This is a genomic window from Acidovorax bellezanensis (assembly GCF_025421555.1).
Classification (GTDB): domain Bacteria; phylum Pseudomonadota; class Gammaproteobacteria; order Burkholderiales; family Burkholderiaceae_C; genus Comamonas; species Comamonas bellezanensis.
The window spans coordinates 1-230,686 of sequence record NZ_JAODYH010000001.1; the positions used below are offsets into that span (position 1 = coordinate 1).

The window sequence follows — 230,686 nt, forward strand, 5'->3', positions numbered from 1 at the left end:
GCGCCCAATAGCCTTCGAAATCGGCCTCGGCTTCGGCGCACAAGGCCTCGTAGGCCGGCATGCCGGAAATGCGGGCCACCTGGGCAAACGCCGGTGGCACAGGAAAGACCCGGTTCTCCACCAGTACGGATTCGATAGCAGATGACGATGCGCTCATGGTATTTCTGTCTCCTTGGCAATGCTGGGCATTGTGCCGCGACTGGCCTACACGGGTCTGACAAGCCACTGACGATTCGCTGACAAAACTTACTCCCACCAGTAGCCTTTGCGGCCGTAGACTGCAAGCCACACCGATACAATCGCCCACCTTTTTCCCTGCCCACTACTTCCCCACCCGCCCATGGCCACCCCAAATCCCCACAGCAAATCCGCACCTGGCGTTCACACGATGCGACCGCTGCCAGCCTTCATCTTTGCCAGCCGCTGGCTGCAAGTTCCGCTGTACCTGGGCCTGATCCTCGCGCAAGGCGTGTACGTCTGGCATTTCCTGCTCGAACTGTGGCACCTGATCGAAGCGGCTTTCGGCAGCCAGACCGCGCTGCAGGCACTGGTCAACAGCATTGGCTACAAGCCCGACGCGCCGCTCACCGGCCTCAACGAGACGGTGATCATGCTGGTGGTGCTGGCACTGATCGACGTGGTGATGATCTCCAACCTGCTGATCATGGTCATCATCGGCGGCTACGAGACTTTCGTCAGCCGCCTGAACGTCGAAGGCCACCCGGACCAGCCCGAGTGGCTGGACCATGTGGATGCCACCGTGCTCAAGGTCAAGCTGGGTCTGTCCATCATCGGCATCAGCTCCATCCACCTGCTCAAGACTTTCATCAACGCCGCCAACTACGACTCCAAGGTGCTGATTGCGCAGACCCTGATCCACATCACCTTCCTGCTCAGCGCGCTGGCCGTCGCCTATACCGACCGCCTGCTGCGCCACGACCACACCCGGGCCCACTGAGCGCGGCCCCGACCCACGCCAAACCCCGCCCCGCAGCCCTGCGGCGCGGGTTTTTTTTGCGCCTGGCGCGGGCGCCAGCCCATACAAACGCGCGCGATATAGCACAGGCCAAAAAAACCATTTATTGACATAAAAGCACTGAATGAATATGATTAGCGGCTTATTCACCACCTGCCACGCAGGTAATAACGGCGTTTTCAACGTCTTTATCCATTTTTGACGGTCGCTGCCTCGTTGCAGCCCCGTCATCGGACCGATAGCGGTCCTGATGCCAAGGTATCTGCTGCACGCCTGTGCCGCCTTTTGGATACCGGTGCGCGGACAAGCGAATTCACCGCTTTTCCCTGCGCATCGCCTGACTCTTGCGCACCATCTCGCGTGCCATTCGAGCCAATGTGGGTGCTGCTGCACCCGCACCTGCCGGCCATCGCCAGCCCCACCGGGCTCTGGGCGGCCGTTGCATCAGGGGTTTCCATCGGTTTTGCACGCCAGCTTTCTCGCGAAACGCTGGACTGTCTTCAATCCAACACACGGGAGAGAGAAACAGTGGCCAAACAGATCACCATCGATCATGTCTTCAAAGTATTCGGCGACACGCCGCAAGCCGCACTGGCGCTCGTAGAGCAGGGTCTGAGCAAATCGGAGATCCTTGCGCGCACCGGCCAGTCCATTGGCGTTTTCGATGCGCATTTCCAGATCGAAGCCGGCGAAATTTTCGTGATCATGGGCCTGTCGGGCTCGGGCAAATCCACGCTGGTGCGCATGCTCAACCGGCTGATCGAGCCCACGGCCGGCCGCATTCTGGTCGACGGCACGGACATCGGCGCCCTGTCGCCCAAGGACTTGCGCGCGCTGCGCCGCAAGGACATCTCCATGGTCTTCCAGTCGTTCGCGCTGCTGCCCCACATGACCGTGCTCGACAACACGGCCTTCGGCCTGGAACTCGCCGGCGTGGACCGCGCCGAGCGCCAGGCGCAGGCCCAGTCCGCGCTGGAACAGGTCGGCCTGGACGGCTGGGGTGCGAGCTACCCCGATGAACTGTCGGGCGGCATGCAGCAGCGCGTGGGCCTGGCCCGGGCCCTGGCCTCGGATCCGTCCATCCTGCTGATGGACGAAGCCTTCTCCGCCCTCGACCCCATCATCCGCACCGAAATGCAGTCCGAGCTGCTGCGCCTGCAGGAAGTCAAGCGCCGCACCATCGTCTTCATTTCCCATGACCTGGATGAAGCCATGCGCATCGGCGACCGCATCGCCATCATGAAGGACGGCCAGGTGATACAGGTCGGCACGCCCGACGACATCCTGCGCAACCCGGCCAACGACTATGTGCGCAGCTTCATCCGCGGCGTGGATGCGGCCGCGGTGTTCAAGGCCGGCGACATCGTGCGCCGCGGACTGACCGTGGTCAGCGAGCACAGCGAACGTGGCTGCCGCCCGGCACTCAAGATGCTCGAGGACTCGGACCGCGACTTTGCCTATGTGCTCAGCCCGCGCCAACGCTACCTGGGCACGGTGTCCTCGGACTCGCTGCGCAAGGCCTTGCACGGCCATGTGGGCACGCTGGGCCTGCAGCACGCCTATCTGGACAACGTGTCGACGATTGCCGTCGACGCGCCCGTGGCCAACCTGTTCGGCCAGGTCGCGGCCGCGCCCTGCGCGCTGCCCGTGGTCCAGAACGACGGCCGCTTTGCCGGCGTGATCAGCAAGACCACGCTGCTGAAATTCCTCGACCGGGACACTCCGCCCCTGCCGCCCTCCACCCTGCCAACGGCGACCGCTGCCGACCAGTCCACAAGGAGCGCCGCATGAGCACCACCGTCCTGAACTCCGCCCCCATTCAAATCGCCCAGGCCGACGCCGCCCTGTGGGAAAGCGCCCAGCAAGGCATGGCCTCGGATGCGGCCTCCAGCCCCTGGGACGCCCCGGCCCAGGCACCGGCCACGGATTTCCTCGGCGATGCGCCGGGCGCCGCCGTGGACAGCGGCCTCGCCGCCAGCGACCCCTGGACGCTGGGCAACAGCGGCGCCCTGGATGCCGGCAACACCGACTGGCTCGACGGCCCGGGCCTGGCGGATGCCGCCGGCAGCGCCAGCCAAAGCCTGGCCCATGCCGGCAGCAGCGCCGATACCAGCCTGTTCAGCGGCTTCGACATCCACCAGTGGCTGGGCGATTCCACGCAGATCCAGGGCGCGATCAACCAAGGCCTGGACTGGGCGGTGACGCATTTCCGCCCCTTCTTCCAGACCGTGCGCGCGCCCATCGATGCCACGCTGACCGGCGTGCAAAGCCTGCTGACCAGCGTGCCGACCGCGGCCATGATCGGGCTGCTGGTGCTGCTGGCCTGGCAATTCGCCGGCCGCGCCATCGCCCTCGGCACCCTGGCCTCGCTGGCCATCGTGGCCCTGCTGGGCATCTGGCCTGAAGCCATGGTCACGCTGTCGCTGGTGCTGACTTCGCTGGCTTTCTGCATCGCCATCGGCCTGCCCGTGGGCATTGCGCTGGCCGCCAGCGACCGCGCCCAGCGCTGGACCCGTCCCTTCCTCGACGCCATGCAGACCACGCCGGCCTTTGTCTATCTGGTGCCGGTGGTGATGCTGTTCGGCATCGGCAACGTGCCCGGCGTGATCGTGACCATCGTCTTCGCCCTGCCGCCCCTGATTCGTCTCACCAACCTGGGCATTCGCCAGGTGCGGCCCGACCTGATCGAAGCCAGCCGCGCCTATGGCGCCTCGCCCATGCAGATGCTGGTCAAGGTGCAACTGCCCCTGGCCATGCCGTCCATCATGGCCGGCATCAACCAGGCGCTGATGCTGTCGCTGTCGATGGTGGTGATCGCTTCCATGATCGCCGTGGGCGGCCTGGGCCAGATGGTGCTGCGCGGCATCGGCCGGCTGGACATGGGTCTGGCCACCGTTGGCGGCCTGGGCATTGTGCTGCTGGCGATTGCACTCGACCGCATCACCCAGGCCATGGGCAAGCCCCAGCGCGGTGGCCAGCGCTGGTGGCAAGGCGGTCCCGCCGGACTGCTGCTGCGCTTGCTGCAGCGCAGCCCGCGGCCTGCCGCCGGCCAGACCAGCGCCGCCACGGCAGCTGCCAGCCACTGAGCCCCGGGGGCAGCGCCGCCGCTGCCTGCCCCCCGCACTTTTCCAGAACATCAGGAGACCCTCATGTCCGACACACTCCCACGCCACCCGACCATGCAACGCCTGGCCCATGCGGTACTGGCCACCAGCCTCGCCGCGTTCGGCCTGATCGCCGCGGCCCAGGACCTGCCTGGCGCAGGCATCAAAGTCTTTCCGCTCAAGAGCTCGATCGCCGAAGAGACGTTCCAGACCGTACTGGTGATGAAGGCCCTGCAAAAGCTGGGCTACGAAGTCCAGCCCATCCAGGAAGTCGAGTACCCGACCGCGCACATGGCGATTGCCAATGGCGACGCCACTTTCATGGCCGACCACTGGGACCTGCAGCACGCCGATTTCTACAAGAACGTCGGTGGTGACACCCGGCTGTCGCGCACCGGCGTGTACTCGGACGGTGCGATCCAGGGCTACCTGATCGACAAGAAGACGGCCGAGCAATACGGCATCACCCAGATCGGCCAGCTCAAGGACCCCAAGATCGCCGCCCTGTTCGACACCAACGGCGACGGCAAGGCCGACCTGACCGGCTGCACGCCGGGCTGGGGCTGCGAGACCATGATCGAGCACCAGCTCGACGCCTTCCAGCTGCGCAACACCGTCACCCACCAGCAGGGCACCTACTCGGCGCTGATTGCCGACACCATTGCGCGCTACCAGGCCGGCAAGCCCATTCTTTACTACACCTGGACACCGTTCTGGGTCAGCGCCCAGCTCAAGCCCGGCACCGATGTCGTCTGGCTGGAAGTGCCGTTCAGCGCCCTGCCCAGCGCGCAAGGCGTGACCGACACCCAGCTGCCCAATGGCAAGAACTACGGTTTCGTGCCCAACAAGCAGCACATCGTGGCCAACAAGCAATGGGTGGCCAAGAACCCGGCCGCGGGCAAGCTGTTCGAGTTGATGCAGCTGTCGGTCAACGACATCAATGCGCAGAACAACCGCATGTTCCTGGGCGAGAACAAGCCCGAAGACATCGATCGCCACACCGAAGGCTGGATCCGTGCGCACCAGAAGACTTTCGACGACTGGATCGCCCGGTCGCTGGCGGCGGCCGGCCGCTGACCGGCAAGCTCCCGGCTTTTGAGCCCCGCCCCCAGGGGCGCGGCATTAACCACGAACAGCGCAATGCCTTGACGGGCCTTGCGCTGTTTGCCGTCCTACACTTTCCTTTCGATGCGACGCTGGCTGGTGCGCCCCAGAGAAAGGACTGCATTCTGATGAAGAACCGCTTGTTCGAAACCGGCCAGATCCTGGCTTCCACGGACTGGAGCCCGATGGACGCTGGCCTGGCGCAACCCGCCGTCGATCCAACCACCGACCTGGACATTGCCATCATCGGCGGCGGCGTGGCCGGTCTGCACACCGCCTACCGGCTGGCCCCGCGTTACGGCCCGCGCATTGGCCTGTTCGAGCAGGACCAGCGTCTGGGCGGGCGCGTGTTCGACGTTCCCGCCTCGGCCGACCAGACCGACGGACCTTTTGTCCAGCTCGGCGCGCGGCGCATCATGGACGGCCAGAGCGTGCTCATCGGCCTGGCCCAGGAGCTGGGCATTCCCCTGCAAAAACCGGAAATGCTCGAAGAGCTGGGCTTTACCCGCGGCATGTTCTCCACGAACAATGACGACTTCATCCGCGTCTTTCCCACGCTCGACGTGGACCGCGCCCGTGGCGGCTATGAAACCCAGCTCTACGAGCGCCTGCTCAAGGGTCCCGAGCGCGCGCATGTCGACCACTACCCCAACCTGCGCGCCTACGCCGAAAAAGTCATAGGCAAGGAAGGCTGCGCCTTCCTGCACGACACCTACCGCTTTCGCGCCGACCACGAATACGACCTCAACGCCAAGGCCTACCTCGACTACCTCGACGAGGAAAACGACGCCGGCGCCATCTGTCCCAGCGGCCATTGCCAAAGCCTGTACCCGGTGGGCGGCATGTCGGCCTATACCCGCGGCATGGAGCAAAGCGTTCGCGAGCTGGGCGTGCAAATCCACTTGTCCGAGCCCGTGCTGGCCATCCACAAATGCGCGGCCGGCTATCTGCTGCAAACCCCGCGGCGCGCGCTCACGGCCCGCAGCCTGGTGCTGGCCCTGCCGCCGGTGGCACTGGCCCAGGTGCAGGGCGAAATCCCGGAAAAGATACGCGCCCAGGCTGAATTCCAGGCCCTGGTCGGCGTGCGCGTGACCACCATCACCCAGTGGTATCCCGAGCCCTGGTGGCGCGGCATTGTCACAGCCAACGGCCGGCATGTCTGGCGCGCCTGGACGACAGGCCACTGCATCAATTCGGTCGAAATCCCGCTGGAAGAATATGCAGCGCCGCAAAACGCCATCCGCGTGGTCTACAACGACCAGACCGACTGCGCCGAGAAATGGTCCCAGCTGGCCAAAGGTCCGATAGCCGCCTTGGAAAAGGAAGTCGCCTTCGGCCTGACCCACCTGTTCGGCAACAACCAGGTGACCCGGCCAGTGACCATAGGCACGCCGAGCAAGACCGTGTTCTGGGAATGGCCTGACGCCTGGTACTACCTGCGCGCCGGCAACCATTTCACCAACCACGACATCTACCGCTGGGCCGTCCATCCGCTGCCGGGCGAAGACCTGGCCCTGGTCAGCGACGGCTACAACCCCCAACGCTCAGGCTGGGCCGACGCGGCCTACAAGTCGTCCATCCACTACCTCAACCACCGCTTCGACATGCGCCTGCCAGGCCTGGGGCGCAGGACCTGAAGATCCGCCCTTTCAGTGACTGCGCCGGCTACGGCTCCGCGCAGCCCTCTGGCGCTGCGCTCCCGTGCCGAAGACAGGCCGGGAAGTCTGACTTTCGAGCGTCAGGGCCGGTGCGCACGCGCAACCAAGCAGCTCGATACCGATTAACACCAAGCGCTGTGGTGGTGGCACTCCGCGGCTCAGCCGCGGGGAAGCCGAGGGTATTCCCTTCACCTGTTTTGGGGAGGCGGCGATTTGATACAAAAAGTATAAAAGCGCCATTCCTCTTACTTTTTAAAGAGTCCACGATGCCCGCTTCCCACACTCCTTTCCACGTCATTCGACAGGGCTTCCTGTATGGCCTCATCGCAATAGCGCTTCATGGCTGTGGCGGTGGCGGCGATAGCGATTCAAATGCCGGCGCAGGCAACGGTGGAGGCAGCGGCACCGTAGACATCGCGGCACTGGCCGGTACGTACAGCCTCAAAGCGGGCAGCACGACGCTCGGCGCCTTGATGCTCGACAAGACCGCCACGGTCGTCAGCTGCAAATTACAGACAGACAGTGCCTGTACTGCGCAGGTCACCCCACAGACCACGGTGGGCGGCGTAACGACTTTTAAGCTCCAAGGCGATGCAGGGGGGAGTGCCGCGACGGGCTCGATCACCGCACAGGGCGGCATCACGGGACAGCTGACCGCTGCGGGCGGAGCCGTTCAGCAATTCACGGGCACTAAGGTCTCGGGAACCTTCGCAGACTGCGTGGCACCGTTCACGCGCAGCAATGGCCAGTGCGAGCTGCCGAGCACCGGCGTCATCATCGCGCCACGCTTTATGTGGTCGATTGTGATCGTGCCATCCGGCGGGGAAAAGCGTACTCTGATGTATTGCCTGGTGGCTGACTGCACTGCCATCAGCCCGGAGATCTTCCTCAGTCCGGAAGACCTGGCCGATGCAGAAACGCCCGCCATCATTGCGTATGCCAACTCGGTAGCCACCGAATTCCAGGCCATGCTCAAACGTCTTTATGACGCCAAGACCTACCCCTCGCGAGCGCTGACGATCAAGATACTTTCCGATGCAGTGGCCAAGGCCATCAATACGGAAACCCCGAATGCTGTCGAAACAGCGAGGGCCGCTTTCGTCGCTGCAGGTTTTCCGGCGGCTGCCGGCGGAACGAGTACCGGCCCCAGCGGCACCGCCACCACGGCTGAGTCCGTGTGCGCAAGCCAGCCCTACCCCGGAGACACTTCGGAGCCCCAGGTCTTCCTTTTCGACAAGATTGCACAACTCGACGCCTGTCTGTACCGCGCGACCAGCAACAGCGCTTATCTGCAAGACGGCAACAACCAGTGCAAGGTGCTCAATGGTCTCTTGCAAGCCACCGTGGGGACCTTCCATCCGCTGTTCTGCAATGGCCCGCTGCTCAAGCAGTGATCGCTCGCCGCAAGACCGCGGCATTCTTGTCGACTGACCATCGACTGAGTTGAAAAAATGCCCCGAATCCTTGCGGACTTCGGGGCATTTTTTGCGTGTGGCGCCTTACCAGCCCACGCAGGACGTCTGGCTCGATACCGAGACAAAGCGCTCGACCAGCAGCACCAGCTCCTTGGCATTGGCCGACGGCGGCATGTCGGCGCGTGCGCGCTGCACCCAGCGGCCCTGGACTTCAACCCACAGCGGCGCACCTGGCGCGGACCGGCTGGCGAGATAGGCTGCCTGCAGCAGAGCGCTGTCGCCCGTCTGTGCCACGGGCATTTCGGCACCCGTGCGGCATTCGGTGAAGCGCCCGATCTCGGCATCTTGGCGGTAGATGCCCCGCCATAGTTCGGTGCGCTCCGTGGGCTTGAGCGCTGGCGCCGCAGCCACCACCGGCGCCACTGCCTGCGCCTTGGACGCCCCACCCCAAGTTGCCCAGCTGGGCATGGAAGGCATGGAGGGCAGGCGCATGCCACTCAGACTGGAACAGGCGGACAGGGCCGCGACAGCGGCCAGCACTGCAGCGGCCCGCAAGGGCAGAAAAACCATGAAAAACTCCAGCACTGGCAGAGAACAAGGGTCTGCACCTTAGCAGACCCCTGGCCTCTCAGGGGTGTCGCTCAGGCCAGGAAGCGCTCCGCCAACTGGCTCCAGAAAGCCGCGCCGTAGGGCAGGTTCCGGTCGTTGAAGTCGTACTGCGGGTTGTGCAGACTGCGGCCGTTGGCTGTCGGCCCGTTGCCCAGGCGGATCAAGGCACCCGGGCAGGCTTGCAGCATGTAGGCAAAGTCTTCGCTGCCCATGAGCTGGGGGAACTCCATGGTGACGCGCTCGGCGCCCACCAGGTCCGTGGCCACGGCGCCCGCCAGATCCACGGCGGCCGCGTCATTGACCAGCATGGGATAGCCTTCGATGTACTTGATCTCGGCGCGGGCCCCATGGGCTTCGGCGATGCCGGTGATCAAGGCCTGGATGCGCTGCTTGAGCAGCAGGCGCGTGGCCGGGCTGAACGAACGCACGCTGATGCCGATCTCGGCCGATTGCGGAATGACATTGAGCGCATCGCCGGCCTGCAGGCGGCCCACCGTGACCACGGCCGATTCGGACGGGTCCACATTGCGCGAGACCACGGTCTGCAGGCTGGTGACGATGGCCGCGGCCGCCACCAGCGGGTCGACGGCCAGATGCGGGCGGGCCGCATGTCCGCCCACGCCGACGATGGTCGCGAACACCCGGTCGCCCGCGGCCATGAACGGGCCTGCGCGCATCATGAAATTGCCTTGCGGCTCGCCAGGATGGTTGTGGATGGCATAGGCCGCGTCACAGGGGAAGCGCTCGAACAGGCCGTCTTCGACCATGGCCTTGCCGCCGCTGTCGAAGCCCCGCTCCTCGGCCGGCTGGAAGATCAGGTTCAGCGTGCCCGAAAAGCGGCGGTGGCGCGCGAGGTACTTGGCCGCACCCAGCAGCATGGCCATATGGCCGTCATGTCCGCAGGCATGCATGCAGCCCGGCTGGACACTTGCATAATCCAGGCCGGTCTGCTCCTGGATGGGCAAGGCGTCCATGTCGGCGCGCAGGCCCAGGCGCTTGGCGCCGTCGCCACAGCGCAACGTGCCGACCAGCCCCGTGCCGCCGATGCCGCGCGTCACTTCATAGCCCCAGCTGCTGAGGCTTTGCGCGACATAGTCGGCCGTGGCGTGCTCGGCGAAGGCCAGTTCCGGGTGCTGGTGCAGGTGGCGGCGTATCGCCACCAGCTCCTGCTCGTACGGCAGGAAGGCGTCAATTTGGGTCAAGGAAGACAATGCAGGCCCCGATCAATCAAGCACGATGTTGTTGGATTGGGCGACGCGCTGGTAGAACTTGATGCGATCGACAATTTCCGCGCGGTAGGCCTGGGGCGTGATGTTCTCGGGAATCATCATGCCCTTGGAGACCCACAAGGCCTGGGTGGACGGCTCCTCGAGGACCTGGCGCATGGCCGCGTACAGCTTCTGGATGATGGCGTCGGGCGTCTTGGCCGGCGCGGCCAGACCCGTCCACGACGTCATGTTGAGGTCGGGCAGCTTGAGCTCAGCGAACGTCGCCACGTCCGGCAACTGCGGCACGCGCGTGGGCGCGGCCACGGCCAGGGCGCGCAGCTTGCCCGACTTGATGTGGTCCAGATTGGAGGACAGGTTGTTCCAGGCCAGGTGCACCTGGCCGGACATCAAATCCGTCAAGGCGCTGCCCGCGCCCTTGTACGGCACATGGGTCATGGGAATGCCGGCCTGGCTCTTGAGCAGCTCCATGCTCAGGTGCGACACCGAGCCCGTGCCCGCGCTGGCGTAGTTCAGCGCATTGGGGTTGGCGCGTGCGTACTTCACCAGATCCGCGAAAGTGCGGATCGGCAGGTTGGCATTGATCAGCAGCACGTTGGCCAGGCGGTCGATCAAGGTGATGGGCGCGAAATCCTTGACAGCGTCGTAGGGCAGCTTGGGGTTGACGGCCGGGTTCACCACATGCGTGCTTTGCGAAGTCACGATCAGCGTGTAGCCGTCGGGCGCGGCCTTGGCGGCATAGCTGGTGCCGATGACGCCGCCGGCGCCGCCGCGGTTGTCCACCACGATGGCCTTGCCCAGGATGCGCGCCAGCTTGTCGGCCATCAGTCGGCCGGAATTGTCCACCGAGCCGCCCGGCGTGAACGGCACGACCAGGGTAATCGGCTTGCTGGGATAGGCCGCCTGCGCCGACGCATTGGCTGCGTGCAAGGGCATCGCGCCCAGAAGGGACAAGCTGGCGAATTGACGTCGATTGAGAGGCATTTGTTCTTCCTGGTCTGAGGTTTGTCTTTGGCGCGCAGCTTAAGTGCTGTAGGGCCTCTCCCACAAACGACAAAATCAGGGGCCGCGATGCCATAAAGTCATAACCAGGTTGCTATCCGATGAAGTTCCAATCCCCTTCCCTTGTCGAATTGCATGCCTTTCTCGCGGTCTGCCGGCACGGCAGCTTCCGGCAGGCCGCCGACACCTTGTGCGTGTCGCAAGGGGCCGTCAGCCGCGCGGTGCAGCGGCTGGAGCAGCACCTCGACGGTTGCCGGCTGTTTGAACGCACGTCGATGGGAGTGAACCTGACGGAAAGAGGCCGGCAGTTGCGGGACCTGACCGAGCGGCATGTAATGGGCCTGGAAGCCGCCTCGCAGGCGTTTGCACGCACCTCGGAGTCACACCCGGTGCGCTTGAGCGTGATTCCGACGCTGGGGACGCAGTGGCTGATTCCCCGTCTGCCGGCATTTCGCAGCCAGCACCCCGAAGTGCGCATAGAGCTGCGGCAATTCAAGTACGACGACAACTTCACGCGCAGCGACGTGGACTGCTGGATAGACGTCAAGCGCCCCAGTCGGCCCTGGCCCGACCATGTGCAGGCCACCTACCTGCTGGGCAATGAACTGGTGCCGGTCTGCGCCCCCGAATTGCGCGCGCAGTTTGCGGTGCCCAGCGACCTGCTGTCGGCCACGCTGCTGCACCACATCGGCTTTCCCGACAACTGGCAGCGCTGGTTCCAGGCCGTCGGCGTGACGGCCGCCCCGACCCTGGGCCCGGGCTTTGACCTGAGCATCAACCTCATCGTCGCGGCCAAGGCCGGCATGGGCGTGGCCATTGTTCCCCACTGCCTGGCCGAGCGCGAACTGCGCGCCGGCGAACTGGTGCTGCTGTCCGAGACGTCCGTGGCCAGCGATCGGGGTTACTTCTTCTGCAGCCACCAGGACAGCCGCGCCTCGGCGGCCCAGGCGGTGTTTTTCGAGTGGCTCAAAGGCCAGGCGGAAATCACCAACCGGGCGTGCGGGGACGCCGCCAGCGACGTGGATTAGCCCCTGGGGCCGACCATCTGCCCCGGCACCACCCAGGCGTCGAACTGCTCGCCCGTCAAATGGCCGCTGGCCACGGCCGCTTCGCGCAGGCTCGAGCCTTCGCGGTGGGCCTTCTTGGCGATGTACGCCGCCTTGTCGTAGCCGATGTGCGGGTTCAGCGCCGTGACCAGCATCAGCGAGCGCTGCACCAGTTCGGCGATGCGGCCCTCATTGGGCGTGATGCCCACGGCGCAATGGTCGTTGAAGCTGCGCATGCCGTCGGCCAGCAGGCGCACGCTCTGCAGGAAGTTGTGCGCCACCATGGGGCGAAAGACGTTGAGTTCGAAGTTGCCCGAGGCACCGCCGATGTTGATCGCCACATCGTTGCCCATGACCTGGGCGGCGAGCATGGTCAGGGCCTCGCTTTGCGTGGGGTTGACCTTGCCCGGCATGATGGACGAGCCGGGCTCGTTCTCCGGAATGCTGATTTCGCCTATGCCGCTGCGCGGACCGCTGGCCAGCCAGCGCACGTCGTTGGCAATCTTGGTCAGGCTGGCCGCCAGGGTCTTGAGCGCGCCATGGGCGTGGACCAGCGCATCCACGCTGGCCAGGGCTTCGAACTTGTTGGGCGCGGTGACGAAGGGCAGGCCGGTGAGGCGTGCCAGCTCGGCCGCGACGGCCACCGCATAGCCCGGCGGCGCGTTCAGCCCCGTGCCCACGGCCGTGCCGCCCAGCGCCAGTTCGCACAGATGCGGCAAGGCGGCCTGCACATGGGCCTGGCCATGGGCCAGTTGGGCCACATAGCCCGAGAATTCCTGTCCCAGGGTCAGCGGCGTTGCGTCCTGCAAATGGGTGCGACCGATCTTGATGATGTCGGCGAAGGCCTGCGACTTGTCGGCCAGCGTGGCCTGCAGCCCGGCCGTGGCCGGCAGCAGGCGCTGCACCAGGGCTTGCACCGCGGACACATGCATCGCCGTGGGGAACACGTCGTTGCTCGACTGGCTCTTGTTCACGTCGTCGTTGGGGTGCACCAGCCGCCCTTCGCCACGCTCGCCGCCCAGCAACTCGCTGGCGCGGTTGGCCAGCACTTCGTTGACGTTCATATTGCTCTGCGTGCCCGAACCGGTCTGCCAGACCACCAGCGGAAACTCCTGCTCGTGACGGCCGGCAATCACCTCGTCGGCGGCAGCGACGATGGCCTGGGCCTTGGCGGCGTCGAGCAGGCCCAGTTGCTGGTTGACCACCGCCGAAGCGCGCTTGACCAGGGCCAGCGCATGGATCAGCTCGCGCGGCTGGCGCTCGCCCGAGATGTCGAAGTTCTGCAGCGAACGCTGGGTCTGCGCGCCCCACAGTCGATCGGCTGGCACGTTGATGGGGCCGAAAGTGTCATGTTCCTGCCGCGTTGTCTGTTGCGTCATCCTCAAGTCTCCACACCGGTTGAATGGAAAATGCCTAGTTTAATGAATGAAACCCATTCTCATCTAAAACGGCTTGCGCAGAATTGTCCAAGGGCAAGGATAGCCATAAATGCGGCGGACACAACAGCGACACAGGTCAAGTGTTATAGAAGACTGGTGGGCTTTGGCACGCTTTGCAGCGAAGCGCGGGATAATCCCGGGTTGCTTTCGCTGTTCGTTGTTCCCCTTCCGAAGAAACTCCCACGATGACCACCACGATCCGCCAGCAGGACCTGATCGATTCGATCGCAGGCGCCCTGCAGTACATCAGCTACTACCACCCCACCGACTACATTGCCCACCTGGCGCGCGCCTATGAGCGCGAGCAGAGCCCGGCGGCCAAGGATGCGATGGCCCAGATCCTGACGAACTCCAAGATGTCGGCCATCGGCCACCGCCCCATCTGCCAGGACACGGGCATCGTCAACGTGTTCCTCAAGATCGGCATGGACGTGCGCTGGGAAGGTTTCACCGGCGGCATCGAGGACGCGATCAATGAAGGCGTGCGCCAGGGTTACAACCACCCCGACAACACGCTGCGTGCTTCCGTGGTCGCCGACCCGCATTTCGCGCGCAAGAACACCAAGGACAACACGCCTGCCGTGATCTTCACGCAGCTCGTGCCCGGCAACAAGGTCGACATCACCGTCGCGGCCAAGGGCGGCGGCTCGGAAAACAAGTCCAAGATGATCATGATGAACCCCGGCGACAGCATTGTCGACTGGGTGCTCAAGACCATCCCGACCATGGGCGCGGGCTGGTGCCCGCCGGGCATGATCGGCATCGGCATCGGCGGCACCGCTGAAAAAGCCGTGCTGCTGGCCAAGGAAAGCCTGATGGAAGACCTGGACATGTATGAGCTCCAGGCGAAGTCGCAGCGCGGCGAGAAGCTCGACCAGGTGGAAGAAATGCGCCTGGAGCTGTACGAGAAGGTCAACGCCCTGGGCATTGGCGCCCAAGGCCTGGGCGGCCTGTCGACCGTGCTCGACGTCAAGATCAAGATGTACCCCACGCACGCGGCTTCCAAGCCCGTGGCCATGATCCCCAACTGCGCCGCCACGCGCCACGCCCATTTCGTGATGGACGGCTCGGGCCCGGTCTACCTCGACCCGCCTTCGCTGGACCTGTGGCCCAAGGTCGAGTGGGCGCCTGACTACAACAAGAGCAAGCGCGTCGACCTGAACAATCTGACCAAGCAGGAAGTGGCCAGCTGGCAGCCCGGCGACACCTTGCTGCTCAACGGCAAGATGCTCACCGGCCGCGACGCCGCGCACAAGCGCATCCAGGGCATGCTGGCCAAGGGCGAGAGCCTGCCCGTGGACTTCACCAACCGCGTGATCTATTACGTCGGCCCCGTGGATCCCGTGGGTGACGAAGCCGTCGGCCCGGCCGGCCCCACCACGGCCACGCGCATGGACTCGTTCACCGACATGATGCTGGCCCAGACCGGCCTGATCGCCATGATCGGCAAGGCCGAGCGCGGCCCGGTGGCCATCGAGGCCATCAAGCAGCACAAGAGCGCCTACCTGATGGCCGTGGGCGGCGCCGCCTACCTGGTCTCCAAGGCCATCAAGAACGCCAAGGTGGTGGGCTTTGCCGATCTGGGCATGGAAGCCATCTACGAATTCGACGTGGTCGACATGCCTGTCACCGTGGCCGTGGACGCGGGCGGCACCAGCGCCCACATCACCGGCCCAGCGATCTGGAAGGAAAAGATCGCCACCGGTGAGTTCAAGGGCATTACCGTAGCTGGCGCTTAAACCGGCCTGATTCCGGGGCTGGGCCAACGCAGCCCGCCCCGGTCAATTCCGCCGCCTGCGGGCGGCGGCGCCCAGCGCAAACACCGGCGCCCAGGCATACTGGCGCATCGGCCACTGCGGCCCGCATTCCTCGCTTCCATTCCATGCACCTCGCATCCTCTCCGATCGGCATTTTCGACAGCGGTATTGGCGGCCTCAGCGTCCTTCAGGCGCTGCGCCAAGAACTTCCCCAGGAACAATTTGTCTACGTCGCCGACAGCGGCAACGCGCCCTACGGCGAGCGCGGCGACGCGTTCGTGCAGCAGCGCACGGGAGCGATTGCCCGCTACCTGCGCGCCCAGCACGGCATCAAGGCCCTGGTGATCGCCTGCAACACGGCGACGGCCGCGGCCGTGGAGCAGTTGCGTGGCGAGATTCCGGATCTGCCGCTGATCGGCGTCGAGCCCGCGCTCAAGCCCGCGTCGCTGAGCAGCCAGACCCACCATGTAGGCGTGATGGGGACGCGCGGCACCGTCACCAGCGCCCGCTTTGCACGACTGCTAAGTGAGCACTCACAAAACACGCAGTTCGCAGTCCAGGCCTGCGACGGTCTGGCCCGGGCCATCGAGCTGAGCACCGAGCTGCCACCGGCCCGGAACCTGCAGGATTCGGAGCTCTGGGCGCTGTGCGCGCGCCACACCGCCAGCCTGGGCAGGTTCGGCCTCCAGCCCGGTGAAATGGACACCCTGGTGCTGGGTTGCACCCACTACATCTTCGTCAAGGACGAGCTGCGCGCCCTGCTCGGCCCCGATGTGCAGCTGATAGACACCGGTGTGCCGGTTGCGCAGCAGACACGGCGACTGCTGGCCAAGGCCGGCATGCTCGCTCCCGAGGCCGCGCCCGGCACGGATGCTGCCGCGCAGATCCAGCTCTTCACCACCGGCGGGCTGGGCAGCCTGCAGGCCGCGGCCCAGCGCTGGCTGGACCTGCCCGCGCAGAACTGCGCAAAAATCGATATCCGCTGATCTAGTCCGTCGCCGCTGGGCCCTCACCCCACAGGCGCGAACCGCCCGCGTCGAGGTGGGTCAGGTACAGGCGCACATCGAACTCGTACTGGTGGTAGGACGGCTCCATGTGCGCGCACAGCTGGTAGAAGGCCTTGTCGTGGTCTTTTTCGCGCAGGTGGGCCAGCTCGTGCACCACGATCATGCGCAGGAATTCTTCGGGCGTGCTCTTGAACATGGACGCCACGCGGATCTCGTGGCGCGCCGACAGCTTGCCGCCCTGCACCAGAGAGCGGCTGGTGTGCAGGCCCAGGGCGTTGCGCACCACATGGATCTTGCTGTCGTACATCACCTTGTGAATGGTCCCGCCCTTGCGCAGGTGGCGTGACTTGAGCTCAGCCGTGTATTCGTACAGCGCCTTGTCGGTGCGCAGCGCATGGGCCTGGGGGTATCTGCGCTGCAGCAGCGCGCCCGTGCCGTCCTTGGCCAGCAGCTGACGCACCTGGTCCTGCAAGTGCGCCGGGTAGGAGCGCAGGTACGGCAAATCCATCGTCTGGTTCATTCAGTGGGGGCGCCGGCGCGGTGCGCGCCAGCCCCGGCCTCTCAATGCAGGTGGCGCGGACGGCGATTGCCGCCGCCATGGCTGGAGCCGCCGGAGCCTGGGCCGCGCGGTGGCTTGCCGATTTCCAGCGAGTTCACCAGCGCGTCGAAACGCAGGGCGAACAGCTTGTCGATCTCGGTGACCACGCCGCCGAGCTCGGCGCCGTCGAAATGGCGCTCCATCATGTTCACCACGTCCTGCACCAGCAGGTCGCGCTGCACCTGCATGATGGCCGCCGGCGTCGGGCCGACAAACAGCATCAGGAAGTCATCGCGCGACTCGGCTTCATCGGGCTCTTCGTCGTCGTCGAACTCGGTGTCGTAGAACGTCACTTCAATCGCCGCGCCCTGCTCGGACAGCTCGTTGAGGCTCATGCACATTTCGTCCAGGGACTGGCGAAAGTCGTCATCCCCGCGCACCGTCCAGCACATCTGCAGCAAGTGCTCGCGCGCATCGAACTGTATGCCCGGCTCTTCTTCATAGACGCTGGCGGCGCCATCGGCCAGCGAACGCGCTCCGGCATAGGTCCACAAGGGCTTGAGCGCCTCTTGCAGCTGCTCGAAGCTGGTCTTGGCGGTCAGAACCACCTGGCCGTGGACGTGAATTTCAAAAGGAGGGTTGTAACTTGACATAGTCGAATCTCACTGGCTAGCCGGGATAGGGAAAACCGCTGGTAATAAAGTTGTCGTTATGCAGGCAATTTTCAAGCGCGGTCAGAGGAGCACCATGCAGCCCTGACTTCCCGCCGCGCCGAGGCGGCCTATTTTCGCATGTATCCGGATGTCCGTTGCCGGCCATCGCCCACGGCTCAGACCACGACCGGCTCGGGTTCCAGGCGAATGCCGAAGCGCTCGTAGACGCTGGTCTGTATGGCCCGCGCCAGCGTCATGACTTCGCCGCCCGTGACGCTGGCGTCGGCCGAGTTCTTGTCGCCGCGGTTGACCAGCACCAGTGCCTGGCGCTCATAGACGCCGGCCTTGCCCATGGTCTTGCCTTTCCAGCCGCAGGCGTCGATCAGCCAGCCCGCGGCCAGCTTGATCGAGCCGTCGGCCAGCGGGTAGTGCACGATGCGCGGCTCGCGCGCGATGATGTCGGCGCATTGCTCGGCGGTGACCGTGGGGTTCTTGAAGAAGCTGCCGGCATTGCCCAGCACCTCCGGATCGGGCAGCTTGGCGCGGCGGATTTCACACACCCAGTCGAAGATCTGCTGGGCCGTGGGCTGGTCCACGCCGGACTCGGTGCGCTTGCGCTCTATATCCAGGTAGCCCATGTCGGGCTTCCAGGCCTTGGGCAGGGCCAGCCGCACGCGGGTGATGACGGCACGGCCCGCCAGACCCATGCCGCGCGGCAGGGCCTGGTCCAGGCGTTGCCCCTCGGGCTCGGCCGGCACATGCTTGAACACCGAATCGCGGTAGCTGAATGCGCATTGCGCGGCGTCAAGGGAAAAGCCCTGGCCCGTGGCCAGGTCGATGGCATCGAGCGAGTCGAAGCGGTCCTGCAGTTCCACGCCGTAGGCGCCGATGTTCTGCACCGGCGCCGCGCCCACGGTGCCGGGGATCAGCGCCATGTTCTCCAGCCCCGGCAGGCCTTGCTGCAACGTCCAGGCCACGAGGTCGTGCCAGCGCTCACCCGCGCCGGCTTCGACGATCCAGGCCGCAGGCGTTTCGCCCACCAGGCGCATGCCCTTGATCTCCATCTTGAGCACGACCGGCTCGACATCGCCGGTCAGCACGATATTGCTGCCGCCTCCCAGCACCAGCGGGGGCCTGCGCCCCCACAGCGGGTCGGCGAGCAGCGCGCGCACATCATCTTCGGAATGCACGCGCACCAAGGCATGGGCGCGGGCCGCGATGCCAAAGGTATTGCAATGCTGCAGGGGTACATTTTTCTCGACTAACATCTGCGGATTGTCGCACCGCGACCAGGGCGCCGCTGGCCACCGGCTTTCACCGCCGCTGCCCGGCGCTCCCCAGCCCCTTTCAGGAAAGAGAATTTGTCATGCCATCTTTTGACACCGTCTGCGAAGCCGACTTTGTGGAAGTGAAGAACGCGGTCGAAAACGCCGCCAAGGAAATCGCCACCCGCTTTGACTTCAAGGGCTCTTCGGCCGCCGTGGAACTCAAGGACAAGGAAATCACCATGTACGGTGACGCGGACTTCCAGCTCACCCAAGTGGAAGACCTGCTGCGCAACAAGCTGACCAAGCGCAGCGTCGATGTGCGTTTTCTCGACATCCAGAAAGCGCAGAAGATCGGCGGCGACAAGCTCAAGCAGGTCGTCAAGGTGCGCAACGGCATCGAGTCCGAGCTGGCCAAGAAGCTGCAAAAGCTGATGAAGGAAAGCAAGCTCAAGGTGCAGGCCGCGATCCAGGACGAAAAAGTACGCATCACCGGCGCCAAGCGCGACGACCTGCAGGCAGCGATGGCGCTGATCCGCAAGGAAATCGACGACGTGCCGCTGTCGTTCAACAACTTCCGCGACTAACTTGGAACACCCCCTGAGACGCTTCGCGTCTTCCCCCTCTCATCCTTCGGTGGAGGGGGACGGCAGCCTCGGTGCGGGACGGCCCTTCCTCGCTGCCCCGCTGCTGGGGCGCGCCAGTTTCGGGCGCGGCGCACCGTGGCTTCAGGCGTTCGTCCTGGGCCTAGGCCTGGCCCTGGGGCTGGTACAGGGGGCCCATGCGCAATCGATCGCGTTGGCCGGCATCCTGGGCAGCAAGGCCTTGCTGGTGGTCGATGGCGCGGCGCCGCGCAGTCTGGCCGCGGGTGAAAGCCTGGGCAAGGTGCGCGTGCTCAGCGTCGGGCGCGAAGACGCGGTGGTCGATGTCGGCGGCCAGCAGCAGCGACTGCGCCTGGGCGAGGCCCCCGTGCGCCTGGGATCGCGCCAGGGCGCGGGCGAGGCGGAAACCCGCCTGGTGCTGTTCGCCGACAGCCGCGGCCATTTTGTCGAGCAGGGCCAGATCAACGGTCAGTCCATGCGCTACATGGTCGACACCGGCGCGAGCACCGTGGCCATAGGCCGGACCGAAGCCGAACGCATGGGCCTGCCTTTTCTGCAAGGCGAGAGCATACAAATGGGCACGGCCAACGGCAGCACGCGCGGCTGGCGGCTGCGCCTGGATTCAGTGCGCATCGGTGGACTGGAAGTGCGCGGCGTGGAAGCCGTGGTCACGCCCCAGCCCATGCCTTACGTGCTGCTGGGCAACAGCTTTCTGGCTGAATTCCGCATGACGCGGCAAGGCGATCAGATGGTGCTGGAAAAGCGCCGCTGAAGCCGCACCGCGCCCCTTTCACATGTCCTTCGCTCCCGCCGCAGCCGCGCGCACTGCCGACGAGAAATACGAGGACCTGCGGGGCCTGTGGGCCGATCTGGAAACCGCCCTGGCGCTGCTGCTGTCCGCGCCGCTGCAAGTGCCCAATTTTTCGACCAAGCTGCGCCAGCTCGACCGCTGGCTGCAGGACCTGGTGGCCCAGGACAGCGACGCCGCCCTGTTCCTGATGTTCCAGCTCGCGGCCGACTCCACGGTCGGCTACAGCGCCTCGCATGCCCTGGTCTCGGCCACGCTGTGCCAGGTCCTGGCCCAGGAGCTTGACCTGCCGGCCCACGAGCGTCAGGCCCTGGTGGGCGCGGCCTTCACCATGAACATCGCCATGACGCAGCTGCAGGACCAGCTGGCCCTGCAGCGCGAACCGCCGAGCAGCGCCCAGCAGGCGCAGATCCTGCGCCATCCGCTGGAAAGCCAGGCGCTGCTGGTGCGGCTGTTTGTCGAAGACCCGCTGTGGCTGGAAATCGTGGCCAGCCACCACGCGCCGCCGCCGGCCGCAGCGCCGCTGGGCCAGCTGGCGCCATCCGAGCGACTGGCGCGGATTCTGGCCAGCATCGACCGCTATGCGGCCATGATCAGCCCGCGCAAGTCGCGCAGCGGGCGCAGCGCCACCGATTCGGTGCGCGCGATTGTCGGCAGCGAGATCGCCGCACAGGATGAAGTGGGCTATGCGCTGGTGCGCACCGTGGGGCTGTGCCCGCCGGGCACGCTGGTGCGACTGGACAATGGCGACATCGCCGTGGTCTTGCGGCGCAGCAGCCAGGCCCACCACCCCTTGGTCGCCCGCGTGCTCAAGGCGGGAGGCCGGCCCTACACGACACCGGCCCTGCACGACACCGCGCGCAGCGGGCCGCGCATCCAGGCGGCGCTGGCGCGTTCGGCCCTGACCCAGCACATCGCGCCCCAGACCCTGGCGCTGCTGGGCGTCTACGTGGGCCGCTCCAGCCCCGCGCACTGAATCCGCTCAGTGGCCCTTGTGCTTGCCCGCGTGCTTGCCCGTCGCGGGCTTGTCGGCCTCGGGTTTGCCCGCCACGGGAGTGCCCGCCACGGGTTTCTTCTTGCCCAGGCGCGACTCCTTGCCGGCCACCAGGCGCTGGATGTTCTCGCGGTGGCGCCAGATCAGCAGCAGGCCCATGACCACGATGGCGGCCGTGACCGGCGCTTCCGTGTACCAGAGGATGCCGCCGCACAGCACGTAGTACACCGGCGCGAACACGGCCGAGACCAGCGAAGCCAGCGAGGAATAGCGGAAAAAGAAGGCCACGATGACCCAGGTCAGCGCCGTTGCCAGGCCCAGCCAGCCGCTGATGCCCAGCAGCACGCCCAGCGCCGTGGCCACGCCCTTGCCGCCCTGAAAGCGGAAGAACACCGGATAGAGATGGCCCAGGAAGGCCGCCAGACCGACGGCGGCCAGCGTGCCGTCGCCCAGTCCGTAGGGCTGGCCGAACCACTGCACCAGCATCACGGGCAGCCAGCCCTTGAGGGCATCGAGCAGCAGGGTGGCAATGGCGGCCGGCTTGCTACCTGAACGTAGCACATTGGTCGCGCCAGGGTTGCCGCTGCCGTAGGTGCGCGGGTCGTGCAAACCCATCACGCGGCTGACGATCACGGCAAACGACAGGGAGCCGATCAGATAGGCGGCCACGGTGGCCAGGAAAGGGTAAAACGCGTTCAATTCAATTCCTTGGCCCATCCGGGCCGATATGGCAAAAAAAAGCAGGCGAGCGCCCACACTGGCGCCGCGACGGCTCTATTCTGCCAGCGCGCACTGCACTGGCTGCGCTTGCAGCAGATCCAGACATACCCGTGGATCGATTTGCACCAGAAAGCCCCGCCGCCCGCCGTTGATGGCGATGCGCGGCAGCTCCAGAATGCTTTGCTCTATGTAGACCGGCATCTGGCGGCGCGTGCCGAACGGCGAAGTGCCGCCCAGCAGATAGCCGCTGTGGCGGTTGGCCACGTCGGGCTTGCAGGGCTCGACCGACTTGGCACCGATCTGGCGCGCCAGGTTCTTGGTCGAGACCTTGCAGTCGCCGTGCATCAGCACGATCAGCGGCTTGGCGTCCTGGTCCTGCATGACCAGCGTCTTGACCACGCAATGCTCGTCCAGCCCCAGACTGGCCGCGCTGTGCGAAGTGCCGCCGTGCTCGACATATTCATAAGGATGCTCGGTGAACGCCACGCCCTGCGCGCGCAACATCTGCGTGGCGGGCGTCTCGCTCACATGGGCGCTCTTGGCGGATTTCTTGCTCATTGGCCGGGATCCCCCATTTCCCAGCGCAGCTGGTTGATTTCCGCCAGCACGGCCTTGGGCAACTGCGTGCCCCAGACCGCGCAGTCTTCCTCGAGCTGGGCCAGCGAAGTCACGCCGATGATGGTGCTGGTCACCTGCCACTTGCCATAGCAGAACGCCAGCGCCATCTGCGTCGGCGTCAGGCCATGGTCGCGCGCGAGCTGGTTGTAGCGGCGCGCGGCGACCAGCGCCTCGGGCCGGCCCCAGCGCTGCTTGCGCACCGATTCGAACGCCATCCGCGTGCCCTGGGGCGCATCCGGCCCGGTGGTGCCGCTGGCATCGTACTTGCCGCTGAGCAGGCCCACGCCCAGCGGCGAGTAGGCCAGCAGCGACACCCCCAGGCGGTGGCAGGTCTCGTCGAGCGCGTTCTCGAAGCTGCGGTTGAGCAGGCAATAGGGGTTCTGGGTACTGACCACCCGGGGCAGACCATGGGCTTCGGCCAGGCGCACGAATTCGTGCACGCCCCAAGGCGTTTCATTCGACAGGCCGATCTGGCGGATCTTGCCCTGGCGCACCAGGCCGACCAGCGCTTCGAGCTGCTCGCGGATGGGCGTCTGCGTGGTCTCCTTGGCCGGGTCGTAATAAAGGGTGCCGAAAGCCGGCACATGGCGCTCGGGCCAGTGGATTTGGTACAGGTCGATGACATCGGTCTGCAGCCGGCGCAGACTGCCCTCGCAGGAGGCGACGATGTCGGCAGCGGTCATGCCCTGGCCCGCGCGCACCCAGGGCATGCCGCGCGAAGGACCGGCCACCTTGCTGGCCAGCACGATCTTCTCGCGCATGCCCGGGTGCTTGGCGAACCAGCGGCCCAGAATGGTTTCCGTCGCGCCATACGTCTCGGCACGCGCGGGCACGGAATACATTTCGGCCGTGTCCCAGAACGTGACGCCGAGCTCGACCGCGCGGTCCAGGATGGCATGGGCCTGGGCCTCCCCCACCTGCTCGCCGAACGTCATCGTGCCCAGGCAGATGGGCGTGACCTGTAAATCGCTTTGACCTAATTGAACCTTGTGCATGCAATCTCCGTGGCTGTCTGGCAATGCCTGCCAGTTTACGGAATGCTGCGGCCCCAGCGAGGAAAAAGGCCCCCACGCTGTCCCTGCCACGACTGCGGGCGCCGCGGCCGCCCGCCATAATCGCGGCCCATGTATACCGCCCAACGCCCCAGCCGATCCGAATACCTTGCCGTGCGCGGCCTGCGCATGCATGTGCGCCGCTGGGGCCCTGCATCCACCGACAGCGCCCTGCCGCCGCTGGTGCTGGCCCATGGCTGGATGGACGTGGCCGCGTCCTACCAGTTTGTCGTCGATGCGCTGAGCGATGCCTTCATGCAGGGCCGGTCCGTCATCGCGGCCGACTGGCGCGGCTTTGGCGAAAGCCGGCCGAGCACACCCGCGGACCACTATCTGTTCGTCGACCATCTGGCCGACCTCGACGCCCTGCTGGAGCATTGCGCGCCCGGTCAGCCGGTCGATCTGGTGGGCCACAGCATGGGCGGCAATCTGGCCATGATGTATGCGGGCGCGCGCCCGGCACGCATCCGGCGCCTGGTCAACCTCGAAGGCTTCGGCATGCCGGCCACCCAGCCCAGCTCGGCGCCGGGCCGCTATGCCCAATGGATGGACGAAACGCGCCAGCTGGCCAGCGGCGCCCTGGATCTCAAAAGCTATGACAGCGTGGACGGCGTGGCCCAGCGGCTGCGCAAGACCAACCGCCGCCTGAGCCAGGACCGGGCCGACTGGCTGGCCCGCCACTGGGCCGCGCCCGACGCCGACGGACGCTGGCACATCCTGGGCGACGCAGCGCACAAGGTCACCAGCCCGCAGCTGTTCCGCCTCGATGAAATGCTGGCCCTTTATGCGGCCATCACGGCGCCGACGCTGGCCGTCGAAGCCAGCGACGACAGCCTGGGCCAATGGTGGAAAGAGCGCTACACGCTGGCGCAATACCACGAGCGGCTGACCCATGTGCGCGACTGCCGCACGGCGCGGGTCGACGATGCGGGCCACATGCTGCACCACGACCAGCCCGAGGCCGTGGCCCGGCTGATCGAGGATTTCCTGACCGCCTGACACACGGGGCGCAGACCTGCGCCTCCCGCCCTACCCGCCGCACGGCGGGGCCGCTGTATAGCGGGGCCGCTGCATGGCGCCGCTGCCCCGACCATCTTGGAACTTTCGCCGCCCGGCGGTGACATAAACACCGAGCGACCGGCACTGCCATCAGGCGGCCCACCTGATCGCGCAGGGTCATTCGACACACCTCCCTGGACATGAAGCATCTGCCCAGCCGGTGCCGCGCTTTGTCCTGAGCGCATGCAAAGTCTGGAGTGGGAGTCTTTTGCCCAGAACATAGCCAAAAACTACCCAAAATAATTTTTTGATACACAAAATATTTATGCTTTCCCTGAACCAGTTTCCCAGCTGCCATCCCGTGGATCCGTCCGCTCGGGGCGCTACAGCGTCATTGCACCTGACCGCCTTCGCCGCACACCATGCCACGGCAATGCCTGCGCGGAATGTCCATGCCCGTCCAGGCATGCCCAAGCCCGGTGGATCGCAATGACCACGCCCGCGTCTCGCTGCGAACTGCGCGCAGCCCTGACCCCGCTGAAGCCGTATTTCTTGCGCGCCGCCTGGTTCAGCCTGCTGGCCGGTCTGCTGGTGCTCGCACCCTCGGTCTACATGCTGGAGGTGTACGACCGGGTCGTGAACAGCCGCAACCACTTCACCCTGCTGATGCTCACCGTGGCCGTGCTCGGCGCCTATGCGCTGATGGAAGTGCTGGAATGGGCGCGCAGCGAAATCATGCGTGGCGCCAGCGCTGCGCTCGACGCGCAACTGGGTGAACGCGTTTTCAACGCCATCTTTGCCGCCAGGGCCCAACGCATCGCGGGCGGCAACGCCCAGCCTTTGAACGACTTCCGCGTGGTCCGCGACTTCCTGTTTTCGCCGGCGCTGCTGGCCTTGATGGAAGCGCCGATCGCCTTGGTGATGATGGTGCTGCTGTTTCTCATCAGCCCGGTGCTGGGCTGGTCGGCCGTGGTGTTTGCCCTGCTGCAGGTCACGGTCGCCTGGTGCAACGAGCGACGCACCAAGCCACCGCTGATGCAGGCCAACCGCTCGGCCATGGAAGCCCAGCAGTACGCCCAGGGCAGCTTGCGCAACGCCGAAGTCGTCGAAGGCATGGGCATGCTGCACGACATGCAGGCCCGCTGGCAGGACTTGCAGCAGACTTTTCTGTCCCTGCAGGCCCAGGCCTCCAGGAGCGCGGGCGGCTTCCAGGCACTGGGCAAGCTGCTGCAGAACATCCTGGGTTCGCTGCTGCTGGGCCTGGGCTGCTGGTTGCTGCTGCACAACCAGCTCAACGGCGGCGGTGGAATGATGATCATTGCCTCCATCCTGGGCGGGCGCATGCTGGCGCCGCTGGTGCAAATGGTGTCGCAATGGCAAAGCGTGGTCAATGTGCGCGATGCCTGGGCTCGCCTGCGGCAGCTGCTGCAAGCCGTGCCCGCACGCAGCCCCGGCATGGCCTTGCCCGCACCCCTGGGACGGCTGCAGGTCGAGCAGCTGATGGCCAGCGCACCTGGAACGCAGTCGCCCATTCTGCGCGGCATTGCACTGCAGCTGGAGCCCGGCGAAGTGCTGGCCGTGGTCGGCCCCTCGGCCAGCGGCAAGACCTGCCTGGCGCGCCTGCTGGTAGGCCTGTGGCCGGCATCGTCCGGCAAGGTACGCCTCGACGGCGCGGACATCCACGCCTGGGACAAGCAGGAGCTGGGCCCCCATCTGGGCTATCTGCCCCAGGGCGTGGAACTGCTGGAAGGCACGGTGGCCGAGAACATTGCCCGCTTTGGCCCGGTGGAGCCGGCCAAGGTCGAAGCCGCGGCGCGCGCCGTGGGACTGCATGCCTTCATTCTGGGCCTGCCCGGGGGCTACGACAGCCCCCTGGGCGAGGACGGTGCCAGGCTTTCCGGTGGCCAACGCCAGCGCATGGCCCTGGCACGCGCGCTGTATGGCGATCCGGTGCTGGTCGTGCTCGACGAGCCCAATTCCAGCCTGGATGACGCAGGCGATGCAGCTCTGTCCCAGGCAATCCGGGACGCCAGCACCCGGGGAACGACGTTCGTGGTCATCACCCACCGCACCAGCGTGCTGGGCGTGGCCCACAAGATGCTGGTGCTGCGCGACGGCCGCCAGCAGGCCTTCGGCCCGCGCGCCGAAGTGATGGCGACGCTGACCCAGGCGGCGCAGCAGGCCGCGGCGCTGCCCGCACCGCAGCCGCAGGCGGCCTGAGCCGTCCTGCATTTCACGAAAGCTCTACTTCATGACCCCCCATGCTTTCTTCCAACGCAGCGAGTTGACACAGGCGCTGTGGTCGTTTCGCCGTGAATTTGTCATGGTCGGCCTGTTCAGCATGCTGGCCAATGTGCTGCTGCTGGCCCCCACGCTGTACATGCTGCAGGTCTTCGACCGCGTCATGATCAGCCAAAGCGAGCTGACGCTGCTGCTGGTGTCGTTGATCACCCTGTTCCTGTTCATGGTGATGGCCTTTGCCGAATGGATGCGCTCCCAGGTCCTGGTGAGTACCGGCGTGCGGCTGGACAGGCTGCTGGGTTCACGGATTTTCCAGGCCAGTTTCGCCGCCCAGATCAGCCGCCAGGAACAGGGCGCAACGCGCGCCTTTGGCGATTTGCTGCAGCTGCGGCAATTCCTCACGGGCCAGGGAATTTTTGCGCTGTTCGATGCGCCGTGGACTCCGATTTACCTGGCCGTGCTGTTCGGCCTGCACCCCTTCCTGGGCGCAGTCGCCCTGTGCTTTGCGCTGGCGCAAGCGGCGCTGGCCTGGTTCGGTCACCGCAAGTCCGTGGCGCCGTCCGAAGCCGCGAGCCTGGCCGCTTCCCAGGCCGGCAACTATCTGCAAAGCAAGCTGCGCAATGCCGAAGTACTGGAACCCATGGGCATGGTGCACCACCTGCGCCCGCACTGGGCCCGCCGGCACCGCGAAGCGCTGGGCTTGCAGGGCGAGGCACAGGCCCTGACCCACCGCATCACGGCCTGGAGCAAATTCATCCGTTATTCGCAGCAATCCCTGGGACTGGCGGCCGGCGCCTTGCTGGTGATCGACGGCCAGCTTTCGCCCGGCGAAATGATTGCCGCCAATGTGCTGATGACGCGCACGCTGGCCCCCATCGACCAGTTGGTCGGCAGCTGGCGCGGCTTCATCTCGGCGCGTGCCGCATTCGGCCGCATCGAAAGCCTGCTGCGCGGCTTCCCCGCTGCCGCCCCCCGTCTGCACCGGGATGCGCCAGCAGGCGCGTTGGCGCTGCGCAATGTCAGCGCCCACGCGCCCGGCCGCGAACAGCCGCTGCTGCAGGACATCAACCTGCAGCTGCAGCCGGGCTCCGTGACGGTCATCCTGGGCCCCTCGAGCTCGGGCAAGTCGACGCTGGCGCGCTGCATGATCGGCGTCTGGCCGCCAGTGAGCGGCGACGTGCTGCTCGACGGCCGGCCGCTGGACGCCTGGGACCGCGGCACCCTCGGCCCCCATCTGGGCTACCTGCCCCAGGACATCGAACTGTTCGACGGAACGATCGCCGAAAACATTGCCCGCTTCGGCGCCGTCGACGCCGAAAAAGTCATTGCCGCGACCCGCAGCACCGGCCTGCACGAAATGATTTTGCGTTACCCCAAAGGCTACGACACGCCCATAGGCGAGGCCGGCGGGCTGCTTTCGGGCGGCCAGCGCCAGCGCGTCGCCCTGGCGCGGGCGGTCTACGGCCAGCCCAGGCTGGTGGTGCTGGACGAGCCCAACGCCAACCTGGACGACACCGGCGAAGCCGCGCTGGTGCAGGCCGTGCGCGATCTCAAGGCCGGCGGCAGCACCGTGGTGCTGGTCACCCACCGCCCCGGCATCCTGGCCGTCGCCGACCGCCTGATCACGCTGCGACACGGCGCCGTCGAGCACGAAGGCGAACGCGACGCCGTGCTGGCGGCGCTGCGCCCGGCACCCAGCGGCCCGCGGCCCTTGACGACCTGAGGCCCCGCCTCTCCCCCACCGACTGAATTGAATGAACGAGTAACACCATGGCCCTCACCTTACGACCTGACATGTCCTCCCCGGCTGCCATTGCAAGCGATGCCAGCCCCGGCACTCCGGCCCACCGCGACGATGGCGGCCGGGCCGGGCGCATAGGCCTGTGGGCCCTGGGCCTGGGCTTTGGCGGATTTCTGCTGTGGGCCGCCCTGGCGCCGCTGGACGAAGGCGTGCCCAGCCAGGGAGCGGTGGCCATAGACACCAAACGCAAGACCGTGCAGCACCTGTCCGGCGGCATCGTCCGGGAAGTGCTGGTGCGCGAAGGCGACCAGGTCCGGCAAGGCCAGTTGCTGATGCGGCTGGACGCGGCGATGACCCAGGCCAGCTATGAATCCGTGCGCCAGCGCTATCTGGGCCTGCGCGCCATGCAGGGGCGCTTGATAGCCGAGCAATCGGGTGCACCCGACATGGATGTGCACAGCGACTTGCAGGCGGCCGCGTCCGACCAGCTGATCCACCAGCAGATACAAACCCAGGAGCAGCTGATCCTGACGCGCCGCCATCTGCTGCGCGCGGACCGGCAATCCATAGAGGAGAGCATCCAGGGCCAGCAAGGCATGCTGCAGGCCTATGGCGCCATGCTGCAAAGCCGCCAAGGCCAGCGCGCTTCGCTGCTCGAGGAGCTGCAGCAACTGCGCGGACTGGTCAGCGAAGGCTATGCACCGCGCAACAAGCAGCACGAACTCGAACGCATGATCGCCGACCAGGCCACCGCCATCGCCGACCTGCAAGGCAACACCATACGCGCCCAACGCAGCATTACCGAACTGCGCCAGCGCGCGCTGTCTCGCATGCAGCAACAGCGCCAGGAAGTGCAGACCCAGTTGGCGGAAGTGGAGCGGGACGTGCTCGCCGAGCGCGATAAATTCACGGCCGTGGCCGAAGAGCTGGCCCGCCTGGAAATCCGCTCGCCCGCGGACGGCCAGGTGCTGGGCCTGCTGACGCAAACCGTCGGCGGCGTGGTCCAGCCCGGTCAAAAGCTCATGGACATCGTGCCGGGCGACGCGCCCCTGCTGCTCGAAGCCCAGGTCGCGCCCCACCTGATCGACCGCGTGCAGCAGGGCCTGCCCGTGGATGTGCGCTTCTCGTCGTTTGCCCATTCGCCCCAGTTGGTGGTGCAGGGCAAGGTGCAGTCGATATCGTCCGACCTGCTGGCCGATCCGCTGACCCAGGCCGCCCATTACTTGGCACGCGTGGAAGTCACGCCCGAAGGCCTGCAGCGCCTGGGCAAGCGCCAGTTGCAACCGGGCATGCCGGTCGAAGTGGTGTTCAAGACGGGCGAGCGCTCGCTGCTGACCTACCTGCTGCACCCCTTGACCAAGCGGATCGCTGCATCCATGACCGAGGAGTGATGCCGTGCCCCGCCTGATTCCCGCCCTGTGGCGCCGAAATGCCCTTTGCCTGCTCCCCCTCGCCCTCCTCGTCGCCGCGCCCGCCTGGGCCCTGGACCTGCGCCAGGCCTATGCCGCCGCGCTCACCCACGACGCCACCATCCGGGCCGCCCGCGCGAGCACGGCCGCGGCGCACGAACGCCTGCCCCAGGCACGCGCGCAACGCTTGCCGCAGATCAGCCTGAGCGCTGCGCGCAACTACAACGACCTGACCAGCACCACCGCCGAGTCCACGGGCCGTTCCCGGCGTTTCCACAACGATTACTACAGCGACAACCAGAGCCTGAACCTGCGCCTGCCCCTGTACCGGCCCGCCCTCGGCGCCCAGGTCCTGCAGGCCCAGGCCCAGGTCGAGGACGCCAATGCCCTGCTCGAACGCGACGAACAGGCGCTGGTCGTGCGCGTGGGCGAAGCCTACTTCGACGCCTTGCTGGCGCGCGACCAGGTGGCCCTGCTGCAGGCCCAGAAAGCCAGTCACATATCCCTGCTCGACGCCGCGCGCAAAAGCTTCGCGGTCGGCGCCGGCACCAGCACCGACATCGACGAAGCCCAGGCCCGGCTGGACCTGACCCTGGCCCAGGAACTGGAAGTGCAGCAGCACGTGGAATTCACCGAGCGCCGCCTGGAAGTGCTCACGGGCCTGAGCGCCGCAAGCCTGGCCCCGCTGGACGTGGCGCGCTTTGCGCCCCAGCCCCCGCAGCCGCGCATGGACGACTGGATCGCGCGGGCCGAGCACGCCAGCCCCGAACTGCAGGCACTGCGCGCCCAAGGCGAAGCCGCGCGCCTGGAAGTGAGCAAGGCCGAGGCCGGACACCAGCCCACCCTGGATGCGGTGGCGAGCGTGTCGCGCAGCCACAGCGACAACGTCACCAGCGTGAATACGCGCTACGCGCAAAAAACCCTGGGACTGCAGCTGAGCATTCCCCTGTATTCCGGTGGCGCGGTGAATTCCCAGGTGCGCCAGGCCCTGGCCTCGCAGGAGCGGGCAGGCGAAGCCCTGGAAAGCGCGCGGCGCGAGCTGGGCGTGCGCGTGCACCAGGAGTTTCGCTCCATGGCCGAAGGCGTGCTGCGCATCCGCGCCCTGGAGCAGGCCGTGCGTTCGGCGCAGCAGGCGCTGCTGTCCAACCAGAAGTCCCTCCAGGCCGGCAGCCGCACCACGCTGGACGTGCTCCAGGCCGAACAGCAAAAAACCACGGCCTTGCGCGACCTGGCCCAGGCCCGCTACCGCTACCTGCTGGCCCAGCTGCGCCTGCAGTCCCTGGCCGGCGATGACCGCCAGGAAAGCATCCAGCAAGCGAATGCCTGGCTGAGGACAAGCATTCCCTGAGCAAGACAGGGCAGTCAAGCCTTTGTGAGGGATTCCGAAACACCTTCTTTGACGAGACTCACTTCATTCACGCCCCAAAGAAGCTATCCCGCTCCCCAACCCTTGTGGATGCGCCTGCCGCGCGCAGGGCGCGGGCTGGCCGAAGTGCCGAAGGACACGAAGGCTTCGTGATCTGACTCACCGCGGTTGTTCGAGCGGAGCGTCGGAGGCGCCTAGCCGCAGGCGCGCAGCGAGTTCCGCGGTGCAGCCCGCGACCGAGCACGGCAGGTTGCCCTGAGCGCCAGCGAAGGGACGCAGGAACCAGGGTCGCCTTTCTTTTGGGTACTTTTCTTTGGCGAAGCAAAGAAAAGTACCTCGGCCGCCGGGCCGAGACCCGGCCCCTGCCCATGACAACGGCATGCCGTTAAAAATGCGGCACAAGCCCTCTGTCCCCTGGAGCTTGCCCAAGCGCGAGAACAGATATCTCAAGGCGCGGGCTCCAGCACCAGCTGGTGCTGCCAGCGCGCCGGCGCGCGCTGCAAAGGCCGGTACTGGCCCGCGGCCCAGGCCTGGCGCATGTCGGCATAGCGCGGCGAAAACACATTGCCGCTTTGCCCGGTCTGAAAAATGAAGCGCGAATTCTCCAGATCGGCCAGGTCGTACAGCCCGCGCATCGACGGTGCATGCCGGCTCGCGAAGGCCCCACCCTTGACGTCGCCCGCGTTGTACTGGCCCACGTTGACCGTGTAGCCGTCGCCGGGCGAAGGCACGCGCACGTCGAAAAACCGGGCCAGCGCGGCCACGTTGCCGAACGGCCGGTGGCTGCTCACCGCGGAATGGGCCAGTCCCCAGCGCCACCGCGCGGGCTGGGCGCCGTAGGCCGCCTGCAGGCGATCGAGCGCGCGCGTCAGGGCCTGCGCTGACTGCTGCGTGCAATCCAGGGGCGCGCACCACCAGGCATCATCGCGCGCCAGAATGCCTTCGACGGCGGCGCGAAAATCGCGCTTGCCGTAAGTCGCGGCAAAGCGCTGCTCGCCTATGCGCGGCACGATCACCGCGCGCGCCAGCTCATCGGCCCAGGCGGCAAAAATCAGCGGCGCCGGCTGCTGCGCGTCCATGCGGCCGTCAAAGTCCTGCAGCAACTGCCGCACCTGCGCCGCTTGCGGGTGCCGCGTCTGCTGCGCGGCGTCGCGCAGCGCGGGCAGCAGGCGCAGCGTGGCCAGCGAGGTCACATCGCTCTGGATGGCGGCCATGCTGTCCATATCGTGCAGCGGCCGGGCTTCGAGCAGTTGCGCAATGCGCTCGTAGCGGTAAGGCAAGACCCAGTCCTGGGTCAGAAAGTGCGCATAGCCCGGCGCCGACACGCGCTGGTTGGCGGTGGCAATCCAGCCGCGGGCCTGGCCGTCATCCTGCGGCGTCTGCGCATAGGGCAGCCAGCCCTGCCAGTCGTAGCGCGCCAGCCAACCCGGGGCCGGCGCCACGCCGCGCAAGTCGTTGTCGGCGCCCCGCAGCGGCACCCGGCCCGCGGCCTTGAAGCCGATGTTGCCGTCCACATCGGCCACCACAATGCTTTGCATGGGCGAGTGGTAGTGGCTGAAGGCCTGCAGCATTTCGGGCAGGGTCTGCGCCTGGTTGGCCAGCAGGCCGGCCAAGACCGTCTGGTTGTCGGCATCGAGCGCGCTCCAGCGCAGCGCCAACACGTATTTGCGCAGGTCCAGCAGTTGGCCGTGACTGGCCTGGACGTCGCTGAGCACCGGGCCGTGGCGCGTGGCACGCAGGCGCAGATGCAGGTCCGCCTGGCCTTTGACGCGAATGACTTCCTCGCGCAGCGCAAACGGCGCCCAGCCGTCCGGCGTGCGGTACAGCGTGGGGTCCTGCGGATGGATTTGTTCCAGGTACAGGTCTTGCACGTCGGGGCCGGTATTGGTAAAGCCCCAGGCCACGCGCGCCGTGCGGCCCAGCACCACGAACGGCAGACCGGGCAGGGTCGCGCCTATGGCATCGATGGCGCCCGACGTCCGGTGGCCCGGCGCCCGGATGCCCGTCGCCCGGATGCCCGGCGCCTGCAGGTGCGCGTAGTACCAGATGGCCGGCGCACTCAGCCCCAGGTGCGGATCGTTGGCCAGCAAGGGCTTGCCGCTGGCGCTGCGTCGCCCGGCCACGACCCAGTTGTTGCTGCCTTTGCCGTCATTGCTGCCCGCCTCCTGGGCCAGGGCCTGGGCCCAATCGGTGCGCGCCTGATCGACCAGGGCCGCCAGCCGCTGCCCACCCTGTACAGGCGCTTGCGCGGCCGGGCCCGGGTCCGGGACAGGGGTCGGGACCGCATCTTCCTGCGCATAGACGCCCAACCCGCGGTACAGCGCCGCCAGATCAGTGGCCGTGGCCGGTTGCTCGCCAGGATAAGCCGGCATCAGCTGCCACAGGCGCTCGGTAGCTATGCCGCGCAGCAGCGACAGGCGCGCGAACTCGTTGCCCCAGTTGCCGCCCAGGTCCAGCGCCATCATCAGCGCCCAGCCCACGCTGTCCGAGGCCGACCAGGGCGAGCCGTCCTGCCCGCCTTCACGGCCCGGCGTCACGCCCAGCAGTGCGAATTCCGGCGTCAGCGCCTGGGAGCGCTGTGCATAAAAAGCCGCGATGCCGCTGCTGTAGGCCTGCAATGCTTCGCGCGCCTGCGGCGGCAGACCCGCGTACTGGCGCTGGGCCGCGCCGCGGATGTCGAGCGCGCGCATCAGCTTGTCGGTCTCCAGCGTGGCCGGGCCCAGCACTTCGGACAGCGTGCCGTGCATCACCCGGCGGTTGAACTCCAGCTGCCAGCCGCGCTCCTGCGCATGCACATAGCCCACGGCGCGCCACAGGTCCCGCGGCGACTGGGCCGCGATGTGCGTCACATCGGCCGCGTCACGGCGCACCTGCACCGTCTGCTCCAGGCCCGCCACGCCCAGCTTCCCGTCAAGCTGTACCTGGGTGCGCAAGGCATAGACCGCCAGCGCACTGCCCGCCAACAGGGCCAGCCCCACCAGCGCCGCAGCGCCCCCGCCCAGCGCTTTCGCCCCGCTCCATCGACCCATTGCTGTCTCCTGTTGTTCGGCTTATAGATGTTTGTAACTTGCGTGCGATGACACCACAGTCCCGCCTGCCCCACAATCGGAGATATTCCTTTTCTTGCGCAAGCTGTATGTGGCCTTTCGACTTCTTCAAAAAACTCAGCCGCGACCCTGACGTGGGCCAGACCCGGGGGGACTACATCGGCTGCTATCTGCTGGGCACAGAAACTCCGGGCCAAAGTGACACCAGCTACCACTCGCTGGCCACCACGCGCGAAGCGCTGCTGGCCGATGCCCGCGCATTCCTGCAAGGCTTTCTGCAGGAGCACCCAGGGCTGCCGCAGGCTGAACGCGAGGCGCTGCAGTCCCTGCTTGACCATCTCGAAGAGCGCATAGCCGCCCACCTGGCCGGCGACACCCACCAGCCCCTGGCCGTGCAAGGCGGCAGCCATCTGTTCCTGCGCACCGGCATGCGCGCGCGCAAGAAGGAACAGGGGCGCTATCTGGAGTAAGGTGCCTGGACGGCAGGGCTCACGCCGTGGGCCTGCTTTGCAGTACCCACACCCCTGCTGGCGGGGCATTGCGCCACACCGCGCAGACCTTGAGCCAGCGAAAATCCGCCGAGGCCGTAAAAGGGGCCTGGGGCAGATAAGTGAACTGGACCAGCCGCGAGCCAGGCACCCGGCGCAGAAAGCGCTCGATGCTGGCCTGGGTGTCCTCGCGCAGGTCCTGCGGCAGCGAGCGAAAAGGCAGGCTGGACACCACGGCCGCCGGATCGGAATAGTCGAGACCGTTGAGCACCTCGTGCGCGCAGTCCTGGCGCACATCCAGCCCCGCGAATTGGGTCCTGAGCGTTTGCGCCAGAGCAGGCTGTATTTCGACGGCCACCAGCGAGGCCAGCGGCAGGCGCTTGCGCAGCTCCCGCGTGACCGGCCCCGTGCCCGCGCCCAGTTCCACGACATGGTGCACCTGGCCCGCGGCCCGGACCATTTCCAGCGCCAGGTAGCGCGACGAGGGCATGACCGCGCCGGTCAGGCCCGGTGTTCTCAGCAGGTGTGACAACAGCGACGACATCACCACAGTATGCGCCTGACCGCGGGCGCCTTCCAGGCGCCGACCGCAGCCAGTGCGCAGGCTTATGCCACGGCGCTTTCGCTGACGGCCCGCAGCAGGGTCTGCAGCAAACCGTTCAACGGCGTGCGCACGCCCAGTTCCTGCCCCCGCGCGACGATCGCGCCCGTGAGTGCTTCGACTTCCAGCGCGCGCCCGGTCAGTCGATCGAAATACATCGAAGTGCCGGCGTCGGGCGGATAGGTCAGCAGCGTGCGCATGATGGCCGCCGGTTCGTCGGCCGTGAGCTGGGCACCATCTGCCCGGCCCACGCTGGCCGCTTCTTCCAGGATGTCCAGGCACAGGGCTGCGATGTCCGCGCGCCGGAACACCGCCTGGCGCTGCAGCGTCAAGGCCGTGACCGGGTTGGCCACGGCATTGATCAGCAGCTTGCGCCAGGCCAGGGTCGCCAGATCGTCGGTCTGCAGGAGGCGCATGACCGAGCCGTCGAGCAGGGCCGTGAAATCCCGGCCATCGGCGCTGTCCTCGACCGCCATTTCGTACTGGCCGGCCGGGCGCAGGCGCATGCGGTCAGGCGCCATGCGCTCGCCGTTGTAGTAGACGATGGTCGGCACGACCCGCGCATCGCCGATGAAGGGCCCCACACGCTGCGCATGGCCTATGCCGTTTTGAAGCACCGCGACGCGCGTTCCGGCAGCGCACAACCGGGCCAGCCAGGGCGCCACCGAAGCCGTCTGGTGTGCCTTGGTGCACAGCAGCACCCAGTCCACCGGCGTGGCCTGGGCCGGATCGGTCAGTGCCCGCATGGGCAGGTCCAGCGTGCCCTGGGGCCGCTGCACGCTCAGCCGCTGCAGCGGCTCGCGCACGCAGACCACCACCTCATGGCGGCCCAGTGCGGCGAGCTCCGCGGCCACCACGCCACCGATGGCCCCCAGGCCCAGCACGGCGATGCGCGCCATGCGGGTATCTTCGGGCGGCATCAATGCGTATGGCCCCAGTAGATCAGCGCGTCGCGCCCTTCCACCGACAGCGACACCTTGGCGCCCATGGGCAGCAGCACCTTGGTGTCCACATGGCCGAAAGGCAGGTTAGTGAGCACGGGCGCCTGGATCTGCGTGCGCAGCCAGTTCACCACGCTTTGCAGCTTGAAGCCCTTGTCGTGCGTGGCCAGCTTGTACTCGGTGAACTGGCCCAGCACCACGGCCTTTTGCTTGGCCAGCACGCCGGCGTAAAGCAATTGGGTCAGCATGCGTTCGACGCGGAACGGGTGCTCGCCCACGTCCTCGAGGAACAGGATGCCGCCGTCCACATCGGGCAGATAAGGCGTGCCGACCAGCGAGGCCAGCATGGCCAGGTTGCCGCCCCACAGCGTCGCGTCCTGCACATAGATCTCGGGCACGGCCGGCGCGCCATCGGCGCCCGGCGCTTCCTTGTTCATGCGCCAGCCGCTGCCTTCGCCATGGCCCGACAGCAGGTCTTCGAAGCAGTCGAGCATGATGTCGTCCGGGCCGTCGGCCGCGCCGAAGTCGGCGGTGAGCACCGGGCCGGCCCAGCTGCGCGCGCCCGTGCGGGCCAGCAGCGCGCACTGGAAGGCCGTGAAGTCGCTGAAACCGACAAACTCCGTGCCGCGCTCCACGGCCTTGGCCACGGCGGCGTAATCGATCTGCGGCAGCAGACGGCCCAGGCCGTAGCCGCCGCGCGAAATCAGCGCCACGTCGGCGCCGCTGGCGGCCGCGCGGTGGATGGCGGCCAGGCGCGTGGCATCGTCCCCCGCGAAACGCGTGTGCACGGCCAGTGCATCGGCATCGACTTCGACTTCGTGGCCCTGGGCCTTGAGTCGGGCAATGCCGCGCTTGAACGCCGGCTTGTCGCGCACGGCGCTCGACGGCGAGTAGATGTAGATGTGGCGCGGGCCCTGCGCATGCGTGTGGCCGCAGCAGCCGCCATCGGCGTCGTGCACATGGTCCGCATGGCCGGGGGCGTGATCCGCGTGAGCGTGGTGGTGCGTGGGATCGGTGCAGCCGGCCGCCGCGTGGGCATCACAGGTCGCCGCCGGGGCGCTGGCAACGGATGGCTGGTTTTTCTTGGTAGAGGGCGTCGAAGACAAGGCATTCAGGCTGCCATGCAGCCTGCTCCGGTAAAACAGGGGCAAGGGGCGGCGCGTACGCAGGCCCCTAGGATGGGCTGAAGTATTCCACAGCCTGCAAGGCCACGTCCGCGCGGGGTTCTGGAACAAACTGACCCCAGGCGGGCAAGGCCGCTGGCGGCACGCAGCCGCGCCGGCCTGAGGCCAATGCCTGCGCATCCGCCAGCGCCAGCGCCCGGCCCGGCCCCGCCTGGCCGGGCCCATCCGCATGCCAGAAATCGCGGGCAGCGCCCAGCCAGGCCGCCTCCTGCGCGCTGCCCCCGGTCACCGCGCCGGCCCGCAGCGCCGCGCGGTGGCCCGCGTCGGGAAACGGCGCGTCATAGACACGCGCCTCTTCAGCCGCCGGCTTGCGTGCGGGCCCCGTGCCGAGCAGCAGCCCCCCAATAAAACGCGCGGGCTCGGCCTGCGCCAGGCTCAGGCCCAACGGGGCCGCTGCACCCTGCACCACCAGCACGCAACGCTGCAGGTCGCACTGCTGCAGCAGATCGAGCAGGATCTGCCGGTGGGTTTCCAGCGAGTGAAACCCCGCCTTCTTGGGTTTGTCGCTTTTGCCAAACCCGATCAGATCCGGCGCCACCACCCGGTGGCCCGCGGCCAGAAATACCGGCAGTTGGTGGCGGAACCAATAACTCCAGACGGGCGCGCCATGCAGGCACAGCCAGGTCAGCGGCGCGTCCACCGGACCTTCGTCGAGGTAGTGCAGGCGCAGGCCTTGCAGGCTGGGCCAGTCGCTGGCATAGCGCGGCGCCCAGGGATAGCCGGGCAGCTCGGCAAAGCGCGCATCGGGCGTGCGCAGCGCATCGTCGCGCAGCGGATGGGCGGCCTTGGCGGCGGCCTGGTTCTGGCGGCGCCGCTGCTGGAAGAACTGCGCCAGCAGCGCGCTGCACTCATCGGCCAGCACGCCGCGCACGATTTGCGTGTGGTGGTTCAGCCGCGGCTCGGCGAACAGGTCCAGCACCGAGCCCGCGGCCCCGGTCTTGGGCTCGGCCGCGCCGTAGACCACGCGTGCCACGCGCGCATGCAGGGCCGCGCCGCTGCACATGGCGCAGGGCTCCAGCGTCACATACAGCGTGCAGTCGTCGAGCCGGTAATTGCCCAGTTGCCGGGCGGCATCGCGCAAGGCATTGATTTCGGCATGGGCCGTAGGGTCCAGCGAGCCCACGGGCGCGTTGCCACCCCGGCCCACAATGATGCCGTCACGGACCACCACCGCGCCCACGGGCACTTCGCCGGCCTCGGCCGCCGCGCGCGCCTGGGCCAGGGCTTCGCGCATCCAGGCTTGGTCATTGCTCAGGGATTCCATCCAACTCTCTTTTACGCGCTGACGCCGCAGCGATAGGGTTCAACCGCGCACAGCGGCTGCGCCATCCTAATCCAGACTGGCTAGGTGAAACCCCGTAGTGGGTCCCCGCAGCGTCCCCAAAATCGGGGTTGTAAGGCTTGACCTACCCAACTGCCTTTTTTTTAAGCATTGCGTCGCAAGCCAATGCTGGCGCGGCTTTGCCGGGTTACCCGGGGAGTTTTCCACAGATCCGTCCACATGCCGCGGGGATAAAACCGCGCTGTAATCATGTTTTTTACTGGACGAAAACACATACCAAACTCCCACACCCGCCGGCCTTGGCCTGATAGGCATATGCACATAGCGAAATCTTGGTTGGCCTGCGCCGCCGCCCTGCCGACAATGGGCTGCTGACCCAACGGGCTGCCCTGCGCGCCCTCATTGCCTTATTCCAGGAGACACTTCCATGCGCATCGAAACCCAGGCCGTGCACGCCGGCTACCAGATCGACCCCACGACCAAGGCCGTGGCCGTTCCCATCTACCAGACCGTGGCCTATGCGTTCGACAGCGCCCAGCACGGTGCCGACCTGTTCGACCTGAAAGTTCCGGGCAACATTTATACGCGCATCATGAACCCGACCAACGACGTACTGGAAAAGCGCGTCGCGGCGCTCGAAGGCGGGATTGCGGCGCTGGCCGTGGCTTCGGGCATGGCGGCCATCACCTATGCCATCCAGACCATTGCCGAAGCCGGCGACAACATCGTTTCGGCCACGCAACTCTACGGCGGCACCTATAACCTGCTGGCCCACACCCTGCCCCAGCAAGGCATCACCACCCGCTTTGCCGATGCACGCGAGCCGGCCAGCTTCGCCGCCCTGATCGACGACAAGACCAAGGCCATCTTCGTCGAGTCCATAGGCAACCCGCTGGGCAATGTGACCGATATCGCCGCGCTCGCCGCGGTGGCCCATGCCCACGGCGTGCCGCTGATCGTCGACAACACCGTGCCCAGCCCCTATCTGCTGCGCCCCATAGAGCACGGCGCCGACATCGTGGTGCACTCGCTGACCAAGTACCTGGGCGGCCATGGCAACAGCGTGGGCGGTGCCATCGTCGACAGCGGCAAGTTCCCCTGGGCCGAGCACGCCAAGCGCTTTCCGCGCCTGAACCAGCCCGATCCCAGCTACCACGGCGTGGTCTACACCGAAGCCCTGGGCCCGGCGGCCTTCATCGGCCGCGCACGCGTCGTGCCGCTGCGCAACACCGGCGCCGCGCTGGCGCCGCTCAACGCCTTCCTGATCCTGCAAGGCATAGAGACCCTGGCCTTGCGCATGGACCGCATCTGCGACAACACCCTGGCCGTCGCCAAGGCGCTGCAAGCCCACCCCAAGGTCGAATGGGTGCGCTACGCCGGCCTGCCCGACCATCCCGACCATGCGCTGGTGCAGCGCCAGATGGGCGGCCGGGCCTCGGGCATTCTGTCCTTCAGCCTCAGGAACAGCGACAGCGACGCGCGCGCCGCCGGCGCCCGCTTCCTCGACGCCTTGCAGCTGTTCACGCGCCTGGTCAATATCGGCGACGCCAAGTCGCTGGCCACCCACCCGGCGTCGACCACGCACCGCCAGCTCGACGCCAAGGAGCTGGCCCAGGCCGGCGTGAGCGAAGGCATGGTCCGGCTGTCGGTGGGCATCGAGCACATCGACGACCTGCTGGCCGACCTGGAACAGGCACTGGGTAAGGTCTAAACACCCCCTGAGAGGCTTCGCGGCAGGGGCCGCCTAGGTGCGGCCCTTCCTCGGTGCCCCTGAGCTGGGGCACGCCAGTTTCAAGCATCCCTGGCCAGGCGCAGGCCGGCAAATTGCCAGCAGGCGCCGGCCGGGAAAAAGTTGCGGTAGCTGGGCCGCAGATGGCCAGGCGGCGACGCGCAGGAGCCGCCGCGCAGCACATACTGGTTAACCATGAACTTGCCGTTGTATTCGCCCACGGCCCCTTCCGCCGGCCTAAAGCCCGGGTAAGGCGCGTAGCTGGACTGCGTCCATTCCCAGACTTCGCCGGCCCCCATGCTGTCCTCGGCTCCGGCGCGGGGGTGCAGGCGCTGCACTCCGGTCTCGGTCGCCCACGCGAACTGCACGGCCGCGCATTCCCATTCGGCTTCCGTCGGCAGACGCGCGCCAGCCCAGCGCGCATAGGCGTCGGCTTCGTAATACGACAGGTGCGTGACGGGCTGCGCCGACTGCAAGTCCTGCAGGCCGTACAGGCTGAATTCGGCCCAGCCGCCCTGCGGTCTGCGCTGCCAGTACAGCGGCGCCGTGCGGCCCTGGGCCTGCAGCCAATCCCAGCCTTCTGCCAGCCAGTGCGCTGACTGGGCATAGCCTCCGGCCTCGACGAAGGCCTGGTACTCGGCATTGCTGACCGGGCGCGAGGCCAGCGCGCAGGCGCCCAGATAGACCCGGTGCCGCGGCAACTCGTTGTCGAACGCAAAGCCCGCGCCCGCATGGCCGATCTCGCACAGGCCGGCCACCAGCGGCAGCCAGCGCATGTCGGCCGGCGGGGACTCGACCGCCCGCTGCGGCCCGGGTGCATAGGCGGGCAGCAAAGGGTTGCAGGACAGCAGGTGCTTGATGTCGGTGAGCATCAACTCCTGGTGCTGCTGTTCGTGCTGCAAGCCCAGCTCCACCAGCGTACACAGTCGCTGCGCGCAGGGTCCGGCCAGCAAGGCCTGCAGGCGCGCATCGACCTGGGCGCGGTAATCCAGCACCTGCGTCAGCCCTGGCCGGGTGATGAGGCCGCGCTGGGCCCGGGGGTGGCGCGAACCGACGCCGTGGTAGTAGGAATTGAACAGCTCGCGAAACGCGGGATGGAAAGGCACGAAACCGGGCTCGAACGCTTCCAGCACAAAGGTCTCGAAAAACCAGGTGGTATGGGCCAGATGCCATTTCACCGGACTGGCATCGGCCATGGACTGCACGCAACAGTCCTCGGCCGACAGCGGCGCGGCCAGCGCCAGGCTGGCCTGGCGTACCCGAAAATAAGCTTCGGTCAATGCATTCGCCAACGCAACCATTGCATCCCTTTCAGTGCCACATGGCGCTTGCACCACCCACGCCCCATAAAACTGGCGCTCCCCAACTCAGGGGCACCGAGCAAGCGCCGCCGCGCAGCGAGGGTGCCGTCCCCCTCCACCGAAGGATGAGAGGGGGAAGACGCGTAAGCGGCTCAGGGGGTGCTTCATGCCCTCGCATGGATCACCGCAAACCAGTCACGCTCGTCCGTCCAGGTCGTGCAGGCCGTGAAACCCGCCTGGCTGAGCATCTGCATGAACAAGGGCAAGGGGTATTTGTAGCTGTTTTCGGTATGGATGCGCTCGCCCTGCGCGAACTGCCGCCCGCCGCCAGACCACTGCACCCGCAAGGGCTCGCAGGCCTGCAAGTGCATTTCTATGCGCGACTGCGCCGGGTTGAAGAACGCCACATGGGCCCATTGCGCCGGGTCGAAATCGCTGCCTATGCAGCGATTGACATGGCGCAAGGCGTTGCGATTGAACGCAGCCGTCACGCCGGCCGCGTCGTCGTAGGCGGCTTCGAGCACGCGGCGGTCCTTGGGCAGATCAATGCCTATCAGCAGGCCGCCGCCCTCCCCCGCCAAAGCATGCATCTGGCGCAGCAGGACCATGGCATGGCCAGGGTCGAAGTTGCCGATCGACGAGCCTGGGTAGAACACCAGGCGCCCCTGGGAGGCGATGTCTTCGGGCAGCGTCACCGGCGCGCAGATGTCGGCCGCCACAGCCCGCACCTGCAGCCCGGGAAAGTCCTGGGCCAGGCGCTGCACCGCCTCCAGCACAAAATCGCCGGCAATGTCCACGCCGACAAAACACTGGGGCTGCAGGGCCGGCAACAGCCAGCGCACTTTCTCGCAATTGCCCGCGCCCAGCTCGATCAGGCTGCGGCAGGGGCCGACACTGCGCGCGATGTCGGCACCCCACTGTTCCAGCAAACCCATTTCGGTGCGCGTCGGGTAGTACTCGGGCAGGCCGGTAATGGCTTCGAACAGTTCACAGCCGCGCTGGTCGTAGAAATATTTGGGTGAGATCCGGGCCGGCGTGCGGCACAGGTCTCGCAGCAGGTCTTCGTGCGCGGACGCCGGGGCGGGCATGAAGGGCGGAGCCAGGGCGTCGGCCTGGTCATCGGCGGAAACAACGGAAAACAACATGGTGCGGCGCCCTTCCCGACAAAAGCCTCAGAAGTGGTCCACAAACGGCCGCGGCCGCAGCCGGCCATGCGCTGCAGACCTTTAGCCCAGCGTAGCCAAGCTGACGGCATCGCCAAGTAGGACAGCAGCGCAAGCGTTGACGGCAGGACTGGCTACAAGGCGGGGACTCTGCTTGCCCCGTTCGCGCGATAGGCGCATCATCGAGTCCTGGCCGGCCGACGGCAAGCGCCAGCGGGCCGGGCAGACCCTGCTTTCTTTCCAGGAGGCTGCCATGAACGAACGTTTGACTGCCGGCGAAATCTGCACCCGCGAAGTGGCGATTGCCTTTCGCCACACTGATCTGGCGACGGCGGCGAAGCTGATGCGCGAATACCATGTGGGCGCCCTGGTCGTCGTCGACGAAACCCAGGACCTGCGCACCGTGGCCGGCCTGCTCACCGACCGGGATATCGTGATTTCAGTGATAGCGCCGGAACTCGCGCCCGAGACCCTGCGCGTTGGCGAAGTCATGAGCGCCAAGCCCGTCACCGTGACCGAAGATGCGTCCCTGCTGGATGTGATGCGCAGCATGCGCGCACATGGGGTGCGGCGCATACCTGTGGTCACGGATCAGCAGGAGCTGGTCGGGCTGGTAGCGCTGGATGACATTCTCGAAGTGCTGGCGCAGGAGCTGGGCTTGCTGGCAGCGACCATCGGTACGGGCATACAGCGCGAGCGCGCGCAGAGACTTTAGAAACGGTAACCCAGGCCCACGCCGACCAGTACCGGGTCGACCTTGAAGCTGCCCGCATTGACGCCGCCCACGCTCACATCGGTGCCTATGTAGAGCTTCTTGACGTCAACGTTGAGCGACCACTGCTTGTTCAATGGGATGTCCACGCCCACCTGCAACGCCCCGCCCCAGCTGTTGCGCTTCACGTCGGCCGCGCCGCCCAGCAACTTCACGCTGGAAAAACGTGTGTAGTTCACGCCCGCGCCCACGTAGGGCTTGAAGCCCTGGAACTGGGTGAAATGGTACTGGGCCAGCAGCGAAGGCGGCAGATGCTTGAGTGTGCCCAGATAGCCTGCGACGGAAGAATTCACGTCATGCTTTTGCGGCACCGTGAGCACCAGTTCGGCCGCGAAGTTCGGGCTGAAGAAATAGGAAATGTCGACCTCGGGGATGGTCTTGTTGTTGATGGCCAGGCCCAGCCCCGTGCTGTCCTTGTTCGCGCTGTCCAGGTGCACGGCGCGCACCCGCACCATCCAGGGGCTTTCCGACTGCGCCAGAGCAGCTCCCGAAGTCAGGGCACAGAGAGCGGCAACGGCCAGTAGCGTTTTTTTCATGGTGAATCAATGGAGGTAACCGGGGACGTCCCCCGTGAAAACCATTGGACACGGCCATGCGATCCAGGGTTTTGCCCTGGCTCAAACAATTGGCAACGAAGCCGCGATTCAGTGCTTTTGCGCGCCAGATGCCGGCACGCCACCGGCGCGCATGCGCTGCACCAGACCCACGCAGGCCAGCACCACGCAGCCCACCAGGGCGCCGACCACGACATGCAGCAGTTGCGGCAGCAGAAACCGCCACAGCGGCGCAGCCACCCAGTGGGCGACCACGGCCAGGGCCGAGTCCAGCGCCTGGCCCAACCAGGGCATGCCATGGACCAGCAGGCTGCCGCCGACCAGGAACATCGCCGCAGTCCCGACGATGGACAAGCTACGCATCAGCCAGGGAGTGGCGCGCAAAATGCCCCGCCCCAGGGATTGCTGCGCCGCGCTGGTCCGCGCCAGCAGCGCCAGCCCGACATCGTCCAGCCGCACAATCATGGCCACCAGCCCATAGACCACCACCGTGACCAGCACGGCCACCAGCGACAGCACCGCGGCCTGCTCGATCAGCGGCTCGCCGGCCACCGTGCCCAGCGCGATGGCGATGATTTCGGCCGACAAGATGAAGTCGGTGCGCACCGCGCCGCTGACCTTGGATTTTTCCAGCGCCGCAAGGCGCACAACCTGCTCCTTGGCAGTGCCGGGCGGAGCCGCCGCATGCGCCGGCTTGGCCTCACCATGCGTGCCATGGCGTTTGGCCTGCATGCGCTGCCAGGAGTGCAGGACTTTCTCCACCCCCTCGTAGCAAAGAAAAGCGCCGCCCGCCATCAGCAGCGGCGTGATCGCGCTGGGCAGGAACACGCTGATCAGCAGGGCCGCGGGCACCAGCACCACCTTGTTGAGCAGCGAGCCCTTGGCCACCGCCCAGACCACGGCCAGCTCGCGATCGGAGTGCACGCCCGAGACCTGCTCGGCATTCAAGGCCAGGTCATCGCCCAGCACGCCGGCCGTTTTTCCCGTGGCCACCTTGGTCATGGTGAGCACGTCGTCGGCCATGGCCGACGACTGGCGCGCGGCCGTCTTGCTCATCAAAGCCACATCATCGAGCAAGGCCGTGATGTCATCCAGCAGCATCAATAAACCGGTTGCAGCCATAGGTGTGTTTCTTTCGTAAAGGCCAGCATGCCATCTGAGAATCAGGGCCATTGTGCGCGCACCGGCCCCGCCCCTGTCAGGGCAGCGTCCCGGCGGGCTGCTGCGCCAGCCCAAGAAGCATTTCCACAAAAGCCCCATACTGCCTGCTCCTTCACCGACACCGCCTCGCCCCCATGGCGCAAGCGCGTCTGCCAGCCATGTCCGGCTATCTGACCAAGCAAGAGTCCATCGCCGTTCACGGCGTGGACCATCTGACCATTCGCTCCCTGCTCGACAAACAGCAATTCCACGATCCGCAGGGAGAGGCCGAGCAATTGGGCATTTCCGACGCTTTCTGGCCGCTGTTCGGGCTGCTCTGGCCCTCGGGCGAGCAGTTGGCGGCCTGCCTGGCGGCCCGCCCGCACGTGGCCGGAGAACGCATTCTGGAGCTCGGCTGCGGCCTGGGCCTGGCCAGCCTGGTCTGCCATCGTCGCGGAGAAGACATCACCGCCAGCGACTGCCATCCCCTGGCTGGCGCCTTCATGCGCGAGAACCTGAAGCTCAACCAGCTGCCGCCGATGAAGTTCCGCATAGGCCATTGGGGTGCAACCCACCAGGCCAGCACCGCCTACGAGCGCATGGACATCGCCGACCGCGACCACGATGACCTGACCCATGGCACGCGCTCACTGCCGCTCGACTACCAGTCGGCCACCAGCGAGGACAGCGAAGTCTGGGCCGTGGACGGACGCTTCGATCTGATCGTCGGCAGCGACCTGCTCTACGAACGCGACGCCCGTGCCACCCTGCCCCACTACATCGAGTCGCATTGCACGCCCGCGGCCCAGATCTGGGTCGTGGACCCGGACCGCGGCAACCGCTCGGCGTTCAGCCGCCAGATGGCCGAGCTGGGCTTTGGCGTCGAGGAGCAGCGCCTGGACCGCGCGGCCAGCGAACTGCTGCCGGCCTACAAGGGCCGGCTGCTCAAGTACCAGCGCTGATCACGCGCCGAACACCACCAGCGGCCCCCGGCCGGCCAGCGGATGCACCAGCACATTCACGGGCAACTCATAGACCTGCTCCAGCTTCTGGGGCGTCAACACTTCGGCCGGCGTGCCCAGCGCCACGCAGCGCCCGCGCGCCAGCAGCAACAGCCGGTCGCACCACTGGGCCGCGAGGTTGACGTCGTGCAACACCACCAGCGCGGCAATGCCTTCGGCGCGTGCCAAGGCCTGCACCGCGCCCAGCAGCATCAACTGGTGGCGCGGATCGAGGCTGGCCGTCGGTTCATCGAGCAATAGCACACGGTATTGCCCTGGCTCGCGCGCAGCCAGCACCTGGGCCAGCGCACGCGCGAACTGCACGCGCTGCTGCTCGCCGCCGGACAGGGCCAGATAGCGCCGCTCGGCCAGGCCGGCGGCGTCCGCCTGGTGCAGCGCCTGGCGCAGCAAGGCCTCATGATCGGCCGGCGTGAGCTCGGCAAACGGATAAGCGCCCATGGCCACGACTTCGCGCACCGACAGGTCGAAACTCAGGCTAGGCGATTGCGGCAGCACGGCCCGGCGCCGTGCCAGCGCGGCCGGCGTCCAGCCGGCCATGGCGCGGCCGTCGAGCTCGACGCGGCCTTCGGTGGCCGCCAGCTCGCCCGCCAGCGTGGCCAGCAACGTGGTCTTGCCCGCGCCGTTGGCGCCCAGCACGCCCAGCACTTCGCCAGCACGCAGTTCCAGATCGATACCGGACAGGATTTTCCGGGCGCCGCGATGGCAGCCCAGTTGGTGGGTCGACAGCATGTCAGGCCGCCTTTCGCGTCAACATCCACAGGAGGAACGGACCGCCGACCAGGCTGGTCACTATGCCTATAGGCAGTTCCGCCGGGATGACTGCCAGCCGCGCCAGCCAGTCGGCCAGCGTCAGCGCGATGGCGCCGCCGACCAGGCAGTTGGGCAGCAGCCAGCGGTGGTCGGCACCCAACGGCAGGCGGATCAGATGCGGCACGACCAGACCGACAAAGCCTATGGTCCCGGTCACGGCGACCAGCGGCCCGACCAGCATCGCGGTCAGCACGATCAGCCGGCGCCGCAGGCGCTTGAGATCAAAGCCCAGGTGTTGCGCTTCGCGCTCGCCCAGCAGCAGCGCGTTCATGGCGCGCCAGTCGCGCAGCAGCAGCAGGCTCAGCACGCCGACCAGCGGCGCCAGCCAGGCCAGCAAGGCCCAGTTGGCACCCGCCAGGCTGCCCATGTTCCAGAACGTGAGATTGCGCAGCTGGATGTCGTTGGCCTGGAAAGTGAAGAAGCCCACGACGCTGGCGCAAATGGCGTTGACGGCCACACCGGCAAGCAGCAGATTGGCCATGCCAGGCCGGCGGCTGCCGAGTTGATAGACAGCGGCCGTCGCCGCCAGACTGCCGGCAAAGGCCGCCGGCGCGATCCCGGCCAGGCTGCTGGCGCCCAGCACAATGGCCGCCACGGCGCCCATCGCGCCGCCCAGCGAAATGCCCATCAGGCCGGGTTCGGCCAGCGGGTTGCGAAACAAGGCCTGCATCGCGGCCCCCGCGACCGCCAGCCCGCCCCCGGCGACGATGCCCAGCACGATGCGCGGCAGCCGCACTTCGGTCAGGACATTGCGCCACATCAGGGCTTCGCCATCGGCAGGCACCGAGAACAGTACGGACAGGATTTGCGTACGCGGGATGGCCAGCGCGCCGCTGCCGGCCGAGCCCAGTGCGATCAGCACCAGGGCCAGGCACAGCAGGCCGAAAACGACCTGGGGCGCGGCGCGCAGGCGCGGGCGCACGGCAGGAATGAAGGCAGTGGCAAGACTCACGCGGTTTCCTCGAACATGGGGGCGGCTCAGCGCGGGCCTGTGGCCTGGTCCGCCAGGCCGGCTTGGAGCTGGTGCAGCGCTTCGGGCAGGCGCGGACCGAAGCCCAGCAGCAGCAAGTCGTCCATAACAATCACGCGCCGGCTCCTGGCCGCGGGCGTGACGGCCAGGCCGGGCTGGGCCAGGAAAGCCGCCACGCTGCCGCTGGCGGCCACCGACATGCTGGTGGTGACGATGGCGTCGGGGCGCAGCGCCGCCGCGGCCTCGGCCGACAAGGGCTTATAGCCGCGCTGGTCGGCCAATACGTTGACCGCGCCAATCAGCTTGAGCATGGCAGCCGCGGCCGTGTCGTCGCCCGCGCCTTCGAGCTTGCCCGTATGGCTGCTGACCAGCAGCACGCGCGGCTGCCCGGCCGCCGGCTTCTGGGCCTGCAACTGCGTGTGAATCTTGTGGACCAGCGCCGTGCCGCGCGTGGCCATGCCCAGCGCCGTGGCAACGCCCATGATGCGCTGGTCGAGCGCGGCCAGCGTGGGCTCCGAAGGCAGCAGCACGACCTGGCTGCCGAGCTTGCGCAACTGGGCCAGGGCTTGCGGCGGGCCACTCTGGTCGGAGGCCAGCACCAGATCTGGCTTGAGGCTGGCGATGCCTTCGATGGAGAAGGAACGGTAGTAACCGACCTTGGGCAGCTTGTGGGCCGCCGCGGGGTAGATGCTCGACGCATCGGCACCGACCAGGCGCTCGCCCGCATCCAGCGCATAGACGATTTCCGTGATCGGGCCGCCCAGACCCACGACACGCGCGGGAGTGGGGGCAGCGGCGTGCGCGAAATGGGCGCTGCCAAGCAATAGCAGCAGCGCGGCACGAAGAATATGCATGGTGACCGTCGTTTCTATTCAGGACGATGGGGCCCTCGGGGCCTGCATCATGATCAGTCGGCTGCGGTCAGGCGGCCTGCGGCTGCGGGCACAGCGACAGCAGCAGCTCGCGCCAGGCGCTGAGCTCGGCTTGGCCGGGCTTGCGCGCACCGAAGAACTGGACGATCAGCTCGCCGTCGGCGTTGTACAGTTCCAGCGAAGTCACCCAGCCGTCGACCGTTGGCTTGCTGACCACCCAGCTCGAAGTCACCGCGTCGGTGTTCAAGTGCAGGTTGAAGCTTTCGTCGAGCACGTTGAACCAGGGTCCGGTGCGCAGCAGCTTCTTGACCGGCCCGGTGTGGATCTGCACGATGCCGCGATTGGCGACAAAGCACATGATGGGCAGCTGCGTTGCCGCGGCCTGCGTGAGCATCTTTTCCACGGTATCGGCCTCGACCTGCTGGGCCAGGTCATCGCCCGCGGCGCGCAGCGCGCCCAGACGCGACACCTGGAACTGGCGCAGCATCAGGAAGAAGTCATGCGTGTCCTGCAGCGCCAGCCAATGGGCGCGCAGCGCCGCCGCATCGGCCGGGCTGTCGGCCACCACCGGGACGGCTACCGTCTCGATGACGACGGCGGGCTTTTCCTGCGCGGCGAAGCGGGCCACCAGGGCGTCCCAGGCGGCTGCATCGGTCTGCTCGGTGCGGTAGATCTTGTGCACGGCCTCGCCGCTCTTGTCGAAGAACTGCAGGCTGTGGCGGCCGTTCTCGAGGACGGCGTAGAAATATTTCCAGCTGCCGAAGAACATGCGCAGGTCGATGTCCGGGCCGAGCACGATGCCGACCGGCGCATTGGCCTGGATGTCAAGGTAAGTGCCGTGGCGCTCGTGCACGGCCGAATCGTTGCGCGACAAGGCCATGACGCTGCCCAGCGCACCCAGGCCGCTGAAAATTTCCTGCGCCGTGCCGGCCAGGGCCGTGGAGGCCAGGCCGCAATCGGCGGCGACGAGTTCGGCCTCGGTCACGCCCAGCCGCCTGGCGCGGTCACGGATGCGAAGTTTCGGTTCGGTTTCCAGCAATTGCGCGTGGCGCGTGCGGAGAGTGTCGGTGGAATCGGCGGTCATATTCAAAGTGGGTTCGAAAACGGGGGGCCGGCGGCACACATTGCCGCCGGAATCTGTGGGCAGGACGCGGTCAGGGCTGGACGTCGAACTTGACGGTCCAGGTCTGCTGGCTTGCCGAATCATTGGGGTTGGCATAGACGATCTGCGTCACATGGAAGCGCGCATAGGTGTTGCCTTCGCCGCCGCGCAGCAGGCTCGCGCCCTCGCTGTTGGCCTTGAGCAGGTGGGCCACCGCGGGCAGTCCGGCAGCGGACGCGGCAGTCGCCGTGGGGTAGTAGCTGAACCAGCCGTAGTTCAGCGGGCTGGGGTAGGTGCCGGTGTACGCCGGCTGCAGCGGCGACGAGACCGTGTCCTTGACCCACTTGCTGGCCGAGGCCGGCAGCGCGAGGTCGGAAGCGCTCAGGTCGGCTTCGGTGCTGGCCAGATTCGAGGCATCGGTGAACTTGCCTGCGACCGGCTTGCCGGCGACGTCGTAGAAGCCTGCGGGCGTCTTGGCGACAAAGCCCGCGACCTTGGCCGTGCCCGACTCACCGCCGTTGAGCTTGAAGGTGTAGCGGTTGAAAGCGACATGCCAATTGCCGGCGGCCGTGGTTTCGGCACCCGCGACCAGGTCGTAATAGACCCAGCCGGCGCTGGCGTTGACGCTGGCCTTGCGCACCACGGTCGGTGCGCTGCGGTCGACCCAGCGGAACGACGGGTAGCCCGACGTGGTGCCGCCCGCGCCGCCGTAGTAGCCCGTGACCTGCAGGGCGAACACCGGCGAGGTGACGGTGCCGGCGGTGCTGGCACTGGCGCTGTCGGTGGTGATCAGGAACGTGCGGTAGTTCGGATACAGCAAGTGGTCGGTGCTGCCGCCGACACCGTATTCAAACGCGGTCGAGGCGATCTCGTTGGTGCCGGTGAAGACGCCGCTGGCGGCATCGCTGAAGAACAGCGTCGCGGGAATGGCGCCTGCCTTGGGGTCGGTGGTGGCGTTCTTCCAGGCCAACAGTTCGGTCCAGCTGTGGTCGAACGGACCGCCGAATGCGCCGCCCTTGCCGGAGCCGCTGCTGCCGCTGTTGGTCCAGAAAGTGGCCGTTCTGCCGCCACTCTTGATCTTCAGATCCCATGCCGTGCCCGCGCAATCGGCCACCTCGGACTTGGTATTGAAGTCGTAGCACAGCGACTGGCCGGCCGCCGGCAACACCATGTTCCACTCGGCCGACGCCGTAAAGCCGGCCTCCACGGGCGTGGGCGGAGTGACGGGAGGAAGCGTGGTGCCGCCCTCGCCGTCATCACCGCCGCCGCATGCGGTCAGCGCCATGGCCATGGAAATGGCCAGCGCGGTGGTGGCCAAGGCGGATGCATTCTTTTGGATCATTGCAGTTTCTTTCCTGTCACGGTTTAGCGAGCGGCATCGAGGCTGATGCGCGCGCCGAGGTAAACGAAGCGCCCTGCCACGGGCCCGAAGTCATTGGCATTGGAGAAATCACGCTGGCGATTGGTCAGGTTCTTCACGCCGAAGAAGGCAGTGACGTCGCGCCCCAGCTTCTGGTTGATGACGAAGTCCAGCGTGCTCCAGCCCGGCGAGCGCTCGGGGCTGGCGGAAGCGGCCAGTTCGCTGCTCTGCAGGCGTGCGCGCAGCGACAGCTCGGTGGCGGGCAGCATTTGCCAATCCAATCCGACGCGCACGATGTTGCGCGGCCGGCGGGTCAATTCCTGGCCCGTGTCGCGGTCCTTGGCGTCGGTGAAGGTGTAGGCTCCCGTCCAAGCCAGCGCGGGGCTGGCCTGCCACTTGAAGCCGGTCTCCAGGCCCTTGGTGCGGGCGCGCGCCACGTTGCGGTAGGTGTAGGCGGCGATGCCGTTGACGACCGTGAAGTTCTCCATGTCGGTCTGGATCAGGTCGCGCACCTGGTTGTAGAACAGGTTGGCGTTCAGCGTCAGGCGCTCGTTCCAGGTGGTCGTACCGCCGAACTGGAAGCTGTTCGAGGCTTCGGGCTTGAGATTGGGATTGCCCAGAACGACGTAGCCCAGCGCGCTGTGGTCGAACAGGTAGTAGCGCTCCTTCAGATTCGGGACGCGGTAGCCCTGGCCGAAGTTGGCGCGCAGCACGCTCCTCCAGCCGCCGGCGGTCGGCAGATTGGCACGCAGGCCGATCTTGGGAGCGAAATGCGTGCCGAAGTCCGAGTCCTCCTGGCCCCGCAGACCGAGCACCATTTCCCAGGTGTCATTGAAGATGATGTCGTTCTGCGCAAACAGCTCCTGCGAAGTGCGCTCGGCGCTGCCGATCAGCTCGGAAATACCGTTGGCGTTCTGCTTGAGGCGCTCGCGGTGCAGGTCGCCGCCGAACTGCCACAGCTGGCGCTTCCACGCCGGCAGATCGAACTGCAGCGACACATGTTCGGTGCGCAGCGTGGAGGCGCGGCTGGCCGTGCCCACCTGGTTGGAGTATTCCTGCGAGCGGCTGTCGTAGTCTTCGGCCAGGCCGGTCAGGCGCGCCTTGACGCCGCTGTCGAAGCGCCACTGGCCGCCGTAGGTCAAGCGGTTGCGTGTGATGTCCTCCGTCTTGCGCTGGGGCACGTAGGTCGGTGGCGCAAAGTATTCGTAGCGCTGCACATCGGTTTCACGGTAGGTGCTGGCATCGACCCAGAAATGGCCTGCGGACGTAGGCAGCCACTCCAGGCGACCGCTGTATTGCTCGCGGCGAATGGCATCGCCCTGGCGACTCCAGGCGTCGGGGTTGACCGCGAAGCCCTTGTTGTCCAGCACATCGGCCGCCACGCTGGCACGCCATTGCGCGTTGCCGCCGCTCACGCGCAGATTGCCGTGGGCGCTGCCAAACGGGCTGTGCACGTTCTGCGCGCCGTAGCTGCCGGCATCCGCCGTGGCGCTGGCCGAAAGACCGGGCGCTATGCGCCGCGTGATCACATTGATGACGCCGCCCATCGCCGAGCTGCCGTACTGCGCGGAGCTGGCCCCCTTGACCACTTCGATGTGGTCCACCTCGGTGAGCAGGTATTGCGACACGTCGATGGATGAACCCGTGCTCGCGGAAATCGGCAGGCCGTCGATCAGCACCAGCACCTGGTCGCTGGTCATGCCTTGCATGGCGACCGTGAAGCCGGACTTGCCGTGGATTTCCGTCAGCTGCAGGCCGGGCACATTCTCGAGTGCGTCCTTGAGCGTACGGGCCTGTGTGCGTGCGATTTCCTTGGCGTCCACCACTTCGGTAGGCACCGGCGTTTCGTCCAGCGTTTTTTCGGAGCGCGTGCCGGTGACAACGATGGTACTCAAGCTGTCAGCCACCTCGGCCGCATGCACCGTCGCAGCGCCCAGACAAGGCAAGAGCAAGGAGCCAAGCAGCAGCGAGGGCGCGCAGATCCGGTGCGGCGAAAAAGGAAGAGACACGGCGTTGTCTTACATAGTGAACAGAAGTGGCGAATGATAATGATTCGTGTTTTGATACGCAAGTACTTTCAGGAACACCCCGCAACAAAGCCTGACAACTGTCCATAAAAAAACGGGCCCGCAGGCCCGTTTTTTGTTGTTCCAGGCGACCGTGGTCACCTGGCGCAGGTCAGATCACCCGACCCACTTGCGCGCGTTGCGCCAGACGCGCATCCAGGGGCTCAGTTCGCTCTTGTCGCCCGTGGTCCAGCTCATCTGCACGTTGCGGAACACGCGCTCGGGGTGGGGCATCATGGCCGTGAAGCGGCCGTCGGCCGTGGTCACTGCCGTGAGGCCGCCCGCGCTGCCGTTCGGGTTGAACGGGTACTGCTCGGTGGGCTGACCGTGGTTGTCGACGAAGCGCATGGCGGCCAGCGCCTGGGCCGCGTTGCCGCGTTCGCTGAAGTTGGCAAAGCCTTCGCCATGGGCCACGGCGATGGGCAGGCGGCTGCCGGCCATGCCTTGCAAGAACAGGCTGGGCGACTCCAGCACTTCAACCATGGACAGACGCGCTTCGAAGCGGTTGCTCTGGTTCTGTGTGAAGCGCGGCCAGTCCTGGGCACCGGGAATGATCTCGGCCAGTTCGGCGAACATCTGGCAGCCGTTGCAGACACCCAAACCGAACGTGTCGGCACGGCCGAAGAACTGCTGGAATTCCTGCGACAGGCGGTCGTTGAACGTGATGGAACGCGCCCAGCCGATGCCCGCACCCAGGGTGTCGCCGTAGCTGAAACCGCCGCAGGCGACCACGCCCGCGAAGTCCTGCAGCTTGGCACGGCCGGTCTGCAAGTCGGTCATGTGCACATCCACCGCATCGAAGCCGGCTTCCGTGAAGGCGTAGGCCATTTCCACATGCGAGTTCACGCCCTGCTCGCGCAGCACGGCCACACGCGGCTTGGACAGGTTCAGGAACGGCGCGGCGACATTGTCCTGGGCGTCGAACGACAGCGACAGGTGCATGCCCGGGTCGGTGGGCTCGCCCGCGGCGGCGTGTTCGGCATCGGCGCAAACCGGGTTGTCGCGCTGCTGCGCGATCTTCCAGCTGACCGCATCCCAGACCTGGTGCAGGTCGCTGAGCGACGCGCTGAACACGGACTTGGCGTCGCGCCAGACTTGCAGCTGGCCCTTGCCGGCGTCGATGGTGCTCGACAGCGGACGGGTCTTGCCGACGAAATGGCTGCACTGGGCCAGGCCGTGTTCGCGCAGGGTCTGCATCACGGCATTGCGCTCGGAAGTCTTGACCTGCAGAACGACACCGATTTCTTCATTGAACAGCGCCTTGAGCGTGAGCTCTTCGCGCCGGCCGCTGACCTGCTGCGCCCAGTTCTTGCTATCGCCGCTGTCCATGCGGCTGTCGGAAATGCCGTCGCCTTCGAGCACCAGCATGTCCACGTTCAGCGCCACGCCCACATGGCCGGCGAAGGCCATTTCGGCCGCCGTGGCCAGCAGGCCGCCGTCGCCCTTGTCGTGGTAGGCCAGGATCTGGCCTTGCGCGCGCAGCGCGTTGACGGCCTTGACCAGTTGCACCAGGTCTTGCGCGTCGTCCAGATCCGGCGTTTCGTTGCCGCTTTGATTCAGCACCTGGCCCAGGATGGAGCCGCCCATGCGCATCTTGCCGCGGCCCAGGTCGATCAGCACCAGCGTGCTGTCTTCTTCCATCGCGTCGAGCTGGGGCGTGAGCGTGGTGCGCACGTCATCGATCGAGGCAAAGCCGGTGATGATCAGGCTCACGGGCGAAGTGACTTTCTTGGTCACGCCGTTTTCCTGCCACTGGGTGCGCATGGACAGCGAGTCCTTGCCCACGGGAATGGAGATGTCCAGCGCCGGGCACAGTTCCATGCCCACGGCCTTGACGGTGGCGTACAGCGCGGCGTCTTCGCCGGGCTCGCCACAGGCGGCCATCCAGTTGGCCGACATCTTCACGCGCGGCAGTTCGATGGGTGCGGCCAGCAGATTGGTGATGGCTTCGGCTACGGCCATGCGGCCCGAAGCCGGGGCGTTGATCGCCGCCAGCGGCGTGCGCTCGCCCATGGCCATGGCTTCACCGGCAAAGCCGCGGTAGTCGGCCAGGGTCACGGCCACGTCGGCCACGGGCACTTGCCAGGGGCCGACCATCTGGTCGCGGTGGGTCAGGCCACCCACGGCGCGATCGCCGATGGTGATCAGAAAGCGCTTGGACGCCACCGTGGGGTGGGCCAGCACGTCGATCACGGCGGACTCCAGCGCCACGCCGGTCAAGTCCATGGCGGGCAGCTCGCGCGTCAAGGTGGTGACATCCTTGTGCACCTTGGGCGGCTTGCCCAGCAACACGTTCATGGGCATGTCGACCGGGAATTTCTGGTCGTCTGCCGTCGCCGCCGTGTCTTCGAGCACCAGTTGGCGCTCTTCGGTGGCCGTGCCGATCACGGCAAACGGGCAGCGCTCGCGTTCGCAGAAAGCGGTGAACTGGGCCAGCGATTGCGGGGCAATCGCCAGCACATAGCGTTCCTGGCTTTCGTTGGACCAGATTTCCTTGGGCGACATGCCCGACTCTTCGAGGTTCACGGCGCGCAGGTCGAAGCGTGCGCCGCGGCCCGCGTCGTTGGTCAGCTCGGGGAATGCGTTGGACAGACCGCCCGCGCCCACGTCGTGGATCGCCAGGATGGGGTTGTTCTCGCCCTGCTGCCAGCAGTGGTTGATCACTTCCTGGGCCCGGCGCTCGATTTCAGGGTTGCCGCGCTGCACCGAGTCGAAGTCGAGTTCGGCGGCGTTGGTGCCCGTGGCCATGGAGCTGGCCGCGCTGCCGCCCATGCCGATGCGCATGCCGGGGCCGCCGAGCTGGATCAGCAGCGAACCCGCGGGGAATTCGATTTTCTTGGTCTGGTCCTTGTCGATCACGCCCAGGCCGCCGGCGATCATGATGGGCTTGTGGTAGCCGCGCACCACGCCGCCGACTTCCTGCTCGTACTCGCGGAAATAGCCGGCCAGGTTGGGACGACCGAACTCGTTGTTGAAGGCCGCGCCACCCAGGGGGCCTTCGGTCATGATCTGCAGCGGGCTGGCGATGTGCTCGGGCTTGCCGATGGTGCTGCCCCAGAGCTTGGAGACGGTGAAGCCGCTCAGGCCGGCCTTGGGCTTGGAGCCGCGGCCGGTCGCGCCTTCGTCGCGGATTTCACCGCCGTTGCCCGTGGAGGCGCCGGGGAAAGGCGAAATCGCCGTCGGGTGGTTGTGCGTCTCGACCTTCATCAGCACATGGTGGGTCGCGGCCTGCTTCACATAGCTGGGCGCATTGTCCGCGCCCGCATCCAGGCGCGCGACGAAGCGCTCGACTTCATGGCCTTCCATGATCGAGGCATTGTCCGAATACGCGACCACGGTGTGCTGGGGCGACACCTGGTGGGTGTTGCGGATCATGCCGAACAGCGACTTCTCCTGGGCCACACCGTCAATGGTGAAGCTGGCGTTGAAGATCTTGTGGCGGCAATGTTCGGAATTGGCCTGGGCGAACATCATCAATTCCACGTCCGTGGGATTGCGCTTGAGGCCCTGGAAGGCCGTGACCAGATAGTCGATTTCGTCTTCGGCCAGGGCCAGGCCCCAGGCCTTGTCGGCCGCGAGCAGCGCCGCGGCGCCGCCGCCGAGCACGTCGACGAAGGCCATGGGCTGGGCCTGCAGTTCCATGAACAGCTGGCCGGCGTCGCCGCGCGAAGCCACCACCGACTCGGTCATGCGGTCATGCAGCAGCGCAGCGACCTGGGCCAGTTGCTCGGACGTGAGTTCGGGAGTGCCGCCCAGCAGGCCGGTCTTGAGCTGGATGCGGTATTCGGTGATGCGCTCCACGCGCTGGATCACCAGGCCGCAGTTGCGCGCAATGTCGGTGGCCTTGGAAGCCCAGGGCGAAATCGTGCCCAGGCGAGGCGTGACCACCACGGCCAGACCGTCGCTGGGGCCGGCATAGGGCTCGCCATAGGTCAGCAGCGCCGCCAGGCGGCTGTGGCCGGCCGCGTCGGGCGCAGCGGCCGTGGCCACCAGATGCACGAAGCGCGCAGCCACACCGACAATCTTGGGGTGGATTGCCTCCAGGGCGGTGAGCAGTTGTTGGGCGCGGAAAGAGCTCAGGGCGTTGCCGCCCTCCAGCTGGGTCAAATGCAAAGTCACGTGGCGGCCTGTCGGGAATATGAGGCGTTGAGGCGATGCACCCGAGTGGGTGCTGGGCGATGGCCGGCATTTTACCGGGGACCAGGCCGGCGCGCAGCCCTGATACCAGCAGGCTCAGAAGTGCAATGGGATAATTACCACATGAGCATCACCATCAAAACCGCCGAAGACATCGCCGGCATGCGCGTCGCCTGCCGTCTGGCTTCCGAAGTGCTGGACTATATTGCCCCCCACATCAAGCCCGGCATCACCACCGCCGAGATCGACCGCCTGGGTGCCGAATGCATGGCCCAGCAAGGCACGGTTTCCGCCACCATCGGCTACCAGCCCCCCGGCTACCCGCCCTACCCCGGCCACCTGTGCACCTCGGTCAACCATGTGGTCTGCCATGGCATTCCCAACGACAAGCCGCTGAAAAAAGGCGACATCGTCAACGTGGACGTGACCGTGATCACCACCGACGGCTGGTACGGCGACAACTCGCGCATGTACATGATCGGCGAGTGCTCGATCGCCGCCAAGCGCCTGTCGCAGCTGACCTTCGAATCCATGTGGCTGGGCATCCAGCAGGTCAAGCCCGGCAACACGCTGGGCGACATCGGCCATGCGATCCAGTCCTTTGCCGAAGGCCACGGCCTGTCGGTGGTGCGCGAGTTCTGCGGCCACGGCATTGGCAAGAAGTTCCACGAAGAGCCGCAAATCCTGCATTACGGCAAGCCCGGCACGAGCACCGTGCTCGAGGAAGGCATGGTCTTCACCATCGAGCCCATGCTCAACCTGGGCAAGCGCGACATCAAGGAACTGGGCAAGGACGGCTGGACCATCGTCACCAAGGACCACAGCCTGTCGGCCCAATGGGAGCACACCATCGTCGTGACGCCTACCGGCTACGAAGTGATGACCTTGTCGGCCGGCTCTCCTGCGCTGCCCGGCTTTGTGACCACCACCAGCTGCTGAGCGCCAGCCTGCGCGCCGCCCAGACGGCGCGCGCACGCTTCTTGCTAGGATTACTGCGGGTTTCTTCACTTCACTGCCACCCACATGACTCCTTTGCACGCCTTGCGTGACACCTACCGCCGCGACAAAGCGGCGCTGGTGGCCGCGCTTCTCACGCCCGCCACCACCAAGCGCAACATCCGCAGCGCGTTGCACCAATTGAGTGCGCTCGCTGATCGTTTGCTGTGCACGCTGTGGGAGCAGGCCCGCCTGCCCGCCGATGCGGCCCTGCTGGCTGTCGGCGGCTATGGACGGGCCCAGCTGTTCCCCGCCTCCGATGTCGACGTGCTGGTGCTGCTGCCCCAGGACGCCAGCGCCAGCCCGGGCAGCCCCCTGGCCAGCCAACTCGAAAAGTTCATCGGCAGTTGCTGGGACGCAGGCCTGGAAATCGGCTCCAGCGTGCGCACCACGGCCGAATGCCTGCAGGAATCGGCGCGGGACGTCACGGTGCAGACGGCACTGCTCGAAGCGCGCCGCGTCGCCGGCAGCGCCGCGCTGTTCGAGGAATTCAGCGCCCAGTACCGCGCGCAGATGGAGCCGCGCGCCTTCATGGTCGCCAAGACGCTGGAGCTGCGCCAGCGCCACACCAAGTACGAAAACACGCCCTACGCACTCGAACCCAACTGCAAGGAATCGCCCGGCGGCCTGCGCGACCTGCAATACATCATGTGGCTGGCGCGCGCCGCGGGCCTGGGCAGCAGCTGGCGCGAACTGGCCACGAACGGCCTGGCCACCGACCTGGAAGCACAACAGCTCGAAGCCAACGAAGCCCTGCTGAGCCTGATCCGCGCGCGGCTGCACGCCATCGCCGGCCGGCATGAAGACCGGCTGGTGTTCGACCTGCAAACCGCCGTGGCCGAAAGCTTCGGCTTCCAGTCCACATCCCTGGAAGGGCCGCATCTGGCCATGCGCGCCAGCGAAATCCTGATGCGCCAGTACTACTGGGCCGCCAAGGCGGTCTCCCAGCTGTGCCACATCCTGCGCCTGAACATCGAAGAGCGCGTCAACCCCAGCGCCCACGAACTCACGCCGCTGAACGAACGCTTCTTCGACAAGGCCGGCATGATCGAAGTGGCCAGCGACGACCTCTACGAGCGCCACCCGCACGCCATCCTCGAGACTTTCCTGGTCTACGAAACCCATGTCGGCCTCACCGACCTGTCGGCGCGCACGCTGCGCGCGCTCTACCATGCACGCGACCTGATGGACAGCGGCTTTCGCCACGATCCGGTCAACCGCGCCACCTTCCTGAAGATCCTGCAGCAGCCCAGCGGCATCACCCATGCCATGCGGCTGATGAACCAGACTTCGGTGCTCGGACGCTACCTCTGGCCGTTTCGCCGCTGCGTCGGCCAGATGCAGCACGACCTGTTCCACGTCTACACCGTCGACCAGCACATCCTGATGGTGCTGCGCAATATGCGCCGCTTCTTCATGGCCGAGCATGCGCATGAATACCCCATGTGCTCGCAGCTCGCCGGCGGCTGGGACAAGCCCTGGCTGCTGTACCTGGCCGCGCTGTTCCATGACATAGGCAAGGGCCGGGGCGGCGACCACTCGGTCATAGGCGCCGTCGAAGTCAAGCGCTTTTGCCGCGCCCACGGCGTCGACAAGGCCGACTCGGCGCTGGTCGAGTTCCTGGTGCGCGAGCACCTGACCATGAGCCAGGTGGCGCAAAAACAAGACCTGTCCGACCCGGACGTGATCGCGACCTTCGCCCAACGGGTCGGCAACGAACGCCGACTCACCGCGCTGTACCTGCTGACGGTGGCCGATATCCGCGGCACCAGCCCCAAGGTCTGGAACGCCTGGAAAGGCAAGCTGCTCGAAGACCTGTACCGCGCCACGCTGCGCGTGCTCGGCGGGCGCGCGCCCGACGCCGCAGCCGAAATCGAGGCCCGCAAGCGCGAAGCCCTGGTGCAGCTGGCCTTGTCGGCCCAGCCTTTCGAGTCGCAGAAAAAGCTCTGGGACACGCTGGACGTCAGCTACTTCATGCGCCATGAAGCCGCCGACATCGCCTGGCACACGCGCCACCTGTCGCGCAACGTGGGCGCCGCCCAGCCCATCGTGCGGGCGCGCAAGTCGCTGGCCGGCGAAGGCCTGCAGGTGCTGGTCTATGCGCGCGACCAGGCCGACCTGTTTGCCCGCATCTGCAGCTATTTCGACCGCGCGGGCTTCAGCATTCTCGACGCCCGCGTGCACACCGCGCGCAACGGCTATGCGCTGGATACTTTCCAGATCGTCGCCCCGGCCATGCAGGAGCGCTACCGCGAACTGATGAACCTGGTGGAAAACGAACTGGTGCTGACCATAGAGCGCGGCGGCCCCCTGCCCGAGCCCGCCCAGCGGCGCGTCTCGCGCCGGGTCAAGAGCTTCCCCATGGTGCCGCGCGTGACCCTGCGCCCCGACGAAAAAGCCCAGCACTGGCTGCTGAGCATTTCCGCCATCGACCGCGCCGGCCTGCTCTACGTCGTCGCCCGCCTGCTCGCCCGCCACCACCTGAGCGTGCAACTGGCCAAGGTCAGCACCCTGGGCGAGCGCGTCGAAGACACCTTCCTGATCGAAGGCGCGGAACTACAGCACAACGCCAGGCAGATTGCGATCGAGACGGAGCTGATCACGGCGTTGTCGTTCTAGCGAGCTGTTGTCGCTATTCGAGGCGGGCCGGGCGTTTCAGGGCGCGCAGCCCGCCGGCCTCAATCCTCTTCCGCGGCACTGATGCCCGGAAACAGCACGTCCGTAAACCCGAACTGCGAGAAATCCGTCATGCGCATCGGGTACAGCTTGCCCCAGACATGGTCGCATTCATGCTGCACCACACGGGCATGGAAGCCCTCGACCGTGCGGTCTATGGGGTCGCCGTACTGGTCGAAGCCGGTGTAACGGATCTGCTGCCAGCGCGGCACCATGCCGCGCATGCCGGGCACCGACAGGCAGCCTTCCCAGTCGTTCTCCAAGGCTTCGCCCACAGGCGTGATCCGCGGGTTGATCAGCACCGTGCGCGGCACCACGGGCGCATCGGGGTAGCGCGGGTTGGGCGCGCCCGAGCCGAAGATCACCAACTGCAGGTCTTCGCCTATCTGCGGCGCGGCCAGGCCCGCGCCATTGGCCGCGACCATGGTGTCGAGCAAATCGGTCACCAGCAGGTGCAAGGCGTCGGTGTCAAAAGCCGTCACCGGCTGGGCCACGCGCAGCAGGCGCGGGTCTCCCATTTTCAAAATCGTGCGAACAGTCATCTCAATCCCCTACAGGCGCCACAGGTCCGACGCGCGAACACCGCCTGCGGACGGGCGCCCCATGGGCCAAAGCATAACGCGTGCAATGTCCGAGGGTCTACGCCCGCGCGGCACAATAGGCCATGCCCGAGACTCCCGTGCCCGCCCCCACGCCACCGCTGCAAATGCTGCCTTCGCGGCCCCTGCGCTGGCTGCTGCAGGCGCTAGCCTGGCTGTGCCTGGCGCTGGGCATCGCCGGCGTGTTCATTCCCGGCATGCCGACCACGGTATTCATCCTGCTGGCGGGATGGGCCGCGGCCCGCAGTTCCGAGCGAATGCACCGCATGCTATGGCAACACCGGCTGTTCGGCCCCATGCTGCGCGACTGGGCCGCCGGCGGCCGGGTCAGCCGCCGTGCCAAATGGAGCGCCGCGGCCACCATGGCCCTGGGCGCCGTCCTGGTCTGCTGGGCGCCCGTACCGTCCTGGGTGCGCTGGTTCTCGCTGACCAGCATGGCCTGCGTGCTGGCCTGGTTGTGGCGGCGCCCGGAGCCGTGAAATAGAGCACCCCCTGAGCCGCTACGCCGGATGGCCGGCCCCCGCTTCCCCCTCTCAACCTGCGGTGGAGGGGGGCGCCCGGCTAGGGACGGCAGCCTCGGTGCGGGGCGGCCCTTCCTCGCTGCCCCTGAGCTGGGCTGCGCCAGTTTCAAGGGTTACGGGTGGTGCGAGCACCATGGACAACGGGCTCCACATCCAGACAGACAAGAAAAAACAGCAAAAATTGGCCGTCTTCTCCGAAGGCCCAAATTTTCATCCTATAATTCAAGTCTTCTTCCTCAATAGCTCAGTTGGTAGAGCGCCGGACTGTTAATCCGTAGGTCCCTGGTTCGAGCCCAGGTTGAGGAGCCAAGAATTTAAATGCCTTGCAATCGCACAAGGCATGTGTGTACCAATATTCCTCAATAGCTCAGTTGGTAGAGCGCCGGACTGTTAATCCGTAGGTCCCTGGTTCGAGCCCAGGTTGAGGAGCCAAAATTATTGCCCTGCAATTGTACAGGGCTCCAAAACGTATTCCTCAATAGCTCAGTTGGTAGAGCGCCGGACTGTTAATCCGTAGGTCCCTGGTTCGAGCCCAGGTTGAGGAGCCAAATCAAGCCAAGCAGTTTTCTGAACTGCTTGGCTTTTTTTCGTTCTCACAGCCGGTGCGCCCATGCAGCAACAGACCCCACGCAACGGGCGCGCCCCAGCAAGGGGACACCGAGCAAGGGGACACCGAGCAAGGGCCGCCCCGCAGCGATGGTGTCGCCCCCCTCGGGGGAAGCGGCGAAGCCGCTCAGGGGGGCGTCAATTCACGCCGCCCGCACCACCGACGGCGCAGCCACCACCGGGGCCGGCTGCTCCATCCTGGCTGACGGCAGCCCCTTGGCGGCGCTGCGCATGCGCAAGGCATGTTCTTCCCATTCATGCAGCTCCTGCTCCAGGCGGTGCGCACGCGTGGCATACATTTCCGCCGAGGACTGGTAGTACTCCGCAGCGATCGTGTGCTCCAGCATGGCCATGCGCGCCTCCTGCAGGTAGACCCGCGTGCGGCGGATATAACGAGGTTCCGTCAAGCTTCCACCCCAAATCCTGCTGAAAAACATGGTTGGTCCTCCTTCACGGCCTCTTCATGATGGATGCACTTGCAACGCCTGAAGATAGAAGTAAATTACAGTCTGACCGACCCCGTCAGTGTCTCCACAAAGCACCATCGCCTGTAGGATAGTCCCTACCCCTTGGGTATCCACACTCCCGCACGACCTTTCTTCCATGTCCGCCCCCCTCACCTGGCTTGCCCCCCACGACCCTTTTCCCGGCGTTGAGCAGACCTGGGGCGAAAGCGATCCCATTCCCGGCCTGCTGGCCGCGGGCGGGCAATTGGATACCGAGCACCTGCGCCACGCCTACAGCCAGGGAATCTTTCCCTGGTTCAGCGCCGGCCAGCCGATTCTCTGGTGGTCCCCCGACCCGCGCATGGTGCTGCAGACGGAGGCCTTCAGACTGCACCGCTCGCTGCGCAAGACGCTGCAGCGCTTTCGCGACACGCCAGGTTGCGAGATTCGCATCGACAGCCAATTCGAGACCGTGATACGCCACTGCGCCCAGACGCCGCGCGACGGGCAGGACGGCACCTGGATCGTGGATAGCATAGTCCAGGCCTATTGCGAACTGCACCGCCAGGGCGACGCCCACAGCGTCGAGACCTGGGTCGACGGCCAGCTCGTCGGCGGCCTGTATTGCGTGGCGCTGGGCCACGCGGTGTTCGGCGAGTCCATGTTCGCCCACGCCAATGACGCGTCAAAGATTGCGCTCGCGGCGCTGGTCGCACTGTGCCGCCAGCACGGCGCGCCGCAAATCGATTGCCAGCAAGCCACGCGCCACCTGGCGTCGCTGGGCGCCCAGGAAATGCCGCGCCAGCAGTTCCTTGCGCAAGTGCAACAGCAGCGCCGGCGCCCGCGCATGGACTGGCGCTTCGAGACCGTATACTGGAGCAAGCTGTTTCCCTGAGAACGTGTTTACGCCGAGCCCCGCATGACGCAACTCAACGATCTCCCTCTTCAGGCACTGCAGTTTTATGCCACCGCCGCCTACCCCTGCAGCTATGTTGTCGGGCGCATGGCGCGCTCACAGGTGGCCACTCCCAGCCACCTGATCCAGAACGCGGCCTACTCCGAGCTGGTCGCCCTGGGTTTCAGGCGCAGCGGCATGTTCACCTACCGCCCGCACTGCGACGGCTGCCGGGCCTGCATTCCACTGCGCGTGCTGACCAGCGCTTTCCGCCCCGACCGCAGCCAGCGCCGGGCCGCAGCCCAGCACCAGGGCCTGCAGGTCTCCATCCGCCGGCTGGCGTTCAGCGACGAGCACTACCAGCTTTACCTGCGTTACCAGCGCCAGCGCCACAGCGGCGGCGGCATGGACGAAGACCGCATCGACCAGTACACCCAGTTCCTGCTGCAAAGCCGCGTCAACTCCCGGCTGGTGGAGTTTCGCGAGCCCGATACCGAGCAGGGACCGGGCGCGCTGAAGATGGTGTCGATTCTCGACGTGCTCGAAGACGGGCTGTCGGCGGTCTATACCTTCTACGAGCCCGAGGCGCACGCCAGCTACGGCACCTTCAATGTGCTGTGGCAGATCGACCAGGCGCGCACCATGGGCCTGCCCTATGTCTATCTGGGCTACTGGATAGAGAACAGCGCCAAGATGGCTTACAAGTCGCATTTCCTGCCCCACGAAGTGCGCATCGACGAGACCTGGCAGCGCATAGACCGCGTTGCACGCCCCCGTCAGCCCCAGGGTGAGTGAAACTCCTGCGGCGATCCGGCAGCACGGCTGCAGCCAGGCGCTAGAATCGGCGCATTGCCGCCCTGCTCCCGCATTATGAAAACGAACGATCCCGGCACTCCAACCTCCCCCAGCGTCCAAGTCATCGAACGCATGTTCACCCTCATCAACGTGCTGGCATCGCGCGAGGATGCAGTGTCACTCAAGGAGATCAGCGAGAAAACCGGCTTGCACCCGTCGACGGCCCACCGCATCCTCAACGACCTGACCATAGGCCGCTATGTCGACCGCCCCGAGTCGGGCAGCTACCGCCTGGGCATGCGCCTGCTCGAGCTGGGCAACCTGGTCAAGGCACGGCTGAATGTGCGTGAGGCCGCCCTGCTACCCATGCGCCAGCTGCACAAGCAGATCCAGCAGCCCGTGAACCTGAGCGTGCGCCAGGGCGATGAAATCGTCTACGTGGAGCGCACTTACAGCGAACGCTCGGGCATGCAGGTGGTGCGGGCCATTGGCGGCCATGCCCCGCTGCACCTGACGTCCACGGGCAAGCTGTTCCTGGCCGCGGACGATCCGCAGCGCGTGCGCGCCTATGCCACGCGCACCGGCCTGGCAGGCAATACGCACAACTCCATCACCCAGTTAGCCGCGCTCGAGCAGGAGCTGACCAAGACGCGCCAGTACGGCATTGCGCGGGACAACGAAGAGCTGGAACTGGGCGTGCGCTGCATTGCCGCGGGCATTTATGACGACCAGGGCAAGCTGGTGGCCGGGCTGTCGATTTCCGCGCCAGCCGACCGCATTGACGATGGCTGGCTGCCGCGGCTGCAGTCCACGGCGGCGGAGATTTCCATGTCGCTGGGCTTTGCTGGCTGGCGCACGACGGAAGGCATGCCCGAAAGCAGCACCGGGAACTAAGCGCCCCACAAAAACCAACGGCCCCTTGCGGGGCCGTTTGTCATGGAGCTGCGGGTCAGCCCTTGATCTTGTGGTTGGCGGCCAGCGTCATGCCTTGCTGGTTCTCCACCCAATGGCGTACGCGCTCGGCGTCCGCGATGCGGCTGAACTTGCCGGCGGAATCCAGGAACACCATGATCAGCTTGCGGCCCGCGACTTCGGCCTGCATCACCAGGCACTGGCCGGCCTCGGAAATGTAGCCGGTCTTCTGCAGGCCGATTTCCCAGGCGGGGTTCTTCACCAGGCGGTTGGTGGTGTTGTACTGCAGCGTGCGCGGACCCTGGGCCACTTCGTAGGCCGGGGAAGTGCTCAACTCGCGCACCAGCGGATCGCCATGGGCCACGTTGACCAGCACGGCCAGGTCACGCGCGCTGGACTGGTTGCGGCTGGACAGGCCCGTGGGCTCTACATACTTGGTGTCGACCATGCCCAGCAGCTTGGCCTTGACGTTCATCTGCTGCACAAAGGCTGTCAGACCGCCCGGATAGGTACGACCCAGCGCATGGGCCGCGCGGTTTTCGCTAGACATCAGCGCCAGGTGCAGCATGTCGCCGCGCGACAGCGTGGCGCCCACGCGCAAGCGCGAGCTGCTGCCTTTTTCCGTGTCCACATCGTCTTGCGTGATGGTCAGGATTTCGTCCATGGGCAGGCGGGCCTGCGAGATGATCAGCCCGGTCATGAGCTTGGTCAGCGAAGCAATGGGCAGGACGGCGTGGTCGTTCTTGCTCAGCAGGACTTCATGCGTGTCCTGATCGATCACCAGGGCCACGCTGGATTTCAGATCGAGCGGGTCGCTGACATCGTGCAGTCCGGCGAGCTGGCCGAAGGACTGGCGCGCAGGCACATAGGCCACGGTGCGGATAGGTGCCTTGGCGCTGCTCGCCACCATGCGACGCGGACCGGCTGCGGAAGACTTTGCCCTGGAGACCACGACCTTCTGACGCGCCGACTCCTTGCCCTTGACCACCTTGCTGGCCCGAACAGGCTTGCTGGCACTGCTGGCCTGCTGCTTCTTCGGCACTTTCTTTTCCACGGCGGAAGCGGCGGGAATGGCCAGCGTCCAGCTCAATGCCAGAACGGCCGAAGCCTGGAGGAGACGAGCAATCACGGTGCGGTGGCGGTGGTGCATTCAAATGCTCCAAGCAGCAAAAGGTAAAAAGCGGCAAAGCCGAATCGAAAAAGTCGCACAACAGCAACAAGTTGCACGACTTTTACGAGAATGTGAGCGAGATTATAGATCCCGCCGTCAGCCTTGCGCTACCACCACCTCGCCTGTGCTATGCAATTTGTTCAAAGCGCTCAAATATGCCTTGGCCGATGCCACCACGATGTCAGGGTCGGCGCCCACGCCATTCACCACCCGGCCACTGCGCTGCAGGCGCACGGTGACCTCACCCTGGCTTTCGGTCGAGCCACTGATGGCATTGACCGAATACAGCACCATTTCGGCGCCGCTTTGCACTTGCGACTCGATGGCCTTGAAGGACGCATCCACCGGCCCATTGCCGTCGGATTCGGCCTTGATCTCCACGCCATCGCGGCTGAACACCACATGCGCATGCGGGCGCTCGCCGGTCTCGCTGTGTTGCGCCAGTGACACAAAAACAAAGGAATCGAGGTGGCCGTGCGTGCCCTGCTCGCTGACCAGGGCCAGAATATCCTCGTCAAAAATCTCGCTCTTGCGGTCGGCCAGCTCCTTGAAGCGCGCAAATGCCTCGTTCACGGCAGCTTCGCTGTCGAGCTCCACAGCCAGATCCTGCAGCCGCTGCTTGAACGCATTGCGGCCGCTGAGCTTGCCCAGCACGATCTTGTTGGCCGTCCAGCCCACGTCTTCGGCGCGCATGATCTCGTAGGTATCGCGCGCCTTGAGCACGCCATCCTGGTGAATGCCTGAAGCATGGGCAAACGCATTCGCGCCGACCACGGCCTTGTTCGGCTGGACCACGAAGCCCGTGGTCTGGCTGACCATGCGGCTGGCCGCGAGAATGTGCTCGGTGGCGATGTTCACATCCAGGCCGAAGTAGTCGCGCCGCGTTTTCACGGCCATCACCACCTCTTCCAGCGAGCAGTTGCCCGCACGCTCGCCCAGGCCGTTGATGGTGCACTCCACCTGGCGTGCCCCGCCAATCATCACGCCGGCCAGGGAGTTGGCCACGGCCATGCCCAGGTCGTTGTGGCAATGCACCGACCAGACCGCCTTGTCGCTGTTGGGAACGCGCTCGCGCAGGTTCTTGATGAAATTCCCGTACAGCTCGGGAATCGCATAGCCCACGGTATCGGGCACATTGATGGTGGTTGCACCTTCGGCGATCACGGCTTCGATCACCCGGCACAGAAAGTCGGGATCGCTGCGGTAGCCGTCTTCGGGACTGAATTCGATGTCGTCAATCAGGTTGCGCGCAAAGCGCACCGACTGGACCGCCTGCTCAAGCACCTGCTCAGGCGTCATGCGCAGCTTCTTCTCCATGTGCAAGGCACTGGTGGCGATGAAGGTGTGGATGCGCCCGCGGTTGGCATCCTTGAGCGCTTCGGCCGAACGCGCGATGTCCCGGTCGTTGGCCCGGGCCAGCGAGCAAATGGTGGAGTCCTTGACGGCCCGGGCAATGGCTTGCACCGCCTCGAAGTCGCCATTGGAGCTGGCCGCAAAACCAGCCTCGATCACATCCACCCTCAGACGCTCGAGCTGGCGCGCGATGCGCAGCTTCTCGTCACGCGTCATGGAGGCGCCAGGCGATTGTTCGCCGTCGCGCAAGGTGGTGTCGAAAATGATGAGTTGATCTGCCATGGTCATACCCCCAAAAACATCCAATGGAATCCGACAACACTGTAGCGCAAGGCGCATGGCGCAGCGCGCCCTGCGTCGGCCCGGTCACCCGGGCCCAGGCTTCAGACCGCAGCCACCGCTTCCATCTGGGTGCGCGGTGCGCGCGCCAGTCCCGAGACGATGGCGCTGATCGACGCCGAGACGATGTTCGCGTCCATGCCCACGCCATACACCACATGGGTGTCGTCCACACGCAGCTCCACGTAGGCCGCGGCCTGGGCGTTGGCGCCGGCGCTCACGGCATGTTCTGCATAGTCCAGCACGCGGATGCTGCGGCCCGAGGCTTCGGCCAGTGCACCGACAAACGCATCGATGGGGCCCGTGCCTTCGCCGCTCAGGCTGCGCATTTCGCCGTCAACGCAAAACTCGCCGCTGATGGCCACGGTGCCGCTCGCGCCGCTGAGGCGGTACTGGGGCGTGCGCGCGCTGTCGATGCCGTACTCGCGCTGGAACAGGTTCCACAAATCCAGGGCCGTGAGTTCCTTGCCGCTGGCGTCCATTTCACGCTGCACGACCTGGCTGAACTCGATTTGCAGACGGCGGGGCAATTGCAGGCCGTATTCGCTTTCGAGCAAATAAGCGATGCCGCCCTTGCCCGACTGGCTGTTGACGCGGATCACGGCTTCGTAGCTGCGACCCAGGTCCTTGGGATCGATGGGCAAATAAGGCATGTCCCAGATATCGCCTTCCTGGCGCGCGGAAAACGCTTTCTTGATCGCATCCTGGTGCGAGCCCGAGAACGAGGTGTAGACCAGGTCGCCAACATAGGGATGGCGCGGGTGCACGGGCAGCTGGTTGCAGTACTCGACCGTGGCGCGGATGTCGTCGATCTGCGAGAAATCCAGGCCAGGGTGCACGCCCTGAATGTACATATTGAGTGCCACGTTCACCACGTCGAGGTTGCCCGTGCGCTCGCCGTTGCCGAACAAACAGCCTTCGAGGCGGTCGGCACCGGCCATCAACGCGAGTTCGGCCGTGGCCGTACCCGTGCCGCGGTCATTGTGCGGATGGACCGAGAGCACGATGGAGTCGCGGCGCTCGATGTGGCGGTGGGTCCACTCGACCATGTCGGCAAACAGATTGGGCGTCGAGTGCTCCACCGTGGTCGGCAAGTTGATGATGCACTTCTTCTCGGGCGTGGGCTGCCAGACGGCGGTGACGGCATCGATGACGCGCTTGGAAAAAGCCAGCTCGGTGTCCGAATACATTTCGGGCGAGTACTGGAAAGTCCAGTCCGTTTCCGGGTAATCGGCGGCAATGTCCTTGAACAGCTGGGCGTTGCTGCAGGCAAGTTCGACGATCTCGTCTTCGCTCATGTTCAACACCACCTGGCGCATCACCGGCGCGGTGGCGTTGTAGAGGTGGACGATGGCCCGGGGCACGCCGGCCAGGGCTTCGAACGTGCGGCGCACCAGCGGCTCACGCGCCTGGGTCAGGACCTGCACGGTCACATCGTCGGGAATGCGGTTTTCCTCGATGAGCTTGCGCATGAAATCGAATTCGACTTGCGAAGCCGAGGGGAAACCGACTTCGATCTCCTTGAAGCCAATGGCCACCAACTGTTCGAACATGCGCATCTTGCGCGCAATGTCCATGGGCTCGATCAGGGCCTGGTTGCCGTCCCGCAGGTCCACGCTGCACCACACCGGAGGCTGGCTGATCACCGCGTCGGGCCAGGTGCGGTCAACGAGGCGGACAGGGGGAAATGCACGGTATTTGCTGGCGGGGTTTTGCAACATTTTGGCTCTTTCGGAGATAGGGAAAAGGTTGGAGTGCCCAGCGACCACACAAAACAAAACGGCCCGTCGCTGGAGCTACGGGCCGTGAAGTAGGGGGAATGCGCGCGCGCTACTAGATCTGCCCGGGGGACATGGTTAGTAGGGCTAGCGACAGGTTTTGCATGTGGATCACTTTAGCACAATTTTTCTGACAGACAGCAAGCTGTTTGTTATTTGTGCAGGCCGATTTCTTCAGGCTCGTCCTTGGACGTGCTGATGACGCTGACCTGCTGGCCCTTGGCCTTGCGCCAGGCGTAGACCGCATAGCCGCTGAAACCGTAGAGCACGAACACGCCAAACAACACCGTGGGCGCGTGGATGTTGATCACGGCAATGCCCAGCGCGATCAACACGATGGCCGCGAACGGCACGCTCTTTTTCATGTGCACATCCTTGAAGCTGTAGAACGGCACATTGGTGACCATGGTCAGGCCCGCGTACAGCGTCAACGCAAACATGGTCCAGGTCAGCTGGGTCCAGGTCAGCCAGCCATCGGCACCGCGCTGCAGACCCGAGTCGCTGAGCAGCCAGATGAAACCGGCCACCAATGCAGCCGCGGCAGGCGACGGCAGGCCCTGGAAGTAGCGCTTGTCGACCACGGCGGTGTTGACATTGAAACGTGCCAGGCGCAGTGCCGCGCAGGAGCAGTAGACAAAGGCCGCGATCCAGCCCCAGCGGCCCAGGCCCTTGAGCGCCCACTCATAGGCAATCAGCGCTGGCGCCACGCCAAACGACACCATGTCCGACAGCGAATCCATCTGCTCGCCAAACGCGCTCTGGGTGTTGGTCATGCGCGCCACGCGGCCGTCCAGGCTGTCGAGCACCATGGCGCAGAACACGCCCACGGCGGCCAGTTCGAAACGGCCGTTCATGGCCATCACGATGGCGTAGAAACCACCGAACAAGGCCGCCAATGTGAACAGGTTGGGCAGGATGTAAATGCCCTTGCGGCGCTTGCGCACCACCAATCCTGTCGCGTCCTTCAACTCATTGCCGTCATGCATGAAACAATCCTCCGCCGCCATATCCGTTTGCACGGACAGCTATTGAAACCAAAATATGTGCGGGAGCGCCGTCACGGCCCCCTGTGTCTTGCAGTGTACCCGTGTGCACTACGGGCCCACTGAATAAAAGGCGCCCCTCGCAGCGGCAAAAATGAAAAAGCCACCTTGCGGTGGCTTGGACTGAAATGGCTGGCGCTCAAACGCCGTGGCGGGTCACTGCTTGTCCGGGTAACCGGCCGCGCTCAGTGCCGCGAGAAAAGCGCTTTCGTCCATGGCACTTTCGACCCGCACCTGGCGTCCAGGCGCGTCGGTCTCGATACCGGCTTGCGGGTCGACGCTCAGCAGCGCCTTGGTGACGGACTTGGCGCAGCCGCCGCAGGTCATGTTGGGAATGTAGAAACGATGCATCTTGATCTCCGGGTGAGTTGGTGGGAACCACTACTGTCGGCTTTGACAACGTGGCAAGGTCAAACACTTTTCCGAGAATTTTTTGCCTCGCCTGTTCAGGCATGGGCCGCGATGGCGGCGCGGTGGCGCGATGAGGCAGGCGTGTCGATGCCGAACCGCGGCGCCTTGTGGGACGCTGGCGGCGCGGTGGCCGCCGGCTCCGCCAAACCCGCGATGATCGGGCAGTCCGGGCGGTCATTGCCGTGGCAGTGATCGGCCAGGCGCTCCAGCGTGTGCGCCATCGTCTGCAACTCGGCGATCTTCGCCTTCAGCCCGGCGACATGGGAAAGCGCCATCGCCTTGACGTCGGCGCTCGCGCGCCCACAGTTGCGCCACAGGACCAGCAGCTCCGAGATCTGCTCGATCGAAAAGCCCAGATCGCGTGCGCGGCGGATATAGCGCAGGCTGTGCACGTCCGACGCAGCGTAATGGCGGTAGCCGGCCTCGGAACGATGGGCCGGCGGAATCAGACCCATTTGTTCGTAGTAGCGAATCATCTTCGCCGAGACACCAGAAACCTTGGCGGCTTGACCGATATTCATCATCCTCTTCTCCTGAGAGACACATCAAACACCTTCCGTAAAACAGGAAAGCTCATTGGAGCGGTACCGCCTTGCTGTCCGGCGCCCCGACGCGCGACTCGACCGCCATGGGCGCCGAAAAGCGCTTGAGCCGCAGCGCGTTGCCGAGCACGAAGACGCTGGACAGCGCCATCGCCGCCGCGGCGAAGATGGGCGAAAGCAAGGTGCCGTTCACCGGGTAGAGCGCACCCGCCGCGACCGGAATCAGCAGGGCGTTGTAGGCGAAGGCCCAGAACAGGTTCTGCCGGATGTTGCGAATCGTCGCCTGGCTCAGCGCGATGGCGTTAGGCACGCCACGCAGGTCGCCCGACATCAGCACCACGTCCGCCGCCTCGATGGCCACATCCGTACCCGTGCCTATGGCCAGTCCCACGTCCGCTTCGGCCAGCGCCGGCGCGTCGTTGATGCCGTCGCCCACGAAGGCCACGCGCGCACCATTGACCCGGAACTTCTTCAGCGCAGCCACCTTGCCGTCGGGCAGGACTTCGGCCGCGACTTCGTCTATGCCCAGTTGCTTGGCAATCGCCGCGGCCGTCGCCGCGTTGTCGCCCGTGATCATCGCGACCTTGAGGCCCAGCGCGTGCAGCGCCTTGATCGCCGCCGGCGTCGTCTCCTTGATCGGATCGGCCACCGCGATGACTGCCGCCAGGCGGCCGTCGATGGCCGCATACAGCGGGCTCTTGCCTTGCTCGCCCAGACGCCGGGCGGTAGCCAGGAAACCCGTCACATCCAGACCGAGCTGCGTCATGAACCGGTCCGCGCCGACAGCGACCGTACGACCGGCGACCTGGGCCGAGACACCGAAGCCCGGCACGGCGTCGAAGCTTTCAATGGCGGCGAGCGTGAGGCCGCGCTGCTGAGCGGCGGCGACGATGGCTTCGGCGATCGGGTGCTCGGAGCGGGTCTCCACGGCGGCCACCAAGGCCAGCACTTCGTTGTACTCGAAGCCTTGGGCGGGCTCCAGGTCGGTCAGTTCGGGACGGCCCTTGGTCAGCGTGCCGGTCTTGTCGACTGCGATGACAGATACATCGCGCAGCGCCTGCAGGGCTTCACCCTTGCGGAACAGCACGCCGAGCTCGGCCGCGCGGCCCGTGCCGACCATGATGGACGTCGGCGTGGCCAGCCCCATGGCGCATGGGCAGGCAATGATCAGCACCGCGACCGCATTCACCAGCGCAAACGTCAGCGCCGGCTCCGGGCCGAAGACCAGCCAGACCAGGAAGGTCAGCGCGGCCGCGGCCATCACCGCCGGGACAAACCACATGGTCACCTTGTCGACCAGCGCCTGGATGGGCAGCTTGGAGCCCTGTGCCTCTTCGACCAGGCGAATGATTTGCGCGAGCACCGTGTTCGCGCCCACCTGGGTGACGCGGAAGCTGAAAGCGCCCGTGCGATTGATCGTGCCGCCGACCACTTCGGAGCCCGCCTCCTTGGCCACGGGCACCGGCTCGCCGGTGATCATGCTCTCGTCCACATAAGAGGCGCCTTCGACCACTTCGCCGTCGACCGGAATCTTCTCGCCCGGACGCACCAGCACGATGTCACCCGTTGCCACCTGGTCGAGCGCGATCTCGGCCAGGGTGCCGTTGCGCATGACGCGCGCGGTCTTGGCCTGCAGGCCAACGAGACGCTTGATCGCCTGCGAAGTGCGCCCCTTGGCACGCGCTTCCAGCATGCGCCCGAGCAGGATCAAGGTCACGATGACCGCGGCAGCTTCGAAATAGACGTTGGCCGTACCCTGGGGCAGCACGTCGGCCGCAAACGTGGCGACGAGCGAATAGCCGTAGGCCGCCGCCGTACCCACCGCGACCAGCGAATTCATGTCGGGGGCGCCGCGCAGCAAGGCCGGCACGCCCTTGTGGAAAAAGCGCAGGCCCGGGCCGAACAACACCAGGGTGGTGAGCACGAACTGCAGATACCAGCTGGTCTGCTGGCCCAGCACGCCCATCACCCAATGGTGCATGGCCGGCACCAGGTGCGAGCCCATCTCGAGAATGAAGACCGGCAGACTGAGGATTGCGGCCGTCCACAGGGAGCGACGCAGCGCCCGCGCCTCGCCCTCCCGACGCTCAGCCTCCTCATCGCCCGCATTCGACGTGCCCAGCGACAGGCGACGGGATTTGTAGCCCGCCTGTTCCACGGCCGCTTCCAGGTCGGCCGTGGTGACGACGCCGGCCAGATGGCGCACCCGCGCGCGCTCGGTCGCCAGGTTGACGCTGGCCTCGAGCACGCCCGGGACTTTGGCCAAGGCCTTCTCCACCCGGCCCACGCACGAAGCGCAGGTCATTTCCGCTATGGCCAGCTCGGTGGTCTCTTCACGCACGGCGTAGCCCGCGCCCTCGATGGCGTGCACGGCCGCCTGCGCGTCGGTCGGGCCGGTGAACGTGATGTCGGCGCGCTCCGTGGCGAGATTGACCGCGGCCGTGGCTACACCGGGGACTTTTTTGAGTGCGCGCTCGACACGGCCCACGCAGGACGCGCAAGTCATGCCTTCGACCGGCAGGCTCAGGCGCTTGACCGAGATCCTGGATGGATTGGAGCCAGGCTGGAGGACAGCGGAAGCCATGGAACTACTCCTTGTATGTTGGTATTGAAGTCAAGCTTAAAGCTTCACACGATGGGAAGGTCAAGGCCGGCGAGCAGTTTGTTGTGCGACGCCCGCGCGGGGCCTTGCGCAGTCCTGCTGCGCCTGCGCGCACACTTCCCAGCCACCGCCTAGCGCCTTGTAGATGCTGACGACGGCCAGCCGCTGCTGGGTGCGCGCGACGGCCAGCGCACGCCGGCTGGCAAAGTCGGCGCGCTCGGCGTCCAGCACCTCCAGATAAACGCCCTCCCCTTGCGCAAACCGCAGCCCGGCAAGACGCGCCGCCTCGCGATGGGCGGCTGCTTCTTGCAGGCGCAACGCCAGCGTGCGGCTCGCGGCGCCATAGGCATTGAACGCATCGTCGGTTTCCTGCAATGCGCGCAACACGGTCTGGTCGTAGACGTGCAACGCCTCCTGGCTGCGCGCCTCGCTGGCGGCGATGCGTGCGCGCACGCGCCCGCCGTCGAGGAAAGACCAGCGAATGGCCGGACCGAAGAAACCGGACAGTGCGCCAGAGCCATGCATTGCATCGAGATCTCCGGCCACGAAGCCGATCGAGCCCTGCACCTGGATTTCGGGATACAGGCCGGCCGTCTCCACCCCGATCCGGGCGCTCGCCGCAGCCAGCGCCCTCTCGGCGGCCGCAACATCGGCGCGCCGCGCAAGAAGTGCCGCGGGATCGCCCACGGCGATCTCTCGCACGGCCAGCGCTTCCCCCGCCGGCGCGGCCACCGGCAGCGTGAACGTCTGGGCTGCTTCACCCAGAAGAATGGCCAAAGCGTTGCGGGAGGCCGCATGCCGGCGCTCCAGTTCGGGCACCGCCACCTCGACATGGCGCAACAAGGCCTCGGCACGCAGCCGGTCGAATTCGCTGGCAGTGCCTGCGCTCACCATGCGCTCGACCAAGCCCAGGCTTTCGCGCTGGCTTTGGCGGATATCGGCGGCGACCGCGAGTTCGGCCGCGAGGCCGCCCAGCTCGAACCAGGTGCTGGCCACGGCAGCCGCGACGCCCGCCTGCACACCGCGCAGCAACGCTTCGCGCGAGCCCGCCTGGGCCTGCGCCGCCTCCACCGATCGCCGCACGCGACCAAACAAATCGATTTCCCAGGAAGCATCGACCACACCTCGATAGTTGCTCATCTGTCGCGGCTGGCCAGGCGGTGTCTGGACTTCGCTCTGGCGACGGTTTTCATAGCCCAGCGCGGCGCCACCGCGCGGCAAGAAGTCCTGACGGCTCTCGCCCAGCAAGGCCTTGGCCTCTTCGAGCCGCGCGGCAGCAATGCCCACATCATGGTTCGCCGCAAGCGCCCGTCCCATCAAAGTGCTCAGCGCGGGGTCGTCGAAGCTGCGCCACCACGCCACCTCGACCGCCCCCGAGACCAGGCCCGCGGGCGGCGAGCTGAAGCGGGCGGGAAGCTGCGACGACGACAGCGCAGGCGGCGAATAGTCGGGGCCCACGGCCGCGCATCCGGCCAGCAGCGCTGGCAACACGACGCTCAGATAAATATTTCTCATGATTTGCTCTCTTCCAGGCGCTCATGCCGCGCGAAGCGGGCCGCCAGGCCGCGCATTGCGACATAAAAAACCGGTGTCAGAAACAGGCCGAACAGCGTCACGCCAAGCATGCCGGCGAAGACCGCGACCCCCATGGCCTGGCGCATTTCGGCCCCGGCGCCCGTGGCCAGCATCAGCGGCACGACGCCAGCGATGAAGGCCAGTGAGGTCATCAAAATGGGCCGCAGCCGCAGTCGACACGCCTCGATGACCGCATCCAGGGCGCTGACCCCTTCGGCTTCGCGGCTGCGCGCGAACTCGACGATGAGGATCGCGTTCTTGGCGGCCAAGCCGACGAGCACGATGAGCCCGATCTGGACGAAGACGTTGTTGTCTCCGCCCACCAGCCAGACGCCCAGGATCGCGCTCAGCAGACACATGGGCACGATCAGCAGCACCGATAACGGCAGCAACCAGCTGTTGTATTGCGCAGCCAGGATGAGATAGGCGAGCAGCACGCACAGCGGGAAGATGAACAGCGCCGCATCTCGGGCCAGCTTTTGCTGGTAGGTAAGGTCCGTCCATTCGACGCTCATGCCTTCAGGCAGGACCTCCTTGGCCAGGCGCTCCATGAGCGCCACCGCCTGCCCCGAGCTGACGCCCGCCGCCGCGCCGCCCGAGATGTCGGCCGAAGGGTAGCCGTTGTAGCGGATCACACGGTCCGGACCGGAACTGGGCTTGACAGTGACGAACGACGACAAAGGCAGCATGTCCCCGGCCGCGTTGCGCACTTGCAGGCGGCCGATGGCGTCGGCCTGCATGCGATGCGGGGCATCGGCCTGGGCCGTCACCTTGTAGGTGCGGCCGAAACGATTGAAATCGTTGACATAGAGGGAGCCCAGATAGACCTGCAGCGACTCGAACACATCCGCCAGATGCACGCCCTGGCTCTTGGCCTGGGTACGGTCGATGGCGACATCGAGCTGCGGTGCATTGACGTCCAGGCTGGTCATCAGCCCGGCCACCTGTCCCGTCTCCGTGGCTTTCGTCATCAGGATCTGGGTCTGCTGGACCAGGGCATCAAGCCCGGCGCCGCCGCGGTCCTCGACCTGCAGCTTGAAGCCGCCGGTCGCGCCCAGGCCGGGCACCGGTGGCGGCGGGAAGACACCCAGAAAGCCATCGGGAATGCTGGCGAACTTCGCCTGCAGGCGCCCGGCGATCGCCGCCGCCGTGAGGTCGGGCGTCGCGCGCTCCTTGAACGGATCGAGCATGACGAACATGACGGCGGCGTTCGGCACGTTGACGAAGCCGTTGATCGAAAGCCCGGGGAAGGCCACCACGCTTTCCACGCCAGGCTCGGCCAGCGCGATCTTCGACATCTGCCGGGCGACCGCGTCGGTGCGATCCAGCGATGCCGAGTTGGGCAGCTGGGCGATCCCGACCAGATAGTATTTGTCCTGCATGGGCACGAAGCCCTGGGGAACCGCCTTGAACCCCAGGAAGGTCAGCGCGAGCAGTCCGCCGTACACCAGCAACACCACGCCGCTGAGCCGCACCACCTTGCGCACCGCGCCGCCATAAGCGTCCGGCGCCCGCTGGAACGGCCGACCCAGCACCTGCAAGGCGCGATCCGCGCGGCCGCGCAGGCTGCGCGGGTCACGTGCCACCCTCGGCTGGCGCGGGCGCAACAGCAGTGCGGCGAGCGCCGGGCTGAGCGTGAGCGAATTGACCGCCGACAGAATCGTCGAGATGGCGATGGTGAGCGCGAACTGGCGATAGAACTCACCCTGCAGGCCGCTCAAGAAAGCGGTCGGGATGAAGACGGCGGCGAGCACCGACGTGATGGCGATGATGGGGCCGGTGACCTCGTCCATGGCACGCCTGGCGGCCTGAACCGGTGCCTCGCCATTTTCGATGTGGCGCTCCACGTTCTCGACCACGACGATCGCGTCGTCGACCACGATGCCGATCGACAGCACCAGGCCAAACAAGGACAGGGTGTTGAGCGAAAAGCCCATCAGGTGCATGACGGCGAAAGTGCCGATCAGCGACACCGGCACCGCCATGAGGGGAATGAGCGAAGCCCGCCAGTTGCGCAGGAACAGCACCACCACGATGACGACGAGAAGAATCGCCTCCAGCAAGGTGGTGGCCACCGACTCCAGCGAGGCACGCACAAAGACCGTCGGGTCATAGGCAATGCGCGAGCTGAGTCCTTGTGGGAAATGGCCTTCCAGTCGCTGCATGGTGGCGCGCACCGCCTGCGCAACGTCGAGGGCATTGGCGCCCGGACTCTGGATGATTTGCAAGGCGACGGCGGGCTCGCCGTCCAGCAGGCTGCGCAGGGCGTAGGCATCGGCCCCCATCTCGATGCGAGCGACATCGCGCAGACGCGTCACCTGGCCGCCTTCACCCGTGCGAATGATGATGTCGCCGAACTGCGCCTCATCGCTCAGACGCCCCAGCGTATTCACCGTCACCTGGAATGCGGCGCTGGAATCGGGCGCCTGGCCGACGGAGCCAGCCGCCACCTGCACATTCTGCTCGCGCACCGCGGCAATCACGTCGCCCGCCGTCAGCCCGCGCGCGGCGATCAGGCCCGGGTCAAGCCACAGCCGCATGCTGTACTCGCCCGCGCCCCACACCAGCACATCGCTGACGCCCGGGATGCGGGACAGCTCGTCGCGCACCTGGAGGTGGGCGTAGTTCGAAATATAGAGCGGGTCATAGCGCTTGTCGGGCGACAGCAGGTGCACCACCATCAGGATGTCCGGCGACGTCTTTTGGGTCACCACGCCCTGGCGCTGCACCTCTTGCGGCAGGCGCGGCAGCGCGCGCGCGACCCGGTTCTGCACCTGGATCTGCGCCATGTCGGCGTTCGTCCCCTGCGCGAAAGTGACGGTCAGCGTCATCCGGCCATCGGTGGCCGACTGCGACGACATGTACAGCATGCCTTCCACGCCGGTGATCGCCTGCTCCAGGGGCGCCGCCACCGTCTCCGCGATCACCTTGGGATTGGCGCCCGGGTAGGAAGCGGTCACCTGCACGGTGGGCGGCGTCACAGCCGGGTACTCGCTGAGCGGCAACTGGAAGAACGCCACGATGCCGGCGAGCACCATCAGCACCGAGAGGACGATGGCAACGATGGGCCTATCAATGAAGAAGCGTGGAAATTTCATTGCGCAACTCCCGAGCCTGGCAGCGCCGCCATGGGCGTGCCGTCGACCGCGGCGGGCTGAGGCGTGACCTGCATGCCCGGGCGCACCAAGCCCTTGACGACGATGCGCTCGCCCGGCTGCAGACCTTGCTCGATCACGCGCAAGCCGTCGACCACCGGCCCCAGCTCGACCGGGCGGTATTGCGTCATCTCATCCTTGTCGACGACGAGCACATAGCGCCGGCCCTGGTCGGTGCCAATCGATTGATCGGAGACCAGCACCCTGGCCTGCGGCGCGCCGGTCTCCAGCTTGACCTTGGCAAACAGACCTGGCGTCAGTTGCCCACCGGGGTTGGCGACCACCGCACGGATGCGCACGGTCCCCGTCGCGCGATCGACCGTATTCGCGAGGAAGTCGACACGGCCGGACCGCGCATACGTGGTGTCGGTGAGCAGGGCCACCATGACCTTGGCCGGCTGCCCGCCGGCCTTGCCCCGGCCCGCGGCCAGCGACCGCAAATACGTGCGTTCATCGACATCGAAATACACATGCAGCGGATCGGTGGCGACGATGGTCGTGAGCGGCGTGACGCCACTGGCAACGTAGTTGCCTGCGGTGACCAGGGTTTGGCCGACCCGTCCGCTGATGGGTGCCGTGACGCGCGCGAAACCCAGATCCAGTTGCGCCGCATCCTGCGCGGCCTTTGCGGCGTCGACCTGGGCCCTGCCCGCATGCAGCGCGGCGGTTGCCGTATCGAGGCGATCGCGGGCGATGACTTTCTGGGCAAACAGCTGTTCGGCACGCGCATGTTCCGCCTGGGCGAGCAGCGCGGCCGCTTGCGCTTCGCGCAGGCGAGCCGTCGCGGCATTGAGCGCGGCCTGCAGCGCCCGTGGGTCGATGTTGAAAAGCCCTTGGCCCTTTTCGACCAGGTGCCCCTCGGGCACGCTCACGTCCTGGATATAGCCACCGACCCGCGGGCGCAGCTCCACCCGCTGGACCGCGGTCAGCGCGCCGGTGAACTCGGCAAAGGGCGTGACCGGGCGAACGATCACCTCGGCCACAGGAACGGAAGGGGGTTTTGCAGGGGCACCCGGGGGCGGCGCCTCCTGGCATCCGGCGATGGCGAACGCGGCGCTTAGCGCCGCGGTGATCAGGGATACGCGTTTGACTGTCATGGCTTGGCCTTTCGCGGCGGGAGTCGATGGAATGTTGCTGAGCCGAAACGGCTTCCATCGCATTTATCCGACTTGCCACGCTGAGAAGGTCAAGGCCTGTGGCCGATTTTCTTTTTGCGACGCCCCATGAAAAAAGCCACCTTGCGGTGGCTTTGGGTGACCAGTGCAGGGCGCGAGGCCCTGCGGCAGATCAGTTCTTGGTCTGGTCGACCAGCTTGTTCTTGGCGATCCAAGGCATCATGGCGCGCAGTTGGCCGCCGACCTTTTCGATCTGGTGCTCGGCGGTGTTGCGACGACGTGCGGTCATGCTGGGGTAGCCGGTGCGGCCTTCCAGGATGAACATCTTGGCGTATTCGCCGTCCTGAATGCGCTTCAGGGCGTTGCGCATGGCTTGGCGCGATTCGGCGTTGATCACTTCAGGACCGGTCACGTACTCGCCGTATTCGGCGTTGTTCGAGATCGAGTAGTTCATGTTGGCGATGCCGCCTTCATAGATCAGGTCGACGATCAGCTTGAGTTCGTGCAGGCATTCGAAGTAGGCCATTTCAGGCGCGTAGCCGGCTTCCACCAGCGTCTCGAAGCCCATCTTGATCAACTCGACCGCACCACCGCACAGAACAGCCTGTTCGCCGAACAGATCGGTCTCGGTCTCTTCCTTGAAGTTGGTCTCGATGATGCCGGCCTTGCCGCCACCGTTGGCCATGGCGTACGACAGGGCCAGGTCACGGGCCTTGCCGGACTTGTCCTGGTGCACGGCGATCAGGTGGGGCACGCCGCCACCTTGCGTGTAGGTGTTGCGCACCGTGTGGCCTGGGGCCTTGGGAGCAACCATCCACACGTCCAGATCGGCACGGGGCACGACCTGGTTGTAATGCACGTTGAAGCCGTGGGCGAACACCAGCGAAGCGCCTTGCTTGATGTTGGGTTCGATGTTGTTCTTGTACACGCCGGCGATGTCTTCGTCGGGCAGCAAGATCATGACCACGTCAGCGCCCTTCACGGCGTCGTTGACTTCCATCACATTGAGGCCGGCCTTTTCGACCTTGGGCCACGATGCGCCACCCTTGCGCAGACCGACAACGACCTTCACGCCGCTTTCGTTCAAGTTCTGTGCGTGCGCGTGGCCTTGGCTGCCGTAACCGATGATGGCAACAGTCTTGCCCTTGATCAGGCTCAGGTCGCAGTCTTTGTCGTAGAAAACTTTCATGTTGGCTCCAGTGGATGGGTTCTTAGGGGGGTAAAAAGGTCAGACAGGGTAAATTCACACGCGCAAAATGCGCTCGCCTCGGCCGATGCCGCTGGCACCGGTGCGCACGGTTTCCAGAATGGCCGTGCGCTCGATGGCCTGCAAGAAAGCATCGTTCTTGGATTGGTCGCCGGTGAGCTCGATGGTGTAGCTCTTGTCGGTCACATCGATGATGCGACCGCGGAAGATGTCCACCAGGCGCTTCATTTCTTCGCGTTCCTTGCCCACGGCACGCACTTTGACCATCATCAGCTCGCGCTCGGCATAGGCGCCTTCGGTCAGGTCCACCACCTTGACCACCTCGATGAGGCGGTTCAGGTGCTTGGTGATCTGCTCGATCACGTCTTCGGAGCCCGTGGTCTGGATGGTCATGCGCGACAGCGACGCGTCTTCCGTCGGCGCCACGGTCAAGGACTCGATGTTATAGCCGCGCGCCGAGAAAAGTCCAACCACGCGCGACAAGGCGCCCGGTTCGTTCTCGAGCAAGACCGCAATAATGTGTTTCATGGGTACAGATTCCTCTTTTCGCCGCCCTCCCCCACGCACGGTAATGCGCAGGCTCGGCGAGCAATAGATTCGTCAAAAATGGGACTATCGATGAGATAGCAGGAGGTACTGGGGCCACGGGGCGCTGGGCCCCGCGACTCAGAGGTCTTCAGTGCCGAGCAGCATTTCCGTGATGCCCTTGCCGGCCTGGACCATGGGGAACACGTTCTCGGTCGGGTCGGTGCGGAAGTCGATGAACACCGTGCGGTCCTTGAGGCGACGCGCTTCGCGCAGCGCCGGCTCCACGTCCTCGGTGCGCTCGACCAGCAGGCCCACATGGCCGTAGGCTTCGGCCAGCTTGACGAAGTTCGGCAAGGCGTCCATGTAGCTGTGGCTGTAGCGGCCCGAATACTCGATTTCCTGCCACTGGCGCACCATGCCCAGGTAGCGGTTGTTGAGCGAGCAGATCTTGATCGGCGTGTTGTGCTGCAAGCAGGTCGACAGTTCCTGGATGTTCATCTGCACCGAGCCTTCGCCGGTGATGCAGAACACTTCGGCGTCGGGCTTGGCCAGCTTCACGCCCATGGCGTAGGGAATGCCCACGCCCATGGTGCCCAGACCGCCGGAGTTGATCCAGCGGCGTGGCTCCTCGAAGCGGTAGTACTGCGCCGCCCACATCTGGTGCTGGCCCACATCGGAAGTGATGTAGGTGTCGGTGCCGCGCGTCATATTGCACAGGGTCTCGACCACGTACTGCGGCTTGATGACTTCGGGATTGCTGTTGTCGTAGCGCAGGCAATCGCGCGAACGCCAGGCTTCGATGGTTTCCCACCAGGCGGCGAGCGCTCCCGCATCGGGGCGTGCCGCGTTCTCGCGCAGCATGGCGATGAGTTCGCCCAGCACGTCCTTGACGTCGCCCACGATGGGCACGTCCACGCGCACCCGCTTGGAAATCGACGAAGGGTCGATGTCGATGTGGATGATCTTGCGCTCGACCGACAGGAAGTGCTTGGGGTTGCCGATCACGCGGTCGTCAAAGCGCGCGCCCACGGCCAGCAGCACGTCGCAGTTCTGCATCGCGTTGTTGGCTTCGATGGTGCCGTGCATGCCCAGCATGCCCAGGTACTTGCGCTCGCTCGCGGGATAGGCGCCCAGACCCATCAAGGTGTGGGTCACCGGCACGCCCAGCATGTCGACCAGGGTGCGCAGTTCGTTGCAGGCATTGCCCAGCAACACACCGCCACCCGTATAGATATAGGGGCGCTTGGCGTTCAGCAGCAGTTGCAGGGCCTTGCGGATCTGGCCACTGTGGCCCTTCTTGACCGGGTTGTAGGAGCGCATTTCCACGCTCTGCGGATAACCCGTCCAGGCGGCCTTCTTGAAGGACACGTCCTTGGGAATATCGATCACCACGGGACCGGGCCGGCCGGTGCGCGCGATGTGGAAGGCTTTTTTCATCGTCTCCGCCAGATCGCGCACGTCCTTGACCAGGAAGTTGTGCTTGACGATGGGGCGGGTGATGCCGACGGTGTCGCATTCCTGGAAAGCGTCGGTGCCGATGGACGCCGTGGACGTCTGGCCGCTGATGACCACCAGGGGAATGCTGTCGGTATAGGCGGTGGCGATGCCGGTCACGGCATTCGTCAGGCCTGGGCCGGAAGTGACCAGCGCCACACCGACTTCGCCGGTTGCGCGCGCAAAGCCGTCGGCTGCATGCACGGCCGCCTGCTCGTGGCGCACCAGCACATGCTGAATGGTCTCTTGCTTGTAAAGCGCGTCGTAGATATACAACACAGCGCCGCCCGGATACCCCCAGAGGTACTGCACGCCTTCGGCCTGCAAGGACTTTACGAGGATCTCGGCGCCCATGAGCTCAGTGGGGCGCGCGGGAGAAGACGCTGCTGCGGCAGCGGAAGAAAGCTCTGCCTTGGATATTTCCATGATCAACCTTTGCGAATTTCTCTAACGAAAAACCTTGGGTGCCCCTAGCCTAAGCCCTCGTGAGGCCGGTGCAGGACTTGAGGCCATGGCCATGGGCGAGATGTGTATGACGCCGGACCGTGACCCGTTTGCTTTTTTGAATTGCAATGCGCATTATTGCACTGCAATACAAAACCCTGATCCGGCACTGAGGCAAAATCTGCCTGCGGTGCGATAATTGACCATTGTCCTGTACTGGCGCGCCCTGAAATCCGGCGAACGCTACAGCAACCATCTTTTTTGGCCACGGCGCCCTTCGCGGCAGGCTGACCTCTTTGGCAACCGAACAAGAACTCTCGCAATTTCTCAAGGATGTGGAAAAACGTGCTTTCAAGCGCGCGCTCTACCACGTCCGTGATGAAGAGGCGGCGCTGGATATCGTCCAGGACAGCATGCTGAAGCTGGCGCACCATTACGGGGACAAGCCGCCACGCGAGCTGCCCATGCTGTTCCAGCGCATCCTGTCGAACTGCACGCTCGACTGGTTCCGGCGCCAGAAAACCCGCAATGCCGTGTTCAGCCGCATGAGCGATTTCGAGTCCGACAACGACGACGCAGTGGACTTTGACCTGCTCGAGACCTATGCTGGCAATGACCACACGCAGACCATGCCTAGCGCCGAAGAGCACACACAGCGCGTACAAACTCTACAAAGCATAGAAAAAGAAGTCCAGGAGCTGCCAGCGCGTCAACGCGAAGCCTTTTTGATGCGTTATTGGGAGGAGATGGATGTCGCAGAGACCGCAGCCGCCATGGGTTGCTCCGAAGGCAGTGTCAAGACACACTGTTTTCGTGCCATTCAGACCCTCAGCAAGGCGCTGAAGGCCAAAGGAATCGAGTTATGAACATTGCAGCATCACCTTCCGCCGAACAGGCCGCCGACCGGTTTGCGCGACGCGTCACCGCACGACTGAGCGAAAACAATCGCTTACTTGCTTACGACATCAGCGAACGCCTGCGCGCCGGGCGCGAGCGCGCCCTGTCCGAACGCCGACGCGAAGTCAGCGTTCAGCAGCGCGTGACCGCCGCGTCCGTGCAGCAGCAGGGGCAGACCGCCTCGCTGGGCGGCCCCCACCACCAGGGCTGGTGGCGCGCCGCGCTGTCCGCCGTGCCGCTGATAGGGCTGGTGATCGGCTTTGCCGTATTCATCGGCTCCCAGGAGGACTTCGGCACCCACGAGGTCGCTGAAGTCGATACGGCCTTGCTGACCGACGACCTGCCGCCTTCGGCCTATGCCGACCCGGGCTTCCTACAATTCATCAAGACCCCCCCGGTCTCGTCACTCTGAGCCCTGTCCTAGCGACTTTCCGTTTGCATGCCACCTGTTCCGCGCTCTGAATTCCGCAGCTACAGCACCGCCTTCGCGGCGGCTTTGCTGTTGGCGCTCACCGTGGGAGCGGGCTGGATCGTGCCGCAGGTGTTCCAGGCGCCGAGCGCCCTGGCCCTGGCGACGGTGCAAGCCCCGCCGGTCTTCTCCGATGCGCCGCGCAGCAATCTGTCCCAGCGCCGCAAGCTCGCGGCCGGTCCGGGCTGGAACGAGCTGTCGACCGCGCAGCAAAAAATCCTGCACCCCCTGGAAGAGCGCTGGCCTTTCATGGGCGAAGTGCAAAAACGCCGCTGGATCGTGCTGGCCAGCACGTTTGACACCCTGCCCGCGCCCGAGCAGCTCAAGCTGCGCGACCGCATGGAATCCTGGGCCAGCCTCAGCGCGCAGCAGCGCAGCCAGGCCCGGTTGAACTATGCGATCACCAACCGCATGGCCCCCAAGGACAAATGGGCGCAATGGGAAGCCTACCAGGCCTTGAGCGCCGAGCAAAAGCAGGCGCTCGCTGCCAAGGCGGCCGCGGCCAAGCCCGCCGCGGGTGCGGCCCCCGCACTGCGCCCGGTCCCGGCCAAGAAGCTGGCCCGGGTGCCGGCCGCCACAGCCGCCCCCAACAGCGTGGCCAACCTGCCCAAGATTCCCGCGCCCACATCGCAGACGACGCAGCATATTCCCGCGCCCGTCCCGGCAGCACCCGCCGCCGAGACCCGGCCCGTGTCCATGCCCGCACTGGTGGAGACCGCTCCGGTGACGCTGTCCACGGCAACACCCATGCCTTTGCCGGCCCTGACACCCGACAGCGGCACGGCGGCGACCGCAGCACCGGCGGCAACGACTACACCAGGCCAGTCTCCGCCATAATTGGCTATTTGAGCGCTGCATGCCCGCTTCTGCCTTGTCCTCTTCTGCGGCCTCCACCCTGCCCCCCACTCCCCGCCTGCGCCGGCGCATGGCCTGCTGGCTGTATGAAGGCCTGCTGCTGTTCGGCGTGGTCTTCATTGCCGGCTACCTGTTCGGCACACTGAGCCAGACGCGCAACGCCATGGACAATCGCCATGCCTTGCAGGCCTTTGTGTTCGTGGTGTTCGGCATCTACTTCACCTGGTTCTGGTCCAAGGGCCAGACCCTGGCCATGAAGACCTGGCATATCCGCGTGACCGACAGGAACGGCCGCCCGCTCACACAGGGCCGGGCGCTGGCCCGCTACCTGCTGAGCTGGCTGTGGTTTTTGCCGCCGCTGGCCTTGATCGGCCCCCTGCACCTGCCCGCCATGGAAACCACCTGGCTGATGCTGGGCTGGATCGCGGTCTGGGCCCTGCTCAGCCGCTTTCATCCGCAGCGCCAGTTCCTGCATGACGCCCTGGCCGGCACCCGGCTGGTGCACGATACCGAGGGCGAAGCGCGCGCACGCCACAAGCGCCGCAAGGCTGACGGACTGACCTGATCACCATGACCGACAACCCCGTCAACCCACAAAAAACGCGCCGCGGCCTGCACCGGCTGTGGCATGCCACCGGCTACTCCCTGCAAGGGCTGCGCGCCGCCTGGGACGAAAAAGCCTTCCGCACCGAAGCCGTCTGCGCCCTGTTCCTGCTGCCCCTGGTCCCCTGGCTGGGACGCAGCTGGAGCGAATGCGTCTTGCTGGCCGCAGCGGTGCTGCTGGTGCTGATCGTGGAGCTGCTCAACAGCGGCATCGAATCGGCCATCGACCGCGTAGGCCCCGAGTGGCATGCCTTGTCCAAGCGCGCCAAGGACCTGGGCAGCGCCGCCGTGCTGCTGGCCCTGCTGCTGTGCGCTGGCACCTGGCTGTCCGCCCTTTACCTGAAATTCTTCCCATGACCTCTACACCCGCTTTCTCCCTCTGCGTCTACTGTGGCTCGCGCCCCGGTGAAAACCCCTTGTATGCCGAAGCGGCCCGGCAGGTCGGTCAATGGATTGGCGCGCACGGCGGCCAACTGGTCTATGGCGGCGGTCGCAGCGGTCTGATGGGCATGGTGGCCGAAGCCACGCGCCTGGCCGGCGGACGCGTGGTGGGCGTGATTCCCCAGGCACTGGTCGACAAGGAACAGGCCAACCATGCGTGTGACGAACTGCACATCGTGCAGACCATGCACGAACGCAAGGCCATGATGGCCGAGCGCAGCGATGCATTCATCGCCCTGCCCGGCGGCATCGGCACGTTCGAGGAATTGTTCGAAGTCTGGACCTGGCGCCAGCTGGGCTACCACGACAAGCCCATAGGCCTGCTCAACACGGCCGGCTATTACGACAACCTGCTGACCTTCCTCGCCTCCAGCGTGCAAAGCGGCTTCATGAGCGATTGGCAGATGGGCTTGATCCAGAGCCATGCCGACGCCGCCGCCCTGCTGCCCGGCCTGGTCGAAAACGCCGGCACGACCAGCGACGCCCAGCCGCTGCGCACGGTGATCTGAGCGCAGCGCCCCGCTACTGGCGCGCCCCAGCCCAGGGACACCGAGCAAGGGCCGCCCCGCAGCGATGGTGTCGTCCCCCTCGGGGGGAAGCCGCGAAGCGGCTCAGGGGGGACTATTTAAATCGCCGAATCGTCCAGATCACCCGTACGGATGCGCACCACGCGCTCCACGGGCGTGATGAAGATCTTGCCGTCGCCGATCTTGCCGGTGCGCGCCACGTTGACGATGGCATCGACGCAGCGGTCCACGTCTTCGGTCTTGACCACGACTTCGATCTTCACCTTGGGCAGGAAATCGACCACGTACTCGGCGCCGCGGTACAGCTCGGTATGGCCTTTTTGCCGACCGAAGCCTTTGACTTCAGTCACCGTGAGGCCGGTGACGCCGCAGTCGGCCAGCGCTTCGCGCACCTCTTCGAGCTTGAACGGCTTGATGACGGCAGTGATCATTTTCATCTAGAGAACTCCTGGATAGCCTGAATAGGGAATGCGGTGACGCCATGCAGTCGCTGCATCACGCCCTGAATTTGTTGGTGATGGGATAACGCCAGTCCTTGCCAAAACTGCGGCGCGTCAAGCGCACGCCAATCGGTGCCTGGCGGCGCTTGTGCTCGTTGATCTGGATCAGGCGCGTCACCCGCTCGACATCGGCGGGGTCAAAGCCGGCCGCCACGATGTCGTTCACGGATTCGTCATTTTCCATGTATCGCTCGACGATGGCATCGAGCACGTCATAAGGCGGCAAGCTGTCTTGGTCTTTCTGGTCGGGCCGCAGCTCGGCGCTGGGCGGACGGGTGATGATGCGCTCGGGAATGGGATTGACCCCGGTGCCGAACGGGTCGTTGGCATTGCGCCAGTTCGCCAACGCGAACACCTGGGTCTTGACCAGGTCCTTGATCACCGCGAAGCCGCCGGCCATGTCGCCATACAGCGTGCAGTAGCCCGTGGCCATTTCGCTCTTGTTGCCCGTGGTGAGTACCACCGAGCCGAACTTGTTGGACAAGGCCATCAGCAGCGTGCCGCGAATACGCGCCTGCAGATTCTCCTCGGTCGTGTCCTCGGCGCGGCCCGCGAAGTCGGCCGCCAGCGCGGCCTTGAAGGCTTCGAATTGCGGCGCGATGGCGATTTCCTCATAGGCCACGTGCAGGCGCTCGGCCATGTCGCGCGCGTCGATCCAGCTGATGTCGGCCGTATAGGGCGAAGGCATCATCACCGTACGCACCTTGGACGCACCCAGGGCATCGACGGCAATCGCCAGCACCAGGGCCGAATCGATACCGCCCGACAGCCCCAGCAGCACGCCAGGAAAGCCGTTCTTGCCCACATAGTCGCGCACGCCCAGCACCAGCGCGCGCCACAGCTGCTCAGGCGCACCGGCCAGCGGCTGCACATCACCTCGCAGCGCCAGCGCGCCGGCCTGCGCCGTCACCTGCACGGACATCAGGCTTTCCTCAAAGCCCGGCGCGCGTGCCGCGACCGCACCGTCGGCGCCAAGCGCGAAAGAATGGCCGTCGAACACCAGCTCGTCCTGGCCGCCGACCATATGGGCGTAGACCACGGGCAGGCCGGTTTCCTGCACCCGCTGGCGCAGCACGGCTTCACGCTGGGCGGGCTTGTCCGCATGGAAAGGCGAGGCATTGATCACCGCCAGCAACTGGGCGCCCGCCTGGGCGGCCTGCTGCGCCGGGCCGGCCTGCCAGGCGTCCTCGCAGACCAGCAGGCCGATGCGCAGGCCTTCGACTTCGAACACGCAAGGCGCCTGGCCCGGCGTGAAATAGCGCTGCTCGTCGAACACATGGTAGTTGGGCAGGGCCTGCTTGGCGTAGCTGCACTCCACGACCCCGTGGCGCAGCACGCTGGCCGCGTTGTGGCACAGTCGGGCGCCAGCCACCCGCTGGGGATGGCCGAGCACGATGACCAGGCCTGTCAGGTCCGCGGTCTCACGGGCCACGGTCTGCACGGCTGCTTCACAGGCCGCCAGAAAGGCCGGTCGCAACAGCAGGTCTTCGGCCGAATAGCCGCACAGCGCCAGTTCGGGCGTGAGCAGCAGGCGTGCGCCCGCGGCATGGGCTGCGCGCGCGGCCACAATGATTTTTTGCGCATTGCCAGGCAGGTCGCCCACGACAAAATTGAGCTGTGCAGTGCAAATGGAGAGCGTCATGGATAGAAGTCAGGCCGACAAGGCCCATCGCAAAAGCGCTGCCCCCCAGGTCGCCAGTTCGGCCGCGGGCCCTGGGAGCAGGCATGGCTGAAAACGCAATTATGACCCGCGTGTTCACCCATGTGCAGGAGATCCCCGAACAGGCCTGGAACCGCCTGCTGGCGCAGCAGCCCCAGCCCACGCCTTTCATGCGCCATGAATACCTGGCCGCGCTCGAAGCCAGCGGCAGCGCCACGCTGGAGACCGGCTGGCAGCCCTGCTTCATCACGCTGTGGGAAGGTGATGAATTGATCGCGGCCTGCCCGCTGTATGCCAAAAACCACTCTTCGGGCGAGTACGTGTTCGACTGGGCCTGGGCGCGTGCTTACGCCGAGCACGGCCTGGAGTACTACCCCAAGGCCGTGATCGCCGTTCCGTTCACGCCCGTGCCCGGCACCCGCCTGCTGGCGCGCGACGAAGGCCTGCGCGCCCTGCTGGCGCAAGCCGTGCGCGCCTGGGTGGCGGCCCAGGAGTGGTCTTCGGTGCATGCGCTGTTCACCGAGGCGGCCGATCTCGCGGCCTGCCGCGCCGACGGCTGGATGGAGCGCAGCGGCGTGCAGTTCCACTGGAACAACCGCACGGCCGACGACCTCCGGCCTTTGCAGGACTTCGACGATTTCCTGGCCCAGATGCAGCAGGAAAAGCGCAAGAAGATCCGCCAGGAGCGCCGCAAGGTGGCCGAGGCCGGCGTGGTCTTTCGCGCCTTGCAAGGCGCTGCCATCACCGAAGCGTATTGGGAGTTCTTCTACCGCTGCTACGAACGCACCTACCTGGAGCACGGCAACGCGCCCTATCTCAACCGCGATTTCTTTGCCCGCCTGAACGCCCACATGCCCGGCCACTGGCTGCTGTTCATCGCCGAGCGTGACGGCCAGCCCATGGCCGCCAGCCTGATCGCGCTCAACGCCGAAGCCGCCGCGCTGGCCAGCGGACAGGTGCCGCCGCCTGGCGCGGCCGACAGCGTCGCCTACGGCCGCTACTGGGGTGCGCTGGAGCGCGTCGACTGCCTGCACTTCGAAGCCTGCTACTACCAGCCCATAGCCTGGTGCCTGGCGCACGGCATCGCGCACTTCGAAGGCGGCGCCCAGGGCGAGCACAAGATGGCCCGCGCCCTGCTGCCCACCCCCACCGCCAGCGCCCACTGGATCGCCCATCCCGGCTTCGCCGATGCCGTCGACCGCTTCCTGGCGCGTGAAGGCAGCGGCGTGCAGTCCTATCTGCAGGATTTGCAGGCGCACAGTCCGCTGCGCATGCCCCGCGTGTCATCCTGAAATGGCCGCTGCCCCGGCTATTGCGCAACGATGGCCAGGGACAGCGGAGCAAAAATGCGGCCTGGCAGCCGCTAGGGCTTGACCACCAGCCCGTCCAATAGCCGCTCCAGCGCCGCCACGCCTTGCGCCAGACGCATGTCTCCACCTTCACCGTCCGCGATCCAGAATGCCGCTTCGGCCAGGCTGCCGTAAATGAGCGATGCCAGCGCCTGGGGGTGGACCTCGGCCACGACGCCTTGCTGGATGAGTTTGTCGATCAGCGCTTGCATCGACCCTATGCAGTGGCGCTGCGATTGCGGCGAGGCGCCGCCCAGCACTGCCCGGGCATCGCGCAACACGATGCGCTGGATTTCAGGCTCCAGCGCCATTTCGAGATAGGCGCGGCAGCGTCGGCGAAAGCCCTCCCAGGCGTTCTCGGCGGCGTCTGAAATGGCCTGCAGGCGCGCATCCATCTCGGCGTCTATCTGCTCCACCACCGCCGCCAGCAAGCCTTTTTTGTCACCGAAGTGGTGGTACAGCGCGCCACGGGTGAGGCCCGCCTGCGCCGTGAGGTCATCCATGGAAGTGTCGGCATAGCCGCGCTCACTGAAGACCCGGCGGGCCGTGACCAGCAGCGCGGCGCGGGTCTCTTCCATTTCGATACGGGTACGTCGAACCATCCGCCTACTCCTTACATACGGGGTGCATGATTATTTACATTCAGTGCGTATGTATATATGATCATATTCATACGCGGCGTATGTATTGTCGCCACATCGTCTTTCGCCGACAAGCCTATCCCCCTGGAGAACGCAATGCCCCACCCTTATCGAGAACTTTTCGCCGCGCCCGGCACCACGGGCTTTGCGCTGGCGGGTCTGCTGGCACGGATTCCGCTGCCCATGACAGGCATAGGCATCATCACCATGCTGTCGCAGTTGCGCGGCAGCTACGCGCTGGCAGGCGCCGTGTCCGCGACCTTCGTGCTGGCCTACGCACTCTTGTCACCGCGGATATCGCGTCTCGTGGACCGGCATGGGCAAGGCCGCGTGCTGCCCATGGCGACGGCCATCAGCGTCACCGGCCTGCTGCTGCTGCTCGCCAGTGCCCGGTGGCAGGCTCCTGACTGGACGCTGTTCGCCAGCGCCGCGCTGGCCGGTTGCATGCCCAGCCTGTCGGCGATGGTGCGCGCGCGCTGGACGGCGATCTACCGCGGGCAGCCGCGCCTGCAGACCGCCTATGCGCTGGAGACAGTGCTCGACGAGCTCAGCTTCATCGCCGGGCCGCCCTTGTCCGTGGGCCTGTGCGTGGCGGCGTTTCCCCAGGCCGGCCCGCTGGCCGCCGCACTGCTGCTGGTGCTGGGCGTTGCCGCGCTGGTCGCGCAGCGCGGCACCGAGCCGCCGGTCGACGCCCGGGACGCCACCACGGAGCGCCGCGGTTCGGTCATCCGGCTGGCGAATGTGCGCCTGCTGGCGCTGCTGATGGTGGCGATGGGCGTCATCGTCGGCAGCGTGGACATCGTCAGCGTGGCCTTTGCCGCGCAACTGGGCCAGCCGGCGGCGGCCAGCCTGGTGCTGTCGGCCTATGCGGCGGGCTCTTGCCTGGCCGGGCTGCTGTTCGGGGCGCTGCCGCTGCAAGCGCCTTTGCATCGCCTGCTGCTGCTGGGCGGCCTGGCGACGGCCGCGGCCACGCTGCCCCTGTGGTGGGCCGAGAGCATCTCCGCGCTGACGGCCGCCGCGCTGGTGGCGGGACTGTTCTTTGCGCCCACCATGATCGTGGCCATGTCGCTGGTCGAGCGTCTGGTGCCCGAACACAGCCTGACCGAAGGCATGACCTGGCTGCTGGCCGGACTGAACGCCGGTGTCGCGCTGGGCGCGGCTGCGTCCGGACAGGTCGTCGACGGCGCCGGAGCACGCGCCGGCTTCGCCGTGGCGCTGGGCGCGGGCATCTGGGTGGCGCTGGTGGCACTGCGAGGCCATTGGCGTCTGCGGGCGCATGGTGCACCGGCACCCCATGCCGCGTGATGCCAGCCCTGGCAATGCCGTTACTTCAAGGACCCGCTACATGAGCACCTCTTCATCCGCTGCCGCCGACAACGGCCTTCCCCACCCTTGGCTGGCCGTGTCCGCGGTCGGTCTGGCCACCTTCTCTGTCGTGACGACGGAAATGCTGCCGGTCGGTCTGCTGACCCCGATTGCCGAGACCCTGGACACATCCACCGGCAACGCCGGCCTGATGATTTCATTGCCGGCACTGCTGGCGGCCTTGTTCGCGCCCCTGGTGGTGATCGCCGCGGGCGGCATGGACCGACGCAGGATGCTGTGCGGCTTGCTCGGTCTGCTGGTGATCGCCAACATCGCGTCGGCACTCGCGCCGGGCATGGTCTGGATGCTGGCCGCACGTATCCTGGTCGGATTCTGCATGGGCGGCATCTGGGCTATCGCCGGCGGTCTGGCCGCACGGCTCGTTCCCCGCCCGGACATCGGCTGGGCCACCTCGGTCATCTTCGGGGGCGTGGCGGCGGCCTCCGTGCTGGGGGTGCCGCTCGGGGCGCTGATCGGCGACTTCGCGGGATGGCGCTGGGCCTTTGCCGGCATGGCCTTGCTCAGCGGGCTCGTGCTGGCGCTGCACCTGGCCGTCATTCCCGCGCTGCCCTCCGCCAGCACGGCCACCCTGCGCCAATTCGCGCAGCAGTTGGGCGGCAACCGCCTGTTGCAAGCCGGGCTGGGCCTGACGCTGCTGCTGGTCGCGGGGCACTTCATGGCCTTCACCTTCGTGCGTCCGCTGCTGCTGTCGCTGCCGGAATTCGACGCCCAATGGGTGGGCGCACTCCTGCTGGCCTATGGCGTGGCGGGCATCGCGGGCAATTTCCTGGCGGGCACCATCGCGGCACGCCGCACGGTGCTGACCTTGACGGCCATCGCGCTGGGGCTGCTGCTGACACCGGTGCTGCTCCTGAGCCTCGGCCGCACCCCTGTCGGCGCCGGCGCGGTGCTGCTGGTCTGGGGACTGGCCTATGGCGGCGTGTCGGTGGGGCTGATGACCTGGATGATGAAAGCCGCGCCCCGCGCCCTGGAAATCGCCACCGCGCTCTATGTGAGCGTGTTCAATGTCGGTATTGCGCTGGGGTCCTGGGCCGGTGGCCAGGTCGTGGATGCGTTCAGCCTGGAGACGAATCTCTGGTGGGCGGGCGGATTGGCGGCATTGGCCCTGCTGCTGTCCGCGGCCATGGGCCTGGCCGAGCGCAGCCAAAGCGGACGCTGGCAACCGCACCGCTGAGGGCCGCCCATGCCGGGCGCGGCATGAAAAAAGCCGCCCGAAGGCGGCTGGTGTCGGCATGGACCCGGCTTAGAAGCTTTCCCAGTCGTCCGCAGCGGAAGTGCTGGTCGCGTCCTTCGTCGGCTGGCCGCGGGAACTGACGCTGCGCGGCACCGCTAGCGCTGGCGCGTGCAGCGCGGCCGCAGCCGCCTTGGCGGCCACGGGCTTGCGCACAGGCGCAGGCTGGGCCGGACGCGGCTGAGCGGTCGGGCGCGCGCTTGCGGTGCTGCCCTGGGCCAGGCGGAACACCGCCACGGCTTCGACCAGATCCTGGGCCTGGCGCTGCAGGCTGTCGGCCGCGGCTGCGCTTTGCTCCACCAGCGCCGCATTCTGCTGCGTCGCCTGGTCCATCTGCACGATGGCTTCGCCCACCTGTCCCACGCCCGTGCTCTGCTCGCTGCTGGCCGCGCTGATCTCACCCATGATGTCCGTCACCCGGCGAATCGCGCTCACCACCTGGGTCATGGTCTCGCCGGCCTGGTCCGCCTGCTGCGAGCCCTGCTCCACGCGCTCCACGCTGGCCGTGATCAGGCCCTTGATTTCCTTGGCGGCTTCAGCGCTGCGCTGCGCGAGGCTGCGCACTTCGCTGGCCACCACCGCAAAGCCCCGGCCCTGCTCGCCCGCGCGCGCTGCTTCCACGGCGGCGTTCAGCGCCAGGATGTTGGTCTGGAAAGCGATGCCGTCGATCACGCCGATGATGTCGGCGATCTTGCGGCTGCTGTCGTTGATGCCCTTCATGGTGCCCACCACCTGGGCCACCACATCACCGCCTTGCACGGCCACCGTCGAGGCGCTCAGCGCCAGCTGGTTGGCCTGGCGCGCGTTGTCGGCGTTCTGCCGCACCGTCGAGCCCAGCTGCTCCATCGAGGCCGCGGTTTCTTCCAGCGCGCTGGCCTGCTCTTCCGTGCGGCCCGACAGGTCGCTATTGCCCGAAGCGATCTGCGCGCTCGCCGTGGCAACCGCCTCGGAGCCTTGGCGCACATTGGAGACGATGCGGGCCAGGTTGCCCTGCATCACCGACAGGGCCTGCAACAGCTGGGCTGTCTCGTCCTTGCCCACGATGCGGATGTCCGAAGTCAGGTCACCGTTGCTGATGGCATCGGCGACGTCGACCGCCCGGCGGATAGGCTGGGTGATGGAACGCGTGGCCAGCACGCCCAGCAGCAGGCCCACCAGCAAGGCCAGGCCCGCGCCCACGGCCAGCACGACCTGACTGGTCGTAGCGGACGCATCGGCGGCGGCCTGCACTGCGGCCAGATTCCTGGCCGCGTCATCGGCCACGTCGGTCACGGACTTCAGGTAGCTGTCTGCGAGAGGGCGCAGTTCGGACATCAAGGGTCCCGTGACATCGTCGCCCTGCGCCTGGCGCTTTTGCAGCTCCGCGCGAAAATCCGAGTAAATCTTGCGCTGCTTGGCGACTTCCGCCATCAAGGCCTTCTCACCACTGTCCCGCGCCAGGGTGTTGAGCTGCTGCTGGGCCTGGTTCACGAACTCGGAGGCTGTCGCCATGTTCTTCTTCAAGGCGGCGAGATAGACCGGATCGCTGCTGCGCATCACGGCGGAGGTACGCACCCAGTTGATCTCGACCGCGGAGGCCCAGCGCTGCGCCAGCAGGCTGCGCTGCATTCCGACCGTGGCAATGGTCTGGTTGGCTTCCTTGAGCGCTTCCAGGCGCCATACGCCCATGCCGGCGATGGCGGCGGTGATCAACAAAATGACCGAAAACGCCAAGGTCAGGCGTGTACCAATTTTCAAATGAGCGAAGCGCATGGTTTGTCTCTGATAGTTCGCCCCGGTTTGCTGTAAGCCCGGGGTCAATGTAATGAATTGTGTCAACACTCTACCGGAGACGAAGAAGCCCCAGGCCGGCACTGTGCCATTGTGCGATCAACGTCAAAAAAGGGGGGGCGCGAGAACTGATGCGCAGCGGTCGCAGGCGGAAAACCCGCTGCGCCGCAAAGTGCCGATCCTGCAAGGATCGGATGGCTTGCCCGCCGCCCTGGCAGGCAAGCGGCGGTGTCAGGCCACCGCGGCCTTGAGCAAACCCATGTCGGCCGAGCTCAGCAGCGCTTCGATGTCCATGACGATGAGCATGCGCTCGTCCACATTGGCAATGCCCTTGATGAAGGATTCATCGACCAGGGACTGGAACTGGGGCGTGGGACGGATGGCGTCCAGTGGCAGGTTGACCACGTCGGCCACCGAGTCCACCACCACGCCGAGCACGGTCTCGGCGACGTTGAGAATGATCACGACGGTGAACGCCGTGTACTCGACCGTGGGGCAGCCGAGCTTCATGCGCAGGTCGACGATGGGCACGATCACGCCGCGCAGATCGACCACGCCCTTGATGAAATCGGGCGCATGGGCCAGGCGCGTGGGCGTCTCGTACGAGCGGATTTCCTGCACCCGCAGGATATCGATGCCGTACTCCTCCTTGCCCAGCTGGAACGTCAGAAACTCGGCCTTGGCCACCTGGGCTGCGGAGTGGGAAGAGGTGCGCGAACGCATGGCGCCCGATGAGGAAAGATTCGAAAGCATGGTGATTCCCTTGGGTTGATAGCGCCTGGGGTACCGAGGTACACGGGCAATGCAAAGCAGCGCCAGCCCGGATCCCGGCGCGCAGACCATGGGTGTGCACACAGGGGCCAACGGAGACTTAACAGGTCTAATTACATATTGTCACTAAATTCCATGACTACGCCAAACGGCAAGGGTTTTCACCCCGCGCCTGGCGGCCGGTCACATGGCTAGAACGACTCCCAGTCGCCTTCGGCAGGGCTGCGCCCGCCGGCCACCGAGGCCGGCGCCAGGGCCGGTGCCGTCGACGCCGCCACAGGCTGGGGCCTGACCGCCGGCCGCCGTACCGCAGGGCTGGCCACGGCACGGGCCTGAGGCCGCGGGCTCGGTACGCGCGCCGCGCCGCGCTCTGCCCCGACCTGCGCGTCAGACCCCAGTCGGAACACCGCCACGGCATCAACCAGCTCCTGGGCCTGGCGCTGCAGGCTGTCGGCCGCGGCCGCGCTTTGCTCCACCAGCGCCGCATTCTGCTGCGTCGCCTGGTCCATCTGCACGATGGCTTCGCCCACCTGTCCCACGCCCGTGCTCTGCTCGCTGCTGGCCGCGCTGATCTCGCCCATGATGTCCGTCACCCGGCGGATCGCGTTCACCACTTCGGTCATGGTCTCGCCGGCCTGGTCCGCCAGCGTGGAACCCTGCTCCACGCGCTCCACGCTGGCCATGATCAGGCCCTTGATTTCCTTGGCGGCTTCAGCGCTGCGCTGCGCGAGGCTGCGCACTTCGCTGGCCACCACCGCAAAGCCCCGGCCCTGCTCGCCCGCGCGCGCCGCTTCCACGGCGGCGTTCAGCGCCAGGATGTTGGTCTGGAAAGCGATGCCGTCGATCACGCCGATGATGTCGGCGATCTTGCGGCTGCTGTCGTTGATGCCCTTCATGGTGCCCACCACCTGGGCCACCACGTCACCGCCTTGCACGGCCACCGTCGAGGCGCTCAGCGCCAGCTGGTTGGCCTGGCGCGCGTTGTCGGCGTTCTGCCGCACCGTCGAGCCCAGCTGCTCCATCGAGGCCGCGGTTTCTTCCAGCGCGCTGGCCTGCTCTTCCGTGCGCCCCGAAAGGTCGCTATTGCCCGAAGTGATCTGCGCGCTCGCCGTGGCCACGCTTTCAGCATTGCCGCGCACGCGGTTCACCGTCTGCGCCAGGCTGGACTGCATGCGCTGCAAAGCCTCCAGCAAGGCACCCATTTCGTCCTGATTGCCCACCACGATCACCTGGGACAGATCGCCCTGGGCAATGCGGTTGGCGGCCTGTACCGCGCGCTGCGCCGGCCGGGTCACGGAGCGCGTCACCAGCGCGCCGCACAGGGCCGCGATCAGGGCACTCAGGCCCACGCCCGCTACCAGCCACCACTTGGCGGTGTCATAGGCGGCGCTGGCCGACTGCTGCGCCTGCTGCGCGCTTTGCTGACTGAACTGACTCAGTCGGGCAGCCGCTTCGACGATGGCCGTGAACGCGGCTTCCGACTCGCCGTTGTACAGATTGATCACGGGATCGCCGAGCAAAGCGTCCTGCTCGGTCAGGCTGAAATCCTTGTCCTTGGCGACCTGGAACAAGGCGTTGTGGCTGTCGACATAGGTCTTGCGCGCGGCCTTGTACTCGGCCATCAAGGCGCGCTCTTCGCTACTGCGCTCCAGCGCGACATACGAACGCTCCAGCGGTTCCAGCAATTGGTAGATGGCCTGCGCACGCGACGCCAGGCCGTTGACTTCTTCCAGGCTCTTGACGGCAAGCAGGCCGCTGTCCAGGCGCCGCATGCGGTTCCACTGGACACGGATATTGCCCGTGTCCGACACGCTTTGCACGGAATGTCCGCCCAGGTATTGGGCCGTTGCCTGCAATTTCTGCAGCTGCCACAGCGCCAGCCCACCCACGCCCACGGTCAGCAACACCACCAGAAAGAATCCCAGTCCCAGCTTCATGCCCAGGCGCATATCTGCCAATTTCATGTCTGTCTCGCTTAGCTCGCTTGCCACACAACGTCCACATGCCCACCGTCGCTCACCGGTCGAACATGCCCCAATCAAAACAGCGTGCTGTCATTGCTGACAGCACGCTGTTGGAACTTTTCACGGCCTCAGGCCTGGTGCACACGCCCGCTCGATGCCGGGAGGAAACAGGGGCACCTGGCCATGGCGGTGCGACTCAGCCCTTGTAGTTGGCGATGCCGTCCACGATTTCCTTCTTGGCCGCGTCCACGCCTTGCCAGCCCTGGACCTTGACCCACTTGCCCTTTTCGAGGTCCTTGTAGTGCTCGAAGAAGTGGGAAATCTGGGCCAGCGTGATTTCGTGCACGTCGGCGATCGATTCGATCTTGCTGTACGAAGGCAGTATCTTGGCGGTGGGCACGGCCAGCACCTTGCCGTCCACGCCAGCTTCGTCTTCCATCATCAGAATGCCCAGCACGCGGCAAGGCACGACCACGCCTGGTGGCAGTGGGAAAGGCGTCATCACCAGCACGTCCACCGGGTCGCCGTCACCCGACAGGGTCTGGGGCACATAGCCGTAGTTGGTGGGATAGTGCATGGCCGTGGTCATGAAACGGTCCACGAAAATCGCGCCCGATTCCTTGTCCACTTCGAACTTCACGGGTGCGGCGTTGGCCGAGATTTCGATGACCACATTGAAGGTGTCGGGAGCATTCTTGCCAGGGGAGACTTTGTCGAGGGACATGGTGATATTGAGTTGAGTGAAATGTGCGGTCCACAGCGGGATTGGCCCCGATTTTAGGCGCAGCCCCGATACGCCCTCCATGCCAGCCGCAAATTCACCTGCCGGCAGTCTGGCCCACGCGCGCCTGCATGCTGGCCTGCACCTCGCGGCGCAGGCCCAGCACAAAGCCCATCTCGGCCAGCACAAACAGGGGCCCGACCAGCAGGCCGACCACATCGTCGAAAAATGCCGGCTTGCGACCTTCCCAGTAATGCCCGACGAACTGGATCAGCCAGCCCAGTACGAACAGGCCCAGGCCCGTGCCCAGCCACAGGGCCAGCGATTGCTGCGCCAGCCACTGGCCCGACCACAGCAGCAGCGCCAGCAGGGCCGCCATGCACAGGCCGTAGCGCCGGTCCAGCCGCAGGTAGAACCCGGCGGCAGCCAGCGCGGCGAACAAGGCCGGACTCAGCGCCACGCCGCCCATGGCCAGGGCAGGCCGCGACAGCAGAATCACCACCGCCCACAAGATCATGGGCACGCCGATGAAGTGCGTGAGCACGTTGCGCGGGTCGCGGTGGTACTCGGCGTACAGGGACAATTGGTCGATCAGGGTTTTCATGAGGCAGCAAAAAGTGGAAGCGTGCGTCAATATGGTGGTGCCCATCCCTCGCCACGTCTGTCGTGATGCTGACACAAGCGCCTTCCACCCATTTTTCCGCCCTGCTGCCGGAACACCTGATCATTTTGCGTTCGGGTCGCTGGTTCCATGAGCTGCCGCGGGCGCTGTCCGAGCAGTTGACGGGCTTGGCCAGGACCCAGCAACTGGCGACCGGCGAAGCCCTGTACCTGCGCGGCGATCCGCCCGGAGGTCTGTACGCCGTGTTGCGCGGCACCCTGGGCATTTCCGGTGCCGTCGGTGGGGGCCACGCGCGCAGCTCCCTGCTGACCCTGCTGGAACCCCCGGCCTGGTTTGGCGAAACATCGCTGTTCGACCGCGACGTTCGCTCGCATGACGTGCACGCCACCGAGCCCAGCTGCGTGGCGTATATCCCCCAGGCAGCACTGCTGCAATGGCTGGACCAGCATCCCGAGCACTGGCGCTCGATGGCGCTGCTGCTGACGCACAAGCTGCGCCAGGCCTGGATCACCCTGGAAGAGCAATCCTTGCTGGCCGCGCCCCAGCGCCTGGCGCGCCGGCTGGTGACCATGGCCGAAGATTACGGCCTGCGACTCGACACCACGCAATCGCGCCGCACGCTCAACCTGTCGCAAGAGCAGCTGGCACGCATGCTGGCACTGTCGCGCCAAACCACCAACCAGATACTGCAGGACTTGCAGCAACGCGAGCTGATACGCCTTTATCGGGGCAAGCTCGAAATCCTGGACCTGCCCCGGCTGCGCGAAAGTTGCTTGATGAAATGACCCCCACGCTTGCTCGCTTCGCGTAGCGGCGCTGCCCCCCAAGGGGGCTGTCACCGCCTTGGGGCGGCCCGGCGGCGGCGGGTGTGGTCTTTTCAGACGCTCTGCGGCGCTTACCCACGCGCTGCGCCTGCCCCGGGCCGCGGTGCAATGCCCGGACGCCAAGCGATGCCGGACAGCCAGGGCTTGCCTCCATGGCCATTGTTCGCTACGGTCAGGGGATACGGTAGCTGTGTAGCCGCCGCCTTGCTCTCCTGAATCCACGATGCCTCTGACAGAAATTTCCGGCCGCAGCCCTCAACACCTGCGCGATGTACGCTTTCGCAGTTTTTTACGTCCCGATGGTCTCTGGGACATTGAAGGCGAGTTGCACGACAGCAAGGCCGTCGACCTGAACCTCTCGAACAACCGCCGCGTAGCCGCAGGCACGGCCATCCACCACATGTGGATTCGCACCACGATCAACACCGCCCTGGAGGTGCAGAGCATCGAAGTCTCCATGGACTCCCACCCCATGGGCCACTGCCCCGAAGCCGCCGCCGCCTTGCAAAGAATGGTCGGCTGCAGCATGGCGCGCGGCTGGCGCAAGTCCATCCAGGAACATCTGGGCGGTGTCGCCAGCTGCACCCATTTGCGCGAACTGCTGTTCAACATGGCCACGGCCGCGTTCCAGTCGGTCACCCACGTTTTCTCCAGTGACGACCCGGAGCAGCCGCCGCGCCATCTGGGCCAGTGCCTGGGCTGGGACTTCAATGGCCCGGGCGTGGCCGCCCATTACCCGCAATTTGTGCACTGGACGCCCAGCGCACGCCGCGCCAACCCGCCGGCGACGGACGCCTCGGCCGCCAGCGAGCGGTGATCGCAAGCGCCCTGTGCCCACCCCTGTGGTCGGGCATGCCGTTGACAGGCGCAAGCGGCGCCCGGAATGCGGCAGAATGCCCTTATGGCTGAACGAGTAATCCCCCTGGTAGACCAGCGCGCGACATTTTTGTCGGCGGCTGTGCCGCTGCTGTCCAGCGCCCCTACGGGGCTGCTGCTGGACCAGTTGGGGCGACCCCTGCGCGACCTGCGCATCAGCGTCACCGACCGCTGCAATTTCCGCTGCCAGTACTGCATGCCCAAGGAGGTGTTCGACAAGGACTACACCTACTTGCCGCACAGCGCCCTGCTCAGCTTCGAGGAGATCACGCGCCTGGCCCGCCAGTTCCTGGCCCACGGCGTGCACAAGATCCGCCTCACGGGCGGCGAGCCGCTGCTGCGCAAGAACCTCGAAGCGCTGGTGGCCCAGCTCGCGGCGCTGCGCACCGTGGACGGCTTGGCGCCGGACCTCACGCTCACCACCAACGCCTCGCTGCTGGCGCGCAAGGCGCGCGCGCTCAAGGACGCCGGCCTGAACCGCGTGACCGTGAGCCTGGACGGGCTCGACGACGCCGTGTTCCGGCGCATGAACGATGTGGATTTTCCCGTCACTGACGTGCTGGCCGGCATTGAAGCCGCGCAGGCCGTGGGCTTTGCGCGCATCAAGGTCAACATGGTGGTCAAGCACGGCACGAATGACGACCAGATCCTGCCCATGGCCCGCTTCTTCCGCGGCACGGGCGTGACCCTGCGCTTCATCGAATACATGGATGTGGGCGCGACCAACGGCTGGTGCATGGACGAAGTCCTGCCTTCGGCCCAGGTGCTTGAACGCCTGCAGTCCGAATTCGCGCTGGTGCCGCTGGCACCCGGCAGCACGGGGGAAACCGCCGAGCGCTGGGGCTATGCCAATGCGCTGGGCGAGCATGACCCGCAGCTGGGCGAAGTCGGCTTCATCAGCAGCGTCACCAAGGCTTTTTGCCACGACTGCAACCGCGCCCGACTGTCCACCGAGGGCAAGCTGTTTCTGTGCCTGTTTGCCTCGCAGGGCTGGGATTTGCGCGGCCTGCTACGCAGCGGCGTCAGCGATGCCGATCTGGCCGCGGCCATCGCCCCGCTGTGGCAGGGACGCAGCGACCGTTATTCGGAATTGCGCAGCAGCCTGCCGCCCAGCGCGGCCAGCCCGGGCCGGCGCATTGAAATGAGTTATATCGGCGGTTGACGGCCCGTCCGGGCCGGCCCGCTGCGCCTGCACTCCCATGATTGACCTCCACGACATCACCGGCCTGGTACTGGCTGGCGGCCGCGGCACCCGCATGGGCGGCCTGGACAAGGGCTTGCAGCCTTTTCGCGGCCTGCCCCTGGCCCAGCATGCGCTGCAACGCCTCGCACCCCAGGTAGGCCCCTGCCTGCTCAATGCCAACCGCCACCTGGACCGCTACGCCGAATTCGGCGTCCCGGTCCGGCCCGACAGCCTGGACGGCTACGCCGGTCCCCTGGCCGGATTTCTCACCGGACTGGACCACTGCAGCACCCCCTGGCTGCTCACCGTGCCCTGCGACACGCCGCTGTTTCCACGGGATCTGGCCCAGCGCCTGGCCCAGGCCGCGGCCGCCACGGATGCCGAGATCGTGCTGGCGGCCGGGCCCGAAGCCGACGCCCAGGGCCGGCTGCAGCTGCGCGCCCAGCCGGTGTTCTGCCTGCTGCGGGCCTCACTGCTGAGCAGCTTGCAGCGCTTCACCCAGGCGGGTGGGCGCAAGATCGACGCCTGGACCGCGCAGCATCGCTGCCATACCGTGGCCTTTGACCTGCCCGGCGACGATCCCCTGGCTTTTGCCAATGCCAACACCCTGGACGAGTTGCACGCCCTGGAGCAGACCCCATGACCCTCCCGCCCACCTTGTCCCAGATTGCCGAGCGCCTGCAAGGCTATGACCCCGAGGCCATGGACGTGAACGGCGTGCAGGCCTTTCTGGCCCAGCTGGTACAGCCCCTGCAGGAAAGCGAAACCCTGGCGCTGGACGCCGCCCTGGACCGGGTGCTGGCCCAGGACCTGGTCTCGCCGATCAACGTGCCGGCGCACGACAACTCGGCCATGGACGGCTACGCGTTTGCCGGCCACCAGCTGCGACCCGGCCAGGGCCTGCGGCTGCGCATGGCCGGACGCGTGCTGGCCGGCGCCACCTGGCAAGGCGAACTGCAGGCGGGCGAGTGCCTGCGCATCATGACCGGCGCGGTCATGCCGCCGGGCCTGGACACCGTCGTACCCCAGGAGCTCACCACGCAGGATGCGGACGGCGCCATCCTGCTGGCGCCCGACCTGCTGCAGCCCGGCGCCAACCGCCGCCGCTGCGGCGAAGACCTGCAACAAGGCGCGCTGGCCATGGCCCAGGGCGAGCGGCTGACGCCGGCTGCGCTGGGCCTGCTCGCCAGCCTGGGCCTGGCCCAGGTGCGCGTGCTGCGCCGGCTGCGCGTGGCGTATTTTTCCACCGGCGACGAAATTCTCAGTCCGGGCGAGGCACCGCGTGCCGGCGCCGTCTACGACAGCAACCGCTATACGGTCTGCGCGCTGCTGCGCCGGCTGGGCGTGGAAGTCATCGAAGGCCCGCCCGTGCGCGACGACCCCGCGCAGCTGTCCGCGGCGCTCACGCGCGCTGCCAGTGCAGCCGACGTCGTCATCACCAGCGGCGGCGCGAGCACCGGCGATGCCGACCACCTGCGCCAGCAGTTGCAGCGCCTGGGCGAAGTGGCGTTCTGGCGCATCGCCATGCGCCCCGGCCGGCCCATGGCCGTGGGCCGCCTGGTCAATGGCCAGGCGGGCGACGAAGCCGGCGCCCTGCTGTTCGGCCTGCCCGGCAACCCGGTCGCGGCCATGGTGACCTTGATCGCCCTGGTGCGTCCGGCCCTGCTGCGAATGATGGGCTGCCGCGCTCGCCCCCAGCCCCTGCTGCGCGCGGCCTGCAGCGAAACCCTGCACAAACGCCCGGGCCGCACCGAATACCAGCGCGGCATCGTCAGCACGGCCGCCGACGGCAGCCTGCAGGTACGCACCACGGGCCACCAGGGCTCGGGCGTGCTCAGCTCCATGCTTCAGGCCAACGGCCTGATCGTTCTGCACCATGACCAGGCCACGGTGCAGGCCGGCGATCCGGTCGACGTGCTGATGTTCGACGGCGCCTTCTGACACCACGCCCTAGCACCAGAGCACCGCCATGCACTCCCGCGACGTCCGCCCGCCGCCCATCGCCGCCCCACCGGACCCGCTGCCGGCCCTGCTGCAGCAGGCGATCGACCAGGCGTTCAATGCCGTGATGATCACCGACGCGGGCGAGACCGACCACCGCATCGTCTATGCCAACCCCGCGCTGTGCCGCATGACCGGCTACGCGCTGCATGAGCTGCTGGGACGCGACCCCAGGATGCTGCAGGGCCCGCAGACTTCGGCGCAAGTCATCGCCGAACTGCGCAGTTGCCTCGCCGACGGGCGGTTCTTCAAGGGCTCGACGTTCAACTACCGCAAGGACGGTTCGCCCTATCTGCTGGAGTGGAACATTTCCGCGGTGCGCGACGCCAGCGGCCGCATCACCCACTTCGTCTCGGTACAGCACGACTTGAGCGCGCTGGCCACGGCCCAGGATGCCGCGGCGGTCTTCGCGCGCGCGCTGGACGCGGCCGAAGACGGCGTGCTGATCTGCAATCCCCAGGGCATCATCGAGTTCGCCAACCGGGGCTACGAAAAGATCACCGGCTTCAGCCCCGTGGAAATACTGGGCCACAAGCCCTCCATCGCCCAGTCCGGCCAGCATTCCCCGGATTTTTACGCCACGATGTGGAAGCGCCTGCAGCAAGGCCTGCCGTTTCGCTCGGTTTTCATCAACCGGCGCAAGGACGGCACGGAAGTGCATTGCGAAGAAAGCATCACGCCGCTGCACAACCTGCAGGGCGAGCTGACCCACTATGTCAGCATCCTGCGCGACATCACCGCCAGGGTCATGGCCGACCAGGCATTCCGCGAACAGCTGCAGTACGACAGCCTGACCGGCGCGCTGACGCGCAGCTCCGGCAGCCTGCATCTGGAGAGCGCCGTGGCCCAGGCCCGCGCGCGTGGCGCTGCGCTGTCGCTGGCACTGCTGGACATCGACCATTTCAAGCAGGTCAACGACAGTTTCGGCCACCCGACCGGTGACAAGGTGCTGGCCAAAGTGGCCAGTACCATCGCCTCCTGCCTGCGCTCGGACGACAAGATCATTCGCTGGGGCGGCGAAGAGTTTCTGCTGGTCATGCCCGGCTGCGACGCCAGCAGCGCCGTCGCGACGCTGGAGCGCTGTCGGCGCAGCGTGCAGCAGGCCTGCGACGGCCTGTTGCCCCTGTCCGTGACCCTCAGCGCGGGCGTCGGCCAGGTCGCCCCCGAGCAGGTCTTGTCCGATGCCATAGAGCGCATAGACCAGGCGCTGTACCGCGCCAAGCAGGCCGGACGCAACCAGATCCAGACCGCCGAGCCCTGACCGGCCCCGACGCCCACTTCCAGCATCACCAGGAACCCGCCCATGCCCTACCAGGACCAGCACCTCGCCCAAGCCCCGTCCCTTGAAGCCATCCAGGCACTGCGCGGCAATGCCGTGCTGGAGTTCGGCACCGCCTGGTGCGGCCATTGCCAGGGCGCGCAGCCGCTGATCCGCGACGCGCTGCACCACCGGCCCGACGTGGCCCACGTCAAGGTCGAGGACGGCCCGGGCCGCCCGCTGGGCCGCAGCTATCGCGTCAAGCTCTGGCCCACGCTGGTGTTTCTGCGCGACGGCCAGGAAGTGGGCCGCAGCGTGCGCCCGCAGAACGCGGCCAGCCTGGATGCGGAAATGGCCAAGCTGCCGCGGGATTGAGAGACGCCCGACCTGGCGCCATGGCGGTCAATACGCCGTAAAACCGTTGCTGCGTAGCGCCTGGCGGATGAATCGGACAATCTGCCGCTGGCGGTCCTTGGGCATACGCTCTTCCGTCGTCGCGACACTGATGCCTGCGATGGCATCCCCCGCCTTGTCATACACCGGCATGCCAACGGCAAGCACGCCATGGGTGACATGGTTGCCGATCACGGCCCAGCCGCGTTCGCGTGCGGCTGTCACCATCATCCGCAGACGCTCCGGCGTCATTCCGCGGAAAAGCGGCAAGGCCGCCTCGTTCAAATCGATCACGGCCGTGACATCGCGATCCGACAGTGCCGACAGCAACGCCAGACCTGCAGCCCCCACCCCCAGGGGTTGCCGCGTACCCACCTGGATTTCCAGCACCTGCACGGGATGAACCCCCACCTGGCGGGCAATGCAATGGGACAGGCCGCCGTCACGCACCACGGCAAAGGCGGCATCGCCGCAACTCTTGCTGACCTGGGCCAGAACGGCTTTCAGCTGCACCGTGAGGTCTTCTCGCAGCTGTTTGGGCTGTGCCAAGGCATTCCATCGCGGGCCTGATCCGTAGTGGAAACGTGAAACCAGTCGCACATAGTTCGCCTCCTGCAATGCAGCCAGCAGGCGATAGACGGTAGCCCGCTCCAGGCCGGTCTGCCGGCACAGGCTGACAACGCGCAGCCCTTCCTCAGGGCCCGCCAGGATGGCATCCATGAGCGCCAGGCCCCGTGTCAGCGTTTTGCTTTCATCGACAGGGCAGGGTTTCCCAGAGTGAGTTTTGTCCGCAGGGTGGACGTTTTGCTGCATGAAATTGAAGGTCGCTGGAAATAATCAAGGCCATAGCACGCGCTGCCAGAGGGCTTCAGCACTGTGCCGATTCGAAGCAAAAACCACTCCAAGGAGACACCATGAAGCAAATATTTGAGCGCCGAACTCTCAGCATTGTCGTTTCTTCGGCCATGTTCGCAGCCTTTGCAGCCCCGGCCTTCGCCCAGACCGGAAATGCCTGGCCCACCAAGCCCGTCAAGCTCGTCGTCGGCTATGCGGCCGGCGGCGCCACGGATGTCATCGCGCGTCTCGTGGCCAACAAGATGGGGGAAGACCTGGGCCAGACGGTCGTGGTGGAGAACCGAACCGGCGCCAACAGCAACGTCGGCGCGGAAGTGGTGGCCCGCGCACCTGCCGATGGCTACACGCTCTACGTGTTCACGATTGCCAACACCATCAATGCGTCGCTGTACAGCAAGCTGGGCTATCAGCCGGTCAAGGACTTCGAGCCCATAGGACTCATTGCCAAGATCCCCAACTTGCTGGTGGTCAATCCCAGCCTGCCCGTACACAGCCTGCCCGAGTACATCAAGTTCGCCAAGGAGACGCCCATGGGCATCACCTTTGCGTCCTCCGGCAGCGGCTCGTCCATCCACCTGTCTGGCGAGATGTTCAAGATGAAGACGGGGTTGAACATGCTGCACGTCCCGTACCGCGGCAGCGCGCCCGCGGTCACCGACCTTCTGGGCGGGCAGGTGCAGTCGATGTTCGACAACACGCCTTCGGCCATGCCCCACGTGAAGTCCGGAAAGCTGCGCCCCATTGCCATCACGAGCCGCGAACGCTCGGCCTTGCTGCCCAACGTCCCCACGGTGGCCGAATCCGGATTTCCCGGCTTCGAAGTGCAGTCCTGGTTCGGAATGGCCGCGCCGATGGGCACCTCCCAGCCTGTCATTCAACGCCTGAACACGGCACTCAACAAGGCCCTGTCAGACGGGGACATCAAGCAGCGTCTGGCGGCCATGGTCGCAACCCCGACGCCAGGCACTCCAGACGAGATGCGCAAGTTCGTCGCCAGCGAAATCAGCGCCTGGAATGAAGTCGTCAAAGCTTCGGGCGCCAAGGCGGAATAAGTTTTCCCAGAGGTAAGAAACCATGTATCCCATCGATTTTTTCTGGCGCGCGGCACAGCGCTGGCCGCAGCGCATTGCCATCGACACGCCTGAGCGCGGCATTTCGTACCAGGAGCTGGCCAGCCGCGTCCGTGCCGTGGCCGCCGCCTTCACGCAACTGGACCCGGCGCCCCAGTCGCGCGTGGGCATTTGTGCCACCAACAGCGCGGACCACATCGTTGCCTTGCTGGCGGTGCTGGCTTGCGGCAAGGTGTGGGTGCCCTTGAACCCCAAGAGCACGCCACCGGAGATCCGCCGCATCACCGACACCATCGAGGCCAGCATCCTCGTCGTGGAATCGGACTGCGCCAGCCTCGTTTCCGACGAGACCGCACAGCGCGTGTGGATCGGCGGGAATGACGCACAGGCGATGACATTGGAGAGCCTTTGCCAGCGCCATGCGCAGGCGCCCATGCCCCACTTCGAACTGCCGGACGACGCCACGCAAGCCATCAAATTCACGGGCGGAACCACAGGCACGCCCAAGGGCGTGATGCAGCCATACCGGGCATGGATGGCCAATATCGTGAATCAGATCCAGGCCTGGGAGCTGGACGCGCATGACCGCTATGTCATGGCCGCGCCCATCACCCATGGCACGTCCACGTACATTCTTCCCATCCTGGCCCAGGGCGGTTGTCACGTCATCATGGACGGAACGGGCGCCCAGGCGGTCCAGGCAACGTTCAAGCACCGCGGCGGCACGGTGTGCTTCATGCCGCCGACGCTGGTCTACATGCTGATGGGCCTGCCCGGAGCCTCGCGCGACGACTTTCCGCAGCTCAAGCGCCTGATCTACGGGGGCGCACCCATGCCGCCGGAAAAGGTCCGCGAAGTGCGTGCGTTTTTCGGCCCGGTGCTGGGCACCACCTATGGACAGACCGAAGCACCCCAGATCCTGACCGTGATGCGCTCCGACGATTTCGAGGAGGAATGCAACTGGGCCGCCGTGGGACGCACCACCTGGTTCAGCGACGTCGCCGTGATGTCGCCCGAGGGCCGGATCCTGGACGCAGGGGAAGTCGGCGAGGTGGTCGCCCGCAGTCCGCTGGTCATGACTGGCTACTGGCGGCTGCCGGAAAAGACGGCCGAGACGCTGGTGGATGGATGGCTGCACACGGGCGACCGGGGCATGTTCGATGAGCGCGGCTACCTCTACCTCAAGGATCGCCTGAAGGACATGGTGATCACGGGAGGCTTCAACGTCTATCCCATCGAAGTGGAAAACGCCCTGGCCCAGCACCCCGCAGTGCATGAGTGCGCCGTATTCGGCATCCCGGACGACAAATGGGGAGAAAGCGTACAGGCCGCAGTGCAGTTCAGAACCGGCCAGAGCGCGACGGAGACGGAGCTGGTGTCGTTCGTGCGCGAGCGCCTGGGACCGGTGCAAACCCCCAAGCGCATTCACTTCCACAAAGACCTGCCGCGTTCACCGGTAGGCAAGGTGCTGAAAACCGCCGTGCGCGAAATGGCACTGGCCCACAACGAATAAACAGGAGACAAAACATGACCACCAAGACCATCCCCACGACCAGCCTCTGCACGCACACCCTCACCAGCTTGACCTATGGAGACTCCAACCTGGTGGAGGATCTGATGGGCAAGAAGACGTTCACCGAAGTGATGCTGATGCAGATTCTGGGCCGCACGCCGCGCCCGGTGGACTTGCGCATCACGGACGTCGTGCTCATCGTGTTGATGGAGCACGGCCTGACACCGAGCGCCATCGCCGCGCGGCTGATTTACATGAGCGCGCCGGAAAACCTGCAAGGCGCGGTGTCCGCGGGCCTGCTCGCCGTTGGCAGCTCTTTTGTGGGCACCATGGAAAACTGCTCCAAGCTGCTGGATCGCATCCTCGCCGCCCCGGATGCCGACGCCGAAGCGCAGGCCATCGCGCGGGAATACAAGGCACTCAAGAGCCCGGTGCCCGGCTTCGGCCACCATCTGCACAAGCCGGTCGACCCGCGTGCCTACAAGCTGCTGGAAATGGGCAAGGCCGAGCATGAACTCCAGGGCCACCGCATTCGTGCGCTGGAGACGCTGTCCAAGGCGGTGGATGAGGCCGCCGGTCGGGCCATCACCCTCAACGCCACCGGCGCAGTGGCGGCGCTGCTGGGTGAAATCGAAGTTCCGACCAATGTCATGCGCGGCTTTGCGGTGATCTCGCGTGCTGCCGGGCTGGTGGCCCACATCGTGGAAGAACAGAACAATCCCTCGGGCCGCTTCATCTGGGATACGGTCGAGCATGCGATTCCTTTCGTGCGCCCTGGCGCCAAGCAGGAGTGAGCCCCGCCATGAATGCCCCCACCCCATCCGTCCCGGGATTGCCCACCGATCTCTCGGGACGCATCGTCGTCGTGGCCGGCGGGGGTTCCGTGGCGCCCGGCTGGAGCATAGGCCGCGCGGCCTGCCTCACCTATGCCCGCCTGGGCGCTCAGGTGTGCGTCCTGGATCGCGACCATGCATCCGCCCAGGAAACCGTGCGCCTCATCCATGAGGAAGGCGGGCAGGCTTGCGCCTACGAAGCGGACATGGCGGTGGAAACCGATATCGCGCAGTGCTTCGCGGACATCCACGGGCGTTTTGGCCAGGTGGATGTGCTGCACCACAACGTGGGCATCGGCAAGACCGGCGGCCCCATGGAAACCAGCGCGGAGGATCTGGACCGCATCCATGCTGTCAACGTCAAGAGCCTGATGCTCTCCTGCCAGCAGGTGCTGCCCGGCATGGTCCAAAGACGCAGTGGCGCCATTCTTTCCATTGCCTCCGTGGCGGGCATCAGCTATGTGGGCTATCCGCACCTGGCCTACAGCACCACCAAGGCCGCCGTGATCCAGATGACGCGGATGATTGCCCAGCAATACGCACCCTACGGCATACGTGCCAACACGGTGGTACCCGGGCTGATCGACACGCCACGCGTGGCGGCGAACGTCGCCCATATGTTCTCGCAAAACCTCGATGAGGCGAAAGAGGCGCGAGCCAGGCAGGTGCCGCTCAACCGCATGGGCACCGCCTGGGAAGTGGCGCAAGCATGCGCATTCCTCGCATCCGACGCGGCCAGCTACATCACTGGCACGGAACTTCTGGTGGATGGAGGACTGACAGGGAAATATGCCTGATCAGCGCCGGCCCATGGCCTTTTCCACGCCCATATTGGCCAGCGCATCGGCGCGCTCATTGCCCGGGTCGCCGGCGTGGCCCTTGACCCAGCGCCAGTCGATGCGGTGGCCGCCATTGGCGACCAGTTCATCCAGCCGCTTCCAGAGCTCGACATTCTTCACCGGCTCCTTGGACGCCGTGCGCCAGCCCTTGGCCTTCCAGCCATGAATCCATTCGGTGATGCCCTTGAGCACGTACTGGCTGTCGATGAACAGGGTCACGTCGCAGGGCCGCTTGAGCGCGGACAGCGCCTCGATCACGGCCTGCATTTCCATGCGGTTGTTGGTCGTACCCATCTCGCCGCCAAACAATTCTTTCTCCATCGCACCGGCACGCATCACAACGCCCCAGCCACCCGGTCCGGGGTTGCCCTTGCAGGCACCATCGGTATAGATCACAACTTGATTCAACGTTCTTTCCTTTAAAACTATTCATGGTGCTCGCACCATCCGCAGCCCCTAAAACCGGCATGTCCCAGCATGGAGACATCGAGCAAGGGCCGCCCCGCAGCGAGGATGTCGTTCCCCTCAGGGGGAAGACGCGTAGCGGCTCCGGGGGTACTTCAACACTATCTGCGGTGAACCAGCGGCGCCGATGCGCCAGCCGGCTGCTGCCGCTGACGCCAGGCCGGCCCCATCAGCCGCATGCCAGGCACGCGCTTGATGGCCACCACGCAATAAACGCCCCCGAGTATGGGCCAAGCGCGCTCGCCCAAAGCGTCCATCCAGCCCCAACGTTGATGCCACTGCGCGGATTGCACTGCCGGCCGGTGGCAACCGAACTCCACGGCCTCCACATCCAGCGCCAGCAGACGCAGCCAGTCGCGCAAGCGCCAGTAACCGATGGCGCTGCGTGCATCCGGCAAGCGGGTGCTGCGTGGCGCCAGCGCCGACTGCATTCCCCACCAGCTGGCAGGGTTGATACCGCAGATCACCACCCGCCCTTCGGGCACCAGCACGCGTGCGACTTCGCGCAGCGCGCCGTGCGGATCTTCCGTGCGTTCCAGGGTGTGTGGCAGTACCAGCAGGTCCAGACTGGCTTCGGGGAAAGGCAGGGCCGCGGGTTCGAGCACGGCCTGGGTGGTCCAGGAGGCATGCTCAGGATCAGGCGCGCGCAGCGCCCATGCAGCGGCTTCAGCGGTCGATTCGACCGTCAGCCAACGATGGGGCATGCGGTTGGCGCGCAAGCCCTGTAGCATAGGAAGACCCAGCTGCAGGCTGTGGTAGCCAAACACATCCGCCACGGCCTCGTCACAGCGCTGCTGCTCCCAGTCGAGCAGGTAGCGCCCGGTAGGGGAATTGAGCCAGTGGTGCATCCCTATAATTTTGTCGCTCATGAACCTGTTGCCGCTGCCCGCTTTTTCTGACAACTACATTTGGATGCTGCACGACGGCCGCCATGCCCTGGTCATTGACCCCGGCGAAGCGGCCCCCGTGCTCGAGGCTTTGGAGCGCCATGCGCTGCAATTGCAATCCATTCTAATCACGCACCACCATGCCGACCATGTCGGCGGCGTGCCGGCGCTGCGCGCGGCCACGGGCGCCCAGGTCTGGGGACCGCTGAACGAGACCCTGCCCGAGCCCGTGACAAGGGTGCAAGGCGGCGACCAGGTCGATGTGCTCGGCGGCCCCTGGCAAGTCATCGACGTCCCAGGCCACACCGCCGGCCATGTGGCCTATTACAGCGCCAGTGCGCTGGACCAGCCGCTGGTGTTTTGCGGCGACACGCTGTTTTCGGGCGGCTGCGGACGGCTGTTCGAAGGCACGCCCGCGCAGATGCAGCAGTCGCTTGACGCCCTGGCCGCCCTGCCCGACGCCACCCTGGTGTGCTGCACCCATGAGTACACCCTGTCCAACCTGCGTTTTGCGCTGGCCGTGGAACCAAACAACGCCGAGCTGCTCCACTACATGGAGCGCTGCCAGGCGCTGCGTGCCCAGGACCTGCCGACCCTGCCTTCGCGCATGGGACTGGAACGCAGCATCAACCCCTTTCTTCGTACCCGCCAAGCCGCGGTGGCCGCAAGCGCCCACCGCTTTGACGCGCGTATCCACCCGCAACAAGCACATGAGGTACTTGCTGCCCTGCGTGCATGGAAAAACGTTTTTTGATGAAACTTCTCTCTCCCTTGTTGCTCAGCAGCCTGCTTTGGCTCGCTGGCTGCGCCACCGTATCGCCCGATGCGACCAACGCCCCGTCCTCCTCCTCCAGCCATACGCCCGACTACCCGAGCGGCTCGCTGAGCCCCATCAAACGCGCGCAGGCCCATTCGCCCGGCGTGGCCTCGCTGTCTGCGCCCGCCGACCTCTGGGAGCGCATCCGGCGCGGCTTCGCCATGCCCGATCTGGAGCATGAGCTGGTGCAGGACCGCGAAGAGTGGTATTCGAGCCGGCCCGACTACATCCTGCGCATGACGGAGCGCTCAAGCAAATACCTGTTCCACATCGTGGAAGAGCTGGAGCGCCGTGGCATGCCCACGGAACTGGCCCTGCTGCCCTACATCGAAAGCGCGTTCAACCCGCAGGCCGTGTCCAGCGCCAAGGCCGCCGGCATGTGGCAGTTCATGCCCGCCACGGGCACTTATTTCGATCTCAAGCAGAACGTCTTCCGCGACGACCGCCGCGACGTGCTGGCCTCGACCCGGGCGGCGCTCGACTACCTGCAGAAGCTGCACGGCATGTTTGGCGACTGGCACCTGGCCCTGGCCGCCTACAACTGGGGCGAAGGCAGCGTGAGCCGCGCCATCGCGCGCAACCGCAAGGCCGGTCTGGGCATCAGCTATGCCGAGCTCAACATGCCCGCCGAAACGCGCATGTACGTGCCCAAGCTGCAGGCCGTGAAGAACATCGTGAACTCGCCGCAGACTTTCCGCACCGAGCTGCCGCTGATTGAAAACCACCCCTACTTCCAGGCCGTGGACGTGGCGCGCGATATCGACGTGGAACTGGTGGCCAAGCTGGCCGACGTGAGCGTGTCCGATTTCCGCGCACTCAATCCGTCCCTGAGCAAGCCGGTGATCTTCGCCGCCGGCATTCCCCAGATTCTGCTGCCCTGGGACAACGCCAAGGTGTTCCAGCGCAACCTCGACGCCTACGACAAGGGCCAGTACTCGAGCTGGACCGTGTGGACCGTGCCTTCCACCTTGACCGTGGCCGATGCGGCCCAGCGCACAGGGATGAGTGAACAAGGCCTGCGGAGCATCAACAACATTCCACCACGCATGGTGATCAAGGCCGGCTCGGCGCTGATGGTGCCGCGCAGCGCCAGCATGCTCACCGATGTGTCCAGCCATGTGGCCGACAACGGCCATCTGGCCCTCGCGCCGGAAATCGTGACCCGCCGCACCACCGTCAAGGCGAAAAAGCGCGACACCCTGGCCAGCCTGGCCCAACGCTATGGCGTCAGCACGGCCAACCTCGCCGACTGGAATGACATCAAGGTCAGCGCGGCCTTGCGGGCCGGACAGGACGTGGTCATGTTCCTGCCGCTGCGCGCGGCCGCCGCACCCTCGTCACGGCCACGCGCGGGCCACGTGGCCATCTCGGCACGCTCGAACAAGGTGCCAGTGCGCACCGCCCCCAAAGGCGGCACCCCGTCCAAAGTGAAAAAACGCTGAGCGCGCGGCGCCTGTGCTCATCCATCCATGACGCTTGCGCCACCCACGACGCATGAAACTGGCGCGCTCCAACGCGGAGATACCGAGCAAGGGCCGCCCCGCAGCGATGGTGTCGTCCCCCTCCACCGAAGGATGAGAGGGGGAAGTCGCGTCAGCGGCTCAGGGGGTGCCTCATTCAATAGCCGACGAACAGGATGGCCATATTCACAAAGAATGCGGCCGCCCAAACGCAGCTGCGCGCCATGGCCATGTCGGCCACGTACATCAGGATGTAAAAACCCCGCAGCAACACGAACAGCAAGGCCAACAGGTCCAGCCAGGTCTGCTGCGCGCCCAACTGGTGAGCGATCACCACGGCGCCGATGAAGAACGGCAGGGCTTCGAAGCTGTTGGCCTGGGCCGCATTGGCCCGTGCCTGGAATCCGGTCTGCTGCTGCAGCCAGGCGCGCGGCGCATGGTTGTCAAAGCCCCCCTGCTGGGGCGGACGGCCGAAGCCACCGCTCTTGGCCAGGTAGGCGCAGACCATGGGCAGCAGCACGGCGATCAGCACGCACCAGTAGGCGACGGTGAAATGAGCGGATGAGGTGTTCATGGCATGGCTCCTGTCTACAGTCTTTCAAAGACCATTTCAAAGTTCATATCAGTTATCCATGGTACGGCCCGCAGCCTTGCAACTGGCATGTCCCAGCCCAGGGGCACCGAGCAAGGGCCGCCCCGCAGCGACGGTGCCGTCCCCCTCCACCGCAGGATGAGAGGGGGAAGCCGCGTAAGCGGCTCAGGGGGTCTTCAATTTCAGCGTCTATCGCTCAGTGCGTGGGCTATCGTGCCCAGGTCCACATACTCGAGTTCGCTGCCAATGGGCACACCACGCGCCAGGCGCGTCACGTGTACGCCCCGGCTCTTGAGCGCCTCGCTGATCGCATGCGCCGTGGCCTCGCCTTCGGCCGTGAAACTGGTCGCCAGAATCACTTCCTGCACCACGCCCTGGGACGCGCGGGCCAGCAGATCGCCCAGACCGATATCGCGCGGCCCCACGCCATCGAGCGGCGACAGGCGGCCCATGAGCACGTAGTACCGGCCCTGGTAGGCACCGGTGCGCTCCATCGCCGCCAGATCGGCCGGCGTTTCCACCACACAAAGGCGTGCCGCATCGCGCCCTTCGTCCTGGCAGATGGCGCACAGCCGCCCCACGGTGAACGTATGGCACTGCGTGCAATGCTGCACCGACTGCACAGCCGTGTCCAGCGCCCGCGCGAGCGTGGCCGCGCCTTCGCGGTCACGCTGCAACAAATGGAAGGCCATGCGCTGGGCCGACTTCACGCCCACCCCAGGCAGGCGGCGCAAGGCCTGGATCAAATCATCGAGCGGGTGGGCATCTGGGGTGGTCATGGAGCTTCATCCTTGGGCAAGGCATAAAAAAGCGACCTGCCCTCGGCAGGCAGGTCGCTGTGTCGGCCGGCAGCAGCGGTCGCCGGCCGCGCGTGGCATCAGAATGGGAACTTCATGCCGCCTGGCAGGCCGGGCATGCCCGCGGTGAGCTTGCCCATTTTTTCCTGCGAAGTTTCCTCGGCCTTGCGCACGGCAGCGTTGAACGCGGCAGCCACCAGGTCTTCGAGCATGTCCTTGTCTTCGGCCAGCAGGCTGGGATCGATGGTCACGCGCTTGACGTCGTGCTTGCAAGTCATCAGCACTTTGACCAGACCGGCACCCGACTCGCCTTCGACCTCGACATTGCCCAGTTCATCCTGGGCCTTCTTGAGGTTGTCCTGCATGGCCTGGGCCTGCTTCATGAGTCCGGCGAGTTGTCCTTTGTTGAACATGATTTTTCCTTTTTGAGAAAGTGTTTAAGCAGGTTTGATACTACCCGGCACGACGCGCGCGCCATGCTCGCGCATCAATGTTTGTACCAGGGGATCGTTCATCACGATTTCTTCGGCCAAGCGCTGGCGTTGGGCCGCCGCGGCCGCATTGCGCCGCGCGGGCGTGTCCGAGACCGGGCCGATCTCCACGCTCAGCTGCTGGGCGTGGCCGGCCTCGGCCAGCGCTGCACGCAGCCGCTCGCGCGCCGTCGCCTGGTTCAGCGATTGGCGCTGCACGCGCAGCATCCAGTGGTCGCCCTCGCGGCTCAGCAATTCCGACTGCAAGGCCAGCTCGCGCACCAGCGCGGTGATGGCTTCGTTGGCGATCAGCTGCTGCACGGCCGCGAACCAGCGATCGCCTTCGGGCGTGGTCTGCACGGGCTCGCCCGAAGGATCGGAAGGCGTCCAGGCGCTGCGCGCGGGCGCCGGCACGGGTTCCGGCACGGGTTCCGGCGCGGGTTCCGGTGCGGGAGCTGGAGCCGGCATCTGCGTCTCGGCAAAACCCTGATCGATTTCACCGGGCAAGGATTCCCAGGGCGGCACCTCCATGGGCGCAAAGCCCACGGCATCCATGCCTATGTCCTCGCGCTCCGCTTTCGCGGCGATGGGCGCGGGAGCGGCGACAGGGGCCTGGCGCGGCGCGGGAGCCGGTACGGGAGCGGGCGCGGCCACCGGCGGGCGAAGGGGTGCGGGCGCAGCTACCTGCGCCACAGGTGGGCGGGTGGGCGCTGGGGCTACAGGCGCGGGAGCGACCGGGGCCGGCGGCGCGACGGGCGCGGCCACCGGGGCAGCAGGTGCGCGCGCCGGGGCAGCAGGTGCGGGCACAGCCGCAGGCGCTGCCGAAACAGGCGTTTCAGCAATCGCTAGAGTTTTTTTTTCAGCCGGGGCCTTGAAGGCCAGCAAGCGCAGCAAGGCCATGGTCAGCGCCGCGTATTCATCCGGGGCCAGTCCCAGCTCCGCGCGTCCGTGCAGGCAGATGCTGTAGAGCAGCTGGGTTTCGTCGGCCGGCATGGCTTCGGCCAGGCGCGCGATTTCCGCGCTTTCAGGGTCGCTGGCATCCTGGGCCTGCGCCATCTGGGGCACAGCCTGCAGCACGGCCATGCGTTGCAGCACGGCGCCCATTTCCTCGAGCGTCGAAGCGGCCGACAGGCCGTTCACGCGCAGCGCGTCCGCGGTTTCCACCACGGTGCGGCCGTCGCCCTGTGCCAATGCGGCGATCAGGCGAAAGACATAGGAGCGGTCCACGCTGCCCAGCATCTGCCGCACGCCGGCTTCGAGCAACTGGCCGCTGCCGAAAGCAATCGCCTGGTCGGTCAGCGACAGTGCGTCACGCATGGAGCCACGCGCCGCGCGCGCCAGCAGGCGCAAGGCCTGGGGCTCGGCCGGCACGTTTTCCGCGGCCAGCACCTGACCCAGATGGTCGAGCACGGTTTCCGGCGCCATGGGCCGCAGATTGAACTGCAGACAGCGCGACAGCACCGTCATCGGCACTTTCTGCGGATCGGTCGTGGCCAGAACGAACTTCAGGTATTCCGGCGGCTCTTCCAGCGTCTTGAGCATGGCGTTGAACGCCGTGTTCGTGAGCATGTGGACTTCGTCGATCATGAAGACTTTGAAGCGCCCTTGCACCGGCTTGTAGACCGCCTGCTCCAGCAGGCTCTGGACTTCGTCCACGCCCCGGTTGGAAGCCGCATCCAGCTCGGTGTAGTCGGGAAAGCGACCGCTGTCGATTTCCGTACAGGCGGCGCAGACACCGCAGGGCGTGGCCGTGATGCCGCCCAGGCCGTCGGTGCCCTGGCAGTTGAGCGACTTGGCCAGAATGCGCGAGACCGTGGTCTTGCCCACGCCGCGCGTGCCTGTGAACAGGTAGGCGTGGTGCAGACGCTGCTGGGTCAACGCATTCGACAAGGCTTGCACCACGTGCTCTTGCCCCACCATTTCGGAGAAATTGCGGGGACGGTATTTACGGGCGAGCACGAGATAAGACATGGCGGTGATTCTACGGGGGCCAAGGGCTAGGGTTGAACAGCAGGCCCATTCAATAAATTTGATACAGGGTTTATCATTAGTAAGCAGTTTTTACAAGAACTGTCCATCCACAATTACCCCTACATCCGTCTGAGTTTTTAATGCGTTTTTCTTCCTTGAAAATCGGGCAGCGTATTGCCCTGGGCTTTGCAGCCATCCTGCTGCTGACCATTGTCGGACTGGCGGTAAGCCTGCTGCAGCTGTCCAGCGTGGCGCAGCAAACACGCGCCATGATGGACAGCCCGCTCGCCAAAGAACGCCTGATTGCCGACTGGTACGCCCTGGTGCTGTCCGGTTCGCAGCGCACCACGGCCATTGTGCGCAGCCCCGACGCCGAGCTTGGCCGCTACTTTGCCGAGACCGCACGCAAGTCTTCGGCCGACTCCGGCCAACTGCTCAAGCGCTTCGAGCCGCTGATCAGCACCCCCGCCGAGCGCGATCTCTTTGCCAAGGCCAGCCAGAACCGCGACAGCTACAACGCCGCGCGGGCCGAAGTCACCAAAGCCAAGGACGAAGGCCGGGTCGACGATGCCGACGCCATCTTCAACAGCAGCTATGCGCCCCGCACCAAGGCCTATGTGGACAGCATCAAGGCCTTGCTCGAACTGCAGCGCCAGGACATCGACACCACGGCCGCCGCCATCGAGCGCACCTACCAACACAGCCGCAGCCTGCTGCTGCTGCTGAGCGTGCTGATCATGGGCCTGGGCGCGCTCATCGCCACGGGGCTGAATCTGGGCATCGTGCGCCCCCTGCGGGCCGCCGTGAAAGTGGCCGACGAAGTCGCCGACGGCAAGCTCAACGCCCGCATCGACCCAGCCATCCTGAGCGGCAAGGACGAAACCGCGCAGCTGATGCAGTCGCTGGCCACCATGCAAGCCAATCTGCGCAGCCTGGTCACCGAAGCCCGCGAGGGCAGCCACGCGGTAGCGACGGCCGCCACGCAAATCGCTTCGGGCAACCTGGACCTGTCGGGCCGCACCGAGGAACAGGCCAGCTCGCTGGAGCAGACCGCGGCCTCGATGGAAGAGCTGACCTCCACGGTGCGCAACAACGCCGCCAGCGCCCGCCAGGCCAATGAACTCGCGCAGCAGACCTCGACCCTGGCAACGCAAGGCGGCGAATCGGTCAACCAGGTGGTGCGCACCATGGCCGACATCCTGCAGACCTCGCGCCGCATCGAAGACATCATCGGCGTGATCGACAAGATCGCGTTCCAGACCAACATCCTCGCGCTCAACGCGGCCGTGGAAGCCGCGCGCGCCGGCGAACAAGGCCGTGGCTTTGCCGTGGTCGCGGGCGACGTGCGCAGCCTGGCACAAAGCTGCGCCAACGCCGCCAAGGAAATCAAGGGCTTGATCGACGCTTCGGCGCAGCGCATTGCCACCGGCAGCCGCCTGGTCGAGCAGGCCGGAAACACCATGGACAAGGTGGTCCAGGGCGTGCAGAAAGTCACCGATCTGGTCGGTGAAATCAGCCATGCCAGCCATGAGCAGATGGCCGGGCTCGAGCAGGTCAACCAGGCCGTGACGCAAATGGACCAGATGACGCAGCAGAACGCCGCCCTGGTCGAAGAGTCTTCGGCGGCCACCCAGTCGCTGGAAATCCAGGCAGCCCAGCTGACCCGCTCGCTCAGCGCTTTCAAGGTGTGATTCGTCTACCGCCGTGGATAGGCCCAGGCCAGTCCACGGCTTTTTGAAAATAGGCGCTTGCGTCTGCGGTACAATCGCCAGTGACGGGCCTCCCCGCATGGTGAAGCAGCCAACCGGGTCAGGTGGGGAACCAAGCAGCCCTAACTGTAGAGTCAGTGCCGGGGGTAAGGCTCGTCAACTTCTTCTTCAAGATTTCTGCGTTCGCAGAAGTCTTCGCCCAGACCGGGGCAGCCCCCGCGCCATGCTGCGCGACGGGCACGGTCACTCCCACACCCAAAGACAAACGCCCTCAGGCTTGCGCATGCGTCGCCCGGCCCTGCTGTGCATGCCTTCGGGCCGCTCACGCGACCCGAGGGCATTCATCTTATTGCGCCGCGGCCTGCTCGGGGCGCAGGAACTGCTGGACACCCTGCGCCGTCTGCACGCCGCTGGCCAGGCAGGCGGTGAGCAGATAACCGCCCGTGGGTGCTTCCCAGTCCAGCATTTCGCCGGCACAGAAAACGCCGGGAACGGCGGTGAGCATGCCGTTGGCATCCAGCGCCTCGAAAGCCACGCCGCCCGCGGTGCTGATGGCTTCGCTGACCGGACGCGCCTTGGACAAGGTCACCGGCAAGGCCTTGATGGCCTGGGCCAGGGCCACGGTGTCGTTGACGCCATCGCGCCCCAGCACTTCATACAGCAGACCCATCTTCACGCCATCGATGTTCAAGCGGCTCTTGAGGTGGCTGCTGAGGCTGCGCGAGCCGCGCGGATGGCGTATTTCGACCAGCACCCGCGCAGCGTCGTGCTCGGGCAACAGGTCCAGATGGAAAGTCGCATGGCCCTGGGCGGCGATTTCGTCACGCAGCCATTGCGAAGCGGCATAGATCAGGCTGCCTTCCACACCGGTTTCCGTGACCACGAATTCACCGCGGCGCACAAAGCTGTGGCCCTGGCTATCGACAAACGACAGGCCCACGGACTTGATCGGCTGGCCGGCAAAGCGCTGCTGGAAATGCGGCGTCCAGCCGCTGGCCGCGGCCGGCGGCTGTCCCAGCAGTTCACGCAGGAACTCACGCCGCGTCTCCAGCTTGCCCACGGGCACGCCCAGCACGTCGAAGCCGCAATTGGCCGGCTGCAGCGGTGCCACAACCACGCCCCGTGCCTGCAGCCACTGCGCCCAGACGCCGTCCGAACCCAGGCGCGGCCAGCTGGCGCCGCCCAGGGCCAGCACCGTGGCTTGCGCGCGCACCAGCACTTCACCGGCCGGCGCGGCAAAGCGCATCGCGCCGTCCGCATTCCAGCCCAGCCAGCGGTGGCGGGTGTGGAACACCACGCCCAGGCCGCGCAACTGCACCAGCCAGGCGCGCAACAACGGCGCGGCCTTCATACCCAGGGGAAACACCCGACCCGACGTGCCGACGAAAGTCTCCACGCCCAAGGCGGCGGACCAGGCCGCCACCTGCTCGGCACCAAAAGCCTGCAGCATGGGTTCGATCTGTGCGCGCCGCGCGCCAAAGCGCCCGGCGAACAGCGGCGCCGGCTCCGAATGGGTCAGGTTCAGGCCGCCTTTGCCGGCCAGCAGAAATTTGCGCCCTACCGAAGGCATGGCATCAAACAGGTGGACGCTCACACCGGCTTGCGCCAGGCGCTGGGCCGCCATCAATCCGGCCGGCCCGCCGCCGACGATGGCGACTTCGCAGTCCAGTGGCGCGCAGATGGTGGAGACTTCAGTCATTCAGGAATTCCTCTATAAACAAATCGGTGCCGGCCAGACCCGGCACATGGGGCGCACAGCGCCGCAGGGTGCGGCAGGATACCTGCCCGCTCGCTGGCGACCATGACCCCAGGGCATTGGCGGGCCAAATACAAGCAGCATTCTCATCGTTTTACGCTATGACAGTCATAGCACCAAGTGTCGCCCACACCTGCTGACTGGAGATGTGTTTCTGTCACAATCCATCACTAATCAGCGAACCTTCGCCTTATTCAGCCAACCAACCCAAGGAACCCGCCATGGCTAGCGCCCTCATCAAACACCTCTCCGACGCCTCCTTCGAAGCCGAAGTGCTGCAAGCTGGCACTACGGTGCTGGTGGATTACTGGGCAGAATGGTGCGGCCCCTGCAAGATGATCGCCCCCATCCTCGACGAAGTCGCGGGCATCTATCAGGGCAAGGTCACCATCGCCAAAATGAATGTCGATGAAAATCGCGAAATCCCCGCCAAGTTCGGCATCCGCGGCATCCCTACCCTGATGCTGTTCAAGAACGGCGAACTGGCTGCCACCAAGGTCGGCGCGCTGAGCAAGGCCCAACTCACGGCCTTCCTGGACGAGCAACTGGCCTGACCCCCCTCTGGTTTCCGGGCACCGCACCCCCGCCCGGAAATCATCGCCCGCAGCAGCTATCACCACTGCTCACCGCACATTTCAGACCCGCAGATTTTTTTCCTGTCATAATCTGCTCAGATCACCGGCCCACTGCATCGACGGCCGTTTCGAGATCCTTAGGCAAGCTGGGCACACGACCACGTGTATCGCCCAGCCTTCCGCCTCATTCCTGATTCCACTAACTCCGCCAAGGAGTAACCCCATGCACCTTAATGAACTCAAGGCACAGCACGTGTCTGAAGTCTTGAAGCAGGCCGAAGAGCTCGAGATCGAGAACGTTGGCCGGATGCGCAAACAGGAAATCATGTTTGCCATCATCAAGAAACGCGCCAAAGCCGGCGAACAAGTATTTGCCGACGGCGTGCTTGAAATCCTGCCCGACGGCTTCGGCTTTCTGCGCAGTCCCGACACCAGCTACACCGCCAGCACGGACGATATCTACATCTCGCCCAGCCAGGTACGTCGCTTCAATCTGCACACCGGCGACATGATCGAAGGCGAAGTGCGCACGCCCAAGGATGGCGAGCGTTATTTCGCACTGACCAAGCTCGACAAGGTCAATGGCGGCCCGCCCGAGCAGAACAAGCACAAGGTCATGTTCGAGAACCTGACGCCCCTGTTCCCCAAGGAACAGCTGCGCCTGGAACGCGAACTCAAGACCGAGGAAAACATCACCGGTCGCATCATCGACATCATTGCGCCCATCGGCCGCGGCCAACGCGCCCTGATCGTCGCACCGCCCAAGAGCGGCAAGACGGTGATGATGCAGAACATCGCCCACGCCATCACGGCCAACCATCCGGACGTGCACATGATGGTGCTGCTGGTCGACGAGCGCCCTGAAGAAGTCACGGAAATGCAGCGCTCGGTCAAGGGCGAAATCATTGCCTCGACGTTTGACGAGCCCGCCACGCGCCACGTGCACGTGGCCGAGATGGTGATCGAGCGCGCCAAGCGCCTGGTCGAGCTCAAGAAAGACGTCGTGATCCTGCTGGACTCGATCACCCGTCTGGCCCGCGCCTACAACAACGTCGTGCCCTCGTCGGGCAAGGTGCTGTCGGGCGGTATGGATTCCAACGCCATGCAGCGCCCCAAGCGCTTCTTCGGCGCGGCCCGCAATGTCGAAGAAGGCGGCTCGCTGACCATCATCGCCACGGCCCTGGTCGACACCGGCAGCCGCATGGACGAAGTGATCTTTGAAGAATTCAAGGGCACGGGCAATAGCGAACTGCACCTGAACCGCCGCCTCTACGAGAAGCGCGTGTTCCCGGCCATCGAACTCAACAAGAGCGGCACGCGCCGCGAAGAGTTGCTGCTGTCGCCTGAAATCCTGAACAAGACGCGCATCCTGCGCCAGTTCATGTACAACATGGATGACATCGAAGCCATGGAGCTGATGATCAAGAACATGAAGGCCACCAAGACCAACAACGACTTCTTCGACATGATGCGTCGCGGCGGTTGATGCGAAATCTCCAGTGCCGGCCTAGGGCCTAGGCCTGCGCGCTGATCAAGCCTCCGAGGTATACTCGGGGGCTTTTTTGATTGCGGAAAGTACGTTCAATTTGAACCGTTGCAGAGGTTGCAATGGGTTGGACACGGCTACCGCACTTGACCTAAGGAAGATCATGAAACAAGGAATCCACCCCAACTACCGCGAAGTGCTGTTCGTTGACCTGTCCAACGGCTTCAAGTTCGTGACCCGTTCGTGCGCAAACACGAAGGAAATGGGCACCACCGAAGACGGCCGCGAACTGCCTATGTTCAAGCTGGACACTTCGAGCGAATCGCACCCCTTCTACACCGGCACGCAAAAGTCGGTCGACAACATGGGCGGCCGCGTCGAGCGCTTCCGCAACCGTTTCGGCAAGACTGCAGCCAAGTAATACTTGTCGCACCGTGCCAAAGGCAGCCTGGGCAACCAGGCTGCCTTTTTTTTACCGCCGGGCCAACGCCCCCTTGGGGGCAGCGCAGCTACGCGAAGCGAGCAAGTGTGGGGGCTTTTTTTTTCGCGCCCATGCGCCTGTCCCTGGTCCGCCTGAATCGCTCAGCTTCGCGTATTCTTGCCATCTCCCTTGTCGCCATTACGTCGTGTGAACCAACCTATCCCCGCCATCGTTTCGCAACAGGCCGTGCGCACCCTGCCGCGCTGGGCGCTCGTTTTGCTGTGCCTGGCCTATATCGTGCCGGGCTTCGTGGGGCGCGCGCCCTGGAGAAATGCCGACATCACCGCGTTCGGCTACATGCTGGCGCTGTTCGATGGCAGCACCGACTGGATGTCACCGCTGCTCGGCGGCATGCCGCCGCAGACCGAAGGCCTGCTGCCCTATTGGCTGGGCGCCTGGGCGCTGCATCTGGCCCCAAGCGCCCTGCCCGCGGACATGGCCGTGCGCCTGCCGTTCATGCTGCTGCTGGCCCTGAGCATGGCCGCCACCTGGTGGGGCGTGTATTGCCTGGCCCGCAGCCCCGGTGCCCAGCCCGTGGCGTTTGCCTTTGGCGGCGAGGCCAAGCCCGTCGACTACGCCCGCGCGATGGCGGACGGCGGCCTGCTGGCCCTGATTGCCAGCCTGGGTCTGGCCCAGCTGTCGCACGAGACCACCAGCTATGTCCCCCAGCTGGCCTGCACCACGCTGGTATTTTTCGCGGCCGCGTCCATGCCCTATTACCGCTGGATACCAGCGGTGGCGATGCTGCTGGGTCTGACCGGCCTGGTGCTCAGCGGTGCGCCCAGCATGGCCGTGATGATGGGCCTGGGCTGCGCGGCGCTGGCCTGGCTGTCGCCGGTCGAAGCCGGGCGCGGGTCACGCGGCTGGGCCCTGGCCTGGCTGGCCGGCACGCTGCTCGCCGGCCTGCTCGCCACGGCCCTCAATCTCTGGCTGTGGCGCATTGCGCCCCCGGCCTTGGGCAGCCCGGAATGGGCCAGCCTGCTGCGCCTGCTGCTGTGGTTCAGCTGGCCCGCCTGGCCGCTGGCCTTGTGGACGCTGTGGCGCTGGCGCAAGCAGATTGCCCACCCCATGATGCACCGCCACCTGGTGCTGCCGATCTGGTTTGGCGGCCTGGCCGTGGCCGCGACCTTTTGCACCCAGCCTGCTGACCGGGCCTTGCTGCCCGGACTGCCGGCCATCGCCACGCTGGCTGCCTTTGCCCTGCCCACGCTGCGGCGCAGCATAGGCGCGCTGATCGACTGGTTCACCCTGCTGTTCTTCAGCGCTTCGGCCATCGGTATCTGGGTGATCTGGCTGGCCATGCAAACCGGCTTTCCCGCCAAGCCGGCCGCCAATGTGGCCAAGCTGACGCCCGGCTTCGTGCCGGAGTTCTCGCTGCTCGCCTTCGGCGTGGCACTGGCGGCCACCATCGCCTGGTGCGCGCTGGTGGTCTGGCGCACTTCGCGCAACCGCCCCGCCATCTGGAAGACCCTGGTGCTTCCAGCCGGCGGTGCCACGCTGGGCTGGCTGCTGTTGATGACCTTGTGGCTGCCCCTGCTCGACTACGCGCGCAGCTACGCGCCGCAAGTCCAGCAGGTGGTCACCGCCATCGGCAGCCCCGCACCACGCTGTATCGCGACCTATGGGCTCAATCGCGCCCAACTCACGGCACTGGAATTCCACGGCCAGTTCACGACCGCGCAGATCTCCACCACCAGCGAAGTGCGCCGCCCCTGCGACTGGCTGGTGGCCGATGCCCAGATGTGGGAAGCGACCCAATCCCAGGTCCTCAAACGCGGCTGGGAGCCCGTGGCCCGCATTGCCCGCCCCACGGACAGGAACGACCAGTTGCTGGTGCTGCGCAAGCGCCCGGGGCGCTGATGTCCGAGCTGTCCATCATTGCCCGCCACGCCCTGACGGTGCTGGCGGGTCAGCTGGCCATCATGGCCTTCGGCGTGACCGACACCATCGTGGCCGGCCGCTACTCGCCGGCGGCGCTGGCCGCGCTGTCTGTGGGCTCGGCGGTGTTCGTCAGCGTGTACATCTCGCTGATGGGCATTCTCCAGGCCTTGCTGCCGCTGTGGTCCGAGCAGCGCGGCGCGGGCCAGCTGCCGGCCATGGGCCGCTCCCTGCGCCAGTCCATGTACCTGTGCCTGGGCATTTGCGTGGTCGGCATGACCACTTTGCTGTCGCCCGACGCGCTGCTGCGCTGGACCGACGTGCCCCAGGCCTTGCAGGCCGATGTGCGCGACTACCTGGCCATCCTGGCCTGGGCCCTGCCTCCGGCGGTGCTGTTTCGCGTCTACAGCACGCTCAACCAGTCGCTGGGCCGGCCCCAGCTGGTGACCTGGCTGCAGGTGGCCGCGCTGGTGCTCAAGCTGCCCCTGTCGATCTGGTTCACTTTCGGCGGCGCGGGTCTGCCTGCCCTGGGCGTGGCCGGCTGTGCCTGGGCCACGCTGCTGGTGAACTACACCCTACTGGGCCTGGGTCTGTGGCTGATGCGCACGCAGGCGCTCTACAACCCCTTGCAGCTGTGGCAGCGCATGGAGCGACCCGACCGGGCCCAGCTCGGCCATTTCCTGCGCCTGGGCCTGCCCGCGGGCCTGGCCATCCTGGTGGAAGTGACTTCCTTCACCTTGATGGCCTTGTTCGTCGCGCGCCAGGGCAACCTGGCAGCGGCCAGCCACCAGATCGCCGCCAACCTGGCCGCCGTCTGCTACATGGTGCCGCTGTCGCTGGCCATTGCCACCAGCGCCCGCGTGAGCTGGTGGCGTGGCGCGGGCAATGAGTTGAAGGCCCGGCAGCTGGTGCTGCTGGGATGGCGCCTGGCCGCCTTGATGGGCCTGCTGCTGACGGCCCTGCTGCTGCTCAGCCGCCACCATCTGGCGGCCGTCTATACCAGCGACGCCCAGGTCGCGGCCCTCACGGCCTCGCTGCTGCTGTGGGTTGCGGCCTACCACGCGGCCGACTCCATACAGACCTTCTGCATTTTCGTGCTGCGCTGCTACCGCATCACGGTCGCGCCGCTGCTGACCTATTGCCTGTTGCTGTGGGGCGGCGGTCTGGCCGGCGGCTACTGGCTGGCCTATGGCGGCCAGGGGCCCTGGAGCGGCACGCCCACGCCCGCGCCTTTCTGGGCCATGAGCGCCGCAGCCCTGGGCATCACCGCCCTGGCCTTCAGCGCCCTGCTGTGGCGCACGCTGCGCGCGCACAGCGCCCAGCCCGCACCGATTTCATGAAGCGCCGTCAGCCGGCGCATTGACATCGCCCGACGCAGGCGACCGGCGCAGGCGCACGGCCGGGAAAGTGACCGAAAACACCGAGCCACTGCCCACGGTGCTGCGCACTTCGAGCGTCGCGCCGTGGCGCTGCAGCACATGCTTGACGATGGCCAGCCCCAGACCCGTGCCGCCGGTATCGCGCGAGCGGCTGCGGTCGACCCGGTAAAAGCGCTCGGTCAGGCGCGCCAGGTGCGTGGGCTCGATGCCCGGCCCCGTGTCCTGCACCGAAAACGTGGCGCTGCCATCGGCATGCTGCTGCCAGCCCACGCTCACCTGCTTGCCGGCCGGCGTATAGCGCAAGGCATTGGCCAGCAGATTGGAAAAAGCGCTTTGCAATTCCATGGACGCCCCGGCGATCTCGCCCAGGTCCTGCGCCTGCGGAAATTCGATCAGATGGGGCCGGCCCTGCTGACGGGTCAGCGCCACCGACAGGCCGCGGGCCTCGTCTTCGCACTGGCGCAGCAGCAAGGCCACCGACGTCCACTGCGTCAAGCCCGGCAAGGGGCTGCCTTCGAGGCGCGACAAGGCCAGCAGGTCCTCGACCAGGTGCTGCATGCGCGACGCCTGCTGGGCCATCAAGGCCAGATAGCGGCTGCGCTCTTCCTCGGGCAACTGCAGGGTCTGCAGGGTTTCGACAAAGCCGGCCAGCACCGTGAGCGGCGTGCGGATTTCGTGCGAGACATTGGCCACGAAGTCGCGGCGCATGGCCTCGGCCTGCTCCTGCGCCGTCACATCGCGTGCCAGCAGCAGGCGCCGCCCGTCGCCGTACGGATACAGCTGCACCGACAGGCGCACGGGACGCGAAGGCGTGCTTTCACGGCCCTGGAGCACCACGTCCTGGGCGTAATTCTGTGCACTGAAGTAGGTGCTGAAGCCTGGGTCACGCACCAGGTTGCCGATCAGCTGCAGCCGGTCGCGCTCGGCGTCAAAGCCGAAATGGCGCATCGCTATCTGGTTGCACCATTCGATGCGCCCCTGCTCATCGAGCAGCACCACCGCGCTGGGGCTGGCCTGCATGGCCGACAGGATGTCGTTGAGCCGCTCGTCGCTGGCCTGGGTTTGCTGGCTTTGCAGACGCAGCCAGCGCCGGGTCCGGTCGCCCACTTCACCCCACAGGCCCATCAGCGCAGGCGCGCTTCCCAGATCGGCACGGCGCAACCAGGCCAGCAGGCGCGATGCGGTCCAGCTGTCGGCGGCAAACCACAGCCAGCTGCCCAGCAGCACGCCCATCAAGGCGCCCTGGACATGGCCCAGCCACCACCCAAGGCCACCGCCCGCCAATTGCATTCCCAGGAGCCAGAAACTACGCCAGACCATATTGTTCGCCTTTACTCACCCGGCAGCCGGGCCCGCGCATCCGCTGCGCTCTTTGTATCCGCTTCAGTCATCCATGGTGCCCGCAGCCCTCGAAACTGGCGCGCCCCAGCAAGGGGGCAGCGAGGAAGGGCCGCCCCGCACCGAGGCTGCCGTCCCCCTCCCGCGAAGCGAGAGAGGGGGAAGCGGCGTAAGCCGCTCAGGGGGTGCAAGTCAATTCATCACTGGTACGCTCAGGCGGTAGCCCGCACCGCGCACAGTTTCCACCAGGCCACTGGCCTCGCCCAGGGCTTCGCGCAGGCGCTTGACGTGCACGTCCACCGTACGCTCCTCGATGAACACATGGTCGCCCCAGACCTTGTCGAGCAGTTGGGAGCGGCTGTGCACGCGCTCGGGGTGCTTCATGAAGTAGTGCAGCAGCTTGAACTCGGTAGGTCCGAGCTTGAGCGCATCGCCACGATAGCTCACGCGGTGGGCGGCTGCGTCCAGCACCAGCGCGCCGGCACTGACCTGGTCCTGCAATTGCTCGGGCGCGCGCCGGCGCAGCACTGCGCGGATGCGGGCCAGCAATTCCTGGGTGGAAAAAGGCTTGGTGATGTAGTCATCGGCGCCAGCGTCCAGGCCCGCGACCTTGTCCGGCTCGTCGCCGCGGGCGGTGAGCATCAGAATCGGCACCGGCTTGGTGCGGCTGTCGGCACGCCATTTGCGCGCCAGCGCCAGGCCGCTGCTGCCTGGCAGCATCCAGTCGAGCAAGATCACGTCGGGCAGCACGGCGTCGAGTTCGCGCTGCGCGGAAATTCCGTCTTCGGCCCAGATGGGCTGAAATCCGTTGTGCCGCAGGTTGACCGCAATCAGCTCGGCAATCGCGGGTTCGTCCTCAACAATGAGAACAATGGGCAGTTTTTTCATCCCTGTCGTCTTTCAGGCTTAAAGCACGGCCGATTCAATAGCGGCCATGGTCTGGTGGCGCACGTCCTTGCCTTCCACCAGATAAATGATGAGTTCGGCCAGGTTCTTGGAGTGGTCACCGATGCGTTCTATGGCCTTGGCCAGGAACAGCAGGTCCAGACTGGCCGAGATGGTGCGCGGGTCTTCCATCATGTAAGTGATGAGTTTGCGCACGAAGCCGTCGAATTCCTGGTCGATCAGATCGTCTTCCTTGAGGATGGCGACCGCTGCCTTGGTGTCGAGCCGGGCCAGTGCGTCCAGCGTCTTGCGCAGCAGGCCCGAAGCCAGGTCGGCGGCCACGCGCAAGTCATGCGCAGGCAACACCCGTGCCGAGCCGCTGCCGACGATGGAGCGCACCATGCGCGACATCTTGTGGGCTTCGTCGCCCATGCGCTCCAGATTGGCCGTGGCCTTGGAGAAGGCGATCAGCATGCGCAGGTCGCGCGCCGTGGGCTGGCGCCGGGCAATGATGGACGACAGCTCATGGTCGATCTCGACTTCCATGGCGTTGATCTGCTGCTCGGCCGCATCCACCTGGTCGGCGGCTTCGATGCTGAACTCCGCCAGCGAATAGATCGCCAGGCGGATTTGCGATTCAACCAGGCCACCCAACTCCATCACCCGCGCGGAGATGCGGTTGAGTTCACTGTCGAACTGGGACGAGAGGTGTTTTTCGTTCATGGTGTCTCCCTCAGCCGAAACGGCCAGTGATGTAATCTTCGGTTTCCTTGCGCTGGGGCTTGAAGAACATCTGCTCGGTCTCACCGAATTCCATCAAGTCGCCCAGGTACATGTAGGCGGTGTAATCGCTGCAGCGCGCCGCCTGCTGCATGTTGTGCGTCACGATCACCACCGTGTAGTCGTTCTTCAGCTCGGCAATCAGCTCTTCGATCTTGGCCGTGGAAATCGGGTCCAGGGCCGAGCACGGCTCATCGAGCAGCAGCACTTCGGGCTTGATCGCGATGCCGCGTGCGATGCACAGACGCTGCTGCTGGCCACCGGACAGGCCCGAGCCGCTTTGCTGCAACTTGTCCTTGACTTCATTCCACAGCGCGGCCTTGCGCAGCGCCCATTCGACGCGGTCGTCCATATCGGTGGCGCTGAGGCTTTCGAACAGTTTGACACCAAAGGCGATGTTGTCGTAGATCGACATCGGGAACGGCGTGGGCTTCTGGAAGACCATGCCGATCTTGGCGCGAATCAGCGCCACGTCCTGCTTGCTGGTCAGCAGGTTTTCGCCGTCGAGCAGGATCTCGCCCTTGGCGCGCTGATCGGGATACAGCTCGTACATGCGGTTGAAAGTGCGCAGCAGCGTGGACTTGCCGCAGCCCGACGGGCCGATGAAGGCCGTCACCTTCTTTTCGGGAATGTCCAGGTTGATGTCCTTGAGCGCATGGAACTTGCCGTAATAGAAGTTGAGGTTGCGCACCGTCAGCTTGGACGAGGAAAGAGCGGGAGAAAGGTTGACCGACATCGGTGGTTTCCTTGGCTTATTTTTGGCGCGTGAGCACACGCGCCAGGATATTGAGACCCAGCACGGCCACGGTGATCAGGAACACGCCGGCCCAGGCCAGCTGCTGCCAGTTTTCATACGGGCTCATGGCAAACTTGAAAATGGTCACCGGCAGGCTCGCCATGGGCTTGCTCAAGTCGGCGTTCCAGAACTGGTTGTTCAGCGCCGTGAACAGCAGCGGCGCGGTTTCACCGGCGATGCGGGCCACGGCCAGCAGCACGCCAGTGATCACCCCGGCGCGCGCCGCGCGCAGCGTGACCATCATGATGACTTTCCATTTGGGCGTGCCCAAGGCGTAGGCGGCTTCGCGCAGGCTGGCCGGAACCAGCATCAGCATGTTCTCGGTGGTGCGAATCACCACCGGAATCACGATCAGCGCCAGCGCCACCACGCCGGCGATGCCGGAAAAGCTGCGCAACTGGGCCACCACCACGGCGTAGACGAACAGGCCGATGACGATGCTGGGCGCGGACAGCAGGATGTCGTTGACAAAGCGCGTGGTCTGGGCGAGCCAGCCGCGCTGCTGGTATTCCGCGAGATAGACACCGGCCATGATGCCGATGGGCGTGCCGATCAGCGTGGCCAGCGTCACCATGGTCAGCGAGCCGAAGATGGCATTGGCCAGACCGCCGACTTCGTTGGGCGGCGGCGTCATCTCGGTGAACAGCATCAGGCTCAGGCCACCCAGGCCCTGGCGAATCGTTTCCCACAGGATCCAGACCAGCCAGAACAGGCCGAAGGCCATGGCGGCCAGCGCCAGCGTCAGCGCCAGCTGGTTGACGCGCTTGCGCGCCGCATAGCGCGACTGGCGCTGGGCGGCCACTTCGGCCGCCTGCATGACCCGCTGGGCCGTGCCATTGACAGGGAGCTGGCTCATGCTCGGGTTCCTTCACTTTTCTGCAGGCGCGACAACAGCACCTTGGACAGCGACAGCACCACAAAGGTGATGAAGAACAGAATCAAGCCCAGATAGATCAGCGACGCCTGGTGCAGGCCTTCACCGGCTTCGGCGAACTCGTTGGCCAGCGCCGAGGTGATGCTGTTGGCGGCTTCGAAAATCGACAGGGAGTTGAGCTGGTTCATGTTGCCGATCACGAAAGTGACGGCCATGGTTTCACCCAGGGCGCGTCCCAGGCCCAGCATGATGCCGCCCAGAACGCCGGTCTTGGTATAGGGCAGCACCACTTTCCAGACCACTTCCCAGGTGGTGGAGCCCAGGCCGTAGGCCGATTCCTTGAGCAATGCCGGCGTGACTTCGAACACGTCGCGCATCACCGAAGCGATGAAGGGAATGACCATGATGGCCAGGATGATCCCGGCCGACAGAATGCCGATGCCCACGGGCGGGCCGGAGACGAAGGCTTCGAGGTAAGGCACGCCCGAGAACAGCGACTGCAGCGGCGCCTGCACATACTCGGCCAGCACCGGTCCGAAGACCATCAGGCCCCACATGCCGTAGACGATGGAGGGCACGGCCGCGAGCAGCTCGATGGCGGTTCCCAACGGGCGCTTGAGCCAGGCGGGCGACAGCTCGGTCAGAAACAAGGCGATGCCGAAGCTCACCGGCACGGCAATCGCCAGAGCGATGAAGGAGGTGGCCAGGGTGCCGTAAATCATCACCAGGCCGCCATACTGGTCCTGCACCGGATCCCAGACGCTGCTGGTCAGGAACCCCAGGCCGTATTCATGGATGGCAGGCCAGGCGCCGACCAGCAGCGAGCCCAGGATGGCGATCAGCAGGCCCAGCGTCAGCAACGCGGCGCCGCGTGCCAGCCAGGCAAAACAACGATCGGCAAACACGCCGGACATCAGCGTGAGGCGGCGGGGGGAAGGGCCACGAGGCGTTGCCACGGTCTGGGCAGACCCTGGCATCGAATGGGCAGTCGATGGAGTGGACACGCTGAGCGCCTCTTCAAAAATAGTTCGTCAACACAAGCACCAAAAAGGCGGTGCACATGAGGTGCACCGCCTGTCACTCAAGCTTACTTCAGAGCGATGGCGTTGCCGGATGCATCCTTGATGCCGGTCCAGGCTTTGTAGACCACGTTCTTGACTTCGTCAGGCATGGGGACATAGTCCAGATCGCTGGCAGTCTTGTCGCCCGACTTGTAGGCCCATTCGAAGAACTTCAGCGAGGCCGCGGCCTGGGCTGGCTTGTCCTGGGTCTTATGCATCAGGATGAAAGTCGCCGACGTGATGGGCCAGGCGTTCTTGCCGGGCTGGTTGGTGAGGATCTGGTAGAAGCTCTTGGACCAGTCAGCGCCCGCGGCGGCGGCCTTGAACGTCACGTCGTCAGGCGAAACAAAGCTGCCGGCGCTGTTTTGCAGCAGCGCGTAGGTCATCTTGTTTTGCTTCACATAGGCGTACTCGACGTAGCCGATGGAGTTGGGCAGGCGGCCGACGAAAGCTGCGACGCCTTCGTTGCCCTTGCCGCCGGCACCGGTAGGCCAGTTCACGGCCTTGCCTTCGCCGACTTTTTCCTTCCACTCGGCGTTGACCTTGCTCAGGTAGTTGGTGAAGCCGAAGGTCGTGCCCGAGCCGTCAGCGCGGCGCACCGGAGCAATCGTCGCGTCAGGCAGGCTCACGCCGGGGTTCAGCGCCACGATGGCAGCGTCGTTCCACTTGGTGATCTTGCCCAGGTAGATGTCGCCCAGCAGCTGGCCGTTGAGCTTGAGCTGACCGGGCTGCACGCCCTTGATGTTGACCACGGGCACGATGCCACCGATCACGGTGGGGAACTGCACCAGGCCCTTCTTGGCCAGTTCGTCGTCTTTCAGCGGCTCATCCGAAGCGCCGAAGTCCACGGTCTTGGCGTCGATCTGCTTGATGCCGGCGCTGGAACCCACCGATTGGTAGTTGATCTTGACGCCGGTCGCCTTGTTGTAATCGGCCGCCCACTTGGAGTACAGGGGTGCGGGGAAGCTCGCGCCGGCGCCAGTAGCTTCTTGTTGCGCCAAGGCATTGCCCATACCGGAACCTGCCACAACACCAGCTGCCAGAATTTGAATCACGGACCACTTCATGAACACACCTCTTGGGTTGAAAAAACTGTGATGTAGCGACTGTAAAAACCATTTATGACAGCGTCGTGACATCACATCGGTGCGTCACATGGGCAATGAAAATTCCTTCCCACCGATTTCATCTACTTGCCACAATCCAGGTGTACGCTGATGCTCCACGGCGTGGTGCCTACGTTCGCACGCTACGCCAGCCCTTCTTTCCCACACAACCCATGCCTTGAAGCGCATGACTTCTGTGACCGGTTCTTGCCCGCCTTCACCATGCTCCACGCCCACTTGTACGCCGCCGTCGATCTTGGATCCAACAGTTTCCGTCTGGAAATCGGCCAATTCGCACACCACCATTTCCAGCGCGTGGAGTACCTCAAGGAAACCGTGCGCCAGGGCGGCGGCCTTGATGCCGAACGCTATCTCTCCGAAGAGGCCATGCAGCGCGGATGGGATTGCCTGGCGCGCTTCGGCGAGCGTCTCAAGGGCTTTCCGGTAACCCATGTGCGCGCCGTCGCCACCCAGACCCTGCGCGAGGCGCGCAACCGCGAAGCTTTTGTGCGCCGCGGCGCCGAGCTGCTGGGCTACCCGATTGAAATCATTGCCGGCGAGGAAGAGGCCCGGCTGATCTACCGCGGCGTCACCAGCCTGCTGCCCGCTTCGGATGAGCGGCGCCTGGTCATCGACATCGGCGGGCGCTCCACCGAGCTGGTGCTGGGCCGACAGCAGGAAGCGCAGCAGGCCCTGTCCTTGCGGCTGGGCAGCGTGGCCTGGTCGCAGCGATACTTCCCCGACGGCGTGCTCAGCCGCGCGGCCTTCTCGCAGGCGGCCGTGGCCGCGCGCGCCGTGCTCGATGAAGCACTGGACAGCATCCACTGGGGCGACTGGGATATCGGCTATGCCTCTTCGGGCACGGCCGCGGCCATCGGCGACATTCTGGCCGCCAACGGCCGCGCGGACGGCAGCATCACCCGCGATGGCCTGGAATGGCTGCACGACTGCCTGGTGCGCGCCAAGACCACCGACCAGATCCGCCTGGCCGGCCTCAAGGAAGATCGCCGGGCCGTGATCGCCGGCGGCGTGAGCATCATGCAGGCGCTGTTCGACCTGTTCCAACTGACATCCCTGAATGTGGCCCAGGGTGCGCTGCGCCAGGGCGTGCTCCACACCCTGGTCGAGCAGGACCCGCTGTGCACCGACCTGCGCACGGCCGCCGTCCTCGGACTGATGCAGAAATTCTTCGTGGATGCGGAGCAGGCACAGCGCGTGGCCCGCGTCGCGCACAACCTGCTGGAGCAGCTCGCGCCCGACACGCCGCTCCCGGAGCACGAACCGCTGCGCTGCGCCGCCCTGCTGCATGAGATAGGCCAGCACATTGCCCACAGCAACTACCACCGCCACGGCGCCTACATTCTAGAAAACACCACGGCTGCCGGCTTTACCCAACCCGAGCGCGCCCACCTGGCCCAACTGGTGTGCGGGCAGCGCGGCAAGCTGCGCAAGCTGCTGCCGGAAATGCTCGCCGATGCACAGCACGTGTACCCGCTGCTGGCCTTGCGCCTGGCCGTGCTGCTGTGCCATGCCCGGCAAGCGCCCGAATTCGGCGACCTGCGGCTGTCAGTCAGCGGCACGGACTTCACGTTGCAGGGCAGCAGCAACTGGGCGCAGACCTATCCCCAATCCGCTTATCTGTTGCTGGAAGAGCAGCAGGCCTGGCAGAAGACGCCATGGCAGTTGGAATTGCGCTGGGGTGGGGGGCTAGACAGCACCCCCTGAGACGCTTCGCGCCTTCCCCCTCTCATCCTTCGGTGGAGGGGGACGCCCGGTTAGGGACGGCATCCTCGCTGCGGGGCGGCCCTTGCTCGATGCCTCCTGGCTGGAGCGCGCCAGTTTCAGAGGCTTGGAGACAGAGGCCGATCACAGCGTCTCGAAAGCCACCGCCGGCGGCGGGCCGTAGCGGCCCATCAAGGCGTTTTGCGCGCCATGGCCGTCGATGGGGTGCGGTGCCCGCACATAGCTGCCATCGGCGCACAGCGTCCAGGCGTCGCGGTCATCGTGCAGATAGGCCACCAGGCATTCGTCGATGATCTGCTGGCGCAGCGCCGCATCGCGCACCGGCCAGGCCAGCTCGATGCGCCGCATCATGTTGCGGTTCATCCAGTCGGCACTCGACAGGTACAGGTCTTCCTTCTCGCCCTGGCGGAAGTAGAACACCCGGGTGTGCTCGAGAAAACGGCCGATCACCGAGCGCACTCGGATGTTGTCCGTCAGGCCGGGTCGCTGGGGCGCGAGCATGCAGGCGCCGCGCACGATCAGATCGATTTGCACGCCCTTCTGGCCGGCGGCGATCAGCGCGTGGATCAGGCCTTCATCGGTCAACCCGTTCATCTTGGCCACGATGCGTGCCGGCTTGCCCTTGGCCGCGGCTTCGCCGGTCTGCTCGATCAACGCCAGCAACTGGTGGTGCAAATGGAACGGCGCCATGATCAGGCTCTGCAACTGCGGCAGCCGGTTGTGGCTGGCCAGGTGGTTGAAGACTTCGTCCATGTCGGAGGTCACGGTCGGATCCGACGTCATATAGCCCAGGTCGGTATAAAGCCTGGCGCTGCGCACGTTGTAATTGCCCGTGGACAAATGCCCGTAGCGGCGCAGCCGCCGGCCTTCGCGCCGGGTGATCAGCATCATTTTGGCATGGGTCTTGAGTCCGACCACGCCATAGACCACCTGGGCGCCCACGGATTCAAGCGCCTCGGCCCAGTTGATGTTGGCCTCTTCGTCGAAGCGGGCCTTGAGCTCCACCACGGCCATGACTTCCTTGCCGCGGCGCACGGCTTCGGCGAGCAAGTCCATCAGCTCCGAGTCGGAACCGGTGCGGTAAATGGTCTGCTTGATCACCAGCACCTGCGGGTCGTTCACGGCCTCGCGCAGCAGCGCCAGCACGCCGTCGAAACTCTCAAATGGCTGGTGGATCAGCACATCGCGTTGGCGCAGCTGGGCCATGATCGACACGCCACGCTGCAGCTGGCGCGGCCAGGCCGGTTGCCACGCGGGGAACAGCAGCGAAGCGTCATTGACCAGGTCGACCAATTGCCCCAGCCGCACCAGGTTGACCGGCCCCTGCACGCGAAACAGCGCGCCTTGCGGCAGATGAAACTGCAGCAACAACAGATCGGCCAGAAACGGCGAACAGCTGGAAGACACTTCCAGGCGCACGGCCTGGCCGTAGTGGCGGTGGTGCAGGCCTTCGCGCAAGGCCGTGCGCAAATTGTCCACATCCTCCTCGTCCACCGCCAGTTCCGAATGGCGCGTGGCACGGAACTGCGAAAACTCCACCACCTCCCGCCCCGGGAACAACTCCTTGAGGTGGGCGCGCACTATGCTCGACAGACTCACGAACACGCGCTGCTTGCCCGCCACCTTGGCCGGCAGACGGACCAGCCGCGGCAGAGCCCGCGGCACTTTGACAATCGCCACCTCGTTGGTCCGGCCAAACGCGTCCGGCCCCTTGAGGCGAACGATGAAATTCAGCGCCTTGTTCGCGACCTGGGGAAACGGATGGGCCGGATCCAGGCCCAGCGGAATCAGCAAGGGCCTGACTTCGCTCAGAAAATACTCACGCACCCAGCGCCGCTGCGCGTTCGAGCGCTCTCCATGCGAAAGGATGCGGATGCCATGGCGCGCAAAAGCCGGCACCAGCGCCTGGTTGTACAGCGCGTACTGGCGCTCCACCAGCGCATGGGCCTGGCCCATCAAGGCCTGGAAAGACGCCGCGGTGTAAACGCCTTGCGCGTCGCCGCTCATCGCCGCCGTGATGTGCGGCGCGGCCCGGACTTCAAAGAATTCGTCGAGATTGGACGACACGATGCACAGGTAGCGCAGACGTTCGAGCAAAGGCACATCGGCGCGCAGGGCCCAGTCCAGTACCCGGTCATTGAAAGCCAGAATGCTGTGATCCCGGTCCAGCAGCACGCCGACAGGCGCCGGCATGACCCCATTGCCCGGTGCGGGCAGCACTGCCACAGGCGGCGTGGGCGGCGTGGGCGGCACAGCCTCCGGCCCGTCGGACTGAGGGGGAGTCGGACCGGCCATCAGGGCTTCAAAACGAGCAGCGTGCTCAGGTTTGGCAGGAGTCATATTTGTCACAAACAATCCAACAGCGAGCAAACGGCGCATCGCCGTGCAGTATTGGCCGCTTACATGTCATTACCGTGACAATGGCATTCTTCGCTCGCAATCTGTGTCATTCGAATGCGCCAGGCTTTGCCCCCGGACGGAGCACACCAGGGCATCTTGTGGCGCGCCCCTTGCCTGGACCGCCAGCAGGGGCAAGCCACCACCGAAAAGATCATAGACAGATGCGAAGGTGCTAAGCTGCGCGCCGTTTCGACTTTTCCCTCATTCTCCATGCACGACGCCGGCCTGCTTGCCGCCATTGATATAGGCTCCAACAGCTGCCTGCTCGAAATCGGGCGGGTGACAGACGGCCGCATCGTGCCGCAAACCTGTCGCAAGGAAACCATAAGACTGGGCGGTGCACTCGACGCCCAGGGTCGGCTGAGCACTGAGGCGATGGAGCGTGGCTGGGCCTGTCTGGAACGCTTTGCCGCCCTGATTGCCACGCTGCCGCGCTGCCAGGTCCGCGCCGTCGGCACGCAAACCCTGCGCGAGGCCACCAACCGCGACATTTTTCTGGCACGCGGCAGTGCCATTTTGGGAACCCCCATCGAAGTCATCAACGGCGAGGAAGAAGCCCGCCTGATCTACCAGGGCGTATCCCGACTGCTGCCGCCGTCGCCCTACCGGCGTCTGGTGATCGATATTGGCGGACGCTCGACCGAACTGTGCCTGGGCCGGGGCTTGGAGGCCCAGGTCACCCGCTCCGTGGAGCTGGGCAGCGTGGCCTGGGCATTGCGCTATTTCCCCGATGGCGGCCTGCGTCCCGAGCAATTCGCGCTGGCGCAGGCCAGCGCCCTTGCCACCTTGGACAGCGTGGCCGCCGAGTTTGCTCCGGCCCATTGGGACCTGGCCTATGGCGCTTCGGGCACGGCCGGGGCCATCAGCAAGGTGCTGGCGGCCCAGGGCCGGCACGCCCCCGGCCTGATCAGCCGCCAGGGCCTGGACTGGCTGCAGGCCCAGCTCGAACAGTTGGGCCACAGCCGCCAAGTGCACCTGGCAGGCCTGCGCGAAGAACTGCGGCCCGTGATCGGCGGCGGCGTCAGCGTGATGCGCGCCGTGTTCCAGCTGCTCGAAATCGAGGAAATGCGCGTCACCCAGGGGGCTTTGCGCCATGGACTGCTGTACGGACTGCTGCAAGCTTCGCAGCGGCGTCCGCTGACGGCAGCAGCTCACGCTTGACGTCAGTGCAGGCGGTGCCAGGCAAGGACAGACACTGTAAAGATGTATCAAATGCTACACTTCATTAACATCTCAATTCGATCGAATTCCGTCGACCGTCTTGCACTCCGCCGTTCGCTGCGCCTGGTCCACTTCCTTTGTCAGACCGCTCCTCTGTGTCGCACCGCCCCTCTTCCATCGCGTCCATAGAACGCATCCTGCGTGAGCAGCACACCCTTCTGGAGAGTGCTGGCGTAGGCATTGCCTTCATCCACAAGCAAGCCATCGTGCGCTGCAATGGGCGTTGCGCGGAGATTTTCGGCCATGGCGACGCAGACGACTTGCGCGGGCGCCACGGCGCATCGTTTCACCCCGACAAGAAAACCTTCTACCGCCTGGGCCTGAGCGCCAGGGCGCGCATGGCCAAGGGCCAGACGTTCCGCGTTGAATGCCAGCTGCGCCGCAGCAATGGCTCGCTTTTCTGGGGGGATGTCACGGGACGACTGATCAATCCGTCGCGCCCCGAGGAAGGCTCGATCTGGACCCTGGACGACATCGATGAACAGCGCCAGGCCCAGGCCATGCTCAACATCGCACTGCGCGAGAAACAACTGCTGTTCGACCATGCGAGCGTGGGCATCGTCTTCATGCGCAGCGCCCAGCTCACGCGCTGCAACGGCCATTTTGCCGCCATGCTGGGCTATGGGCCTGGCGAGCTGATAGGCACCAGCGCGCGCCACTGGTTTGCCAGCGCGGCCGAATGGGAACGCTTCGAGCAGAGCTTTACCCGCGAACTGGCCGTGGGCCAGAGTTTCGAAGGGGAGATGATGCTCTCCCGGAAAGACGGCGGCACGGTGATCTGCGAAGTGCGCTGCAAGCACATCGATTCCGAGGACCCGGGCCAGGGCACGGTCTGGATCACGGTCGACATCACCGAGCGCACGCAGACCCAGGCCGCATTGGCCAAAGTGCATGAGCAGCTGGAGCAGCAGGTGCGCGACCGCACGCGCGAGCTCAGCGACACCGTGGAAAACCTGCACCGCGAAATGGCCGACCGCAAGCGCGACCAGGACCGCATCTACTGGCTCGCCCATTACGATCCGCTGACCGGCCTGCCCAACCGCACCTTGCTGGCCGACCGCAGCACCGCCGCCATACAGCTGGCGCGCGACAACGGCACGCCATTGGCCGCCATCTTTCTCGACCTGGACCACTTCAAGCATGTCAACGACTCGCTGGGCCACCGCGTGGGCGACACCTTGCTGGTGCAGATCGCCAAGCGGCTGCGCTCGGTGGTGCGCGAAAAGGACACGGTCTCACGCATCGGCGGCGATGAATTCGTTTTGCTGCTGCCGGGCGCGAATGCCCACGGCGCGGCGCGTGTCGCCGACAAGCTGCTCGAAGCATCGCGCCAGCCCTACCAGATCGACCACCATGAGCTGACCATGGCGCCCTCCATGGGCATCGCCTTGTACCCGCAGGACGGCACGGATTTCGACACGCTGACCCAGTCGGCCGATGTCGCCATGTACCACGCCAAGCTCGACGGCCGCAATACCTATCGCTTTTTCACGCCCGAAATGCGCGCCCAGTCGCTGCGTGCGCTGCAACTGGAAAACGCGCTGCGCCGGGCGCTGGAGCGCAACGAGCTGCAGCTGCACTACCAGCCCCAGGTGCGCATTCGCACCGGCCGGGTGCACAGCGTCGAAGCCTTGCTGCGCTGGAATCACCCCAAACTCGGCGCCATCTCGCCCGCCGAGTTCATTCCCGTGGCCGAAGACACGGGGCAAATCCTGCAAATCGGTGAATGGGTGTTGCGCTCCGCCGTGCAGCAGCTGCGGGACTGGCGCGCCGCCGGCCTGACCGACCTCAAGGTGGCCGTCAATCTGTCGGCCATCCAGTTCCATCAGCCGCAACTGCCCGACCTGATCAGCCAGATCCTGGACGCTTCCTGCGTGCCGCCCGAGGCCTTGGAGCTGGAACTGACCGAAGGCGTGGCCGTGGACGATCCACGCGCGGCCACGGCCACCATGGACCAGCTGCGCGCGCGTGGCGTGCGCCTGTCGATCGACGACTTCGGCACCGGCTACTCCTCGCTGAGCCAGCTCAAGCGCTTTCAGATCTACAAGCTCAAGATCGACCAGTCCTTTGTGCAGGACCTCGACCATGACGGCAACGACCGTGCCATCGTCAGCGCCATCATCCGCATGGCCCAGGCCCTGGGCATGCAGACCACGGCCGAAGGCGTGGAAACCGAAGCCCAGCTGCAATTCCTGCGCGACATGGGCTGCGACGAAGCCCAGGGCTACTATTTCAGCCGCCCCCTGCCGCCCGACGAACTACTGCAGTTTCTGCAAAGTCGCCAGGTGCCCTTGCCCTCCACCGCAGGTTGAGAGGGGGGAGCAGCCCTTCGATCCTTCGATCGGGCTCAGGACTCAGGGCGAACGTCCTTCGGCACAGATCACGGCGTTTGATACTGGCGCGCCCCAGCAAGGGGGCAGCGAGGAAGGGCCGCCCCGCACCGAGGCTGCCGTCCCTAGCCGGGCGCCCCCCTCCACCGTAGGTTGAGAGGGGGAAGCCGGGGCCGGCCATCCGGCAAAGCCGCTCAGGGGGTGCCTATTTTCACCCCGCGCGCGCCGCGTCAGCGAGCTGCTGCGCGCAGCGGCTGGCCTGTTCCTGGTCACGGGCTTCGACCATCACCCGCAGCAAAGGCTCGGTGCCGCTGGCGCGGATCAATACCCGGCCCGTGTCGCCCAGTTCGGCCTGCACGCGCTCCAGCATCTGGTCCAGATGCGGATTGTTTTTCCAGTCCTGGCTGGGCGCCAGACGCACGTTGACCAGTACCTGCGGGCACAAAGGCACGGGCGCCAGCCACTGCGACAAGCTGGTGCCGCTGCGCACACAGGCCTGCAGCACCTGCAAGGCGCTGATCAGGCCATCGCCCGTGGTGTGGCGATCCAGGGCCAGCAGGTGGCCCGAACCTTCGCCGCCCAGCAGCCAGCCATGGCGCGCCAGCTCTTCGAGTACATAGCGGTCACCGACCTTGGCGCGCACAAAATCCACGCCCCGGGCCTTGAGCGCGGACTCCACGGCCAGGTTGGTCATCAAGGTACCGACCACGCCCGGCACGGGCGCGCCGCAATCCAGTCGATCGGCAGCCAGCAGATACAGCAGTTCATCGCCGTTGTACAGACGGCCCTTGGCGTCGGCGATCAACAGGCGATCGGCATCGCCGTCGAGCGCAACACCATAGTCCGCGCCGTTGGCACGCACAGCGCGCACCATGGCTTCGGGATGGGTCGCACCGACGTCGTTGTTGATGTTGAGACCATCGGGCGTGCAGCCGATGGCAATCACTTCGGCGCCCAGCTCATGGAACACCTTGGGCGCGATCTGGTAGGCCGCGCCATGGGCCGCATCGACCACGATCTTCAGCCCCTTGAGCGTCAGCTCCGAGGAGAACGTGCTCTTGCAAAACTCGATGTAACGGCCTGCGGCGTCATCCAGGCGCCGGGCCTTGCCCAAGGCCGAAGAGTCGGCCCAGACCGGCTCTTCGGTCAAGGCCCGCTCCACCTCTTCCTCCCAGCTGTCGGGCAGCTTGCTGCCCTGGGCACTGAAGAACTTGATACCGTTGTCGGAATAGGGATTGTGGCTGGCACTGATCACCACACCCAGGCTGGCGCGCTGGGTGCGTGTGAGGTAGGCCACGCCCGGCGTGGGCAGAGGGCCCAGCAGCACCACATCCACGCCGGCGGAGTTGAAACCCGACTCCAGCGCGCTTTCCAGCATATAGCCCGAAATCCGCGTGTCCTTGCCGATCAACACCGTCGGCCGCTCTTCCGTACGCCGCAGCACCCGCCCTACCGCATGCGCCAGCCGCAGCACGAAGTCTGGAGTGATGGGTGAGCGTCCTACGGCGCCGCGGATACCGTCCGTGCCGAAATATTGTCGAGCCATTGCGAGACCTTGTCGTCAGTTGTTTTAAGAAAGCAGGCGCCCACCATCAGCCGGGCAGCGCGTCATTGTCGTGCATGGCTTGCCAGACTTTGAGGGCCATTACCGTATCGCGCACATCATGCACCCGCACGATGCGCGCTCCGCGCTCCACCGAAAGCAGGGCCGCAGCCACGCTGGGCACCATGCGCTCGGTCACCGGCAAGCCCGTGATCTGGCCCAGCGAGCCTTTGCGCGACCATCCGGCCAGCAGAGGATAGCCCAGGCTGGCCAGCTCGCGCTCACGCGCCAGCAAGGCAAAGTTCTGGGCCACGGTCTTGCCAAAGCCCGTACCGGCATCGAGGGTGATGCGTTGGCGCTGCACGCCCAGCGCTTCCAGCGCCAGTGCCGCAGCCTCCAGAAAATCCCGTACCTGGCGCACGGCATCGCCTTGCATGTGCTCCTGGTGCATGCTCTGCGGCACGCTGTGCATGTGCATCAGGCAGACGCCACACTGCGCGTGGGCGGCCACCACCTGGGCCGCTCCCGGCTGGCGCAGGGCCCAGATGTCGTTGACGATGTCCGCCCCCAGATCCAGCACGGCTTGCATCACTTCAGGTTTGTAGGTGTCCACCGAAATCGGCACGCCCAGCTTGACCGCTTCGCGCACCAGCGGCAGCACGCGGGCCAGTTCGTCCTGCAACCCCACAGCCGGGCTGCCGGGGCGCGTGGACTCGCCGCCAATGTCCAGAATGTCCGCGCCGTCGCGCAACAGCAGCTCGCAGTGCGCCAGCGCCATGGACAGGCTGTCATGCCGGCCGCCATCGGAGAAGGAGTCCGGCGTGACGTTGACAATGCCCATCACCTGCGGACGCGCAAGATCAATCAGAAACCGGCTGGTTTGCCACTGCATGGCGACTCTCCACAATCAAGAAAGAAAAACGGGGCCCGCAGGCCCCGTTGGAATGTTCAGGCAGGCCGATCAGGCTGCGCTGGGCGCCGTATCCGCGCCCGGTGCAGGATCGGCAGCCGGGGCAGCCGCATCGGCCGTCACGGCCGGTGTGCCGCCGCTGGCATCGTCGCCACCCGAAGACGGCTTGCTGCGCGGCGTCCAGTCCTTGGGCGGACGGGGCTCGCGGCCGGCCATGATGTCGTCAAGCTGCTCGGCGTCAATGGTTTCCCATTCGAGCATGGCCTTGGCCATGGCGTGCATCTTGTCGCTGTTGTCTTCGATCAGCTTGCGTGCCAGCAGGTACTGCTCGTCGATGATGCGGCGCACCTCTTCGTCCACCTTCTGCATGGTCCGCTCGCTGACGTTGCTGGTCTTGCCCATCGACCGACCCATGAACATTTCGCCGTCGTTTTCCGCGTAGACCATGGGGCCCAGCGCATCGGTCATGCCGTAGCGCGTGACCATGTCGCGTGCAATTTGCGTGGCGCGTTCGAAGTCATTGCTCGCACCCGTGGTCATCTGATGCATGAACACTTCTTCGGCAATCCGGCCACCAAACAGCATTGCGATCTGGTTGAGCATGAATTCCTTGTCGTAGGAATAACGGTCCTTCTCGGGCAGGCTCATGGTCACGCCCAAAGCACGGCCACGCGGGATGATGGTCACCTTGTGGATGGGGTCGCACTTGGGCAGCAGCTTGCCGATCAGCGCATGGCCGGCCTCGTGGTAGGCCGTGTTGCGGCGCTCTTCCTCGGGCATGACCATGGACTTGCGCTCGGGGCCCATGATGATCTTGTCCTTGGCCTTTTCGAAGTCCTGCATTTCCACGGTGCGCGCATTGCGGCGCGCGGCCATCAGGGCGGCTTCGTTGCACAGGTTGGCCAGATCGGCACCCGACATGCCGGGCGTGCCGCGCGCGATGATGCCGGGGTTCACGTCCTGGCTCACCGGGATCTTGCGCATGTGCACGTTCAGAATCTGTTCGCGGCCGCGGATATCGGGCAGCGTCACGTAGACCTGGCGGTCGAAACGGCCGGGGCGCAGCAGGGCCGCGTCCAGGATGTCGGGACGGTTGGTGGCAGCCACCACGATCACGCCCAGATTGGTTTCGAAACCGTCCATCTCGACCAGCATCTGGTTGAGGGTCTGTTCGCGCTCGTCATTGCCGCCGCCGACACCGGCGCCACGCTGACGACCGACCGCATCGATTTCGTCGATGAAGATGATGCAGGGAGCGTTCTTCTTGGCATTCTCGAACATGTCGCGCACACGGGCCGCGCCCACGCCGACGAACATTTCCACGAAGTCAGAACCCGAGATGCTGAAGAACGGTACCTTGGCTTCGCCAGCGATCGACTTGGCCAGCAGGGTCTTGCCCGTGCCTGGAGGGCCGACCAGCAGCAGACCGCGCGGAATGCGGCCGCCGAGCTTCTGGAAACGGCTCGGATCCTTGAGGAAGTCCACGACTTCCTTGACCTCTTCCTTGGCCTCGTCGCAACCGGCGACGTCGGCAAAGGTCACGGTGTTGTTGTTCTCGTCGAGCATGCGCGCCTTGCTCTTGCCGAAGCTGAAAGCACCGCCCTTGCCGCCGCCCTGCATCTGGCGCATGAAGTAAACCCAGACGCCGATCAACAGCAGCATGGGACCCCAGCTCACCAGCAGCGACATCAGCAGCGAGCCTTCTTCGCGGGGCTTGACGTCGAACTTGACGTTGTTGGCGATCAGGTCACCCACCAGACCGCGGTCCAGATAGGTCGCCGTCGTGCGCAGCTTGCGGTCATCCGTGGTGACAGCTGCGATTTCGGTGCCGCCCTGTCCTTCCTGAATGGTTGCGCTCTTGATGCGGTTGTTGCGAACTTCGTCCAGAAATTCGGAATAACCGATGTGACCGGCCGCAGCGCTGGTACGGGTGTCAAATTGTTTGAACACCGTAAACAGCACCATGGCGATGACCAGCCACACGGCAATTTTTGAAAACCACTGATTGTTCAAGCGGGGCTCCAGATGGAATGCAGAGAAAGGGTCACGAAATCTTCACGACCTATTTGGGGATCATTTTAGGTGCTTCAAGCCGCCAAGCCCACAATTCCCCTGGTCTTCAATCCTGGGGGCATTGGCATTTCGCAGCATTCGGCCCACAGCAGGCCGAATTTGCGGCCTGCGCCAGGGCACCTGGTCTATTTCAGACCCATGCCGACCAGAAAGGTTTCCGACGATTTCACGCGCGAGGACTTGGGCTTGATAGCCTTGACGGTCTTGAACGTCTGCTTGAACAGCTCCACCAGCTCGCTGTAGCCGCTGCCGTGGAACAGCTTCACCACCAGCGCGCCCTCGGGCTTCATGTGCTGCTTGGTGAAATCGACCGCCAACTCAACCAGCAGCGAAATGCGCGCGGCGTCTGTCGCGTCATTACCCGACAAATTTGGTGCCATATCGGATACCACCACATCGACCTTGCTGCCATCCAGCAGGCCTTCGAGCTGGGCCAGCACCTCTTCCTCGCGGAAATCGCCCTGGATGAAATGCACGCCTTCGATGGGCTCCATGTGCAGCAGGTCCAGACCGATGATGCGGCCGTTGAGCTCGCCCACAGCCGCGCCTTTGGGCGAGAGCTTGCGGCGTACGTACTGGCTCCAGGCCCCGGGCGTGCATCCCAGATCGATCACGAAATTGCCGGGACGGATCAGCCCCAGCTGCTCGTCGATCTCCTTGAGCTTGTAGGCCGCGCGTGCGCGAAACCCTTCAATTTTGGCCAGTTTGACATAGGTATCGTTGACATGGTCATTGAGCCATGCCTTATTGACCTTCTTGCTTTTGGTCTTGGTTTTCATGCTGATTACGTCCTGCCTAGATAATACGGGCCATGCCCCAAATTCAATTGACTCCCGCCGAGCGCCGGGAACACCGCGCCAACGCCCACCATCTCGACCCCGTGGTCATGATTGGCGGAGATGGCCTCACGCCCGCCGTGCAAAAAGAGGTCCACGCGGCCCTCAATGCACACGGCCTGATCAAGGTCCGCGTTTTCAACGACGATCGTGCTGCGCGCGACCAGATCTACCAACAACTCGCTGAAGAACTCAGCGCCGCGCCCATCCAGCACATCGGCAAACTGCTTGTGCTGTGGCGCCCCATTCCTGAAAAGGAAAAAACCGTCGACGAAGACCGCATGCCCGGTCCTCGCGACGTCAAGGTGCTCAAGTTCAGCTCGCGCGGCGGCCAACGCCCCGAAGTCAAGCAACTGCGCGTTCTGGGCAACCAGCGCCTGACCGCGGGCGGCAAAGTCAAACGTGCCCAGCCCAAGCAAAAATCCATCAAAAAACGCCAACAAGGCGACTAAAGTCTGCTTCTTGCGCCGCCAATGAATTCCACCCCGAATACTCCGGCGCGCGAGCGCCACATCATCTGCATGAAATGGGGCACGAAATACGGCCCCGAATACGTCAACCGGCTTTACGCCATGGTGCGACGCAATCTGCAGGGTGATTTTCGCTTTGTCTGCCTGACCGATGACAGCCAAGGGATTCGCGCCGAGGTCCAGTGCCTGCCGATTCCTTCGCTGGACCTTCCCAAAGGCCTGCCCGAGCGCGGCTGGAACAAGCTCGCCACCTTCACGCAAGACCTCTATGGCCTGCGTGGCACGGCGCTCTTCCTGGACGTGGACGTGGTCATCACCGGCCCACTGGATGATTTTTTCACCCAGCCTGGCGAGTTCCTCATCATCCACGACTACAAGCGACCTTGGCGCATCACGGGCAATTCGTCCGTCTACCGCTGGGAGCTTGGCGCCCATCCCGATGTACTGGAGTACTTCCGCAGCCACTTCGAAGAGATTCGCCACAAGTTCCGTAACGAGCAGGCCTATCTTTCCGACTTCCTGCACCGCCAAGGCAAGCTGCAGTACTGGCCCGCCGAATGGTGCCCCAGCTTCAAGTACCACGGCATTCCGCCCTGGCCGACGAATTACTGGAAAGCGCCGTTCGTGCCCCCTGGCGCACGCGTGGTGATTTTCCACGGCGAATGCAACCCTCCGGACGCATTGGCCGGCCGGCGCAACCGGCGTTTTCGTTTCATCAAGCCGGCCACCTGGGTGGCCGATTACTGGCACGAGTGAAGCACCCGGGCGCTGCGCGCCCGGCTGGACAAAAAAGGCGGTTCCTTGGAACCGCCTTTTTTTCGTTCTGTGCACCAGCGCTGCCTTCAACGCTGGGGGGCACAGGTACGCCACAGCACCCGCAACGCGCAAAACCATTGCACGGCGTACATCACCGTGCCCACGCTGTGCCACAGGCGCAGGTCCTGCTTGGCGACGATGCGTGGCGACACGCCGAACTGCACCAGCAAGGCCAGCAGCATGCCGACGATCACCCACACCAGCACATCGCTGGCCCAGGGCTCTTCGACTTCCGCATGGCGGCGCTTGGCCAGCACCAGCAGCAAGGCCGTGCAGGCCACCGACACCCAGGTCTGGGCCGCGAACAGCGTGGCCGCCATGCGCCCGGCCATGGCGGGCGTGGGCAAATGGACGAACAACAGCGGAACGACCAGAAAGCCCACCACGGTCAGGCTGCCCCACCACAGGGCTGCCGCCACCGCCGGCAGGCGCTGCGGCAAGGACGCCAGGAAATGTGCCATGCCGCGGATCAGAGGTAGCGCACCGCCACCACTTCGTAGCGACGCAGACCACCCGGGGCCTGGACTTCGGCGGTATCGCCTTCTTCCTTGCCGATCAGGGCGCGGGCAATGGGGCTGGAAATATTGATCAGGCCCAGCTTCAGGTCGGCTTCGTCCTCACCCACGATCTGGTAAGTCACGTTGTCGCCGGTTTTTTCGTCTTCGAGGTCCACGGTGGCGCCAAACACCACGCGACCGCCCGCATCCACGGACGTGGGGTCGATGATCTGCGCGGCCGACAGCTTGCCCTCGACTTCGATGATGCGGCCTTCGATGAAGCCCTGGCGGTCCTTGGCGGCTTCGTATTCGGCGTTTTCGCTCAAGTCACCCTGGGCGCGTGCTTCGGCGATCGCCTGGATCACGCTGGGACGCTCGACGGTCTTCAGATGGTGCAGCTCGGTCTTGAGTTTTTCCGCACCGCGCTTGGTAATGGGAATGGTGGCCATTGAAAAGTCTCCATATACAGCAGGCTCCGCGCCTGGCGCGGCAATTCTGGCGCCCGGGATCAACCCGCTTTGACGCCCCAAAAGCAAACCGCCGCACGTTGCCGCGCGGCGGTTTCTGGTCAGTGGGCAATTATGCCGTGATTCACACGGCCTTCACCCGGTATAACCCGGTCTGGCGCTCAGGCCTGCGCCAGCTGCGCATGCAGTTCCTGCAAGGAATACACCTCGAGGTTGTCCATGCTCTTCATGCCTTCGACGGCCGCTTCCGCGCCGAAGATGGTCGTGAAGGTGGTCACGCGCGCCAGCAGCGAGCTGGTGCGAATGGCACGCGAGTCGGCAATCGCATTGCGACGCTCTTCGACGGTGTTGATCACCATGGCGATGTCGCCCATCTTGATCATGTCGACGATGTGCGGACGGCCTTCGGTCACCTTGTTGACGACCTGCACGGCAATGCCGGCTTCGGCAATCGCCGCGGCCGTGCCCTTGGTGGCCAGCAGCTCGAAGCCCATGGCCGCCAGATCACGTGCGATCACCACGGCCCGCGCCTTGTCGTTGTTCTTCACGGTGAGGAACACGCGGCCCGACTTGGGCAGCAAGGTGCCCGCGCCCAGCTGGCTCTTGACGAAAGCTTCGCCAAAAGTCTTGCCCACGCCCATGACTTCACCGGTCGACTTCATTTCCGGGCCGAGGATGGTGTCCACGCCGGGGAACTTGACGAACGGGAACACGGCTTCCTTGACGCTGAAGTACGGCGGCGTCACTTCCTTGGTGATGCCCTGCGAAGCCAGCGTCTGGCCGACCATGCAGCGTGCCGCGACCTTGGCCAGCTGGATACCCGTGGCCTTGGAGACGAAAGGCACGGTACGCGAAGCGCGGGGGTTGACTTCCAGCACGTAGATCACGTCCTTGCCGTCGCGTTCCTGGATGGCGAACTGCACGTTCATCAGGCCCACCACGCTCAGGCCGTCGGCCATGGCCGCGGTCTGGCGCTTGATTTCTTCGATGGTGTCCTTGGCCAGGTAGTAAGGGGGCAGCGAGCAGGCCGAATCGCCCGAGTGCACGCCCGCCTGCTCGATGTGTTCCATCACGCCGCCGATGAAGACCTTGCCGTCCACGTCGCGCACGCAATCCACGTCGCACTCGATGGCGTTGGACAGGAAGTGGTCCAGCAGCACGGGCGAGTCATGGCTGACCTTGACGGCTTCGCGCATGTAACGCTCGAGGTCGCGCTGCTCGTGCACGATTTCCATGGCGCGGCCGCCCAGCACATAGCTGGGACGCACGACCAGGGGGTAGCCCAGCGTAGCGGCCTTTTCCAGCGCTTCGGCTTCGGTACGGGCCGTGGCGTTCGGCGGCTGGCGCAGGCCCAGGTCGTGCAGCATCTTCTGGAAGCGCTCACGGTCTTCGGCGGCGTCGATCATGTCGGGCGAAGTGCCGATGATGGGCACGCCGGCCTTTTCCAGGTCCAGTGCAAGCTTCAACGGCGTCTGGCCGCCGTACTGCACGATCACGCCCACGGGCTTCTCGACAGCCACGATTTCCAGCACGTCTTCCAGCGTCACCGACTCGAAGTACAGGCGGTCCGAAGTGTCGTAGTCGGTGGACACGGTTTCGGGGTTGCAGTTGACCATGATGGTTTCATAGCCGTCTTCGCGCATGGCGAGTGCGGCATGCACGCAGCAGTAGTCGAACTCGATGCCCTGGCCGATGCGGTTGGGACCGCCGCCGAGCACCATGATCTTCTTCTTGTCGGTCGGCACCGCTTCGCACTCTTCGTCATACGTCGAGTACATGTAGGCCGTGTCGGTCGCGAATTCACCCGCGCAGGTATCCACGCGCTTGTACACGGGACGGATATTGAGCGCATGGCGCGCGGCGCGCACCACGTGTTCCGTGGTGTGCAGCAGCTTGCCCAGACGGCGGTCCGAGAAGCCCTTTTGCTTGAGCGTGCGCAGCGTCGTCGCGTCCAGCGCAGCCAGCGCGCCCTCGCCCTTGGCGGCGAACACTTCGTCGAGCTCCAGCTCGATCTTCACGATCTGCTCGATCTGCACCAGGAACCAGCGGTCGATCTTGGTCAGAGCGAACACTTCGTCCACCGACAGGCCCATGGCGAAAGCATCGCCCACGTACCAGATGCGGTCGGGACCGGGTTCGCCCAGTTCCTTTTCCAGGGTCTCGCGATCCTGGGTCTTTTCGTTCATGCCGTCGACACCGACTTCCAGACCGCGCAAGGCTTTCTGGAAGGATTCCTGGAAGGTGCGGCCGATGGCCATGACTTCGCCCACCGACTTCATCTGCGTCGTCAGGCGGTTGTCGGCCGTGGGGAACTTCTCGAAGGCAAAACGCGGGATCTTGGTGACCACGTAGTCGATCGAAGGCTCGAACGACGCGGGCGTGGTGCCGCCGGTGATGTCGTTCTTGAGCTCGTCCAGCGTATAGCCCACGGCCAGCTTGGCCGCGATCTTGGCGATGGGGAAGCCCGTGGCCTTGGAGGCCAGCGCCGACGAACGCGATACGCGCGGGTTCATCTCGATGACGATCATGCGGCCGTCGACGGGATTCACCGAGAACTGCACGTTGGAGCCGCCGGTGTCGACGCCGATTTCACGCAGCACTGCCAGCGAGGCATTGCGCATGATCTGGTATTCCTTGTCGGTCAGCGTCTGGGCCGGAGCGACGGTGATCGAGTCACCGGTGTGCACGCCCATGGGGTCCAGGTTCTCGATCGAGCAGACGATGATGCAGTTGTCCGCTGTGTCGCGAACCACTTCCATTTCGTACTCTTTCCAGCCCAGCAGCGACTCTTCGATCAGCAGCTCGTTCGTAGGCGAAGCTTCCAGGCCGCGCTTGCAAATCGTCTCGAACTCTTCGGGGTTGTAGGCAATGCCGCCGCCCGTGCCGCCCAGCGTGAAGCTGGGGCGGATCACCGTGGGAAAGCCCATCTGCTTTTGCACGACCCAGGCTTCGTCCATGCTGTGGGCAATGCCCGAGCGCGCGGAACCCAGACCGATCTTGGTCATGGCGTCCTTGAACTTCAGACGGTCTTCGGCCTTGTCGATGGCTTCGGGCTTGGCGCCGATCAGCTCGACCTTGTACTTGTCGAGCACGCCATTGCGCCACAGGTCCAGCGCGCAGTTCAGCGCGGTCTGGCCGCCCATGGTCGGCAGGATGGCGTCGGGACGCTCCTTGGCGATGATCTTCTCGACCGTCTGCCAGGTGATGGGCTCGATGTAGGTGACGTCGGCCGTGGCCGGGTCGGTCATGATCGTCGCAGGGTTGCTGTTGATCAGAATGACCTTGTAACCCTCTTCGCGCAGCGCCTTGCAGGCCTGCACGCCGGAGTAGTCGAACTCACAGGCCTGGCCGATGACGATGGGGCCGGCGCCGATGATCAGAATGCTTTTGAGGTCTGTGCGCTTTGGCATTATTTATTCTCCTGGGCCTTGGCCATCAACGCCGTGAAGCGGTCAAACATGTAAGCGATGTCGTGCGGGCCGGGCGATGCTTCGGGGTGACCCTGGAAGCAGAACGCGGGCTTGTCGGTGCGCTCCAGGCCCTGCAGCGTGCCGTCGAACAGGCTCACGTGGGTGGGGCGCAGGTTGGCGGGCAGCGACGCCATGTCGACGGCAAAGCCGTGGTTCTGGCTGGTGATGCTGACGCGGCCCGTGTCCAGATCCTTGACCGGGTGGTTGGCACCGTGGTGGCTGTTGTCCATCTTGAACGTCGTGGCGCCCGAAGCCAGGGCCATGATCTGATGGCCCAGGCAGATGCCGAAGGTGGGCATGCCGCTCTCGATCAGCTCCTTGACCGCCTGGATGGCATAGTCGCAAGGCTGTGGGTCGCCAGGGCCGTTCGACAGGAACACGCCATCGGGGTTCAGTGCCAGCACGTCGGCGGCAGAGGTCTGGGCCGGCACGACGGTGAGCTTGCAGCCGCGCTCGGCCAGCATGCGCAGGATGTTCAGCTTGACGCCAAAGTCATAGGCCACCACGTGAAAGCGCGGCGCCGTCAGCTGGCCGTAGCCCTGACCCAGCTTCCACTCGGTCTGGTCCCAGGTATAGGTCTTGGACGTGGTCACCACCTTGGCCAGATCCAGTCCGGCCATCGACGGCGCAGCCTGGGCAGCGGCCAGCGCTGCGGCAATGCGCTCGGGGGTCACGGTTTCGCCTTCGGCGAGGCCGACAATCGCACCGTTTTGCGCACCCTTGTCGCGCAGCAGGCGCGTGAGCTTGCGGGTGTCGATGTTGGCGATGGCGACGGTGTTCTCGCGCACCAGATACTGGGGCAAGGTATACGTCATGCGGAAGTTGCTGGCCAGCAACGGCAGGTCCTTGATGATCAGACCTGCAGCGTGGACTTTTTCAGCCTCGATGTCCTCGGCGTTGACACCATAGTTGCCAATGTGCGGATACGTGAGCGTCACGATCTGCTGGCAGTAACTTGGGTCGGTGAGGATTTCTTGGTAGCCGGTGATGGCGGTGTTGAACACCACTTCGCCGACGGTGGTGCCGACTGCACCAATCGAGTTGCCGATAAAGACCGTGCCGTCTGCGAGCGCCAGGATGGCTGGGGGGAAGGTTCCCTTGAGAGACAAAAGCACTGGGTTCTCCGGTTCTAAGTACGGTTACGCCCAGCGAGTCAGAGGCGAGGCTCTGGCTATAGCTTGTGTTGCGGGGGAAGGCTCGAAGCGGCGCTAGGCGTAGATGTGGAATGCTTGAAAGCCGCCCATTATAGCCGTGTGCCATGACAGGCGCGTGGCTGCGCCCGGGATTACCCGAGCCTCAGCCAGACTTCTCATCCCCCCATGGGGGCCATTACCCGCTCAAACTGGAGCAGTCAATGCACTCGCATGCAAGCAGATCGCCGCGGCGGCAGCCACGTTCAGCGATTCTTCGCCACCAGGCTGGCCTATGCGCACCTGCAGCTTGGCCAGCGCCTCGACGGCCGGACCCACGCCCTGCCCTTCATGGCCCATGGCCCAGGCGCAAGGCCAGGGCAGCTGGGTGTGCTGGATCAGCGCGCCCTGGTGCGAGCTGGTGACGATCAGCGGCACCTGCAGCGCTTCGAGCACCGAGGCATCCACGGACTCCACCAGGTGCAGACCGAAATGCGCGCCCATGCCGGCCCGCAGCACTTTCTGGCTCCACAGCGCGGCCGTGCCCTTGAGCGCCACGACCTGCAGGAAGCCGAAAGCCGCGGCGCTGCGCAAAATGGAGCCCACATTGCCCGCGTCCTGCACGCGATCGAGCACCACCGTGGCCACGCCCGGCAGCGGCACCTGGCCCGGCAGCCATTCGAGCAGATAGCCCATGCGCGCCGGCGACTCCAGGCCGCTGATATCGGCGAACAGCGCATCGGCCAGCACCACCACCTTGGCGGCCGGCTGTTTCCACTCCTCGGGGGCCTGCGGCCAGAACGACTCGGCAAACACCGCCACCGCCGGGCGCAGCCCGCGCGCCAGCGCGGCGCGGCACAGGTGGTCGCCTTCGAGCCAGACCTGGCCCTGCTTGCGGTAAGCCGTGCTGTCGTGCGAGAGCTTGCGCAACTCCTTGACGAAGGCGTTGTCACGCGAATGGATGGGGGTTACAGGTGAGGTCATAGCCATTCAATCAGGAAGTTCTCAGTTATCCATGGTGCTGCGCATTTCCTGCGGCCCATAAAATCGGCGAGGCTCAGGCCAGGGGCATCGAGCAAGGGCCGCCCCGCAGCGATGGTGCCGTCCCCCTCCACCGAAGGTTGAGAGGGGGAAGCGGCGCAGCCGCTCAGGGGGTGTAGCATTTCAGGCCAGCACCTGGGCCACAGGCGAAAAGGAACGGCGGTGCTCGGGGCAAGCCCCATGGGCTTGCAGTGCCGACAGGTGGGCCGGCGTGCCGTAGCCCTTGTGGCCGGCAAAACCGTACTGCGGGTATTGCGCGTCGAGGCGCTCACACCAGCGGTCGCGGTGCACCTTGGCCAGGATGGAGGCCGCGGAAATCGCCTGCACCAGGGCATCGCCCTTGACGATGGCTTCGGCCTGCATGTCCAGCACCGGAATGCGGTTGCCGTCGACCAGTACCAGCACGGGCTTCAGCCGCAGACCCATGACGGCGCGGCGCATGGCCAGCATCGTGGCCTGCAGGATATTGAGCTCGTCGATTTCCTCCACGCTGGCCTCGGCAATCGAGCAGCACAGCGCCTTGGCACGGATTTCGTCGAACAAGGCCTCGCGGCGTGCCGCCGTGAGCTTCTTGGAATCGGCCAGTCCCGCAATGGGACGCAGGTCGTCGAGAATCACGGCCGCCGCCACTACCGGGCCGGCCAGGGGTCCACGCCCCGCCTCATCCACCCCAGCCACCAAGCCGGGCGGATGCCACGGCAAGCAGACCTGTTCAGGAGGAAGAGACAACTTTCTGGATAGCATCAGCAGCCAATCGGGCGGTATCGCGCCGCAACTCGTGGTGCAGCGCAGTGAAGCGCTGTTCCAGCGCCTCAATGGTTTGAGAAGAATCATCGCGCGCCCTGAGCCAGCGCAGCACTTCGGCCGCCAGGGCCTCGGGGCTGGCCGCGTCCTGCAGCAACTCCGGCACGACAAACTCGCCGCACAGGATGTTGGGCAGTCCGACCCAGGGCTGGAGCTGCTTGCGGCGCATCAGGCGCCAGCTCAGCGACTGCATGCGGTAGCCGATCACCATCGGGCGCTTGAACAGCGCCGCTTCCAGTGTCGCCGTGCCGCTGGCAATCAATGTGCAATCGCAGGCCGCCAGGGCATCGTGGGACTGGCCGGAAAGAATCCGGACCCGCCCTTCCATGCCTGCCTGGCGCGCGGCCTGGCGCACCACTTCGATCATCGAGGGTACGGCCGGGACGATGATTTCCACGGCCGGGAAGTCCTTGACGACCAGGGCTGCGGCCGCGAAGAACGCGGGCGCGATATAACGAATTTCGGAAGTACGGCTGCCGGGCAGCACGGCCAGCACCAGCGCCTCTGGCTGCAGACCCAGCCGCTGGCGCGCCGCCTGGCGGTCAGGCACCAGCGGGATCACGCTGGCCAAGGGGTGGCCTACATAGGTCGCGGCGATGCCGTGGCTTGCCAGCAGCGCGGGCTCGAACGGAAAAATGCACAACACGTGGTCGGCGGCGCGGCGGATTTTCTCCACCCGGTTCGCACGCCAGGCCCAGATGGACGGGCAGACGAAATGCACTGTCTTGATGCCCTGGGCGCGCAAGTCCGCTTCCAGCCCCAGATTGAAATCCGGAGCGTCCACGCCGACGAAAACCGCCGGCGGGTCGGCCAGCAGGCGCTGGCGCAGTTGCCGGCGAATGCGCAGCAGCTCGGCCAGGCGCTGGAAGACTTCCCAGTTGTAGCCATGCACGGCCAGGCGCTGACTGTCCCACCAGGCCTCAAAACCACGCGCCTGCATCTGCGGACCGCCAATGCCCGCGCTTTGCAGCGCCGGCCACTGGCTCTTGAGCCCGTCGAGAATGAGGCCGGCCAACAGATCGCCGGACGTCTCGCCGGCCACCATCGCCACGCGCGGTGCAGTCATCACAACTCCTTATCAGCGCGCGAGACCGCGCGTTGAACTGGCGATGAACGAGGTCAGGGCCTGGATGTCGCTTGCAGCTTCCGGATACTGCACGTCCAGCGCGGCAATCGCCTGGCGTGCGGCTTCCAGCGTCAGACCCTGGCGGTACAGCAGCTTGTGCATCTGTTTGACGGCCTGCAGGCGCTGCGGCGAAAACCCGCGACGGCGCAAGCCTTCGAGGTTGTAGCCGCGCACCGACAGCGGATTGCCATCGACCAGCATGAAGGGCGGCACATCCTGTGAAATGTGGCTGGCAAAGCCGGCCATCACATGGGCACCGATGTGGGTGAACTGGTGCACTCCGGTCAGACCACCCAGAATGGTGTGGTCCCCGACTTTCACATGACCCGCCAGCGTGGCATTGTTGGCCAGCACCGTGTGGTTGCCCACGACGCAGTCGTGGGCAATGTGCACATAGGCCATGATCCAGTTGTCGTTGCCCACCTGCGTCAGGCCCTGGTCCTGGGCCGTGCCGGTGTTGAACGTGCAGAACTCGCGAATGGTATTGCGGTCGCCGATGAGCAGTCGCGTGGGCTCGCCCGCGTACTTCTTGTCCTGCGGCTGCGCGCCCAACGAGGCGAACTGGAAAATATGGTTGCCCTGGCCAATCGTCGTGTGGCCTTCGATGACGCAATGTGCGCCGACGGTAGTGTCGGCGCCAATGCGCACATCGGGGCCGATCACGGCATAGGGCCCGACCGTGACCGAGGTGTCCAGGCAGGCTGCCGGATCAACCAGCGCGGTAGAGTGAATGCGACTCACAGCCAACACAGCACTTTCAGCCCACGGCCCGCATGGTGCACATCAGGTTCGCTTCGCAGGCCACTTCGTCGCCCACGCGGGCCACGCCCTTGAACTTCCAGATGCCGCCGCGCACGCGGTCGATGGTGATTTCCAGCACCAGCTGATCGCCAGGCTCGACCGGGCGCTTGAAGCGCGCGGCGTCGATGCCCACGAAGTAGTAGATGTTGTTTTCGTCCGGCACCTGACCCATGGCATCGAATGCCAGCAGGCCTGCGGCTTGCGCCAGGGCTTCGAGCATGAGCACGCCAGGCATGACGGGGCGACCGGGGAAGTGACCCTGGAAATACGGCTCATTGAACGTGACGTTCTTGATGGCCTTGATGCGTGTGTTGCTCTCAAGTTCCAGCACCTTGTCTACCAGCAGAAACGGGTAGCGGTGAGGCAGTTGCTTGAGAATTGCGTGGATATCCATCATTGCGTTCCGATCTTGCTGCCCTGCTGCTGCTGTTGCTCGAGTGCCTTGATGCGCTCGCGCAAGCTATGCAGCTGCTTCAAAGTGGCAGCGTTTTTTTCCCATTTGGTGTTTTCATCGACAGGAAACATTCCTGTATAGACGCCGGGCTTGTTCAAAGAACGCGTCACCACAGTCGCCGCCGAGATATGTACATTTTCGGCCAGTTGCAAATGCCCCAGCACGATGGCGCCGCCGCCGACGGTGCAATGTGCACCGATCTGCGCGCTACCTGCCACGCCCACACAGCCGGCCATGGCGACATGCCGTCCCACATGAACGTTGTGTCCGATCTGGACCAGATTATCCAGCTTCACGCCGTCTTCGATCACAGTGTCGTCCAGCGCGCCCCGGTCGATGCAGGTATTTGCACCGATTTCCACATCGTCGCCGATGCGCACGGCGCCCAATTGTTCAATTTTCACCCAGGCACCGCCTTCGGGCGCGAAGCCGAAGCCGTCCGAGCCCAGCACCACGCCCGAGTGCAGTATGCAGCGCGCACCCACGATGCAGTCTTCACCCACCGTAACGCGTGACTTGAGCTGCGTGCCCGCGCCAATGCGCGCGCCCCGCTCGACCACGCACAGCGGGCCCACGTAGGCCGTGGGATCAACCACCGCCTCGGGATCGACCACCGCACTGGGATGCACGCCCGCAGCCACGGCGCGCGCGTGCAGCCGCTTCCACAGCTGGGTCGCGCGCGCGAAATACACATAAGGGTTGTCGGCCACGATGCACGCACCGCGTTGCATGGCGGCCTCCCGCATGGCGGGCGCCACAATGACACAGGCCGCCTTGGAGGCGGCCAGTTGCTGCTGGTAGCGTGGATTGCTCAGGAAACTCAGATCTCCCGGGCCTGCGGAGTCCAGCGGAGCGATGCGGAGGATCTCCGTATCGCTGCCGGCCAGCTCCAGCGTCCCCCCCAGCGCACCCACAATTTGCCCGAGAAACAAGCTCACTGTCTGTACGTCTTATGCCGCAAATTACTTTGCAGCGTTCAGGGCCTTGATCACCTTGTCGGTGATGTCGTACTTGGGGTTGATGTACACCGCTTCTTGCAGGATGACATCGTACTTTTCGGCTTCGGCCACAGTCTTGACGACCTTGTTGGCGCGTTCGAGCACTTGCGACAGCTCTTCGTTCTTGCGCGAATTCAGGTCTTCCTGGAATTCACGGCGCTTGCGCTGGAACTCACGGTCCTGCTCGACCAGCTGACGCTGGCGCGCGGTGCGCTGCGATTCCGACAGGGTCGGTGCTTCACGCTCGAACTTGTCCGAAGCTGTCTTCAAGGTGGTACCCATGTCGACCAGGTCTTTTTCGCGCTTGGCGAATTCCTGCTCGAGCTTGGCTTGCGCGGCCTTGGCCGTGGTTGCTTCGCGGAAGATGCGATCCGTATTGACAAAACCGGCCTTGAATTCTTGCGCATGCGCAGCCAGAGCCATCGAGCCCATCAGCACGGCCAGGGAGATTTGGCGGGAAAGAGATTTCATTAGAAGGACGTTCCGATTTGGAATTGAAGTTTCTGGATTTTATCGCCAGCGAATTTACGCACAGGGTGAGCATACGCCAAGCGCAATGGCCCCAACGGAGAAATCCAGCTCAGACCCAGGCCTGCCGAGGCACGCATCTGCGAAAAATCGACGGTTTCATTGTCGCCAAACACATTGCCGACGTCCACAAACGTAAACACGCGCAATGTGCGGTCATTGCCAGCGCCTGGCAGCGGAGCCATGAATTCGGCGTTCAGCGTGACTTTCTTCGGGCCGCCCAGGGACGAGCCGATGATGTCGCGCGGGCCCAGCGTGCCCTGGTCAAAGCCGCGCACCGAGCCCAGACCGCCCGAGTAGAAGTTCTTGAACACCGGGAACGGACGGCCGTTGAGGCCCTTGCCCCAGCCCAGCTCGCCGTTGAAGGCCAGCGTGAACTTCTTGTTCAACGGAACATACTGCTGGATCTGGTAGTTGGCGCGCACGTAGCGCGCATCGCCGGCCACCGACCAGTCGGTGTTCAGGCGCTGATAGCGTCCGGAATTGGGCGCCAGCGCGCTGTCGCGGCTGTCACGCGACCAACCCACGGTCAAGGGCACGGCCGTGCTGGTGTAGCCGTAGGTGTCGCCATAGGCCAGGTAGGCCGCGGGAATATTGGTGCCCGGCTTGATCTTGGTCTGCTCGATACCGCCGCCGAAGAACACCGTGTCGACTTCGCTGAACGGCACGCCGAAACGCACGCTCGTACCCGCCGTCACCAGCTGGTAGTTGCCGCCCTGGTCTTCATAAGGCTTCTGGGTGCGGTAGAACATGTCCAGCGTACGCGAGATGCCTTCCTTGGTGAAGTAAGGATCGGTGGTGCTGACCACCAAGGTCCGGTTGTACTTGCTGGTGTTGACGTCCACACCAAGGTAGTTACCGGAACCGAACACATTTTCCTGTTTGATACCAAATGACAGGGAAACCTTCTCTGCACTGGAAAAACCTGCACCCAATTGCAACGAGCCCGTGGGCTTCTCGGCCACCGTCACCACCAGATCCACCTGGTCGGGCGAGCCTGGGACTTCCTGCGTGTCCACATTGACTTCGGTGAAGAAGCCCAGGCGGTCGACGCGGTCGCGCGAGATCTTGATCTTGTCGCCGTCGTACCAGGACGCTTCGTATTGGCGGAACTCGCGGCGCACGACTTCGTCGCGCGTGCGGTTGTTGCCGCTGACCTGGATGCGACGCACATAGGCGCGGCGCGAAGGCTCGGCCTTGAGCACGATGGCCACGCGGTTGTTGGCCCGGTCGATTTCGGGCACGGCTTCGACGCGCGCGAAAGCAAAGCCGAAATTGCCGAAGTGGTCCGTGAAGGCCTTGGTCGTGGCCGTGACCTGGTCGGCGTTGTAAGGCTCGCCCGGCTTGATCTTCACCAGCGACTTGAACTCGTCGTTGCGCTCGAGGTAATTGCCTTCGAGCTGCACACCCGACACCACATAGCGCTCACCTTCGTGGATGTTCAGCGTCAGCGAAATCGTCTGCTTGTCTGGAGAGATTGCGACCTGGGTCGAGTCGACGCGGAATTCCAGGTAGCCACGCTGCAGATAAAAGGAGCGCAGCGTCTCCAGATCGGCGTTGAGCTTGGAGCGCGCATAACGGTCGGACTTGGTGTACCAGCTGAGCCAGCCGCCGGTGTCCTGGTCAAACAGGTCCTTGAGCGTGGATTCGCTGAAGGCCTTGTTGCCGACCACATGGATTTCGTTGATCTTGGCGGGCTCGCCTTCGGTCACGGTGAACGTCAGGTTGACCCGGTTGCGCTCGATGGGCGTCACCGTGGTCACGACTTCCGCACCGTACAGGCTGCGGTTGATGTACTGGCGCTTGAGTTCCTGCTCGGCCCGGTCGGCCAGGGCGCTGTCGAACGGCCGGCCTTCGGCCAGGCCCACGTCGCGCATGGCCTTCTTCAGCGTGTCCTTGTCGAACTCCTTGGTACCCGCGAAGTTGACGTCGGCGATGGTCGGACGTTCTTCGACGACCACCGTCAGCACGTTGCCGTTGGCTTCGAGGCGCACGTCCTTGAACAGTCCCAGCGCAAACAGCGCGCGGATCGCGGCCGAACCTTTTTCGTCGTTGTAGTCATCGCCTACGCGCAAGGGAATGGAGGCAAAGACGGTGCCCGCTTCCACCCGTTGCAGACCTTCGACGCGAATGTCCTGCACCTTGAAAGGCTCCAGCGCCCAGGCGGCATTGGCCGCAAGAACCATGGCGGTCAAGGCCGAAGCGGTGCGCGCGCCTAAGCGATTGATGTGTTTTTTCATGAGTGGATTGCCGCCGACCTTGCTTCACAAATTCGGCAAAAAAAGTTAGCCCAAAAGCCGGTTGATATCGTTGAAAAAGGCGATGCACATCATCAGCAGTAGCACAGCCACGCCGAGACGCTGCAATCTTTCCATCCAAGCTTCGGACACCTGCCGGCCCGTCACGCCTTCCCAAAGATAATACATCAGGTGCCCGCCGTCCAAAACCGGCAAAGGCAGCAGGTTGAGTACGCCCAGGCTGACGCTGATCAGCGCCAGAAACGCCAGGTACTGCGTCACGCCCATGCTGGCCGACTTGCCGGCATAGTCGGCGATCGTCAGCGGCCCGCTGATGTTCTTCAGCGAAGCTTCGCCGATCACCATGCGGCCCATCATGCGCAGCGTCAATATCGACAGATCCCAGGTGCGCTGCGCGCCATTTTGCAGGCCATCCCAGAAGCCGCGGCGCACCAGCGTCATCTCGGGTGCCGCGCCGACAAAAGCGCCGACCCGACCTACCCATTGCTCGCCGTCCTGCACCGCATCCGGGCGCACCGGCAGCACCAGCGTCTGTCCTGCGCGCTCCACCCGCCAATCCTGCTGCAGGCCCTGCTTGTCCCGCACGGACTGGCGTATCTGTGCCCGCAACTGCTGGCCGTCGACCACCGCCTGCGCGCCCACGGACAAGACCTTGTCGCCTTCACGCAGGCCTGCGCGGTAGGCCGCGCCATCGGGCAGCACCTCTCCCATCACCGCGGGGGTCCAAGGTGCGACCACGCCGATGCGCTGGAACAATTTTTCATCGGCCTCGCGCGTATCCATGCCGCCCAGCGGCAGGGTCAGCACCGTCGCCGAACCCTCCTGCGGGCGCACGATTTCCAGGCGCACGTCCTGGCCTTCCAGGGCCGAGCGCGCCAGGACCCAGCGCAGCTCGTCAAACGAGACGACGGGCTCCCAGGGGCCTTCGCCGCGTGCCACGGCCTGCACCAGCTCCGCGCCTCGCAAGCCGGCCTTCTGGGCCAGGGAGCCGGCCGCGGGGCTGGCCAGGTAGGGCTTGGGCTCTTGCACGCCCAGCCAGTTGACGCTGGCGTACAACAGCACCGCCAGCAGCAGATTGGCCGCCGGTCCCGCGGCCACGATGGCGGCACGCGCGCGCAGCGACTGGTTGTTGAACGCCAGGTGCCGCTCTTCGGGTGCGACCGGCGCCTCGCGCTCGTCGAGCATGCGCACATAGCCACCCAGCGGAAAGGCCGCGAGCACGAACTCCGTGGACGAGCCTTTGGGCTGCCAGCGCAGCAAAGGCTTGCCGAAGCCTACCGAAAACCGCAGCACCTTGACGCCGCAGGCCACGGCCACGCGGTAATGACCGTATTCGTGCACCGCGATCAACAAACCCAGCGCAAGCGCGAAGGCAAGAACAGTCATCAACATAGGCGGGTGCTCGGGTTCGGTTTCAACAAGGTCCGGCCGGGCCCGGCGCTCAGGCCAGCGCCCAGCGCTCGACCGCTACGCGGGCAAAGACCCGGGCCTGGGCGTCCAGGGCCAGCAAATCTTCCAGCGATCCCGGAGCGCGCGGCAGCGGCATTTTTTCCAGCGTTTCAAGGTTGACCGCATGGATGCGGTCAAACGACAGACGCCGGTTGAGGAAAGCGTCCACCGCCACTTCATTGGCGGCATTGAGCACCGTGGTCGTGCCTTCGGTCGCGCGCAAAGCCTGCCACGACAGATGCAGTCCCGGAAAGCGCTGGGCATCGGCTTCTTCGAACGTCAGGGCCGCGAGCTTGGAGAAGTCCAGCATGGCCGCGCCGCTCACGATGCGCTCCGGCCAGGCCAGGCCGCAGGCAATCGGCACGCGCATGTCGGGCGTGCCCAGCTGGGCCAGCACCGAAGCGTCCTTGAACTGGACCATGGAGTGCACGATCTGCTGCGGGTGGATGACGACCTTGATCTGCTCGGGCGCCATGTCGAACAGCCAGCGGGCCTCGATGACTTCCAGCGCCTTGTTCATCATGGTCGCGGAATCAACGGAGATCTTGCGCCCCATGGAGAAATTGGGGTGGGCGCAGGCCTGTTCGGGTGTGATCTGCGACAGGCTGGCCGGGTCGCGCTGGCGAAACGGTCCGCCCGAAGCCGTCAGCAAAATGCTGTCCACGCGCGTCGCCCAGCTGCCGCGGTCTTCGGGCAGGCACTGGAAAATGGCCGAGTGTTCGCTGTCGATGGGCAGCAGCGTCGCGCCATGGCGCTTGACGGTGTCCATGAACAGCGCTCCGCCCACCACCAGCGCTTCCTTGTTGGCCAGCAGCAGGCGCTTGCCGGCGCGTGCCGCCGCCAGGCAGGGGCCCAGGCCCGCGGCACCGACGATGGCGCCCATGACCGCATCCACCTCTTCATGCGCGGCGATCCGATCGAGGGCATCCGGCGACTGCAAGACCTGCGTGGCCAGGCCGTTGGCCTGGATTTTTTCCGCCAGCGCGCGACCGTGCTCAGGGCTGGCCATGACCGCGAAGCGCGGCTGAAACTGCGCGCACTGGGCAAGCATCGCATCCACCTGGGTCGCGGCGCTCAAGGCGAACACTTCGTAGTCCTGCGGGTGGCGCGCCACCACGTCCAGCGTGCTGGTGCCAATCGAGCCGGTAGAGCCCAGGATAGTGAGTCGTTGTTTCATGGATGTACGAAAGAAGAAAGCATCATGGCCAGCGGCAGGGTCGGCAGCAGCGCATCGATGCGGTCCAGCACGCCGCCATGGCCGGGCAGCAGGCCGCTGCTGTCCTTGACGCCTACGCTGCGCTTGACCAGGGATTCGACAAGATCGCCGACCACGCTCATGGCCGCCATGAACACCACGGCCAGCAGCAGGAACCACAGGCCCTGGCGCGACAGCAGAGAGTAAAAACTGGCCACGCTCGCACCGAGCTGGCGGTCAGCCACCACCCAGATGCCAGCCAGCACCAGCACGCCCACCATGCCGCCCCAGACCCCTTCCCAGCTCTTGCCGGGGCTGATCGAAGGCGCAAGCTTGTTGCGCGTGAATCGCAGACCCCAGGTGCGGCCGGCGAAATAGGCGCCGATGTCCGCGACCCAGACCAGTACCAGCACGGACAGCAGGAAGTTGATGCCGATGCGGTGTGCCTGCACCACGGCCAGCCAGGCCAGCCACAGTACCAGCACGCCGCCGATCAGGCGCAGTGCCAGCGGCAAGCCACCCCAGGCGCCCACGCCGGCACGCAGCAAGGCCGCGGAAGCCAGCACCCACAGGCTGCCGCCGATGACCCACAACCAGGTCAGGGATTGATCAAGCCATCCCAGGGCCCAGGACAGGCCGCACAGGGCCACGCAGGCGCCGCCCAGGGCCAGGGCAGCCGATTGGCCCAGGCCTTGCATCCGGCCCCACTCCCAGGCTCCTGCAGCCATCAGCCCCAGGACCAGCAGCGCAAACGGCAGCGGGTCCGGATAGAACAATGCGGGAAGAAGAATTGCCAGCAGGACCAAGGCGGTGATGACACGCTGCTTGAGCATGATTCCCTTTCTCAGACCGGGATCTTTGCGGGAGCCGCCGGCTGAATTTGTGCAGAAGTTTTGCCAAAACGGCGCTCGCGGGCACCGTAGGCAGCGATGGCCTCGTCCAATGCCGCTTCATCGAAGTCGGGCCACAGGGCGGGGCTGAAAAACAGTTCCGAATAGGCCAGTTGCCACAGCAGGAAATTGCTGATGCGCATTTCTCCGCCGGTGCGGATCAGCAAATCGGGATCAGGCACATGGGCCATGCTCATGGCGGAGCCCAGGCTGTCCTCGGTAATGGCCACGCCCTCGGCGGCCAGACGGGCTGCGGCCTGGGCAATATCCCAGCGGCCGCCATAGTTGAAACAGACGTTGAAGACCAGCTTGGTGTTGTTCGCCGTCTCGCGCTCGGCGGCGTCCAAACCGGCGGCCACGCGCTCGGGCAGTGCCTGGCGATCGCCAACAAAACACACCCGCACGCCATCCTTGCCCAGTTGCACCACTTCCCGGCTCAGGGCCGAAGCGAGCAAGCTGATCAGCCCCGACACTTCGGCTTCGGGACGGCGCCAGTTTTCCGAAGAAAAGGCAAACACCGTCAGCACGGAAATGCCGCGGTCCACGCAGGCTTTGACGCAGCGGCGCAAAGACTTCACGCCTTGCGCATGTCCCGCCAGGCGGGGCATGTAACGCTGCTTGGCCCAGCGGCCGTTGCCATCCATGACGATGGCAACGTGGCGGGGTACAGTCAAATCAGTAGAGTTCTGCAAGGGGATATCTACAGCGACTGAACCAGTCAAACCGCCATGATCTCTTGTTCTTTGCCGGCAACCAGCGAATCGATTTCCACGATGCGGCGGTCGGTGACCTTTTGCACGTCGGATTCGGCGCGCTTTTGGTCGTCCTCGGACGCCAGCTTGTCCTTGACCAGGCGCTTGACGGCGTCGTTGGCATCGCGGCGCAGATTGCGGATCGCGATTTTTGCGCCTTCGGCTTCGTTGCGCGCGAGCTTGGTCATTTCCTTGCGGCGCTCTTCGCTCATGGGCGGCACGGGCACGCGGATCAGCTCACCCAGCGACGAGGGGTTCAGACCCAGATCGCTTTCACGGATGGCTTTTTCCACCTTGGCAGCCATGCTCTTTTCCCAGGGTTGCACACTCAGCGTGCGCGAATCCTGCAGGGACACGTTGGCCACTTGGGTCAACGGCACCATCGAACCGTAATATTCCACCTGGATGCTGTCGAGCATGCCGGCGCTGGCGCGTCCGGTGCGGATCTTGCCCAGATTGTTCTTGAAAGCCGTGATGGATTGCTCCATCTTGGTTTCCATGGTTTGTTTGATTTCTGCAATCGTCATGTCTATTCCTCGAAAACGGCAATGCGCCTGCGCGGCGCATGATTTTTAAGCGTACACCAAGGTACCTTCGTCTTCGCCCATGACCACGCGCAAAAGCGCCCCATGCTTGACGATGGAAAACACCCGTACAGGCAACTTCTGGTCGCGGCACAAGGCAAACGCGGTGGCATCCATGATGCCCAGGTTGCGGGAAATCGCTTCGTCAAAGCTGAGCTTGGTGTAGCGGGTTGCTGTCGGATCCTTGAACGGATCGGCCGTGTACACGCCATCCACCTTGGTGGCCTTGAGCACCACTTCGGCACCGATTTCAGCGCCGCGCAATGCAGCGGCGGTGTCGGTCGTGAAGAACGGATTGCCCGTGCCGGCGGCGAACACCACTACTTTGCCTTCTTCGAGGTACTGCAGCGCCTTGGGGCGCACGTAGGGCTCGACCACCTGCTCGATGGCAATGGCGGACATCACGCGGGCCGTGAGGCCCTGCTTGTCCATGGCATCAGCCAGGGCCAGGCCATTCATGACCGTGGCCAGCATTCCCATGTAATCCGCCGTGGCGCGGTCCATGCCGACAGAGCCGCCAGCCACGCCACGGAAAATATTTCCTCCCCCGATCACCACCGCCACCTGCACACCCACACGGGTGACAGCGGCGATTTCTTCCACCATACGCACTATCGTGGCACGGTTGATGCCAAAGGCATCGTCGCCCATGAGCGCCTCACCAGACAGCTTGAGCAAAATACGCTTGTGGGCTGGTGTTGCGTGGGTCATGAACAAATACTCCGTACGGTGAAAAAAGGAAACAGGGAAAAAAACAGTCGACGGATTTAAGCGCCAGCTTTGGCAGCTGCCACTTGGGCGGCGACTTCAGCAGCGAAGTCATCCACCTTCTTCTCAATGCCTTCACCAACCACGTACAGGGTGAAGCCCTTGATGGTGGTGTTGGTAGCCTTGAGCATTTGCTCGACGGTTTGCTTGCCGTCAGCAGCCTTCACGAAGACCTGGTTGAACAGCGAGACTTCCTTGAGGAACTTCTGCACCGAACCTTCAACCATCTTGGCGGCGATGTCAGCAGGCTTGCCCGACTCAGCGGCCTTGGCAGTTGCGACAACGCGTTCTTTTTCGATCAGCTCAGCCGACACGTCAGCGCTGGTCAGTGCGACGGGCTTCATGGCTGCAACGTGCATGGCCACATCCTTGGCTGCCGTAGCGTCGCCTTCGTACTCGACGATCACGCCGATGCGCGAGCCGTGCAGGTAGGAAGCCAGCTTGGTGCCGCTGAAACGCTTGAAGCGACGGAACGACATGTTCTCGCCGATCTTGCCGATCAGGCCGGCGCGCACGTCTTCCAGCGTGGGGCCGTAGGTGTCTTGCTCGTAGGGCAGTGCCGACAGGGCAGCCACATCGGCAGGGTTGTGCTCGGCCACCAGACGGGCAGCTGCATCGGCCAGGGCCAGGAAGCTGTCGTTCTTGGACACGAAGTCGGTTTCGCTGTTGACTTCGATCATGGCGCCCACGTCGCCATTGATGTAAGCCGCGACCACGCCTTCGGCGGTGATACGCGAAGCGGCCTTGCCAGCCTTGGTGCCCAGCTTGACGCGCAGCAGCTCTTCAGCCTTGACCAGGTCGCCGTCGGCTTCCGTCAGTGCCTTCTTGCATTCCATCATGGGGGCGTCGGTCTTGGCACGCAGTTCAGCCACCAGTTTTGCGGTAATAACAGCCATCTTATTTCTCCGATTTCAGTTCGATTCGTTACAAGGATTGAGGCTAAAAAAAGGGGGCTACCAGAGCCCCGCTTTTTTATCGCGACTCATCGCGTTGCCGGACTTTAGGCAGCCGACTCTTGCACTTCCACAAATTCGTCCGAGCCTTCAGCAGCCACGGCCTTGACCACGTCGTTGACGGCGTCAGCACGACCAGCCAGGATCGCGTCAGCGATGGCCTTGGCGTACAGCTCGACAGCCTTGGCCGAGTCGTCGTTACCAGGGATCACGTAGTCGATGCCTTCGGGGTTGTGGTTGGTGTCAACCACGCCGATCAGGGGGATGCCCAGCTTCTTGGCTTCGGCCACGGCAATCTTGTGGAAACCCACGTCGATCACGAAGATGGCGTCGGGCAGACCGTTCATGTCCTGGATGCCGCCGATGTCCTTTTCCAGCTTGATCAGTTCGCGAGCGAACATCAGCTGTTCCTTCTTGCTCATGCTTTCCAGACCGGCTTCTTGCTGGATCTTCATGTCCTTCAGACGCTTGATCGACGTCTTGACGGTCTTGAAGTTGGTCAGCATGCCGCCGAGCCAGCGCTGGTCGACGTAAGGCACGCCAGCACGTTGGGCTTCAGCAGCCACCGTGTCACGGGCCTGGCGCTTGGTACCGACCATCAGCACGGTACCGCGGTTGGCGGACAGCTGCTTGGCGAACTTTTGCGCTTCCTGGAGCATCGGCAGCGACTTTTCCAGGTTGATGATGTGAATCTTGTTGCGGTGACCGAAGATGAACGGGGCCATCTTGGGGTTCCAGAAGCGGGTTTGGTGACCGAAGTGAACACCGGCTTCCAGCATTTCGCGCATAGTAACGGACATGAGAATTCTCCAAAGGTTGGGTCTAAAATCCAGCCCGACATTTGCCCGTGAGGGCAACACCTTGAGGGGACTGGTTTGCTATTTGCTTTGCTGTAGCTGCTAGCGCACACTGCAACTGGTTCGCGAAAAACGCGCCCAGCGCAGCACGCCGCAAAGCAGCATTCAGTAAAGCCGAAAAATTCTACCACATGCACTCTGATCTTTGCTCCGCACTCACCAACGTGCGCAGCGGCGAATGCCGCGCCACCGACCTGCTCCAGGCCGCGATCGCCACGACGTCAACGCCTGCCTGCGACCATGTCTTCGCCCAGACGCTGTTCGACAGCGCCATGCAAAGCGCCGCCAGGGCCGCGCCGCAGTTGCCGCTGGCGGGACTCTCGGTCTCGGTCAAAGACCTTTTCGATCTCCAGGGCACACGCAGCGCCGCGAGTTCACGCGTGCTCGGCGATGCCCCTGTCGCCAGCCAGGACAGCCTGGCCGTGGCCCGCTTGCGTGCGGCTGGCGCGGCCTTCATTGGCCGCACCCACATGGTGGAATTCGCCTACTCGGGCGTGGGCGTCAATCCCCATTACGGCACGCCGGCCGCGCTGGACGCGCGCTTCGGCGCCCTGCCCGGCCCGGCGCGCGTGTGCGGGGGCTCTTCCTCGGGTGCGGGCGTCTCGGTGGCCAGCGGCGCGGCCTACGTGGGCCTGGGCTCGGACACGGGTGGCTCGATCCGCATTCCCGCGGCCCTCAACGGTCTGGTCGGCTTCAAGAGCACGGCCCGCCTGGTGCCCACGGACGGCACGATACCCTTGTCCACCACGCTGGACACGGCCTGCGCGCTGACCCGCAGCGTGCGCGATGCCATCCTGGTGCACGAAATTCTCGCCGCCCGCACGGTCACCCGCAGCCCCGTCGGCATCGCCGACTGGCGTCTGGCCGTGCCCCGCCGCCTGTTCCTGGACGAGATGGACCCCGCCGTGGCCCTGGCCTTCGAGCGCAGCCTGAGCCAGCTGCGCGCTGCCGGCGCCAAAATCGTCGACATCGACTTGCCGGAACTCGACACGCTGCTGCACATCCATGACCACGGCAGCTTCGCCGGCGCGGAAAGCTATGCCTGGCACCGGCCGCTGCTGGCCAAGGCCGACGCCCGGAACCTGCCCTACGACCCGCGCGTGCGCAGCCGCATCGAACGCGGCGCCCAGATGACGGCCGCGCACTACATCGATCTGCACCACGCGCGCAAGCGCTGGATCGCACAGATGGAGCAGGCGCTGGCCGGCTACGACGCCCTGCTGTCGCCCACCGTGCCGATTCTCGCGCCCCTGATGGCCGACGTCGCACCGGCGCAAGGCCAGGACAGCGCCCTGGATGCGCAGCGCGACGCGGCTTTCCAGCGCGCCAACACTTTGCTGCTGCGCAACACCAGCGTGGTCAACATGCTCGACGGCTGCGCGCTGTCACTGCCCTGCCACCAGCGCGGCGAGCTGCCCGTGGGCCTGATGGTCTGGCATGGCGCGCTGCATGACGATGCCGTGCTCGACATCAGTCTGCTGATCGAAGGCATACTCCAGTCGCCGTAGCTTCGCGCTGCGGGCTGGACCACCATCACTTCTACCCCCTCATGAATATTGCCATCGTGGGTGCCGGCGTCGCCGGCATCGCCACTGCGCACGCGCTTGCGCGCGACGGTCACGCCGTGACGGTCTATGACCAGCACAGCAGCGCCGCCGAAGGCGCGAGCTTCGCGCCCACGGGCTGGCTTGCGCCCGCCCTGCTACACCCCTGGAGCGCTCCAGGCCTGGCCCAGCCGCCCGGTCTGCGCAGCCGCCAATCCCAGTTGCGCATCGGCAGCGCGTTGAGCACGGCCGATCTTTCCTGGCTCTGGCGCTGGCGCCAGGCCGGCCGGCGCATACGCAAGGCGCCCGAGCAGTTGCACCCGGCGCTGGCCGCCGTCGAACGGCTGGCCCAGTACAGCCAGCAGCTGCGCGAAGGCGAATGGGCCGATGCCACCCAGGACATGCAGCGCCAGGCCGGCGCCATGGTGCTGCTGCGCACCGAAGCCGCCCTGGCCCAATTGCAGCCAGCCCTCAAGGTGCTCGCCGACGCCGGCGTGGCGGTGCAGCAGCTGGACCCGGCCCAGGCCCGCCAGCTCGAACCCGGCCTGTCCAGCCAGGCCACGCTGTTCGCCGCGCTGAACCTGCCCGCGGCCGAAACCGCCAACTGCCGTCTGTGGGTACAGCAGCAGCGCATGTCGGCGCAGCAACTGGGCGTGCAATTCGTGTTCGACGCCCGGGTCAGCCGACTGGGCCAGCAGGCCATGGGCGTGCAGCTGGCCGGCGAGTCCGGCATGCGCGCGCACCAGGCCGTGGTGGTCTGCGCGGGCGCGGCCAGCGCGCAGCTGCTGCGCCCACTGGGCCTGAAGCTGCCCGTGGTCCAGCTGGGCGGCTACACCGTGAGCGCACCGCTGCGCGAGCCCGCGCACGCGCCGCGCTGCGCCGTCGTCGACTGGGAACGGCAGATCAGCCTGGTGCGGCTGGGCCAGCGCGTGCGCGCCAGCGGCGGAGCCGACCTCGGCACTTCGGCGCAACACCATGCGCCCAGCCTGCAGCGCCTGTACCACGCGCTGAGCCACTGGTTTCCCGGCGGCATGCAGCCCTCGCAGGGCGTGCACGCCTGGCGCGGCACCCGCCTCATGACGCCCGACGGCGCGCCCGTGCTGGGTGCCAGCGGCCTGCCCGGCCTGTGGCTCAACCTGGGCCACGGCAACAACGGCGCAGCCATGGCCCATGGCTGCGGCCAGTTGCTGGCCGACCTGATCGCCCAGCGCGCGCCGGGGCTGGACACCACGGGACTGAACCTGCAACGCTTCTAGCACCGGTTCTCGATATGCTGGAGCCATGGAACGCATCAACTTTGATCAAGCCCAGGCCCTGCACAGCGTGGCCGCGACCCGTGCCATGGAGGCCGCCGCCGCCAGCAGCCTGCCCGCCCACGCCCTGATGCAGCGCGCAGGCGCAGCCTGCGCCCGGCTGGCCCTGGCGCTCGCGCCGCATGCGCGCCACGTCTGGATTGCCTGCGGCAGCGGCAACAATGGTGGCGACGGACTCGAAGCGGCAGCCTGGCTGCATCAGGCAGGCAAGAACGTCAGCGTGACCTGGCCGGGGGCGCCTGAAACCGCCCCGCCGGATGCGCACGCCGCCTGGCAACGCGCGGTCGCCGCCGGCGTGGTGTTTGCGCCCGGCCCGCCACCGGGCCTGGGCCCGCATGACCTGTGCATCGATGCCCTGCTGGGCATCGGCCTGCGCAGCCAGGCCGATGCGCCGCGCATGCCGCCCACCGCTTTGCACGCACTGCTGCGGCAACTGCGCACCAGCCCGGCCACCTTGCTGGCGGTGGACCTGCCTTCGGGCCTCGACGCCGACACCGGACAGTACGCCGCCGGTTTCGCCCCCGACGCCGAGGAAGCCGCAGCCAGCACCGCGCGCCACACCTTGAGCCTGTTGACACTCAAGCCCGGACTGTTCACGGCCCAGGGACGCGATGCCTGCGCCAGCCTGTGGCATGACGACTTGCAGTGCGGCGCTTTCGCGCCAGCGGCCACGGCCGAGCTCAGCGGTGGGCGGCAACCGGATGCGCGCAAAGCCCGCGCACCCCACGACAGCCACAAAGGCAGTTTTGGCGATGTGGCCGTGATCGGCGGCGAAGGCCTGCAGGCCCGCGGCATGGGCATGACGGGCGCCGCCTGGCTCGCGGCCAGCGCGGCCTTGCATGGCGGGGCCGGTCGGGTGATGGTGGCCCTGCTGGACGACGGCCAGACGCTGGCACCGCCCTGGCCCGAATTGATGCTGCGCCGCGTGGACGCGCTGGACTGGCCGCAAGTCACCGCCGTCTGCGGCTGCGGCGGCGGTGAAGCCGTGCGCGCCGTGCTGCCCACGGTGCTGGCCCAGGCCGCGCGCCTGGTGCTCGACGCCGACGGCCTCAATGCCGTGGCCAGCGACAACGCACTGGCCGCGGCCCTGCGCCAGCGCGCGCACGCCGGTCTGCCCACGGTGCTGACGCCGCACCCGCTGGAAGCCGCGCGCCTGCTCCAATGCACCGCAGCCCAGGTCCAGGCCGACCGGCTGGCCGCCGCCCAGGCACTGGCCGAGCGCTATGCCTGCAGCGTGGTGCTCAAAGGCTCGGGCTCCATCATCGCCACGCCCGGACAGCTGCCACGCATCAACCCCACGGGCAACGCGCGCCTGGCCACGGCCGGCACGGGCGATGTGCTGGCCGGCCTGATCGGCGCCCGCCTGGCCCAGGGCCTGGCGCCCCATGCGGCCGCCTGCAGCGCCGTGCTGGCCCATGGCGCGGCCGCCGACCATTGGCCCGACGACCGCAGTCTCACGGCCAGCGCCCTGGCGGCTTTCCTGCAGTAAATCCCCAAAAAAAACCCCCGCAGGACTGGCCTGCGGGGGCTTTTGTTCGCTCAAAACCTGGCCGGCTTAACGGCGTGGCTTGCGCTTGGGTTTGCCGCTGGGCTTGGGCTCGGCCGCGGCTTTGCGCACCGAGGCTTTCAAGCCTTCGATCGGCGACGGCGGCGGCAGGGTCGGCATCAGCAAGGAAGGCACGGAGCGCCGATCCTTGTCCTTGCGCCGCTTGGGTGCCGCACCCGCGTCCATGGCCTCATCGCTGTCGCGCTGGGCTGGCGCGGTAAGCACCGCGGCTTCGCCACCGGCCGGCGCCTGCGCGCTGTGCACCGGTGCATTGGTGCCGCGCTCCTCGCGCGGGGCACGCTCTTCACGCGCACCACGTTCTCCGCGTTCCTTGCGCGAACTGCGCGAGTCGCGCTGGTCACGCTTGCCGCCACCACCGCTGCGCGCAGGCTGGGCTTCCCCGCCCTCCTGCACCAGGCGGAAGTCGATGCGCCGACCGTCCAGGTCCACGCGGCTGACCTGCACATTCAGGCGCGAGCCCAAGGCATAGCGCACACCGGTGCGTTCACCGCGCAGTTCCTGGCGCAACTCGTCGAACTTGAAGTAGTCGCCGCCCAGCTCGGTGATATGCACCAGGCCTTCGACATACATCGCGTCCAGGGTCACGAAAATGCCGAAGGTGGTCACCGCCGTCACCGTGCCGGCGAATTCCTCGCCCAGGTGCTCGCGCATGTACTTGCACTTGAGCCAGGACTCGACATCGCGGCTGGCCTCGTCGGCGCGGCGCTCGTTGGCACTGCAATGCAGGCCCGCGGCCTCCCAGGCCAGCAGCTCGGCGCCACCAGCGCGCTTTTTCGGTGCCTGGTCGGGCGCGCTCACGCGGTTGGCCAGGCGCTTGGCCAGCTTGGCATGGGCTTCACCGGGCGTGGGCAGGACGGGCAGGCGGTAGCGCTTGCCTTCCAGCTCGGACTTGATCACGCGGTGCACCAGCAAATCGGGGTAGCGGCGGATCGGGCTGGTGAAGTGGGTATAGGCCTGGAACGCCAGACCGAAATGGCCTTCGTTCACCGGCGTGTAGATCGCCTGCATCATCGAGCGCAGCAGCATGGTGTGGATCTGCGGCGCGTCGGGCCGGTCCTTGGTCGCCTGGGCGATCGCCTGGAACTCGGCGGGCTTGGGGTCGTCGCTGATCGACATGCCCACGGCCATGGCCTTGAGGTAGTTGCGCAGCACTTCCTTCTTTTCCGCCGACGGGCTGTCGTGTACCCGGAACAGGCCGTTCTGGTCGCTTTGCTCGATGAAGTCGGCGCTGCAGACGTTCGCGGCCAGCATGGCCTCTTCAATCAGCTTGTGCGCCACATTGCGCGTGCGCGGAATGATTTTCTCGATGCGGCCGTTGTCGTCGCAGACGATTTGCGTCTCGGTGGTCTCGAAATCAACCGCTCCGCGCGCCTGGCGCGCCTTGAGCAGCGACTGGTAGACGCCGTGCAGGTTCAGCAGATCGGGCACGCGTGCGCTGCGGCGCTGGGCTTCGGGGCCGCGCGTATTCGACAGGATGGCAGCGACTTCGGTATAGGTGAAGCGCGCATGGCTGTGCATGACGGCCGGGTAGAACTGATAGGCGTGGATTTCACCCTTGGCCGTGATCAGCATGTCGCAGACCATGCACAGACGGTCGACGTCGGGGTTGAGCGAGCACAGGCCGTTGCTCAACTTCTCGGGCAGCATGGGAATCACGCGGCGCGGGAAATACACGCTGGTCGCGCGGTCGTAGGCATCGACGTCGATGGCACTGCCGGTGCGCACATAGTGGCTCACATCGGCAATCGCCACCAGCAGGCGCCAGCCCTTGCTGCGCCCCACCTTGGCCGGCTCGCAATACACCGCATCGTCGAAGTCGCGCGCGTCTTCGCCGTCGATGGTCACCAGCGGCACATCGGTCAGGTCGATGCGCAGCTTGCGGTCGATGGCCCGGACCTTGTCCGGCAACCCCTTGGCCTGCTCCAGGCACTCGGGGGAGAATTCGTGCGGCATATCGTACTTGCGCACCGCGATCTCGATTTCCATGCCGGCGTCGTCCACTTCACCGAGGACTTCGGTGATGCGGCCCACGGGCTGGCCGAACAGCGCAGGCGCTTCGGTCAGCTCGGCCACTACCACCTGGCCGGCCTTGGCCGTGCCCGTGGCGTTCGCAGGAATCAGCACGTCCTGGCCGTAGCGCTTGTCTTCAGGCGCCACCAGCCACACGCCGCTTTCCTGCAGCAGTCGACCGATGATGGTCTTGGTCGGACGTTCGATGATTTCGGTCACGCGACCTTCGGGGCGTCCACGGCGGTCATGACGCACCACAAGCACCTTGACACGGTCCTTGTGCAGCACGGCACGCATTTCATTGGCCGGGATGTAGATGTCTTTTTCACCGTCATCGCGCACCACGTAACCATGGCCGTCGCGATGCCCCTGCACGCTGCCTTCGATTTCATCGGTCGCGTTGGCAGAGTTTGTGCTGAGGTTCATTTTTTTGCTATACAATGTTGATCTTTCCTGAGATGCCCAGGTGGCGGAATTGGTAGACGCACTAGTTTCAGGTACTAGCGAGTAACATCGTGGAGGTTCGAGTCCTCTCCTGGGCACCAAGTTTAACGAGAACCTGAAAAGGTTTTTGAAAAATTCAGGACTACTGCTACCTCAGTGGTCTTTTTATTGTGCGATGCGACAGAGTTTGCATCGCAAGTTTCAGGAAATAAATATTTTTGGAAACTTTGAAAAACGCAGGATTTTTTGCTGCATAATTCAAATCTTTCCTGAAAGCCCAGATGGCGGAATTGGTAGACGCACTAGTTTCAGGTACTAGCGAGTAACATCGTGGAGGTTCGAGTCCTCTTCTGGGCACCAAATTTAAAAGGCCGTTGCAACTGCAACGGCCTTTTTCTTTTTCCGCATCGAAAAGCCGTATTGCACGCAAAAGGCACGGCCCCAAAAGACCGTGGCAGGCCCCATGCCTGGCGGTGAAGACAAGAAGCTCCATTCACCTTGTCGCCAAAAGATGAATGGACACATCCACCGCACGGATTTCCGGACAGGCCTGGGCAGCCTTCCAGGTGCCGCCCGCACCCCCCTGCAGCGCTCACAGCCCCCATCCACCCCATACCGGGCGCCCAAGGGCCTTGCAGACCCGAAGACAGGCCAGCACCACCATGCCCCCCGCCCCGCCGAAGATCAGCAGCAAAACACCATAGACACTCCGCATTTCGCCCTAAAAACGCCCTGCAAAGAAAATTTTCACGTTTTCCCTTTTTGACCCAAAAACGCCCCCTATAATTCAATCTTTCCTGAAATGCCCAGGTGGCGGAATTGGTAGACGCACTAGTTTCAGGTACTAGCGAGTAACATCGTGGAGGTTCGAGTCCTCTCCTGGGCACCAAATTTAAAAGGCCGTTGCAACTGCAACGGCCTTTTTCTTTTTCCGAACGCATTTCACCCCGCAACGCTCTTTCGCCCTGCTCGGCCACCGGTGCCACGCCCATAAAAAAAGCCACTCCGAGGAGTGGCTTTTGCGTGGCGGCGGCCAAGCCGCCAGCCGCAGACCTTACTTGCGCAGCAAGGCCTTGAGTGCGTTCTGCAGGCGACGGGCGCTGGCGTCGTCGCGGGCGCTGGCCAGCACGCGGGCAGCATCCTGACCCCAGGTCTCTGCAGGCGAAGGATCGTTGCGGCGCGTCAGCAGTTGCAGCTGCAAAGTGCGGCGGGCCGTGATCTGCTCGGCGGGCGTGGGCACGTCGGCAGCCATTTCCAGGCGCAGCAGGGCTTCGCCGGCATCACCAGCCACGGGAGCCGACAAGGACTTGGCCCAGGCGCTGCGCACCTGTGGCGTGACGCGGCCGCCGAGTTCCTGGGTACCAGGCAACTGCTCGGCATCGCGCTTTTCCCAGGCGTTGAGCAACTGGGTCAAGGCTTCGCCATGGGCTTGCACGGCGAGCTTGCGCAGCGCCATCTGGGCATGTTCCAGGGCATCGCGCTGGGCACGGAAAGCCGGATCCGCCAGACGCGGGCCGCGGTCTTCGCGCATGGGGCGATCATTGCGTTCGCCGAAGCGGCCAGCACGGTCACCGCCACCAGGACGGCCATCGCGGCTGCCTGGGCCGTCACGGCGCTCGCCGGGGCGGCCAGGGCGACCCGTGGCTGCAGGCGCTTCCTTCTTCATGCCAGGGCGGTCATCACCGCGCACGGCCACCACGGGCTTGACGGCCACGGGCTTGGGTGCAGCAGCGCCTTCCTCATCGGCGGCAGCAGGCTGTGCATCGGCCTTGGCCACGGATTCCTGGGCCTGGGCCTGGCTGCGCAAACCGGCTTCCAGTGCCGCCATGGCGGTACGGATCTGCTGGGCATCACCGCTGGCATTGGCATCTTCCAGGGCCTTGGACGCTTCCAGCACGCGACGGTCGTGTTCGCTCAGCTCTACCTGGCTGCGGCTGTTGCGCTCGCCGCCCTTGCGGTTGAAAGCGTCGTCCAGCGGCTTGCGGAATGCATCCCACAGCTTTTGTTCATGCTTGCGGTCCAGGGGCACGGCTTGTGCCTCGGCCTGCCAGCGCTGCTGCAAGGCCTTGACGGCGTCGATGCGCAGCGAAACGGCTTCGCCCAAGGCCACGGCCTCGTCGATCATGGCGTGGCGGCGTGCCAGGCTGGCCTTTTGCGCGGCATGCAAAGGCGCTTCCGCGGCCGTGATGGCCTGCTTCCACAAAGGCTGGAGTTCGGCAAACATCTTCTCGCCGACATGGCCGCCATCGCGCCAGCGCTCGCCGAACTGGCGCAGGCTGCGGGCCATGGTTTTCCAGTCCTGCGACGCCTGTGCTGCCTGCTCGGCAGTCCAGGCCTTGACTTCTTCGATCAGCTGTACGCGCTGGGCCTTGTTGTTGGCCGCTTCGCTGCGCACGCGGTCCAGCCAGGCTTCGACCACCTTGTGCGCGGCATTGCAGGCTTCATCAAAACGCTTCCACAGCGCATGGTTGGCCGCGGCACCTTGATCGGCCTGCTTCCACTGCTCGCGCAGGGTACGCAGCGATTCCTGCATCTTGCGTCCACCCAGGGCCTGGCCGTCGGGACGGTTGAGCAGGGCTTCGGCCTGGCTCACCAGATCTTCACGCACGGAGTCGGCTTTCCAGCCTTGCCAGCCTTGGGCATCACCGGCTTGCAGCAAGGCGGCATTGACTTCAGCACCCAGTGCCTGGTCGATATGACGGCCTTGCTGCTTGAGCACGGCACGCAATTGCGCCAGCGCCTTGGCCACGCGCTTGTTGCCATCGGCAGCCACGGGGGCTTCTTCGGCCACGGCTGCTTCAGCAACCACGGGCGCTTCGGCTTCAGCCGGTGCATCGCTGGCCGCTATTTCAGCGGTGGCGACTTCCACGGCGGCATCCGCGGCTGGGGCAGCAGCGGCTTCGGGCACCACTTCAACGGCGGCCTCGGCAGCAGCCACGGGGGCTTGCGCAGCGGCCTTGCCGGTCAGCGCCACCAACTGGGCGAGCGCCTGGCGCACGGCCTGCACGCCCGCTTCGATCACTTCGGGAGCGACCTTGGGCGCAGCCTTGGCAACGGGCTTGGCACGGGGAGCTGCCACGGGCATGACTGGAGCAGCCGTCTTGGCAGCCACCGCGGCGGCTTCCGTGGGCAGGCCACGGGCTACGCGCAGTTCGTCGGCCCAGACGGGCACGGGTGGCAAGGCGGCTTGCTCGTCTTGCGCGGCCGCTTGCGTCAGGGCCAGCGCCGATTGGAATGCGTCCCAGACCACCAGCAGCTGGGTGCGCGAATTCTCGAGCTGGGGCGGGAACTTGGCGTCCACGCTGACCCAGTTGGCATCGCCGGTCAATTCATCGGCCTGGGCTTGCCAGTGCGCCACGTCGGCGCTCAGCGCTTCGAGGGCCGCCAGGGCATCGCGCCAAGGCTTGGTCGACAGCACTTCGATGCGCTGGGCCAGCAGCACGGCCGCTTCACGCTGCACCTGCACGCGGTGCTGCAGGTCTTCGATCACCTTGACGCGTTCGGCCAACTGGCCCTTGAACACCGACAGGGGCTCGCGCGACAAAGGCGCACCGGCCTTGGCGGCTTCACGCTGCCAGGCCATGGCATCGGCAATGTTCAGCGTCGAGGCAGCCAGCAGCTGCTGGGCCTTTTCAGCCCATTCGACGCCGATCTTTTCCTGGGTTTCCAGGCGACGGATTTCATCGAGGCGTTCGCGCACGGCACGTGCCGCGCTCTTGTCGCGCACGCTGAGTTCCTTGAACACTTCCTGCAATTGGTCATGGGAAGGCTGGGTCACCAGCCAGTCCCGGATACGCGAAGCACGTTCACCCGAGGTTTCTGCGGAAAACGCGCCGCCGGTCAGCGCATCAAGAGGATGCGTTTCAGAGGTCTTGGCCAGGGCCGGGTTCACTTCAGGGGCTTCGGACATGTTGCTACGAGGAGAAAGAGAGGACATTGTTCAATGGAATAGGCCCTTGGCCGCCCCGGAGGGCAGCCAAAAGGCCTGTGCTGCACCACCAACCCGGAGGCCGGTACTGCAGAGAGTAAAGAGGTATTTTCGCTGTTATTTGCGCAGAGCCCAAACTGATTCACCGCACGGCCAGATTCAACCGGGCCTGCGGCTTCCAATCCGGCCCCGCCGATGGCTGTACCGGGGCCCCCAGAAACAAACGTTCCAGAGGCAACTGCTGCGCCGCCAGGTAGTCGCGCACCACCACCCCGCGCGCCAGAGCCAGTTCATGCATCGCATTGTCAGGCACAGGGATATGCGCAAGCAACAGGGTTTGCATTTCGCTGTCGGGAAGATCCTTGGCCAAGCCTAACAGGTTGCGCGGCTTGGTCATGTCCGCGCGGCGGTAAACCGCCTTGAGCAACTCAGGTGCTTCGGCCGCAGCCACGGCCGTGACGCTGTCCGCGGCCTGCCCGGCGCGCAGTGCCTTGCGGCGTTTTTCCGCGAGCAACAGTTGCTGCAGTTGCTCCTGCTTCCAGCCCGCACGCTCGATTTCCAGCGAAGCTTCACCGACCACGGTCATCTGCAGCGCAGGGCGTTCCTGCAAGGCCTTGGCGATCTTGTCCAGGCTTTGTCGGCCGGCGGCATCGAGCTGCGCGCTGCCCGGCGCGAACACCACGGCCCCGCCGCTGTCGGCCTCGCCGCCAAACGCTCCGGACAGCAAGGCGAAAGGCGCGGTGACCGCCTTCATGATGAGATTGCCGATGATCTTGAAAATCACCGGCGCCAGGCGGAACTGCGGGTCATTGAGCGAGCCGCTGATCGGCAGGTCCAGGTCGATCACGCCATTGCGGTCGGCGAGCAGGGCCGTGGCCAGCCTCACCGGCAAGCTGGCGGGGGCGCCATCCACCGACTCGCCGAAGGTCAGCTGGTTGAGCACCAGCTTGTTGCTCGCCGTGAGCTGTCCGTCGGGCTGCACCTTGTAGTTCACATCCATGGACAGCTTGCCGCGCTCGATGCCGTGGCCTGCATATTTGATGGAATAGGGCGACAGCGGCGACAGCTCCAGATCGCTCATGCGCGCCGTGATGTCCAGGGCCAGAGGTTTGACCAGCGGGTTGAGTTGACCCAGGATTTCCAGATTGGCCGTGCCCTGGGCGCGGCCGCGCAGCTCCAGATCGGCCATCTGCGGCGCCTGCCCCTCGGCTGCCGGCACGGAGGAAAAGGCACTGAGCCGTCCGGCCAGCGCACTGAGGTCGGCCGAGTAATTGGGCTTGACGAAGTAATCCGAAAAAGCCACCGTGCCGCCCGTCAGCACCACGGGCCCGATATGCACCACGGCCGCCGGCCCGGGAGCGGGCACCGGCGCCACCACTTCGGCCACCGCGGGAGCGGCCCCCGTGGGAGCGGCCGTAGCCGCCGCGTCCGCGGCCTCCTCGGCCTGCGCCTGGCGCGACTTCACCAGGTCCTGCAAATTGATGCGGCCATTGCTTTGCACGATCACCCGTGCATAGAAGTCGCTGAGCGCGGTGTCATGCACCCGCAGCTGCGTGGCGGCGCCAGGCGCCATGGCCAGATCCAGGCCGCGCAGCGCCAGTACTTTCCAGTGCAGCAGATCTTCCCCACCCGTCAGCGACTGCAGGGCCGGTGTGGCAGCCGCCACCGCCTTCACGCCCTGCCCGGCTTCGGCCGCATCCCGCACGGCCCGCACGCGCAAGTCGTTGAGCTGCGCATCGCCCTGCACCGACAGGCGCGGGCCGCCGCGTGCATCTTCATAGCGCACGCGTCCCGCGAAACCGCCATCGGCGCGCAGCACGCGCACATTCAGCAGGTCCGCCACATAGGGCTCGAAAGCGTGCAGGGGCAGGTCCCTGGCCTTGACCGCCCCCTGGGCCGCCAGCGGCGCCAGGCGCAGGCTGCCGTCATAGGACAGGCTGCCGGCCTGCGCGCGCCGGCCGCTGGCCAGGCGGGTGGACAGCTGTACCGCCGACGCCTTGGCCGCGGTCGCCAGGGGAGCGAAATCGCGGATGCGCAGCTTCAGATCGCTGGCCTGCAATTGCACCGGACGCACCGGCAAGGCATCGAGAAAGTTCACCTGGCCACCATCGACGGCCAGGTTGTCGAGCAGCACGCCCCAGGGACGCGACGGGCCAGCCTTAGGGGCAGCCGGCCGGGACGAGGTCACCATCCAGGGCTCGTGCATCCAATGGCCCTTGGCATTGCGTTGCACACTGAGCACGGGCTGATCCAGCGTCAAGCTGCCAATGCGCAGTTGCTGCGACTGCAAATGGATATCCGTGTCTTCCAGCAAGACCTGACGGATGCGCGCAGGCGCGGCACTGTCCTGTACGGCCAGGCCGTCGAGCGCCAGGCGCGCCAACTTGATCACCGTGGCATCACCATGCCAGGCCAGGCCGAGCTGGGCCGTCACCAGGCCCTGTACACCGGGCTTGAAGTGGGTAGATAGATAGGGCGCGCCCAGTGCCAGGGGCACGGAGGCGAGCTGTACGCCAACCTGGCCCTCGCCGGCCGTGGTCTGGCCGCTGAAAGCCAGCACGCCAGGCGCTGCGCTGCCCTTGGCGGCAGACGCCGAAGCCAGGGTCATGCGCCCGTCGAAGTGCAGCGGCTGCTTGAGCGGCAGCGCGATGGCACTGGCCTGCAAGCCTATATCCGCGAGCAGCAGGTGCGCGCCCTGCGTGCCAGCGTCGGCGGATTGGTCACGCCACTCGGCCCGGCCCTGTTCCAGCTTCACCTGCGCCACCTCGACCCGCCATGGCGGCGCGGCCGACGCCGGCTGGGCTTCGGCCGTCTTGCCGCCGCCCGCCAGGGCCAGCCAGTTGATCGCACCCTGGGCATCGCGGCGCGCGAACACCTGCGGCCGGGTCAGCACCACGGAATCCAGCAGCACCTGCTGGCGCAGCGGCTGGACATCGCGCAGCTGCACCGCCAGGCGTTCGAATTGCAGCAACTCCTGGCCGCCACCATCGCGCAGCTGCGCCTGGTTCAGTGCCACCTGCCCGCGCACATGCACCTGGGCCTGGTCGGCCTGCTCGAATTTGATCTCGAGGTCTGCGTCCAGCACGCCCGCGGCGAGCTGCACCGGCAGCGACTTGGGTATATAGCCCAGATAGTTCGCCAGATCCAGCCCCTTGAACGCCAGCCGCAGGTCGGTGGCATGGGTTTCCAGGAAAGGCGTGCTGTGCGCCGACGAGTCGAAAGCGCTGCCATTGAGCTCAAACGCCAGGTGCGGCTGCACCACCACTTTTTGCTGGGAAGCAAGATTGCTCAGGAAAGGCAGGCTCAGCGCCAGCCCACGCAGCTGGTGCGTACGCTCCACGGTGGCGTCGCGAAAATCCACGGCGCCGTCCTTGACGGCAATGTTGTAGAGCGCAAAGCGCGGCGGTGCCGAAGGCTCCTCGGGCTTGGCCTGTTCGGCCAGGCGCTGCAGGATATCGTCCACGTCGTAGTGACCGGCACTGGTCTGCGCCAGATGCAGCACCGGTGTGTCCACTTCGATGGCATTGAGCACCGGGGCCAGGCGCACCAGGGACTGCAGCTCGGCATCCAGGTACACATGCTCAATAGTGAGCAGCGGCTGCTCGGCGCCAGGCAGGCCGGCGATACGCAGATCACGCAAGGACAACTCCAGCGTCCAGGGCTTGAAGTCCACGGCGCCCAGCGTCACCTCGCGGCCGAGTTTCTCCGCGCCCAGGCGCTGGATCTGGCTCTTGAGCACCGCCGGCACCGCCAGCCAGGCCACCAGCCACAGGGCCAACAAGACCAGCAAGGCCACCGCGGCATGCCGCAAGACCCGTTTTTTGTTCGGAAATTTCATGGACGCCCAGAGCCTTTGCTTGGCGCAGGCTGATTTGCTGCGCAGGCGCCATTGCACCAGAAAAGCTTGGTGAGCAAAAGTAAGAGATTTACAAATGGAACGCCGGGCCGCAAATAGAAAGCCCGGTCAGCGGCAGAACCGATGACCGGGCTTTACGGCAGGCTCCAAGTCCTATGCCGTGGGGATTGCAACCTGGAGAGGATGGTCCTGGTTGCGTGGAAGCATCGATTGCTCCCTGGAGGCCTTGGAGACAGCCTATGGACAGGAACTGGCAGGTCTAGGTGCCGTTCCGCCTTTCAGCGCTCTTCCAGCAGTCAACTGCCATGGCAGTCAACCGCAGGTTAATCCAGTCGCAGCGCAGCAATCCAATGAGTTTTTGCAATGAATTGACTCTATTGATAGCTTTAAAAAAACCTATCGATCGGCGGCGTTCGCGCAGGACGAAACGCCAAAAAACTGTGCGTCTATACAGGTTTTAATATTCCTTTTATGTCTAACAGATATTTTTAATAGTATTGACTTGGCATTAGGTGCACTTCTAGAATCCGCCATCGTCCAAAAAACGGACCCTCTCTTCGCTGCAGCTAGCTGGTCAAGCCATTCTCCTCAGGCCATATCCAGCACCCGTTTCTGGGATTGCAGCGCGCCAATCTAGGTGGTCACCCTCCCGCACCGCGCCCTCCACGGGCCTGCACTACCGGGGTGATGCCTCTTGAAAGGAATCAATATGCCTTCTGCATCCGCAAAAGCATTTTCCGGAGTGCGTACATTTGCCTCCGACGTGACCGACGGCTTTCTCGCCATCACCCATAACGGCTTCGCACTGCTGGGTCTGGCTGTGGCCTTCCTCGCCATCACGCTGTTCGCCCGCCCCGACCTGCGCCACACCGGCGAAGCCCAACTGCGCGACTGGCTGCAAGCGCGCCAGGTCGCCATGGCCCCCGCGGTCGACATGCCTTCCGAGCCCACCGCCATTGAGCGTGCCACGGCCACCAACCCCAAGGAGCTGCCCAACGAGCAGGCCGCGGTGGCTTTCTGGCTCAGCAAGAAATACCGGGTCGCGCCCGAGCCCCTGGCGGCACTGGTCTCCGAAGCCTATGCGCTGGGCAAGAGCAACCAGATTGACCCGACCCTGATTCTGGCCATCATGGCCATCGAATCCAGCTTCAACCCCTTTGCCCAGAGTTCGGTCGGCGCCCAGGGCCTGATGCAGGTCATGACCAGCGTGCACACCGACAAGTACGAGAATTTCGGCGGCAAGCTGGCCGCGTTCGACCCGGTGAGCAATCTGCGCGTAGGCGTCAAGGTGCTCAAGGACGCCATCGCACGTGCGGGCTCGGTCGAAGGCGGTCTGCGCCACTATGTCGGCGCCGCCAACCTGCCCAACGACGGTGGCTACGCCGCCAAGGTGCTGGCCGAACACAACCGCCTGCGCCAGGCCGCCGGCCTGCGCCCAACACCTGCCGCGCCAAGCCAGCCCCTGCTCACGGCCAAGCAAACCGTCCCGGCGACCACCGCCGCGGCCCCTGTCGCCAGCGCCGAACAGGTGGCGCTCAATACCAACCTTTGATCCACTGCCCCCTCGGCTGGGGCTCGCCGGTGGCATGGGCTGCGGCACAGACCCCAACCCGCGCGTGCCCTCTTGGCTGCGTAGGCCATTCGGCTCAGCTACACTAGCAGGGTACGCAACTGGCGATAGGCGTGGTCCAGGAAGGTTGAAAAACCGGGCCACCGCTGACGTGGAAACCAGCAGATGCTTGCCGTCTGTGAACCACTGGGGAGCGTACCGCCCAGGCAAAGCCTGAAGCGTTCCGCCGTTCGCCTGGGCAGCCCTTGGCCTCAAGGGACTTCAAGTTCATAGGACTGCCATGTACCACCGCAATATCACTGTTGAAAAAGCCGACCCAGAAATCTTTGCTGCGATCCAGGCCGAAAACAAGCGCCAGGAAGACCACATCGAGCTGATCGCCAGCGAGAACTACTGTTCTCCCGCCGTGATGGAAGCCCAAGGCTCCCAGCTCACCAACAAGTACGCCGAAGGCTATCCAGGCAAGCGCTACTACGGCGGCTGCGAAAACGTCGATGTGGTCGAGCAACTCGCCATCGACCGCGTCAAGCAGCTGTTCGGTGCCGATGCCGCCAACGTGCAACCCAATTCCGGCTCCCAAGCCAACCAGGCCGTGCTGCTGGCTTTCCTCAAGCCCGGCGACACCATTCTGGGCATGAGCCTGGCCGAAGGCGGTCACCTGACCCACGGCATGCCGCTGAACATGTCGGGCAAGTGGTTCAACGTCGTCTCCTACGGCCTCGATGCCAAGGAAGAGATCGACTACGACGCCCTGGAAGCCAAGGCGCGTGAACACAAGCCCAAGCTGATCATTGCCGGTGCCTCGGCCTACGCCCTGCGCATCGACTTCGAACGCTTCGCCAAGATCGCCAAGGAAATCGGCGCCATCCTGTGGGTGGACATGGCCCACTACGCCGGCCTGATCGCCGCGGGTGTGTACCCCAACCCCGTGCCCCACGCCGACGTGGTCACGACCACCACTCACAAGAGCCTGCGCGGCCCGCGCGGCGGCGTGATCCTGATGAAGGCCGAGCACGAGAAGGCCATCAACTCGGCCATCTTCCCCGGCCTGCAAGGCGGCCCGCTGATGCATGTCATCGCCGGCAAGGCCGTGGCCTTCAAGGAAGCGCTGACGCCCGAGTTCAAGGCCTACCAGGAACAAGTGGTGAAGAACGCCAAGGTCGTCGCCGAGACGCTGATCGCACGCGGTCTGCGCATCGTGTCCGGTCGCACCGAAAGCCACGTGATGTTGGTCGACCTGCGTGCCAAGGGCATCACCGGCAAGGCCGCTGAAGCCGCCCTGGGTGCTGCCCACATCACCATCAACAAGAACAGCATCCCCAACGACCCGGAAAAGCCGTTCGTGACCAGCGGTATCCGCGTGGGCACACCAGCCATGACCACCCGTGGTTTCAAGGAAGAAGAAGCCCGCCTGACGGCCAACCTCGTGGCCGACGTGCTGGACAACCCGACGGACGAAGCCAACCTGGCCGCCGTGCGCGCCAAGGTCGCGGCCCTGACGGCCCGCTTCCCGGTCTACCGCGACTAAGTAGCCGCCTTGCTCACCGCCCAGCCCCGCGCCACGCCATGAAGTGCCCTTTTTGCAGCCACCCTGACACCCAGGTGGTGGAGACCCGCGAGGCGGAAGACGGCGGCTTCATCCGCCGGCGCCGCCAGTGCGGCGGTTGCGACAAGCGCTTCACGACCTACGAGCGGCCGGAAGTGAGCTTTCCGGCCATCGTCAAGAAAGATGGTCGGCGCATCGAGTACGAGCGCGGCAAGCTGAACGGCTCGTTCTCGCTGGCGCTGCGCAAGCGGCCGGTGAGTACCGAGCAGGTCGATACCGCCATCGAGCGCATCGAGGAAAAGCTGCGCAACCTCGGGCTGCGTGAAGTGCCTTCCAGCCGCATTGGCGAGCTGGTGATGCATGAACTCAAGCAGCTCGACAAGGTGGCCTATATCCGTTTTGCCAGCGTCTACCGCAGCTTTGAGGACATCGAGGACTTCAAGAGCGTGATGGACGAGGTGAGGACGAATAGCTGAAGAGCCACTGCGTGTTCGGCCCCACAAAAAAAGCTGCCCATGGCAGCTTTTTTTTCGTCCTGCCGGGCTTCACCAGTCTCAATCGAGCTCCTGCACGCCGCCGCCCGAGACCGTGAGGATCTGCCCGCTGATCCAGCTGGCCGCGGGAGAACACAGAAACAGCGCCGCATTGGCCATGTCCTGCGGCTCGCCCAGACGGCCTATGGGCGTGTGCTGCAGCATGGCTTTCTGGATGCTGTCGCTCAGCACCGACTCCAGCGCCTCGGTGCGCGTGGCGCCAGGAGCGATGCCGTTGACGCGGATGCCTTTGGGGCCGACATCGAACGCCATGTTGCGGATCAGGTGGTTGGCGGCGGCCTTGGATGCGCCATAGGCCGCCATGCGCCGGTTCTTGTTCTCGCCCGCCATGGAAGTGATGGCCAGCATGCTGCCGCCGCCCGCCTTCTCCATCTCCGGCGCAGCTAGCTGGGCCAGGCGGAACATGGAAAACACGTTCAGGTCGAACGCCCGCCGGAAATCCGCCATCGGCATGTCGAATGGCTTGGGCCCGCCGCCGCCGGCATTGCTGACCAGAATGCTCAGTTTGCCGAACCACTGCGTCGCCTGGGCGATCAAATGCTCCAGGTCCTGCTCACGGGTCACATCGCAGGCCACGGCCGTGGCCTGGCCGCCCTTGGCGACGATGCCTTGCACGACGGCCGTGGCCGCCTCCAGGCGCAGGTCACTGACCACCACGGCCGCACCGGCCGCGGCAAAGGTTTCGGCAATCGCGCGGCCTATGCCCGCGCCCGCGCCGGTAATCACGGCGACCTGGTCGTCGAGCCTGAAGTGACTGGGGTCATACATGGCGGATTCCTTTTTGGGCCTGCCTCAGGCGGCGCGGCGGCTGCGCAACTTGAACGCCATGGCGATCAGCATCACGCCGAAAAAAATCGCGAACCAGCCGATCAGCCAGGCAAACGCAATCGCCCCAGCGCCCGGGCGCAGCACGACCGCAAGACCGAAGACGATGGACAGCAAGCCGGACAGCGCATGCAGCCATTCGCCCTCGATCTGCTTGCGCAGGCGCACGGCGGCGATGATCTGGAACAGGCCGACGGCAATGGCCCAGAAGCCGATGATGAAGATCAGCGTGAGCGCCGTCACGCCCGGCCAGAGAAAGGTCACAACGCCGGCAGCGATGCCCAGCAGACCGACGACGATCAGCGGCCACAACGGTTTGCCGCCTTCGCGCATGCGCACGCCTGCGACCACCGCCAGCACGCCGTCCACCAGGGCATAAGAGCCCCAGAGTATGACCAGCACGGTCAGCGTGATGCCGGGCAGCGCCAGGGCCAGCAGCCCGAAGATCACGGCGCACAAGCCGCGCAGCGCGATCCAGCCCCACTCTTTCTGCATGCGTTCCAAGGCCTGTAGTCCGAAATTTTCCGCATTGAGTTGCATCTTCTGCTCCCTAGGGTTGTGCTGAAAAAAAAGCATAGCCGAGCCGCAGCTCCCAGCGCAAGCGGCGAAGGTGCCGTTTGCGCGCCCTTTTCCTCCCCGAGGCAGAAACCTGTCCTGGCGGCGCCTGCAGCCGCCCAAAAAAAAGGCTGCCCCATCGGCAGCCTTTTTGGCGTTTCGGAGCGGTGAAGCTCAGAGCAGCGAGGAGCGGATCGGCGGCACGCCCTGGTGCACGTCGCCGCATTGGGCGCGGTGGCGCAGCGCGTGGTCCATCACCACCAGCGCCAGCAAGGCTTCGGCAATGGGTGCGGCGCGGATGCCCACGCAAGGGTCGTGGCGGCCCTTGGTGATGACTTGCGTGCTCTGGCCGTGGATGTCGATGGACTCGCGCGGGCTCAGGATGGAGCTGGTCGGCTTGATGGCGATGGACACTTCCAGGTCCTGGCCGGTGCTGATGCCGCCGAGCACGCCGCCCGCGTGGTTGCTGGCAAAGCCTTCAGGCGTGAGCGAATCGCCATGTACCGTGCCGCGCTGGGCCACGCTGGCAAAGCCGGCGCCGATTTCCACGCCCTTGACGGCGTTCAGGCCCATCATGGCGTAGGCGATGTCGGCATCGAGCTTGTCATACAGCGGCTGGCCCAGACCGATGGGCATGCCGCTGGCCTGCACGCGGATGCGCGCGCCGCAGGAATCACCAGCCTTGCGCAGTGCGTCCATGTAGTCTTCGTAGGCCTGTACATCGGCCACGGGCGCAAAGAAGGGGTTGTGGCGCACATGCGACCAGTCCTCGAACGGAATGGCCAGCTCACCGAGCTGCGTCATGCAGGCACGGAACTCGGTGCCGAACTGGGCCTTGAGCCACAGCTTGGCCACGGCGCCCGCGGCCACCGTGGGCGCCGTCAGGCGCGCCGAGGAGCGACCGCCGCCGCGCGGGTCGCGGATGCCGTACTTGTGCCAGTAGGTGTAGTCGGCATGGCCCGGGCGAAAGCTTTCGACGATGTTGGCGTAGTCCTTGCTGCGCTGGTCGGTGTTGCGAATCAGCAGAGCGATCGGCGTGCCCGTGGTCTTGCCTTCGTACACGCCAGACAGGATTTCCACCGCATCGGGCTCGTTGCGCTGGGTCACATGGCGGCTGGTGCCGGGGCGACGGCGATCCAGGTCGTGCTGTATGTCTGCCTCGGTCAACGGCATGCCCGGAGGGCAGCCGTCGATCACGCAGCCAATGGCCGGGCCGTGGGATTCACCAAAATTGGTGACGCTGAATAGGGTTCCGAAAGTATTGCCGCTCATGGCGCGCGATTATGCCGGTCTCTGAAGTGCTTGGCACTTGATACGCACATTGATACGATTTAAGCTGAACCTTTGTTCGTCGTCTCCTCATGCCGCTCCGGCATGCCCCTCCATGAGGCAGTCATCCCATGCATCCAGCTAGCAACTTGCTACAGACCGCACCAGATCCTGCCCTGCCTGCCAGCCTGCCCGGCATGGCCCAGGCCCTGGATGTCAGCGACTGCGCCATTGTGATCACCGACGAGCAGCGCCGCATCGTTTATGTCAACGCAGGCTTCCAGCGGCTGTTTGGCTATACGTTGCAGGAAGCTCACGGCCGGCGGCCGCGCGATTTGCTGCTGAACATGCCGTCGGTCAAGGACTCCCTGTCGCATATCGAAGAGTTACTGGCATCCCAGGGCCGCTTCACCGGCGAAGCACTGGCCTTTCACCGCAATGGCGATCCCATCTGGGTATCGCTGGCCATCAACATCCACCCTGCCCCCTTGCCTGCGCCAGGCGAGTCCCGCGCTCCAGGCTGCGCCGTGCTGACCTTCACCGACCTGACGCTCACCAAGCTGCACGAAGCCCTGCAAAGCCGGGTGCTGGAAGCCATGGTGCATGAAGTGCCGCTGCCACAGCTGATGACCCTGGTCTGCCAGGAAGTCGAGCGCATGGCGCCCGACGTGATCGCCTCGGTGCTGCGCGTGGATGCCAACGGCCAACTCCACGCCCTGTCGGCCCCCAGCCTGCCGCATGCGCTGTCCATGCTCATTGACGGCAAGGCCATAGGCCCCCAGGCCGGTTCCTGCGGCACGGCCGCCTACCGGGGCGAGCCGGTGGTGGTCACCGACATCGCCAGCGATCCGCTCTGGCAGGATTACCACCCGCGGTTCACGGCCATGGGCATCCGCGCCTGCTGGTCCAGCCCGATCAAGAACCGCGAAGGCCGAGTGGTCGGCACCTTCGCTTTCTATTTCCGCGAACCCGTCGGCCCCAACAGCCTGCACCGGCGCCTGGTCGAAGTCTGCCTGCAACTGTGCACGCTGGCCATGGAGCGCGAGACCGCGCAGAACCGCATCCACCAGCTGGCTTATTACGACACGCTGACCCATTTGCCCAACCGCACGCTGTTCACCGACTGCGCCCAGCGCGCGCTGCTGACCTTGGGCCAGACGACGCAGCCACAGGCCGCGCTGCTGTTTGTCGATCTGGACCGCTTCAAGCTGGTCAACGACAGCCAGGGCCATGCCGCAGGCGATGCCCTGCTGTGCGAAATCGCCAGCCGGCTGCGCCAGCAGCTGCGCCCGCAGGATCTGGTCGGACGACTGTCCAGCGATGAATTCGTGCTGATGCTGCCAGGCGAAACGGCCACGCAGGCCATTGCCACAGCGCAGCGGCTGCTGGACAGCATCGCCCAGCCTTTTGACCACCAGGGCATGCAGCACCGGCCACAGGCATGCATAGGCATTGCCCTCTATCCCGCGGATGGCAGCAACATACGCACACTGCTGCGCCATGCCGACCAGGCCATGCAGGCGGCCAAGAAGCAGCCCAACGCCCACTGGTGCCGCTTCAGCCCCGAACTCAGCGTGCAAGCCCATGAACGCGTGGTCATGGAGCATGATTTGCGCGAGGCCATCGCGCAGCGGCATCTGCACCTGCACTACCAGCCCCAGGTGCTGAGCCAGGCCGTAGGCCGGCTGCATGGCGTGGAAGCGCTGGCCCGCTGGAACCACCCCGTCTGGGGTGCGGTGTCGCCCGCGCGTTTCATTGCCCTGGCCGAAGACAGCAGCCTGATCCAGGACCTCACGCGCTGGCTGCTGGAGGCTGCCTGCGCGCAAATGGCCCGCTGGCGCAAGGCCAGGCTGCCGGTGCCGCAATTGGCCATCAACCTGTCGGCCCGCAACTTCCACGATCCGCAACTGGCCGAACAAGTGCAGGCTGCGCTAACGCGCCACGGCCTGCAGCCACACGATCTGGTACTGGAAATCACCGAAAGCGTGATGATGGATGCAAGCGCCGCCGCCGTCGCCAACCTGCACAAGCTCAACGTCATGGGCCTGCAGCTGTCACTCGACGACTTCGGCACCGGCTACTCCAGCCTGAGCCACCTGCACCGTCTGCCCATCAGCGAACTCAAGCTCGACCAAAGCTTCGTGCGCGATCTGGAAAGCAGCCCCGCGGCCACGGCACTGATCCGCTCGGTGCTGAGCATCGCGCGCAGCCTGGGCATGAAGGTGGTCGCGGAAGGGGTGGAAACACGCGAGCAGTCCGAATGGCTGCAGCGCCACGGCTGCGCCGTGATGCAGGGCTATCTGTTTTGCCGGCCCGTATCGGCCGCGCAACTCGAATACTGGCTGCGCGCGCAATCCGCCAAGACCACGGGCGCGTAGCTCGGCGCCCCGGTGGGGCCTCGCGGAGAGGCCGCGGCTACGGCGCTGGCCAGGCCAGCGTGGGGGTCAGCCCTGCCGTTCGCCTTCGGGCCAGTCGCGGATATAGGCCTTAAGCATCTTGTTCTCGAAGTTCTGGCTATCGACCACGGCCTTGGCCACGTCGTAGAAGCTGATCACGCCCATCAGCATGCGCTTGTCCATCACCGGCATATAGCGCGCGTGGCGGTCGAGCATCATGCGGCGCACTTCGTCCATCTCGGTTTCCAGCGTGCAGGTCAGCGGCGCGTCGTCCATGGCCGAGCGCACCTGCATGGTGGCAGCGCCGCTCTTGACCAGGGCCTGGATCACTTCGCGGAAAGTGAGCATACCCACCACGTCCGAATGCTCCATCACCACCAGCGAGCCAATGTCTTTCTCAGACATTGTCTCTATGGCGCGGCTCAAGGGCTCATCGGGCGAAATGGCGTACAAGGTATTGCCCTTGACGCGAAGGATGTCACGAACTTTCATGCGATGTCTCCGGCTGTTGCCGCTGGGAATGGGGTCACAAATTGGTAATCAATATAGCCCACAAAACCGCGTCCCCAAAGTCGTGCGCGCGATGATTTTCCCGCCTGCGGCTTTTGCGGCCCTGCCCGCGCCGCAGGCGACAGGTCGCTCGCGCAGCGCCATGCATAATTGTTGGCCCAGGCACCCTGCCCGGCTGCGGCAGCGGCCCGCAGCCACCCGGATTCCGGCCGGCGTGCACCTCATGAACATTCTCTGGAGACAAGATGCCCGGTTATTCTGACCCCGGCTTCGACACGCTGAGCCTGCACGCAGGCACCCAGCCCGATCCCGTTACGGGCGCACGCGCTGTGCCCATCCATCTGACCACCTCCTTCGTCTTCGAGTCCAGCGACCACGCCGCGGCCCTGTTCAATCTGGAACGCCCCGGCCATGTCTACAGCCGCATCAGCAACCCGACGAATGCCGTGCTCGAGCAGCGCGTGTCGGCGCTCGAAGGCGGCGTCGGCGCGATTGCCGTGGCCAGCGGCCAGGCGGCGCTGCACCTGTCGGTGGCAACGCTGATGGGCGCGGGCAGCCACATCGTGGCCAGCACCGCGCTGTACGGCGGCAGCCAGAACCTGCTGCACTACACGCTGGCGCGCTTCGGCATAGAGACCACCTTCGTCAAGCCTGGCGACATCGACGGCTGGAAAGCCGCCGTGCGCCCCAACACCAAGCTGTTCTTCGGCGAAACCGTGGGCAACCCCGGCCTGGACGTGCTGGACATTCCCACCGTGTCGCAGATCGCGCACGAGGCCGGCGTACCCCTGCTGGTCGACTCCACATTGACCTCGCCCTGGCTGATGAAGCCCCTGTCCCTGGGCGCGGACATCGTCTACCACTCGGCGACCAAGTTTCTGTCGGGCCACGGCACCGTGATCGGCGGCGTGGTCGTCGACGGCGGCAGCTTCGACTGGGACCGCTCGGGCAAATTCCCCGAACTCAGCGCACCCTACGACGGCTTTCACAACATGGTGTTCACCGAGGAGAGCACCGTGGGCGCCTTCCTGCTGCGCGCGCGCCGCGAAGGCCTGCGCGACTTCGGCGCCTGCATGAGCCCGCACACCGCCTGGCTGATCCTGCAAGGCATAGAGACGCTGCCGCTGCGCATGGAGCGCCACATGCGCAACACCGTCAAGGTGGTGGAGTTTCTGGCCAGCCACCCCATGGTCAGCCGCGTCGGCCATCCCATGCTCGAAAGCCACCCCAGCTACGCGCTGGCGCAGAAGCTGCTGCCGCGCGGCGCGGGTTCGGTGTTCAGCTTCGACATTGCGGGCAACCGCAACCAGGGCAAGAAGTTCATCGAAACGCTCAAGGTGTTCAGCCACCTGGCCAACGTCGGCGACTGCCGCTCGCTGGTGATCCACCCGGCCAGCACCACGCACTTCCGCATGGACGATGACGCCCTGACCAACGCCGGCATCAGCCAGGGCACGATACGCCTGTCTATCGGCCTGGAAGACGCCGACGATCTGATCGACGACCTCAAGCGCGCGCTGAAAGCGGCGGAAAAAGCGGCATAGGAGTCCTTATGAACATCGAAGTCAACGGCCACGCCGTTTACGCCTACACCGGCGGCAAGGCCTTGCGCCCCGAGCAGCCCACCGTCATCCTGATCCACGGCGTGCTGTGCGACCACAGCGTCTGGGCACTGCAAAGCCGCTACCTGGCCAACCACGGCTGGAACGTGCTGGCCATCGACCTGCCCGGCCACTGCCGCAGCCAGGGCCCGGCGCCGGCCAGCGTCGAAGCCGCGGCCGACTTCATCGCCGCGCTGCTCGATGCCGCGGGCCTGGAAAAAGCCGCGCTGGTCGGCCACAGCTGGGGCAGCCTGATTGCACTGCAGGCCGCGGCCCAGTTGGGCGCACGCGTGAGCCACCTGGCGCTGGTCGGCACGGCCCATCCGATGAAAGTCTCGCCGGCCCTGCTGGAATCGGCGCTGAACACGCCCGAGCAGGCCATACAGATGATCAACACCTTTTCGCGCGCCACCTTGTCGCCGCCAAACGGTGCGGGCAGTTGGGTGTTTGGCGCCGGCGTGGCGCTGGGTCGGCGCGTGCTGGCCAGCAATGCGCAGGTCAACCTGCTGCACACCGGCTTCACCGCCTGCGACCGCTACACCGGCGGCGAAGCGGCGATCGCGGCCATCACCTGCCCGGTGCTGTTCGCCCTCGGCGCCCAGGACCAGATGACGCCGCCCAAGGCCGCCCAGGGACTGATCCAGGCCGCCCAGACCGCGGGCAAGAAGACCCAGCGCGTGTTGCTGCCCATGGGCCACAACCAGATGACGGAGTCGCCCGACGAAACGCTGTTCGCGCTGCGGGACTTCCTCCAGGCCGCCTGAGCGACGCGCGGGAGCCCGCCTTCGGACTAACCCGCTGAAGGCGCGCGCCGGCGCGGCGTAGAGTGGGATGGACAAGCGCCTGCAGACACCGATCCATACCCAGGAGCCGTCCATGTCCCACCCCTTCGCGCCCTCCGGGGCTGAAGTCGATCCGCGGCAGTTCCAGCGCTTTGCCGCGTTCTATCCCTTCTACCTGTCCGAGCACAGCAACCGCAACTGCCGGCGCCTGCACTTCGTGGGCTCCAGCCTGGGGCTGCTGTGCCTGGCCTGGGCCGTCATTTCCGGCCAGCCCGGCTGGATAGGTCTGGGCCTGCTGCTGGGCTACGTCTTCGCCTGGATAGGCCACTTCGGCTTCGAGAAAAACAAGCCCGCGAGCTTCAAGCGCCCGCTCTACAGCTTTCTGGGCGACTGGACGATGTACGCCGACATCTGGCGCGGGCGCGTGTCGCTGTGAGCGACCACCGCGCGCACCCTCAGAACGTGATGTGCACCGAAGGCGCGCTGCGCTGCGCGTCGCCATGGTGAACGGCTTCGATGTTGTTGCCATCCGGATCCAGCACAAAGGCCGCGTAATAGCCCGGGTGGTAGGGGCGCTCCCCCGGCGCGCCGTTGTCCTCGCCGCCATGGGCCAGTGCCGCCCGATAAAAGGCATCGACCATGGAACGGTCCCGCGCCTGGAAGGCCAGGTGGTGACGTCCGGTCAAGTGGCCTTGCGCTGCTTCACTGCCAGCCGTCGACACAAACAGCTCATCGGCCCAGAAGTAGCCCTCACCCTTGCCGCCCATGGGCACCTGCAAGGCCCCCAGAACGGCCGTGTAAAACGCTTCAGACCTGGCCAGGTCTCGCACCACCAGTTGGATGTGATCGATCAGGCGTCCTCGGTGAATTTCCAATGTTTGCATGCAGCGCTCCTTGGTTGAATGACATGGACAGGGGACTTCAGGCCTCCAACTGCGGTGAGACCGCCTGGGCCGGCACTGCGACCACCACCGCCTGCTGCGGCAGGACCTGACGCAGGGTCAGCACATCCCACTGCCCTTCGCGCCACAGCGCCTGGGTGCTGGCCGTCTTGTCGAGCAGCAGGTGCTGCAGCAGCGGCGCCAGCGGCGTGGTGTCCGGATCGCATATCAGCACGTAGCGCGGCTCTATGTCGTCGAAAGTGCGCGTCTGGCTGTCGTCGGGCAGCATGGCCAGCCAGCGCACGGCGATCAGCGCCGCCAGCGCGGGCTCGAGCTGCAGGGCATCGACTTTGAGGCGCCGGGCCAGGGCCAGCGCCGGCATGCCGGCGTGCGGCTGCAGCCGCTGCTCGTCGAGCACCGCCACCACTTCCAGCGCCAACTCGAAACCCCAGCCCCGGTGCGAGGAGCTGCGCTCCATGCCTGCGAGCAGGCTGGGCAGATAGGCCGTGATCACCGCGCCGAGCAGGAAAATGACCCAGGCCAGGTAGATCCAGATCAGCAAGATGGGCACGGTGGCGAACGTGCCGTAGATCACCGAATAGGTGGGCACCGACGCCAGGTACAGCGCCAGCAGGTGCTTGGCCAAGGCCATGCCCAAGGCCACGAACAGACCGCCGGCCAGGGCGTGGCGCCACTTGACCTGCGTATTGGGCACATAGTGGTAGAGCGCGGCCATCGCGCCCGACAGCAGCAGGAATTCCAGCGAATCGAAGCCCACCTGCACGGCTTCGGGCAAGGCCGCCACCAGGCCGCGCGAGGCCGACAGCACATAGGAGGTGGTGGCGATGCTGCCGCCCATGAGAAAGGGCCCGAGCGTGATCACCGCCCAGTAGATCAGCAGGCGCTGGCCCAGCGAGCGCATGCGCTGCACGCGCCAGATGTTGTTGAGCGTGCGGTCCATGGTCAGGATCAGGCTGATCACCGTCACCAGCAGAAAGCCGAAACCCACACCGCCGAGCTTGCTGGCCTTGGCCGCGAACTGCATCAGATAGTCCATCACCTGCTGGGCGATGGACTCGGGAATCAGGCTGTCGACCAACCAGTTCTGCAGCGTCAGCTGCAGCCGCCCGAAGGTGGGAAATGCCGTGAACACCGCCAGTGCGACGGTCACGAAGGGCACCAGTGCCAGCAGCGTAGTGAACGTCAGACTGCTGGCCGTCAGGCCCAGCCGGTCTTCGCGAAACCGCGCGGCCAGCGTCTGCGCGGTATTGCGCCAGGGAAAAACGGACAGGGTGTGGGCGAGTTGGCGCCAGCGCATGCGCGCTCGATGGAAGGACAAGGCCATGGCCGATATGATGCCACCTCAATGAATCCATCTAATCATAGTGAACCCGGCAGCGACGTAGCTGCCACCCGCTGGTGGGCCGTAGGCAGCCTGCTCGCCCTGATGCTGCTGTGCGTCGCCTGGGAACTGTGGCTGGCGCCGCTGCGCCCCGGAGGCTCCTGGCTGGCGCTCAAGGCCTTGCCGCTGTGCCTGCCGCTGGCCGGCCTGCTCAAGCGCCGCATGTACACCTACCGCTGGGTCAGTCTGGTGATCTGGCTGTATTTCACCGAAGGCGTGGTGCGCGCCTGGAGCGATCCCGCGCCCAGCCGCTGGCTGGCCCTGGTCGAAGTCGCGCTGTGCCTGTCGCTGTTCGTCGCCTGCACCTTGCACGTGCGCTGGCGCCAGCGTGCGGTCAAAGCATCCGCCCTGACCACAGCCAGCTGAGCCCGCCCGAACCCTGTCGAACCCCTTCTTGAGAACTGCCTACTATGTCCGCCCTGCTTGACACCCTGCGCCAGATCGTCGGCGCGCCCCATGTACTCACCGAAGGCGACTTGAGCGCCTGGGAGATGGACTGGCGCCGCCGCAGCCACGGCAAGGCCCTGGCCGTGGTGCGCCCCGCCAACACCGCCGAAGTGGCGGCCGTGGTGCGCGCCTGCGCGGCCTCGGGTACCAGCCTCATCCCCCAGGGCGGCAACACCGGCCTGTCCGTGGGTTCGACCCCCGACACCAGCGGCACCCAGCTGGTGCTGAGCCTGCAGCGCATGCAGACCGTGCGCCAGCTCGACCACGACAACCTGACCATCACCGTGGACGCGGGCTGCATTCTGCAAAACGTGCAGCAGGCGGCCGACGCCGCGGGCCTGTTGTTCCCGCTGTCGCTGGCCGCGCAAGGCAGCTGCACCATTGGCGGCAATCTGGGCACCAATGCCGGCGGCACCCAGGTCGTGCGCTACGGCAACACCCGCGAGCTGTGCCTGGGCCTGGAAGTGGTCACGCCCCAGGGCGAAATCTGGGACGGACTCAAAGGCCTGCGCAAGGACAACACCGGCTACGACCTGCGCGATCTGTTCATCGGCAGCGAAGGCACGCTGGGCGTGATCACCGCGGCCACGCTGAAACTTTTCCCCCAGCCCGCCGCACGCCTCACGGCCTGGGCCGCCGTGCCGTCGATGGCCGCGGCCGTGCGCCTGCTGGGCCTGGCGCACCAGCAACTGGGCGCGGGCCTCACGGGCTTTGAAGTCATGGGCCAGTTTGCGCTGAGCCTGGTCGTGCGCCACATGCCCCAACTGCGCGTGCCGTTTGCCGATGCGGCCGACACGCCTTACTGCGTGTTGCTGGAAAACTCCGACAGCGAATCCGAAGCCCATGCGCGCAGCCGCTTCGAAGCCCTGCTGGAAATGGCCTTCGAAGACGGTTGCGTCAGCGACGCCGTGGTTGCCGAAAGCCTGGCCCAGGCCCAGGGCCTGTGGCATATCCGTGAAAGCATTCCGCTGGCCCAGGCCGAGGAAGGCCTGAACATCAAGCACGACATCTCGATCGCGGCGTCGCGCATTCCGGCCTTCGTGGAGCACGCCGACGCCCTGCTGCAGCAGGAAATCCCCGGCGTGCGCCTGGTCAACTTCGGCCACCTGGGCGACGGCAACCTGCACTACAACGTGCAGGCCCCGGTCGACGGCGACGCCAAGGCTTTCCTGGATACGCAGGAAGCGCGCGTCAACCACCTGGTCTATGAAGCCGTGGCGCAGTTCGGCGGCTCGTTCTCGGCCGAGCACGGCGTGGGCGCGCTCAAGGTCGACAAGCTGCAGAAATACCAGTCGCCCGTGGCGCTGGGCATGATGCGCGCCATCAAGCAGGCGCTGGATCCACAGGGCATCATGAATCCAGGCTGCATACTTCCCCGGGCCTGATCACTGCGGCCGGTTCTGGTTGCTCAGCAGCGTCTGCACGTCCTTGGGCCATGGAATACGGGCCAGGGGCGGATCGACAAATTCAGCGGATTTGCCGGCATTGAGCAGCCACACGCGCAGCGCGTTCTGGCGCGGATCGATGACCACGGCCGCCACCTCCGACCCACCCTCGTGCGGGCGGTTGCCGGTGATGAACCACAGGCCGTCGGCCTCGGTCAGCGGCGAGACGGTGCGCATATTGGCCAGCAGCTCCGGGTAGCGATCGCCCAGCAAGGCCCGCAGCCGCGCGGCCAGCACGCCTTGCTCCAGGTAATTGACATCGTCGTAAGGGTACTTGCCGACGAACTCCTGCAGGCCGGACAAGGGCTCCTGGACAGATGCCGCGGTCAGGGCCGGGACCGGCGGAATGGGCACGGGCTCATCCTGCATGATCACGGCGGCCGTGACGGCCGTTACCGCCTCTGCCACCGGCAGCGCAGTCGTCAGCGCGGCCTTGGGTACGGGTGGCTTGGGTTCGCAGGCCGCCAGCAGAAGGGCCGCCGCCACGGCGACAGCCGTCTGAAGAGAGAGATTCACTGAGGGCATGGGACAGTTCTTCCTGGGCAGAGGGTGGGCAGATGCGCTCCCAGCACAGTCCGCAAGGGCGAATGCCAACCCCGTTCTTGCATTCTCGGCCGCCAGCGCCAGGCGCTCCCGGCGCTTTTCATACGGCCGGCCTGAGAATGATTGTGGCCCGACTGCATGACCTTTGCATGTCGGCCAAAGCCCCGCACTGCGGGCTTTCCAGGCCCCTCTGGCGGGCCTGGGGGCATCAATGGCACACTAAGGGATTGGGCGACATGGGTCGCCCTGACCGATTTTTGCCGAAGCCATGAACCGCCCTGTTGACGCCCCCCGCCCTATCCGTTCGCAATACGAAGACCTGATGCGCCATGTCTTCACGCATGGCGTGCAGAAGACGGACCGCACCGGCACCGGCACGCGCAGCGTGTTCGGCCACCAGATGCGCTTCGACCTGAACGAAGGCTTTCCTCTGGTCACCACCAAGAAGGTGCACCTCAAGTCCATCATCGTGGAATTGCTGTGGTTTCTGCGCGGCGACAGCAATGTCAAATGGCTGCAGGAGAACGGCTGCACCATCTGGAACGAGTGGGCGCGCCCGGACGGCGACCTGGGTCCGGTCTACGGCGTGCAGTGGCGCAGCTGGCCCAAGGCCGGCGGCGGCCATATCGACCAGATCGCCGAAGTCATACGCGCGCTCAAGACCACGCCCGACTCGCGCCGCATCATCGTCAGCGCCTGGAACGTGGCCGATCTCGACCAGATGGCCTTGATGCCCTGCCATGCCTTCTTCCAGTTCTATGTGGCCGATGGCAAGCTCAGCTGCCAGCTCTACCAGCGCAGCGCCGATATTTTCCTGGGCGTGCCGTTCAACATCGCCAGCTATGCGCTGCTGACCCACATGATCGCCCAGCAATGCGATCTCGAAGTCGGCGACTTCATCTGGACCGGCGGCGACTGCCATATCTACAGCAACCACTTCGAGCAGGTGCAGACCCAGCTGGCGCGCGCGCCCATGGCCTATCCCACGCTGCACATCAAGCGCCGCCCCGACAGCATCTTCGACTACGTCTACGAGGATTTCGAAGTCCAGGGCTACGAGCACCACCCTGCCATCAAGGCACCCGTCGCCGTCTGATGCACGGCTGACGATGCAAAGCAAAACGGCCCCTCAGGGCCGTTTGCTTTTTACGCCTACAGGCGCGCGTCGGGGTGCACGGGCTCGGCCGCCGCCTCTTCCTCGTCCGGCCTGTGGGCCAGGCGGTACAGAATCGGCAGCACCAGCAGCGTGAGCAGGGTCGACGACAGAATGCCGCCAATCACCACCGTGGCCAAGGGACGCTGAACTTCAGCGCCGGTGCCGGTCGCAATCGCCATGGGAATGAAGCCCAGCGACGCGACGAGCGCCGTCATGAGCACCGGGCGCAAGCGGGTCAAGGCGCCTTCGCGGATCGCCGCATCCAGCCCCATGCCCTCTTCCCTCAGGGTGCGGATATAGGAAATCATCACCAGCCCGTTGAGCACCGCCACGCCGGACAGCGCGATGAAGCCCACGGCCGCGGAAATCGACATGGGAATGTCGCGCAGCCACAGCGCCAGAATGCCCCCGGTCAACGCAAAGGGAATGCCGGTGAAGACCAGCAAGCCATCCTTGGCATTGCCGAACATCGCGAACAACAGCACGAAGACCAGCAGCAAGGACACGGGCACCACGATTTGCAGACGCTGGGTGGCCGACTGCAGGTTCTCGAAGGTTCCGCCCCAGCTCGTCCAGTAGCCGGTAGGAATCTTGATCCCGGCCAGGCCTTGCTCGGCCTGCGCGACAAAGGAGCCCACATCGCGCCCGCGCACATTGGTGCTGACCACGATGCGGCGCTTGCCGTTCTCGCGGCTGATCTGGTTGGGGCCGGGCGCGAGCTCGAACGTCGCGACTTCCCCCAGCGGAATGAAGTGGGTCCGGGCGTCCGCACCCGCTACGGCGCGCGGCAGCGGTATGGGCAGCCGCTGCATGCCTTCAAGGTCGTTGCGCAGGTTCTCGGGCAGGCGCACCAGGATGTCGAACCGGCGGTCGCCTTCGAACAGCGTGCCGGCCTCGCGCCCGCCGATGGCAATCGCCACCGTGTCCTGGATGTCGGCCACATTCAGCCCATAGCGCGCGGCCTTCTCGCGGTCGATGTGCACGGTGAGCATGGGCAGGCCCGTGGTCTGCTCGACCTTCACTTCGGAGGCCCCCGGAATCTTCTGCAGCATGGCGGACACTTCCTCGGCGGACCGGTTCAGCACCGCCATGTCGTCGCCGAAGATCTTCACGGCGACGTCGCTGCGCACGCCCGAGATCAGCTCGTTGAAGCGCAGCTGAATGGGTTGGGAGAACTCGTAGTTGTTGCCGGGAATCTTGCCGGTGACCTCCTGGATCGCCGCCAGCAACTCGTCGCGCGTCTTGCGCGGCGCAGGCCATTCGTCCATGGGCTTGAGCATGATGTAGCCGTCGGAGATGTTGGGCGGCATCGGGTCCGAGGCGATCTCGGCCGTGCCGGTGCGGGCGAAGACGCGTTCGATCTCGGGAAACTGCGCTTTCAAGCGGGTTTCGATCTGCTGCTGCATCGCCACCGACTGGGACAGGCTGGTGCCCGGAATGCGCAGCGCCTGCACCGCGAAGTCGCCTTCGTTGAGGTTGGGCACGAACTCGCTGCCCATGCGCGTGGCGATCAATCCGCACAGGACCACGGCCACCGCGGCGATGGTCAGCACCAGCGCCTTGGCGGACATCACGCGATCGAGCAGCGGGGCATAAAGGCGCTTGGCCTGGCCCAGCAGGAAGTTCTCTTTTTCGCTGACGCGGTTGCCGATGAACAGCGCCACGGCGGCCGGAATGAAGGTCACCGACAGAATCATCGCGCCCAGCAAGGCAGCCACCACGGTGAAGGCCATGGGGTGGAACATCTTGCCCTCCACGCCGGTCAGCGCAAAGATGGGCAGGTAGACCACCATGATGATCAGCTGTCCGAACAGCAGCGGCCGGCGCGACTCCCGGGAGGCCAGAAACACTTCGTGAAAGCGCTCGGCGCGCGTCAGCGGCCGGCCATGGTGGGCCTGCGCGTGGGCCAGGCGCCGCACGCAGTTCTCCACGATCACCACCGCGCCGTCGATGATGATGCCGAAGTCCAGGGCCCCCAGACTCATCAGGTTGGCGCTGACCTTGTACTGCACCATGCCGGTGAACGTGAACAGCATGGACAAGGGAATGACCATGGCCGTGATCACGGCCGCGCGGATGTTCCCCAGAAAAAGGAACAGCACCACGATCACCAGGATGGCGCCTTCAATCAGGTTCTTCTTCACCGTATGGATGGCCTTGTCGACAAGCACCGTGCGGTCATAGACGGTCACCGCGTGCACGCCCTCGGGCAGGCTCTTGTTGATTTCCAGCATCTTCTGGCCCACGGCCTGCGACACGGTGCGGCTGTTTTCGCCGATCAGCATGAACACCGTGCCGAGCACCACTTCGCGCCCGTTGTCCGTGGCCGCGCCCGTGCGCAGTTCCCGGCCTATACCCACCTCCGCCACGTCGCGCACGCGCACCGGCACGCCGCTCGCACTGCTGAGAATCACGTTGCCTATGTCTTCCAGGGACTTCACCTGCCCCGGCGCGCGAATGAGGTATTGCTCGCCGCGCTTTTCGATATAGCCCGCGCCCACGTTGCCGTTGTTGCGCTCCAGGGCCGTGACCAGCTCCTGCAGCGTCACGCCCAGCGAAGCCAGGCGCTCGGGAATGGGCGCGATCTGGTACTCCTTGGCGAAGCCGCCCATGGAGTTGATTTCCGTCACGCCAGGCACATTGCGCAGCTGCGGCTTGATGATCCAGTCCTGGATCTCGCGCAGGTCGGTGGCCGTGTAGACCGAGCCGTCGGGTTTCTTGGCGCCGTCCTCGGCTTCCACGGTCCAGAGATAGATTTCCCCCAGGCCGGTCGAGATCGGCCCCAGGGCCGGCGTGATGCCTGCCGGCAACTTGTCCCTGGCCTCCTGGATGCGCTCGTTGACCAGCTGGCGCGCGAAATAGATGTCGGTGCCGTCCTTGAAAATCACGGTCACCTGCGACAGGCCGTAGCGCGACAGCGACCGGGTCTGCTCCAGGTTCGGCAGGCCGGCCATGACGGTCTCTATGGGATAGGTGACCCGCTGCTCCGCCTCCAGCGGCGAGTAGCCCGGCGCCTGGGTATTGATCTGCACCTGGACGTTGGTGATGTCGGGCACGGCGTCAATCGGCAGCTTCTGGTAGCTGAACACGCCCAGTGCCGCCATGGCCAGGGCCGCCAGCAACACCAGCCAGCGCTGCGCTATCGAAAATCGAATCAGTTTTTCAAACATTTTTACGTTCCGGAATCAATGTGCGTGTTCGGCAGATCCCTTGCCGAGTTCGGACTTCACGACGAAGCTGCCGGTCGCGGCATAGGGCGTGCCGGCCTTGAGGCCTTGCAGCACTTCGGTGCGCCGGCCATCGCTGCGGCCCAACTTCACGGGCTGGGCCATGAAACCGCCATCGACCTTGACGAAGACCACGGGCTGCTCCGCCACGGTCTGCACGGCATCGGTCGAAACCGTCACCGGCGCCGCCGTTTCTTCGGCCACCACGGCCACGTTCACGAACAGGCCCGGACGCCAGGCGCCCTGGGGATTGGCCAGCACCACGCGGGCCTTGGCCGTGCGCGTCTGCTCGCCGATCAAGGCGCCCACGAAAGCGATGGTTCCCGTGGCCGAGGCGTCAAACGCCGTGGCCTTGATCGTGACTTTCTCGCCCACCCGCACGAACGGCAAGTCCTTGGCCGGAACATTGATCTCCGCCCACACCTGGCTGAGGTCCGCGATGGTGAACACGGCGGAGTCTTCCTTCACGGCTTCGCCCAGGCTCAGGTGCTTCTCGATGACGATGCCGTCCAAGGGCGCGCGCAGCGCTATGCGGTTCAAGCCCGATGCCGACAAGGGGGACAGGCCCAGCGCACCCAGTTTCTGCTGGGCGTTGGCCACGGCCACTTCGGCTTCGCTCAAGGCCTGGCCGGCCTGCTGGTAGTCCTGTTGCGCCGAGACTTTCTGCTCCCACAGCGTCTTTTCGCGCTGGTAGGTGGTCCTGGCCAGCGCCAAGCGCTTCTGCGCGGTCTGCAGCTCACTGCGCTGCTCGGCCGCGGCCGGGCTGGCGAGGACGGCCAGCACCTGCCCTTTCTTGACGACCTGGCCCAGGCTGACCCCGACACTTTCCACCACGCCCGCCAAACGGGGCACGACGTGCGAAGTGCGGTCTTCATTCAGCCGGATCTCGCCCGGCAGCAGCAAGGCCGTCTGGATGTGACCCGCGGACGCCGTGTCCACGGTGATGGCCGCGGCCTGGATCTGGGCGTCGCTCAGTTCGATCAGGCCGTCTTTCTTGTCCTCGGCGCCGCCGTGCTCGGCACCCGCTTGGCCCTTGTGATCCTCATGGCCCTTTTCATCGCCATGGCCCGTTTCTGCACCATGCTCGTCGTGTTCCTTGGCCTGGCTGTCATGCCCATGGCCGTCGCTTTCGGCGGCCGCGGCTTGGGATTTTCCGCCCTGGAAAATGAAGGCCCCCGCTGCGCCCCCCAGTGCGAGGACGACGGCGATGGCGATCAGGTGTTTCTTGCTGACGCTGGATTGGCTGGTATTCATGTTCATTTTCAGTTCTGCGTTGCGACCAGGGGGGCGTCGGAGCGAGCGCCAAGCAGGCGATCGACATCGGCCGCGGCGCGATGGGCTTCGCCCAGTGCCTGGAGGTATTGGGATTTGGCGGAGAAGTAGGTGCGCTGGGCATCGAGCACCTCCAGGAAATTGAACTTGCCGTGCGCAAAGCCGATGCTTGCGGCCTCGTAAGCGGACTTCGCGCCCGGCAGAACGTCCTGCTGCTGCAGCTGGATCTGGGCCACGATCGTGGCCAGGCGCTCATGGGCCTGCGCCACTTCGCTGTGCAGGCCCACCGTGGCCACCTGCAGCTCCTCGCGCGCCTTGTCCTCGAGCCTGAGCGCTTCCAGCAGATTGCCCTGGTTGCGGTCAAACACGGGCAGCGGCACGGAGACGCCGAACAAGAGAACGTTGCGCTGCGTTTCGTTGCTGCGCTGCAGGCCGGCGCTGACGGTGACGTCCGGCACGCGCTTGCTTTGCTCCACCGCGGTCAAGGCCTGGCGCCTGTCCACTTCCATCCTCGCCAGGACAATGCGAGGCGCGGACGCCATCAGGGGCTGAAGCTCGGCAAAGCTCGGCACGGACGGCAGCGTGTCGGCCTGGCCTTCCAGCACCGTGAAAGGCGCGTCCACCGCACCCAGGAGCGCGGTCAGGCGCGAGCGTGCGTTGCGCTCTTCGCTCGCGGCCTGGGCCCACTCGACACGCATGCCGGCTTGCGCCACGCGGGCCTTGGACTCTTCGACGGGCGACACCTTGCCCGCGGCCACCCGCTTGGCGACAGCGTCCGTGGACGACTGGGCCAGCGCCACGCTGTCCCGGGCCAGCGCCAGACGCTCCTGCGCCGTCAGCACATCGAAATAGGCGGCAGCCACGTTGGCCCGCAGCGTCGCCTGCAATGCGCTGCGTTGCATCTGCGCTTGCCCGCGCGCCATTTCCGCCGCCTTGGTGCGTGCGGCACGCTTGCCGCCCAACTCGATGGGCAGGTTGAGCTGCCAGCTTTGCGTGCGCGTTCTGCTACGCGTGTCTTCCAGCGAATAGGCCAGCTCTGGATTGGGCCGCGCGCGCCCTTGCAACACCTGCCCCTCGCTCGCCTCGATTTGGCGCGTCGCGGCTGCCAGCTCAGGGTTGCCCGCCAACGCCCTGGCGACGGCCTGGGCCAGAGACAAGGGCGTTGCAGGCCTTGGGACGGCCGGTGAAAGCGCGGGCTCGCCGACGATGGGCTCTTGCGGCAGGCCCTGGGCAAAAGCGCCGCTGCAAGCCGCCAGCCAGAGGGCCGCTGCGCTCGCTGCGCGCCTGATTTTTTGGTGGCCGCACTGCGGCCTTTCTTGAACGTGAATACCCGTAAACATCCGATTCTCCAGTGATATCAAAACACGAAGGAATCGGCGGGGATGCAACCAAACAACTCATCACGCATCGCAGCCGCGACGCGCGCAACTACATCCGCCTGAGGGGCGGATACAAATGACTGAAGGAAAGAGAGATGCCCCGCCGATCAGGCGAGGACAGGCCACTGAGGGCGGTCAGGGGGCGCAGACGTGACCCCCGTCAGCCGTGCGTTGGGCTGAGCGCCCACACCCGCATCGCGGGAGCTGTCTTGCCTGGCAGGGGCGACATGCAGGGCGCTGGTGCCGGTGCCATGGCAGACCCAGCAATCGAGATCGAACTGGCCAGCGCTTTGCCCGTTCTTATCGGCGGTATCGGCCGTGCTTTGGGCCTCATGCTGATGCTCATGATGACCGACGTGCTGCACCTGGGCCGCAACGCGTTCATGCATGCAATAAGCCGCCACCGCAGACCAACTGAACTGGAAAGGGAGCAAAGCAAGCATCAAAACAGCGATCAAGCGGCGCATTTTTGGAGTCTAGCATGCGCGCTTGAGCGCTTCGTGCGGGTGACCGCGACATTCATCGCAGGCGCACAAACTCCGGCGCCACCTGCAGCATAGGCACATAGGCCGCGGTCAAGCTGCACTCTCCACCCTCCCCAACCGCTTGCCTCACCGTCTGCCCGGTGCACTCGGCATCGCCAGCGAGCGAGATCAGGGACGACCGCGCCGCGAACGAAGTGAAAGGCGACTTGACGGAAGGTGCGACAGGAGGTTCCACAGGCTGCGGGACCGCAAGCGTGACCGACAAGCTACCGTCCACATAACGAATGTCGTAATTACCCGCGTCAAAACCGTTGCCGCCTTGGACATTGCTGGCCGCAATCGCATAGCTGCCGGCGCCGGCCTGGGCCGCGCTGCCTGCGCTGGCCAGGGTCACGCTCTGCACGGTTTCTCCGGCGACCAGGCCGCCGTCGTTGGTGGAGAACTCGGTGCCGTCAAAACCCAGCACCTGGCCGCTCAGCTTGTGGGCATTGTCGGCCGCAATGGTCAGCGCGCGCGGGTCGATGCGGCCTTCCGCCCCTCTCGTGGTGACCTCGTAGTTGCCGCCGCCATTGCCGTCTTCGATGGCATAGCCTGAGTTGACCTGCAGGCCGCGCCTGCCCGCGTTGCGGCTGTCGAACGACTGGCCCAGACTGGTGATGCGGTCGCCATCGACCAGGCCTTCGATCCGCACTGCGGCATTCGAAGTCGTGCTGCCGTCATAGGTTTTGTGGTCTGTGGCGGCGGCCAGCGTCAGAGTGGCTTTTTCGATGCTTGCGCTGTGACGGGTCTCGACGACCGTGTAATTGCTCGCCAGGCCACCATTGCCGCCATTGGCCAGTCCATAGCCGACGGTGACCGTGCGTTCGCCCGCGTTCTTGCCGTCAAAGTTGCTGCTGGCGACGTTGACGCCCAGTCGCTCATCGCCCACCAGGCCTTGGAGCTGGCCGGCGTGGGCGCTGGCCGTGGTGTCGCCGTCGTAGGTCTTGCCGTCCACCGTCGTGCCCGTCACGTTCAATGCCTTGCGGGCGATGCTGGCGTCGTGCTGGGTCGCTGCGACGGTGTAATTGCTCGCCAGGCCACCGTTGCCGCCATCGGCCAGTCCATAGCCGACGGTGACCGTGCGGTCGCCCGTGTTCTTGTTATCGAAGCTGCTGCCGAGGACGCTGACGCCCAGCTGCTCATCGCCCACCAGACCTTGGAGGTGGCCTACGTGGGCCTTGGCCGTGGTGTCGCCGTCATAGGTCTTGCCGTCCACCGTCGTGCCCGTCACGCTCAATGCTTTCTGGGCAATGGTGGCCTTATGGCTGCTATCGGTGACCGTGTAGTTGCTCGCCAGGCCACCATTGCCGCCATTGGCCAGTCCATAGCCGACGGTGACCGTTTGGTCACCCGCGTTCTTGTCGTTGAAGTTGCTGTTGAGGACGCTGACGCCCAGCTGCTCATCGCCCACCAGACCTTGGAGCTGGCCTACGTGGGCCTTGGCCGTGGTGTCGCCGTCGTAAGTCTTGCCGTCCACCGTCGTGCCCGTCACGCTCAATGCTTTCTGGGCAATGGTGGCGTCGTGCTGGGTCGCTGTGACGGTGTAATTGCTCGCCAGGCCACCATTACCGCCATTGGCCAGTTCATAGCCGACGGTGACCGTTCGGTCACCCGCGTTCTTGTCGTTGAAGTTGCTGTTGAGGACGCTGACGCCCAGCCGCTCATCGCCCACCAGGCCTTCGAGCTGGCCGGCATAGGCCTTGGCCGTGGTGTCGCCGTCGTAGGTCTTTCCGTCCACCGTCGTGCCCGTCACGCTCAATGCTTTCTGGGCAATGGTGGCGTCGTGCTGGGTCGCTGTGACGGTGTAATTGCTCGCCAGGCCGCCGTTGCTGCCATTGGCCAGTTCATAGCCGACGGTGACAATGCGTTCGCCCGCATTCTTGTTGTCGAAGCTGCTGCTGAGGACGCTGACGCCCAACCGCTCATCGCCCACCAAACCTTGGAGCTGGCCGGCGTGGGCGCTGGCCGTGGTGTCGCCATCGTAGGTCTTGCCCTCCACCGTCGTGCCCGTCACGTTCAATGCCTTGCGGGCAATGCTGGCGTCGTGCTGGGTCGCTGCGACGGTGTAGTTGCTCGCCAACCCGCCGTTGGTGCCGTTGAGCAGCTCATAGCCGACGGTGACCGTTCGGTCACCCGCGTTTTTGTCGTTGAAGTTGCTGCTGGCGACGTTGACGTTCAGCCGCTCATCGCCCACTAGACCTTGGAGCTGGCCGGCGTGGGCCTTGGCCGTGGTGTCGCCGTCGTAGGTCTTGCCGTCCACCGTCGTGCCCGTCACGCTCAATGCTTTCTGGGCAATGGTGGCGTCGTGCTGGGTCGCTGTGACGGTGTAATTGCTCGCCAACCCGCCGTTGGTGCCGTTGACCAGTTCATAGCCGACGGTGACCGTGCGGTCACCCGCGTTCTTGTCGTTGAAGTTGCTGCTGGCGACGTTGACGTTCAGCCGCTCATCGCCCACCAAACCTTCGAGCTGGCCGGCATAGGCCTTGGCCGTGGTGTCGCCGTCGTAGGTCTTGCCGTCCACCGTCGTGCCCGTCACGCTCAGTGCTTTCTGGGCAATGCTGGCGTCGTGCTGGGTCGCTGTGACGGTGTAATTGCTCGCCAACCCGCCGTTGGTGCCGTTGACCAGTTCATAGCCGACGGTGACCGTGCGGCCGCCCGCATTCTTGTTGTCGAAGCTGCTGCTGAGGACGCTGACGCCCAACCGCTCATCGCCCACCAGGCCTTCGAGCTTGCCTACCTGGGCCTTGGCCGTGGTGTCGCCGTCGTAGGTCTTGCCCGCCACCGTCGTGCCCGTCACGCTCAACGTGGCTCTCCCAATGGTCAACGACAGGTCTGGAGTGCTGTTGGCATAGCTGATGTCGTAGCCCTGCTGACCGGAATGCATCCCCCCGACCTTGAGCGTTCCGTCAGCGATACTGTAAGTGCCGGCGTTTTTATCGGTGGTGGAGTAGCGCAGGCTGCCGTCCAGCGTGGAACCAGCCACATCGGTGGTGTAAGTGGCGCCTACGCTGGCGGCGCTGCCGTCATAGGTTTTTCCGGCAGTGTCGGTCGCGGTTGCGGTCACGGTCACCCCCTTCAAAAAGCTGCGCAGCAGCGGCGTGGTCGAGCCTTCGTAAATGCGCCAGGTGCGGCCGGTGCCGCCCTGATCGTCCATGTCCCAACCGGCAAAGGTGGCCAACTGCTGGAGTTCGGCAAAGGTCTTGCCCTGCACTCCTGAAAGGGAGATGCCTGAACGGTTGATGGCCACACCATCGGCATCAGTGGTGGCGTAGAAGCTGTTTTCAATGCTGCCGCCCTTGCTGTCACTCACCAGCCCGGCAGCGAAGGAGATGGAGGACGTGGCAGTCACCGCCCCGGTGGCATACGTATGGGAAAAACTGCCCCCATCCTGATAGCCAACCAGCCCGCCAGCGTAGGTGTGGGAGGGGGTGAAGTGGGAGGTGGCGGAGGCTTCTACCTTCCCAGTTGCATAGGCATTGGAAATGCTGGCCGTTCCGACGACAGCCTTGCTGTAGCCGACCAGCCCGCCAGCGTAGGAATAGGGGGTGGAGGCGGCGGCGGAGGCAGCAGAGGTAGCCGTCACAGCCCCGGTGGCATAGGCATCAGAAATGCGTCCTTCATCGAGATAGCCCACCAACCCGCCGGCGTGGGAGTAGGAGGTGTTGGCGGAGCTGGATGAATTGGAGGAGTTGGAGGCGCTGGCCTTCACAGCCCCCGAGGCATAGGCATGGGAAATGCTGTCTCCCGCGTTATAGCCAACCAGTCCGCCAGCGTAGGAGCGGGCGGAGAAGTAGGGATTGGAGGGAGAGGAGGATGCCGTCACAGCCCCGGTAGCATAGGCATCTGAAATGCTGCCCCCAGCGCTATAGCCAACCAGCCCGCCAGCGTAGGCGGAGGCCAAGGCAACGCCGGGGAAGGCATAGGAAGAGGAAGAAGAAGCCGCCACAGCCCCGCTGGCATAGGCATTGGAGATGCTGCCTCTGGCCATATAGCCGACCAACCCGCCAGCGTAGGAGGAGGAGGAGAAGGAGAAGGAGGAAGATACCGTCACAGCCCCGGTGGCATAAGCATGGGAAATGCTGCCCCCATCCTGATAGCCGACCAGCCCGCCAGCGTAGGTAACAAGGCCTTGGCTGCCGCCAGTCACACTGCCGCCTTCCAAGCCGACATTACGCAACGTAGCGTTCTCGGCATAGCCGAACAGACCGACATAACTTTCGTTACTGCGGTTGATGGTCAGGCCGTTGATGGTATGCCCCAGGCCATCAAAAGTGCCGGTAAATGCAGTGCCACCATTGCCAATCGGCACAAAGCCTTTGCCCGCGTTCCAACCCGCCGTGACACTTGCATCCACCGAGCCGCCCAGCGCGTATTTTCCGCCGAGGCCGGAATTCATGGCCTGCAAGGCATCCAGGCTGTTGATGACCGTATAGCCATGGCCGTTGACGCTGAGCAGATCGGTGCCGGCCTTCGCAAAATCCACCTGCCCGCTGACATGGAGGTTGCTCCCTGGCACGGGCACGGCGTTGGGATCGCCCGCCGTTCCGCCGTAATTCAAGGCCAGCGTGCCGTCCACATTAACGGCAATCCTGGCGTTGATATTGAGGTGGTTGTCCGCATTCAGGGTCAGCTTGTTTCTCGCATAGCTGATGTCGGCGTTGACGTGGATATCGCCTTTGTCCGCACCTGCGCCGTGGATGCCTCCGTTCGACGTGGTCACGGTCACATCGCCGTCGCCGAGCGCGGCCTCGATCGCCTTGGCCTTCACCTGGTCGATGGTCATGTCCACCGGGTCGATCAGCCAGTGGCCGCCATCGGTCAGCACTTTCAGCTGGGAGTCGATGTGCACGCCGGCCGCCGAAGTTTCGACAAAACTCGCCTGCAGCGTGCCCGCGGCATGGACTTCGCCATGCTGCATGTCGGCCAGCAGCAGGATCCGCCCGTTCTTTTGCGCCAGCGTGCGCGCCTGCACCGTGCCGCTGTTGGCGACTACGCTGGCCGACAGCGCGTCGGCGGCCCGGCCCGTCATCAGCACCTGGCCGCCGTCGGCCATGATCAACTGCTTGTTCTCGATCAGCGTCTTGACCGTGGAAGGCTCCAGCGCCACCTGCAAAAAGCCATTCGCGCCGGCCTGCAAGCCCACCCGGTCGCCGCCGGCGAGCACTACATTGCCCAGCTGGGCACGGATGATGCCTTCGTTCTTCACCGTGGGCGCGAGCAGCGCCACCAGTCCGCCGCCCTGCCCGTCGCCCGTGGCCGTGATCTCGCCCTGGTTGCTGATGCCGCCTTGCGCCGCGCTGGCACGCGTGAACTGGGCCTTGCCGGCCAGGAAATCGTCATTGCTGGTGTCCAGCGTCGAAGCCACGAGCCCGCCCACATTCACCCGGCTGCCCTGGCCGAAGACCACTCCATTGGGATTGACCAGCCAGACCTGGCCGTTGGCGCTGAGCTGGCCGTGGATCTGGCTGGCGTTGCCGGCAACGACACGGTTGAGCGCCACGGCGCTGGCATTGGGCTGGTTGAAACGCACGCTGGCAGCGCTGCCGATGTCAAAGCCCTGCCACTGCAGGATGGCCTTCTGGCTGTCCTGCTGGATATGCATCTGGCTGCCGTTCTGGGCGATTTGCGCCTGGCCCACGACCACCCGGCCGCCGGTGGGCAGGGCATGGACCGGCGGCGCCTGGGCCCAGGCCGGCAGCGCCAGCAGTGCGCCCAGCAGCGCCGCCGCGGGCGCCAGGGTTTTGGCGGTGCGGCTCTTGCCTCGGCCACGGGCGGTTTCTGGGGCGGCAACGTAGCGCTGGCTGGCGTCGTTCCACACAAGGCGATAGCTGTGGTTCATGGCGAAGCTCCTGCAACAGTTCAAAAGGCAGACCGGCGAGACCAGGGCCTGGCACGCATGGCCAGGCCTTTGGTCACCGCCGTTTCAGGGATTCAGAAAATGCGGTTCACGCTGAGCCAGCCGCGGGCGCTGCTGCCGTCGCTGTTGCGGCCCTGAGCGTTGCCCGGGTTGCCGCCCACGGGTGCGGCCACGCTGGCTGCGAGTTGCCAGCCGCTCAGGCTGCCCGTGCCGCGCCAGTTCACGCCGACCCCGGCCCCCGACAGGCTGTAGCTGTTGGGCTGCCGGCTGTCGCCGTCCCAGCCCGGCCAGAGGCGTTTGTGCTGGCGGATGCGGCCGGTGTCGTAGAAGGCCACCGCCTGCCAGCCACCGCCGAGCTCGCGTTGCAGCTCGAGCTTGAGCAACAGGCCTTGATCGCCGTCGGCTTCGTTGACGGGGTAGGCGCGCACCTGGCTGGGGCCGCCCAGCGTCATGCGCTCGGAGCTGGCCAGGTTGCCGCTGGCCGTCTGGCCCGACAGGGCGAGCTGCATTTGCCAACCGGCGCCCAGCGATTGCATGCGGCCCAGTTGCAGCGCGAGCTTGGTGTAATCACCGCGGCTGCGTGGGCCCGCGGCGTCCTGGGCCCGGTCGGCGACGATGTCTTCCATGGCCAGCCGGCCGTGCATGAGCTGCACCGCGCCCCAGGACATGCCCCCGCCCCCGAAGCCGTCACGCAGGTCGCCGTTCAGACCCAGGTTCAGGGCGTTGATGTCATGGCGGCGCAGCGCGGTGCCCAGCATGTCGTCGCGGTAGCGCCGGTGTTCATAGCCCGCCGACAGGCTCAGATTGAGCTCGCTCTGGCGCAGCAGCGGGTAGCTGAGCGTCAGCCCTGCGGTGCGGGCCTGGCCTTCGGCCTCCAGAGGCCGGTAGCTTCCGCCCAGCGTATAGCCCAGCAGCGAGCCATGGACTGCCAGGCGCAGCCCGTCGTAGCCCAGCGGCAGGCTGTAGCGCGCCACCGCGCTGCGCACGCCTTCGGAAGCCAGCAACCGGAAGCTCAGCTGGTCGCCTTTGCCCGACAGGTTGTTCAACGCCACCCCGCCCACCAGCTGGGTGCGGCCCGTGGAGCGAATGCCATGGTTGTTCAAGCCCACATCGCCGGTGACGAAGGCCGTGTCCTGCACCGTCAGCAGCAGATCGGAATGCCCTTGCTCATCCTCGCAGGCCTGGAGCAGGCCATTGGCCTGGATGCCCGGCAAATCGTTGGCCAGCAACAGGCCGCGCTCGAGCTCAGGCGCGGACAGTGGCGCTCCCGTCACCAATCGCCGAGTGATCACACGCTGCACATTGGCCGCGTTCGCACGCTGGCCGGACTGCACCGTCAGATAGCTGGTGTCGTAGCGGCCTTCAAGCACCTGGATGCGCAGGCTGCCGTCGGTCACATCCTGCTCGGGCAGATAGACGCGCGCATACCAGCCGCGTTCACGGTAGTACTGGGCCAGACGCTGGGCCGCATGCTCGAGCTCGGCCAGCGTCAGCGACTGACCAATCAAATCCTGCACCTGGGCCTGCAATTCGGCCTCGGGAATAAGGCTGTCCCCCTCGATGACCACGCGCTGCACGGTGATGCGCACCGCCTTGGCGTCCTCGGGCATGGGCTTGGCGACGCTGAGTGGCATCTGCGGCTCGGCGGCCCGGGGCGCTTGTAGGCTGCGCTCGCTTTCACGCAACAAGGCACCCGCATCGGGTACCGTCTGGGCCACGGCAGGCTGCGCCAGCAGGCACAGCAGCAGCCCCATGCGTGTCAATGGGAAGGGGGTCGGTGCACTCACAAGTCGGCTCCTTGAAAAACTGCGCAATTCACATCCACCACATAGGCGTCACGGAGTTTTCGCCTCCGTGGCATTTCTTCGGTGTGTGTAACAAGTGCACACAAATAGTTTCAAGGTTGCGTAAAAAGATGACACCCCTCGCCGGCCTCATCGTTTAGAGGCGCCGAGCGGCCTATCGCGGCAGGCGGCGCAACTGCGGCGTGCCATGGCCTTCATCGATGTGCCATACGCTGTTGCCGTCGCCCATGTGCCAACCCGCAAAGGTCGACCGCTGCTTGAGCGCATCCAGCGTCTTGCCTTGGCCGTTCGAGCGCAGTCCGCGGTTGATGGGCTGACCATCCTGGTCGGTGATGGCGTAGAAGCTGTGCTCCACCGTGCCAGTGCTGTTCATTCCCACCAGGCCGCCCACAACGGCACCCGTGGCGGTCACGGCGCCAGTGGCATAGGCATGGGAGATGAGCGCCATGCCTTCGAGGGCGTCGTTGTAGCCCACCGGCCCGCCACCGGCCCCATGGCATAGGCATTGGCGATGCGGGCCGTGCCGCGCCAGGCTTCGTTGTGCCCCACCAGGCCGCCGACGTTGCTGCCCGTGGATGTCACCGCGCCGCAGGCATAGGCGCCGGAGATGCAGGACGTGCCGCCGTAGGCCTCATGGTGCCCGACCAGGCCGCCCGCGTTGTCCAGCGATCCCTGTACCTGCGCCGTCGCATAGGCATGGGAGATGCAGGCCGCGCCGCCATCGGTCGCACCGAAGTAGCCGACCAGGCCGCCGACGCTCTCTGCGCCCTGAATGCGGCCCCCGACCAGGCCCACATTGCGCAGCGTGGCGTTCAGGGCGTAACCAAACAAGCCCACATGGTTTTCACCCGGACGGTGAATGCTCAGCCCGTCGATGCTGTGTCCCATGCCGTCGAAGCTGCCGCGGAACGCCGCGCCGGAGGTGCCGATGGGCACGAAGCCGGCGCCTCCATTCCAGTGGGCCGTGGCACGGGCATCCAACGAGGCGCCCAGCGCATAGTGGCCGCCGAGGTTGTCGGCCATGGCCTGCAAGTCTTGCAGGCTGCGAATGATGTGCGGCATGGTGGACCTCCTGAGAACCCTCCACCCAGCCTGCGCCGCGCCGCGCCCGCCCCTTGCCAGACGGCGGCGCGCGGAGGTGACATTCCCAACCCCAAACCCGCGTCCCGGTCCGGCTGGGGGCAACGCCGGGGATCAGCTGCCACAGGGCGCCGCCGCACTCGCGGCCAGCGATGCTCCCGCCGGGGAAAACCGGTATCCGCGGGCGTCGTTCCGGCGCCTGGCTCTGCCCGGCTAGGTGACATTCCCAGGGCGCAAAACCGCATCCTGTCCGCACAATGGTCAGGCCGCAGACAACGCCCTCGCGTCTTCGCGCTTCGCGCGACGGCCGCCCACAAGGAGGGCTGGCGGCACTTCTTCATCCGCTTCCTTGCCACGGACCGCCCGCCGGCCCCATGGCCTGACCGACACATGACCGACCTGCTTTCCCTGTACCGGACCATGGTCCGTATCCGCGCTTTTGAAGACGCGGCCGAACGCGCCAGCCAAGGCGGCGTGCAAATCTGGGGCCAGAGCGCCGCCGCCGATGCCGAACCCGCACTTGTCAAAGGCCCGCTGCACCTGTCCACGGGCCAGGAAGCCGTGCCCGCCGGCGTCTGCGCCCATCTGCATGCGCGCGACCTGCTCACTTCCACCCACCGCGGTCACGGCCATACGCTGGCCAAGGGCGCCGACAGCACGCGCATGATGTGCGAGCTGTTCGGCCGCGCCACGGGCTACAACAAGGGCAAGGGCGGCTCCATGCACATTGCCGATTTCTCGGTCGGCATGCTGGGCGCCAACGGTGTGGTCACCGCCGGATTGCCGATTGCCGTGGGCGCCGCGCACGCGCTCAAGCTGCGCGGCGAAGCGGCGATTGCCGTGAGCTTTTTCGGCGACGGCGCGATCAACCGCGGGCCGTTTCTCGAAGCGCTGAACTGGGCCCAGGTTTACCAGCTGCCCGTGCTGTTCGTCTGCGAGGACAACCAGATTTCCGCCACCACCCGCTCCGGTCCCATGACGGCCGGCACGCGCGCCGCGAGCGCCCGTGCCGAGTCCATGGCGATCGCCGCCACCCAGGTCGATGGCAACGACGTGCTGGCCGTGAGCGAAGCCGCGGCGCAACTGATTGCCGGCATCCGCGCCGGCAGCGGCCCACGCCTGCTGCACGCCATCACTTATCGCCACAAAGGCCATGTCTCGGTCGATCCGGCCCACTACCGCGACCCGGCCGAAGTCGCGGCAGCGCTGCTCACGGACCCGATCACCAGGGCGCGCGAAATGCTCCAGGCCAAGGGCCAGGGCGAAGCCGCCGCGCAAGTGCTGGCCCAGGCCCAGGCCGAGATCGCCGCCGCCGTGGCCGCCGCCAAGGCCGCCCCCCATCCGCCGGCCCACGAGGCCTATGAAGACATCGCCACCACCGGCCAAGGAGTCTGGGCATGAGCAGCGCCGTTTTGTCACATCCTCGCGCACCGCAGGAAACCGCCACCCTGACCCTGAGCTACGCCCAGGCCGCGGCCCTGGCCCTGTCCGAAGCCATGGAGGCTGACCGCAACGTCATCGCCATGGGCGAAGACCTGGGACGCGGCGGCGTGTTCGGCCAGTACCGCAGCGCCGACGGCCAGGCGCTGGTCGAGCGCTTCGGCCCCGACCGCATCATCGACACGCCGATTTCCGAATCCACCATCATGGGCGCCGGCGTGGGCATGGCCCTGGCCGGCCTGCGCCCCGTGGTGGAACTGCGCGTGGCCGACTTCGCGCTGTGCGCCATCGACGAGCTGGTCAACCAGGCGGCCAAGAACCGCTTCATGTTCGGCGGCCAGGGCCGCGTGCCGCTGGTGGCGCGCCTGCCCATTGGCATCTGGACCGCTTCGGCCGCCCAGCACTCGCAATCCTTCGAAGCCTGGTTTGCCCATATTCCGGGCCTGATCGTCGTGGCGCCGGCCACGCCGGCCGACAACTACGGCCTGCTGCACGCCGCGCTGGCTTCAGGCGACCCCGTGGTCTTCATGGAGCACAAGGAGCTGTGGTCCCTGCAAGGTCCGGTCACGCCCGGCCCGCAGCAGCATGTGCCCCTGGGCAAGGCGCGTTGCGTGCGCGCCGGCAGCGACATCACGCTGGTCTCCTGGTCCAAACAAGTGCATGCCGTGACGCAGGCCGCCGAATCCCTGGCCACCCTGGGCGTGAGCGCCGAAGTCATAGACCTGCGCACCATCTGGCCCTGGGACCAGCAGGCCGTGCTGGCCTCGGCCGAGCGCACCGGACGCATGCTGGTGGTACATGAAGCCATACAGGCCGCGGGCTTTGGCGGCGAAATCGCGGCCACCGTGGCCGAGCACACCTCGGCCCGCGTGGCCCGGCTGGGCGCGCCGCGCATTCCCGTGGGCTATGCCCAGTCGCTGGAAAACGAGTCGCGCATCGGCGCCGACAAGGTGGTGGCAGCGGCCCTGGCGCTGCTCAAGCGCTGAGCGCTGCGGGTGGCCAGCCACCCTGCCGGCAGACGGGGTCGCGGCTTTGCCCGACAATGGAAGGCTGTTTTTGCCTGCGACCCTGCCCATGTCCGTCCAACTGATTTACGCACGCGCCGCCAACGGCGTCATCGGCCACCACAACGCCATGCCCTGGCATCTGCCCGAGGACCTGGCCCATTTCAAGCAGCTCACGGGCGGCAATGCCGTCGTCATGGGCCGCAAGACCTGGGACTCGTTGCCCGAGCGCTTTCGCCCCCTGCCCGGGCGCAGCAACATCGTGGTCACGCGCCAGGCCGACTGGCAGGCGCCCGGTGCGCTGCGCGCCAGCAGCCTGGACGACGCCCTGGCCCTGGCGGCACAGCACAGCACCGATGTCTGGGTGATAGGCGGCGCGCAAATCTACGCCCAGGCCCTGCCCCTGGCCGATGCCGTGGAAGTCACCGAAATCGCCCAGGACTTCGCGGGCGATGCCTACGCGCCCACGCTGGGCAACGAGTGGCAGGAAGCTTCGCGCAGCGAAGCCGTGAGCCGCACCGGTCTGTCCTATGCGTTTGTGCGCTACGTGCGCGCACCCGCTGTCGCCACCGTGACAAGCTAGCGTTCTGCGACCGCCACGCGTGCCTGTCGCGCGGCCGGTTCCTCGAAATAATGGGCATTGGCGCCCAGGCGCCGGCACCGCCCGCAAGCGGTGCACGCTTCGCCCGCCTTTTTGCCCGACCGTAAAGCCACTGCATGAGTCTGATCCAACCGCTGCCGCCCGGCCCCCTGGACATCGTCGGAGATATCCATGGTGAATACCACGCCCTCGTGGCGCTGCTCGCGCAGCTGGGCTACGACCCGCAGGGCAATCATCCGCAACAGCGCCGCCTGGTGTTCGTCGGCGACTTCTGCGACCGTGGCCCCGACAGCCCGGCCGTGCTGGCCTTGGCGCGCGAGTTGGTCGGCAGCGGCCGTGCCCAGGCCGTGGCCGGCAACCACGAAATCAACCTGATGCGCGAAGACCCCAAGGATGGCTCGGGCTGGTTTTTCGACAGCCGCAGCGCATCCGATGCCGCCAAGTACGCCCCTTTTGCGCGGCCCGAAGATGCGGCCCAGCGCCACGCCATCGCCGACTTCACCGCCAGCCTGCCCGTGGCCCTGGAGCGCGACGACCTGCGTGTCATCCACGCCGCCTGGGTCGAACCACAGATCACGGCGGCACGTGCCATGCGCGCCGGCAGCCTGCGCGCGCAGTACGACCATTGGGAAGCCGTGGCCGAAGCCCACGCCAAGGCCAGTCAGCTGCGCGAGCGCCGGAAGGCCGAAGCCCAGACCTGGGCGCACAGCCTCGAAGACGCACGCTTTCGCCCGCCCTTCCTGCCCGCGCATTCCGAAAGCGAGCTCAACAAAGGCCTGGTCAACCCGCTCAAGGTGCTGACCTCCGGCCTGGAGCGGCGCTGCACCGAGCCATTCTTCGCGGGCGGCAAATGGCGCTTCGTGGAGCGCGTGGCCTGGTGGAACGAATACACCGAAGCGCCGGCCGTGGTCGTCGGCCACTACTGGCGCCGCCTGCACCCGCCCAGCGTGCCGGTGCATGGCAAGCAGGAGGAAAACCTGTTCGGCCACACCCCGCCCCTGGCCTGGCACGGCCAACGCAAGAACGTGTTCTGCGTCGACTACTCGGTGGGCGGGCGCTGGGTGGCCCGGCGCGCGGGCGAAGCCCTGGACAGCCGCTTCAACCTCGCGGCCCTGCGCTGGCCCGAGCGCACCTTGATGTTCGAGGATGGGCGCGAGATGGCGACACAGGACTTCGGCATCTGACGCTGCGGCCGGTCCCGGGTTATCCCTGGATACCGTGCCCAAGCTTGTGCATAACTGCAGGCACAACTGCCGAAAACGGCGCCAGTGCTGGGTTTGCGGGGCGTGCCTAAAAATACAGCAACCGCTGCGACCCCAGGCTCAGCGGCCCGATGCCAGGCGTGCCTGCCAGCGCGCGCCGAACATCACCACCACCAGCGCCATCACGATGCATGCGCCGCCGGCCCATTGCCAGGGCGTGACCTGCTCGCCCAGCATGCCCATGCCGGCCACCAGGCCGATCACCGGAACGCCCAGGCTGAACGGCGCCACGCGGCTGGCGGGATGGCGCTTGAGCAGGCCCGTCCACAGCGCATAGGCGGTGATGGTCGCGCACCAGCCCAGATAGGCCACGGCCAGCCAGCTCGCCAGCGGCGCATTCAGCCACTGCCAGCGCAATGCCGGCGGATCGAAGCACAGGCTCAGCAGCGCAAACGGCACGATGGGCACGACGCCGCTCCAGACCACAAAGCCCAGCGCATCGTAGTTGCCGGCCACCTGCTGCGCGCGCCTCGCAACGATGTTCGAGGCCGACCACATCGCGGCCGACACCAGGTTCAGCACAAAGCCCAGGAAAGTGGTGCCTGCGGCGGCTGCGCCGCCCAGGTAATTCATGGCAAAGCAGCCCAGCCCCATGGCCGCCCAGACCAGCCCCCATTTCAAGGGACGCGACAGGTGCTCGTTCAGCAACAGCACGCCGAGCAAGGCGGTGAAGAACACCTGGGTCTGCATCAGCACCGACGCCAGCGCGGCCGTCATGCCCACCTGCAGCGCAATGAACAGCACGCCGAACTGTCCCACGCCCTGGCACAGCCCATAGGCCACGATCCAGCGCCAGGGCAACTGCGGGCGGCGCACGACCAGCACCAGCGGCAGCGCGGCGAACACATAGCGCCATACGCCCAGCTGGAAGGGCGTGAAGTCGAGCAGCGCCCATTTCATGGCAACGAAGTTCAGCCCCCAGATCACCACCACCGCCAGGGCTGCGAGCAGGTCGCGCCCGGAAAAATGCGAGGCGACTGCCACGGGATGAACCTTGCTCATGAAAAAATCCTGGATAAGAAGCATGCCGCCACGGACATGGCAACTTTGTCCGCCATTTTCGCTCGCTATCCGCCTTTGCAGGCGGCGATGAAGGCGGCCAGGGCCGGCGAAGGCCGCTTGCCTTCACGCTGCAGCAGCGAAAAGTGACGCCACATGCGCGGCAAGGTGGTCTGCACAATGCGCAACTCACCCGCATCGACCATGGCCTGCACCAGCACGCGCGACAGACAGCTGATGCCCATGCCATGGGCCACGCAGCGCGCAATCGCTTCCGAGCTGCCCAGCGTGGCCGCGGCGGGCAATTGGTGCAGGCGTGGCAGCAGCGCGTGCTCGACCATTTCGCGCGTGCCTGAGCCGGGCTCGCGCAGCAGCCAGCGCGCATGGCGCAGCGCGGCCGCGCCCACCGGCTGCCCGGCGGCGCCCAGCGCATCCCGCGGTGCCGCCACGATCACCAGCTCATCGCGCAGCCAGGGCTGTACATCCAGGCCCGGCCAGTGGCTCGCCCCCTCGATCAAGCCCAGATCCACTTCCAGCGCCTGTACGGCCTGCGCGACTTCGCTGGTGTTGGCGATGCGCAAATCGATGCTCACATGGGGATGGCTCAGCGCAAAAGCCGCCAGCACCGGCGGCAAGGCATAGGTGCCTATGGTGGTGCTGGCCGCGACCCGCAGGCACACGGCCAACCCCTTGCCCTGGGGTGAAAACGCCTGTTCGACATTGCGCGCCTGCTCCACCAGTTCCATGGCCTGGGGCAAGAGCGCCCGGCCGGCGTCATTGAGCACCAGGTGCCGGCCCACGCGCTCGAAGAGCTGCACGCCCAGACCGGTCTCGAGCTGCTGCAAGGCGGCACTGGTCGCCGACTGCGACAAGGCCAGCTCCTCGCCAGCCGCCACGGTGGAGCCCGTGCGCGCCACGGCGCAGAAGATGTCCAGTTGACGCAAGGTGAGATGCAGCATGGGCAGTTCCAGAAGATGAATCAACCTATTTTTCAGGTTGATATTACAAAAACTATTCGTTATACAAATATAGCCAAGAAATCTAAAGTGCATTCAGGCAGTGGATTTTCCCCACTGAAAAGCACCATGCAGCAACCTAGCAACGCCTCACCCACTCTTCGCTTCCCCGCCGCGGCCCTGGGCTACCTGCCGGGCCTGGCACTGTCCGCCGCCCTGGCCCTGGCTGCCATCTGGCTGGCACAGTCGCCGGTCTTCACCGAACGCGGCCTGAGCGCGCTGACGCTGGCCCTGGTCATGGGCTTGCTGGTAGGCAACACCGTCTACCCTCGCCTGGCACCGTCCAGCCATGCGGGCGTGGGCTTTGCCAAGCAGCGGCTGCTGCGCGCGGGCATCGTTCTGTACGGCCTGCGCCTGACGTTCCAGGACATAGGCCATCTGGGCTGGAGCGGCGTGATGATCGATGCGCTGGTGCTGGGCAGCACCTTTGCCATGGCACTGTGGCTGGGGCGCAAGGTCCTGGGCCTGGACGCGCGCACCAGCATCCTGATCGGCGCCGGCAGCTCGATCTGCGGCGCGGCAGCCGTGCTGGCCACGGCCCCCGTGGTCAAGGGTCGGCCGCAGGACATCGCGGTGGCCGTGGCCACGGTGGTGGTGTTCGGCACGGTCGCCACCTTTGTCTATCCCGCGCTGTTCCACTGGAATGCCGCCCACGCCCTGGTCAACCTGTCGCCCACGCAATTCGGCCTGTACATCGGCTCCACCGTGCACGAAGTGGCGCAGGTGGTGGCAGCCGGCGAAGCCATCTCGCCGCAGACCGCCGACATGGCGGTGATTGCCAAGATGGTGCGCGTGATGATGCTCGCCCCCTTCCTGCTGCTGCTGTCGGCCTGGTGGGCCCGCAAGAATGCCAAAGGCACGACCGACAGCCAGCCAGCGCCCATCAGCATTCCCTGGTTTGCGCTGGGCTTCGTGGTCGTGGCGGGCGTGAATTCGCTGGACCTGCTGCCACGCTCGCTGGTGCAGTTCGGCGTGCAGCTCGACAACCTGCTGCTCGCCGTGGCCATGGCCGCGCTGGGCCTGAGCACCCACATCAGCGCCGTGCGGGCCGCGGGCACACGGCCGCTGCTGCTGGCCCTGGTGCTGTTCGGCTGGCTGCTGGGCGCGGGCCTGCTGCTCAACCTGCTGTTGTCACCGGTCTGATCCGTCCCCGGCGTGCGCCTGCTGCCGCTGCAGGCGGCGCAGGAAGACCGCCATTTCCTTGGCCGACTGCGCATCGCCTTGCTGCTGCGCGACTTCCAGCCCCCGGGTCCAGGCCGCCTGCGCCGCGTCCAGGCGCTCCAGCTGGTGCAGCGCCCGGCCCAGCAGCTTCCAGGCCGCCGAGTACGAGGCCTGCTGCTGCGTCGCCTGTGTCAGGTGCAGCACGGCCGCCTCGGCATCGCCGGCCTGCAAACAGGCATTGCCCAGACCGAAGCGCAGCAAGGCGCTGTCACGGCCGGCGGCCAGCAGTTGTTCCAGTTTTTCACGCATGGCTTTCTCCTGTATGTGGAAGGCAATGGGACGGCACCCCGCCCCCGTTGCTTATCGACGGGTGATGCGGCGCGCCAGCAGCGCGGCCAGCAAGGGCGCGAGCGCGAAGCTGACAAACAGCCAGACCGCGGCCGACTGCGCGCCGACCACGCCGCCCGGCTGGATCAACCCGGCGGCATTCGCCACCAGCCCGGCAATGGCCGCGCCTATGGCCATGCCATACAGCTGTACCGTGGTGATGGCCGCCGAAGCCATGCCGCCTTCACCCTGGGGGGCCAGGGTCAGCACACGGATCAGCAGATGCGGCCAGCCAATGCCCACGCCCGCTCCCGCGCCGGCCAGCGCCAGACCGCACAGCAGCATGTGCAGGCCGGGGTCCAGCCCCAGATTCGAAGGAACAAGCAGCGCCAGCACCAGCAGGCTCGCGGTGCCCAGCACCGGTCCGGCGCGCAGCAGGCGTGCGGCGCCCTCGCCTTCGCGGCCCGACGACAGCAGCGAGCCGCCACTCCAGCCGGCCGCCATCGCCGCCGTCAGATAGCCCGCGGCCAGCGGTGTGTAGCCGTGCAGGGTCTGCAGAAAATAGGGAATGTAGATTTCCGTGGTCGTGCCCACCAGCAGCAAGGCCACGCTCGCATAGACCGCGCCCAGCGGCGAGCCCCAGGCCGTCGCGCCCGAAGGCAGCAGCCGCACCTGGGCCCGGCGGTCCACCAGCACCGCGGCCGCGCCCAGCGCCAGCCCGGCGACCACACCCGCGCCTTGCCACAGCAGTTGCGCCGACAGGCTGCCAGCGGCCACGGCCAGCACCGACGTCGCCAGCAACAAGATCTGCAGGCCGGGAATCAGCGGCTGCGGGCCGGCGGCCGGCTTCGCGTCCGGCGCCGGGCGCAGTTGGACGGCGACCAGCAGCGCCTGCAGCAGCGCCACCGGCAACAGCATCCAGAAAGCCCAGCGCCAGTGCCCGGCCTGGGCAAACAGGCCGCCCACGGCCGGCCCGCACAGCGTGGCAATGCCCCACATGCCCGACACCAGCGCGACGGCCCGCGGCCACAGCGCGGGCACGAACACGACCGAGATCAACGCATAGCTCAGCGCGGCCAGCACGCCGCCACCCAGGCCTTGCACGCTGCGTCCGGCCAGCATCCAGGGCATGGAGGGGGCCGACGCGCAGGCCGCCGAGCCCAGCGCGAACACGGCCAGCGCCGCGATGCAGGCGCCACGCGGCCCGGCCACGGCCAGCAGGCGCACCGACAGGGCCGCGCCCACGATGGAGGCGACCACGAACAAGGTGGTGTTCCAGGCATACCAGTCGAGGCCGCCAATGTCCTGCACCACCGACGGCAGGACCGTGGTGACGATATGCACATTGATGGCGTGCAGCGCGACGCCGCCGGTCAATGCCAGGGCCAGCAGGCCGTTGCGCCCCCGGAACAGGCTGCCCCAGGAGGCAGTCGCTGGCGGGGCCGAGGGAACAGAGGGGACGGTGGAGATTTCAGGCATGGATCGCTCTCGACAGGCAAACAGGCTTGGATTAATATCCAAGAAACTGTTTGGATATTAAGGGCGCATCATGAATAACGCAAGAAAAGACTTTGAAAATTCTGCCCATGCGTCCACGGCCGATCGCATCCTGTTCTTCCTCAAGTCCCAGGGCTCGGCCTCGACGGCGCGGCTGGCGCAGCTGCTGGAAACCAGCGCCGAAGCCGCGCGCCAGCAGGTGCAGAAACTGGTCGCCGCGGGCTGGATAGAAGGCCGCCAGGAAGCGGCATCCGGCGTGGGCCGGCCACGCCAGAACTGGGTGCTGACCGACGCCGGCAACCGCCGCTTTCCGGACGCCCACGCGCAGTTGACGGCCCAGTTGCTCGGCTCGGTACGCCAGATCTTCGGCGCCGAAGGGCTGGACCGCCTGATCAGCCAGCGCGAAGCCGACGCGCGCGTCGTCTACCAGCAGACCTGCACGGGCAAGACCTTGGCCAAGCGCCTGGAGCAACTGGCGGCCATTCGCACCGCCGAAGGCTATATGGCGCGCGTCGAACGCGATGGCCAGGACTGGATGCTGATCGAGGACCATTGCCCGATCTGCGTCGCGGCGCGCACCTGCCAGGGTTTTTGCCGCTCCGAGCTGCAGCTGTTCCAGGACATCATCGGCCCCGAGGCCAAGGTGGTGCGCGAGCAGCACCTGCTGGCCGGCGCCACGCGCTGCGCTTACCGCATCACGCAAGACCCGACCTGAAGTACCCGCAGCGCACAGCCACCAGAACGGGTGATTGCCAAGAGCCGCAAGCACGGCATCACAAATAACACACACATTTACAATCAAAAAGCTGATCTACCACCGCTGTCTCCATGTTGTCCGAAAGCCATTGCTTACGCCACCACCACCTCCGGAAACGGCTGCTGCTTGACGTCTGCGCAAGAATGCTGCGGCTGGCGGTGTTCACCCTGCTGGCCATGGGATGGCTGGCATCGGCGCATGCCGCGGAGAAGGACTGGCCTGCGCTGGACCCCGCCTGCAAGCCGCAGCTGCGCGGCACCTGGGCCGCACGGGAACTCCAGGACCAGGTGCGTCCCGCCGAAGGCTGGGAGGAAATCACCCTGCCGGACCGGTGGAAGCAGCGCTGGCCCGAATGGCATGGCGTGACCTGGTATCGGGTCGACTGGGAGCTGCCTTGCGGCCGCCAGCATCTGGCCCTGTTCATCTCGGGCATACGCCAGGCGGGAGTGGTCTACTGGGGCGACGAGCTGCTGTGGCGTGACCGCAATCTCGAGCCCCCTTACTCACGCGGAGGCAATCTGCCCCGGGTCTGGCCGGTGAGCACGCGCGACGGCCCCGGCATGCGCAGCGTATGGATACGGGTGATGGGCCAGGCCGAGCCTACCCCGGGCCTGGGCGAAGTGCTGCTGGACGACGCCATGGCGCTGACACAGGAGCACGCCCGGCGGACTTTCCGCCAGCGCACCGTCTACCTCATCACCTCCTCGCTGTCCCTGGCCATAGGATTGACGGCGGTGACGCTGTGGCTCTGGCGGCGCAGCGAGCGCATGTATCTCTGGTTCGGCCTGATGCATTTGTGCTGGTCGGCCTACCTGGCCCATGTGCTGCGCACCGAGCCCTGGCCGTGGCTGCGCAGCGAAAACCATGGCACGCAGCTGATCCTTTTCTTCATGCTGTACGGCAACTGCTTTTCGCTGTTCTCCCAACGTTTTCTGGGCCGCGATCATCCCCGCCTGAATGTGTTTGCATGGACCGTCACCGGCGTGCTGTTCCTGCTCAATGCCGTCGTACCCTATGAGGCCGGCGATCAGTTCACGCTGCTGGGATTTCGCTGGTCCGGTTTTCTGTTCAGCGTGAGCGTCCTCTACGCCATCTACACCGCCCTGCGCACGCGCAAGCCCGAACACCTGTGGCTCGCCGCCTGCTGGACCGTCATGCTGATCGTCAGCGTCCATGACATCTTCGTCGCCGCGCGGGTCTGGCAGAACCATGAAACCTGGTCCTCCATCACCGGTCCGGTGACCACCGTGTTTCTGGCCGGG

The 230,686-nt window shown here is 65.6% G+C and carries 191 protein-coding genes, 6 tRNA genes, 1 other RNA gene and 1 riboswitch (1 of these 199 cut by a window edge); of the genes, 87 read left to right on the plus strand and 111 right to left on the minus strand.

Annotated elements, in window-relative coordinates; genetic code table 11:
* Positions 1-340 precede the first annotated feature (340 nt).
* From N0K08_RS00005 to N0K08_RS00030, 6 genes are all read left to right on the plus strand, one after another.
* Positions 341-958 carry a TIGR00645 family protein gene (locus N0K08_RS00005; RefSeq protein ID WP_261497951.1) on the plus strand — a complete coding sequence of 206 codons (618 nt, stop codon included), beginning with the start codon at positions 341-343 and terminating at the stop codon, positions 956-958.
* A 546-nt stretch (positions 959-1,504) separates the two neighbouring features.
* Positions 1,505-2,767 carry a glycine betaine/L-proline ABC transporter ATP-binding protein ProV gene (gene proV, locus N0K08_RS00010; RefSeq protein WP_261497952.1) on the plus strand — a complete coding sequence of 421 codons (1,263 nt, stop codon included), beginning with the start codon at positions 1,505-1,507 and terminating at the stop codon, positions 2,765-2,767.
* 77 nt (positions 2,768-2,844) lie between these two features.
* Positions 2,845-4,062: a glycine betaine/L-proline ABC transporter permease ProW gene (gene proW / locus N0K08_RS00015; protein ID WP_408642890.1), complete on the plus strand. Its 1,218-nt coding sequence runs from the start codon at positions 2,845-2,847 to the stop codon at positions 4,060-4,062.
* 93 nt (positions 4,063-4,155) lie between these two features.
* On the plus strand, positions 4,156-5,157 hold the full coding sequence (proX, locus tag N0K08_RS00020; RefSeq protein WP_261498451.1) for a glycine betaine/L-proline ABC transporter substrate-binding protein ProX: 1,002 nt from the start codon (positions 4,156-4,158) through the stop codon (positions 5,155-5,157).
* Positions 5,158-5,312: 155 nt separating this feature from the next.
* Positions 5,313-6,821: a flavin monoamine oxidase family protein gene (locus N0K08_RS00025; RefSeq protein WP_261497954.1), complete on the plus strand. Its 1,509-nt coding sequence runs from the start codon at positions 5,313-5,315 to the stop codon at positions 6,819-6,821.
* A gap of 287 nt (positions 6,822-7,108) precedes the next feature.
* Entirely contained in the window at positions 7,109-8,236 is a 1,128-nt protein-coding gene (locus tag N0K08_RS00030; RefSeq protein WP_261497955.1) for a hypothetical protein, read from the plus strand.
* Between the two features lie 105 nt (positions 8,237-8,341).
* Here N0K08_RS00030 and N0K08_RS00035 read toward each other — a convergent pair whose 3' ends face one another.
* From N0K08_RS00035 to N0K08_RS00045, 3 genes are all read right to left on the minus strand, one after another.
* Complete coding sequence (locus N0K08_RS00035) at positions 8,342-8,827, minus strand: hypothetical protein (RefSeq protein ID WP_261497956.1); 486 nt, start codon at positions 8,825-8,827, stop codon at positions 8,342-8,344.
* A gap of 71 nt (positions 8,828-8,898) precedes the next feature.
* Positions 8,899-10,068 carry a M20 aminoacylase family protein gene (locus N0K08_RS00040; protein ID WP_408642878.1) on the minus strand — a complete coding sequence of 390 codons (1,170 nt, stop codon included), beginning with the start codon at positions 10,066-10,068 and terminating at the stop codon, positions 8,899-8,901.
* Positions 10,069-10,089: 21 nt separating this feature from the next.
* Positions 10,090-11,076, minus strand: coding sequence for a Bug family tripartite tricarboxylate transporter substrate binding protein (locus tag N0K08_RS00045; RefSeq protein WP_261497958.1), 987 nt, complete (start codon positions 11,074-11,076; stop codon positions 10,090-10,092).
* A gap of 119 nt (positions 11,077-11,195) precedes the next feature.
* Here N0K08_RS00045 and N0K08_RS00050 point away from each other — a divergent pair, with 119 nt between their 5' ends.
* Complete coding sequence (locus N0K08_RS00050; RefSeq protein ID WP_261497959.1) at positions 11,196-12,122, plus strand: LysR substrate-binding domain-containing protein; 927 nt, start codon at positions 11,196-11,198, stop codon at positions 12,120-12,122.
* On the opposite strand, the gene fumC is transcribed toward N0K08_RS00050, so the two are convergent.
* A complete protein-coding gene (fumC, locus tag N0K08_RS00055) occupies positions 12,119-13,519 on the minus strand; it encodes a class II fumarate hydratase (RefSeq protein ID WP_261497960.1) in 1,401 nt (466 codons plus the stop codon). The two genes, N0K08_RS00050 and fumC, sit on opposite strands and share 4 nt — an antisense overlap.
* A 245-nt stretch (positions 13,520-13,764) precedes the next feature.
* Here fumC and N0K08_RS00060 point away from each other — a divergent pair, with 245 nt between their 5' ends.
* Both N0K08_RS00060 and murI read left to right on the plus strand, forming a co-directional pair.
* A complete protein-coding gene (locus N0K08_RS00060; RefSeq protein ID WP_261497961.1) occupies positions 13,765-15,318 on the plus strand; it encodes a fumarate hydratase in 1,554 nt (517 codons plus the stop codon).
* A gap of 143 nt (positions 15,319-15,461) precedes the next feature.
* Positions 15,462-16,322, plus strand: coding sequence for a glutamate racemase (gene murI / locus N0K08_RS00065; RefSeq protein ID WP_261497962.1), 861 nt, complete (start codon positions 15,462-15,464; stop codon positions 16,320-16,322).
* Position 16,323: 1 nt separating this feature from the next.
* On the opposite strand, the gene N0K08_RS00070 is transcribed toward murI, so the two are convergent.
* The 3 genes from N0K08_RS00070 to murB form a co-directional block, all read right to left on the minus strand.
* On the minus strand, positions 16,324-16,851 hold the full coding sequence (locus N0K08_RS00070) for a M48 metallopeptidase family protein (RefSeq protein ID WP_261497963.1): 528 nt from the start codon (positions 16,849-16,851) through the stop codon (positions 16,324-16,326).
* 53 nt (positions 16,852-16,904) lie between these two features.
* Entirely contained in the window at positions 16,905-17,534 is a 630-nt protein-coding gene (locus N0K08_RS00075; RefSeq protein ID WP_261497964.1) for a DUF6806 family protein, read from the minus strand.
* 176 nt (positions 17,535-17,710) lie between these two features.
* Positions 17,711-18,802, minus strand: a complete 1,092-nt coding sequence (gene murB / locus N0K08_RS00080) for a UDP-N-acetylmuramate dehydrogenase (RefSeq protein ID WP_261497965.1) — start codon at positions 18,800-18,802, stop codon at positions 17,711-17,713.
* 98 nt (positions 18,803-18,900) lie between these two features.
* Here murB and N0K08_RS00085 point away from each other — a divergent pair, with 98 nt between their 5' ends.
* From N0K08_RS00085 to N0K08_RS00095, 3 genes are all read left to right on the plus strand, one after another.
* On the plus strand, positions 18,901-19,386 hold the full coding sequence (locus N0K08_RS00085) for a YajQ family cyclic di-GMP-binding protein (protein ID WP_261497966.1): 486 nt from the start codon (positions 18,901-18,903) through the stop codon (positions 19,384-19,386).
* Positions 19,387-19,540: 154 nt separating this feature from the next.
* Entirely contained in the window at positions 19,541-20,173 is a 633-nt protein-coding gene (locus N0K08_RS00090; protein WP_261498452.1) for a retropepsin-like aspartic protease family protein, read from the plus strand.
* Between the two features lie 22 nt (positions 20,174-20,195).
* Positions 20,196-21,185 carry an HD-GYP domain-containing protein gene (locus tag N0K08_RS00095; RefSeq protein ID WP_261497967.1) on the plus strand — a complete coding sequence of 330 codons (990 nt, stop codon included), beginning with the start codon at positions 20,196-20,198 and terminating at the stop codon, positions 21,183-21,185.
* 6 nt (positions 21,186-21,191) lie between these two features.
* On the opposite strand, the gene plsY is transcribed toward N0K08_RS00095, so the two are convergent.
* From plsY to N0K08_RS00110, 3 genes are all read right to left on the minus strand, one after another.
* Complete coding sequence (plsY, locus tag N0K08_RS00100; RefSeq protein ID WP_261497968.1) at positions 21,192-21,902, minus strand: glycerol-3-phosphate 1-O-acyltransferase PlsY; 711 nt, start codon at positions 21,900-21,902, stop codon at positions 21,192-21,194.
* 75 nt (positions 21,903-21,977) lie between these two features.
* Positions 21,978-22,481, minus strand: a complete 504-nt coding sequence (gene ybaK / locus N0K08_RS00105) for a Cys-tRNA(Pro) deacylase (protein ID WP_261497969.1) — start codon at positions 22,479-22,481, stop codon at positions 21,978-21,980.
* Positions 22,478-23,536 (minus strand): aldo/keto reductase, encoded by a 1,059-nt coding sequence (locus N0K08_RS00110; protein WP_261497970.1) that lies wholly within the window; start codon positions 23,534-23,536, stop codon positions 22,478-22,480. The genes ybaK and N0K08_RS00110 overlap by 4 nt, the downstream gene beginning before the upstream one ends.
* Positions 23,537-23,665: 129 nt before the next feature.
* Here N0K08_RS00110 and N0K08_RS00115 point away from each other — a divergent pair, with 129 nt between their 5' ends.
* The 5 genes from N0K08_RS00115 (at position 23,666) to N0K08_RS00135 (ending at position 31,331) form a co-directional block, all read left to right on the plus strand.
* Positions 23,666-24,592: an alpha/beta fold hydrolase gene (locus tag N0K08_RS00115; RefSeq protein WP_261497971.1), complete on the plus strand. Its 927-nt coding sequence runs from the start codon at positions 23,666-23,668 to the stop codon at positions 24,590-24,592.
* Positions 24,593-25,081: 489 nt separating this feature from the next.
* Complete coding sequence (locus N0K08_RS00120) at positions 25,082-26,812, plus strand: type I secretion system permease/ATPase (protein ID WP_261497972.1); 1,731 nt, start codon at positions 25,082-25,084, stop codon at positions 26,810-26,812.
* Positions 26,813-26,843: 31 nt separating this feature from the next.
* On the plus strand, positions 26,844-28,556 hold the full coding sequence (locus N0K08_RS00125) for a type I secretion system permease/ATPase (RefSeq protein ID WP_261497973.1): 1,713 nt from the start codon (positions 26,844-26,846) through the stop codon (positions 28,554-28,556).
* Positions 28,557-28,627: 71 nt separating this feature from the next.
* A complete protein-coding gene (locus N0K08_RS00130) occupies positions 28,628-29,965 on the plus strand; it encodes an HlyD family type I secretion periplasmic adaptor subunit (protein WP_261497974.1) in 1,338 nt (445 codons plus the stop codon).
* A 4-nt stretch (positions 29,966-29,969) separates the two neighbouring features.
* The gene (locus N0K08_RS00135) at positions 29,970-31,331 is read left to right on the plus strand and encodes a TolC family outer membrane protein (RefSeq protein WP_261497975.1); all 1,362 of its coding nucleotides are present in this window, start codon (positions 29,970-29,972) and stop codon (positions 31,329-31,331) included.
* Between the two features lie 464 nt (positions 31,332-31,795).
* On the opposite strand, the gene N0K08_RS00140 is transcribed toward N0K08_RS00135, so the two are convergent.
* Positions 31,796-34,378 carry a penicillin acylase family protein gene (locus N0K08_RS00140; RefSeq protein WP_261497976.1) on the minus strand — a complete coding sequence of 861 codons (2,583 nt, stop codon included), beginning with the start codon at positions 34,376-34,378 and terminating at the stop codon, positions 31,796-31,798.
* Positions 34,379-34,485: 107 nt separating this feature from the next.
* On the opposite strand from N0K08_RS00140, the gene N0K08_RS00145 reads away from it, so the two are divergent.
* Positions 34,486-34,866: a hypothetical protein gene (locus tag N0K08_RS00145; protein WP_261497977.1), complete on the plus strand. Its 381-nt coding sequence runs from the start codon at positions 34,486-34,488 to the stop codon at positions 34,864-34,866.
* Positions 34,867-34,885: 19 nt separating this feature from the next.
* On the opposite strand, the gene N0K08_RS00150 is transcribed toward N0K08_RS00145, so the two are convergent.
* The 4 genes from N0K08_RS00150 to tadA all read right to left on the minus strand — a co-directional run bounded on the left by N0K08_RS00150 (position 34,886) and on the right by tadA (position 38,874).
* On the minus strand, positions 34,886-35,428 hold the full coding sequence (locus N0K08_RS00150) for a class I SAM-dependent methyltransferase (RefSeq protein WP_261497978.1): 543 nt from the start codon (positions 35,426-35,428) through the stop codon (positions 34,886-34,888).
* Between the two features lie 62 nt (positions 35,429-35,490).
* Complete coding sequence (locus tag N0K08_RS00155) at positions 35,491-36,384, minus strand: 2-dehydropantoate 2-reductase (RefSeq protein ID WP_261497979.1); 894 nt, start codon at positions 36,382-36,384, stop codon at positions 35,491-35,493.
* 20 nt (positions 36,385-36,404) lie between these two features.
* Positions 36,405-37,385: an LD-carboxypeptidase gene (locus tag N0K08_RS00160; protein WP_261498453.1), complete on the minus strand. Its 981-nt coding sequence runs from the start codon at positions 37,383-37,385 to the stop codon at positions 36,405-36,407.
* Between the two features lie 214 nt (positions 37,386-37,599).
* Complete coding sequence (gene tadA / locus N0K08_RS00165; RefSeq protein WP_261497980.1) at positions 37,600-38,874, minus strand: tRNA adenosine(34) deaminase TadA; 1,275 nt, start codon at positions 38,872-38,874, stop codon at positions 37,600-37,602.
* Between the two features lie 445 nt (positions 38,875-39,319).
* Here tadA and N0K08_RS00170 point away from each other — a divergent pair, with 445 nt between their 5' ends.
* On the plus strand, positions 39,320-40,603 hold the full coding sequence (locus tag N0K08_RS00170) for an O-acetylhomoserine aminocarboxypropyltransferase/cysteine synthase family protein (RefSeq protein WP_261497981.1): 1,284 nt from the start codon (positions 39,320-39,322) through the stop codon (positions 40,601-40,603).
* A gap of 80 nt (positions 40,604-40,683) precedes the next feature.
* On the opposite strand, the gene egtB is transcribed toward N0K08_RS00170, so the two are convergent.
* Both egtB and egtD read right to left on the minus strand, forming a co-directional pair.
* A complete protein-coding gene (gene egtB / locus N0K08_RS00175; protein ID WP_261497982.1) occupies positions 40,684-41,922 on the minus strand; it encodes an ergothioneine biosynthesis protein EgtB in 1,239 nt (412 codons plus the stop codon).
* A 164-nt stretch (positions 41,923-42,086) separates the two neighbouring features.
* Positions 42,087-43,010 carry an L-histidine N(alpha)-methyltransferase gene (egtD, locus tag N0K08_RS00180; RefSeq protein WP_261498454.1) on the minus strand — a complete coding sequence of 308 codons (924 nt, stop codon included), beginning with the start codon at positions 43,008-43,010 and terminating at the stop codon, positions 42,087-42,089.
* Between the two features lie 328 nt (positions 43,011-43,338).
* Between egtD and N0K08_RS00185 the strand changes: the two genes are divergently transcribed.
* Positions 43,339-43,800, plus strand: a complete 462-nt coding sequence (locus tag N0K08_RS00185; RefSeq protein WP_261497983.1) for a CBS domain-containing protein — start codon at positions 43,339-43,341, stop codon at positions 43,798-43,800.
* Here N0K08_RS00185 and N0K08_RS00190 read toward each other — a convergent pair.
* Together N0K08_RS00190 and N0K08_RS00195 are read right to left on the minus strand one after the other, a co-directional pair.
* Complete coding sequence (locus tag N0K08_RS00190) at positions 43,797-44,393, minus strand: OmpW/AlkL family protein (protein WP_261497984.1); 597 nt, start codon at positions 44,391-44,393, stop codon at positions 43,797-43,799. The genes N0K08_RS00185 and N0K08_RS00190 overlap by 4 nt on opposite strands.
* 108 nt (positions 44,394-44,501) lie before the next feature.
* Entirely contained in the window at positions 44,502-45,533 is a 1,032-nt protein-coding gene (locus tag N0K08_RS00195) for a DUF808 domain-containing protein (protein ID WP_261497985.1), read from the minus strand.
* Positions 45,534-45,730: 197 nt separating this feature from the next.
* On the opposite strand from N0K08_RS00195, the gene N0K08_RS00200 reads away from it, so the two are divergent.
* On the plus strand, positions 45,731-46,513 hold the full coding sequence (locus N0K08_RS00200) for a class I SAM-dependent methyltransferase (protein WP_261498455.1): 783 nt from the start codon (positions 45,731-45,733) through the stop codon (positions 46,511-46,513).
* On the opposite strand, the gene N0K08_RS00205 is transcribed toward N0K08_RS00200, so the two are convergent.
* The 7 genes from N0K08_RS00205 to purL all read right to left on the minus strand — a co-directional run bounded on the left by N0K08_RS00205 (position 46,514) and on the right by purL (position 57,872).
* Positions 46,514-47,302, minus strand: coding sequence for a heme ABC transporter ATP-binding protein (locus N0K08_RS00205; RefSeq protein ID WP_261497986.1), 789 nt, complete (start codon positions 47,300-47,302; stop codon positions 46,514-46,516).
* A 1-nt stretch (position 47,303) separates the two neighbouring features.
* Positions 47,304-48,335, minus strand: a complete 1,032-nt coding sequence (locus N0K08_RS00210; protein ID WP_408642879.1) for a FecCD family ABC transporter permease — start codon at positions 48,333-48,335, stop codon at positions 47,304-47,306.
* Positions 48,336-48,361: 26 nt separating this feature from the next.
* Entirely contained in the window at positions 48,362-49,207 is an 846-nt protein-coding gene (locus N0K08_RS00215; protein ID WP_261497987.1) for a heme/hemin ABC transporter substrate-binding protein, read from the minus strand.
* A 67-nt stretch (positions 49,208-49,274) separates the two neighbouring features.
* Positions 49,275-50,309: a hemin-degrading factor gene (locus tag N0K08_RS00220; protein WP_261497988.1), complete on the minus strand. Its 1,035-nt coding sequence runs from the start codon at positions 50,307-50,309 to the stop codon at positions 49,275-49,277.
* Positions 50,310-50,379: 70 nt separating this feature from the next.
* A complete protein-coding gene (locus N0K08_RS00225; protein ID WP_261497989.1) occupies positions 50,380-51,669 on the minus strand; it encodes an HmuY family protein in 1,290 nt (429 codons plus the stop codon).
* Positions 51,670-51,692: 23 nt separating this feature from the next.
* Entirely contained in the window at positions 51,693-53,696 is a 2,004-nt protein-coding gene (locus tag N0K08_RS00230) for a TonB-dependent receptor plug domain-containing protein (protein WP_261497990.1), read from the minus strand.
* Between the two features lie 174 nt (positions 53,697-53,870).
* A complete protein-coding gene (gene purL / locus N0K08_RS00235; RefSeq protein ID WP_261497991.1) occupies positions 53,871-57,872 on the minus strand; it encodes a phosphoribosylformylglycinamidine synthase in 4,002 nt (1,333 codons plus the stop codon).
* A gap of 141 nt (positions 57,873-58,013) precedes the next feature.
* Here purL and map point away from each other — a divergent pair, with 141 nt between their 5' ends.
* Both map and N0K08_RS00245 read left to right on the plus strand, forming a co-directional pair.
* A complete protein-coding gene (gene map, locus N0K08_RS00240) occupies positions 58,014-58,829 on the plus strand; it encodes a type I methionyl aminopeptidase (RefSeq protein WP_261497992.1) in 816 nt (271 codons plus the stop codon).
* An 84-nt stretch (positions 58,830-58,913) separates the two neighbouring features.
* A complete protein-coding gene (locus N0K08_RS00245) occupies positions 58,914-61,505 on the plus strand; it encodes a [protein-PII] uridylyltransferase (RefSeq protein ID WP_261497993.1) in 2,592 nt (863 codons plus the stop codon).
* A gap of 59 nt (positions 61,506-61,564) precedes the next feature.
* On the opposite strand, the gene def is transcribed toward N0K08_RS00245, so the two are convergent.
* Positions 61,565-62,104, minus strand: coding sequence for a peptide deformylase (gene def, locus N0K08_RS00250; RefSeq protein WP_261497994.1), 540 nt, complete (start codon positions 62,102-62,104; stop codon positions 61,565-61,567).
* 122 nt (positions 62,105-62,226) lie between these two features.
* On the opposite strand from def, the gene N0K08_RS00255 reads away from it, so the two are divergent.
* From N0K08_RS00255 to N0K08_RS00270, 4 genes are all read left to right on the plus strand, one after another.
* Complete coding sequence (locus N0K08_RS00255) at positions 62,227-62,640, plus strand: YbaN family protein (RefSeq protein ID WP_261497995.1); 414 nt, start codon at positions 62,227-62,229, stop codon at positions 62,638-62,640.
* Positions 62,641-62,915: 275 nt separating this feature from the next.
* Positions 62,916-62,991, plus strand: a tRNA-Asn gene (locus N0K08_RS00260).
* A 47-nt stretch (positions 62,992-63,038) separates the two neighbouring features.
* A tRNA-Asn gene (locus tag N0K08_RS00265) sits at positions 63,039-63,114 on the plus strand.
* A gap of 40 nt (positions 63,115-63,154) precedes the next feature.
* Positions 63,155-63,230: transfer RNA gene (locus tag N0K08_RS00270), tRNA-Asn, on the plus strand.
* A gap of 201 nt (positions 63,231-63,431) precedes the next feature.
* Here the strand turns inward: N0K08_RS00270 and N0K08_RS00275 are convergent.
* A complete protein-coding gene (locus tag N0K08_RS00275; RefSeq protein WP_261497996.1) occupies positions 63,432-63,695 on the minus strand; it encodes a hypothetical protein in 264 nt (87 codons plus the stop codon).
* Positions 63,696-63,891: 196 nt separating this feature from the next.
* On the opposite strand from N0K08_RS00275, the gene aat reads away from it, so the two are divergent.
* The 3 genes from aat to N0K08_RS00290 all read left to right on the plus strand — a co-directional run bounded on the left by aat (position 63,892) and on the right by N0K08_RS00290 (position 66,318).
* Positions 63,892-64,629, plus strand: a complete 738-nt coding sequence (gene aat, locus N0K08_RS00280) for a leucyl/phenylalanyl-tRNA--protein transferase (protein ID WP_261497997.1) — start codon at positions 63,892-63,894, stop codon at positions 64,627-64,629.
* 24 nt (positions 64,630-64,653) lie between these two features.
* Positions 64,654-65,424 carry an arginyltransferase gene (locus tag N0K08_RS00285; RefSeq protein WP_261497998.1) on the plus strand — a complete coding sequence of 257 codons (771 nt, stop codon included), beginning with the start codon at positions 64,654-64,656 and terminating at the stop codon, positions 65,422-65,424.
* Between the two features lie 75 nt (positions 65,425-65,499).
* A complete protein-coding gene (locus tag N0K08_RS00290) occupies positions 65,500-66,318 on the plus strand; it encodes an IclR family transcriptional regulator (protein ID WP_261497999.1) in 819 nt (272 codons plus the stop codon).
* 55 nt (positions 66,319-66,373) lie between these two features.
* Here the strand turns inward: N0K08_RS00290 and pbpG are convergent, their stop codons facing one another.
* The 13 genes from pbpG to N0K08_RS00355 all read right to left on the minus strand — a co-directional run bounded on the left by pbpG (position 66,374) and on the right by N0K08_RS00355 (position 85,075).
* Entirely contained in the window at positions 66,374-67,486 is a 1,113-nt protein-coding gene (pbpG, locus tag N0K08_RS00295) for a D-alanyl-D-alanine endopeptidase (RefSeq protein WP_261498000.1), read from the minus strand.
* Positions 67,487-67,603: 117 nt separating this feature from the next.
* A complete protein-coding gene (locus tag N0K08_RS00300; RefSeq protein ID WP_261498001.1) occupies positions 67,604-69,142 on the minus strand; it encodes a 2-isopropylmalate synthase in 1,539 nt (512 codons plus the stop codon).
* Positions 69,143-69,243: 101 nt separating this feature from the next.
* Positions 69,244-70,920, minus strand: coding sequence for a 2-isopropylmalate synthase (gene leuA / locus N0K08_RS00305; protein WP_261498002.1), 1,677 nt, complete (start codon positions 70,918-70,920; stop codon positions 69,244-69,246).
* A 209-nt stretch (positions 70,921-71,129) separates the two neighbouring features.
* Entirely contained in the window at positions 71,130-71,963 is an 834-nt protein-coding gene (gene pssA, locus N0K08_RS00310; protein ID WP_261498003.1) for a CDP-diacylglycerol--serine O-phosphatidyltransferase, read from the minus strand.
* Between the two features lie 213 nt (positions 71,964-72,176).
* Positions 72,177-72,371, minus strand: a complete 195-nt coding sequence (locus N0K08_RS00315) for a heavy-metal-associated domain-containing protein (RefSeq protein WP_261498004.1) — start codon at positions 72,369-72,371, stop codon at positions 72,177-72,179.
* A gap of 95 nt (positions 72,372-72,466) precedes the next feature.
* A complete protein-coding gene (gene cueR, locus N0K08_RS00320) occupies positions 72,467-72,952 on the minus strand; it encodes a Cu(I)-responsive transcriptional regulator (protein WP_261498457.1) in 486 nt (161 codons plus the stop codon).
* Positions 72,953-73,004: 52 nt separating this feature from the next.
* Positions 73,005-75,557, minus strand: a complete 2,553-nt coding sequence (locus N0K08_RS00325) for a heavy metal translocating P-type ATPase (RefSeq protein ID WP_261498005.1) — start codon at positions 75,555-75,557, stop codon at positions 73,005-73,007.
* A gap of 60 nt (positions 75,558-75,617) precedes the next feature.
* Positions 75,618-77,090 (minus strand): efflux transporter outer membrane subunit, encoded by a 1,473-nt coding sequence (locus tag N0K08_RS00330; RefSeq protein WP_261498006.1) that lies wholly within the window; start codon positions 77,088-77,090, stop codon positions 75,618-75,620.
* Positions 77,087-80,248: an efflux RND transporter permease subunit gene (locus tag N0K08_RS00335; RefSeq protein WP_261498007.1), complete on the minus strand. Its 3,162-nt coding sequence runs from the start codon at positions 80,246-80,248 to the stop codon at positions 77,087-77,089. The genes N0K08_RS00330 and N0K08_RS00335 overlap by 4 nt, the downstream gene beginning before the upstream one ends.
* The gene (locus N0K08_RS00340; protein WP_261498008.1) at positions 80,245-81,402 is read right to left on the minus strand and encodes an efflux RND transporter periplasmic adaptor subunit; all 1,158 of its coding nucleotides are present in this window, start codon (positions 81,400-81,402) and stop codon (positions 80,245-80,247) included. The genes N0K08_RS00335 and N0K08_RS00340 overlap by 4 nt, the downstream gene beginning before the upstream one ends.
* A 190-nt stretch (positions 81,403-81,592) precedes the next feature.
* The gene (ilvC, locus tag N0K08_RS00345) at positions 81,593-82,609 is read right to left on the minus strand and encodes a ketol-acid reductoisomerase (protein WP_261498009.1); all 1,017 of its coding nucleotides are present in this window, start codon (positions 82,607-82,609) and stop codon (positions 81,593-81,595) included.
* Positions 82,610-82,663: 54 nt separating this feature from the next.
* On the minus strand, positions 82,664-83,155 hold the full coding sequence (ilvN, locus tag N0K08_RS00350) for an acetolactate synthase small subunit (protein ID WP_261498010.1): 492 nt from the start codon (positions 83,153-83,155) through the stop codon (positions 82,664-82,666).
* A gap of 138 nt (positions 83,156-83,293) precedes the next feature.
* Positions 83,294-85,075: an acetolactate synthase 3 catalytic subunit gene (locus N0K08_RS00355; protein ID WP_261498011.1), complete on the minus strand. Its 1,782-nt coding sequence runs from the start codon at positions 85,073-85,075 to the stop codon at positions 83,294-83,296.
* 314 nt (positions 85,076-85,389) lie between these two features.
* On the opposite strand from N0K08_RS00355, the gene N0K08_RS00360 reads away from it, so the two are divergent.
* From N0K08_RS00360 to N0K08_RS00385, 6 genes are read left to right on the plus strand one after another with little or no spacing between them, the layout of a single operon-like run.
* Entirely contained in the window at positions 85,390-85,959 is a 570-nt protein-coding gene (locus N0K08_RS00360) for an RNA polymerase sigma factor (protein WP_261498012.1), read from the plus strand.
* On the plus strand, positions 85,956-86,402 hold the full coding sequence (locus N0K08_RS00365) for a DUF3619 family protein (protein WP_261498013.1): 447 nt from the start codon (positions 85,956-85,958) through the stop codon (positions 86,400-86,402). Before N0K08_RS00360 ends, N0K08_RS00365 begins: the two co-directional genes overlap by 4 nt.
* 27 nt (positions 86,403-86,429) lie before the next feature.
* Positions 86,430-87,296, plus strand: coding sequence for a DUF3106 domain-containing protein (locus N0K08_RS00370; protein ID WP_261498014.1), 867 nt, complete (start codon positions 86,430-86,432; stop codon positions 87,294-87,296).
* Between the two features lie 19 nt (positions 87,297-87,315).
* On the plus strand, positions 87,316-87,879 hold the full coding sequence (locus tag N0K08_RS00375; protein WP_261498015.1) for an RDD family protein: 564 nt from the start codon (positions 87,316-87,318) through the stop codon (positions 87,877-87,879).
* 5 nt (positions 87,880-87,884) lie between these two features.
* Positions 87,885-88,274 carry a diacylglycerol kinase gene (locus N0K08_RS00380; RefSeq protein ID WP_261498016.1) on the plus strand — a complete coding sequence of 130 codons (390 nt, stop codon included), beginning with the start codon at positions 87,885-87,887 and terminating at the stop codon, positions 88,272-88,274.
* Positions 88,271-88,867 (plus strand): LOG family protein, encoded by a 597-nt coding sequence (locus N0K08_RS00385; protein ID WP_261498017.1) that lies wholly within the window; start codon positions 88,271-88,273, stop codon positions 88,865-88,867. Before N0K08_RS00380 ends, N0K08_RS00385 begins: the two co-directional genes overlap by 4 nt.
* 116 nt (positions 88,868-88,983) lie before the next feature.
* On the opposite strand, the gene N0K08_RS00390 is transcribed toward N0K08_RS00385, so the two are convergent.
* Together N0K08_RS00390 and N0K08_RS00395 are read right to left on the minus strand one after the other, a co-directional pair.
* Positions 88,984-89,322 carry a P-II family nitrogen regulator gene (locus N0K08_RS00390; RefSeq protein ID WP_261498018.1) on the minus strand — a complete coding sequence of 113 codons (339 nt, stop codon included), beginning with the start codon at positions 89,320-89,322 and terminating at the stop codon, positions 88,984-88,986.
* A gap of 58 nt (positions 89,323-89,380) precedes the next feature.
* Positions 89,381-91,027, minus strand: coding sequence for an NAD+ synthase (locus tag N0K08_RS00395; protein ID WP_261498019.1), 1,647 nt, complete (start codon positions 91,025-91,027; stop codon positions 89,381-89,383).
* A gap of 83 nt (positions 91,028-91,110) precedes the next feature.
* Here N0K08_RS00395 and N0K08_RS00400 point away from each other — a divergent pair, with 83 nt between their 5' ends.
* A complete protein-coding gene (locus N0K08_RS00400; RefSeq protein WP_261498020.1) occupies positions 91,111-92,337 on the plus strand; it encodes a GNAT family N-acetyltransferase in 1,227 nt (408 codons plus the stop codon).
* 71 nt (positions 92,338-92,408) lie between these two features.
* On the opposite strand, the gene N0K08_RS00405 is transcribed toward N0K08_RS00400, so the two are convergent.
* The gene (locus tag N0K08_RS00405) at positions 92,409-92,996 is read right to left on the minus strand and encodes a TetR/AcrR family transcriptional regulator (RefSeq protein WP_261498021.1); all 588 of its coding nucleotides are present in this window, start codon (positions 92,994-92,996) and stop codon (positions 92,409-92,411) included.
* A 135-nt stretch (positions 92,997-93,131) separates the two neighbouring features.
* On the opposite strand from N0K08_RS00405, the gene N0K08_RS00410 reads away from it, so the two are divergent.
* Positions 93,132-94,340 carry an MFS transporter gene (locus N0K08_RS00410; protein WP_261498022.1) on the plus strand — a complete coding sequence of 403 codons (1,209 nt, stop codon included), beginning with the start codon at positions 93,132-93,134 and terminating at the stop codon, positions 94,338-94,340.
* Positions 94,341-94,380: 40 nt separating this feature from the next.
* Positions 94,381-95,595 (plus strand): MFS transporter, encoded by a 1,215-nt coding sequence (locus N0K08_RS00415; protein ID WP_261498023.1) that lies wholly within the window; start codon positions 94,381-94,383, stop codon positions 95,593-95,595.
* Between the two features lie 69 nt (positions 95,596-95,664).
* On the opposite strand, the gene N0K08_RS00420 is transcribed toward N0K08_RS00415, so the two are convergent.
* The 5 genes from N0K08_RS00420 to N0K08_RS00445 all read right to left on the minus strand — a co-directional run bounded on the left by N0K08_RS00420 (position 95,665) and on the right by N0K08_RS00445 (position 101,482).
* On the minus strand, positions 95,665-97,404 hold the full coding sequence (locus N0K08_RS00420; protein ID WP_261498024.1) for a methyl-accepting chemotaxis protein: 1,740 nt from the start codon (positions 97,402-97,404) through the stop codon (positions 95,665-95,667).
* Between the two features lie 249 nt (positions 97,405-97,653).
* Positions 97,654-98,145 carry a chemotaxis protein CheW gene (locus tag N0K08_RS00425; RefSeq protein ID WP_261498458.1) on the minus strand — a complete coding sequence of 164 codons (492 nt, stop codon included), beginning with the start codon at positions 98,143-98,145 and terminating at the stop codon, positions 97,654-97,656.
* A gap of 239 nt (positions 98,146-98,384) precedes the next feature.
* Positions 98,385-100,157: a methyl-accepting chemotaxis protein gene (locus N0K08_RS23225; protein ID WP_315967981.1), complete on the minus strand. Its 1,773-nt coding sequence runs from the start codon at positions 100,155-100,157 to the stop codon at positions 98,385-98,387.
* Positions 100,158-100,353: 196 nt separating this feature from the next.
* Entirely contained in the window at positions 100,354-100,881 is a 528-nt protein-coding gene (gene ppa / locus N0K08_RS00440) for an inorganic diphosphatase (protein ID WP_261498025.1), read from the minus strand.
* Between the two features lie 94 nt (positions 100,882-100,975).
* On the minus strand, positions 100,976-101,482 hold the full coding sequence (locus tag N0K08_RS00445; protein WP_261498026.1) for an Mpo1 family 2-hydroxy fatty acid dioxygenase: 507 nt from the start codon (positions 101,480-101,482) through the stop codon (positions 100,976-100,978).
* A gap of 65 nt (positions 101,483-101,547) precedes the next feature.
* On the opposite strand from N0K08_RS00445, the gene N0K08_RS00450 reads away from it, so the two are divergent.
* The 7 genes from N0K08_RS00450 to N0K08_RS00480 all read left to right on the plus strand — a co-directional run bounded on the left by N0K08_RS00450 (position 101,548) and on the right by N0K08_RS00480 (position 108,017).
* On the plus strand, positions 101,548-102,285 hold the full coding sequence (locus N0K08_RS00450) for a Crp/Fnr family transcriptional regulator (RefSeq protein WP_261498027.1): 738 nt from the start codon (positions 101,548-101,550) through the stop codon (positions 102,283-102,285).
* 262 nt (positions 102,286-102,547) lie between these two features.
* Positions 102,548-103,141 carry a DUF2889 domain-containing protein gene (locus N0K08_RS00455; protein ID WP_261498028.1) on the plus strand — a complete coding sequence of 198 codons (594 nt, stop codon included), beginning with the start codon at positions 102,548-102,550 and terminating at the stop codon, positions 103,139-103,141.
* A gap of 84 nt (positions 103,142-103,225) precedes the next feature.
* Positions 103,226-104,362 carry a GTP 3',8-cyclase MoaA gene (gene moaA / locus N0K08_RS00460; protein WP_261498029.1) on the plus strand — a complete coding sequence of 379 codons (1,137 nt, stop codon included), beginning with the start codon at positions 103,226-103,228 and terminating at the stop codon, positions 104,360-104,362.
* Positions 104,363-104,399: 37 nt separating this feature from the next.
* The gene (gene mobA, locus N0K08_RS00465; protein WP_261498030.1) at positions 104,400-105,026 is read left to right on the plus strand and encodes a molybdenum cofactor guanylyltransferase MobA; all 627 of its coding nucleotides are present in this window, start codon (positions 104,400-104,402) and stop codon (positions 105,024-105,026) included.
* Positions 105,023-106,324, plus strand: a complete 1,302-nt coding sequence (gene moeA, locus N0K08_RS00470; RefSeq protein WP_261498031.1) for a molybdopterin molybdotransferase MoeA — start codon at positions 105,023-105,025, stop codon at positions 106,322-106,324. The genes mobA and moeA overlap by 4 nt, the downstream gene beginning before the upstream one ends.
* A 28-nt stretch (positions 106,325-106,352) precedes the next feature.
* The gene (locus N0K08_RS00475; RefSeq protein ID WP_261498032.1) at positions 106,353-107,645 is read left to right on the plus strand and encodes a sensor domain-containing diguanylate cyclase; all 1,293 of its coding nucleotides are present in this window, start codon (positions 106,353-106,355) and stop codon (positions 107,643-107,645) included.
* Between the two features lie 42 nt (positions 107,646-107,687).
* Positions 107,688-108,017: a thioredoxin family protein gene (locus N0K08_RS00480; protein WP_261498033.1), complete on the plus strand. Its 330-nt coding sequence runs from the start codon at positions 107,688-107,690 to the stop codon at positions 108,015-108,017.
* 27 nt (positions 108,018-108,044) lie between these two features.
* Here the strand turns inward: N0K08_RS00480 and N0K08_RS00485 are convergent, their stop codons facing one another.
* Positions 108,045-108,848 (minus strand): IclR family transcriptional regulator, encoded by an 804-nt coding sequence (locus N0K08_RS00485; RefSeq protein ID WP_261498034.1) that lies wholly within the window; start codon positions 108,846-108,848, stop codon positions 108,045-108,047.
* A gap of 101 nt (positions 108,849-108,949) precedes the next feature.
* Here N0K08_RS00485 and N0K08_RS00490 point away from each other — a divergent pair, with 101 nt between their 5' ends.
* From N0K08_RS00490 to N0K08_RS00505, 4 genes are read left to right on the plus strand one after another with little or no spacing between them, the layout of a single operon-like run.
* A complete protein-coding gene (locus N0K08_RS00490) occupies positions 108,950-109,942 on the plus strand; it encodes a tripartite tricarboxylate transporter substrate binding protein (RefSeq protein ID WP_408642880.1) in 993 nt (330 codons plus the stop codon).
* A 22-nt stretch (positions 109,943-109,964) separates the two neighbouring features.
* Entirely contained in the window at positions 109,965-111,473 is a 1,509-nt protein-coding gene (locus N0K08_RS00495) for a class I adenylate-forming enzyme family protein (protein WP_261498035.1), read from the plus strand.
* 14 nt (positions 111,474-111,487) lie between these two features.
* On the plus strand, positions 111,488-112,267 hold the full coding sequence (locus N0K08_RS00500) for a citryl-CoA lyase (protein ID WP_261498036.1): 780 nt from the start codon (positions 111,488-111,490) through the stop codon (positions 112,265-112,267).
* An 8-nt stretch (positions 112,268-112,275) separates the two neighbouring features.
* Complete coding sequence (locus tag N0K08_RS00505; protein ID WP_261498037.1) at positions 112,276-113,103, plus strand: SDR family NAD(P)-dependent oxidoreductase; 828 nt, start codon at positions 112,276-112,278, stop codon at positions 113,101-113,103.
* Here N0K08_RS00505 and rnhA read toward each other — a convergent pair whose 3' ends face one another.
* Both rnhA and N0K08_RS00515 read right to left on the minus strand, forming a co-directional pair.
* Complete coding sequence (gene rnhA, locus N0K08_RS00510) at positions 113,104-113,553, minus strand: ribonuclease HI (RefSeq protein WP_261498038.1); 450 nt, start codon at positions 113,551-113,553, stop codon at positions 113,104-113,106.
* Between the two features lie 158 nt (positions 113,554-113,711).
* Positions 113,712-114,458 (minus strand): class I SAM-dependent methyltransferase, encoded by a 747-nt coding sequence (locus tag N0K08_RS00515; protein ID WP_261498460.1) that lies wholly within the window; start codon positions 114,456-114,458, stop codon positions 113,712-113,714.
* Between the two features lie 19 nt (positions 114,459-114,477).
* Between N0K08_RS00515 and gloB the strand changes: the two genes are divergently transcribed.
* Positions 114,478-115,251 carry a hydroxyacylglutathione hydrolase gene (gene gloB, locus N0K08_RS00520; RefSeq protein ID WP_261498039.1) on the plus strand — a complete coding sequence of 258 codons (774 nt, stop codon included), beginning with the start codon at positions 114,478-114,480 and terminating at the stop codon, positions 115,249-115,251.
* Positions 115,251-116,756 (plus strand): transglycosylase SLT domain-containing protein, encoded by a 1,506-nt coding sequence (locus N0K08_RS00525; protein ID WP_261498040.1) that lies wholly within the window; start codon positions 115,251-115,253, stop codon positions 116,754-116,756. Before gloB ends, N0K08_RS00525 begins: the two co-directional genes overlap by 1 nt.
* A gap of 175 nt (positions 116,757-116,931) precedes the next feature.
* Here N0K08_RS00525 and N0K08_RS00530 read toward each other — a convergent pair whose 3' ends face one another.
* The 4 genes from N0K08_RS00530 to dnaX form a co-directional block, all read right to left on the minus strand.
* Complete coding sequence (locus N0K08_RS00530) at positions 116,932-117,348, minus strand: MAPEG family protein (protein ID WP_261498041.1); 417 nt, start codon at positions 117,346-117,348, stop codon at positions 116,932-116,934.
* Positions 117,349-117,548: 200 nt separating this feature from the next.
* The gene (gene recR, locus N0K08_RS00535) at positions 117,549-118,145 is read right to left on the minus strand and encodes a recombination mediator RecR (protein WP_261498042.1); all 597 of its coding nucleotides are present in this window, start codon (positions 118,143-118,145) and stop codon (positions 117,549-117,551) included.
* 98 nt (positions 118,146-118,243) lie between these two features.
* The gene (locus N0K08_RS00540) at positions 118,244-118,576 is read right to left on the minus strand and encodes a YbaB/EbfC family nucleoid-associated protein (RefSeq protein ID WP_231044322.1); all 333 of its coding nucleotides are present in this window, start codon (positions 118,574-118,576) and stop codon (positions 118,244-118,246) included.
* 24 nt (positions 118,577-118,600) lie between these two features.
* Complete coding sequence (gene dnaX / locus N0K08_RS00545; protein ID WP_261498043.1) at positions 118,601-120,604, minus strand: DNA polymerase III subunit gamma/tau; 2,004 nt, start codon at positions 120,602-120,604, stop codon at positions 118,601-118,603.
* Between the two features lie 140 nt (positions 120,605-120,744).
* Between dnaX and N0K08_RS00550 the strand changes: the two genes are divergently transcribed.
* Entirely contained in the window at positions 120,745-122,295 is a 1,551-nt protein-coding gene (locus N0K08_RS00550) for a methyl-accepting chemotaxis protein (protein ID WP_261498044.1), read from the plus strand.
* Between the two features lie 82 nt (positions 122,296-122,377).
* An RNA gene (gene ffs, locus N0K08_RS00555) (signal recognition particle sRNA small type) lies at positions 122,378-122,474 on the plus strand.
* A gap of 185 nt (positions 122,475-122,659) precedes the next feature.
* Here the strand turns inward: ffs and N0K08_RS00560 are convergent.
* Complete coding sequence (locus tag N0K08_RS00560) at positions 122,660-124,012, minus strand: TIGR03862 family flavoprotein (protein WP_261498045.1); 1,353 nt, start codon at positions 124,010-124,012, stop codon at positions 122,660-122,662.
* A gap of 278 nt (positions 124,013-124,290) precedes the next feature.
* On the opposite strand from N0K08_RS00560, the gene trxA reads away from it, so the two are divergent.
* The 5 genes from trxA (at position 124,291) to N0K08_RS00585 (ending at position 129,829) form a co-directional block, all read left to right on the plus strand.
* On the plus strand, positions 124,291-124,623 hold the full coding sequence (trxA, locus tag N0K08_RS00565) for a thioredoxin TrxA (RefSeq protein ID WP_261498046.1): 333 nt from the start codon (positions 124,291-124,293) through the stop codon (positions 124,621-124,623).
* Between the two features lie 244 nt (positions 124,624-124,867).
* The gene (gene rho / locus N0K08_RS00570; protein ID WP_261498047.1) at positions 124,868-126,130 is read left to right on the plus strand and encodes a transcription termination factor Rho; all 1,263 of its coding nucleotides are present in this window, start codon (positions 124,868-124,870) and stop codon (positions 126,128-126,130) included.
* Between the two features lie 163 nt (positions 126,131-126,293).
* Positions 126,294-126,551 carry a type B 50S ribosomal protein L31 gene (locus tag N0K08_RS00575; RefSeq protein ID WP_261498048.1) on the plus strand — a complete coding sequence of 86 codons (258 nt, stop codon included), beginning with the start codon at positions 126,294-126,296 and terminating at the stop codon, positions 126,549-126,551.
* A 207-nt stretch (positions 126,552-126,758) separates the two neighbouring features.
* Positions 126,759-128,471 carry a hypothetical protein gene (locus tag N0K08_RS00580; RefSeq protein WP_261498049.1) on the plus strand — a complete coding sequence of 571 codons (1,713 nt, stop codon included), beginning with the start codon at positions 126,759-126,761 and terminating at the stop codon, positions 128,469-128,471.
* The gene (locus N0K08_RS00585) at positions 128,471-129,829 is read left to right on the plus strand and encodes an MATE family efflux transporter (protein ID WP_261498050.1); all 1,359 of its coding nucleotides are present in this window, start codon (positions 128,471-128,473) and stop codon (positions 129,827-129,829) included. The genes N0K08_RS00580 and N0K08_RS00585 overlap by 1 nt, the downstream gene beginning before the upstream one ends.
* Here N0K08_RS00585 and phoR read toward each other — a convergent pair.
* The 7 genes from phoR to pstS form a co-directional block, all read right to left on the minus strand.
* On the minus strand, positions 129,824-131,188 hold the full coding sequence (gene phoR / locus N0K08_RS00590; protein ID WP_261498051.1) for a phosphate regulon sensor histidine kinase PhoR: 1,365 nt from the start codon (positions 131,186-131,188) through the stop codon (positions 129,824-129,826). The genes N0K08_RS00585 and phoR overlap by 6 nt on opposite strands.
* Positions 131,189-131,398: 210 nt before the next feature.
* Positions 131,399-132,094: a phosphate regulon transcriptional regulator PhoB gene (phoB, locus tag N0K08_RS00595; RefSeq protein WP_261498052.1), complete on the minus strand. Its 696-nt coding sequence runs from the start codon at positions 132,092-132,094 to the stop codon at positions 131,399-131,401.
* Positions 132,095-132,112: 18 nt separating this feature from the next.
* A complete protein-coding gene (gene phoU / locus N0K08_RS00600; RefSeq protein ID WP_261498053.1) occupies positions 132,113-132,814 on the minus strand; it encodes a phosphate signaling complex protein PhoU in 702 nt (233 codons plus the stop codon).
* Between the two features lie 10 nt (positions 132,815-132,824).
* Positions 132,825-133,607, minus strand: a complete 783-nt coding sequence (pstB, locus tag N0K08_RS00605) for a phosphate ABC transporter ATP-binding protein PstB (RefSeq protein ID WP_261498054.1) — start codon at positions 133,605-133,607, stop codon at positions 132,825-132,827.
* Positions 133,608-133,623: 16 nt separating this feature from the next.
* Positions 133,624-134,523, minus strand: a complete 900-nt coding sequence (gene pstA, locus N0K08_RS00610; RefSeq protein WP_261498055.1) for a phosphate ABC transporter permease PstA — start codon at positions 134,521-134,523, stop codon at positions 133,624-133,626.
* Positions 134,520-135,455 carry a phosphate ABC transporter permease subunit PstC gene (gene pstC / locus N0K08_RS00615; RefSeq protein WP_261498461.1) on the minus strand — a complete coding sequence of 312 codons (936 nt, stop codon included), beginning with the start codon at positions 135,453-135,455 and terminating at the stop codon, positions 134,520-134,522. Before pstC ends, pstA begins: the two co-directional genes overlap by 4 nt.
* A gap of 173 nt (positions 135,456-135,628) precedes the next feature.
* Complete coding sequence (gene pstS, locus N0K08_RS00620; protein WP_261498056.1) at positions 135,629-136,669, minus strand: phosphate ABC transporter substrate-binding protein PstS; 1,041 nt, start codon at positions 136,667-136,669, stop codon at positions 135,629-135,631.
* A gap of 261 nt (positions 136,670-136,930) precedes the next feature.
* Between pstS and N0K08_RS00625 the strand changes: the two genes are divergently transcribed.
* The gene (locus N0K08_RS00625; RefSeq protein WP_261498057.1) at positions 136,931-138,433 is read left to right on the plus strand and encodes a Ppx/GppA phosphatase family protein; all 1,503 of its coding nucleotides are present in this window, start codon (positions 136,931-136,933) and stop codon (positions 138,431-138,433) included.
* Between the two features lie 141 nt (positions 138,434-138,574).
* Here the strand turns inward: N0K08_RS00625 and ppk1 are convergent, their stop codons facing one another.
* Positions 138,575-140,644 (minus strand): polyphosphate kinase 1, encoded by a 2,070-nt coding sequence (gene ppk1, locus N0K08_RS00630; RefSeq protein WP_261498462.1) that lies wholly within the window; start codon positions 140,642-140,644, stop codon positions 138,575-138,577.
* 417 nt (positions 140,645-141,061) lie between these two features.
* Between ppk1 and N0K08_RS00635 the strand changes: the two genes are divergently transcribed.
* Positions 141,062-142,012 (plus strand): Ppx/GppA family phosphatase, encoded by a 951-nt coding sequence (locus N0K08_RS00635; RefSeq protein WP_261498058.1) that lies wholly within the window; start codon positions 141,062-141,064, stop codon positions 142,010-142,012.
* A 137-nt stretch (positions 142,013-142,149) separates the two neighbouring features.
* Positions 142,150-144,384 (plus strand): sensor domain-containing protein, encoded by a 2,235-nt coding sequence (locus N0K08_RS00640; RefSeq protein ID WP_261498059.1) that lies wholly within the window; start codon positions 142,150-142,152, stop codon positions 144,382-144,384.
* A 229-nt stretch (positions 144,385-144,613) separates the two neighbouring features.
* On the opposite strand, the gene glmM is transcribed toward N0K08_RS00640, so the two are convergent.
* The 4 genes from glmM to N0K08_RS00660 form a co-directional block, all read right to left on the minus strand.
* Complete coding sequence (glmM, locus tag N0K08_RS00645) at positions 144,614-145,948, minus strand: phosphoglucosamine mutase (protein ID WP_261498060.1); 1,335 nt, start codon at positions 145,946-145,948, stop codon at positions 144,614-144,616.
* A gap of 46 nt (positions 145,949-145,994) precedes the next feature.
* Complete coding sequence (gene folP, locus N0K08_RS00650) at positions 145,995-146,837, minus strand: dihydropteroate synthase (protein WP_261498061.1); 843 nt, start codon at positions 146,835-146,837, stop codon at positions 145,995-145,997.
* A gap of 69 nt (positions 146,838-146,906) precedes the next feature.
* On the minus strand, positions 146,907-148,868 hold the full coding sequence (gene ftsH / locus N0K08_RS00655) for an ATP-dependent zinc metalloprotease FtsH (protein ID WP_261498062.1): 1,962 nt from the start codon (positions 148,866-148,868) through the stop codon (positions 146,907-146,909).
* 185 nt (positions 148,869-149,053) lie between these two features.
* Entirely contained in the window at positions 149,054-149,707 is a 654-nt protein-coding gene (locus N0K08_RS00660; protein WP_261498063.1) for an RlmE family RNA methyltransferase, read from the minus strand.
* 32 nt (positions 149,708-149,739) lie between these two features.
* Between N0K08_RS00660 and N0K08_RS00665 the strand changes: the two genes are divergently transcribed.
* On the plus strand, positions 149,740-150,216 hold the full coding sequence (locus tag N0K08_RS00665; RefSeq protein ID WP_261498064.1) for a YhbY family RNA-binding protein: 477 nt from the start codon (positions 149,740-149,742) through the stop codon (positions 150,214-150,216).
* A 21-nt stretch (positions 150,217-150,237) separates the two neighbouring features.
* Complete coding sequence (locus tag N0K08_RS00670) at positions 150,238-150,990, plus strand: glycosyltransferase (RefSeq protein ID WP_261498065.1); 753 nt, start codon at positions 150,238-150,240, stop codon at positions 150,988-150,990.
* An 86-nt stretch (positions 150,991-151,076) separates the two neighbouring features.
* Here the strand turns inward: N0K08_RS00670 and N0K08_RS00675 are convergent, their stop codons facing one another.
* The 20 genes from N0K08_RS00675 to rpsB all read right to left on the minus strand — a co-directional run bounded on the left by N0K08_RS00675 (position 151,077) and on the right by rpsB (position 172,015).
* Positions 151,077-151,511, minus strand: a complete 435-nt coding sequence (locus tag N0K08_RS00675; protein WP_408642881.1) for a DUF4149 domain-containing protein — start codon at positions 151,509-151,511, stop codon at positions 151,077-151,079.
* Positions 151,512-151,519: 8 nt separating this feature from the next.
* Positions 151,520-151,996: a transcription elongation factor GreA gene (gene greA / locus N0K08_RS00680; RefSeq protein WP_261498066.1), complete on the minus strand. Its 477-nt coding sequence runs from the start codon at positions 151,994-151,996 to the stop codon at positions 151,520-151,522.
* Between the two features lie 179 nt (positions 151,997-152,175).
* Positions 152,176-155,424 (minus strand): carbamoyl-phosphate synthase large subunit, encoded by a 3,249-nt coding sequence (carB, locus tag N0K08_RS00685; protein WP_261498067.1) that lies wholly within the window; start codon positions 155,422-155,424, stop codon positions 152,176-152,178.
* Positions 155,424-156,599, minus strand: a complete 1,176-nt coding sequence (gene carA / locus N0K08_RS00690; protein WP_261498068.1) for a glutamine-hydrolyzing carbamoyl-phosphate synthase small subunit — start codon at positions 156,597-156,599, stop codon at positions 155,424-155,426. The genes carB and carA overlap by 1 nt, the downstream gene beginning before the upstream one ends.
* A 222-nt stretch (positions 156,600-156,821) precedes the next feature.
* Complete coding sequence (locus tag N0K08_RS00695) at positions 156,822-157,604, minus strand: TrmH family RNA methyltransferase (RefSeq protein ID WP_408642882.1); 783 nt, start codon at positions 157,602-157,604, stop codon at positions 156,822-156,824.
* 174 nt (positions 157,605-157,778) lie between these two features.
* Positions 157,779-158,399, minus strand: coding sequence for a ribonuclease HII (rnhB, locus tag N0K08_RS00700; protein ID WP_261498070.1), 621 nt, complete (start codon positions 158,397-158,399; stop codon positions 157,779-157,781).
* Positions 158,368-159,525, minus strand: a complete 1,158-nt coding sequence (gene lpxB, locus N0K08_RS00705) for a lipid-A-disaccharide synthase (RefSeq protein ID WP_261498071.1) — start codon at positions 159,523-159,525, stop codon at positions 158,368-158,370. The genes rnhB and lpxB overlap by 32 nt, the downstream gene beginning before the upstream one ends.
* A gap of 12 nt (positions 159,526-159,537) precedes the next feature.
* Positions 159,538-160,326 (minus strand): acyl-ACP--UDP-N-acetylglucosamine O-acyltransferase, encoded by a 789-nt coding sequence (lpxA, locus tag N0K08_RS00710; protein WP_261498072.1) that lies wholly within the window; start codon positions 160,324-160,326, stop codon positions 159,538-159,540.
* A 16-nt stretch (positions 160,327-160,342) separates the two neighbouring features.
* Positions 160,343-160,783: a 3-hydroxyacyl-ACP dehydratase FabZ gene (gene fabZ / locus N0K08_RS00715; protein ID WP_261498073.1), complete on the minus strand. Its 441-nt coding sequence runs from the start codon at positions 160,781-160,783 to the stop codon at positions 160,343-160,345.
* The gene (lpxD, locus tag N0K08_RS00720; RefSeq protein WP_261498074.1) at positions 160,780-161,778 is read right to left on the minus strand and encodes a UDP-3-O-(3-hydroxymyristoyl)glucosamine N-acyltransferase; all 999 of its coding nucleotides are present in this window, start codon (positions 161,776-161,778) and stop codon (positions 160,780-160,782) included. Before lpxD ends, fabZ begins: the two co-directional genes overlap by 4 nt.
* A 24-nt stretch (positions 161,779-161,802) precedes the next feature.
* Entirely contained in the window at positions 161,803-162,309 is a 507-nt protein-coding gene (locus N0K08_RS00725; RefSeq protein ID WP_261498075.1) for an OmpH family outer membrane protein, read from the minus strand.
* Positions 162,309-164,606, minus strand: a complete 2,298-nt coding sequence (gene bamA / locus N0K08_RS00730; protein ID WP_261498076.1) for an outer membrane protein assembly factor BamA — start codon at positions 164,604-164,606, stop codon at positions 162,309-162,311. The genes N0K08_RS00725 and bamA overlap by 1 nt, the downstream gene beginning before the upstream one ends.
* Before the next feature lie 45 nt (positions 164,607-164,651).
* Positions 164,652-166,016, minus strand: a complete 1,365-nt coding sequence (gene rseP, locus N0K08_RS00735) for an RIP metalloprotease RseP (RefSeq protein ID WP_261498077.1) — start codon at positions 166,014-166,016, stop codon at positions 164,652-164,654.
* A 49-nt stretch (positions 166,017-166,065) separates the two neighbouring features.
* Entirely contained in the window at positions 166,066-167,250 is a 1,185-nt protein-coding gene (gene ispC / locus N0K08_RS00740) for a 1-deoxy-D-xylulose-5-phosphate reductoisomerase (RefSeq protein WP_261498078.1), read from the minus strand.
* Positions 167,247-168,101, minus strand: coding sequence for a phosphatidate cytidylyltransferase (locus tag N0K08_RS00745; RefSeq protein WP_261498079.1), 855 nt, complete (start codon positions 168,099-168,101; stop codon positions 167,247-167,249). Before N0K08_RS00745 ends, ispC begins: the two co-directional genes overlap by 4 nt.
* 11 nt (positions 168,102-168,112) lie before the next feature.
* The gene (gene uppS / locus N0K08_RS00750) at positions 168,113-168,832 is read right to left on the minus strand and encodes a polyprenyl diphosphate synthase (protein WP_261498080.1); all 720 of its coding nucleotides are present in this window, start codon (positions 168,830-168,832) and stop codon (positions 168,113-168,115) included.
* A 44-nt stretch (positions 168,833-168,876) separates the two neighbouring features.
* Positions 168,877-169,437: a ribosome recycling factor gene (gene frr / locus N0K08_RS00755; protein WP_261498081.1), complete on the minus strand. Its 561-nt coding sequence runs from the start codon at positions 169,435-169,437 to the stop codon at positions 168,877-168,879.
* A 45-nt stretch (positions 169,438-169,482) separates the two neighbouring features.
* On the minus strand, positions 169,483-170,205 hold the full coding sequence (pyrH, locus tag N0K08_RS00760) for a UMP kinase (RefSeq protein ID WP_261498082.1): 723 nt from the start codon (positions 170,203-170,205) through the stop codon (positions 169,483-169,485).
* A 56-nt stretch (positions 170,206-170,261) separates the two neighbouring features.
* The gene (gene tsf / locus N0K08_RS00765; protein WP_261498083.1) at positions 170,262-171,158 is read right to left on the minus strand and encodes a translation elongation factor Ts; all 897 of its coding nucleotides are present in this window, start codon (positions 171,156-171,158) and stop codon (positions 170,262-170,264) included.
* 104 nt (positions 171,159-171,262) lie between these two features.
* Positions 171,263-172,015, minus strand: a complete 753-nt coding sequence (gene rpsB / locus N0K08_RS00770) for a 30S ribosomal protein S2 (protein WP_261498084.1) — start codon at positions 172,013-172,015, stop codon at positions 171,263-171,265.
* Positions 172,016-172,203: 188 nt separating this feature from the next.
* Here rpsB and N0K08_RS00775 point away from each other — a divergent pair, with 188 nt between their 5' ends.
* Genes N0K08_RS00775 through N0K08_RS00785 form a run of 3 tightly spaced genes read left to right on the plus strand, consistent with a single transcriptional unit; the run spans position 172,204 to position 176,418 of the window.
* The gene (locus N0K08_RS00775; protein WP_261498085.1) at positions 172,204-173,580 is read left to right on the plus strand and encodes an amidase; all 1,377 of its coding nucleotides are present in this window, start codon (positions 172,204-172,206) and stop codon (positions 173,578-173,580) included.
* A 41-nt stretch (positions 173,581-173,621) separates the two neighbouring features.
* Positions 173,622-174,872, plus strand: coding sequence for an FAD-dependent oxidoreductase (locus tag N0K08_RS00780; RefSeq protein ID WP_261498086.1), 1,251 nt, complete (start codon positions 173,622-173,624; stop codon positions 174,870-174,872).
* A gap of 25 nt (positions 174,873-174,897) precedes the next feature.
* Positions 174,898-176,418: an NAD(P)H-hydrate dehydratase gene (locus N0K08_RS00785; RefSeq protein WP_261498087.1), complete on the plus strand. Its 1,521-nt coding sequence runs from the start codon at positions 174,898-174,900 to the stop codon at positions 176,416-176,418.
* Between the two features lie 66 nt (positions 176,419-176,484).
* On the opposite strand, the gene rnr is transcribed toward N0K08_RS00785, so the two are convergent.
* Positions 176,485-178,932 carry a ribonuclease R gene (gene rnr / locus N0K08_RS00790; RefSeq protein ID WP_261498088.1) on the minus strand — a complete coding sequence of 816 codons (2,448 nt, stop codon included), beginning with the start codon at positions 178,930-178,932 and terminating at the stop codon, positions 176,485-176,487.
* A 34-nt stretch (positions 178,933-178,966) separates the two neighbouring features.
* Between rnr and N0K08_RS00795 the strand changes: the two genes are divergently transcribed.
* The 3 genes from N0K08_RS00795 to N0K08_RS00805 all read left to right on the plus strand — a co-directional run bounded on the left by N0K08_RS00795 (position 178,967) and on the right by N0K08_RS00805 (position 179,839).
* Positions 178,967-179,051 (plus strand) — tRNA-Leu (locus N0K08_RS00795).
* A gap of 174 nt (positions 179,052-179,225) precedes the next feature.
* Positions 179,226-179,310 (plus strand) — tRNA-Leu (locus N0K08_RS00800).
* Positions 179,311-179,754: 444 nt separating this feature from the next.
* Positions 179,755-179,839: transfer RNA gene (locus N0K08_RS00805), tRNA-Leu, on the plus strand.
* Between the two features lie 165 nt (positions 179,840-180,004).
* On the opposite strand, the gene N0K08_RS00810 is transcribed toward N0K08_RS00805, so the two are convergent.
* A complete protein-coding gene (locus tag N0K08_RS00810; RefSeq protein WP_261498089.1) occupies positions 180,005-182,860 on the minus strand; it encodes a DUF349 domain-containing protein in 2,856 nt (951 codons plus the stop codon).
* A 160-nt stretch (positions 182,861-183,020) separates the two neighbouring features.
* Positions 183,021-186,716, minus strand: coding sequence for a DUF748 domain-containing protein (locus N0K08_RS00815; RefSeq protein WP_261498090.1), 3,696 nt, complete (start codon positions 186,714-186,716; stop codon positions 183,021-183,023).
* A 727-nt stretch (positions 186,717-187,443) separates the two neighbouring features.
* Here N0K08_RS00815 and N0K08_RS00820 point away from each other — a divergent pair.
* From N0K08_RS00820 to nrdR, 3 genes are all read left to right on the plus strand, one after another.
* Positions 187,444-188,286, plus strand: a complete 843-nt coding sequence (locus N0K08_RS00820) for a lytic transglycosylase domain-containing protein (RefSeq protein WP_261498091.1) — start codon at positions 187,444-187,446, stop codon at positions 188,284-188,286.
* A 105-nt stretch (positions 188,287-188,391) separates the two neighbouring features.
* A riboswitch (ZMP/ZTP riboswitch) is annotated at positions 188,392-188,551 on the plus strand.
* Between the two features lie 33 nt (positions 188,552-188,584).
* Positions 188,585-189,832 (plus strand): serine hydroxymethyltransferase, encoded by a 1,248-nt coding sequence (gene glyA / locus N0K08_RS00825; protein WP_261498092.1) that lies wholly within the window; start codon positions 188,585-188,587, stop codon positions 189,830-189,832.
* A gap of 38 nt (positions 189,833-189,870) precedes the next feature.
* Positions 189,871-190,326: a transcriptional regulator NrdR gene (gene nrdR, locus N0K08_RS00830; RefSeq protein WP_261498093.1), complete on the plus strand. Its 456-nt coding sequence runs from the start codon at positions 189,871-189,873 to the stop codon at positions 190,324-190,326.
* Between the two features lie 78 nt (positions 190,327-190,404).
* Here nrdR and hdhA read toward each other — a convergent pair whose 3' ends face one another.
* From hdhA to aroC, 3 genes are all read right to left on the minus strand, one after another.
* Positions 190,405-191,172, minus strand: coding sequence for a 7-alpha-hydroxysteroid dehydrogenase (gene hdhA, locus N0K08_RS00835; protein WP_261498094.1), 768 nt, complete (start codon positions 191,170-191,172; stop codon positions 190,405-190,407).
* A gap of 24 nt (positions 191,173-191,196) precedes the next feature.
* On the minus strand, positions 191,197-191,769 hold the full coding sequence (locus N0K08_RS00840) for an HdeD family acid-resistance protein (protein WP_261498095.1): 573 nt from the start codon (positions 191,767-191,769) through the stop codon (positions 191,197-191,199).
* A gap of 189 nt (positions 191,770-191,958) precedes the next feature.
* Entirely contained in the window at positions 191,959-193,056 is a 1,098-nt protein-coding gene (gene aroC, locus N0K08_RS00845) for a chorismate synthase (protein ID WP_261498096.1), read from the minus strand.
* 128 nt (positions 193,057-193,184) lie between these two features.
* Between aroC and N0K08_RS00850 the strand changes: the two genes are divergently transcribed.
* Positions 193,185-195,431: a sensor domain-containing protein gene (locus N0K08_RS00850; RefSeq protein ID WP_261498097.1), complete on the plus strand. Its 2,247-nt coding sequence runs from the start codon at positions 193,185-193,187 to the stop codon at positions 195,429-195,431.
* A 66-nt stretch (positions 195,432-195,497) separates the two neighbouring features.
* On the opposite strand, the gene N0K08_RS00855 is transcribed toward N0K08_RS00850, so the two are convergent.
* The gene (locus tag N0K08_RS00855) at positions 195,498-195,941 is read right to left on the minus strand and encodes a CBS domain-containing protein (protein WP_261498098.1); all 444 of its coding nucleotides are present in this window, start codon (positions 195,939-195,941) and stop codon (positions 195,498-195,500) included.
* 263 nt (positions 195,942-196,204) lie between these two features.
* Here N0K08_RS00855 and N0K08_RS00860 point away from each other — a divergent pair, with 263 nt between their 5' ends.
* From N0K08_RS00860 to N0K08_RS00870, 3 genes are all read left to right on the plus strand, one after another.
* The gene (locus N0K08_RS00860) at positions 196,205-197,503 is read left to right on the plus strand and encodes an O-acetylhomoserine aminocarboxypropyltransferase (protein WP_261498099.1); all 1,299 of its coding nucleotides are present in this window, start codon (positions 196,205-196,207) and stop codon (positions 197,501-197,503) included.
* 8 nt (positions 197,504-197,511) lie between these two features.
* Positions 197,512-198,324 carry an alpha/beta fold hydrolase gene (locus tag N0K08_RS00865; protein WP_261498100.1) on the plus strand — a complete coding sequence of 271 codons (813 nt, stop codon included), beginning with the start codon at positions 197,512-197,514 and terminating at the stop codon, positions 198,322-198,324.
* Between the two features lie 112 nt (positions 198,325-198,436).
* Positions 198,437-198,778, plus strand: a complete 342-nt coding sequence (locus N0K08_RS00870; protein ID WP_261498101.1) for a DUF962 domain-containing protein — start codon at positions 198,437-198,439, stop codon at positions 198,776-198,778.
* Between the two features lie 19 nt (positions 198,779-198,797).
* Here N0K08_RS00870 and N0K08_RS00875 read toward each other — a convergent pair whose 3' ends face one another.
* Both N0K08_RS00875 and N0K08_RS00880 read right to left on the minus strand, forming a co-directional pair.
* Complete coding sequence (locus N0K08_RS00875) at positions 198,798-199,226, minus strand: VOC family protein (RefSeq protein WP_261498102.1); 429 nt, start codon at positions 199,224-199,226, stop codon at positions 198,798-198,800.
* 37 nt (positions 199,227-199,263) lie between these two features.
* Complete coding sequence (locus N0K08_RS00880) at positions 199,264-200,541, minus strand: YihY family inner membrane protein (protein ID WP_261498103.1); 1,278 nt, start codon at positions 200,539-200,541, stop codon at positions 199,264-199,266.
* Between the two features lie 48 nt (positions 200,542-200,589).
* On the opposite strand from N0K08_RS00880, the gene N0K08_RS00885 reads away from it, so the two are divergent.
* Both N0K08_RS00885 and N0K08_RS00890 read left to right on the plus strand, forming a co-directional pair.
* Complete coding sequence (locus N0K08_RS00885; protein WP_261498104.1) at positions 200,590-200,991, plus strand: DUF2069 domain-containing protein; 402 nt, start codon at positions 200,590-200,592, stop codon at positions 200,989-200,991.
* 44 nt (positions 200,992-201,035) lie between these two features.
* Positions 201,036-202,457 (plus strand): FAD-binding oxidoreductase, encoded by a 1,422-nt coding sequence (locus N0K08_RS00890; RefSeq protein WP_261498105.1) that lies wholly within the window; start codon positions 201,036-201,038, stop codon positions 202,455-202,457.
* On the opposite strand, the gene N0K08_RS00895 is transcribed toward N0K08_RS00890, so the two are convergent.
* Positions 202,458-203,042 (minus strand): hypothetical protein, encoded by a 585-nt coding sequence (locus tag N0K08_RS00895; RefSeq protein WP_261498106.1) that lies wholly within the window; start codon positions 203,040-203,042, stop codon positions 202,458-202,460.
* Positions 203,043-203,328: 286 nt separating this feature from the next.
* On the opposite strand from N0K08_RS00895, the gene N0K08_RS00900 reads away from it, so the two are divergent.
* Positions 203,329-204,156 (plus strand): thymidylate synthase, encoded by an 828-nt coding sequence (locus N0K08_RS00900; protein ID WP_261498107.1) that lies wholly within the window; start codon positions 203,329-203,331, stop codon positions 204,154-204,156.
* A 56-nt stretch (positions 204,157-204,212) separates the two neighbouring features.
* Here the strand turns inward: N0K08_RS00900 and N0K08_RS00905 are convergent, their stop codons facing one another.
* The 8 genes from N0K08_RS00905 to N0K08_RS00940 form a co-directional block, all read right to left on the minus strand.
* A complete protein-coding gene (locus N0K08_RS00905) occupies positions 204,213-207,386 on the minus strand; it encodes a CusA/CzcA family heavy metal efflux RND transporter (RefSeq protein WP_261498108.1) in 3,174 nt (1,057 codons plus the stop codon).
* 15 nt (positions 207,387-207,401) lie between these two features.
* Complete coding sequence (locus N0K08_RS00910; RefSeq protein ID WP_261498109.1) at positions 207,402-208,703, minus strand: efflux RND transporter periplasmic adaptor subunit; 1,302 nt, start codon at positions 208,701-208,703, stop codon at positions 207,402-207,404.
* A gap of 2 nt (positions 208,704-208,705) precedes the next feature.
* Positions 208,706-209,872, minus strand: coding sequence for a TolC family protein (locus N0K08_RS00915; RefSeq protein WP_261498110.1), 1,167 nt, complete (start codon positions 209,870-209,872; stop codon positions 208,706-208,708).
* A gap of 329 nt (positions 209,873-210,201) precedes the next feature.
* A complete protein-coding gene (gene czcI / locus N0K08_RS23280; RefSeq protein WP_408642883.1) occupies positions 210,202-210,561 on the minus strand; it encodes a cation efflux protein, CzcI family in 360 nt (119 codons plus the stop codon).
* Between the two features lie 52 nt (positions 210,562-210,613).
* Complete coding sequence (locus N0K08_RS00925) at positions 210,614-216,457, minus strand: YDG domain-containing protein (protein WP_261498112.1); 5,844 nt, start codon at positions 216,455-216,457, stop codon at positions 210,614-210,616.
* A gap of 92 nt (positions 216,458-216,549) precedes the next feature.
* Positions 216,550-218,262 (minus strand): ShlB/FhaC/HecB family hemolysin secretion/activation protein, encoded by a 1,713-nt coding sequence (locus N0K08_RS00930; RefSeq protein ID WP_261498113.1) that lies wholly within the window; start codon positions 218,260-218,262, stop codon positions 216,550-216,552.
* Positions 218,263-218,434: 172 nt separating this feature from the next.
* The gene (locus N0K08_RS00935; RefSeq protein WP_261498114.1) at positions 218,435-218,728 is read right to left on the minus strand and encodes a hypothetical protein; all 294 of its coding nucleotides are present in this window, start codon (positions 218,726-218,728) and stop codon (positions 218,435-218,437) included.
* Entirely contained in the window at positions 218,689-219,342 is a 654-nt protein-coding gene (locus N0K08_RS00940; protein WP_261498115.1) for a GLUG motif-containing protein, read from the minus strand. Before N0K08_RS00940 ends, N0K08_RS00935 begins: the two co-directional genes overlap by 40 nt.
* Positions 219,343-219,750: 408 nt before the next feature.
* Between N0K08_RS00940 and N0K08_RS00945 the strand changes: the two genes are divergently transcribed.
* The 4 genes from N0K08_RS00945 to N0K08_RS00960 all read left to right on the plus strand — a co-directional run bounded on the left by N0K08_RS00945 (position 219,751) and on the right by N0K08_RS00960 (position 223,589).
* The gene (locus tag N0K08_RS00945; protein ID WP_261498116.1) at positions 219,751-220,761 is read left to right on the plus strand and encodes a thiamine pyrophosphate-dependent dehydrogenase E1 component subunit alpha; all 1,011 of its coding nucleotides are present in this window, start codon (positions 219,751-219,753) and stop codon (positions 220,759-220,761) included.
* Entirely contained in the window at positions 220,758-221,786 is a 1,029-nt protein-coding gene (locus tag N0K08_RS00950) for an alpha-ketoacid dehydrogenase subunit beta (protein ID WP_261498117.1), read from the plus strand. The genes N0K08_RS00945 and N0K08_RS00950 overlap by 4 nt, the downstream gene beginning before the upstream one ends.
* An 88-nt stretch (positions 221,787-221,874) precedes the next feature.
* Positions 221,875-222,387, plus strand: a complete 513-nt coding sequence (locus N0K08_RS00955; protein ID WP_261498118.1) for a dihydrofolate reductase — start codon at positions 221,875-221,877, stop codon at positions 222,385-222,387.
* Between the two features lie 134 nt (positions 222,388-222,521).
* On the plus strand, positions 222,522-223,589 hold the full coding sequence (locus tag N0K08_RS00960; RefSeq protein WP_261498119.1) for a metallophosphoesterase: 1,068 nt from the start codon (positions 222,522-222,524) through the stop codon (positions 223,587-223,589).
* Between the two features lie 138 nt (positions 223,590-223,727).
* Here the strand turns inward: N0K08_RS00960 and N0K08_RS00965 are convergent, their stop codons facing one another.
* Together N0K08_RS00965 and N0K08_RS00970 are read right to left on the minus strand one after the other, a co-directional pair.
* Positions 223,728-224,669 (minus strand): EamA family transporter, encoded by a 942-nt coding sequence (locus N0K08_RS00965; RefSeq protein WP_261498120.1) that lies wholly within the window; start codon positions 224,667-224,669, stop codon positions 223,728-223,730.
* A 65-nt stretch (positions 224,670-224,734) separates the two neighbouring features.
* Positions 224,735-225,625 carry a LysR family transcriptional regulator gene (locus N0K08_RS00970; RefSeq protein WP_261498121.1) on the minus strand — a complete coding sequence of 297 codons (891 nt, stop codon included), beginning with the start codon at positions 225,623-225,625 and terminating at the stop codon, positions 224,735-224,737.
* 126 nt (positions 225,626-225,751) lie between these two features.
* On the opposite strand from N0K08_RS00970, the gene N0K08_RS00975 reads away from it, so the two are divergent.
* Entirely contained in the window at positions 225,752-226,825 is a 1,074-nt protein-coding gene (locus tag N0K08_RS00975) for a YeiH family protein (protein WP_261498122.1), read from the plus strand.
* Here the strand turns inward: N0K08_RS00975 and N0K08_RS00980 are convergent.
* Positions 226,814-227,152, minus strand: a complete 339-nt coding sequence (locus N0K08_RS00980; protein ID WP_261498123.1) for a tetratricopeptide repeat protein — start codon at positions 227,150-227,152, stop codon at positions 226,814-226,816. The two genes, N0K08_RS00975 and N0K08_RS00980, sit on opposite strands and share 12 nt — an antisense overlap.
* Positions 227,153-227,203: 51 nt before the next feature.
* Positions 227,204-228,649 (minus strand): MFS transporter, encoded by a 1,446-nt coding sequence (locus N0K08_RS00985; protein ID WP_261498124.1) that lies wholly within the window; start codon positions 228,647-228,649, stop codon positions 227,204-227,206.
* 70 nt (positions 228,650-228,719) lie between these two features.
* On the opposite strand from N0K08_RS00985, the gene N0K08_RS00990 reads away from it, so the two are divergent.
* Positions 228,720-229,382 carry a helix-turn-helix transcriptional regulator gene (locus N0K08_RS00990; protein WP_261498125.1) on the plus strand — a complete coding sequence of 221 codons (663 nt, stop codon included), beginning with the start codon at positions 228,720-228,722 and terminating at the stop codon, positions 229,380-229,382.
* A 113-nt stretch (positions 229,383-229,495) separates the two neighbouring features.
* Positions 229,496-230,686, plus strand: partial view of a sensor histidine kinase gene (locus tag N0K08_RS00995; RefSeq protein ID WP_261498126.1) — the 5' portion only. It continues 744 nt past the right edge of the window; the window shows 1,191 of its 1,935 coding nt (coding positions 1-1,191); its start codon is at positions 229,496-229,498; its stop codon lies off the right edge, out of view.

Excerpts from the sequence above, each read along its gene's own strand:
- N0K08_RS00005 (WP_261497951.1), top strand. The coding sequence starts at position 341 with ATGGCCACCCCAAATCCCCACAGCAAATCCGCACCTGGCGTTCACACG.
- proW (WP_408642890.1), top strand. The coding sequence starts at position 2,845 with ATGGCCTCGGATGCGGCCTCCAGCCCCTGGGACGCCCCGGCCCAGGCA.
- proX (WP_261498451.1), top strand. The coding sequence starts at position 4,156 with ATGCAACGCCTGGCCCATGCGGTACTGGCCACCAGCCTCGCCGCGTTC.
- N0K08_RS00025 (WP_261497954.1), top strand. The coding sequence starts at position 5,313 with ATGAAGAACCGCTTGTTCGAAACCGGCCAGATCCTGGCTTCCACGGAC.
- N0K08_RS00030 (WP_261497955.1), top strand. The coding sequence starts at position 7,109 with ATGCCCGCTTCCCACACTCCTTTCCACGTCATTCGACAGGGCTTCCTG.
- N0K08_RS00035 (WP_261497956.1), bottom strand. The coding sequence starts at position 8,827 with ATGGTTTTTCTGCCCTTGCGGGCCGCTGCAGTGCTGGCCGCTGTCGCG.
- N0K08_RS00045 (WP_261497958.1), bottom strand. The coding sequence starts at position 11,076 with ATGCCTCTCAATCGACGTCAATTCGCCAGCTTGTCCCTTCTGGGCGCG.
- N0K08_RS00050 (WP_261497959.1), top strand. The coding sequence starts at position 11,196 with ATGAAGTTCCAATCCCCTTCCCTTGTCGAATTGCATGCCTTTCTCGCG.
- fumC (WP_261497960.1), bottom strand. The coding sequence starts at position 13,519 with ATGACGCAACAGACAACGCGGCAGGAACATGACACTTTCGGCCCCATC.
- N0K08_RS00060 (WP_261497961.1), top strand. The coding sequence starts at position 13,765 with ATGACCACCACGATCCGCCAGCAGGACCTGATCGATTCGATCGCAGGC.
- murI (WP_261497962.1), top strand. The coding sequence starts at position 15,462 with ATGCACCTCGCATCCTCTCCGATCGGCATTTTCGACAGCGGTATTGGC.
- N0K08_RS00070 (WP_261497963.1), bottom strand. The coding sequence starts at position 16,851 with ATGGATTTGCCGTACCTGCGCTCCTACCCGGCGCACTTGCAGGACCAG.
- N0K08_RS00075 (WP_261497964.1), bottom strand. The coding sequence starts at position 17,534 with ATGTCAAGTTACAACCCTCCTTTTGAAATTCACGTCCACGGCCAGGTG.
- murB (WP_261497965.1), bottom strand. The coding sequence starts at position 18,802 with ATGTTAGTCGAGAAAAATGTACCCCTGCAGCATTGCAATACCTTTGGC.
- N0K08_RS00085 (WP_261497966.1), top strand. The coding sequence starts at position 18,901 with ATGCCATCTTTTGACACCGTCTGCGAAGCCGACTTTGTGGAAGTGAAG.
- N0K08_RS00095 (WP_261497967.1), top strand. The coding sequence starts at position 20,196 with ATGTCCTTCGCTCCCGCCGCAGCCGCGCGCACTGCCGACGAGAAATAC.
- ybaK (WP_261497969.1), bottom strand. The coding sequence starts at position 22,481 with ATGAGCAAGAAATCCGCCAAGAGCGCCCATGTGAGCGAGACGCCCGCC.
- N0K08_RS00110 (WP_261497970.1), bottom strand. The coding sequence starts at position 23,536 with ATGCACAAGGTTCAATTAGGTCAAAGCGATTTACAGGTCACGCCCATC.
- N0K08_RS00115 (WP_261497971.1), top strand. The coding sequence starts at position 23,666 with ATGTATACCGCCCAACGCCCCAGCCGATCCGAATACCTTGCCGTGCGC.
- N0K08_RS00120 (WP_261497972.1), top strand. The coding sequence starts at position 25,082 with ATGACCACGCCCGCGTCTCGCTGCGAACTGCGCGCAGCCCTGACCCCG.
- N0K08_RS00125 (WP_261497973.1), top strand. The coding sequence starts at position 26,844 with ATGACCCCCCATGCTTTCTTCCAACGCAGCGAGTTGACACAGGCGCTG.
- N0K08_RS00130 (WP_261497974.1), top strand. The coding sequence starts at position 28,628 with ATGTCCTCCCCGGCTGCCATTGCAAGCGATGCCAGCCCCGGCACTCCG.
- N0K08_RS00140 (WP_261497976.1), bottom strand. The coding sequence starts at position 34,378 with ATGGGTCGATGGAGCGGGGCGAAAGCGCTGGGCGGGGGCGCTGCGGCG.
- N0K08_RS00145 (WP_261497977.1), top strand. The coding sequence starts at position 34,486 with ATGTGGCCTTTCGACTTCTTCAAAAAACTCAGCCGCGACCCTGACGTG.
- N0K08_RS00150 (WP_261497978.1), bottom strand. The coding sequence starts at position 35,428 with ATGTCGTCGCTGTTGTCACACCTGCTGAGAACACCGGGCCTGACCGGC.
- N0K08_RS00155 (WP_261497979.1), bottom strand. The coding sequence starts at position 36,384 with ATGGCGCGCATCGCCGTGCTGGGCCTGGGGGCCATCGGTGGCGTGGTG.
- tadA (WP_261497980.1), bottom strand. The coding sequence starts at position 38,874 with ATGGAATCCCTGAGCAATGACCAAGCCTGGATGCGCGAAGCCCTGGCC.
- N0K08_RS00170 (WP_261497981.1), top strand. The coding sequence starts at position 39,320 with ATGCGCATCGAAACCCAGGCCGTGCACGCCGGCTACCAGATCGACCCC.
- egtB (WP_261497982.1), bottom strand. The coding sequence starts at position 41,922 with ATGGTTGCGTTGGCGAATGCATTGACCGAAGCTTATTTTCGGGTACGC.
- egtD (WP_261498454.1), bottom strand. The coding sequence starts at position 43,010 with ATGCCCGCCCCGGCGTCCGCGCACGAAGACCTGCTGCGAGACCTGTGC.
- N0K08_RS00185 (WP_261497983.1), top strand. The coding sequence starts at position 43,339 with ATGAACGAACGTTTGACTGCCGGCGAAATCTGCACCCGCGAAGTGGCG.
- N0K08_RS00190 (WP_261497984.1), bottom strand. The coding sequence starts at position 44,393 with ATGAAAAAAACGCTACTGGCCGTTGCCGCTCTCTGTGCCCTGACTTCG.
- N0K08_RS00195 (WP_261497985.1), bottom strand. The coding sequence starts at position 45,533 with ATGGCTGCAACCGGTTTATTGATGCTGCTGGATGACATCACGGCCTTG.
- N0K08_RS00200 (WP_261498455.1), top strand. The coding sequence starts at position 45,731 with ATGTCCGGCTATCTGACCAAGCAAGAGTCCATCGCCGTTCACGGCGTG.
- N0K08_RS00205 (WP_261497986.1), bottom strand. The coding sequence starts at position 47,302 with ATGCTGTCGACCCACCAACTGGGCTGCCATCGCGGCGCCCGGAAAATC.
- N0K08_RS00215 (WP_261497987.1), bottom strand. The coding sequence starts at position 49,207 with ATGCATATTCTTCGTGCCGCGCTGCTGCTATTGCTTGGCAGCGCCCAT.
- N0K08_RS00220 (WP_261497988.1), bottom strand. The coding sequence starts at position 50,309 with ATGACCGCCGATTCCACCGACACTCTCCGCACGCGCCACGCGCAATTG.
- N0K08_RS00225 (WP_261497989.1), bottom strand. The coding sequence starts at position 51,669 with ATGATCCAAAAGAATGCATCCGCCTTGGCCACCACCGCGCTGGCCATT.
- map (WP_261497992.1), top strand. The coding sequence starts at position 58,014 with ATGAGCATCACCATCAAAACCGCCGAAGACATCGCCGGCATGCGCGTC.
- N0K08_RS00245 (WP_261497993.1), top strand. The coding sequence starts at position 58,914 with ATGACTCCTTTGCACGCCTTGCGTGACACCTACCGCCGCGACAAAGCG.
- def (WP_261497994.1), bottom strand. The coding sequence starts at position 62,104 with ATGACTGTTCGCACGATTTTGAAAATGGGAGACCCGCGCCTGCTGCGC.
- N0K08_RS00255 (WP_261497995.1), top strand. The coding sequence starts at position 62,227 with ATGCCCGAGACTCCCGTGCCCGCCCCCACGCCACCGCTGCAAATGCTG.
- aat (WP_261497997.1), top strand. The coding sequence starts at position 63,892 with ATGTCCGCCCCCCTCACCTGGCTTGCCCCCCACGACCCTTTTCCCGGC.
- N0K08_RS00285 (WP_261497998.1), top strand. The coding sequence starts at position 64,654 with ATGACGCAACTCAACGATCTCCCTCTTCAGGCACTGCAGTTTTATGCC.
- N0K08_RS00290 (WP_261497999.1), top strand. The coding sequence starts at position 65,500 with ATGAAAACGAACGATCCCGGCACTCCAACCTCCCCCAGCGTCCAAGTC.
- pbpG (WP_261498000.1), bottom strand. The coding sequence starts at position 67,486 with ATGCACCACCGCCACCGCACCGTGATTGCTCGTCTCCTCCAGGCTTCG.
- N0K08_RS00300 (WP_261498001.1), bottom strand. The coding sequence starts at position 69,142 with ATGGCAGATCAACTCATCATTTTCGACACCACCTTGCGCGACGGCGAA.
- leuA (WP_261498002.1), bottom strand. The coding sequence starts at position 70,920 with ATGTTGCAAAACCCCGCCAGCAAATACCGTGCATTTCCCCCTGTCCGC.
- pssA (WP_261498003.1), bottom strand. The coding sequence starts at position 71,963 with ATGCATGACGGCAATGAGTTGAAGGACGCGACAGGATTGGTGGTGCGC.
- N0K08_RS00315 (WP_261498004.1), bottom strand. The coding sequence starts at position 72,371 with ATGCATCGTTTCTACATTCCCAACATGACCTGCGGCGGCTGCGCCAAG.
- cueR (WP_261498457.1), bottom strand. The coding sequence starts at position 72,952 with ATGAATATCGGTCAAGCCGCCAAGGTTTCTGGTGTCTCGGCGAAGATG.
- N0K08_RS00325 (WP_261498005.1), bottom strand. The coding sequence starts at position 75,557 with ATGGCTTCCGCTGTCCTCCAGCCTGGCTCCAATCCATCCAGGATCTCG.
- N0K08_RS00330 (WP_261498006.1), bottom strand. The coding sequence starts at position 77,090 with ATGAGAAATATTTATCTGAGCGTCGTGTTGCCAGCGCTGCTGGCCGGA.
- N0K08_RS00335 (WP_261498007.1), bottom strand. The coding sequence starts at position 80,248 with ATGAAATTTCCACGCTTCTTCATTGATAGGCCCATCGTTGCCATCGTC.
- N0K08_RS00340 (WP_261498008.1), bottom strand. The coding sequence starts at position 81,402 with ATGACAGTCAAACGCGTATCCCTGATCACCGCGGCGCTAAGCGCCGCG.
- ilvC (WP_261498009.1), bottom strand. The coding sequence starts at position 82,609 with ATGAAAGTTTTCTACGACAAAGACTGCGACCTGAGCCTGATCAAGGGC.
- ilvN (WP_261498010.1), bottom strand. The coding sequence starts at position 83,155 with ATGAAACACATTATTGCGGTCTTGCTCGAGAACGAACCGGGCGCCTTG.
- N0K08_RS00355 (WP_261498011.1), bottom strand. The coding sequence starts at position 85,075 with ATGGAAATATCCAAGGCAGAGCTTTCTTCCGCTGCCGCAGCAGCGTCT.
- N0K08_RS00365 (WP_261498013.1), top strand. The coding sequence starts at position 85,956 with ATGAACATTGCAGCATCACCTTCCGCCGAACAGGCCGCCGACCGGTTT.
- N0K08_RS00370 (WP_261498014.1), top strand. The coding sequence starts at position 86,430 with ATGCCACCTGTTCCGCGCTCTGAATTCCGCAGCTACAGCACCGCCTTC.
- N0K08_RS00375 (WP_261498015.1), top strand. The coding sequence starts at position 87,316 with ATGCCCGCTTCTGCCTTGTCCTCTTCTGCGGCCTCCACCCTGCCCCCC.
- N0K08_RS00380 (WP_261498016.1), top strand. The coding sequence starts at position 87,885 with ATGACCGACAACCCCGTCAACCCACAAAAAACGCGCCGCGGCCTGCAC.
- N0K08_RS00385 (WP_261498017.1), top strand. The coding sequence starts at position 88,271 with ATGACCTCTACACCCGCTTTCTCCCTCTGCGTCTACTGTGGCTCGCGC.
- N0K08_RS00390 (WP_261498018.1), bottom strand. The coding sequence starts at position 89,322 with ATGAAAATGATCACTGCCGTCATCAAGCCGTTCAAGCTCGAAGAGGTG.
- N0K08_RS00395 (WP_261498019.1), bottom strand. The coding sequence starts at position 91,027 with ATGACGCTCTCCATTTGCACTGCACAGCTCAATTTTGTCGTGGGCGAC.
- N0K08_RS00400 (WP_261498020.1), top strand. The coding sequence starts at position 91,111 with ATGGCTGAAAACGCAATTATGACCCGCGTGTTCACCCATGTGCAGGAG.
- N0K08_RS00405 (WP_261498021.1), bottom strand. The coding sequence starts at position 92,996 with ATGGTTCGACGTACCCGTATCGAAATGGAAGAGACCCGCGCCGCGCTG.
- N0K08_RS00410 (WP_261498022.1), top strand. The coding sequence starts at position 93,132 with ATGCCCCACCCTTATCGAGAACTTTTCGCCGCGCCCGGCACCACGGGC.
- N0K08_RS00415 (WP_261498023.1), top strand. The coding sequence starts at position 94,381 with ATGAGCACCTCTTCATCCGCTGCCGCCGACAACGGCCTTCCCCACCCT.
- N0K08_RS00420 (WP_261498024.1), bottom strand. The coding sequence starts at position 97,404 with ATGCGCTTCGCTCATTTGAAAATTGGTACACGCCTGACCTTGGCGTTT.
- N0K08_RS00425 (WP_261498458.1), bottom strand. The coding sequence starts at position 98,145 with ATGCGTTCGCGCACCTCTTCCCACTCCGCAGCCCAGGTGGCCAAGGCC.
- N0K08_RS23225 (WP_315967981.1), bottom strand. The coding sequence starts at position 100,157 with ATGAAATTGGCAGATATGCGCCTGGGCATGAAGCTGGGACTGGGATTC.
- ppa (WP_261498025.1), bottom strand. The coding sequence starts at position 100,881 with ATGTCCCTCGACAAAGTCTCCCCTGGCAAGAATGCTCCCGACACCTTC.
- N0K08_RS00445 (WP_261498026.1), bottom strand. The coding sequence starts at position 101,482 with ATGAAAACCCTGATCGACCAATTGTCCCTGTACGCCGAGTACCACCGC.
- N0K08_RS00450 (WP_261498027.1), top strand. The coding sequence starts at position 101,548 with ATGCTGACACAAGCGCCTTCCACCCATTTTTCCGCCCTGCTGCCGGAA.
- N0K08_RS00455 (WP_261498028.1), top strand. The coding sequence starts at position 102,548 with ATGCCTCTGACAGAAATTTCCGGCCGCAGCCCTCAACACCTGCGCGAT.
- moaA (WP_261498029.1), top strand. The coding sequence starts at position 103,226 with ATGGCTGAACGAGTAATCCCCCTGGTAGACCAGCGCGCGACATTTTTG.
- mobA (WP_261498030.1), top strand. The coding sequence starts at position 104,400 with ATGATTGACCTCCACGACATCACCGGCCTGGTACTGGCTGGCGGCCGC.
- moeA (WP_261498031.1), top strand. The coding sequence starts at position 105,023 with ATGACCCTCCCGCCCACCTTGTCCCAGATTGCCGAGCGCCTGCAAGGC.
- N0K08_RS00475 (WP_261498032.1), top strand. The coding sequence starts at position 106,353 with ATGCACTCCCGCGACGTCCGCCCGCCGCCCATCGCCGCCCCACCGGAC.
- N0K08_RS00480 (WP_261498033.1), top strand. The coding sequence starts at position 107,688 with ATGCCCTACCAGGACCAGCACCTCGCCCAAGCCCCGTCCCTTGAAGCC.
- N0K08_RS00485 (WP_261498034.1), bottom strand. The coding sequence starts at position 108,848 with ATGCAGCAAAACGTCCACCCTGCGGACAAAACTCACTCTGGGAAACCC.
- N0K08_RS00490 (WP_408642880.1), top strand. The coding sequence starts at position 108,950 with ATGAAGCAAATATTTGAGCGCCGAACTCTCAGCATTGTCGTTTCTTCG.
- N0K08_RS00495 (WP_261498035.1), top strand. The coding sequence starts at position 109,965 with ATGTATCCCATCGATTTTTTCTGGCGCGCGGCACAGCGCTGGCCGCAG.
- N0K08_RS00500 (WP_261498036.1), top strand. The coding sequence starts at position 111,488 with ATGACCACCAAGACCATCCCCACGACCAGCCTCTGCACGCACACCCTC.
- N0K08_RS00505 (WP_261498037.1), top strand. The coding sequence starts at position 112,276 with ATGAATGCCCCCACCCCATCCGTCCCGGGATTGCCCACCGATCTCTCG.
- N0K08_RS00515 (WP_261498460.1), bottom strand. The coding sequence starts at position 114,458 with ATGCACCACTGGCTCAATTCCCCTACCGGGCGCTACCTGCTCGACTGG.
- gloB (WP_261498039.1), top strand. The coding sequence starts at position 114,478 with ATGAACCTGTTGCCGCTGCCCGCTTTTTCTGACAACTACATTTGGATG.
- N0K08_RS00525 (WP_261498040.1), top strand. The coding sequence starts at position 115,251 with ATGAAACTTCTCTCTCCCTTGTTGCTCAGCAGCCTGCTTTGGCTCGCT.
- N0K08_RS00530 (WP_261498041.1), bottom strand. The coding sequence starts at position 117,348 with ATGAACACCTCATCCGCTCATTTCACCGTCGCCTACTGGTGCGTGCTG.
- recR (WP_261498042.1), bottom strand. The coding sequence starts at position 118,145 with ATGACCACCCCAGATGCCCACCCGCTCGATGATTTGATCCAGGCCTTG.
- N0K08_RS00540 (WP_231044322.1), bottom strand. The coding sequence starts at position 118,576 with ATGTTCAACAAAGGACAACTCGCCGGACTCATGAAGCAGGCCCAGGCC.
- dnaX (WP_261498043.1), bottom strand. The coding sequence starts at position 120,604 with ATGTCTTATCTCGTGCTCGCCCGTAAATACCGTCCCCGCAATTTCTCC.
- N0K08_RS00550 (WP_261498044.1), top strand. The coding sequence starts at position 120,745 with ATGCGTTTTTCTTCCTTGAAAATCGGGCAGCGTATTGCCCTGGGCTTT.
- N0K08_RS00560 (WP_261498045.1), bottom strand. The coding sequence starts at position 124,012 with ATGACTGAAGTCTCCACCATCTGCGCGCCACTGGACTGCGAAGTCGCC.
- trxA (WP_261498046.1), top strand. The coding sequence starts at position 124,291 with ATGGCTAGCGCCCTCATCAAACACCTCTCCGACGCCTCCTTCGAAGCC.
- rho (WP_261498047.1), top strand. The coding sequence starts at position 124,868 with ATGCACCTTAATGAACTCAAGGCACAGCACGTGTCTGAAGTCTTGAAG.
- N0K08_RS00575 (WP_261498048.1), top strand. The coding sequence starts at position 126,294 with ATGAAACAAGGAATCCACCCCAACTACCGCGAAGTGCTGTTCGTTGAC.
- N0K08_RS00585 (WP_261498050.1), top strand. The coding sequence starts at position 128,471 with ATGTCCGAGCTGTCCATCATTGCCCGCCACGCCCTGACGGTGCTGGCG.
- phoR (WP_261498051.1), bottom strand. The coding sequence starts at position 131,188 with ATGGTCTGGCGTAGTTTCTGGCTCCTGGGAATGCAATTGGCGGGCGGT.
- phoB (WP_261498052.1), bottom strand. The coding sequence starts at position 132,094 with ATGAAAAAACTGCCCATTGTTCTCATTGTTGAGGACGAACCCGCGATT.
- phoU (WP_261498053.1), bottom strand. The coding sequence starts at position 132,814 with ATGAACGAAAAACACCTCTCGTCCCAGTTCGACAGTGAACTCAACCGC.
- pstB (WP_261498054.1), bottom strand. The coding sequence starts at position 133,607 with ATGTCGGTCAACCTTTCTCCCGCTCTTTCCTCGTCCAAGCTGACGGTG.
- pstA (WP_261498055.1), bottom strand. The coding sequence starts at position 134,523 with ATGAGCCAGCTCCCTGTCAATGGCACGGCCCAGCGGGTCATGCAGGCG.
- pstC (WP_261498461.1), bottom strand. The coding sequence starts at position 135,455 with ATGTCCGGCGTGTTTGCCGATCGTTGTTTTGCCTGGCTGGCACGCGGC.
- pstS (WP_261498056.1), bottom strand. The coding sequence starts at position 136,669 with ATGAAGTGGTCCGTGATTCAAATTCTGGCAGCTGGTGTTGTGGCAGGT.
- N0K08_RS00625 (WP_261498057.1), top strand. The coding sequence starts at position 136,931 with ATGCTCCACGCCCACTTGTACGCCGCCGTCGATCTTGGATCCAACAGT.
- ppk1 (WP_261498462.1), bottom strand. The coding sequence starts at position 140,644 with ATGCCGGCGCCTGTCGGCGTGCTGCTGGACCGGGATCACAGCATTCTG.
- N0K08_RS00635 (WP_261498058.1), top strand. The coding sequence starts at position 141,062 with ATGCACGACGCCGGCCTGCTTGCCGCCATTGATATAGGCTCCAACAGC.
- glmM (WP_261498060.1), bottom strand. The coding sequence starts at position 145,948 with ATGGCTCGACAATATTTCGGCACGGACGGTATCCGCGGCGCCGTAGGA.
- folP (WP_261498061.1), bottom strand. The coding sequence starts at position 146,837 with ATGCAGTGGCAAACCAGCCGGTTTCTGATTGATCTTGCGCGTCCGCAG.
- N0K08_RS00660 (WP_261498063.1), bottom strand. The coding sequence starts at position 149,707 with ATGAAAACCAAGACCAAAAGCAAGAAGGTCAATAAGGCATGGCTCAAT.
- N0K08_RS00665 (WP_261498064.1), top strand. The coding sequence starts at position 149,740 with ATGCCCCAAATTCAATTGACTCCCGCCGAGCGCCGGGAACACCGCGCC.
- N0K08_RS00670 (WP_261498065.1), top strand. The coding sequence starts at position 150,238 with ATGAATTCCACCCCGAATACTCCGGCGCGCGAGCGCCACATCATCTGC.
- N0K08_RS00675 (WP_408642881.1), bottom strand. The coding sequence starts at position 151,511 with ATGGCACATTTCCTGGCGTCCTTGCCGCAGCGCCTGCCGGCGGTGGCG.
- greA (WP_261498066.1), bottom strand. The coding sequence starts at position 151,996 with ATGGCCACCATTCCCATTACCAAGCGCGGTGCGGAAAAACTCAAGACC.
- carB (WP_261498067.1), bottom strand. The coding sequence starts at position 155,424 with ATGCCAAAGCGCACAGACCTCAAAAGCATTCTGATCATCGGCGCCGGC.
- N0K08_RS00695 (WP_408642882.1), bottom strand. The coding sequence starts at position 157,604 with ATGGCTATGACCTCACCTGTAACCCCCATCCATTCGCGTGACAACGCC.
- rnhB (WP_261498070.1), bottom strand. The coding sequence starts at position 158,399 with ATGCTATCCAGAAAGTTGTCTCTTCCTCCTGAACAGGTCTGCTTGCCG.
- lpxB (WP_261498071.1), bottom strand. The coding sequence starts at position 159,525 with ATGACTGCACCGCGCGTGGCGATGGTGGCCGGCGAGACGTCCGGCGAT.
- fabZ (WP_261498073.1), bottom strand. The coding sequence starts at position 160,783 with ATGATGGATATCCACGCAATTCTCAAGCAACTGCCTCACCGCTACCCG.
- N0K08_RS00725 (WP_261498075.1), bottom strand. The coding sequence starts at position 162,309 with ATGAAATCTCTTTCCCGCCAAATCTCCCTGGCCGTGCTGATGGGCTCG.
- bamA (WP_261498076.1), bottom strand. The coding sequence starts at position 164,606 with ATGAAAAAACACATCAATCGCTTAGGCGCGCGCACCGCTTCGGCCTTG.
- rseP (WP_261498077.1), bottom strand. The coding sequence starts at position 166,016 with ATGTTGATGACTGTTCTTGCCTTCGCGCTTGCGCTGGGTTTGTTGATC.
- ispC (WP_261498078.1), bottom strand. The coding sequence starts at position 167,250 with ATGAAACAACGACTCACTATCCTGGGCTCTACCGGCTCGATTGGCACC.
- N0K08_RS00745 (WP_261498079.1), bottom strand. The coding sequence starts at position 168,101 with ATGCTCAAGCAGCGTGTCATCACCGCCTTGGTCCTGCTGGCAATTCTT.
- frr (WP_261498081.1), bottom strand. The coding sequence starts at position 169,437 with ATGACGATTGCAGAAATCAAACAAACCATGGAAACCAAGATGGAGCAA.
- pyrH (WP_261498082.1), bottom strand. The coding sequence starts at position 170,205 with ATGACCCACGCAACACCAGCCCACAAGCGTATTTTGCTCAAGCTGTCT.
- tsf (WP_261498083.1), bottom strand. The coding sequence starts at position 171,158 with ATGGCTGTTATTACCGCAAAACTGGTGGCTGAACTGCGTGCCAAGACC.
- rpsB (WP_261498084.1), bottom strand. The coding sequence starts at position 172,015 with ATGTCCGTTACTATGCGCGAAATGCTGGAAGCCGGTGTTCACTTCGGT.
- N0K08_RS00775 (WP_261498085.1), top strand. The coding sequence starts at position 172,204 with ATGCACTCTGATCTTTGCTCCGCACTCACCAACGTGCGCAGCGGCGAA.
- N0K08_RS00780 (WP_261498086.1), top strand. The coding sequence starts at position 173,622 with ATGAATATTGCCATCGTGGGTGCCGGCGTCGCCGGCATCGCCACTGCG.
- N0K08_RS00785 (WP_261498087.1), top strand. The coding sequence starts at position 174,898 with ATGGAACGCATCAACTTTGATCAAGCCCAGGCCCTGCACAGCGTGGCC.
- rnr (WP_261498088.1), bottom strand. The coding sequence starts at position 178,932 with ATGAACCTCAGCACAAACTCTGCCAACGCGACCGATGAAATCGAAGGC.
- N0K08_RS00810 (WP_261498089.1), bottom strand. The coding sequence starts at position 182,860 with ATGTCCGAAGCCCCTGAAGTGAACCCGGCCCTGGCCAAGACCTCTGAA.
- N0K08_RS00815 (WP_261498090.1), bottom strand. The coding sequence starts at position 186,716 with ATGAAATTTCCGAACAAAAAACGGGTCTTGCGGCATGCCGCGGTGGCC.
- N0K08_RS00820 (WP_261498091.1), top strand. The coding sequence starts at position 187,444 with ATGCCTTCTGCATCCGCAAAAGCATTTTCCGGAGTGCGTACATTTGCC.
- glyA (WP_261498092.1), top strand. The coding sequence starts at position 188,585 with ATGTACCACCGCAATATCACTGTTGAAAAAGCCGACCCAGAAATCTTT.
- nrdR (WP_261498093.1), top strand. The coding sequence starts at position 189,871 with ATGAAGTGCCCTTTTTGCAGCCACCCTGACACCCAGGTGGTGGAGACC.
- hdhA (WP_261498094.1), bottom strand. The coding sequence starts at position 191,172 with ATGTATGACCCCAGTCACTTCAGGCTCGACGACCAGGTCGCCGTGATT.
- N0K08_RS00840 (WP_261498095.1), bottom strand. The coding sequence starts at position 191,769 with ATGCAACTCAATGCGGAAAATTTCGGACTACAGGCCTTGGAACGCATG.
- aroC (WP_261498096.1), bottom strand. The coding sequence starts at position 193,056 with ATGAGCGGCAATACTTTCGGAACCCTATTCAGCGTCACCAATTTTGGT.
- N0K08_RS00850 (WP_261498097.1), top strand. The coding sequence starts at position 193,185 with ATGCATCCAGCTAGCAACTTGCTACAGACCGCACCAGATCCTGCCCTG.
- N0K08_RS00855 (WP_261498098.1), bottom strand. The coding sequence starts at position 195,941 with ATGAAAGTTCGTGACATCCTTCGCGTCAAGGGCAATACCTTGTACGCC.
- N0K08_RS00860 (WP_261498099.1), top strand. The coding sequence starts at position 196,205 with ATGCCCGGTTATTCTGACCCCGGCTTCGACACGCTGAGCCTGCACGCA.
- N0K08_RS00865 (WP_261498100.1), top strand. The coding sequence starts at position 197,512 with ATGAACATCGAAGTCAACGGCCACGCCGTTTACGCCTACACCGGCGGC.
- N0K08_RS00870 (WP_261498101.1), top strand. The coding sequence starts at position 198,437 with ATGTCCCACCCCTTCGCGCCCTCCGGGGCTGAAGTCGATCCGCGGCAG.
- N0K08_RS00875 (WP_261498102.1), bottom strand. The coding sequence starts at position 199,226 with ATGCAAACATTGGAAATTCACCGAGGACGCCTGATCGATCACATCCAA.
- N0K08_RS00880 (WP_261498103.1), bottom strand. The coding sequence starts at position 200,541 with ATGCGCTGGCGCCAACTCGCCCACACCCTGTCCGTTTTTCCCTGGCGC.
- N0K08_RS00885 (WP_261498104.1), top strand. The coding sequence starts at position 200,590 with ATGAATCCATCTAATCATAGTGAACCCGGCAGCGACGTAGCTGCCACC.
- N0K08_RS00890 (WP_261498105.1), top strand. The coding sequence starts at position 201,036 with ATGTCCGCCCTGCTTGACACCCTGCGCCAGATCGTCGGCGCGCCCCAT.
- N0K08_RS00895 (WP_261498106.1), bottom strand. The coding sequence starts at position 203,042 with ATGCCCTCAGTGAATCTCTCTCTTCAGACGGCTGTCGCCGTGGCGGCG.
- N0K08_RS00900 (WP_261498107.1), top strand. The coding sequence starts at position 203,329 with ATGAACCGCCCTGTTGACGCCCCCCGCCCTATCCGTTCGCAATACGAA.
- N0K08_RS00905 (WP_261498108.1), bottom strand. The coding sequence starts at position 207,386 with ATGTTTGAAAAACTGATTCGATTTTCGATAGCGCAGCGCTGGCTGGTG.
- N0K08_RS00910 (WP_261498109.1), bottom strand. The coding sequence starts at position 208,703 with ATGAACATGAATACCAGCCAATCCAGCGTCAGCAAGAAACACCTGATC.
- czcI (WP_408642883.1), bottom strand. The coding sequence starts at position 210,561 with ATGCGCCGCTTGATCGCTGTTTTGATGCTTGCTTTGCTCCCTTTCCAG.
- N0K08_RS00925 (WP_261498112.1), bottom strand. The coding sequence starts at position 216,457 with ATGAACCACAGCTATCGCCTTGTGTGGAACGACGCCAGCCAGCGCTAC.
- N0K08_RS00935 (WP_261498114.1), bottom strand. The coding sequence starts at position 218,728 with ATGGCGCTCATCTCCCATGCCTATGCCACTGGCGCCGTGACCGCCACG.
- N0K08_RS00940 (WP_261498115.1), bottom strand. The coding sequence starts at position 219,342 with ATGCCGCACATCATTCGCAGCCTGCAAGACTTGCAGGCCATGGCCGAC.
- N0K08_RS00945 (WP_261498116.1), top strand. The coding sequence starts at position 219,751 with ATGACCGACCTGCTTTCCCTGTACCGGACCATGGTCCGTATCCGCGCT.
- N0K08_RS00950 (WP_261498117.1), top strand. The coding sequence starts at position 220,758 with ATGAGCAGCGCCGTTTTGTCACATCCTCGCGCACCGCAGGAAACCGCC.
- N0K08_RS00955 (WP_261498118.1), top strand. The coding sequence starts at position 221,875 with ATGTCCGTCCAACTGATTTACGCACGCGCCGCCAACGGCGTCATCGGC.
- N0K08_RS00960 (WP_261498119.1), top strand. The coding sequence starts at position 222,522 with ATGAGTCTGATCCAACCGCTGCCGCCCGGCCCCCTGGACATCGTCGGA.
- N0K08_RS00965 (WP_261498120.1), bottom strand. The coding sequence starts at position 224,669 with ATGAGCAAGGTTCATCCCGTGGCAGTCGCCTCGCATTTTTCCGGGCGC.
- N0K08_RS00970 (WP_261498121.1), bottom strand. The coding sequence starts at position 225,625 with ATGCTGCATCTCACCTTGCGTCAACTGGACATCTTCTGCGCCGTGGCG.
- N0K08_RS00975 (WP_261498122.1), top strand. The coding sequence starts at position 225,752 with ATGCAGCAACCTAGCAACGCCTCACCCACTCTTCGCTTCCCCGCCGCG.
- N0K08_RS00980 (WP_261498123.1), bottom strand. The coding sequence starts at position 227,152 with ATGCGTGAAAAACTGGAACAACTGCTGGCCGCCGGCCGTGACAGCGCC.
- N0K08_RS00985 (WP_261498124.1), bottom strand. The coding sequence starts at position 228,649 with ATGCCTGAAATCTCCACCGTCCCCTCTGTTCCCTCGGCCCCGCCAGCG.
- N0K08_RS00990 (WP_261498125.1), top strand. The coding sequence starts at position 228,720 with ATGAATAACGCAAGAAAAGACTTTGAAAATTCTGCCCATGCGTCCACG.